Source organism: Parasegetibacter sp. NRK P23 (assembly GCF_023721715.1).
In the GTDB taxonomy this organism is placed as follows: domain Bacteria; phylum Bacteroidota; class Bacteroidia; order Chitinophagales; family Chitinophagaceae; genus Parasegetibacter.
This window is the reverse complement of sequence record NZ_JAMDLG010000001.1, coordinates 57,672-245,000: the sequence shown is the minus strand read 5'-3', so window position 1 is coordinate 245,000 and position 187,329 is coordinate 57,672. Positions and strand designations below refer to the sequence as shown.

Below are 187,329 nucleotides of genomic sequence, written 5' to 3'. Positions count from 1 at the left end.
AACGCAATGGCTATTGAAGGCGCACCAAACCTGAACGCGACGGCGCCAGTTGTTACCGAAACAGTTACCACCAACACCGCATCGATCACCGCGTTGAATATTGCTCCGGAAGCCAACCATGATGCGCTTGTGCTCAGTAGTGTTTCAGGGTACCCCAACCCCTTCACGTCAGAGATCAATATCCGCTTCAGTTTGAACAAACCCGCACCGGCTATGGTGGTTACGGTTTGTGACCTGTTCGGAAGAATTATTGTGAAGCAGGACCTGAAACAACTTTCAACCGGCACACAACAGGTGAAACTGAATATTCCTTCCAATATCAAGTCGGGCCTGTACATCATCAGGATCAACGATGGAGATGGTAAAACGATGGAAACATTAAAAATGATCAAGCGTTAAACAACGCGTAATACTAAACAAAGAAGTCGGATCACAATGGTCCGACTTCTTTGTTTATCCCAGAAAGTAAAACTCAGGAAAGTGTTTTTCTGAACAGCTCCATTGCCCTGCCCCAGGCCAGTTTTGCGGCCTCTTCATTGTAGCGGGTAGGTGCGGTATCGTTGTGGAAGGCATGTTGCGCGCCTTTATAAATAAACAATTCGTATTTGATCCCGGCTGCCTTTAAAGCGGCTTCATAAGCGGGGATACCGGCATTCACTCTCTCATCCATTTCTCCGTAGTGCAGCTGCACGAAAGCTTTAATTTTCGGCACGTCCGCAGCGTCGGGTTGTCTGCCATAGAAAGGTACCGCGGCCTTCAGATCGGGTACATGAACAGCGAGCTGATTGGCCATGGCCCCACCCCAGCAAAACCCTATGCAACCTGCTTTCCCATTGGACTCGGGCCTTGATTTCAGGTAATCGAAAGCGAGGATGAAATTCTGAAGATTCTGCGCGTTGTCGATCTTTCCGAACAAACCACGGGCCTCCTCTTCGTTGGACGGTGTACCACCTTGCGGCGCAAGTGCATCGGGCGCCAGGGCCAGAAACCCTGCCAGGGCCGCACGGCGCGTTACATCTTCAATATGTGGATTCAGCCCCCGGTTCTCATGAATCACCACCACTGTTCCGAATTTCCCTTTTGAATTGGGGCGCGCGAGATAACCTTTCATGGTACAATCTTTCCCTGGGTAGGTAACCCGCTCAGTAATGATCTTATCCTGGTATTCCGAAGTAGTATCGGCATTGGAATAGTTCAGTTCCAGTTTGGGGAGCATAGACAAAGCCGTGGCCATACCTCCCGTGAGCACCGCCAGGCGACGCAGGAACTCATCGCGTTTGAGCGGCTTATGCGTATATTCGTCGAACAGATTGATGATACGTTGGTCCATGGTAATAGCATTTAGATGAAACAGTAATTTAATCATTTATACACACACTACATTTTTAAACCTTCGGCATGAGCAGCAACTCATTTAAAAGAATCATCCTTCCGGCAATAGCCCTTTTAATTATCCAGTCTTCTTCCTTCGCGGCTTCAGTGGATACCCTCCTTACCTACAGCCCTTCCATGAAAAAACACATCAAGGCGGCGGTGATCAAACCATCCGGTTACAAACCAGGCGCTAAAATCCCCGTAGTGTACCTCCTCCATGGTTACAGCGATAATTATTCCGGGTGGCTCTCCAAAGCCAAAGGCTTCGAGAAAGCAGCCGATCTGCACAATATGCTGATCGTTTGCCCGGACGGCGGTTTCAGCAGCTGGTACTGGGATAGTCCTATCGACCCATCCTACCAATACGAAACCTACATTACAAAAGAACTGATTCCTTTTATAGACTCCGCTTTCAGCACCATCAGCAATAGAAAAGGAAGGGCCATAACCGGGTTGAGCATGGGTGGCCATGGCGCACTGTACCTGGCTTTCCGGCACCAGGACCTGTTTGGCGCGGCAGGAAGTATGAGTGGCGGCGTAGACATCAGGCCCTTCCCCAACAATTGGGAAATGACAAAACGCATCGGGAAATATTCAGAACATCCCGAATACTGGGAGCAACATACCGTGATGAACCAATTGCACCTGCTCACGCCCAATGCACTGGACATCATGATCGATTGCGGCACCGGCGACTTTTTTTATGACGTGAATATGAAACTCCATGAAGCGCTCTTATACAGGAATATTCCCCACGATTTCCTGACGCGTCCCGGGGTACACAACTGGGCTTACTGGCTCAACGCCGTTCAATACCAGTTGCTCTTTATGCACAACTATTTTCAGAAAGCGGCGGCAACGCCCTGAGCATTATTTCCCCTGGCTTTTCTGCTGACGAAGCCTGCTCAGCGTTTCGATCCGGATGCCCAGGAAGGAAGCAATATATTTTAGAGGCGCACGCTGAAGAATGTTCCGGTAACTATCGGAAAGAAAAAGCGCATCGTACTTCTCCATGGCCGTGGGAAGACGGGCGATAAAGGCTCTTGCTTCCGCGTCCTGGTAATAATTTTCCAGTACCAGCCTTGTGATGATGTGTTGTTCCGGACATTGTTCATACAACAACATGAGGTCCTCTGCGTGAATACATTCAACGATACAGTTTTCGATGGCCTGGATGTTCTCTTTGGCGGGCTGGTTTTTAAAGAAGCCGGTAATGGAAGTAACGAGTTCATTTTCGCAACTGATCCAGGTGGTGATGTCGCCCTTGCTGTACTCAATGAATCCGCGGATCAGTCCGCTGCGGATAAAACAAATAAAAGAACACACTTCTCCTTTCTTCACCAGCATCTCTCCTTTCTTTAGTGAACGCAGGAAAATCTTGTCGCTCAGCAATTTTTTATATTGGTCCGAAACGGGGTAAAGGCTTGCAATGAAGTCTGCTACATGGCAACGGTTATCGCTATCCAACAAAGCAACCGGAGCATTCTTCATTTTTACAACTGCCATAAGCAAATGGTTAACGGGGGAAACTGGGGTAAATACCTACGAAGATATAAGGATTATCCGAATGCGTTTCAAATTAGGGATTGGTACTGGTGTGTAAAAGAATAATTCTTATTGAAAATTGCGCAAACGATACCATTCCCCGGCAACCTTTTTCACCAACCGAAACAACTTATTATTGCAATATGAATCAGGCGGGCACAACAATAACAATATCAAAATCTCACTACGAAATACTGGACGGCTTAAGGGGCGTGGCCGCCCTGGCGGTGGTGGTCTTTCATTTTATGGAATGGGTTCACCCTGATTTAAGTAAGAACTTTATCGCGCACGGGTTCCTGGCCGTAGACTTTTTCTTTTGCCTTTCAGGCTTCGTGATCGGATATGCTTATGACGACCGTATACAACGAATGGGCATCCTGGAGTTTTTTAAAGCACGCGCCATCCGGCTGCATCCATTGGTGGTGATCGGATCGGTGCTGGGCTTGCTGGCTTTTTTGTTTGACCCTTTCGGAGGAAGTCCTGAGTTGTACAATGCCGGAAACATCATCCTTCTGTTTGTATGTTCTGCGCTGCTGATCCCCTTTCCGGTAATGGCGGAGCGTGGGTTCAACCTTTTCGGGCTAAATGCTCCATCCTGGTCGTTGTTCTGGGAATATGCGGCCAATATAGCGTATGCTCTGGTGCTTTGTAAAATCAAACGAAATACGCTGATGGTACTGGTTATCCTTGCCGGTATCGGGTTATCTTTTGTTAGCTACCGCGCCGGTAATTTGCTGGGTGGATGGAGTGGACCGACTTTTTTGGATGGCTTTGCAAGGATTGCCTACTCTTTTCTTGCGGGTCTTCTTATCCATCGTTCCAACTGGATCATCCGCAACAAATTGGGTTTCGCAGGCCTGGCCGTATTGCTCGCCCTGGCTTTTCTGATACCCTTCACATCATGGAGCTGGCTAACGGAACTGTTGGTGGTATTGTGTTATTTTCCACTGCTGATCACATTGGGCGCGGGAGCCGTTTTAAACAAGTCATTCAGAAAACTGTGTTTGTTTTCAGGAAAAATATCCTACCCTTTGTATATGACACACTATGCCGTATTATGGCTATTCGGCAACTACTATACCAATAATCAGCCGGATGGCATAACCCTTATTTTCATCATTGTTGGAGGAACAATATTCGTGCTGGTATTGGCTTACCTGGTGATGGTGCTGGCCGATATGCCGATACGGGAATACCTGGATAAAAAAAGAAAAGCGAAACTGATGGAAAAGAACCAGGAGAGATAACTCAATTCATGAACAAAGGAACTTTGAGGATGGATTAAATTTATTGGGAAGACCGCACTTTGCGTTACTGCCTTCAATGAAATACTTGCGCCTTTTGAAGGCCTTCAGGGTAAGATTCGCAGAGCAGGAACATCTGTAAAAAAGAATAGGAACAGTTTTAAGCTGTTCCTATTGTCTCCTTTCAGGAGATGAATGTACCCGGGACGGGAGTCGAACCCGTACGGGCCTTGCAGCCCACAGGATTTTAAGTCCGGCGTGTCTACCAATTCCACCACCCGGGTGTAACCGGTCTTGCGACCTGAAACTTCGTTTAAGCGATGCAGTTATGAAATACTTCAAAAACTTTGTCGCAAAAAAAATTCCATCCGTTTTGCGGATGGAATCCTGGAGCGGAAGACCGGGCTCGAACCGGCCACCCCGACCTTGGCAAGGTCGTGCTCTACCAAATGAGCTACTTCCGCATACTGATAAAGAACTGTGTTTGAATGATTTGGGAGTGCAAAGATAAGGTTTGTTTCAATAATTCAAAATTTTTCCTGCACTTTTTTTTCAAACCTATTTATACTTTGGTGTATACAGCGTGTTATCTGGCACTGCCACATCAGGTGTTCCCTTGTAACGGTGCTGGTACAATGAGTAGCAACCACCTAGCACGAATGCCAGAATGCAAAAAACCTTCAGGTAAAATAAAAATACGGAAGAGTTCACCCAGTTGCTGGCAATATCCTGGCTCTGTTGTTCTTGTATTTCCTGTGCCATTGTGCTTGTTTGATTACGGTGCAAAAATAAAGGTTCCGTTCAAAATATGAACACCCTTTACGAGAAAAATATTTCGCTGAACTTTTTCTTTCCTTTTACGAAGTGTTGATATACAATGCTTCCCTTGTACCAACCTGCTGTAAGGTTGCCGCGTTTCACGGGAAAAAGGTTCCCTTTCTTGCTGCCCAGCATCCAGCGCACCACATACCAGTGGGCCTGTACGATGGCGATGAAATAGGCCCGCTGCCCGGCGAACAAAGATTTCCAGGCGGAAATGCCATCCAGTACGAAGCGCAAGGGCAATTTGTACACCAGCGTATGGTAAGGCAGGTTTTTGCAGAGCATGATGAGGTTGTTCCTGAAATTCAGGTACACCTTGCGTTCATTTCCTTTGGGAAGCGTGCCTCCGCCCAAATGGTACACGACCGAAGCGGTGCAAACATAGATCCGGTAACCCATCAGCTGGATGCGCCAGCAAAGGTCTATCTCCTCCTGGTGGGCGAAGAAAATGGGGTCCAGTCCTCCAGACTCGCGGTAAACAGTTGAACGGATGAACAACGCGGCACCGCCCGCCCAGCCAATGGGTGCGGAATCGGGGTATTGTCCGGTGTCAATTTCACAGTAATCAAAAACACGTCCACGTGCGAAAGGATAACCCAGTCCATCGATCCAACCGCCAGCGGCACCGGCGTATTCGAACCGGTTTTTGTCGGCGAACATCTTGATTACCGGCTGACAGGCGGCAATGGTCGCATCCTGTTCCAGCAATTCGACCATTGGCGCCAGCCAGTTGGGTGTTACCTCCACATCGGAATTCAGCAATACATAATAATCGGCTTCCACCTGTTTCAGTGCTTCATTGTACCCTTTCGCGAAACCATAGTTTTCGGGAAGACGGATCAGCCTGATCTGCGGATAATTGGCTTGAAGGAAATCTATTGACGCATCGGAAGAAGCATTGTCAGCCACGATCAGCTCCATACTGGGATAACCTGTCGCTTCCAGGAAGGGCAGGAACTTTTCGAGATGGTGTTTTCCGTTCCAGTTCAATATTACGACTGCTACTGATGGTTGCCTCGTCAAAATGCGCAGGTTATGTTTTTTAAATGATGTGCAAAGCTATTATTTTTACGGATGCTATCCACTCTTCAGAATTGGCGCACCTGGCTCGCCATCATCGCCATTGCCATTGTTTCGGGCACCATCCTGTATTCCCAGTACCTGGCCAGGAAAATAGCGGGTGGGGAAAGAACAAAAGTGCTGCAATGGGTGGAAGCGGGCAAACTCCTTATTAACGACTCCACCGGCATCAGCAACCAACTGGTAGGGCTGGTGATCGCAGACAATACAGATATTCCCATCATTGAAACAAATGAACGCGACAGCATCATCAGCTTCGTGAACATTGATACCTTCAAAGTAAGGACCCGCCCCGATTACCTTCCATCCTTACTCAATAAGTACCGGAGCAACAATGACCCCATCACCTGGATCAACCCCTCTGATTCCACGCAGATGAACCGGTATTATTATGGTTCTTCCTTCCTGCTCGCCGAAGTGGAATATTACCCGATTGTGCAACTTTTCATCGTTGCGCTCTTTATTCTCATTACCGTTCTTTCCCTTCAAACCAGGAACCGCTCGGTGCAGAACCAGTTATGGGCAGGCATGGCGAAAGAAACGGCACACCAGTTGGGCACGCCGGTATCTTCCCTGGAAGGTTGGGTGGAAGTACTGAAGGATGCCCCGGCAGATACCAATATGATCCGGGAAATGGCCAAAGATGTGGAACGGCTGAAACTGGTGAGCGACCGGTTCGGGAAGATCGGCAGCACCCCACAGTTGGAACAAACGGATTTGTTGGCACAGGTCAACAACATGGTAGACTATATCCGGAAACGCGCCACGGGAAAGGTGCAGTTCGAGGTGAGCGCACCGGAGCATACCCTGCTGAACGCCGAAGTATCCCCTCCCCTTTTTGATTGGGTGATGGAGAATTTGTTGAAGAACGCGCTTGACGCCATGGATGGAAAAGGAAATATTACGGTAACCTTACTGCCTGAGGGGAGAAATATTATTATAGAGGTGAGAGACAGCGGCAAAGGCATTCCGCGCCAGCACTGGCAAAAAGTATTTGCCCCGGGGTTCACCACAAAAAAAAGAGGCTGGGGACTGGGCTTGAGTTTAACCAAACGCATTGTAGAACAGTTCCACAACGGGCGCATCTTCGTGAAACAAAGCGATGCTTCCACGGGCACCACCTTCCGGATTGAAATGCCCATTCAGGCTTCCCAGGAAAAAAAATCCGGAAAAGCACGCTGAATTATAAAATTTTATACATTTGCACTCCCATCAAAAAAGCGGCGGTGGCGAAATTGGTAGACGCACTACTTTGAGGTGGTAGCGCCTTTTACCGGGCGTGGCAGTTCGAATCTGCTCCGCCGCACTTGATTAAAAATGCAAGGAAATTCCTTGCATTTTTGTTTCCATTCTTTTTCGCGTGTATCTCCCACCACAGGCGCGGATAAAGCAATTTATTTACTGAATCACCATTCAGGTCCATCACCACTGGCCCTGCCGGCAGTGTATTGTATTATTCATCAATAAAAAACAATCGTATGGAAATGAATCCAACTTTAGTAACCGCCATCAGATCACTTATCCTTGAAAGCAGGGAGCAGGCCGTTCGTACAGTAGACCATATCCGGGTAAGCATGTACTGGAACATCGGGAAACGGATTTTTGAAGAAGAACAGGAAGGAAAAGACCGTGCGGATTATGGCGCATTCCTCATCAGAACACTTGCAAAAGAATTGGAACCAGAATTTGGCACAGGCTTCACTGTTCGTCAACTGGAACGTTACAGGCAATTTTACAGGACTTTCCCAATTGCGTCCGCACTGCGGACGCAATTCAGCTGGACACATTACAAGTTGCTGTTACCTATTGACAATCAAGAGAAAAGAGCGTTTTACATACTCGAAGCTTCAAAGAACAACTGGACATCCAGGCAACTCGAAAGACAGATTAACAGCCAGCTTTATGAACGGCTGCTTTTGAGTACCGATAAGGAAAGTGTAATGGCCGCGGCAAAGGGGGAAAAACAGCCTGCCAACCCGCTTGATGTGATCAAAGATCCAATGGTACTTGAGTTCCTGGGATTAGAAAAGTCTCCTTCTTATTATGAAAAAGACCTTGAAGGCGCATTGATCGCACACTTACAGGAATTCCTTCTTGAACTGGGGAATGGTTTCTCCTTTGTAGCAAGACAAAAACGTATTCACATCGGCGGAGATGATTTTTTTATGGACCTTGTATTTTATAACCGTTTGCTGCAATGCTTCGTGGTCTTCGAAATAAAGACGCATAAAATCACACACCAGGATATCGGCCAGTTACAGATGTATGTAAATTATCTTGACAGGTTTGAAAAGCAACCTTTCGAGCAGGCGACTATCGGCATCCTTTTGTGTGCGGATAAAAACGATGCAATGGTGAAGATCACGCTTCCTGAAACGAATGCATCCATCGTTGCCAGTAAATACCAGCTTTATTTACCCACAGAACAGCAACTGCTTGCGGAAGTTAAAAATAAGGTCAGCGCGATGGAGCATCATTCATAACCACCGGAGCAACTCTCCGCTCCCCCATAAACAAACTCAACATCCAGGCCAGCGCCACCACCGCTACGGCCCCTACCAGGTTCAGCCACAGGAAACCCAACTTCGTAAAAAAGAACATCCAGATGATACCCGCTTCCACCACAAGCGCGGCGGTAAATACCGCGTTGCCACCTACTTTTTTCACATAGAAAGCCACCAGGAAAATACCGAGTATCACCCCGTAAAACAACGACCCCAACACGTTCACGGCTTCGATTAAACTGCCCATTCTGTTGGAGAACTGCGCCACGATAATGCAGAAGATGCCCCAGAAAAGCGTATACCTTCTGGACCATTTGTATTCTTTCTCATCCAGCGCAGCCCCTTCCAGCCGTTCTTTCTTCGCGGAAAACCTTTTGTGGAAGTCCACCATTGTGGAGGACGACAACGAATTCAAAGCGGCCGCGATGGAGCCCCAGGCGGCCATAAATATAACGGCGATGAGCAGGCCAATCAGGCCTTGCGGTAAATAGTCGATCACAAAGCGGAGGAAGATGTAGTTGGTATCATTCGCATCAGCACCGGGCGTTTTTTTGAGTATCGAAGTAAATTGCTGTCGCACGGTATCCGATTGTGCGTTCAGCACCCGGAGCTGGCCCGCGGTCTGGTTCATCAGAACGGAATCTTCACGGTGAAGCGCATCCGTAAATAAACGGACCGCAGACTGTTTTTCTTCCGCGATCGCGATGTGTTTTTGCTCCAGCAAGTTGAAACTATCTTTGTAAGCCGGGGCTGCGGCTACCTTATCCGTCTGCACTTTATTGAAAAAGATCGGCGGCGTATAGAACTGGTAAAAAGTAAATACCAGCGCGCCTACCAATAAGATCAGGAACTGCATTGGTACTTTTACCAGGCCATTCATCAGCAAACCGGTCCTGCTTTCCGCAAGTGATTTCGCGGTCAGGTACCTGCCCACCTGACTTTGATCGGTCCCAAAATAAGACAGCGCCAGGAAGAAACCGCCGATGATGCCGCTCCAAATATTGTAACGGTCGCTCCAGTCGAATCCGCCACCGGTTTTTGTTCCGGAGGTGATCACATTCAGTTTACCCAGTTTCCCGCTCACGTGCAGCGCATCGGCAAACCCCACGCCTTCGGGCAGCATTTTCACCACCATATACCCCGCGAAAAACATACCCGCGAAAATAATCAGGAACTGTAATTGCTGCGTGTAGGCTACGGCCCTTGCCCCACCAGTCATCGTGTACACGATCAGTACGCCGCCCATAACGATATTGGTCCAGTAAATGTTCCACCCCAATAAAGAGGAAAGGATAATTGCCGGTGCATAGATGCTGATGCCGGTGGAAAGTCCGCGCTGCAACAAAAACAGGAATGATGTGAATGCCCTTGTTTTCAGGTCGAAGCGCTGTTCAAGGTACTCGTACGCGGTAAACACCTTTAGTTTATGGAATACGGGCACAAAAGACGCTGCGATAAGCACCATCGCCAGCGGCAGGCCGAAATAATATTGGACGAAGCGCATACCATCGGTATAAGCCTGTCCGGGCGCGGATAAAAAAGTTATGGCGCTGGCCTGTGTGCCCATGATGCTGAGCATCACAAGGTACCAGGGCATACTCCGGTTGCTCAGGAAATAGCCGTCGAGGTTGCGTGTGGTCTTGCTTTTGTACAAACCGTACAGAATGATGGCGGCAAGGGTGGCTACCAGTACGAACCAATCGATACTGCTCATGAGAAATATTTGGTGAAAAGAGAGAAGAAGATGATTTCCAGGACAAGCGCAGCAATCACTATCACGCTGATGCGGGTCATATTAAATTTCCTGTCGGGGCTTTCCGCCCCGCCGGTCGCTTTTTTCATACGAGCATTTTTTAGTGACCTGTTAACGCTTTCTCAGGCCGCTGGCCAGCAGTCCCAGAAAGAGTCCTATCAGCAATCCTACGTGTACTTTCTTAATAAAAAATCCAATGGCCAGGCCAATAATAATAGCCAATGCAAACCCTACATTCCTTCTCTGCGGCGCTTTCTGCATTTAAAACGGTTTCTTCTGGTTCAACGCAATGATGTTCGCCAGCAGCCTGTAAGCGCCGGGAACACCTGCCGGTAACTGGCGGAAAAACACCAGTCCGGTGTACACAAATGTACCTTTTCCATGGCGGGCAATGATCAGACTTCCCTTTTGTTCATTCTCCCCCGGATCTTTCATGGAAAGAACAGTTTCATATTCTGGCGCAAGCTGGTCGGCGAAATAGATGCCGCGCTCCTGCACCCATCCTTCAAAATCCGCACTGGTAATGGCATTCGGGTAGTTCAGCACTGGATGTTCCTTTTTAAGAAAATTTACGGTGGCTGTTTCATCCGTAACGCGATTCCTTGTTATGGCGAATGGGTAAGGCCCGATTTTCGCGCGTACCGGTCCGATCTGGTTGTTGGTATTGTATTGTACAATCAGGTTGCCCCCTTCTTTCACATAATCCATCAGCGCCTCGTAGCGGTTGCTTAGAAACGCATGTACATTGTGCGCGCGAACTCCCGTAATAACGGCATCAAATGAACGCAATAAAGCAGGCTGAAGGTCCTCTTCTTTCAATAGCACCACTTCATATCCCATCTGGCGCAGCGCAGGCACCACTTTATCTCCCGCTCCGGGAATGTACCCGATCTTCTTCCCGGCCGTTTTCAAATCGATGTTCAGTACTTTAACAGAATCCGTGTAGAAGTAATGCTGCACCGGGATATGATCGTATTGAATCTGCACTTCGTCCTGATCCATCCGCTCTCCTTTCGCGTTTGATGCGAACACTTTAAGAGAACTCACGTCACCATTTTTTAAGGAGGTATTGCTGAAGTTAAAGGGAAACGAAGCGCTCATACCTTTAGATAGCGGCTTTTCCAGCGCGGCGAATTGCTGTGTGATGCCATTGATGGTATGGTTCATTTTCAGTGCGCCTGCGGCGATATCCGCATCAGCGGTGAGTTCTACTTCCACCATAGCGGAGGAGGCAACGCCTTTCCGGAACAACAATACGTCGGGATTGGTTTTCACCAATGCCGGCGGCACTACCTGCAAGGGCTGGTAGATTTCTCCTTTCACCGGGTCGGTATATTTGTACATCACCGGAAGTTGGTAAGTAAGCGGGAGTCCGGCAATTTCCAGTTCCACAGTTGCTTTAAAAGCCGTACCGTTTTGCGGCAGGCCGATCAGTTGCTGTTCGCGTACGTCAAAATACCCTGCGCCCATCGGTCTTTTTAACCAGTAAGGTTGGGTGGTTTCACGGTCGGCGGGAACAGTAATGTTGAAAGGAAGATTTACATTTACGTTGTGCTCCAGCGTTTTGTTCAGCAGGGTATCTCTTCCTCCAACGCTTATCTTTCCGGCTTTCACTGCCGTGGATAATCTTTTATTGAGCGCCAGATTGATGGTGAGTGGCGCACCGGGTACCACCGATGGCTGGCTGGTGGTGGCATCCAGCCAAAGTGCGGCGGAAGCGGCGATAAGCTGGCGCAGTTCGGCGAGTTTTACTTCCTTCCAGAAAGGGTCCTGTAAAGCCTGCACCATTTTGTACAGCTCAACCAGGTCGGGAACCGAGGCGGAGGGCTTACCCGGATTAAAATTACGGATGACCGTCTCCGTTTGAAGCACCACCTGGTTGCTACCAGGCACGCGGCTCCAATCGGTGGCTACGCCATCAGTTAGTGAAGTGGCGGGCGCGGTTCCTTTGATGAGCCGGAAATATTCGAAAGCCTCTCCTCTGGAGCGGGGTACACCAAAACCCTGGCTTTTGTGCTGGCTCCGGCTTTCCGCGGCAATTTCGCCGTAACTCTTTCCCAGCAAAGGATTGAATTGTCCCACTTCTATCTTGAACTGGTCCTCACTGATGGTATTCGCGGAACCAAAGTTGAAGGTGTTCCACAACAATCTTTTGGGTTTCCAGGGTTGAACATATTTGAGTTGTTCAGGGTATTTGGTTGGATCACCCGCCAGTTCAAAAGCCTCTCCCGCGAGAATGGCTGAAGCGGTATGGTGTCCATGCCCTCCTTCTCCTGTAGTGGGAAAACGGGTAATGATCACATCCGGACGGAATTTCCGGATCACATATACCACATCTGCGAGCACTTTGTCTTTGTCCCAGAAACGGAATGTTTCCTCGGGATTCTTGGAGAACCCGAAATCATAGGCTCTTGTGAAGAATTGTTCGGCACCATCCACGCGGCGGGCGGCGAGCAGTTCCTGGGTTCTGATCAATCCCAGCTCAATGCCCTGTTCATCTCCGATCAGGTTTTGTCCGCCATCACCCCTGGTGAGAGAAAGATACCCGGTGCGGTAATTCATTTCCCTGGAGAGATACGTGAGCAAACGCGTGTTTTCATCATCCGGGTGCGCCGCGATGTACAATACTGAACCCAGCACTTTAAATTTATTCAGTTGCTGGAGTATTTCGGCGGAGGACCAGGACGCCGGTGCCTGGCCGTAACTTAAAGCCGTGCACAAAAGCTGTAAGGCGACAAACGAGGTCAACAGGATTTTCTTCATCCTAACAGGTTATATTTTTTACAGGTGAAAGCAATGTATTTCACGGATAAGAAGCCCGAACAATACATTGCGCTCCCCCCATTCTATGGATTGAAATGGTGTTTGAACAGCGAAGATAAGGCTTCGGGGCAAGCATTTATTGCCCCACCAGGAACACCGCGTTGCACAACATCAGTTTTCCGTTTTCCCAGAAACTGCGGAAAAGTGGATTCTCGGTCAGGTAAACGACCTGGCCCAGCCCCATGGGCTGAACGCCCAACACCATACCATCGCTGAGGAAAGGTTTCAGTTTATTGCCCGCGAACCCGGTTACGTAGTTGTCTTTCTTGAGCACGCCCACGTTCCAGCCGTTATCGGAGAAGTATTCGTATACCTGGGCATTCATTTTCAGGGCGTAGTAATAATTGGGATAACCGAAAGCAAGGGGATGCGTGTTGTCAAGGTCTATTTTGTAGATGGCTCCTGGGATGTTGGTCTGTACATCGTCGCGTTCCCGGTTCGCGTAAGTGCGCAGTGACTCGTAGGGGTTTTTCTTGTCGTCTTCCTTGTCTTTTTCCTCTTCCTTTTTGGGTTTTAATCCCCATTCGGCGCGGGCGATCTGGGCCACACTGTTTTCGATGGCGATGAGCCTGCCACCGTTGCTCACCCATTCCCTTATTTTTTCAGCGGAATTCTTTTCAGAAAAAATGCCGGAATAATTTGCTGGCACGATCAATACATCGGTTTCGTTCCAATTCAATTGCCCCAGGTCATCGTAGTTCACCATATTTACGGGATAGCCCAGTTCTTGTTCAAAGAAATGCCATACTTCACCTGCTCCAAGAGATGATACCCGGTCTCCGGTAACAACGGCCACATTGGTGCGACCAATTAACCTGACTTTATCGCTGCCAAAATCGAAACCTTTTTCGGCAAAGCCGGTATTCAGTCTTTCAATATGGACCTCATTCTCTTTCTTCAGCTTATTCATAAGGGCTTCCATTTTCCCCGAAAACTGCCTGTTCGCAGCCCTGGTAACAATCAGCGTTCCCCGTTCAAAATCTTCTCCATCTACCCGGAACGGCTCCTGCGCATACCGCACTTTTATGCCCTGTTGCAATAAACTACCAAGCGCTTTTGCGGAATTTGTGCCCGTCCAGGGAATGGCATAAGCGTAAGCATCTTCAGCAGATATTTCCTCTTTAACAACAACTGGCGGCGTGAACATATTATACTGTACAGGAACTTCTTCTTTGGTAGCGAATGATTCCAACCCATAAGCATAGGGCAATGCCCAGGCTGTAATATCGTAAGTAACGGAATCGCTGAGGAACGCGCGCGGTTCAAACAATACGCGCACCATGGCCGACCTGGGCTGTTTGGAAGGAATCACGATATCGCCTTCAGCAATAGCAACTTTTTCATCTTTGCCTCCAAAAAAACTGTACCCGGAATAGTTGCCTGACTTTGCCGTTCCGAACCTGATATCATTTTTGTTCAACAACGCTTTCAACGCATCTATACGCGCTTTATCGGCCGGCCTGTTCTTGACCACATAAGATTTATAGTTACCGTAACCCGCACTGGTGGCCTGCTGAAAATATTTTTTAAACTCCGCTGTTACTTTCTCTGCATTGCGCGCGGTTACTTCAATCGTACTCATGCCGGTGGTAAAATGGTGCAGCGCCCTGTCGGCAAGGGTAAGCGTATCACCATCTTTTGTAACCACGGCCAGTCCGCCTCTGCTGTGCCCGCCCTGTTCGTAAGTCATGCCAATAGCCCCGTTGTAAGTGGGATAAGTATCGCCATAACTGGGATAGAACAGGTCGAATTGCTCGCGGGTGAAATACAGCCAGCCGTTTTTATCGAAGTAAGCGGCGTTGTTTTTCCCGATCTCGGTTTGGAAGGCGCGTTGCCAGGGGGTAATCACTTCGTGGAAAGGTTCGGCCGCGGGCGCGAAATAATACGGTGCGTTAAAGCCCTGTTCGTGGAAGTCCACATGTACGTGCGGCATCCACTTATTGTACATTTTCAGCCGCTGTTGCGATTCCACCTGTGTTTGCCAGGCCCAGTCGCGGTTGAGGTCAAAATTATAATGGTTGCTCCGTCCACCGGGCCAGGGTTCGCTGTGTTCCCTGGAAGTCGGATCAGGATTGGGTTTTGCACCTGCAACGGAATTATACCAGTTCACGTAGCGGTCGCGACCATCGGGATTCACACAGGGATCGATCACTACAACAGTATTGGAAAGCCAGTTTGCCGTTTGGGTATTTGTTTTGTCCGCCAGCGCATCCAGTGTAAGCATGGCGGCTTCAGAAGAAGATGGTTCGTTGCCGTGCACATTATAACTGAGCCATACAATGGCGGGCGCTTTTTCGGAAGGAGCGGCTTTGTCATCGGAAAGCTGCGCCAGCCGAAGGTTGTTCAACCTGATCTGTTCCAGTTTGGCCATATTTTCCGGGGAAGAAATGAAAGCCAGCATCAAAGGCCTTCCCTCATAGGTTACGCCGTATTGTTCCAACTTTATCCTGTCTGGATGAGTAGCGGCCATCTGGCGGAAATAATCCAGTATCCTGTAGTGTGGCGTGAATTTTTCGCCGATCTTATACCCCAGGAACTTTTCACTTGCCCCAATGGTTTGCGCCTGGCTGGAAACGTTCAGCAGCAGGCTGGCGACGATCAGTAATTTCCTCATATCTTTCAGCATAAATAAATTGGTTGTAAACGGAAAAGCACCGCGGCCATAGCCGGATCTTTACAGGCATGAAAATAAGCAAACCCATTTGAAGCGCAACACAACGATGAGGATGAACAACAGAATAATTATTTTACTGGCAACACTGGTGATGGCGGGCAATGCCTGTAAAACCAGCAGGATCATCAATCCATTTGACTATTCCATACTTAAAACCTCCGTTTACACACGGGGCGCGGTTTCTTCCGCCCATCCCCTGGCCAGCGAGGCGGGCATGAACATCCTGAAGCAGGGCGGCAACGCCGTAGATGCCGCGATTGCCGTACAATTGGCACTCGCCGTAGTTTATCCTGAAGCCGGTAATATTGGTGGTGGCGGTTTTATGGTGGCACAACTTTCCAACGGGCAATCACTCGCAATCGATTTCCGTGAAACCGCTCCGGCAGCCGCAGGAAAAGATATGTACCTTGACAAGGATGGACAGGCGCAAACGAATTTAAGTCAGCAGGGACACCTTGCCGCTGGCATCCCTGGCACCATAGCCGGACTGTTCACCGCACACGCACATGCGAAGCTTCCCTTCAAAAAGCTCATCGCGCCCGCCATATTACTCGCAGAAAAAGGATTCGCCATCACCGAGGCAGCCGCCCGCGGTTTGAACAACCACAAGGAACGTTTTTCCAGGAACAACAGCGTGCTGCCTGTTTTCGTAAAAGAAACACCCTGGAAAAAAGGCGATACACTTATCCAAAAGGACCTGGCGGAAACCTTAAAACGCATCCGAGACAATGGCATGGCCGGTTTTTATGAAGGCAAAACCGCCGCGCTGATCGCAGCAGAAATGCAAAGAGGGAAAGGCATCATTACGGAAAAGGACCTCCGCGATTACCGCGCGGTAAAAAGAACGCCCGCCCGTTTTGACTATAAAGGAAATACCATACTCACCATGCCGCTCCCTTCTTCCGGAGGCGTGTTGTTGCCGCAAATGATGAAGATGGCGGAACTTTTTCCCCTGAAACAATACGGGTTTCATTCCGTACGCGCCATCCATACGATGACTGAAATCGAAAGGCTCGCTTATGCAGACCGGGCGCAATTCCTCGGCGATGCTGATTTTTATCCCGTTCCCGTAGCAGCACTTACCGCCGATAGCTATATCCGCAAAAGAGTAGCCCTCTTCTCCGAAGATAAAGCAGGGAACAGCACGGCTACCGGGCACGGCATTCCCGTTGAAAAAGAAGAAACCACCCACCTTAGTGTGCTCGACAACGAAGGAAACGCCGTTGCCGTGACCACCACCCTGAACGGCAGTTACGGCTCCGGAACAATGGTGGCCGGAGCAGGCTTCTTGCTCAACAACGAAATGGACGACTTCAGCATCAAACCCGGCGTTCCCAATATGTATGGCGCCGTAGGCGCTGAAGCCAACGCTATCGCCCCGGGCAAACGTATGCTGAGCAGTATGACGCCCACCATCGTACTCAAAAATAACCGCCCATTTATTGTAACAGGTACCCCCGGCGGAACCACCATCACCACTTCCGTATTCCAGACATTACTTAACCTCCTCGAATTTGAACTTTCACCCGAAGATGCGGTGAACGCCCCTAAGTTCCACCACCAGTGGCTGCCCGATGAAATACAAATTGAACCAGGTTTCCCGGACACTGTACTGAATAAATTAAAAATGATGGGACACCGTTTCCAGCCGAAAAAAGCCATCGGCAGAACCGAGCTCATCGTATGGAAAGACGGAAAAATCACCGCGGTAGCCGATAAACGCGGGGATGACGCCGTGGCTGGATGGTAATCATCCTTCAGTAAGGAATGCGATCACGGCCTTTTTCACTTTGTTCTCCCGGTAAATCTGCCGGTGCCCCCATCCTTTCGTGACCATAAAACGGATGTTGGATTGCTCCGTTTCCATTACGGGTATTACATCTGCAAAAGGCGTAACGGTATCGTCTTCATCGTGAATCCATAAAATAGGAGCTGAAATATTTTTCACGGCACGCGACACCGAGTACCAGGCTATTTCTTTTCCGCCCGCGCGTTCAATTTCAGCATAAAAATATTTCGTAATAGCAGGAGACAGCTGGAGAAAATCAACAAAACTTTTCACGGCAGCGGTAACTTCCGTTGCCGGTGCGATCCATACGATTCTTTCCACGGACGATGTTCCTTTTTCCAGCCATAAAGCGGTCGCCTGACCCGCAAAAGAATGCGCAAGGATGCCGTGTATAGATCCGTACCGTTGAGCTGCTTCTTCTAAAAAAGCCGCATACTGCAATACGTTCACCCTTTTTCCGGAGGATGTACCATGGGCCGGCGCATCGAAAGCCACCACACCATATCCCGCTTTCACGAGCGGCATCACATAGCGGTCGAAATTGTAACTGGTGGATTCAAATCCATGCGCGATCAGCACCTTCTTTTCCGCGGCACCATTCCAGACAAAACCTTTCACCACATAGTTTTGAAAATGAAAACCCACCTGTTCCGCCTTCCCGAATACGTCGGGACGTTTCTTTTTTGCTTTCCGGAACGGCGTACAAAAAAGCCGGAATGCCATTTTACCTGCATAGGCGGGACGTACAACACCCACCAGGTGGAGCCTTGCACGTATCAGGCCTATTGCCAGTTTTTGTCCTAATTTCATGGCCGTAAATATACACTATGAAGGTTGTTATTATTGGCACGGGGAACGTAGGCACGGTGTTGGGCAGGAAGATCAGCGCAGCGGGTCACGACATTATTGCAGTAGCGGGCAGAAACAGGGAAGCCACGGATGCGCTGGCCACTGAATTACAGGCAAAGCCAGTGTATACGTTTGATAACCTGGCCACAGAAGCGGAACTTTACCTGATCGCGGTATCCGACACGGCTTTGTACGAACTGCCTAAACAACTCCCCGCGCTCGGGGGCATTATCGCGCATACCGCCGGTTCCGTTCCCATGCAGGTACTCTCCACATTGAACAGACCGCATGGCATTGTTTATCCGTTGCAAAGTCTGCGGAAGGAAATGGTTGTGCTGCCCGATATCCCTTTATTGATCGACGCTTCAGATGAAACCACGGCAGGAATACTGGTTGATTTCGCGCAAACACTTTCTCCCCAGGTGGAACGCGCCAACGATACCCAACGCACGCAACTTCACCTCGGAGCGGTATTGGTGAGCAATTTCACCAATCACCTGTATGCGCTGGCTAAAAAGTATTGCACCAGAAATGGTATTGAGTTCTCACTGCTTCAACCCCTGATTGAAGAAACCGCTACGAGACTAAGACAATATGCGCCTGAAGCTGTACAAACCGGGCCCGCAGCAAGAAAGGACCTTATCACCATACAAAAACACCGGCAACTGATTGAACAGGAGCCGGCGCTTTTGAAAGTCTATGACACGCTGAATGAAAGTATTTTGAATTTTAAATGATGAATGTTAGATACCCCTTCAATTCATCATTCAAAATTTACAACACCCCTTTCGTACTGGGCAGGAAATTACTCATCGGGTCTCTTCTTACCGCCATGCGGATCGCTTTCGCGAAGGCTTTGAAGATGGCTTCTATTTTGTGGTGTTCATTTTCACCTCGGCAATAAATATTCAAATTGCATTTGGCCGCGTCGCTGAAGGATTTAAAGAAATGGAAGAACATTTCGGTGGGCATCTCTCCTATCTTTTCCCGTTTGAATTCGGCATCCCACACGATCCAGTTCCTTCCGCCGAAATCGATGAGCACCTTTGCTTCGACTTCATCCATGGGCAGGGCGAATCCGTAGCGTTCCATGCCGCGTTTATCGGATAATCCTTTCGCGAAGGCTTCCCCCAGGGCGATACCGGTATCTTCTATGGTATGGTGTTCATCGATATGAAGATCGCCTTTGGTTTCGATCACCAGGTCCATCTTTCCATGACGGGCGATCTGGTCGAGCATATGGTCGAAGAAGCCGAGTCCGGTTGCTATTTTCGCTTTCCCGGTGCCATCCAGGTTCAGCTCTACATGAATCTGCGTTTCACTCGTATTGCGGTCGTGTGTTACCACGCGGTTGCCTAGTTTCAGAAAGCGGTATATTTCACTCCAATCGAGCGTGGAAAGCGCGATAGTTCCTTCCAGCGCCTGCACGGTATCGCTGATTTCCGCGCCACCCAATGCGGGATCGGCATTGAGCCAGATGGCTTTGCAGCCCATATTTTTTGCCAGCTGAACATCGGTGATGCGGTCGCCGATCACGAAGGAATTCTCGATATCATACGCCGGGTTGTTGAGGTACTTCGTCACCATTCCTGTTCCTGGTTTGCGGGTAGGGGCGTTTTCATGGGGGAATGTTTTATCGATCAGCACTTCAGCGAAGTGAACGCCTTCGTTTTCGAAGCTTTTCATCACGAAATTGTGGAGCGGCCAGAAAGTATCTTCCGGAAAGGTTTCCGTTCCCAGACCATCCTGGTTGGTGATCATGACCAGTTCGTAGTCGAGTTCCTGCGCGATTTTGGTCATGAATTCAAAAACATGCGGGTAGAAAGTGAGTTTATCGAAGGAGTCGAGCTGGTAGGTGGGCGGGGCTTCGTTGATGAGGGTGCCGTCTCTGTCGATGAGGAGAAGTTTTTTCATTGTTGTTGTTTTTTGCTCGCGGCGGCGCGGCACTTATGAGTATTATCTGCTTCCAACGTTGCGTCGTAGCGCCGTTGCGTGCAATAATTTTCTCGCAACGGCGCTACGACGCAACGGGAGGATTATGGCGTGAAATCTTTCAATGCCGAAATGAGTTTGTTGTTTTCAACTTCCGTTCCTACGGTGATGCGGAGGCAACCTTCGCAGAGGGTTACTTTACTGCGGTCGCGGACCACGATGCCTTTTTCGAGGAGGAAGTTATATACTTTGTTGGCGTCGGGCATTTGCACGAGGAGGAAGTTGGCATCGGAAGGATGGATTTTTTGTACCAGTTCCACCTCGGAAAGGGCTTTGGCGAGTTGGTTCCGCTGATCTACTAAAATGCGGATCATATCGTTCACCATGCCTACTTCTTCCAGCGCTTTCAATACCAGTTCCTGGGTGGCTTCGCTGATGTTGTAGGGCGGTTTTACTTTATTGTAGATGTTGATGATGCTTTCTCCGGCGAAGGCCATACCGAGACGCAAGCCAGCTAACCCCCAGGCTTTGGAGAGGGTTTGGAGTACAACAAGATTAGGGTATTCTTCAAGTTCCTGCACGAAAGAACGGTGACGGGAGAAATTGATATAGGCTTCGTCCACCACTACCAGCCCGGCAAAGTTGTTGAGTACCAGTTCAACATCTTCGCGGTTCAAAGAATTGCCCGTAGGATTGTTGGGAGAACAGAGCCAGATGATTTTCGTGTGTTCATCAACGGCATCTTCGATGCCTTCCAGGTTCAGTTGATAGGCCGGGGTGAGCGGCACTTTCCTAATTGCTACGTCGTTAATGTTGGCGCTTACTTCATACATGCCGTAAGTAGGCGGGCAGATGATAATATTGTCTTTGCCGGGATCACAGAAAGCGCGGTAGAGGATATCGATGCATTCATCGCTACCATTGCCGAGAAAGATATTCTCCGGACGTACGCCTTTGATGGCGCTGAGTTTTTCTTTCACTTTCCATTGCAGCGGGTCGGGGTAACGGTTGTACCATTTGGTAAGCGGGGAACCCAGGCTGTTTTCGTTGGCATCAAGATAAACGGACGCCTCTCCTTTGAATTCATCTCTTGCAGAGGAATATGGCGTGAGCTTTTTTATATTGTCCCGTAGCAGGTTATTCAGATCGAACATGGGAGAAATTTCAAAATTTATAATTAATTATTGATTCTCACTTTAACGGCGTTCGCGTGCGCATCAAGTCCTTCGGCTTCGGCCATGGTGGTCACGGTACCGGCTATGCGGTGAAGTCCTTCCCTGGAGAGTTGCTGAAAAGTGATTTTCTTTACAAAACTATCGAGGCTCACGCCGCTGTAAGCGGTGGCGTATCCGTTTGTTGGAAGGGTATGGTTGGTGCCTGAAGCATAATCGCCGGCACTTTCAGGAGAATAATGCCCCACGAATACCGATCCCGCGTTCACGACCATACTGGAAAGTTCGGCCGCCTGATCGGTAGCGAGTATGAGGTGTTCGGGCGCATATTCATTCAACAGTTCCATGGCTTCGGTGGCTGAACCCAATACAACGGCCCTGCTGTTTTCCAACGCTTTTGTAGCGATGGAGCCGCGGGAAAGCGCTGCCAGCTGCTCTTTCAACGCTTTGTTCACGGATTCTACTGTATTGATGTCTGTGGTAACGAGCAATACCTGGCTATCGGGACCATGTTCCGCCTGGGAAAGCAGATCGGCGGCCACGAAAGCCGGATTGGCCGAGGCATCTGCGAAAACGGCCACTTCGCTCGGGCCAGCGGGCATATCGATCGCGATATCGGATTGCTGTACCAGTTGCTTGGCGCAGGTTACGAACTGGTTGCCCGGACCGAATATCTTATACACTTTAGGCACGCTGGCCGTTCCATAGGCCATGGCGCCGATGGCCTGTACACCACCCGCTTTGAATATTTTAGTGATGCCCGCGGTTTTGGCCGCATAAAGAATGGCGGGGTGCACCAACCCATCTTTGCCCGGAGGCGTACAAAGGACGATCTCCCTGCAACCCGCCATGGAAGCGGGAATGCCTAACATCAGGACCGTCGAGAATAGTGGCGCTGAGCCACCTGGAATATATAGTCCAACCTTTTCAATGCCTACAGCTTTTCGCCAGCATACCACGCCGGGCATGGTCTCCACTTTTTCAGGCGCCTGTATTTGTTGCGCATGGAACAATTTAATATTGGCCGCAGCCTGGCTGATGGCAGCTTTCAAAGGTTCGGGAATCGTGTCCGCGGCGGCCCATTCTTCATCGGACAGGGCTGGTTGCGACAATGTAACCCCATCAAATGAAGCGGTGTACTTCAGCAAAGCAGCATCTCCGTTCTGACGGATATCATTCAGGATGGCCGACACTTTTTCTTCCAATGCCACGGCATTCATAGCTGGTCGGCTGATGATTCCGGGCCAGGATTCACGGGTGGGTTGAATATAAACCTGCATAACTTGGGTTTAAACGATCATTTTTTCGATGGGTACCACGAGGATGCCCTGTGCTCCGGCATCTTTCAGTTTTTCGATGATGTCCCAGAATTCATTTTCACTGAGCACACTATGCACGGAACTCCAGCCGGATTCAGCAAGCGGTAACACGGTCGGGCTCTTCATGCCGGGCAACAGCCCGATGATTTCCTGCAAACGGTCGTTGGGCGCGTTCAACAGTACATATTTGTTGTTCTTGGCTTTTTTTACGGAACGGATGCGGAAAAGCAGCTTTTCAAGAATGGCCAGTTTTTCCGGGGCCAGTTCATTGTTGCGGATCAGTACCGCCTGTGATTTCAATACAGTGTCTACTTCTTTTAATCCGTTCATGAACAAGGTGGAGCCGCTGCTTACCAGGTCAACGATGGCGTCTGCCAGGCCAATACCCGGCGCAATTTCCACGGAACCGCTGATCTCGTGTATTTCCGCGGTCACACCTCTTGCTTTCAGGAAATCCTCCAGGATCACCGGGTAAGAAGTGGCGATTCTTTTACCCTGAAGGTATTCCACCCCTGTATACTGTTCGTTCCTGCTAACGGCAACAGACAACCTACATTTTCCGAAGCCCAGTTGTTCTACTTCGGTTACTTTTTTCTGCTTCTCAAAAACCACGTTCTCTCCCACGATCCCGATATCGGCAACGGCATCTTCCACATACTGCGGGATATCATCATCGCGGAGGAAATAAATTTCCAGCGGGAAATTATCTGATTCCGTTTTCAACTTGTTCATCCCGTTCTTAACGTCTATGCCACAGTCTTTAAGCAGTTTTACCGAATCATCGTGCAGCCTGCCGGATTTCTGGATCGCGATCTTGAGTTTCATGTTTAATGTTGTTGTGAACGCCTGTAAAACAAAATGGGCCTACCTTCCGGTAAGCCCATTGCAGTATGTTTGTACACATAGCACCACCGGCCTACCCCTGGGGCAAGTTATGATGATGATGTTTATGTGTAAAGGTATTCATGTGTTAAATCGCGGCAAAAATAAAGCAGTCCTTCTTTCCTGCCAAAAAATATTCTGCCCGGTTGTTGTTAATTTTAGGAGATCAAACGAATAACACCTGAAACATGCTGAAAACTTTTCAACTGAGCTTGCTGCTGCTGGCATTCAACTTCACCTTTGCCCAAGATAAGGATACTTACCAGGAACCCCCGCAGGCCATCAAAGAGATCGTGCTGGCGCGTCCCGCCCCACAGGCGAATATTACACAAAAAGCAGACTGGGTGCTGCTGATGGAAAGGAACGAGTTCCTTACCGTAGAAGAACTGGCCCAGCCGGAACTGCGTATTGCAGGCATGCGTTGGAACCCGAAAAATGCCGGTCCCAGCCGGAGTTCCGGTTTAGGCGCTATTTATTTGCAGGAAGTAGCAAGTGGAAAGAAATATGAAATAGCCGGTCTGCCTGAAAACCTCCGTGCGTATGATGTTTCCTGGAATCAGGATGAATCCGCTTTTGCATTCCTGAACAGCACAACGAACGGACAGGATCTTTATAAAGTAGCACTGACCGATAAAAAAGCAGTTAAAATAAACAGCCGTCCCGTCAATGCTGTAATGGGAAATGCTTATTCCTGGGCGGGAAAAGATGCGCTGGTGTACAAAACAATACCTGCCGGGGCCGGCGAAATGCCTTCCGCTCCCAATGCGCCCGCCGGTCCGGTGATTCAGGAAAGCGCCGGTAAAACAGGGGCTTCCCGCACCTACCAGGACCTGATCAAAAACCCCTACGATGAAGCCCTTTTCAGCTATTTCGGTACCGTTCAACTGGTTCACCACGATGGCAGTGCTGAAAAGAATATTGGCAATCCGTTATTGCTGAGGAGCTTCTCCCTTTCTCCCGATAAAAAATTCCTGCTGATCACTACGATCCGGCAACCTTTCTCCTACCTCGTTCCTGCTTCCGGGTTCCCACACACCGTGAGCATCTGGAACATGGAGGGAAAAGAAATCAGCACCATCGCGCAGAACCCCTCTTCCGAAGGGGCACCCATTGGCTTCGACGATGTAGCCGATTTTCCCCGGAACTTTTCCTGGAGAAGCGATAAGCCAGCTGAACTGGTATATGTGAAGGCACTCGATAAAGGGCTGGGCAAATCCCCCGCTGCTTACCGGGATGCCGTTTATACAATAGACGTGGCCAATAACGGGCAGCCCAAAGAACTGGTTCGTACCAAACTGAGGTTTGCTGGCATCACCTGGGGCAACGACCAACTCGCGTTGCTCAACGAAAGGTATTCCACTACCCGAACCATAAGGATGAACAAACTCAACCCTTCCTCCGGAAAACTGGACTCGGTTTACCAACGCAGAATGGATGATTCCTACGCCGATATCGGTTCTCCCCTCACCGTTCCCAATGCTTATGGGCGCGACGTGCTGCTTGTTTTAAAGAACGGAAACCTCATCCTCCGCTCCCAGGGTGCGTCTCCGGATGGTGATCTCCCATTCATCAGCGCATTCAATGTAAACACTGGTAAAAGCAAGCAGCTCTGGCGCTGCCAGGCTCCTTTCTATGAAAATGTGGTTGCCGCGGTAGATGCAGAAAAAGGCTTGTACCTCACTGTGCGGGAAAGCCAGCAGGATGTGCCGAATTATTATATTCGCGACCTCCGGAAGAAGTCTCTGATGGGAAAGCCGATCACTTTTTTCACCAATCCCTACCCGATGCTGGAAGGCATCAGCAAAGAAAAGATCAGTTACAAACGGAAAGATGGCATCGACCTTACCGGGGACCTGTACCTGCCGAAAGGCTACCGCCCGGGCATTGACGCACCACTGCCCACCATCATCTGGGCCTATCCCCGGGAATACAAATCGGCCAGCGATGCGGCCCAGGTTCGTGGCTCCCGGTATACTTTCACCCGCATCGGCTATGGTTCCCCGGTATACTGGGCCACCCAGGGATTCGCGGTACTCGACAATGCCGAAATGCCCATCGTAGGCGAAAAAGGGAAAGAACCCAACGATAATTTCGTGGAGCAGTTGCAACTGAACGCGGAAGCAGCCATTGGTAAACTGGCTGAAATGAAAGTAGGCGACCCGCAGCGTATGGCAGTGGGTGGACATTCCTACGGCGCCTTTATGACGGCAAATCTGCTTGCGCATACGAACCTGTTTAAAGCAGGCATCGCCCGCAGCGGCGCTTACAACAGAACCCTTACGCCATTTGGGTTTCAGAACGAAGAACGTACTTACTGGGAAAATCCCGAAGTGTATTTCAGGATGTCGCCCTTCAGCTACGCCAACAAAATCAAGACCCCGATACTGATGATTCATGGAGAAGCCGACAACAATCCCGGAACTTTCCCCATCCAGAGTGAACGGCTTTTCAACGCCATTAAGGGCCATGGCGGAACGGCACGTCTCGTGTTCCTGCCGTATGAAAGTCATGGCTACTCGGCCAGGGAAAACATTCTCCACATGCTCTGGGAGCAGGACCAATGGCTGAAAAAACATTTATTGCAAAACAAGCAACCATTTTAAAAAACCGTTCATCTTGCTAACATTGCGTACCTTCCGTACATATCACCCTGTTTTTCCCAGCCTCACCGTAACGTTGGTCTTTACCCTATGTTCTCTTTTTACCTCGGCCCAACAGGTGGACAGTATTTATTTCCACCCGTATACCGACAGCCTCAAAAAAGGCACGTACAACTACATTAATGTGGATGGACTGCTGAAGAATGGCCGTTATATCCCCCTCGATTCCACACATGTAGAATTTACCGCCACCCTCGGATTTTTCCGCGGCAACAGCCTGTGGGTACCACTGAACACCAGGGAAGAAAAGGTAACCATCACCGCCACGCTCAGGAAAGACAAACACCTGACCAAAAGTTTCACGATTTACGTGAAGCAATTGCCAGACAATGAGGTGCTGGAAACCAAGGAAGAGATACTGGAAAGGATGAAAAACGAAGGAAGAGATTCCAGGAAAAAGAAGAAAGGTTGAGAGAAAAAAACAACGGGCGCACCCTAAACGATGCGCCCGTTGTTTTTTATATAGTGTCTGAAAGCCAGTCTTGCAGGAGCAACATGCCATTTAATACAAAGGCTGAAGCTACTTCCGCTTGCTGCTTTCACTATGTTTTATGCGAACTTCTTAGCGTCCTCCAGGAACTGTGCCAGCCCGATATCTGTAAGTGGGTGTTTCAGCAAACCGAGGATGGAAGAGAGCGGGCAGGTACATACGTCTGCACCGGCTTCTGCGGCCTTCACAATATGGAGGGCGTTGCGGATGGAGGCGGCGAGGATTTCTGTTTTGAAGCCCTGCACCTGGTAGATATGAGAGATCTGTGCGATCAGTTCCATGCCATCCCAACTGCTGTCATCGATTCTTCCGATAAAGGGAGAAACATAGGTAGCTCCTGCTTTTGCGGCGAGGATGGCCTGTCCGGCAGAGAAGATCAGCGTACAGTTAGTACGGATCCCGTTATCGGTGAACCATTTGATGGCTTTGATGCCTTCCTGGATCATGGGCACTTTCACCACGATATTGGGGTGGATGGAAGCGAGTTTTTTTCCTTCGGCGATGATGCCTTCGAAATCGGTGGAAACCACTTCGGCGCTGATGTCGCCATCCACGATATCACAAATAGTTTTGTAGTGTTGCATAACAGCCTCTTCGCCGCTGATGCCCACTTTGGCCATCAGGGAAGGGTTGGTGGTCACACCGTCGAGGATACCGAGATCATTTGCTTCTTTGATCTGTTTCAGATCGGCGGTGTCAATGAAAAATTTCATGATTATAGATGTTTTGTTTTGACGAAAATACTGGATTGGGGAGGAACATCAAAATTGAAAACAGCGGAGGGAAGAGATAAAATAAAAAACGGCAAGTTACTTACATCGCACCGCTACAACCGCCTACCCTTGCTGCCTTCCGGCCCTGGGGGATTTAGCAGGAGCTGGTCGTATAAGACTTGCCGACTGCAAATATAGGCGTTTTATCCTGATCCCGAACAGGTTGGAAAAATTTTTGTTTACTGAACGCCAGTGCGTCCCTGCAAACTGTTTACCTTTTCGATGCCCACCAGTTCATCCACTCTTCCGCCGAAAGCACGGAAATACACCAGGATCGTATACACATTTTCAGTTTCCCAATTGTCACCTTCAGTGAGGGAAACATCGGGCGGAACATTTGGCTTTGATGGATCTTTCAGCACATATTCGTAATCGTAATAACCTTGTTTGAGGAACAGACTGGTTTCAAAGAAGCCGCTTTCTTCATTAAAAGTCATGCGGGCTCCCGGCGCTTTTCCATAATTGGTCAGTTCTCCGAACAGCAGCAATTCCTTCCCTCGGTACGCCTGAATGTTTTTGGGCACGTATTTAAAATGCACCGTGGCGTAATCGCCCTGCCAGAAAGGGTTCACCGACTCCATGGGTTCTATATAGTACATGCCGTTGTTGTCGCGGTAAAAAGCGCTGCGCAATTCTTTCCGTTCCGGATCGGGACGAAGGAAAAGCTCCGTTCCTCCGGGTTTATAACTGGCGTTGCTTACGCGGTCGCTCTGCAGGCGGAAACTTCTGAGGTCGAGCCAGCGCCATTCCCTTCCAGCGGGGAAAACCGCCTGTTGTTCCGTATTGTATTCCAGCACGTTCTGCCGAACGAAAGTGGGTACGAGATTGGTGACCGCATTGTCCCAGCGGTTGTTTTGCAAAATAAACACCTTCACCTGCTGGTTGGGCACGGAAGCCTGGAGGGAACCGATGTTTACAGAGAACTGAATCTTCTGGTGCGTTCTGAAAATACTCCCATTGAATGGTTGCTGAACCTGGGCGGCAATTTTCGCCAACGGCTGCACCACTAGAAACCGTTTGGTGAAAGCCAGTTTTGAAGTATCCCCATTCAGGTAAACTTTCAATATATAATTACCGGAGCGGGAAGGGATCATATTGCGGTCGGGCAATTCGGCCTGGTAATGCGTATACCTGGTGAGCGCAATGGAAGCATTCCTGTAGGTGCTGATCCTGGTTTGCGAGAAGCCTTTGATAAAATCCAGGCTGTTGAGCATGGCCGGTGTCCAGTCTGCATTACACAGTTGAAACGTATAATAATAATTTTTCACATCGGCATCGAGGTCATCGAAGTGCAGTTCCAACCTTTCGGAGCTGCCCAGGGTGAGGATGGGATAGCCTGTCTGGTTGCCGTAAGGATACAATTTAACTGAAGCGATATTGGGGAGAAAGGTGTTTTCTTCTATCGGTTGCGCGCGCAGCGTTCCTGCAAGGCAGATCAGCAATAAAACGGGTATAACTCTCATGAATCGGGATAAAGGAGATAAATATAGTTTGTTTGTATGAATTGCACTAAGTTTGAGCGGTACTAAAATCATGCCGTTTGCGGGTTGCAGGTTTTATAGCGCAGCGCATTGCGTTCAACAAACAGAAATCGTTTTCCAGGTTCATCATCCGGCTGGCCGTAGCCGCCACCACGGTGAGCGTGGCCGTTATGATCGTTACGTTAGCGATGGTGAACGGCTTCCAGGAAGTGGTGAGCCAGAAGGTATTCAGTTTCTGGGGTCATGTGCGCGTGCAGCATTTTGAACCCAGCAAGGTCACCATTGCAGAAGAATTACCCATCCAGCGCAACGATACCGTGTTGCGGACCCTTCAAAACAATCCCGCCATTGCCACCATTCAAACCTTCGGTACCCGCTACGCGATGCTGAAGAAGAAGAACAGTGAAAACATGGAAGGCGCATTGTTGAAAGGGGTGGAAAAAGAATACAACTTCAATACGCTGAACGGTTTCCTGAAAGAAGGACGCTGGATCCAATTCCAGGATTCCAGTTTCAGCAACGAAATCAATATTTCGGCTTACACAGCGAAACAACTGGATGTAAAGGTGGGCGACACGCTGATCCTTTTCTTCATCCAGGCCAACAGCACTACACCCCGTGCGCGTCCGCTGAAAATAGCGGGTATCTTTAAAACGGGCATCGAAGAATACGATAAATCCTACGCCATCGGCGACCTGAAGCTTATCCAGAAACTCAATGACTGGCAACCCGATGAAATCGGCGGCTACGAACTATTCCTCAAAGATTACGAGCAGATGGACTCCGTAAGCTATCAGATTTACGAAGAACTGCCCGCCGCCTGGAACAGCCGTACCATCCGGGAAATATACCCCAACATCTTCGACTGGCTAAACATCCAGAACATGAACAAAGGCGTGGTGATCACCATCATGATCGTGGTGGCCATCATCAACCTCATCACCTGCCTCATCATACTTGTGCTGGAACGTACACGTATGATCGGTATCCTGAAAGCGGTCGGGATGCCCGACTGGTCGATCCGTACCATATTCCTTTACCATGCTTCAATGATCACCGGACTGGGCATTGTGCTGGGACTGGCCGTAGGGCTGGGCGTGTGTTTCCTGCAACAAAGCACGGGGATAATTTCATTGAATGAAGAAGCCTATTATATGGCCGTGGCCCCCATTAAGATTGTTTGGTGGCAGGTATTGGCGGTAGCGGCAGGTACGCTGGTGGTGTGTTTCGCCACGCTGGTGGTGCCTACGGTGGTGATCAGGATGATTAAGCCGGTGAAGGCGATACAATTCAGGTGAGTGGTACGCTATCTTTCATAATTTTACAGCAAAGGCTGAAAAATGATACCAGAATCCAACTTAAAAATATCATTGAAGAAGTTGTCATTGAGAGGGCAACGAATCATTGCACAGCAATCAGAAATTTCCTATGCACAGGCTTTAGCACAAGTACAACGGTTAAAAGAGATTTCGAAAGTAAATCAATTATCAAAAAAGAGCAGGCCGAATCCCTGAAACTAAATCCTCAGCCACCCCAGCAGTACCCCGGTTGCCATGGCAGCATTCAGCGATTCCGCCTTTCCGAAACGGGGTATCATGATCTCCTGGTCCACTTCTGTCCGAAGAGCATCGCTGATCCCCCGCGATTCGTTTCCGATCACGATCACCGCTTCATCAGGCACCTCCAGTTCGCGGATGTCTTTCCCTTCGAGTGTGGCAGCCCAAACGGGCACCATTCCCGCCTGATGGAGTAGTCCGGTCGTTTCCATTTCAAAACATTTGACCCTTAATATGCTGCCCATGGTAGACTGCACGACTTTGGGGTGAAAGAAATCGACAGAATCGGGCGTGGCTGCCACCTGCGTGATGCCGAACCAGTCGGCAAGCCGGATGATGGTGCCCATATTGCCCGGGTCCTGGATGGTTTCGAGGAAAAGGCTGATCTTGTTGCGGGGATCAAACGCCACAGCCGGCTGGGGTTTTCTCACCAGGGCCAGCACCTGGTTGGGTGTGGTGAGCTGCGAAATTTTTGCTAATTCTTCCGGCGTGATTTCCTCCAAGGAAGGCACAGCGGGATGCACTTCGCACCATTCCTTCAGGGCGTACACCGCTTCAATCGCCTGCGGCGCTTCTGCCATCATTTCTTCCACACACTTCGGACCTTCCACCAGGAACACTTCCGCACTGCGGCGAAATTTTTTCTGGCTTAAACTTTGGATATATTTGACCCTGGATTTAGATAACATGAACGTTCAGTGATTTTGCGACAATTTTTTCTTCAATATATATGACCCATCCCTGCAGTGGCCCAAATATCCGCTTTTTTACAGTTACGATTTGCGCACTGCTGCTGCTTCACGCATGTACGGTCCCGAAAAGGTTCCAGCGGGGGACGCCTTTCGTTTTCAAAAATACGATAACCGTTGAGGGCGATATGCCCGCCACAGAAAAAAAAGCACTGGAAATAAGGTTACAAGGGCAACTGGACGACAGTTTGCGGCTCCGGACCAAGTCTTACGCCGGCCTTTACAGGGAACTGGTGGCACCCCCGGCTTACGATTCCGCCAATGCCGCCCGCAGCAAGGTTTTCATGAATGCCCTGTTGGAGACGGAAGGATTTTTCCGTTCATCCGTGAGCGATAGCGTTTTTATGGATGAATACCCGAGCAACTTCTCCGAAAGGCTGAGTTATACTTTCTCTTATTTCTTCTCCGGGAAAAAATACCGCGGCCCTCAAACCCGCGCACACCTCTTTTTTACGGCGAAAGTGGGTCCCCCACTGCTGATTGATACCCTCCGGTACGCACTTTCCGATAGCATGTTACAGGCATTGGCACTCAATCCCCGCGCGCTCAGGAATTCCACCATCACCGCTACCACTCCCCTGCTTAAAAAAGGAGATCGCTTCCGGCAGGCGGATGTGGCCCGTGAACTGGAAAGGCTGGGCGATGTTTTCAAAAATAACGGGTACTTCAAATTCATCGCGGACGATCTTTATGCTGAAGCGGATACGGTTGATTTGTCGCTGATCACCATAGATAACGATCCTTTCGACCAGCTGTCTCTGCTGGAGGAAGCACAGAAAAGAAAGGAGAAACCCACGGTGAAAGTGACCATCAAAAAACGGCCCGTCACAGATTCCACGAAACTCCTGCAACATTATATCGGCAACGTGCGCATTTTCCCTGAACTGGAACTGGCCGACACCTCCGGCGCTTCGCGCTTTAAACGGATGGAACACCGGGGATTTGAAATTTATTACGATAAGAACAAATACAAACCGGGGTTTCTTACCCGGCAGTCAAGACTGGAAAAAGACAGCCTTTTCCGACAGATCGATTATGTGCGTACCGTAAACGCCTACAACCAGCTTGGGGTATGGCAACAGGTTACGGTGGAAGCCACGGGCATCAGGAACGACACGGTTCCGAAAGTGGATTTCGATATCCGCCTATCCCCTTCTATGAAACAAAGTCTGATTTTCGAACTGGAAGGAAGCCGCAACACCGGCAGCGACGCCTTTGCCACCGGTAACCTGCTCGGGCTGGGCGCGAACATTGGTATCCGGAATAAAAATGTGGCACGGGAAGCCATTCAATCGAGTACGCAACTCCGGGGCGGAATTGAACTGAACCCATCGCGTGGAACGGCTTTTATCCTCACCAGGCAACTTTCACTGAGCCATAGTTATTCCATTCCAAAACTGCTGATCAAACTGCGTCCGCAAAATACCAGGCTCCGTTCCGAACGTACGATCATCAACGCTACCGCAGGTTACACAGAAAGGAAAGATTATTTCAACCTGGGAACCATCAACACTTCCATCGGTTTCGAATCGGCCCGCCGGAACAACGTGTTTTTCTTCAGCCCCTTTAATATTGAGTTGAATAGTCTGACAAGGAAACCCGGCCTCGACTCACTGATCAGGGCCAACCCCTTGCTGGCGTATAATTTCTCCGATGGGCTGATTATCGGAACCAAGTTCAGTTTCGTGAACTCTAAAACCAGGTCCAATAAGTTCAGGTACATAAAACTGGCAGTGGAGGAATCCGGTGGATTAACCGGTTTCCTCTTCAAAGGATTGTACAACGACCTGTTCCGTTTCGTGAAGCTGGATGCGGAATATGTGTATAAGATAGAACAACCAAAATCGCTCTGGGCTTTTCGTTTGATGGGAGGCTATGGTTACTCCTATGGCGAAAACAATGATAAGAATTTCACGTTGCCCTTCTTCCGTCAATTCTTCGCCGGAGGTCCCAACAGCATGAGGGCATGGACAGTACGTTCACTGGGTCCCGGTTCCGTGAATGATTCCGCTTTCAACGCGCAGCTTCCCGCAGGGCTTCGCCTGGGCGATATTCAACTGGAAGGCAATATCGAATACCGCTTCAACCTGGGCACATTAGGCGGCATTAAACTGAAAAGCGCCCTGTTCACCGATATCGGAAATGTGTGGTACCGTCCCGAAGTGTTAAAAGGTTCTGGCCTGAATGAACAGCTTCCGATAGAATTCAACCTGAGCAGACTGTACAAAGACCTCGCGGTGGCCGGTGGAACAAGTTTACGCCTTGATTTCGATTATTTCCTGATCCGGCTCGATTACGCGTTCAAACTGAAAAATCCGTTCTATTCCGACATCAACGACGGATGGTTCCATAAACTCAGTCTGAATTCCGGGCAATTACAACTGGGGATCAACTACCCGTTCTGATGTAAGGCCAGCAGGGCACGGGCATTTTTATCGAACTCCTCCATCGTTACCGATTCATGTAGTGTGAAGGCTCCAATCCTGGTTCTGCACAAACTGCTCATGTATCCACCGCAACCAAGTTGCTGGCCAAAATCATGTGCCAAACTGCGGATATAGGTTCCCGTTGAGCATACCACCCTGAAATGCACCACGGGCATTTCGATGGCCGTGAGTTCAAATTCGCGGATGGTAACGGGCCGCGGCTCCACGATCACCTCCTCGCCTTTCCGTGCCAGTTCATACAACCGTTTCCCGTCTTTTTTGATGGCGGAATGCGCAGGTGGCACCTGCATGATATCGCCTATAAAAGGAAGAGTGGCTTCGCGAAGCTGTGTTTCAGTTATATGATCGAAGGGTTTAAAATCGACGGGTTCACTTTCCAGGTCATAGGTAGGGGTCACAGCGCCCAATGTAATGGTGCCGGTATATTCCTTTTCCTGCGCCATGAATTCGTTGATGCGTTTGGTAAATTTCCCGGTGCATACGATGAGTAATCCTGTGGCCAGCGGATCCAGTGTGCCGGCGTGTCCCACTTTTTTGATCCGGATGGTATTCCTGATCTTCCTTACCACATCGAATGAGGTCCACTCCAGTGGCTTGTTCACTAAAATCACCTGTCCGGCCTCAAAAGGATTCTGCGCTGCTTCCAATGCTTTTTTTGCGAAGGTAAAGGATAAATGATTTCCTCAGATGAGCATACGGCCTTTCAGTTCGAGGTATTTGTTCACGGTTTGAATGGTTACGGCTTCCGGTGCGCACAGCACGGATAGAATTCCTTTGCGCTGGAGCTCCCGTACCATCCATCTTTTTTCCTGGATGAACTGTCTGGCGATGGTTTGTTTGTATAAGGTTTCCACGGAACCATCTTCCAACGAAGCCATGCCTTCCAACTCAGGGTTTTCGAAGAACACGACCAGCAAAAGATGCCGGGATGCCATACTTTGAAGATAAGGAAGCTGCCTTTCCAGCGAAGCACGGGATTCGAAATTCGTGAACAGCACCAGCAGACTTCTCTGCGGAATATTCCGTTTAACGGTAGCGTATAAACGCTCGTAATCCGCTTCGCGGAAGCCGGTCTTTTCTTTATAGAGCGTTTCCAGCACCAGCCCCATTTGTCCGCCTCTTCGTTCAGCAGGTAAAAGCGTGTCTATCTTATCCGAAAAACTCAGTAGTCCTGCTTTGTCCTGTTTCAGCAGGGCCACACGCAACAACATGAGTGAAGCGTTGATGGCATAATCCAGCAGCGTGAGTCCGGCGAAGCTCATCTTCATCACCCGGCTCTTGTCGATCACGCAATACACCTGTTGGGCACGTTCATCGGTATAATGGTTCACCATCAGTTGCCCGCGGCGCGCGGTGGCTTTCCAGTTCACGGCCCGCACATCGTCGCCCAGTACATATTCTTTGATCTGTTCAAACTCCATACTGTGGCCGATCCTTCGAATGGCACGGTTGCCCGTTTCGGAGCGTGCGTCCGAAAATGCCAGCAGACTGTACTTCCTGATCTCCAGGTAGGAAGGGTACACTTTCACTTCTTCGGGCGCACCCGCTTCCACCCTTCTCACCACCAATCCCAGTGGTGATTTCAGCAAAAGAATAATGCGATCGAAAACATATATTCCTCTTTCCACGGGCCGCACTTCTTCTTCCACCAATACTTCTTTTCCGGGCTGCAATACTTTAGTGGTCCATTTACGGAGCTGTGCCAGTTGAACAGGCATTTCATCCAGCAGCCGGGTATGTATCGGAAATGTGGTATGGTTGAAGAGTGCCCAGCTCACAGGATTTGGATCGCCATTACTGAAACGTTCCGGCAGCACCCGTTTTACCGAAACGGGGGTGGATTTAACGAACAACAAGAGGTAATCGAGCAGCGTGAGGATACCCAGGAAACCAACACACAACTGCGCCGGGACCAACAAAAAGGGCATCCCAAAGGCCGCCACCATGATCAGCGCAAGGAATCCCAGCACAAAATAGGTGCGCCGGGAAAGGTAAAGCGGGCGGATGAACTTTTTATAGAACCGCATCGGTTAGCGTGGAATTTCTATGGATGAAAGAATCGTGGTGATCATATCATCCGGGGTTACGCCTTCCATCTCTTTTTCGGGCGTAAGCGCAATGCGGTGACGAAGCACCGGCGCGGCCACGCGGAGGATATCATCGGGCGTAACGAAATCACGGCCATTCAACGCGGCGATCGCCTTCGATGCATTCATAATTCCAATGGAAGCACGGGGCGAAGCGCCGAGATATATACCGTTGTGGTTACGCGTTGCGGTAACCAGCGCCGTGATAAAATCGAACAGTTTTTCTTCCATGTACAGTTGCTTCACCTGTTCCCGCAGTTGTTGCAACAACGCGCCATTCAGTTGGGTCACCAGTTCGGGTTCCAGTTTTCCCAGCATGCGGTGGTGCCGCATGAGAATTTCTTTCTCTTCGTCGGGTGAGGGAAGCGGTACCAGTATTTTAAAGAGAAAGCGGTCGAGTTGCGCTTCGGGCAACCGGTAGGTTCCTTCCTGCTCGATGGGGTTCTGGGTGGCCACCACCATGAAAGGCTCGTCCAGGCGGTAGGTTTGTCCATCGGCGGTCACCTGCCTTTCTTCCATCACTTCAAACAGCGCCGACTGTGTTTTGGCCGGGGCGCGGTTGATCTCATCGATCAGCAGGATGCTGGTAAAAATGGGACCTTTCCGGAACTGGAAAATGGCTTGTCCCGGGTGGAACACAGAGGTACCGATCACGTCGCTCGGCATCAGGTCAGGCGTGAATTGTATCCTGCTGAAAGGCGCCTGTATGGCCCTGCTCAGCATTTTCGCGGTCAGCGTTTTCGCCACACCGGGTACTCCTTCCAGCAATACATGACCTCCTGAGAGCATCGCGGCCAGCAGCAACTCCATCATATCTTCCTGCCCCACGATCACCTTACTCATTTCCAGGCGCAGTTGTTCTGCCGAACGGCTCAGTTCTTCCAGACTGCTCCGTTGTTCAAATACATCTTCCTGCATTCCGTTATCCATGTTGTTCTTTTTTATAAAAATTATTTAAGTCCGCGGCTACTTCCAGGAGCAGTTCATCACTTACTTCCGGGTAATCTTTCAACATCTGCATTTTGTAGCACATCCCCTCCAGGTAAGTTTGTCCCATGCCGGTTTTCCCCGCAAGGGCAATCAGAAAATTTTTATCACCCGGGGCGAAGCGGAGAAAATATTTCCGTTGCAGGTGCTCCGCGAACTGGTGAATCATTTTTTCTCCCAGGTTCTTATTGTCCCGCCGTTGGTAATACAAGGCTGAAACGGTTTCCACAAAGTCGCGGGCACTGTTTTTTATTTTTGGGACAGCAGGTAATGCCGACTGTTTTCTTTTCGTTTCAAAAAGATAGATCAACCCGAAAATGAGCAATACCACCCAAAATGCGGAGCGCAAAGCAGGTTCCTTCAATATCACCTGCAAACGGGAGAACTGGTTACCATCTTCTTTCCTGTTCCTGAAATAATCGTCCCACTCCACCACCGTTTTACTTTTCCCGATCCAGGAAAATGTTTTTTCGAAGTATTCATGGTTGTTTTTGTGGAGCAGGAAGAAGTTGGAGAAAGCCAGCGGAGCGGTATGCAGGTAAAGACTCCCGCCACCTTTGTAATCAAACCGTACAAAATTCGGTTGTCCGAAGGCGTTGGTACCCAGAATGGTCGTGTAGAGGGAGTCATAAGAAGAAATATACATACTTCTGTCGAAGCCCGGGTACGCGTAGGTATGCTCTTCCCATGTTACGGGATCGTATACGGAGGCAACGAGTGAGTCTTCGGTTTCTTCAAAGTTAATGGTAGAATAACGCAGTTCTATCGCCATGGAATCAGCCATTTCACGGGTGATTCTTGTGGTTGAGATAAAAATTTCCGCGCCTTCTCCCAGTTGTGCGAGCATCCGGTTCCATTCCCTGGAATCGGGTAATACCTTGGGACTGATGATGACCCGGAGTTTTTTAAAAGGGTCCGCGCCCATATTCGTCCAGGACTCCGGTTCTTCGGTAAAATCAGCATAAACGCCGGGGGCCTTTGTTACATTGCTGACCTGCGCGTCGGGGAACAACTGTTTCATCCATTCATGCGCCACATAGGTACCGTAACGGATGCGGTCGTTCCGCCAGAGGGTGATTCTTTTGTTCATGGACTGGTTTTTCCCGCAGGAATGCAGGAAGGCCGCGACCATCAACAGCAATATGATTGAGAAGAAATGTTTCAGTTTCACAGCGCACCGTTTTTAGAAAATGATCTGATTTGCTCTACGGAGCGCTGGTACCTGCGCTCTTCGAGCGGCAGATTGCCATACCAGGAATATTCATATACTTTCACCAGTTGCCTGAACAACCGCACGGGTTCTTCCCCTTTTTCAGCAGGTATATTTCCGGCCAGCTGGCGGGTGTATAAACTGTTGGGGGCATCCGGGGAAAAACGGATCAATTCCTTCTGGTCAAGATCAAGGAGCAATTGCAGGAACCTGTACCGCAGCGCCATGCGCCAATCACGGTTTGCCTCGGCTTCTTTCCAGAGCAGGGCATAATCGGGTGCCGATCCGGGTGAAAACACTTGTTCTCCTTCGACCTTTTTCCTGCGGGAACCGGGGCTGAAAAAGCTCAGTTTTTGTTTGACGATAAAGAAATACAGCAAGGTCAGGAATATGATTCCCATCAGGCCATAAATGATCCACATGAATTCTTTTGTGTCGAGAAAATCCCAGAAGCTTTTCTGTTCTTTTCTTTTTGGTTTTTTCTTTTCCCAGTAAGTGGAATCGTTCGCATATATGAAGGTGGGATCCTTTTTTTTCGCATTCAGTTCCGCTTCAGCAATGGTTCTTAACGATGGCGGGTCTTTCGGCGGGATTACAATACTATCGGTTTGTTCTATACTATCGGTTTCTTCTTCCCAATCTTCAACGGATAACACCTCTACGGAATCCGTCTCTCCCGATTCATCGAGATAGGTTTTGAGGGATTTTTCCTGCGCCCGTACCAGACCTCCCATCAACAAAAGTCCCAGCAACACTATTTTACGCATGGGCCGGGTTTGAAGATTCAACATTACGCGCCAATCGGACGGGATACCAAACAAAGTACCATACCATGAACCAGAGCGACCCCGCCAGGATGGCGATGCTCAACCAAACGGGCATGCTGGTGTGGCGGGTGATAAATCCTTCGAGGAATGCGGCGCAGATAAAAACGGGCACTAACCCGATCATCAGTTTTACACCGTCTTTCGCACCGGCTTTCAGTGATTGTCCCCTTGTTTTCGTGCCGGGAAAAAGGATGCTGTTGCCCAAAACAAGTCCCGCGCCACCTGAAAGTATGATGGATAAAATTTCCAGTGTGCCATGTATCCAGATGACCAGCACGGAATCCCAGCCGAGCCCTTTGGAGAAAAAATAATACTGGAACGCCCCGAGCATGACCCCATTGATAAACAATATCCAGATGGTACCGATGGAAAAAAAGAAGCCCATTACAAAAGCCAGGAAAGACACCTGGATATTGTTGAGCGCGATGCGGATGAACATGGTGAGCTGGTCCTGGCTTTTATAGACGCCGAAGGGATCGCCGCGCGAGATATTGTCTTCCGTCATTTCAACATACTCGTTGCCCAGCACTCCTCTTACGAAACTATCGTCCTGCGCGGCGGAGAAAGCGGCGAGAATAGCGCATGACACAAATACAAGGAACGCGTACAACAGTTGCCGGTGGTGTTTCCTTACCACGAGGGGCAGTTCCTTGCGCCAGAAATCCAGGAGCCGTGATTTTTTTTCTTTTTTGTTGCTGAAGATGGAGAGATAAGTTTGCGAGGCGAGTCCGTTGAGGTAACGGGTAACATTACTCGCAGGATAAAAAGTGCGCGCATAACCAAGATCGTTGACGAGATCGGTGAACCGGTGTGCCGTTTCATCGGGGTCATCGGAAGGTTCATGCTGGTATTTTTTCCACTTGTCGATATTTTTCCTGACGAAAAATCCTTCTCTCACAGGTAAATGTTTACATTCACGAAGAAATAACCTGGTTTAACGGGAATAAATATAACAGATAAATTTCCAATCTTCACGCCAACTTTGAAAATATGTCGGTGGTTCTCCTGGATACTGGTTTTAATATTGAAGTGGCCTTCAGGCTGGCGCCTTTCCACAAGCGATTGCTGGCATGGATCGTGGACTTCGTGATCCTGCTCTCTTATTTTTATATCGTGAACCTGATCTTTGGGGAAGCCTTCAGTTTGTACCGTTTCCGTTTATGGGGATGGATGGAGGCGCTTTTAACACTCCCCTACCTGTTGTACCACCTGCTTTGTGAGGCATTGCTGAACGGGCAATCGGTAGGAAAAAAATTACTGAAGATCAGAGTGATTACGGCCGAAGGTGGCGCCCCGACCATGAGCCAGTATATGCTGCGCTGGATGTTCCGCCTGATCGACATGATGCCCTGGGGTATCCCGGCGCTGCTTTCCATTGTACTTACCCCCTCTTCCCAACGACTGGGCGACCTGGTAGCCGGTACGCTGGTGATTGATACCCGCAATGATCTATCCTGGCAGGACACTTTATTTGAAACAGTGGAAGAACATTATGTGCCGAAATACCCCGCTGTGATGCAGTTGTCGGATAAGGACATCAATACGTTGAAGAATATCGTTCAGGCGGGTAAGAAGAAACCTGATTTTACCCTTAATGCCTCGGTAGCTGAGCGGGTTTGCCAGAAACTGGGTATAAAAACAGAAGAAGCGCCCGAAGATTTCCTCCGGACGCTGCTGAAAGATTATAATTTCTACACCAACAATTAAGACAGGGCTGAAAAAGCCGCGACCTGGATGATGAACATCAACGCGTAAAGCGAAATGAAGATGATGGTCAGTATCCCGAGGAACTTGAACCACGACTTCAGGTTAGCAAAGGCCGCCACCAACTGCTGCTGGTCGTTGGTACGGATAGCGGTCTGCATTTTAGAAGCGAAACGGAAAAGATACAAACACGGAAAGAAGTACAGCAATACAATTACCAGCATGGTAATAGTAAAACCTATTCCCGCCACACCAGCCGCCGCGCCTGCACCCGGCATATCCATTCCGGTGGATGAGAACATCGCGGCCATAATTGACCCTGCGAAAAGGGCCACCAGCACCATGATGCCGCAAACGATAAAGCCGATCACAGCCAGGAACTTGGCCCATTTGGCCGATTCAGACAAATAATTGGTGGTAAATGCATCGATCTGGAGATCGAAAAGATTTTGTTGTTGCTCCATAAATAGGGTTATTTATGGACAAGATAATATTTGATTTTGAATTTTGGATGATGGATTTTCAACATCCAAAATTCAGAATTCTCTTAGTATGCTCTTGCGAACAACACCCTTTCTTTCGCGGGATTTCCACTGAAAACGCAAACACCATCCTGCTGCGTATTGTTCAGCGGGATACAGCGTATCGTGGCTTTGGTGGCCTCTTTTATCTTCTCCTCTGTTTCGGACGTGCCGTCCCAGAAAGCGGAAACGAACCCGCCTTTGCCATCGAGCGTGGCCACGAATTCATCCCAGGAATTCACCTCCGTAATGTGTTCATCGCGGAATTGGAGCGCCTTTTGAAACATATTGGCCTGGATTTCATCGAGCAGTGCGGTAAGCACGCCCGCGAGTCCTTCGATGGGATAGGTTCTCTTTTCTTTCGTATCCCTGCGGGCTACTTCAACTGTATTGTTTTCAATATCGCGGGCACCGAGGGCGAGACGGATGGGCACGCCTTTCATTTCGTATTCGGCAAACTTCCAGCCTGGACGTGCATTGTCGTTGTCATCGTATTTCACACGAACGCCCGCGGCCTTCAGTTGTTGCACCAGTTCGCCTACTTTTTCATCGATCACCAGTTTCTGATCGGCGCCTTTGTAGATGGGTACGATCACCACCTGAACGGGTGCTATGCGGGGAGGAAGTACCAGCCCTTCGTCATCGCTGTGTGCCATTACCAAGGCCCCGATCAAACGGGTGGATACACCCCAGGAGGTGGCCCATACATAATCGAGTTTATTCTCTTTATCCGAGAACTTCACATCAAAAGCCTTGGCGAAATTCTGTCCCAGGAAATGAGAGGTTCCCGCCTGGAGCGCCTTTCCATCCTGCATCAGCGCTTCGATGCAATACGTATCTTCCGCACCGGCGAACCGTTCATTCGCGGTTTTCACCCCTTTGATCACGGGCAACGCCATCCAGTTCTCCACAAAATCGGCATACACCTCCAGCATCTGCACGGTTTCGGCAACGGCTTCCGCTTTGGTGGCGTGGGCCGTATGCCCTTCCTGCCAGAGGAATTCCGCCGTTCTCAGGAAAAGACGGGTACGCATTTCCCAGCGCACCACGTTGGCCCACTGGTTTACAAGGATAGGAAGGTCACGGTAGGATTGTATCCATCCCTTATAAGTGTTCCAGATGATGGCCTCACTTGTGGGGCGCACCACCAGTTCTTCTTCCAGTTTCGCTTCGGGATCCACCATCAGGGCGCCTTTCTTATCAGGATTCGCCTTCAGGCGGTAATGGGTCACCACGGCGCATTCCTTCGCGAAGCCTTCGGCATTCGCTTCTTCCGCTTCAAACAAGCTCTTCGGCACAAACAGAGGGAAATAGGCATTCTGGTGTCCGGTATCCTTGAACATTTTATCGAGCACATCGCGCATGTTCTCCCACAGGGCAAAGCCATACGGTTTGATCACCATACATCCCCTTACGGCTGAATAATCAGCCAGGCTTCCTTTGATGATAAGGTCGTTGTACCATTGGGAATAATCCTGCGCGCGCGAAGTGATCTCTTTGCTCATAATATTGTTGTTTAGGCAACTTTAACAGCGGTTTCACAGGCACATTTGGCCGTTTCACCGATAAAAAAACTTAATTTTATACGTGTCTGAAAAACCGGAGTATCCAAAATTTCAGCACGCAAAAGTAGGAACTTCAATTTTAAAACATTAAACCCTGCTATATGATTTCAAAATATTTCCTTCTCGGCGCAATTACGGCGATCAGTTTATCGGCCTGTTCCACTGCGTACAAGGCCGGTCAAACGCCCGACGATGTGTATTATTCTCCCGGCAGGGAGGGCGATGCCTATGTGGTGATGGAAAACCGCCAGAATAACCAATACAATAATTACGAAGACCCGGATGACCGTTACCTGCGCATGATGGTGCGGAACAGGAACAGGTGGTCGGCATTGGATCCTTACTACTACAACAGCATTTACGGCATCAACAATCCCTATTTTTATGGAAATAATTTCGGGATAGGCTACAATACCGGTTGGAACAATTACTGGTACTGGAATAATTTCTATAATCCTTATATGCCGCCGGTGCTGGTGATGCCCTATTATCCAATCTATCCGGGCAAACCGGGATCGGGTGGAACCGTAACACTGCCGAAGAACAATGTAAGGCCGCAGCCGTTTAACCCTTACAGCTATAAAAATGGCTATACTAATAGCAATACCAGTCCTACCTCACCGTCAAACAACAACAAATACAAGGTAAACGACGGGTTTAGGAATGGCAATACCAACGCTAACAGGGGTTACAACAACTCGAACAACACACAATACAGGCAGAATAATAACAATACGTACACCCCTCCGGCCAATAACAACAGTTATACACCCACAAGAACTTATAACCCGACCAATACCGGGTCATCGTCTTCCGGATCCAGCCGCAGCAGTGGCGGATCTACAGGTGGCGGTGGTGGCGTAGCCCGTCCGGGAAGAGGTGGAAACTAACAAGGGAATGATTTTTTAGACCATACAAGGAGCCGGCATACCACCGGCTCTCTTTGAAAGCACTATTTTCAGCAACAGACATCCCATTGAAATGAAATATACACTCCTCTTATCAGCAGCAGGATTGCTGACGTTGAATGGTTTTGCCCAAACACCGGAAGATGTACTCAGGTATTCCGGCACCAACCCCAAAGCCAGTGCACGTATTATGGCCATCGGCGGCGCCATGGGTTCCCTCGGGGGCGATATCCATGCTACTTTCGTGAACCCGGCAGGACTTGGTCAGTATAAAACCAGTGAACTCGTATTGAGCCCCGGCTTCCAGTTTCTCAGCAACAAGGGAAATTTCAGGGGCACCGACCAATCGGCCAATAAAAACAATTTCAGTTTCGGTACCTCGGGATTCGTTTTCGGATATGGAGACCGTTACAGCAAATGGACCAGCAAAGCCTTTTCCATAGCCGTGAACAGGACCGCTGACTTCAACAATAAATTCAGCTACCGGGGGCAGAACGATTTCAGTTCTTTCTCCGAACAATACGCCGAAGAATTCGCGAATTCAGGCCTCCCGATCGACGAGACAAACGACCGGCTCTCTCTGGGGACCAATCTCGCGCTCTACAACTACCTTATAGACACCGCCACCATCAATGGTAACCTCCAGGTGGTGGGACTACCCTGGCGCGACGCACTCATCAACAATACCGGCGTACTTTTGAGCCAGCAAAAAGACGTCACCACCAAAGGTGGCGTTACGGAAATAGCCATCGGCTTCGCAGGGAACCGCAACGATAAGTTCATGATCGGGGGAAGCGTAGGGATTCCCATCATGAATTACAGCAGGACCACCTATTTCAGAGAAGCCGATGAAACCGGTAATACCAATAACAATTTTAATTACGCCAGCTATTATGAAGAATATTCTTCCAAGGGCGTTGGACTGAATGCCAAACTGGGTGTGATGTTCAAACCCGAAGAATACCTCCGCCTGGGCGCGGCCATACACACCCCCACCATTTACGGCATGGATGAAACTTTCTATGGAAAAATGGTACGGGATATCGAAAATTACCCCACCCAGATGAACATCAATGTCCCCAGCCTCGATAGCGCCGACAGCAGAACGATCTATGGCAATAGTTCCCCGGAAATACAATATGATGTCACCACTCCCTGGAAATTCATCGCCAGCGCCTCTTATGTGATCAGGGAAACGGAAGATACCCGCAGGCAGAAAGGATTCATTACGGCAGACGTGGAATATGTTACGTATAACGGTTCGCGTTTCAGGGACGGGTCTTCCATCAATACCGGGAACGATCAATTCTATACAGACCTGAACAATGTTATAAAGGACTACTATAAGGGCGTTTTCAACTTCCGTATGGGCGGAGAACTGAAGTTCCACACCATTATGGCACGCGCCGGATTTGCCTACTATGGTAACCCTTATGAAGATGAAGCGTTGAAAAGCAACCGCATGCTGCTGAGCGGAGGACTGGGCTATCGAGACAACGGTATTTTTATAGACCTGACTTACGTCCACAATGTTTCTAAAGATGTGAATTTCCCTTATCGCCTCGGTGATAAACAAAATACATTCGCCGACATCAAAGGGAACTACGGCAATGTGGCCCTGACCTTTGGGGTGAAACTCTAAACAACAAATTACCATAAAGAAAAAGCAACCGTTTGGGCGGTTGCTTTTTTTATGCTTTCAAAAAATATCCCCGCTTACGAAAAACGGGGACAAACCCTTTAGATGCTTAGATGCTCAGAGTACGGGTAATGATCTCTTCAACGGAATTGGATTTAAAAAAGTTTTTTACAGAAAATCAGACCTTTTGGCTTTTCTAAAGATGCTTGGATTTCTTATAGGGTAAATTTCGCCACAATGAGTTGAATACAAAAGCTTTTGGCTTGTTTTTTCCATATAATAACTGTAATCATTACACCAGTTTAAGAGGTTCCACTTATCCGGAATGGCCACCGAGAAAGCTTCTGAACCAATACCCCGAATTTTTGATGGTTCTGAGTTGTGTTTTAAAATCCACATGCACCAATCCAAAGCGTGCCTGATAGCCTTCCGCCCATTCAAAATTGTCCATTAAACTCCACGCGAGGTATCCCTTCACATTAACGCCTTCTTTCTTTGCACGCATCATCGCCTGAATGTATTGCTGGAAGTAACTGATGCGCTCCACATCATTCACCACGCCATCTTTTAGTTGATCGTGGTACGCCGCACCGTTTTCGGTAACAATGATTTCTTTTACCGCGCCGTATTTCCAGAACTTTTTCAGGATATGGTAAAACGCGTTAGGGTTCACTTCCCATTTCATCGCGGTATGTGGCACTTTCCTCGTAACCGGTTTTACCTCCGATGCCTGAATGATGGGTATAAATGAATTGTGGCGGATCACCACCGGGAAATAATGTTGCAGGCCAATGAAGTCGAAATCGAAGGCATAACGGTTGGTATATTTCCAGGTGGTATTGTGCAGACGGAGTTTTTCGAGCAACTGCATGCCTTCATCCGGGAAACCTTTACCTAAAGCAGGCTCAATGAATAACCGGTTGAGGAGGATATCCATCCGGTTGGCGGCCTGGATATCCAAAGTTGAATCCGTGTAAGGCAGCACTTCGGAGCAGGAAAAACTCGTACCTATATGCGCTTTTTTAACGGAGTCACGCAGTATCCTTCCCCCATCGGCCTGGGCGAGTGCGGCGTGGTGCACGGCGGGCAGGAAATTGGAGAGTCCCGTTCTGCCCGGTGCGTGTTTCCCGAGCATATAACCAAGCGAGGTAAAGCCCATGGGTTCGTTGAGCACGATCCAGTGTTTCACCCTGTCGCCAAATTCTTCCGCGCAGAGTGTGGCGAAACGGTTGAACCAGCGGTTGATGAGGTGGCTCGTCCAGCCCCCTTGTTTTTCCAAAGCCTGGGGCAGGTCCCAATGGTACAAGGTGATCCAGGGTTCAATACCGAGCGCCAGACACTCATCGATCAGGTTATGGTAGAATTGCAGTCCTTCTTTGTTGACCTTCCCGGTCCCTTCGGGCAGCACCCGTGACCAGGATATGGAGAAACGGAACACCTTAAATCCCAGTGCTTTCACCAGCATCAGATCGTCTTTGTAACGGTGGTAAAAATCGCAGGCGATGGTGGGTCTGTGCCCGTTTTTTACCTTACCCTGCCTCCGTGAAAAAACATCCCAGATGGAGGGTCCTCTGCCATCCTGGTTCCAGGCGCCTTCGTTTTGAGCGGCGGCCACAGCTACGCCCCATTTGAAATCAGGGCCGAAGTCGCGGGCTTTCAGTGTAAATGGTGGTGTATCCAACAATAAAATTTTCAGCAAGTTGCGAAGCCCTGCGTTAAGGGAATATTATCCTTTTATTAATTCGGGCAACGCCGCGAAATTGGCGGGGGTGAGCCATTGTATGGATGCGTCGCGCCGGAACCAGGTCAGTTGCCGTTTCGCGTAGTGGCGGGTGTTCTGTTTGATCATTTCCACAGCCTTTGCAAGCGTGTACTCACCTTCGAAATACGCGAACAACTCGCGGTAGCCTACCGTTTGCAATGCGTTCAGGTGTTTGAAAGGAAACAGTTGTCTGACTTCTTCTTCCAACCCTGCTTGCATCATAGCATCTACGCGTTGGTTGATGCGGTCGTACAGTATTTCCCTCGGAAGATCAATGGCGAATTTACGGATCGAAAAGTGCCGTTCTCGCGGTTGGGAACGCTGAAAAGAACGGATGGACCTGCCCGTGGCACGCACTACTTCCAGGGCACGCATTACACGGTGCGGGTTCTGAATTTCCCCAGAAGAAAAATAGTCGGGATCTTCTTCGCGCAGCTTTTCAATTAAAACGGGTAGTCCTTCTTCTACAAAAAGACTGCGTACTTCGTGCTGAACCTGTTCTGGGATGGGTGGAATATCATCCAGCCCGTCCGTAAACGCTTTGAGGTACAGGCCGGTTCCTCCGGTTACCACAAGATGATCGGCCTTTGAAAAAACTTTTTCAGCAGTATCAAGGGCTATGCGTTCATAAGCGGCGGCATTCAGTTCATCCGTTATACTATGGGATGCGATGAAATGATGGGGTACGGCAGCCAGTTCATCCGCTGAAGGCCGCGCCACGCCGATGTTCATTTCTTTGTAACACTGTCTTGAATCCGCGGAGAGGATTTCCGTTCCCAGCGCTTTGGCAACGGAAATTGCCAGCGCCGTTTTGCCCGATGCGGTGGGGCCGGCAATTATGATGGCGGTTTTGGACAATTTTGAATGATGGATTTGAATGATGGATTAGTATTGAGGGATCGTTAGCAACCAAAGCCACAAATACAACAACAGAATTTGAACAACAATCCAAAATTCATCATTCAAAATTAAAACTCTTGTTCTTCTCCTTCCTCGTGACCGCCGTCTTCCTCGTTATCAGTATCACCATTGTCTTCACCTTCTTCTCCAAACCCGTCTCTTTCTTTCCCGAGGTCATATTTTTCTTCCACGTCCACGAATTTATCGCCAAGCAGGCTCTTCGTACCGTACTGGCTGGGGGGAATCCCTTCTGTACGGGTGATGGAGGGGTATTCAAGCCTGGGATTTTCTTCCTTCGACACATTGATCAGTTCAACGAGAAAGGTCCAGTTTTTCGCGAAATCGTATACATAGATGAATTTCTGGTTCGGGTCACGGATCTCGGAGCCAATGGTGGTATCATCCATGAGGAGCGGATCGGCCTTGTATTCCTTATCATATTTTTCCAGCGATATTTCGCGGCCGCGTTGCCAGTTGTCGTTGCTCCTGTAAAATGTAGCGGCATGTTTTGAGTCAAACTCGTATGATTTGAGGATCATCTGGTGCAGTTCCCGGAACGACTGTGTATGTTTAATCACGATGTCCCGGTAAATACTATCATCTTCTTCGAAATATGCCCTGAATTTAAGTACAGCCATGAGTGTTATTATGGGTCAAATATAGAAAAAACGTGCCAGTTGAAAAGGTCACGGGTTATTGACAGGATGAAGGCCCATTTCCGCTGCTTTTTCAAACATAAAGCGTTGCGCGGCGGCCAGGTTGTTCTCGATTTCTCCATCCAGGATGGCTTCCCGGATCAGGTTTTTCAGATCGCCCACCTGCCTGCATGGCGACAATCCGAAGGTTTCCATAATGATCTCCCCCGTAATGGGTGGTTGCCAGTTCCTGATTTTATCGCTTTCCTCCACTTCTTTAAGGCGGGCGCGCACCATTTCAAAATTGTCCAGGTAACGGCGCACTTTCTGCCTGTTTTTGGAAGTGATGTCCGCTTCACAAAGCATCATCAGCGCCTCAAGATCGTCGCCGGCATCAAACAGCAGTCTGCGTATAGCCGAATCAGTGATGTTCTCTTTGGTAAGACTGATGGGCCGGAGGTGCAGTTCCACCAACTTACGGACGAAACGCATGGCTTCGTGCTGCGGCAGCTTCAGTTTCGCGAAAATGCGCGGCACCATTTTGCCCCCAACTACTTCGTGCCCGTGAAAAGTCCAGCCATGGCCCTCTTCAAACCTTTTGGTGGCGGGTTTCCCGATATCGTGCAACAAAGCGGCCCAGCGCAGCCATAGATTTTTGGTGTGGTGGGAAATATTATCGATCACCTGGAGGGTATGGTAAAAGTTGTCCTTATGTCCTTTGCCATCGATGAACTCCGCGCCGGCGAGGTCCACCATCTGAGGAAAAATCAGCTTCAGCAATCCGCTCCTGTAAAGCAGATCGAAGCCGATGGATGGTTTCGTGCTCAGTAATATCTTATTCAGTTCATCGGTTATGCGTTCCTGGGAGATGATGGCGATTCTTTCCGCGTTGAGGCGGATGGCCTCAAAAGTACCCGGATCAATCTCGAACTGTAGTTGGGACGCGAAACGGATGGCCCGCATCATGCGCAGCGGATCGTCGCTAAAGGTGCGGGAAGGCTCCAATGGCGTTTGGATCAGCTTTTTCCCGAGATCGGCCATGCCATTGAAAGGATCAATCAGTTTACCGTAATCAGTTGCGTTCAGGCTGATCGCCAACGCGTTGATGGTGAAATCCCGGCGCAACTGGTCGTCTTCCAGTGAACCTGGTTCCACTTCGGGATTGCGGGAATCGGCGCTGTAACTTTCCCTTCTGGCGCCCACGAATTCTACTTCAAAATCATCCAGTTTGATTTGCGCGGTACCGAAAGTTTTAAAGAAGGCCACCTGCGGCGAGGGGCTGAAACGTGCGGCCACATTGTGGGCCAGGGCGATACCGTCCCCCACGCAAACGATATCCGCGTCTTTCGTGGGGCGGCCCAATAGCTTATCGCGGACGAAGCCCCCGATCAGGTAGCAGGGCATGCCCATTTCCGCAGCGGCGTGGGCAATCTTTTTAAACACGAACAACTCCTTATCTGAACAACGGATATCCATAGCCCCGCAAAAGTAAGGATGTTTCAGGAACGGATCACTTCGTGGTTCCCGTTGGCGAACCAGCGCACGATGGCGGAGGGCGCTTTCGGATTATGGTCGGCCTGTCTGTATTGCACCACATAATCCGCACCAGTGATAATACGGGGGTCAATTTCAGTGAAAAAACGGGGTGTTGGTGCCCCTGAAATATTCGCTGAAGTAGATACTATGGGCTTTCTGAACCGCTTGATCAGGTGCCTGCAAAAGTCTTCCTTTACCACCCGGATGGCCGCGGAACCATCTTCAGCCATGGCGTTGGGGGCAATTCCCACCACATTATCATACACCACGGTAGTAGGTTTCTGCACCTGGTCGAGGAAGTTGAACACTTCCAGGTCGAGGGCCGTAACATATTGTAAAAGATCACGTTCATCGGCCAGCAGCAGGATACAACTCTTTTCGGCCGGACGCTGCTTCAGTTTGAAGATCGCATCCACGGCGGCTTCATTGGTGGCATCACAGCCCAATCCCCAGACTGTATCGGTCGGGTACAGGATCACCCCTCCTTTCCGGAGGGTTTCCAGCGCCAAATCTATATCTTCTGAAAAATCGTTTGTCATATTACTGATTCATATACGTTCATCACCGCCTTTGCACATGCTTCCTGGCTGAAAGTAGCGGCATGACGGTACCCTTTTTCAATCATTCGCGCACGAAGGGCAGCGTCACCCGCAATACGCTCGAAAGCCATCGCCATCTCCCCTGCGCTGCCCGGATCCACATAATAAGCCGCATCACCGCCGGTTTCAGGCATACAGGAAACATTGGAGGTGATGGTGGGAAGTCCGGACCACAAAGCTTCCAGCACGGGAATACCGAATCCTTCGAAATAAGAAGGATAAATCATACAAACCGCAGACTGGTAGATGGCCGGGAAATCCGCTGCTGAACGGAAACCCGGAGCGCTTCGCGCGGCTTCCTGCTCCGAAAGCAATATTACTTTTCCCTCCAAACCATGTTCCCGGATGAATGCTTTCACCTTCTCCTTATAAGCCCTTCCTTCTCCAATCGCAACCAGGGGAATATCGAGCTTATCGTCCAGCAGTTTTATCGCTTCGCAAATCGTGAGCAGGTTCTTTCTTTCAATAATGGAACCCACATACAGGAAGTATTTTTCCGGTAAACCATATTGTTTTTTCACCCGTTCTTTCTCTGCTTCCGGCACTTTTACGGCGAAAGAAGGATTGCAGCTCTGGTAGCAGATGTCAATCTTATTTTCAGGGATCTTATAGATTTCAACCAGGTCATCGCGGGTTTGTTTGCTGATAGCGATCACGCGATTAGCGTGTTTTGCGGCGTATTTGATTTTGTTCCTGTGGATAAGGCGGTCGGCCAGTTTGTATTGCGCCGGATACCTTTCAAAAATAAGATCGTGCATAGTGACCACAGAAGGAATACCGGAAGACTGAATACCAACCGGGATTTCGTGGCTCAACCCATGGTACAGGTTCACCCCCATTGGCTTCAGTTCTTTCACCACGCCCCTGCTGCGCCAGGCGGCTTTGAACAACGTTCCGGGGAAATGCTGTGGCACTACCGTTGAAATATTCTCATACACAGTGTCATCGAACCTGTTGGTCAATTTCGGCGCCAGCAAAGTGTATTGGTGCTGCGGGAAATAACGGGCGAGCGAAGACACGAGCGTACGGCTGTAGTGGCCGAGACCGGTCCCGTTCTGGTAAACCCTTTTGGCGTCGAAAGCGATGTGCATGGTAAAAATTTCAGGTGCAAATTAGGCGCATGCAGTATTTTCGCCAAAATTTGAACCATGGAATTAAAAGAACTGATACTGGAAGCCTGGAACAACCGGGAATTATTGCAGGAAGATAAGTACTCCAGCGCGGTGCGTGCGGTGATTGAAGATGTGGACAAAGGCAGACTGCGCACAGCGGCCCCTTCAGAGAACGGATGGGTGGTGAACGAATGGGTGAAACAAGCCATCCTCATGTATTTCGGCATCCAGCCCATGCAAACCTGGAATTTAGAGCCGTTTGAATTTTACGATAAAATGCTGCTGAAACGCGATTACAAGGAACTGGGCGTTCGTGCCGTTCCCCATGCTGTGGCCCGTTATGGCGCCTACATCGCAAAGAATGTGGTATTGATGCCTTCTTATGTAAACATCGGCGCTTACGTGGACGAAGGCACGATGGTAGATACCTGGGCAACCGTGGGAAGTTGCGCGCAGATTGGTAAAGGCGTGCACCTGAGCGGTGGCGTGGGCATCGGCGGTGTGCTGGAACCCCTTCAGGCCAGCCCGGTGATCATTGAAGATGGCGTATTTGTTGGCAGCCGTTGTATTGTAGTAGAAGGCGTGATCGTAGAGAAAGAAGCGGTACTCGGCGCGAACGTAGTACTCACCAAAAGCACGAAGATCATTGATGTGAGCGGCGCTGAACCTGTTGAATACAAAGGACGCGTACCGGCCCGCAGTGTGGTGATCCCGGGAACCTATACCAAGAAGTTCCCTGCCGGAGAATACCAGGTAGGATGCGCGCTGATTATTGGACAACGCAAGCCCAGTACAGACCTGAAAACATCTTTGAACGACGCGTTGCGCGATTTCAACGTGGCCGTTTAAAAATATACGCGGAAAAATTTTGCAGAAATAAAAATCCGCTTACCTTTGCACTCCCCAACTGAAAACGCGGGGTGCTAAGGAGCCCAGGTGGCGAAATTGGTAGACGCACCGTCTTCAGGTGGCGGCGCCGCGAGGTGTGCTGGTTCGAATCCAGTCCTGGGCACTCAAAAAGGATAAATTAAAGTTCTACTTTGGTTTATCCTTTTTTGATTTTAGAGATTTTCTAAGTTAACTAAAGTTACCACGCTATCCTACCACAAAGCTGGCTCCATTTATGGTGAAATTAAATTATGTTTACAAGGGATTTGAGCGTTGGTAACCAATGATACATACAACGAAGTAGCACTGATCCGGCAATTCCAGGCCGGCGAAGAAAAGGCTTTCGCAGAAATATACCACCTCTGCCATAAACGTGTGCTTTTTTTTGCCCATCGCTACGTTTCAGAAACCGATGCGCAAGACATCACTTCAGATAGTTTTGTGCAGCTTTGGAAAAAACGCGAAGACTTCTCCTCCATCAAAAGTATTTCCACCTTTCTTTTTATTACGGCACGCAACCGTTGCTTCAACCTGCTGGAACATGAACAGGTGAAAAGCAGGCGGCAAACTGAAATCCGCCAACTCCAGGAAACCGCATCCATCCCGAATATTGAACTGGAAGATACCCGGCTGGAACTGGTAGCGCTGATTCACAAAGAGCTGCATAAACTGCCGGAGAAAATGCGCGAGATTTTCATCCTCTCCTTTCAGGAAGGGCGAAAGCCGGCGGAAATAGCGGCACAACTTCAGATTAAAGTGAAAACTGTAAGCAATCAGAAACTCACGGCCATCAAACTGCTCAAGAAAGCGCTGGCAGACAATCCCGCGGCCCTGGCATTCCTGATGCTGATCCAGTCAAAAGCCATCCCCCTGAACTGATTTCTAAAATTTCTTACAAAATTCATGGGAAGTTTTGGATGCTCACCTGTTCATTTAACAGATACAACAATATGCCCCAATCCTCTTCCCATATCGCACGGTTAATTTACAGCTACCTGAACGGCACCATCTCTGCTCTGGAGACCGCTGAACTGGAACGCTGGACCAAAGCCTCGCCCGAAAACCAACAATTGCTGACCGAACTCGCCAACGAAACAGATTTGCTGGACGCGGTGCTGTTTCAGGAAAAATATGAGCAGCATGAAATGCGTTCCGGTCTTTATGAAAATATCCGTGCGCAACTGGCTTTCCCTTATCCTGACGCAGAACAACCTGTTGTAAAAACGCCGGTTCGGAAAATTTTACAGCGCCAATGGTGGATAGCGGCATCTGTTATCCTCGTTGTTTGCGCCGGCATGTATTTCTGGCTCGGCGATAATCAACCGGCAGATACTGCACCGGTTGCTGTACATAATAAAGACATAGCTCCCGGCAAAGAAGGAGCCATACTCACGCTGGCAGACGGTTCGCAAATTGTACTGGACAGCTTAGGGAACGGCGTAATTGCAGCGCAGAACGGTACGCAGGTAGTTTTAAAGAATGGCGCGTTGGTGTATGAAACGAAGGGTGCTGGAAGCCAGGAAGGAAGCCAGGTCGCTTATAACACGATGAACACACCGAAGGGCAGGCAATTCAGCTTATTGCTGCCCGATGGCACGCGGGTTTGGCTAAACGCAGCCAGTTCTATCCGTTTCCCCACGGTATTCACGGGAAACACGAGGCAGGTGGAAGTAAATGGTGAGGCTTATTTCGAAGTGGCGAAGAATCCCGCTATGCCATTTATGGTGAACGTAAACAACAGGGCCACGATAGAAGTCCTGGGTACACATTTCAACGTGAACGCCTACGAAAATGAAGCCACTATAAACACCACACTTCTGGAAGGAAAGGTGAAGATCAACAATGCGCTTTTAAAGCCTGGCCAGCAGGCGCAGCTTGCTAATAAAACAATTGCGGCAGGCAGTACAACGCCTGTAAAGATTGTTGGTGAAGTGGACGTGGAAAAAGTAGTGGCGTGGAAAAACGGACTGTTCAACTTTGAAGGCGCCACACTTCAAGAAGTAATGCGTCAACTCACACGCTGGTATGATATAGAAGTGGTGTTTGAAGGTGAGGTCCCGGACATCCGTTTTGTTGGTGAAATGGAGAAGAACATGCCACTGAAAGATTTACTGGAAACACTTGAAAAAACAGGGGTACACTTTAGAATTGAGGCGGGAAGAAAACTGGTGGTATTGCCCTGAAAACTGAAGGAACCTTAAGAATACATGCGACTGCGTCAGCATTAAGAAAACTGAAATACTTGATATAAACCAAAATTAAACCGTATCCGCTAAAAACAAACCGGAAGTGCAGCGAACACTTCCGGCATAAAGTTAAGGCGGATCAAAACGGAGCTTCATCCATTTTTTAACAACCAAAACTGTTCACAAGTTATGAAAAAACCTGCTTATGGTAACTTGTACTTCCCGGTCGTGCCTGTAACCTGGCCATCCTCCTGTAGTACAACCGGAGGCCAGTTAATGGCTCAAAGTAAGATTACAACGCAACCGTTTAAAGGAAAGTTATCAGGCTACTTCATCCAAAAACTACTGCTTACGATGAAATTGCTTACAGTACTCCTTTTCGCTGCTTCCTTCGCCGTTACCACCAAACCGGCGGCGCAAACCGTTACACTCTCAGGCAAAGACCTGACGATGAAACAGGTGTTTGCGGAAATTAAAAAACAGACAGGGTATGTCGTTTTCGCGAATGAAAGTGATTTTCTGCGGTCGGGTAAACTTTCCATTTCGGTCAGCAATATGCCCTTAAAGCAATTGCTGGAACTGGTGAGTGAAGAAGAGGCCCTCGACTTTTCCATCAAAGGAAAAACCATCGTTGTTTCCAGAAAAACGAACAATGGCGCTGAAACAAAGCCCGGCATTACTGACCAGAAGGCGGCAACGCCCCTTACCGGGCGCGTACTGGATTCCACAGGAGCCACCCTGGCGAACGCCACCATCTTGAACCTGACCACGAAAGTGAGCGTTACGTCCGCGTCAAACGGCACCTTTGCCATTGATGCAAAAGAAGGCGACAGGTTGCGTATTTCTTACGTGGGCTATGAAACCAGTACCGTTGTGGTATCCCGCTCCATGCTTTCCGTTCCCAACGGCCTTATCATTACGCTCACGCCCGCTTACTCCAAACTGGAAGACGTGAACATCGTGGTGAACACCGGCTATCAGAAAATCGACAGGCGCAGCCTCACGAGTGCCGCCACCACCCTTAAAATGGAAGACATCATTACCCCCGGCATCAACACCATCGACAAACTGCTGGAAGGCCGGGTACCCGGAATGATTTTCATGCAGAACTCCGGACAAGTGGGCGCCGCGCCTAAACTCAGGATACGCGGCACCTCCACGATCCTCGGCAACAGAGAGCCCCTCTGGGTATTGGACGGTATCGTACTTACCGACCCGGTAAACGTTGACCCCCAGCAAATGAACGATCTGGATTTTGTGAACCTGCTGGGCAACGCGATCGCGGGCCTTAACCCTGAAGATATTGATCAGATCGACGTGCTGAAAGATGCCGCGGCTACCGCTTTATATGGCGCCCGGGCCGGCAATGGCGTAATCGTGATCACCACTAAGAAAGGTAAACCAGGCAAGCCCACCATCGGCTACACCAATAACACCACCTATACCCGCAGACCAAGGTATTCAGACCGTACCATGTACATGATGAACTCCGCCGAACGTATGGATGTTTCCAAAGAAATGGTGGAGCGGAAAATGCAATACCCAAATATTACCCAATGGTCGGGCTACGAAAGCGCTTTACAGGATTATTATTCCGGCGCCATAGACTACAATGAATTCAAAAGGCTGAGCGATTACTACGCCAGCGTGAATACCGACTGGCTCGGTTTGCTGACCCAGGATGTTATTTCGCATAACCATACCCTTAACCTTTCAGGCGGTTCAAGCGATGTGAAGTATTACGCTTCATTAGGCTATAAAGACGAGAAAGGCGTGATTATAGGAGAAAGCGAAAAACGCTATTCCTCTATGCTGAACATCACGGCGGATTACAAGAAGTTCACCGCGCAACTCGCTTTCACCGGCAACTATACGATCAGGGATTATACGCCACAGGATATGGGTATCATGAACTACGCCTACAATACCAGTCGTACCATTCCGGCCCACAATCCGGACGGCAGCCTGTTCTACTATCCCCAATACAATGGATCGCAGTATTATAATTACAACATCCTTAATGAACGCGACAATGCGGGTGATCTCACCAGGAACAATGCCGCTAATGTTCGCGCATTGTTGAAATGGAGAATAAGAAGAGGGTTGGATGTGGAAGGCACTTTCGCTTATGGTTTGAGCAACAACAACAGGGAAGTACATTACACGAAGAATTCCTACTATGTCTTCAAACTCAGGGCCGACCAAACAACAAGATGGGACCTTAACCCCATAGGCGGCGAGCTTCAAAGACAGGAAACCAGCAACAACACCTACACCGCGAGGATTCAAACCAATTACTTCACGGCATTTGGCCCCTCCAGGAAACACATGGTGAACTTTACTGGTGGCATGGAAGTACGTTCCTCCGAATACAACGGGTTCAACATTACCAGGCGCGGGTACTTCCCGGAAATGGGCGGCTATTTTGAAGCGGTGCCCACCACCTATACCGCTTACTACCAGCAATGGATGAGCACCAGGGCGGCACTGGGTTATTTCGACCGTGAACTGTCCAACAACCTCGCGTGGCTCGGCACCGCGGGTTATTCCTGGAGCGACCGTTACATCCTGAACGTGCACATCCGCGGAGAGCAATCGAACCTTTTTGGCGCGAACTCCAATAATAAATTTCTCCCCATCTGGGCCGTATCGGGCCGCTGGAACATCAAGAACGATGTCCTGAAAGAAACGAAATGGGTGAACGACCTCGCGATGAAAGCCTCATGGGGATGGCAGGGCAATATGTTGCCCGGACAATCACCTTACATGATCATCCGTGAAAACCTCGGCAACAACGTATTCTATGGCGCTCCTTCAGCAATAATAAGCAACTTCCCTAACCCGGACCTGAAATGGGAGCGCACGTCCTCTTCCAACGTAGGACTTGATTTCTCCCTGTTCGGCAATAAGGTGAACGGTTCCGTGGCCTATTTCTACAAACGCACCAACGACGCGTTCCTGAATAAAACCGTATCAGAAATCAACGGCACGAACAGCTACGTGATCAATAGTGGCGTGCTCGAAAACAAAGGCGTGGAACTGTCCTTAAGTTTCACCCCGATCAATAACCTGGGACTCAACAAATCGCGCAGGGGCTTCGTATGGCGCTTCGACCCGCAACTGGGCCAGGTGCTGAACAAAGTATTGAACAGCGCGATCAACAACCGCAACAATGTACTGGTTGACCAGGTTACCTACAATAACTTCCTCGCGGGAACGGTGCAACTGGGCGGAAAACCCATCAACACTTTCTATTCCTACAGGTTCAAAGGACTTAGTCCGGTAGACGGCTCGCCTATTTTCTACGGTTCAGAAGCTGAACTGGCCGACAAATACCGCGATACCTATTCCCAGATGAAAAGAGAAGACGTGTACCTGGAGGTAATGAGCGAATCAGGCAGAAGAGAACCGTACGTACAGGGTGGCATTTCCAACTACTTTGGCTGGAGAAACTTTGGCCTGTCCTTCAACGTGACGTATTCCATGGGCAATAAAATCCGTTTGATGAAGATCGCTTCCGGTTATGGCACCATCGCCGCGTACCCCCAACAGAACCTTCGGAAAGAATTCGTAGACAGGTGGAGACGTCCGGGTGATGAACTATATACCGACATCCCCGGTTTGCAAACCAGCACCGCGCTCAACACGCCCTGGTGGAACCTCTACCCTGCCAGCAACTACTCTTTTGGCGGCAGCGTTTACGAGATGTACGACAATTCTGATATCCGGGTCGTAAGTGGCGATTTCCTCAAACTCCAATCGGCATCTTTCAAATACAATTTTGCCGAAACCCTGATCAAAAAACTGGGCCTCAGTTCAGCTTACGCGAGTTTAACCGGCACCAACCTCTTCATCCTGAGTAACAAGTTGCTGAGGGGACAGGATCCCACACAATCGGGTTCCACACCGAACATCAACCTCTCACTGCGACCAACTTACACGGCCAGCTTTAATATTTCATTCTAAAAATCAGGACAAATGAAACATATAGGTATCCTTTTACTGCTCGCTTTTTCTCTGGGCTCCTGCAGTAAGTTCCTGGAAGAATATTCACGTGACCAGAAATACGTTCAAACACCCGAGGACCTCAACAAACTGATGGTTGGAGAGGCGTTCATCATTAATATCGGGCTTTCTATCTATAGCCAGGCTACCATGGGCACGCTAACTTCAGAGGCTGGCATCGTGGCCCCCTGGCTCCATGTAATGGATGACGACAATGAGGTTTTTGTGTCGGATTTTGTTGCAACCGACCAACTCACCCCGCTTTACATGCTCTCGGGGTTCCACTACTGGAAACAAAACCCTACGATGGACATCCGTGAACTGACATGGGAAGATATCCTCTGGAGAAAGTTGTATAAGCACATCGGCGCACTGAACGCGATCATTTTCCAGGCTGATGAAATGGCTTTGAATAATCCGGGGAACATTGAAAACCTGAATCGGATCAGGGGAGAAGCGCTTTTCATGAGAGCCTACTATTATTTTTACCTGCAGAACATTTATGGAAGTCCATACCGCAAAAGTACTGCGGCCAACGATGAAGGTATTCCACTTAAAGTTTCAGAAAAAGTAGAGGACATCTACTTCAAGAGAGACAACAACGAAGCCGTTTACCAACAGATCACCAGCGACCTGGAAAAAGCGGCGCAATACCTCGAAAACTACAACCCCACTACCAAACTACGCATAGGCATCGCCGCGGTACGGTTATTCCAGACAAGAGTATACCTCTACACCGAGCAATACGATAAAGTACTGGAAGTATCCCAACCGCTTCAGACGATGGGGTACGAACTGGTGGACCTGAACCAATACACTACCGGCACCAGCTTCACTTACCGCGGATCGCCGGAAACCATTTTCACCATGGGTACCAACGTGATTCCCACCGTATTCATGAACGATTCTTTGTCGGCGTGGAGCGGTAACGACAACAGGGTATCCGCCTTCAAAGCTTCAGACAACTTAATGAACACCTTCGACGAGGACGATCTGCGCAGGAAAGCGTTTTTTGAACGGGCCGCCAAAAGCAAGGCATGGATTCCCGCCAAATACCGCACCTGGAGAACCTTCAACGATGTAAACCAGCAATCTTGTATTTTCTCCCTGCGCTACACGGAAGCCATCCTGAACCGCGCGGAAGCCATGGCCATGATGGGCGCCGACAATGAAGCCAGAACAGAACTGCAAAAACTGCGGGCCAAAAGGTTCCAGAACGCCACCATCGATCAGATACCGCAGTCCAACACGGAACTCGTCAATTTCATACGGGAAGAACGCCGCAGGGAACTTTGTTTTGAAGGACACAGGTGGTTCGACCTGAGGCGCTATTCGACTAATACGAAGTACCCTTTACCGGCCGACTTCACCATTACGCACCCGGTATATACCTACGACGCGCCTTCGAATACACATACCCGCACGGGAAATTATGTGCTCAGGTCGCTTTCGCAGGATGCCGCCGGATGGCAGGTGCCCATTCCCAACTATGCCATTGAATTCAACCGGGGCGCGTTAACCAACCCTATCCGTCCCGTTCGTTCCATTCAACCATAACCTAACAGGATTAACATGAAACTGAAATTATATATAGGCGCCATCGCACTGCTCACCATTGGTGGCTCATGCTCAAAAGAAAAAGTTGCCACGTTTACCGATTACGACAAAAACTGGCTGGTGGTGAATGACAACCCCAGTGATGCCGCCACGCACGCGACCTTTCTTTTCTATCAGGAAACCGGTATTCCCGTTTATTTTAACGACACTATCGGTTCCCAGCAACGCGTTGACCGGTTCGGGAAAGAATATACCTACTATGAAGTATTGTCGCTTGTTTATGCGCTTGGAGGGCTCCCATCGGGAGCGCCTCCCCAGGTGCAGGCCTTCAGCTATTGCAACAAAAATGATGTTGCCCCGGCGCTGGAGTTCCTGAAAACGGATATCCTTTCCGTATTGCCCAATACTATTCATGTACCGAGTATCCTGCTGCTGGAAACCCTGAACAGCAACGCCTTCGGCACGTATGCTTTCAAAGGATTCAACACCATCGCCATCGGACAGGTTTCCAAAATTCCCACCATGGACGAGGCTACCAGAGCGAAATACAAAGGCGCGATTTTAAGGGCGATGCTGACCAATGCCGTACTCAACGACAAGTATAAACTGATCCTGGAAAAATTCTATGCCGCATCCAGGAAATTCGTTCCATCGCGCGACGCGTATAACCTGTACATCTACCAACTTGCAACTTCTGTAACGGGGCTGCCACCCGGCACAACCGCCACGCTACAGGCCATTGGATTCTTAGGCACTGACCCCAGGAACCCATACTATTCACCGATTTCCACCTGGATGGACGTGTGCATGTACCTGGAAGCGGCGCTGGGCAGTACGGAGCAACAGTTTACACAGCAGTATGGCACCTATCCCAACATCATGATCAAATACGGTCTGATCAAACAGATCGTGGAAGACATCGGCATTCCTATTAAATAACGATCAAATAAAAAAACATTAGTCATCCGGGCAGCGGTCCGGTAACATTTAAAATTCCATGATGAAAAAAACGTTTCTATTTATCCTGGCGCTGGCCATTACAGCGCCGGTTTGGGCGCAGCATGCGGTAGTGAAAGGAACATTCAAAAAAGTCATCTCCAATGGCGTGAACATGCCTGTGATTTACTTTTTTAAAGGAGGGGCGGGACAGTCTGTAGTGCTTTCGGAAATTCCCCTCACAAAAAATGAGTATGGTTTTAAAATAGAACTGTCGGGTAATGACCTGAACACCATGCGCTACATCGGGTTCGACGACGAACTGTATCCGCTGTACATGCATGCCGGAGAGGAATTGGAAATTGATGCAGCCAACGGACAGGCTGTTTACTCCGGAAAACTGAGCCCGGAAAACAATGTGTTTGCGCAATGGTATAGCATGCTGGCCCCACTCCGTTATTTTGGGTATTCCAGGGAAGGCGCCATGCAGGCTGATGGCCGTTACCAGGTAACCCTTGATTCGCTCTTGAAACCTTCGGCAGATTTTATTCAGAAAATAAAAACAGGGAACAAGGATTTCGATGTTTTTACAAAGAACCTGCTTTCGTATGGCTTCAAATACGATGCGATGGCGCCGTTCCTGATGGCTTATGAACCATCCAAACGCAGCGATTACCCTACCTATGTAACCAACCTGTTCAATACTGAAAAGTTCACCGACGCTAATTTGTGGACGCTTCCCGGCGGGTTCAATTACATCCAGGCGCTCGCTTTCGCGAAGTATATCATTTACCAGTCTAAGATGGGCCTTGCCAACGAAATGATCATCCCCGAGATCGGGAACGAGAACATAAGGGCGGAGTTCATCATCAAAGTGGCCGAGCGTGGCGGATTCACCGACATCAACAAGTTTAACGAAAAAAACGCGCAGTACATGGTGACCGCCGACCAAAAGAAGAGAATGGCGGAAATCGTAAAACGTCAACGACTTAAAGTACCTGGTTCAGACTGGAGCGATTTCGCTTATCCGGACATGAAAGGGAAGTCGCACCACCTCTCCGATTACCTGGGAAAAGTGGTACTGGTTGATGTATGGGCCACCTGGTGCAAGCCCTGTATCGCCGAGCAACCCGCACTCAAAAAACTGGTGGAGGATTTCAAAGGGAAAGACGTGGTGGTCATGAGTGTGTCGATTGATACCGAAAAAGACAAGTGGGAAAAAATGGTGGAAGAAAACCAGCTTTCAGGCCTGCAACTCTATTCCAACAATGCAGGTCCGCTGCTGAAAGATTACGAAATCATTGCGGTACCCAGGTTCATCCTGTTCGATAAAAAAGGAAAAGTGGTTCAGTTTGACGCGATGCGTCCTTCTGATCCCAAACTGAAAGCACTGATCGAAGCCCAATTGGAGAAGAAAGAAAATATTTAACCATGAAAAGATTTTTTGTTTGCGCGCTCCTATTCATTGGCGCTTTTTTAAGCACCGGTAACGCACAGGGCGTCAACTTTGAAAAGCTCAGTTTAAAAGAGGCCATTTCAAAAGCCAAGGACCCAACGAATCCCAGGTTGGTATTTGTGGATTGTTATACCAGTTGGTGCGTGCCCTGCCTGGAGATGGCAAAAAACGAGTTCCCGAAGAAGATAGCCGGAGACTTCTTCAACCCGAAATTCGTATCCGTAAAATATGATATGGAAAAAGGGGAAGGCATTGACATTAAAAAGAAGTACAATGTTGACGTATACCCCACCTTCCTCATCCTGAACGAAAAAGGAGAAGAAGTGAACAGACTTGTGGGCAAGTCGGGAGCCGAAGAGTTCATTGAGAAAGTAACCAAAGCGCTTGATCCCAAGAACTCGCTGGCGGGCCTGAAAGCTACTTATGAAGAGAAAAGAGACATGCTTAGTGGCCTGCCATACGCCAAAGCACTTCTGGAAAACAACCAGGACCCGACTCCATTGCTGGAAGAACTGTACGACAACGGCCAGGATTTCGAACGCTTCAGCAGGGATTTCACCAGTTTCGCGATGAGCACGGTTAAATTCGGAAGTCCGTTCTTCAGAAAAATGATGCTGGAGAAATACCGAATGGACGAGGAATTAGGTACCCAGGTGGTGAACCAGATGATATTCGACAAAATCCGTAAGGATATGTACATCGTGGCGAATGAAAGAACAGCCCGATACAAGATATCTTACACACCCCAGGAAGTGGAAGACATTGCCTACACTATCGGGTTGCTCAAACTGGATCCATCAGACCCCGAGAGCCACATGTGCCGCGTGGCGCTGTACGTGGCCAAAAACGACCTGGATGGAATGATCAGCTACTACAGAAGGTATATCTGGAATCTCCCCAACAATACTGTTTATAAGCCCATCCTTGAAGGTATACTGATGAGCAATGTCGCGAAGGCAACGGCAGAACAGAAAGCTGGTATCAAAGACTATTTTGAATACGCCGCGAAAACCTTTGAAAAACAAGCGAACTATTATAAAAAACAGGCCGAAACAATAAAGTAAAGTGTGGCCGGTTCCACGCCATATATTTCAATATGATGATGTTTAGCAATAAGAAACCCTTTGTCCTGCTCTTTTTACAATTACTGCTGGTCACGGGATATGCCCAGGAATTTACGGACGACGCGAAAATTAACGCCGGGTTCCTGAAGTCGGTTGATTCGCTGCTTTCCCGCGTGAAGACCGTCACAATGGAGGATGCAAAAAAAGCGTTGGGCGCTCCTTCCCTTTCTGTGGCCGCTGGACTGGTGAAACCCTCCACAAAGCCAGTTCCGGCGAACATGTTGTACGAGAAGGCTAAAAAAGCGACCGTAATGGTGGGATGCATTTACCTGTGTCCGCGGTGTTCCAATACGCATATCAGTGAGTCTTCCGGATATGTTATTGACCCGAAAGGTATCGTGGTCACCAATTACCATGTGGCGGCCACTTACGCGAATATGTCAGGCGGCAACAAACCATTGGGTTTTACGGTACGGATGGAAGATGGAGCAACCTATGCGGTTCAATCGGTCCTCACCGCTTCCAAAAAAGATGACCTGGCCCTGCTGCAATTGGAAACGGGCGGAGCCGTATTGCCTGCGCTTGCCTTAGGGAAACCCGCGAAAACAGGAGATGAAATTTTCGTGTTGGGGCATCCGAAAGGCATGCACTACTTCTTTTCCAGGGGGCATGTGGTCAATAAGTATATGGAAGAAGTGAATGGAGATACCGGCAGTTTTTTCAGGGAAATGATGGCCATTTCGGCAGACTATGCCACAGGGTCAAGTGGCGGTCCCGTTATGGACGTGTACGGCAACATCGTGGGTACCGTTTCCAACACCCGCATGCTGTTGCACAGTGAAACAAACCAAAGTGTTCAGATGGTGGTTAAAAATACCGTACCGGTAGAATCTTTGCTGAAACTTGTACATAAGGAGTAGGCATTGTCAACTCTATCAGAACCTGAATGAAATGAGGGTGTATCTTTTTTGATACGCCCTCATTTTCGCTTTCAAAAGTGCTCTAATATTCTTTTCCGCAGCGCTTACTCAGCAGCCATCTTTGAGGGGCTCGCGTTTATAAATTATTTTATTGTTCTGCTCTATATAATCGCCCGAGATGATTGGAAAGGAATACTTGGGGGCGTAGGATACGTTATGACTTCTTATAATTATCTTGTCGTCAACTTTGAGGTTACGCAATGGCTGAAATTCAGCAAAATTTTCCGGCCGAAAATTGAGAATGTACTCCTCACCATCAATCCTGACCATCAATCCGAAACCCAATCGTGCGCCTGGCGGAAGCGCAAGAGAAGTTACGACAGCTTCCATACTGGTACCACTGTTGATATATTTCTTTATTTTAGCGGCGCAGGCAAGCACTTTCTCTCCCTGGGGAGACGCTTCCCATTCTTTGAACTTGATTCCCGCCGGAGTAGCCAGCCATTCTTTCATCGCTGCATTCTTTTCAGCAGCAGTGAGTGGCTTCGGCGTTAATTGTTCAGAAGATTCATTTTTGATCTGGCGATTGCCGAATACGATCCCGCTTACCACAACCAGTGGTAAGATCAGCGCATAAATAGCTTTTTTCATTTTTTTGAAGGTTTGATGAACATAAAATCTATCTTTCGATAAACCGGATTCTTTTCAGAGATTTGTTTAATTGTCGAATCCCTTTATCGTTGGTGTTATAAAAATAGGCAGATATGTTCCGGCCATTATTAGCCGTTTTGTAAATAATAGTGTAAACTTTGTAAATAACGCATTGACATCATGCATGTTACAAGAAATCGCCTACCCATCAGGCAAAAGCTACGGGGCGGATGGTTACTGCTCTTGTTTATCGCCGGCATCTGCGTGGCTTTCAGCATGACCAGCAAAAATGAATTTGATTTCGCCAGAAGAGAGGTCCTGCTTCGCAGGATCGGACACGAAATACTCCTTCAGTCCGGCGACAGTACTTCAAGGCTGCTGCCCGTTAACAAGATCGCCGAAAATGAATACCAGATCAGTTTTGAGCAGGCATTTACCTTTAAGCCGGAATCCCTCGTGCAAATTACCAGGCAATGGCTCGCGAAAGCGCCCTACGCAGGTGACTATATTGTAAACGTGCTGACATGCGACAACGCCACTGTAACCTATGGCTACGCAATATCCAATGATAAAAAAGATGATATTATAGCCTGTACTGGCAGAGTACAGCCAAAAGCCTGCTACAAAATCAATATCCAATTCAGGCCAACGGGCATCAATACAACCAGGAACAGGTATATCCTGGGCGGACTGTCACTTTTGGCGTTTGCCGGTTTTATTTTCCTGAGAATCGGTAAATCCCAAAAAGTGCCCCCTGAAGTTCAGCCTTCCGGCACATTCAAACTAGGTGCAGTGTTGTTCGATCCGGCGCACCGGAAGCTGGTCATGGATGGAAAAACAATTGACCTGACCGTCACGGAAACCCGTGTTCTGCTCATTTTCGCATCTGCCCCCAACGAAATAATTGAGCGGAGCCGGCTTCAGAAAGAGATATGGGAAGACGCGGGTGTTATTGTGGGCCGCAGTCTTGATATGTTCATATCAAAACTGAGAAAAAAGCTGGAGTCAGATCCGGACATTAAAATAGTGGTTGTACGGGGTAAGGGCTATAAACTTGAGCTCAACGGGTAAGCGGTTATTGTCTTAATATTTTCTCCATTTTCTTACCTTTTGCCAATTCGTCCACTAATTTGTCCAGGTATCTAACATTTCTGGTGAGGGTGTTTTCAATTTCTTCGATTCTGTACCCACAGATTACACCCTTTATCAGTTGTGCGTTGGGATTTAGTTTTGCCCTGTCGAAAAAAACTTCAAAAGTCACTTTTTCATCAATCAGTTCCTGCAACTTTATTTTGTCGAATCCGGTTAACCAGGCGATGACCTGGTGCAGTTCTTCTATGGTTCTTCCTTTTGATTCCACTTTGGTAATGTAGTGCGGATAAACGGAAGCAAAAGTTATTTTAGCGATGCGCTCGTTGTGTTTTTCGTTTTCTTTCATTTTATGGCTGAATGAATTAGCGTTTTAAGGTAAGACAATCGTATAAAAGTATTTATCCATTACACCAGATTTTTCCCGCAGGTAGGGCAAAACCTGTAAAACGCCTTGATCTCCGTGCCGCATTGGGTACAAACGGGCACTGGCTCAATTATATTTTTAAACTCGGTTTTGTTGATGGCGTAAAACTCTTTGGGTATGTCATCAATGAATCGGGACTCGCTTCCTAATTCAGTAATCAGGTATAATTCGTCTTTCGCACTGGTGAGCGCCACATAAAATAATCTTCGTTCTTCCTCCATCATCATATCAATCTTCACATCTTTAATCACCCGGAAAACAGCATCGTCGAGCCATATATCCGGAAATCCGCCTGAACCATCTGTCAAGCCCACAATGAACACGGCTTTCGCTTCCAATCCTTTTGAAGCATGGATGGTTTTTGCCGTTACTTTTAAGCCGGAGGCTCTAAGGGCGCCCTTATAAGGTTGAAACATTTTACTGCGCCGGTAAAGTACCAGGATATCTTCAGCGCCAAAGCCCTCCTTGTACAATGCTCTTACCTTCTCCAGCATATACCCTACTCCATCCTGCTGTATTTCTTTGGCTCTGTAAATTTGAATTTTACTGGGCGTTTGTTTGTGCGCGATGATGTTCTTATCCACCTGGAACCTGTTCTTTCTGATCACTTCCGTGCTGGCGCCAACAATGGTTTGCGTACTTCTGTAATTCACATCCAGCTTGATCACTCTAGATGGTTCAAAATGTTTCTCAAAGTTTACAATGTAATCCACTTCCGATCCCCGGAAACCATATATGCTTTGCCAGTCGTCTCCTACGCAGAAGAGTTGCGTATCCGGCGTCAACAGTAGTTCCAATAAACGGACTTGTAAATTATTTACGTCCTGAAACTCATCTACCAGAATGAATTTAAACTGATCATGATACTTTTTCCGGATTTCTTCATTTGATTTCAACAGGTGAATCGCCTGAATAATCAGGTCATCAAAATCGAGGTAAGACTTATTAACGCAGTAAGTGTTATACGCCTTGATTACCGGAACGGCCAGTTCGTAAAATACCCGAACCCGTTCGTGCTGGTGCGATAAAGCTTTATCCAGCAGGTCATCGGGAGCAATATCATTCCCTTTCACCATTGACTGAACCCGGCTGATCATGGTAAGAAACTCCCTGATCTTATCGCCATAACACCTGAATTCCTCCTCATAATTCAAAGATGCCGTCAAAGCTATTTTTTCAGAAACCCTACCCATGATAATCCTTTCCAGTGCAAGGTTAAAAAGCGTGGAGTCCTGCGCCATTGATTCAAAGGTCTTTGCGCAATACCTTCCGGCACGTTGAAATTGTTCCTCTTTGTCTTTTGTACTGTAACTTTTATCACTCACATGTTCTATATACAGATCGGCTTGCGGAACGTAGAAGTCTGGCCTGAAATCGAAATCTTTAAAGTTCACAACCGGTTCATATTCGTATTTCAGGTTATGCCGGAACAGCCAGTCTGCAATATCCCTTTCTGATTTGGACCGTACCTTTTCTCCTTTCAGCGTGGTATAAGTAACCTGATGGTTGTAGGAACGGGCCGTGATCTGCTTATCGATATAGGACTTATCCACGTAAAAATCAAGGATATATCTTTTTAACCGAAGGAGGTAGGCGGGATCATGACAAAGTTCGAGGAGCATCTTGTGCATGATATCTCCTGATTTTTCCGGCGCGATCGTTTTATGGTCATCTTCTTTCAATTCTTCCGCCTGCTCATCTATCAATAACCTGAAGCGGTTATCGAACGCTACGCCGCCACTGCTTTTCAGCAACTGGTAACATAAAGAGTGAAAGGTTTTTACGGTAAGTTGCCCTAACCATGCCTTAGCTTTAATACGGCTGCGCCTTTCCTGTTCTTTCTCCTCCTTTGTTATGGATTTATTATTGATAAAATCCTCATAGCCTCCCTCTTTATCCCCGGCGATAATCAGCCGGTCCACCATTTCATTGGTCGCGTTCTTGGTGAAAGTAATCGCCAGAATATTAGAAGGCTTAGCGCTTTTCTCACTCAGGAGATAGAGTATCTTTTGCGTTAAGGTTTTTGTTTTACCGGAACCGGCGCCGGCCAGTACGAGTAACCTTTTGTCATCAGCCAGCACCGCTTCGCGCTGCTTTTCATTTAAATTTTTTAACAACATCAGACAACTTCATTTGGATGAGGTGTATACTCTAATTTAATGAGTATTTACGTCATTCATGAAATTGTTTGTTATCAATTATTACAATTACCCTGCCATATGCGGTTATTCTATCACCTGAGCAAAGCAACCGTGCCTTTAATGACTTCCCCTGTCTTATTATTTTTCAACAGATATACATATATCCCTGCATCCAGGCCTTTACCATTAAAGGTGTTATTATATTGCCTGTTACGATATACCTCGCCGCCCCATCTGTTAAAGACTGAAAGACTCCAGGATTGACCATCCGCAATACCTTTCACCACAAAAAAGTCATTTATCCCATCTCCATTGGGAGAAAACGCATTCGGCACTTTCAACTGAACAACAGGCAGCACCCTTAAGCTATTAGTTGTTGTGCCGCAATCATTCGTGCGTGTTACCGTAAACAACCCAGTATCCCGAATAATATAGGAAGGAATTGTGGCACCATCCTGCCAACGCACTAATGAGCCATCACCCGGGAGGTCTATCATTATATCACTTCCCTGGTGTAGGTAAAGCGTATCCTTATCAAAGGCAGGAGCTGGCTTATACCTGTATTGTACGACAATGGTATCCAATTTTACGCAGGTCTCCTTTTCATGTTTAACTGTGTACGTTCCAGCGGCTCCGATTGTAAAAGCGGGGCCCGCAACATTTTCATTCCATACAAAGTTTCCTCCAAAACCATCAAGGTTGTAAGTTAGTGTAGCGCCTTCACACAAGGTGGTGTCTGCGCCCAAATCTATCTTATAGTTGCAGGGAAGAAGAAAACTTTGCACAAAATTGGGCAATGCGTCCAGTACCATTCTCCCTTTTGTATTCCCTCCCAAATATTCAAAATCGCACAAGTCACCCGGCTGATCCGGCGCTTTTATTACGCTCAGAAAATCACCTGGATCTGTATTAAAGACGTGCTTACGGCCGGCAATATAGATCATACCATCTGGTGCCAGCTGCATTTTAGACATGGCAATATTTCTGTGAATGATCTTTTTAGAGGCATTCACCTCCGCATCAGTAAACGACGAAAGATCGAATTGGTAGAGATAGCTTTCTTTTAATGGGTCACCAGCAGTATTGCAACACATGTACATCCCGGTACCATCCGTCACATACAGAAATTTTCCTGAAGGAGAAAACTCAAGTCCGCCAGGACCAAAAGTCGCCGATAAGAATCCATTGATGGTCACTACCCTTGAAAACCCGGGCCTTCCTCCATTTGATGTCACTTCTTGAAAATCAAAAACTTCCACCCTACGCCCGGACACATCAGCGAAAGCGAGCCTTGAGCCATCAGGAGAAAATTTCATTTGCCCGGCCATAAAAAGTGTTCCTCCTGTAAATCCCGTGACATTGGCGGTACCTTCTCCATTTTCGGTTACAGAAAAGATCAAATAGTTGTGGCTATCTGAGGCGTGCAATACGAGCCAGTAATCTTTTTGATTAGACGCGAGACGGGCGGTCAGGCTCTTCACGTAATTGTGAAAATACCGTACCCTGTTCTTTACAATTACCGCTCCGTTCCCATTGTTTGCCGACATATCAATTTCAGCGCAGAAAAGTCCATCAGTAGCTCCGCTGGTGCCGCTTTCACTGGTCGTAACCTCATCAATGGTGAAAAGAAAATAATTGTTTTCGGAACCTGGTTTGGGGATAATGATAGCCGACTGAGCGCCATTGGATGTATAACAACGGATATCCGTTCCATTTTCCATTACTTCATTGTTGGCTCCCCATATATTACTTCCATCTGTATAAAACAACAATTTCCCGTTTTTGTCGGAAATACAGGCGCTGACGTTCGAGTTATTGGTTTTACCGTAAGTTACGGACTGAACAGGTGTATAATTGAAATCCAAACCTGCACCCCCGCCAAATAACCAGTTGTTGGCTTCCTTTTGCGCGAGAAGCGGTGATGTTACGATACAAAGCAAGAGAAAGATAAGGCTGCGCTTAAAAAACATGAACCCAAGATATATAAATTTTGCAAAGCAAATAAACTAAACAAATTATTATAATCTCCTTACTATGTGCAGATACATTCATGCCGGCTGATTCTTTGTTATTAAGTAATCTTAGATAAATAAATATGAATCAGTCATGCTCCTACTTCCGCAGGATCAATCGCGAACACTACCATTGAAATTTTCGAAGTGCTCTACAAAAGGAACCTTAATCTTTTTTGTACTTCCTGTATTTAGCAACCGTTGAAGACTAAAAATATCTTCTTTCAACCACTTCCTCATCCCCTCACTTGTATATACCGCACAAAAAGTCTGGAAAAAATTTCCATCATAAAAAGCATAAAACTCACCTGAGGCTTTTTCATATTCTTTTATAAGTAACCGCAATGTACTTTCCTTCACCTCCGGCATATCGCAAGCCAGCAACAAAATATCCTTATCAGGAAATGCATCATGCACACTTGCCAGGCCTTGCAAGGGGCCTTCATACTTCGTATGATCCAGGATTATTTTTGAAGGAGAAATATATTTTGAATACGCTTCTTCCTGCTCCTTTCTCATTGCATATACCGTTTCCAACCCCAGCGCTTCCGAAAGCCCTCCAACAACTTTAGCCTGAATGGTGCTCCTGACGGGTATCAGTCCCTTATCACGTCCCATACGCGTACTGAAACCACCACATAATACAGCCGCTAGTAATTCGGGTTTCATATCAGTTTTTTTTATCGCTATGCCCCAGGTCTTTTCCCGGTGCCACTACATCGCGCACCAGTTGTTTCAGTTCCTTGATCTCCAGGAATCCGCCCTGTTCTTTCCGGTCGAAAACTACCGAGTCGTTCACGAATATAGTATACCGCCCGTTGGTAGCCGAGGGACGTAACGTTACTTCACTTATCGCTCCATCGAATGTAGTCAGGAACTCCTGTGACATATACGCAGCGCGCAGCAACCAATGGCACTTCGGACAATATTCAATGGTAATCTTAGGCAACATGCGTAACGTTTTTAAGATGGTTCAAACTCATAAATATGTTTCCCGGGATCACCGGTCTCCGTAAAACAATTACAGTTTCCTCCCCATAACCCGGTACCATCGGAAAAATGCTCGTATTTCCAGATGGGCACTTCGTGCTTGATCCTGTCAATGATGTACCTGTTCGCCTCATAAGCCTCCCTTCGATGCGGACACGAAGTTACCACCACCACAGCGCACTCCATTACGCCTACCTTACCTGTACGGTGCTGGGCCAATGCCATGGTGAGTTTCCATTTCAACGTGGCTTTATCCAGTATTTCCGCGATCATTTTTTCCGCAAGCGCCGCATGCGCTTCAAACGCTAATGCCACCACTTCTTTTCCATGCGCCGAATTTCTCGTTTCACCGCTGAACAACACTACCGCACCGGCATGGGGGTGATGCGCCGCGTTAAAGAACGCGGTTACATCTATCGGTTCAGGTGAAATATGCTGGTACTGCATAACATTCATTTTTTATCCGCCACTGCTTGGAGGCAATACCGCCACAATATCATTTTTATCGAACACATACTCCTGCCCCACCAAATTTGCTCCTACCGCAAACCGGCAACTTTCCAGAATACCTGCTGAAGCAGGATTCATCGCGGCCAGGTGTTTTTTCAGTGCGGCAACACCAGGAATATCCGTCTCCACCCTGAACGTGGCGGGAAAATATTCCTTCAGTACCGCAAACACTTCAATTTCCATTGTCCTGTTTTATCCGCCAATAGACAGCATACTCAACGCGCTTCCCGTAAACCGAAGCGCTTGTTTCTGCCCCAGCGCTTTGATCAATTCTGTTTCCAGTTCGTTTTCATTCAACCCCACAATAGAAAACCCTTCATTGCTGCTCAGACAACCAAATATCTTTCCATCACTGCTTAGCCGGAGCCGGTTGCAATCTGAACAAAAAGGCGCAGACTCATTGGCGATGATGCCGAATTCCTGCCCCTCAGCCGTTTTCCAATAAGTTGCCGTGGCACTTTCTTTCCTGGGAAGCGCCATCAGAGGTCCGGTGGTGGAAATCCGTTCCAGTATTTCATAGGAACTGAAGAAGCGGTCGGCACCTTCCCTGAAAAGGTGTCCCATTTTCATCAATTCCAGGAACCTGAGCACGATTCCTGTCTCACGTGCATATTCCATTAAAGGAAGTATTTCGCTGTCGTTGATGCCTTTCATAATCACCGCGTTCAGCTTCAAAGGAATTCCGGCATCAAGCGCCGCATCAATACCTTCCAGCACACGACTGCACTGATCGCGGCCACTCATTTTCCGGAACACTTCCTCATCCAGCGCATCCAGCGATACGTTCAACTCATCCAAACCCGCCACGGCCAGTCTCCCAGCAAGTTGAGGTAAAAGAAATCCGTTCGTGGTCATCTTCACAGCGGGTACTCCCGCGCATTTCAATTCATAGACCAACTGTTCAATGCCTTCAAACAACAAAGGTTCACCGCCCGTCAACCTTACCGTACCAAAGTTGAGCTTTTTATGCAAGGCTAAAATCAGTTCTTTCACCGGAGCGGCACCGTTTTTACCCTGACTGCAACTTCGTTTATTCACGGGCTGCCCGTCTTCTTCCACACAATACACACAGGCAAAGTTGCACCGGTCGAGCAAACTTACCCGAAGTGTGGAAAAACTTCTGCCATATTGGTCCGTTATCTTCATCAGGCGAGGAATATTAATTTATAACACGCAAGCGCCAACACGAACGCAAGCAACCTTCTCACGAATTTCGTGGAAAATTTCCGGCTGCCCAACCAGCCTCCGATTAGTCCACCAGTTACGGCACCCAACATCCACCACCAGCCATGCACGGGCATTTCGTATTCGCTCCATTGTACAGCGCCCAGCCCCGCAACTGAATTACATACGATAAATGCCGCCGATACCGCAGCCGCCTCCTTCATTCCCGCCCATCCCAACAACAACAATACCGGCGTAAGAAATATTCCTCCGCCAATATTCAAAAATCCAGCGGCAAACCCGATGACTGCGCCTACCAGCAATGCGAGCGGAAAACTGAATGGCCGTTCCCGCTCCTGTTTCACCCGCACAATTTCCGCCAGCCGCAACACCGGATAGATCAACGCTATCCCCAGCGTCATCTTGTACAAGCGCGGCGGCACATTCACCATAGATCCCAGGAACGCGAATGGCACCGATGTGATGAGAAACGGCCAAAGCATTTTCCAGGAAAAATAACCGTTCGAGCGGTATTGCAGAAACGAAGACCCCGCAACCATGATGTTCATCAGCAAAACCAAAGGCTTGTACACCGGCATCGCAATACCACACAACGCGAACACCGCAATATAACCACTTGCACCCCCATGCCCAACGGCAGCGTATAAAAACGCTACGGTTCCCAGGAAAAAAACAATCAGCAACTCCGTGTTCATACGGTAAGTTCGCGCTCAAAATCCATTTCCACAAATTCGGTTTTCGATGTATCACAGGTTGGACAGCAATAATCTTCAGGAAGCGACGCGAACAACACACCCGGTGCTATACCCTGTTGTTCATCCCCATACACCTGATCGTATATGGTTTTGCAGTAAGGGCATTGGTGTACCATCTTAGATGACAATTCCGGGGTCTGCTCATTGGAAGCACCTTCGCGGTAAACATTGTGGTTGATCACATCTTCCCCATGCTGTAATTCATAATAATATTTACACAACGCTGAAAGATAGGTTCCCATCTCCTCCTTCCCCACCCTACTCCTGAACAACACCAGTTCACGGGTGTTGGGATTAAAATCTTTCGTGTAAAGAATATCAAATTTATCTGTTGCGCTCTTTGCCTTACCGGTCATTTCCTGTCGACGGATCACCACGGAACCCGTAAGTCCCGATTTAGGCTTGGTTTTAATGGCGAAGCACAATCCATAGGTCCGGAGATCTTCCTTATCAAAATGGTGCACCATCATTCTTTTGAGGATCAAACCTTCTTCGCTCCCATCTTCCACCATCCAGTTCAATTCGTTCGAGGCATGGCGCACGTTGATGCGGTGTTTTCCCAATACATAATCCCAACGGCGCCGGTCGGCAGGATTAATATTTTTAATGATGAGTGATTTCCAGGGTGTGATGCAGCACTGGGCCGAAAGCCCGGCCAGATCTTCCAGGAACCCAAGTGGAAACGTTTCGTTCCTTCTGTAAATACCCAGCCAGGTTTGCTGCCCGTACATATTAAACCCCTCATAATAAGGCAACCTGAAATCGGGCAACTGCAGCTCTTCACTGGCGAGTTGCGTAATAAATCTTTTGTGCTCCGACAACAAAGCCATAAGCATTTCCCCCTTCTGCTGCGCATCTTCCAGGAATGCGACTTCCGCTGTGGCGATCAGTTTTTCCAGAGCCTCACAAAGCAAAGGGATATCATAAGAATAGATCAGCACCGGCCACTGGTACAGCTGATTCGATTTGGGGAACCGCACCCGCAGGTACCAGTAATTGGGCAACGCCGACGTGATAAAATTGAGATGCCCCGTGAAAAAAGGAACAAAGCACTGATCCTTGTCCACCAGGTTTATTTTTAATTTCGGCCGGAAAGAGAATGCGTCCATAATATCTCGGTAGTCTCCTTCCCGCAGCCAGGCCGACTGATGGAACACATTTTCAGCAGCAAAGGAACTCACGATATTGGGATAGATTTCTTCATTTACTTCCGTGAACAGTTCTTGGCTTTGCAGTTGTTCGCAACATGCTTCCGTTTTGCCCACCGGCACTTTAAAAAATATTTGCTGGCGGGTACCGAAACGAAGCGCATCAGCACCCGCTTTGCGGGCAATGCGTATGATGTTCAGCAGGTCGCCAGCCGGTACCAGGCCACCGCGTTTATTAATTTTGATGGTATTGAACTTACGGGCCATTACACAAGTTTTAAGGTTTCCGGCAACGCCGTATTTTCCAGCATCTTGTCCAGTATCCGTTGTACCTGCGGCCTGCACGATCCGCAACCTGTGGCGGCCCCCGTGGTTTTACAGAGCGCAGGCATATCGGTACAGCCTTCGTTTATTTTCTGCTGAAGGTTGCCTTCTCCCACCTGGTGGCAACTACACACCAGTTTCCCCAGTACCGGCTCCGCCTTTTTACCACTACGCAACAACTGCATCCTCTTTTCACTCAGTTCTATCTTTCCGGCGATGAGTTCCTTGAATTCGAGCAGCTCCGTTTTATCCCCGATCAATATCGCGCCTACCAGTTTATCCTGGTGCACGATACATTTTTTGTAGTAGCGCCTGGTTCTGTCTATGAAAACGATCTCTTCATAAGCGGGATCATCCGGCGTTTCCGTGATGCCCATACTACACAGGTCGAAGCCTTGTATTTTGATGATGTTCATCGGTAAACTCCCTTCATACCTTGCCGAAACATCTCCATACAACCAGTTGGCGACAATGGCGGCCTGCTCTTCAGCGGCGGCGGTGATGCCATACATATTGCCTTTGAATTCAGCCACCTCGCCAATGGCGAAGATGTCCGGATCGCTGGTCTGTAACCTTTCGTTCACCACTACGCCTCTTCTGCAGTCCAGTCCGGCTTCACGGGCCAATTCGATATTGGGGGTGGTGCCGATAGCAAAAACCAAAGCATCGCAATCAAGTTGTTTTCCGCTCTTCAATCTTATGCCCGTGAGTTGTTCCTGTCCGAAGCAGGACTGCAACTCATCATTGAAATATACTTCACACCCATGCTCCACGATCACTTCTCCCAACAACGCGCTTCCCAACTCATCGAGTTGACGGTTCAGGAAACGGGATATCCGTTGTATCACCGAAACACGCAGGTTTATTTCACGGAGTGAGATCGCGAGTTCCAACCCAAGCAACCCGCCGCCGGCGATCACGACATGCGCGTTGGGAGGAAGGTGTTTTTTGAAATTATCGGCGTCGGCCCTGCTACGCATGGTGAAAATTCCGGGCAGCCTGGGAATCCTTGGCGGAATGGTGGCCCTGCTTCCGGTCGCGAAAATCAGTTGGTCCCAATGCGTTTTTTCACCCCTGCTGTCCAGTACATATTTTTCAGTTCTGTTGATTTCGGTTACCGTAACACCCTTTAACAAACGAATATCGGCCGCGGCTTCTTCGGCATCATTCATTTTAATCAGTTCCTCCCACTGTTGTGCGCCACTGATGTAATCGGGTAACATTACACGGTTATAAAAGGGGAAATCTTCTTTACTGAATACGATGATCTCATCTTCTTTATTTAATTCGCGGTATGCGCGTACAAACCCACAGGCTCCGGCGCCGGCACCCACCACCACGATCGTTTGCCGCGGCTTCCTGTATGGGGTCACTTCCACCGCGCAGAACTTGAAATCGGGTTCCTTTGAAATGGGATCTAGTTTCGGGCTGGTGATGTTGTTCGTCCGATGCAGGTCGCTGCCCAGTATTTTCCCCCAGTGCATGGGCAGAAAAACAACACCGGGTTTGATGGTATCGCTGAGTTGCAATTTTACGCGCACTTCTCCTCTTGCGGAGCGTACGGTCACCAGTTCGTTGTCGGAAAGCTTCAGTTTACGGGCATCAATGGGGTGCATCTCCAGGAACGCATGCCGGATATGCTGCTTCAATTTGTTCACCTTTCCCGTTTTAGACATCGTATGCCAATGGTCGCGCACGCGCCCCGTAGTCAGGATCAAAGGGAAATCCGGTGATATATTTTCGCTGGTGAAATCATCTGAAACGGGATGTAACACTGCTTTGCCGGTAGGCGTGTAAAACTTATGATCGGTGAAAAGACGGTTTCCTTCCTTGGGTTTTTCTCCCGCTTTCAATGGCCATGTTACGGAGCGGTGTTCCTGTAATAAACGGTAATCGATCCCCGTCATATTCACATTCGTGCCTTCGGTAAGCTGTGTATGTTCTTTAAATATGGCGCCATTGTCTTCGAAATCGAATCCCGGGTAGCCCATTTTTTGCGCGAACCGGCAAATGATCTCCGTATCCGGCATGGCTTCGCCGGGGGCGTCCACAATTTTTGGAAGATAAGTGATCCTTCTTTCGCTGTTGGTCATGGTACCTTCTTTTTCGGCCCACCCTGCCGCAGGCAGGATCACATCTGCAAAGGCGAGCGTTTCGGGTTTATTGCTGATCTCCTGCACCACCACGAACCTCGCTTTCTTCAATGCCGCTTCCGCTTTCCTGACATCGGGCAGACTCACCAACGGATTGGTGCAGATGATCCAGATCGCTTTCAACTTACCTGATTCCAATGCGTCGAACATTTCAGTGGCTGTTAAACCAGGTTTGGCTTGAATTTCCTTTCCGCCCCAAAACGCCTGTACTTGGGCGCGGTGCTTCGGGTCGGCGAGGTTACGGTGGGCAGGTAACATATTGGCCAGTCCGCCCACTTCGCGGCCGCCCATGGCGTTGGGTTGACCTGTAAGCGAAAAGGGGCCCGCACCGGGTTTACCGATCTGCCCCGTGACCAAATGAAGGTTGATCAGACTAAGGTTCTTGTTCACGCCTACGGAACTCTGGTTCAACCCCATCGTCCACATGGAGATGAAAGCTTTCGATCTGCCGATGTATTCGGCCGCGAGCCGGAGTTCATCCACTTCCAATCCGCATATTGCCGCGGACTCTTCCGTTGTTTTCTCAAAAACTTTTGCGCGGTAAGCGTCAAATCCTTCCGCATGAAGCGCCAGGAAAGCGGGGTCAATATCTCCGTTTTCGATCAGCAATCTTCCGATCGCGTGGTTCAGCACAATATCTGTTCCAGGATTGAGCTGAAGGTGCAGGTCCGCCAATGCCGCGGTATCTGTTTTGCGTGGATCGGCCACAATCATTTTTACGTGTGGATGAGCCATTTTATGCGCCTCCACTCTTCTCCACAAGATCGGGTGGCACCAGGCCGGGTTCGCGCCCGTAACATAAAAGCAATCGGCCAGTTCAATATCGTCGTAACAAACGGGAACGGCATCTTCTCCCAATGATAATTTATAAGCCGCCACCGCGGAACTCATGCATAAACGGGAGTTCGTATCAATATTATTCGTACCGATAAATCCCTTCACCAGTTTGTTGACCACATAATATTCCTCTGTAAGGCACTGACCTGAAACATAGAACCCAACAGAATCAGGACCATATTTCTCAACAAAAGTGCGGAATACAGCGGCCGTTCTTTCCAAAGCCGCGTCCCAGCTTACCTTTTGCAAGGGCATACTTTTATTATAGCGCATCTGCGGGAACAGCAACCTGTCGCTCCGGTCGTTCACCGTGTAATGCAGGTTCATTCCCTTGCTGCACAATTTACCCCTGTTCACGGGATGGGCCTCATCGCCTTCCAACAACAGTTGGCCATGATTGTCCAGCCGGAGTTTGACGCCGCAGCCCACCCCGCAGTAACAGCAGGTTGACTTAAACACGTTATGTGGTTGTTGCTTCATTAATTAAATACAGGTTCCAGTTCCTTTTTGGGTTCAACGGCCTTTTCAGATGTTTTCGTAAACCGGGTAAACAATACCACCACCGCCACGGCAATCACGATCAATCCAATGTATCCGAATGCTTCCACGTAAGTAATGCTTTCACTTTTGAAGAGAAAACCGAACAGCATACCGCCCACATTTCCGCCTGCGCCTACCACACCCGCCACCATACCGGCATTTTTCTCATTGATGAACGGCGTGATCGCATAAGTGGCACCGTTGGCCATTTTGAGGAAGAGCGCGAAGAAGATCATGGAGAAGATTGCCATGCCGAAGGAACCGGATTGCGCGAACAATACCAGTCCCAGTCCTTCCAGCAGCAATACGCCGGCGAGCAGCAATCCCTTTCCCTTCATACCATAATTCCTGCCGACCCTGTCGGCGAAAACACCACCCAACGCGCGGGCAAAAAGATTCATGAAGCCGAACACTCCGGCCCAGAATCCTGCGGAAGATTGCTCCAGTTTAAATTCCTGCACAAAATGCAAAGCGGCCACATTATCGAACGTGATCTCCATACCGAAGCATACGGCATAGGCCAGCGCCAGGCTCCAGATGCGCCAGTCTTTGAGGATGGAATAATCTGTTTTCTTCTTTTCAGCCTTTACCCTTTCAATGTCCTCATAGTTGCCAGCAGGTGTATCTTTTGTGAAACGGTAATAGAGAAAGGCCATCACCAGCATCAGCGATCCAGGGAGGATCATCGCGTAGCGCCATGCTTCTTTGTTGGTATACCCAAAGCCCACGATCAGCGCGAACACCAGTGGCATCACCATATTCGTTATGCCTCCGCCCAGGTTTCCCCATCCGCCGGCAACGGCATTCGCGGTACCTTTGATCTGCGGCGCGAACATCATGGAAGTATGGAATTGCGTGATCACGAATGAGGCGCCAATCACACCGATAGCGAGCCTGAAAAGCAGAAAAGAAGTATAATCCTGTGCCAGCCCCACACAAAAAACGGGGATGGAACCGATCAGCAGCAACGCGGTATATGTTTTCCTCGGCCCCCAGGTATCGCACAACCTGCCAATGAGTAAACGCGCGATGATGGTGGCTGAAACCGAAGCGATCACCACGTTTCCGATCTGGGATTTCGTAAGTTGAAGGTCCTCTTTAATAGTGGGCATCAAAGGGGCGAGTCCGAACCAGCCGAAGAAGCAAACGAAGAAGGTCATCCACGTAATGTGGAACGTGCGCATCTGCACGCCCTTGAAGGAGAATACATTGAGGGAAGAAAGTGGTTGTTGGTTGTTGGTCATGTCTGAATGATTTGGAGATGGTTGGAAGATGAATTATTTGCGGAGGAAATCGGGACGGATGTTTACCATGAGCCAGGCCCAGGAACCCGCAAGGCGTGCTGTTCCGGGACTGATATTTTTCGCGTAATCCATACTTCGGGTGGCGCCCATGAAAGAAACGCCGCCTTCCAGTGTTACGAGGTTATTGAGCTGATAAGAGGAAGAAAGATCGACTTCGCTTCCCAGGTACCGCTCCACTTTGGAAGCATTCTTATCCTTTTGGTCGTTGGCCAGGAAAAAAGCATGGTAGTCGGCGGAAGCGGAAAATCTTTTACCGCGCGCAGCGTAACGAATGCTGGCTTGTGGATTGGCAAGTCCTCCGGTGGGTGAACCGGTTCCTACATAAAAGTAATCCATGTACCCCCAGAATTTATGCGGTGTTCCATACAGCGGATCGAAGCGATGGCTCTTTCCGTCGGAAGAAAAAGCATCGTTACCGGAGAGGATATCATATCCGATAGCATACGTGAATGGTGCGCGTTGCAAAGTAAGCGAGGCATAAGCCATATAAGTGGAGAGCGCGGTTCCTTCGAGGTCCTTCCCGGTTTGAAAGTATGCGCCCGCTTTGTATTGAAAGGTATTTTTCTGGTCGAAGGCTCCTGAAAGTTGCGCGCCGAAGGTGAGCCTGGAGTGAACACCTTTTGAACGGAATTTCCGACCGTAGATATAACCGGTATCGGCACCCGAAATATTTTGTACGGAATCCAGTTGGTGTACGCCAAAATGATCTGCCAGCAACAACCCTGAGATCGTGGTCGTCGACTTCTTCCACGAAGTATACAGGAACTGCATAGCTTTATATTGTTGTGTTTGCCCGTTTGTACCCGGCGGGTTGGAGAAGGCAGGTGTTCCTGATCTGGAACTGATGCCTGCCGCATTTACAAGCGGAATAAACCCTGCCGGTGTTGCCGCCAGTTGGCCCTTGCTGTCACGAACGGTGGGCAGCACATTAGCAGGCGTGTAATAAGTACCGTTGTAACCGAATGCATCTGTTTGTTGTGAGAAGGCGAACCCCGCATCGGCGCTGAATTTCTTTTCCCTCATCTTAAACACCAGGGCATCATGCCTTCTTCCCTGCTGTAACCAATCGAGGTTACCGAGCAGCCGCGCATCATCGTACATCAGTTCCTGTCTGCCGATTCTCAAGCCGAGGTAATCCACAAAAGAACTTTTAAAACCAGTATCAGCGCGGTTTTGCAGTGCAACCTCCGCCCAGGCTTCGTGCACACCGAGTTTAGCGCCATCGGCGTTTGAAATGGATGAAGCGTCCTGTCCCCATACCCTTACATCCTGCACCGTTGTTTTAAATTGAACCCGCGGCATATTGTACCCGAAGCTGAGGCGGGTACGTTGTGAAGTAAAAAATGAAGGATCGGCATTGTAGGCGCGCAGGGTTCCCACGCCGTTCCGCCACTCGGTGCGGGTACGGAGCTGCCCGGTAAACTGGAACTGCGCTTTTACGGAGAGAACACCTGAACAGAATGCCATGATGAGAAAAATTTTAGTTGGTTTGGTGCGCATAAGCTGAAGTTTTGGGTGTGATTTTCTCTTGATGGGGCAATCGTGGGGGTGTTTTCGGGGAAGGGAAGTTTTTTTCACGCAACTGCTTCGTTTCTCGCAACTGCTTTGTGCTGTGCACTTCGCAGCGCAAAGGAACAAGGACGCAAGGAGCGGTTGGTGGGCTAGCGGGGAATTTCTCGCAACGGCGCTACGACGCTACGGGCTGTTTAATTGGGAGTGGCTATTTTTTTGCCAGAACTTATGCGCTGTTTACTCATTTCTGGTTTATTTCTAAATCTTCTCAAGTTTTGTTCAAAGAAATGAATCAGCCTTGCTGGTAAATCCACAGAAATGAAAGAAACCTCTAACGTTGCGCCGCCGCGTCGTTGCGAGAAATAAAAATAATCGCGCGAAACCTCAACTCCCCTCTCCGGGCACTCCTATAAAAACCTTCCCATCCTCCACTTTCACCGGAAACACTTTAATGTGTTCGCAATCACCCTCAAAGCATTCCCCCGTTTTCAGCGAGAAAGTTCTTTTGTGAAAAGGACACGCCACTTTAGGCTCACCGCCCGAAGAACCGATCATACCGCGGCTCAGCGCCATTTCCTGGCGATGCGGACAAAGGTTTTGTGTGGCGAACCATTCTCCCCTACGGGTGAAATTGAACAGCGCCACCTGCTGGCCGTGTAACTTCACACATACCCCGCCGTTATCGGGAACATCGTGTGTGGAACAGGCGTACAACCAAGTGATAATTTCTTCCTGGATCATAATAAAGCGTTTGAGTTGAAAGAAAAATGGGTGGTGGTTCCGGAGCGGAGCAAGCCCCGGCCGCCCGTATGCGAAAGCTTCAATCGTAGTTTTTTGTTTCCCGCATTTTTTGTTTCACGGCTGCTTCGTGCCTCGCAGGCGCTACGACGCAACGTTGCGATGAAGGTTGGTAGAGCGGTTGAGCTATTAGCACTAATTCAATGTGAATACGAACATCTGCTTATAAACAAATCCGGTGTGAATTAATCGCCCTCACGTTGCGCCGTTGCGCCGTTGCGAGAAATCTAATTCCCCACGCGCCCCCACTCTCTTCATTTCCCGCATCGGCTCAAACTGCACCGTGGGATCTTTCTCTTCCGGTGCGTTCACGAAATGCACGAACCGCTTTCTGATCTCCGGATTTTCAACCGCTTCTTTCCATTCACATTTGTAGTTGTTTACCAACTGTTGCATCTCCGCTTCCAGTTGGTCGTTAATACCCAGACTATCGTTCAGCACCACGTTCTTCAGGTAATCAATTCCGCCCTCCATTTTGTTGAGCCAGGTGGCGGTTCTTGTAAGCGGATCAGCGGTTTTGATGTAGAACATGAGAAACCGGTCGATGTAACGGATACAGGTATCCGAATCAATATCAGAAGCGAGTAAGAGGGCGTGCTGTGGCTTTGAGCCACCATTTCCGCAAACGTAGAGGTTCCAGCCTTTTTCGGTGGCGATGATGCCGAAGTCCTTACTCTGTGCTTCCGCGCATTCGCGGATACAGCCTGAAACAGCGGATTTTATTTTATGCGGCGCGCGCAAACCGCGGTACCGCTCTTCCACACGGATGGCGAAGCTCACACTGTCGTGCAGCCCGAAGCGGCACCAGGTGGAGCCCACGCAGCTTTTTACGGTACGCAATGCTTTTCCGTAGGCGTGTCCGCTTTCGAAGCCCGCAGCGATCAAGGCTTCCCAGATATAGGGTAGATCAACGAGGTGCGCCCCGAACAGGTCGATGCGCTGACCGCCGGTGATTTTGGTATAGAGGTTGTATTTTTTCGCGACCTCACCGATCACAATAAGTTTATCCGGTGTGATCTCGCCTCCGGGAATACGTGGTACCACGGAATAGGTGCCACCTTTCTGAATGTTGGCCAGGAACCGGTCGTTGCTGTCCTGGGCGGTATCGTTTCCTTTCGCAAGGATCATTTCGTTCCACAAGCTGGCCAGGATACTTGAGACTAGCGGCTTACAGGTTTCACAACCATCGCCCTGGCCAATTCCGGAAAGCACCTCATCGTAAGAAGTATATTTCCTGATCTTCACCAGGTCGTAGAGTTCCTGCCTGCTGTGGGGAAAATGCTCACAGATGACCGTGCGCACATATTTGCCCTGCGCTTTCAGCGTTGCGTTGATGATATCCTTCACCATGGGCACACAACCGCCGCAACCTGTTCCTGCCTTACAGCATTTTTTAATGGCATCAAGTGTTTCATTGCCGTTTTCCACAGCGGAAACCAAATTGGCTTTAGTGATCCCTTCACAACTACAGATCAACGCATCATCGGGGAGCGCCATTACGCCGGCCCCCGCATCTGTTTTTCCGCCACGGGCACCCAACAGCAGGTCTTCCGGATTTTCCGGCAGCGGCATTTTATTTTTACAGGTCTGAAGCAGTTGGTTGTACGCCTCCGCGTCTCCAACCAATACACCACCCAAAAGTAATTTGCCGTCCGAAGATATATTGATGCGTTTGTAAACGCCTTTGGCGGAATCTTCATATACGATGGAGCGGGCCGATTCGCCTGCGGCGAAAGGATCGCCGAAACTGGCCACATCCACACCGATAAGTTTGAGTTTTGTACTCATATCAAAACCCGTGAAATACTTCTCTCCACCCGTAAGCTTTGTAGCGACAACATCGGCCATTTCATACCCAGGGGCCACTAATCCATAGATCATTCCCTGGTAGAGGGCGCATTCGCCAATGGCGAACACGTTGGGATCGCTGGTTTCCATGCTTTCATTTACCACGATGCCGCCACGCTGCCCGACTTCAATACCCGATAACCTGGCGAGTTCATCACGTGGACGGATACCTGCTGATATCACCAGCATATCCGCTTCCAGAATGGTGTCGTCTGAAAACTGAAGTCCGGAAACTGTTTCCTCCCCGATAATGGATGAAGTGGCCGTACTGGTGTGGATGGTAAGACCTAGCGATTCCAGTTTCGACTGCAACAGGCGGGAGCCGGCATCGTCGATCTGGCGGGGCATGAGGCGGGGCGCAAACTCAATCACATGTGTATCGGTGATACCCAGGTCAAGCATGGCCTTCGCGGCTTCAAGCCCGAGGAGTCCGCCCCCCATCACTACACCCTTGCGTGCATGTTTCGCGTGAGCCTGCATGAGCTCAAGGTCTTCTATAGTGCGGTAAATAAATACGCCTTGCTTTTCCACCCCGGGGATGGGCGGAACGAAGGCAGCTGAACCGGTTGCGAGAATGAGGTAATCATAAGGAATTTCCACTCCATGATAGGAATGAACCGTTTTCGCCGTGCGGTCGATCCTTTGAACAGGATCGCCCAGGTAAAGCCTGATGCCATGCTCCTCGTACCAACTCAAAGGAGCCATGGTTAATTCTTCCGCCGATGTTCCGGAGAACCAGGCGCTGAGATGGACCCTGTCGTATGCAGGACGGGCTTCTTCCCCGAAAACTACCAGCTCTATGGAAGCACCGCCTTTTTTGGCCAGCAGCTTCTCACAAAACTTGTAACCCACCATCCCGTTTCCAATAACTACTACTCTCATAACCGCGTTTTTTATTTGTTAGAGAATAATAGCAAGCAATCGTATAGAGAAAATTTTCATATCATCAGAATCAGTAAATGAAGTGCTAGTTCATTTGTATTTTTCTGATTTATATCATAAATTTAAAAAAGTTAATTCGATATTTGAATGAATTTTTATGATTTTTAATATATATTTATAAATATAATATGAAGAAAAATGAATAAACCATTTTTAAGCCTGGTAGGTGCAGGGCCTGGTGATCCGGAGTTAATCACCTTAAAAGCAATGCGTTGCATAGCAACCGCAGATGTTATTTTGTACGATGCACTCGCGAGTATTCAATTGCTCAATTATGCGAAGCCTGAAGCCAGGATAACATATGTAGGAAAACGTTATGGGTGCCATGCGCTCTCCCAACAAGAGATCAATCAACTGATGATTGAAGAAGCGAAAGGCTATGGTCATGTGGTAAGGTTAAAAGGTGGGGATCCCTTTGTGTTTGGACGGGCACAGGAGGAAATAGAAGCAGCGATGGAGGCCGGAATTCCTACTGAAGTGATTCCCGGCATTACCAGCGCTATCGCTGTACCTGCCGCACAAATGATCCCCCTCACCTGCCGGGGCATCAGTGAAAGTTTTTGGGTAACCACGGGCACTACGCGTTCAGGTGATGTTTCAAGCGATATCAGGCTCGCCGCGCAATCCACCGCCACTGTGGTGATCCTGATGGCCATGAGCAAACTCGAAGCCATCATGGATATTTTTACTACAGCCGGAAAAGCGGAAACACCGGTAGCCATTATTCAGGACGGCACTACCGAAAGAGAAAGAATGGTGATCGGCAAAGTAAAAGACATCAGTTTCAGGGCGCAACACGCCGGGCTTGGCAATCCTGCCATTATCGTGGTGGGAGAAGTGGTGAACCTCCATAAGCAGCAACTTCAGGTTTCACTCGCTGCATCCGGACTTTTTTATGAAAGCAAGTAAGGTTAATATTGTGGAAACTTCCCCCAGGAATGAAGGAACTCAAGAAGAAATGTGACCACAATACTTGTCTGCTTTGCCGCTCCGTCCAACCCGAATGGCTGCCCGCCATAGATGCGCACCGGAAAGTCTTCCAGCTGAAAAAAGGTGAAACCCTGTTCCACGAAGGAGAAGAAATGAAGGGCATGTATTTCATTCACCACGGACTCGTGAAAGTCCACAAACACTGGGACGAGGATAAAGAACTCATCCTCCGTATCGCGCACGATGGCGACATTGTGGGTCACCGCGGATTAGGCATGGACACGATCTATCCCGTTACAGGTACAGCACTAGAGACCACGGAAGTATGTTATGTTGACAATAATTTCTTCAACGCCACGCTAAAAATGAACCCGGATTTCCTGTATAAACTGATGCTGTTTTTCGCCGCGGAACTCAAAGAATCTGAAAAAAGAATGCGCAACCTTGCGCACATGCCGGTAAAAGGCAGGATCGGACAGGCGCTGGTACGGATGGAAGAAAAATTCGGTAAGGATGAAGATGGTTTTATTGCCGTAACACTCAGTCGGCAGGATTTCGCATCTTATATCGGCGCCACTTACGAAACCACTTTCCGTTTGATGAATGAAATGGAAGGTGAAGGATTGATAAAGATAGATGGCAAGAAACTGGGGATACTTCAACCTTCCAATCTAGCGTAAAGGCAATACTTTGATCCGCTCCTGCACTATCGTATTCCGGGATGCGGGTTGCCAGGCCAGCACATCAGCATCCTTAGCAGCCAACACATCTCCCGAGCCACGGTAAGGCAAGGGCTCCACATCAAAGCCCCCATCCATAAAACGGGCCGGGAAAAATTCATCCAGCGCCGAACGTTTGTGCCGTGTTCCGTTAAACATCGTTTCACGAAAAGCCTTCAATCCCATTCCATGGCACAGGTCTATATAGGTTTCCACGAACAACTTATAAGTTACAAGGCAGGAAAACGGATTTCCGGGCAGTGAAAAAACCATCGTTCCTTCAGCAGTTCTTCCGCACCATATCGGCTTTCCGGGCTTTATGGCCACCTTATGAAAAAGTTCGCGTACGCCAAGCTTCTTCCATAATCCGGGAACAAAATCCGCGTCTCCGGCGGATACCCCACCGCAGGTAATCACGATATCGGCTGAAAGACTTTCCCGCAGCACAGGCTCCATCACCACCGGAGCATCGGGCAGGTGAAACACCATTTCCGGTATCCATCCTTTTTCCTTCAACAACCCCTTCAACAGAGCGGCATTACTGTTCCTGATCTGGACTGGGGAAGGAGCCTGTTCAGGCGAAACCACCTCATCGCCGGTAGTGATCAATACTATGGAAGGAAGCGCATATACTTCAACGGTACTCTTTCCAACTGTCGCCAGTACGCTCGCTACCGAAGCGGAACACATCAACGGACACCTCAATACCGGTTCACCAAGCTTAACATCTTCGCCCCGCAGGGCTATATTCAGAAAAGGTTTGAACGAATTAATTGCAGTGGTCATAACAGCTTCATTCTCCACTGTATCTTCCACTCTTATCACCACATCAAATCCTTCCGGAACGGCTGCTCCGGTCATGATCCTGTAACAAGTACCCGGGCCGGCCGGTTCTTTTGGTACCGTTCCCGCATAAATTGTATCAACAATGGTGAATGTACGAATACCATCAGCCAGCTCTCCGGAACGCAGCGCGAACCCATCCATGGCCGCCCGGTTGAATGGCGGGTAGTCGCGATCAGCATAAACATCCGACGCAAGCATACGGCCAACTGCCTTGTCAAGCGGAATATGCTCAGTGCGCAAAAGCGCCGCCTCGGACGAGATTATGTTTTGTGCTTCTTGAAATGAAAGCATGGGATTATTTTCGCTTGATTGATTAATGACCGCCGCCCTTCATCATTTTCCTGGCATGGAAAACCGCGGGCAATATAGCCTCCAGGCTTTCCCGGGCGCCATCGGAACTACCAGGGAGCGTTACGATCAGGGTTTCCGCGATGGAACCGGCCACCCCCCTGCTCATCATGGCAAGTGGCGTGCGCTGCTGACCAAAAGCACGCATGGCTTCCGTAATACCATCCGCATCGCGCTCCAGGATTTCCTTTACGGCGGAAACAGTATTGTCTCGCGGCCCCAACCCTGTTCCACCTGTCGTAAAAACAAAATGAACATCTTCGTTTACCCATTCCCGTATTTTATCCTGGATGGTTTGCTTATCGTCAGCGACAATACTGTAGTGTTTTACATTCGCATTCACTGCGGAAAGCATTTCCATAATCAGTTTACCGCTTTTGTCTTCCCGCTTTCCTTCCGCCGTGGAATCGGAGCAAACCAACACGGCGCATGTGGGCGGGGTGTTGAAATATTTCTTCCTGTCCGATTTGCCGCCTTTTTTATCCAACAGTTTGATGCCGCCTATCTCCAATGCGGTATCAACCGGCTTCAGCATATCATATATTTCCAAAGCGGCCACGGAAACGCCCGTAAGCATTTCCATTTCAATACCTGTTCTGCCGATGGAACGCGCTTCTCCCATGATCACAATGCCCGTTCTTCCATTGATAGCTGCTCCAAAAAAAGCTTCATGCTTCTCTTTTTCCAGGAACTCGAACCAGATGTCCATGCCATCAATTGCTACGGGATGGCAATGCGGAAGCAGCATCGGCGTGCTTTTTGCGCCAACGAAGCCGGCGGCGCGCGCCACGTCGAAAAGATTTCCTTTGGGAAGATGCCCGGCCTTAATGGTTTCCAGTGTATTTTCGGAGCAAAAGACGATACCGGTGGCCAGAGCGGTACGTAACGTAGTTGTTTTATGGGTGATATCGCGCATGATAGCGCTAATTTAAGGCAAATCAGCTTGCACCTTGCGGATGCCGCCCGTTAAACTATACACTGAAGGATAGTTTTTTTCGCTGAACGCTTTTGCCGCCTGGGCGCTTCTTACGCCGGAGACACAGTAAAAAACGATTACCTGTTCCGGAACCAGGTTGTGGTTACCAGCCAGGCAAGCTTCCAACGGAATGTGTTCGCCTCCGATAGCGGAAACCTCCCGCTCGGCTGCCGTGCGCACATCAATCAAACGAACTTCTTTTGATGCTATCATGGGTTGCAGATCCGCCCAAGTGATCTCCTGTACCAACGATTGTGAACTAAATCTTCGCGACGCCAGCATCCTGTTCTGCGGATCGGCTGTAAAAGCTATTGTTCTAAACTTTAATCCAAGCGCATCCAGCAACAAGAGTTGATTCACCAGTATACCGTCCAGTTCCAGCAAGACTTTCAGCACTTCATTCGCCATCAGTCCACCAACCAGGGCTGTGGTAATATTATACGCGCCAATCACCGCGCAGGAAGGAATCGCATCAGAAGATGGTTCCGGGAAAAGATCGCGCAAAGTAGCGCTTCCATTCAGGTTAAATACGGCACACTGACCTTCTTCCCGGTGAATGGCGCCATATACCCAGGGTTTGTTCAGCGCAACGCAGGCATCATTCAACAGGTAGCGGACAAGGAAATTATCGGTGGCGTCCACAACAATATCATATCCTGACAACAGTTGCTGCACATTTTGCTTTTCCACAAAAACATCATGAACATTTATTTGGACAGCAGCATTTCTTTGTAAAAGATATTCCTTCGCTACCCATGCTTTTTTTCTTCCCAGGTCTTTTTCTGAATAAAGCAATTGCCTTTGCAGATTGGACAATTCCACCACATCAAAATCAGCTATCCCTATCGTACCAATGCCAGCACCCGCAAGGAGTTGAAGGCAGGGACACCCCAAACCACCCGCGCCTACCACCAGCACACGGCCCGCTGCAAGCTTGCGCTGTCCCGCATCTCCGATAAAAGGCAGTCTTGTATGCGCGGAATAATAATTCAAGGAAGTTATTTGCGCTAAAGTTAAGTGATTATTCCACCACAATATTTATCGCCTTTGGTCTGCCTGGTAATGAAGCCATTGAATGCAGGAGAATTCTTAGCGTGAAAACACCGAAATGTCGCAGGTAAAAAGACGGAAAATTACAAGAGAAAAAAACGCGACTGTTTTTGGCGTATAAAGTCCTTGTAAATTTGATTGAATCAGCTATAAAATTAAAAATGAAGTAAGCTGACCAGACTAAAATATTTTTTAAATAAAAGGAGGTAAGTATGATAAAAAATTAAAACACGCTATTGTTTAGAAAAGAAAGGAGAAAACTGAGCAGGAATCCGGTTTGAGAAAAATTACAATGCGTCGGATTGAAGTTAATATTAAAGAGGAGCATGAGCAGATGACTGAATTGAATAACCCATACGCGACTGAACCCTTCTCCGGCATTTGAAGCTAAATTTTAACTTCAACTACCTTTTCAGGATATAACGCGGCATGGCGGTTCACCAATCCGCGTAGGTAATCGTTGTCGGGGTAAGGAACCAGGTATTGTTTGAGTGTTTCAGGCTGCACCGTTATGGAGGAAGGCACATAGCCCATTCCATAAAACGCGCCATCTTCGATCAGGATACAACTGCTCACCATCACCTGTTCGGGTATTTTCCGGGCGGGCTTCAGGGAGAACCAGGCAGGCGCCTCTTCATCAAAAAGTCCTTCGCTTTTACGCCGCACAATTGGCGGACTCCACTTTTTCACGAAGGGGTAACCACCGGGAACAGGCTCCAGCAGCGCATAACTGGGCAAAGCTTTTCTGAGTGCCGCAATTGCATCGAGTACCCGTGCATTGTAGGTATCAGTGCTGAGCCTGCACGCACAATCAGCGTTCCCGGAACAAATTGTTGCCGAAGATGCGATATGCGTAAGTCTGGGGCACAACAAATGCGTCCGTACCAACTGGTGAAGCAGGTTTCTGCCTTCGGTGATCAGTCCGAAGCTGTAAAGCGGTTTGCTGCCCCGGCTCATTTTCTCTACCGCAAGACGTAGATAACCGCGCCCGTCTTCGTAGGAGAAAAGTCCGTATTTCTGTGCGGGACGCTTCTGGCTACGGTTATAGCGGGGCCAAAGCCTTTTGATCTCAGCTTCCTCCAGCAGGAAAGCCATTAATTCATTGGGAACAGGTACATATTTCACCTTGTGCACATTGCGGAGGAACTCCTGTTTCTGCCGACCGGACTTGTTATTTGAAAAATGACTGAGCACCCGTTGCCGCAAATCAAGGGCTTTACCTACGTACACTACATCACCTTTATTGTCGAGGAAATAGTAAACACCTGGTATTCGGGGCAGGGAATACACCTCATTCGTATCGAGATAGAGCGGAACAGATTGCTCGCCCGAACCTCTCTTCAGGAACTCCCTGATTACCGGTTCTCCACCTTCAACAAGTAACTTTTCCCACAATTTTGTGGTGGCGAGCGCATCTCCCATGGCCCTGTGCCTGTTGTCCACGGAAATATCAAGCGTCCTGCAAATTTTACCCAGGCTATAAGAAGGGTGTCCGGGAAAAACTTTACGGCTCAGGCGAACCGTGCACAACTTAGGCGCCTGCCATACAATGCCATGCCGGTCAAGGTGATATTTAATAAAAGAGTAATCAAAATTTACATTATGCGCAACAAAAACCTTGTTATTCAACAAGTTGTAAACCTTGTCAGCAATTTCACTGAAGGAAGGAGCCATCGCCACCATGGCATTGGTGATGCCGGTGAGGGATTCTACATAACGGGGAATCAGTTGATGCGGGTTCACCAAAGTTTCAAACTTTCCCGTAACCTGAACCCCATCGTGCAGGATGATCGCGATCTCGGTAATGCCATTCGCTGAAGCATGCCCGCCGGTAGTTTCAATATCCACAATAGCGTATTCCAAGACCCGATTTGTTTACCGGCAAATTACATTTTTAACGCCAGTTTTCAGGGTCAAAAACTTGGTATTTCCGGGAAAAGCTATTACTTTCGTAATTATACAAGCACAGGATCACAACGATTGCCAGATAAACTTCTTCACGAGCCCGGGACCTATTTTATCCACTACCCCCGAAAAGCCTAATCGCTCAACCCTTTTTAAAGTAGCTTTTGTTCATCTTTAAAATGTTTGGACCATGAAAAAGTCTGATTCAATCAGCCATTCCAATGAGGCTGGGAAAGCTGTTCTTTTTGCAGTTGTTTTTTTCGCGATCATCGCGATCGTTACTTATTTCGCCTGGAACGCTTAGTTTTTAAGCCTTCCTCGTAATACATATTTACGGACGGTTCTTAGTATGTCCGGGGCAATGGTTTGCGCCGGACATTTTTTTTATCCATAGGTGAAAATACCGTCGTGAACACCGTCTTTTTCCGTTGCGGAGCCTTCCGCTTATTTTGTACCTTTGCTGCCCTGATACAATAAACTGAACAGCAGCATTTATGGCAACGGAACTGACCAAAAATTTTACGCCTTCCGATGTGGAAGCCAGGTGGTACCAACATTGGATGGATCAGCAATATTTTAACAGCACCCCTGATGAAAGGGAGCCTTACACGATTGTGATCCCCCCACCCAATGTGACCGGGGTACTGCACATGGGGCACCTCCTGAACAACTCCATCCAGGACATCCTCGCCAGAAGAGCAAGGATGATGGGAAAAAATGTGTGCTGGGTTCCCGGTACCGACCATGCCTCCATTGCCACCGAAGCCAAGGTAGTAGGTATGCTGCGCGAAAAAGGCATCGCGAAAAGCAGCATGAGCAGGGCGCAGTTCCTGGAACATGCCTGGGCATGGAAAGAAGAATACGGCGGCATCATCCTTCAGCAACTCCGGAAAATGGGCTGCAGTCTGGATTGGAACCGCGTGAACTTTACCATGGATGAAGACTATTACAAAAGTGTGATCAATGTTTTCGTGGACCTCTATGAAAAAGGATTGATCTACCGCGGCAAAAGGATGATCAACTGGGACCCGAAAGCAAAAACGGCGCTCAGTGATGAAGAAGTGATCTTTAAAGAAACACAGAGCAAATTTTACCACCTGCGGTATGCCATTGAGGGAACAGATGATGCGGTAGTGATCGCTACAGTTCGTCCCGAAACCATCCTCGGCGATACCGCCATTTGTGTTCACCCTGAAGATGAGCGTTACGCACATTTGAAAGGAAAATTTGCCATAGTGCCGCTGATCGGAAGGAAAATACCCATCATTTTCGATGAATATGTAGATAAGGAGTTCGGAACCGGCGCGTTGAAAGTTACTCCTGCACACGACATGAACGATTACCAACTGGGACAAAAGCACAACCTGGAAGTGATCGACATCATGAACGACGACGGCACCTTCAGCGAGGCCGCGCAATTGTACATTGGCATGGACCGCTTCGATGTACGCAAACAAATTGTGAAGGACCTTCAGGAAAAAGGTTTCCTCCTCGAAATAAAAGACTACACCAACCAGGTGGGCTACAGCGAAAGAAGTGACGCCGTGGTTGAACCGAGACTCAGTTTACAATGGTGGGTAAAGATGGCGCCGCTGGCTGAAAAAGCCCTGCAGGTGGTGATGAACGACCAGATAGCCTTCATCCCGGCCAAGTTCAAAAACCTGTACAGGCATTGGATGGAGAACATCAAGGACTGGTGCATCAGCCGGCAGTTATGGTGGGGACACCGCATCCCCGCCTGGTACGATGAAAACGGCAACTACGTGGTGGCCGCAACCGAGCAGGAGGCCCGCGATAAATTCAGCATCAAATTCCCCGAATCCGCCTCATCTCCTATTTTACAGGATGAAGATTGTCTGGACACCTGGTTCTCTTCCTGGCTCTGGCCGTTTGAAGTATTTGATGGACTGAGTAATCCCGGCAATCCTGAAGTAAAATATTACTACCCAACCAATACATTGGTGACCGCTCCCGAGATCATTTTCTTTTGGGTGGCCAGGATGATCATGGCCGGACTCGAATACCAAAAAGAGATTCCTTTCAGGCAGGTGTACTTTACCGGTATTGTTCGCGACAAGCAGGGTCGTAAAATGAGTAAGAGTCTCGGCAACAGCCCCGATCTTCTTAAAATGATCGATGATTTCGGAGCCGATGCGGTGCGGTTTGGTATCCTCATTTCCTCTCCCGCCGGGAACGATCTCCTGTTCGATGAAAGCACTGTAGAGCAGGGACGTAATTTCAACAATAAAGTATGGAACGCCCTGAAACTGGTGAAGATGTGGGAAGGACGCCAGGAGGACGCGCCCAATGCAGACAATACCTTCGCGATTGAGTGGTTCGGAAACAGACTACGTGAGGTAAGAACCGAATTGGAACAACTATTTGAACAGTTCCGCCTCAGCGAAGCGCTTAAAACAGTTTATTCGCTGATATGGGATGATTTCTGCAGCTGGTACCTGGAATGGATTAAACCCGGTTTCGAACAACCGATAGATAAAGGGGCTTATGAGGCTACCTTGCGCTATTTCGAAGAACTCATGCAGTTGCTGCATCCTTTTATGCCCTTCGTTACAGAAGAAATTTTCCACCAGTTAAAGGAAAGAACCGCAGGCGAAGACCTTACTGTTAAACAACTGAAGTCGCCGGAAAATGCGGATCAGGCTGTGCTTCAAAGCGGCGCATTGCTGAAAGAAGTGATCACCACCATCAGGGATGCACGCAATAAGCAACAACTGAAACCCAAAGAAACCATCCGCATCACGATAGAATCTGCCACTCCTGTTCAGTATGAATCCGTTCAATCCATTCTCGCCAGGCAGGTGAATGCGGAAGCCATCTCTTTTGCCGACGCGGCCATCGCGGGAGCAGTCACCATTGTTTGCGGCAAGGATAAATTCTACATGGAGTCGAATAAGGAAGTGGATAAAGTTGCGCAGAAAGCACAACTGGAAAAGGACCTCGCTTATTATAAAGGTTTCCTGGATACCGTGGAGAAAAAACTCTCCAACGAACGGTTCGTTCAAAACGCAAAACCAGAAGTGGTGGAAGTGGAGCGAAAGAAAAAAAGAGACGCGGAAGAGAAGATCAAAGCAATAGTAGAAGGACTCAACGTGCTTTAAAAACCAATCACATTATATATATCCGGGCATATTCACTGTCCGGATATATTTTTAAAAATAAGTCTATAATTTTTGTAGACTAAATAAAGTCTACTATATTTGTAGGGAAATAAAACAAATGCTATCTCACCTTCTGACCATATTATTTACCATCAGCCAGCTTTATACGGCGCAGCCTCCCATCGTACTTCAGGGCAAGGTATATGAGGCCGACACCAAAAAGCCGCTTCCTTATATCCACTCCTATCTGAAGGAAGGTGAAGAGGAGGACCTGACAGGTAGAAATGGAACATTCTCAATCAGGACTTATTCCGGTGGACCATATACGATCACTTTTGCGCACCCGGAATATGAAACATTGGTTGTAAACCGGAAGAAAGCGGGAACAGAGATCGAGGTTTTTCTCCGCAGGAAAAAATAGCACCTGAGTTACGTGGCCGAGCGGCAAGGCAGAGGCCTGCAAATCCTCATACGGTGGTTCGAATCCACCCGTAACTGCCATTTATTTTGGCAAACAAACGTAGAGTCGGGCGGTGTGTCTACACTGCCCTCTTTTTATTCCCTCCGGGCAATATGCCAAGATGGGTATGCTTGAACCCTTCGTTCATTTTCAGGCCATACCCCATCATTCTGTCGAAAGCGCTGTGTGCGATCAGTAAAAGTCCGGTTATAACGACAATATCTTTCTCCAGTCCTATTCCTGCGCCAATCAAAACACAGGCCACGCCCTTGTGGTGAAACAGGTTATACATAAACGCTCCGATTTTATTTCCTCCCAGGTACCCCAGCATACTGATGTCGGGGGAGAAGAAAAGTAATAGCCACCAATACCAGGCTATGCCTGTATTCATGTACCAGATTCCAGCAAGGCATAGCAACATTGTACCTAATTCTTCTGTATTGAGCCAGGTCTTCATAACACATATTCATTTAATAAAACATATGCGCAAGTTAGGAGTATTCCCTTTGTTGCACCGGCTTTTCAGGTATTTTTTGTAGCTTGTAGCTGGAAATGAAGCTAGTTACCATGGATGATTTGGCGAATGCAGAAAAACAACGACTAAAGGAACATTACTCCAATGCGCGCAACTGGCTCCAATGGGGGCCCTACCTTTCTGAAAGGCAATGGAGTACCGTGCGGGAAGATTACAGTACCACGGGTGACGCGTGGGGGTTCTGTCACCACAGTATCGCCCACAAATACACCTACCGATGGGGAGAAGACGGATTGGGTGGTTTTAGTGATGACCAGCAACTGTTGTGCTTTGCACCCGCCATCTGGAACGGCAAAGATGCTGTTCTGAAAGAAAGGCTTTTTGGCCTTACCGGACCGGAGGGCAATCACGGGGAAGATGTAAAAGAATTGTATTATTACCTCGATAATACGCCTTCCCACTCCTACATGCGCTTCCTCTACAAATATCCACTGAAGCCATTCCCTTACGACCAGCTTTACCGGGAAAACAGCCACCGCGGTCGTCGCGATCCCGAAATAGAATTGCATGAACTGGGTGTATTTGATAAAGACGAATACATTGACATGGAGGTGGAATACGCCAAGTTCAACCCCGACAACATAGCCATCCGCATCAGGCTCACCAACCGCCACAACAGGAAAGCGAATGTTCACCTTATCCCCCAGGTTTGGTTCAGGAACACCTGGCAGGCAGATGCTTCCGCTGAAAAGCCTACCATCAAAGCCGTCTCAGACCAGATCGCCCAGTTGTACCATCCCGATTTGGGGCATTGGCGCTTCTACTCCCCTGTTGCCGGCAACCAGCTTTTTTGTGAGAACGAAACCGATCCCGCCACGCTGAATAAAGAACCAAGTCCAGGCTGCTGCTATAAAGACGGCATTCAGCGGTTCCTCATACAACAGGATACTACCGCCGTGAATGATGAGAAGAAGGGGACGAAAATGGGAATATGGTATCCCGTTACCATTCCCGGAAGAAGTTATAAGGAGTTTTACTTTCAACTTACGAAAGGAGAAATTTGCCGCACCCAGGACCAGTTCATCGCGCTTTTCAACCAACGGAAAAATGAAGCGGATGTTTTTTATGAAGGGCTTCAGCAATCCCTGAAATCCATCGACGATAAACGCATCCATCGCCAGGCACTGGCTGGCCTCCTCTGGAGCAAACAGTTCTACCATTACGATATCGCGCAATGGATGAACGGCCCCAAACCCGGTTCCGGAGAAATGTACCACCGGCACCCGAAAAGCAGGAACCACGACTGGCCGCATCTGTACAACGGCCATATTATTTCGATGCCCGACAAATGGGAATATCCCTGGTACGCGGCATGGGACCTCGCGTTTCACTGTATCCCGCTTGCAATGGTGGACGCGGCTTTCGCGAAAGAACAACTGCTGCTGCTTACCCGAGAATCGTACATGCACCCCAATGGACAGTTGCCCGCATACGAATGGAATTTCAGCGATGTAAATCCGCCGGTCCATGCCTGGGCGGCCATGCGCGTGTTTAAGTTGGAGTATGTATACAATGGTTCGCAGGACTATGTGTTCCTCGAAAAGATTTTCCATAAACTCTGCATGAATTTCAACTGGTGGGTGAACCGTAAAGACTCGCAGAATAAAAACATCTTTCAGGGCGGATTCCTTGGCCTTGATAATATCGGTTTATTCGACCGCAGCGCGGTGCTTTCCAGTGGCGGACAACTCCAACAAAGTGATGCCACCGGATGGATGGCCATGTACTGCCTGAACATGCTGCAGATATCGCTGGAACTGGGCAACCATAACCCGGTGTACTTCGATATGTCCATTAAATTCTTTGAACATTTCCTTTATATTGCCGATGCCATGGCGCATATCGGTGACCGGCAGAACCTCTGGGACCCGGAAGACAAATTCTATTACGACGCGCTCTTAATGCCCGATGGCAACCAGATCAAACTAAAGGTTCGATCTATGGTAGGCTTGATTCCACTTTTTGCGGTTGAAGTTTTTGAAGATAAATATTTTGAAAGATTCCCGGCCTTTGAGGAACGGGTGGAATGGCTGGTAAAACACAGGCCTGAACTCGGCAGACTGATCAGCGAGTGGAGAAAACAAGGTCGTGGCGGTAAACACCTCGTTTCCCTGGTGTGGGGCGACCAACTGAAGAGCATCCTCAAACGAATGCTGGATGAAAATGAATTCCTCTCTGAATTTGGGATTCGTGCCTTGTCCAGGATTTACGAAAAAGATCCCTATCGCTTGCAAGTGAATGGCGTTGATTACAGCGTACAATACACCCCTGCCGAAAGTGATTCCGACATGTTCGGGGGTAACAGCAACTGGCGCGGCCCGATCTGGTTCCCGGTGAATTTCCTGCTGATTGAAAGCCTGCAACGCTTTCACCTTTATTACGGAGATGACTTTACCGTAGAGTTCCCAACCGGTTCGGGTGAATACATGCACCTTGGGAAAGTGGCCGAACGTATCGCCAACCGCCTCATCAATATCTTCCGGAAAGACGATAAGGGGAAAAGACCGGTTTTCGGCGATGCGCAAAAATTCCAGCAGGACCCGCATTTCCGGGATTACATTCTTTTTTACGAATATTTCCACGGTGATAATGGCCGCGGTGCAGGAGCCAGTCACCAAACAGGATGGACAGCACTGGTGGCGCGGTTGCTGGAGCGGTTTTCGTGATGAATTAAAACATCTGACTTTCTTCAGTTGGCATTAAAGTACATGCTAGTGAAGTATTACATATTGTATCATCCGAACTCAAGAGGTATTCATTAACAGAAGAATACGCCCAATCTTCCATTGTATCAACCAATCCCGCCTCAACAGGATTGTTATGAATGTATTGAAACACATTCCATAAATATGTAGGATCATCAGCAAAGGCATCATTGTTATTCTCTTTTTCTAAAACACACTTCCTTCTTGTTCCCTGCTGGAAAAGATTACCTACAAATCCCTCCTTCCGATTGATTGCCTGGGCGTAAGCACTAAGAAGCTTCCCCAACATCCAGGATAATTTTTGAATCTCCATTGGATGCTTTATCATTTTTACAGATTCAGGAGATACATATATCAGGATATGAAAGTGATTGGGCATAAGACACCATGCAAGTATATCGCAAACAGGCGTTAACATCACTTTCATTTTCTGCATGAAAAACAAATAATTACTATGCGAATAAAATATCCGCCGTTTGTTATTTCCACGGTTGTATACGTGGTATATGTTGTTTACTTCAAATTTCATGTCACAAAGTTCCAGAGGAATTACTGCAAAGAAAACCGTGTTTTCCTCCTAACTGCACGTGTAAACAACGGTATTCCTCCCCAGAAAACAACGTCGGTGGCACCGGGTATCCATCCCCTAACCACCCTCTCCTCCCAACAAACTTCATCAACCCCTCACCAATCCTGACTTTCATAGAAAAGCAATACGAAAACAGTGTTTTAACTCACACATCTCGAAGAAAAACACTTCACCAGCGGAACCCAGCATACAGCAGACTACGTTTTAGCGCAAAAAAAGGTAGTCTTTCGACTACCCTTATTATTGATATCAGCCTTGCATACCTACTCATTCCGGAACACTACCACGTTATCAAACACATCTACCAATACCGGTTTCGTTTTATCCACTTCGCCTGCCAGGATCTTCTTGCTCAGCGTGTTCACGATTTCCTTCTGGATCAGTCGCTTCAAAGGACGCGCGCCGTATTGCGGATCGAATCCGTTTTCGGAAAGAAAATCCACCAGGTAATCGCTGAATGAAAGCTGGATACCACTTTGCGCCACGAGGTCCTGCAACTGGTTGAGCTGGATGCGTATCACGCCGCGGATCTGTTTCTTCAGTAACGGCTGGAACATAATGATCTCGTCCACACGGTTGAGGAACTCCGGACGGACAGTTTGCTTCAGCAGGCCCATCACGTCGTTCTTCGTTTTATCCACCACCTCTTCATGGTTCTCTTCCGTAATGTGTTCAAACGCTTCCTGGATGAGGTGACTACCCATGTTGGTGGTCATGATGATGATCGTGTTCCTGAAATTCACCACACGTCCTTTGTTGTCTGTTAAGCGACCATCATCCAGCACCTGTAGCAATACGTTCCATACATCGGGGTGCGCTTTTTCAATTTCGTCCAGCAATACCACACTGTAGGGTTTCCTGCGCACGGCTTCTGTGAGTTGCCCACCTTCATCGTAACCCACGTATCCCGGAGGTGCGCCCACGAGGCGGCTCACGGTATGTTTTTCCTGGTATTCACTCATGTCGATACGGGTCATCATCTGCTCATCGTCGAAGAGGTATTCCGCCAGGGCTTTGGCCAGTTCGGTTTTACCTACACCGGTTGTGCCGAGGAAGATGAATGAACCGATCGGTTTGCGCGGGTCCTGCAATCCGGCACGACTTCTCCTGATGGCATCCGCAACGGCGGTGATCGCTTCTTCCTGCCCAACCACTCTTTTATGCAGTTCTTCTTCCAGGTGAAGCAATTTCTCGCGCTCGCTCTGCATCATTTTGGAAACAGGAATTCCGGTTGCCTTGGCCACATTCTCCGCGATATCTTCCGCATCCACTTCTTCTTTCATCAGACGGGAATTTTCGCTGATCGCGGAAAGTTCTTTCGAGGTTTCTTCAATATCCTTTTCTTTCTCTTTTATCTTTCCGTATCGGATCTCGGCCACTTTTCCATAATCGCCTTCCCGTTCGGCTTTCTCCGCGGCAAGTTTCAGTTGCTCAATCTCCGCTTTTCCGTTCTGCACTTTCTCCACCAGTTCTTTTTCCTGTTGCCATTTGGCTTTCAGCGTATCCCGTTCAACGGAAAGGTTACCGATCTCTACGGCGAGTTCTTTCAGTTTATCTTCATCATTTTCCCGCTTGATGGCTTCTCTTTCAATCTCCAGTTGACGAATCTGCCTTTCCAGCTTATCCAATTCTTCTGGCATCGAATTCATTTCCAGGCGAAGTTTCGCGGCGCTTTCATCGATCAGGTCAATCGCCTTGTCGGGAAGAAAACGATCGGTAATGTACCGGTGTGAAAGTTCCACCGCGGCGATGATAGCTTCGTCTTTGATGCGCACATGGTGGTGCGTTTCATATTTGTCCTTGATGCCGCGCAGAATAGAGATGGCGTCTTCCACCCCGGGCTCTTCAATCATCACTTTCTGGAAACGGCGTTCCAGGGCTTTATCTTTCTCAAAATATTTCTGGTATTCGTTCAGGGTGGTGGCACCTATCGCCCTCAATTCACCCCGGGCAAGCGCAGGTTTCAGGATATTGGCAGCGTCCATAGCGCCATCTCCCCCACCTGCACCTACCAGGGTATGAATTTCATCAATGAAAAGAATGATCTCACCCTCACTGGTACTCACTTCCTTCACCACTCCTTTCAACCGCTCTTCAAACTCACCTTTATATTTAGCGCCCGCAATGAGTTGCCCCATATCCAGCGCGAAGATTATTTTCGATTTCAGGTTCTCCGGCACATCGCCATTCATGATACGCATGGCAAGTCCTTCCGCGATGGCAGTCTTACCCACACCGGGCTCACCTACCAGTATTGGATTATTCTTAGACCTGCGGGAAAGAATATGCAGTGTTCTGCGAATCTCTTCATCCCTGCCGATCACCGGGTCCAGCTTGCCCTGGCGCGCCATCTCGTTGAGGTTGCGCGCGTATTTGTTCAGGGCGTTGAATTGTGTGGTTTGGGTAGCGGACTGTACCGTATCTCCTTTTTTGAGGTCCTTGATGGCGGCAATAAGTCCTTTTTCCGTCAGGCCCGCATCTTTCAGCAATTTGGAGGTATTGTCGTTGCCTTGCACCAACGCGAGCAGGATGTGCTCCGGGCTCACGAATTCATCACCAAATGTTTTCAGCACGGTACCGGCACGTAATAACACATTGTTCGCGTCACGACTAATACTTTGTGCAGGATCAGTGCCGGAGGCCTTCGGTAATTTGTTGACGGCTTCTTCCAGTTTAGTGGCAACAAACGTGGTGTTCACGTTGTTCTTTTTCAATAAGTATTCTACAGGCGAATCCTCCTCTTTCAACAAAGCCAGCAACAAGTGGTCGGTTTCAATGTTCACATTGCCGTACCCGAATGCGAGTTGCTGCGCTTTCTGGAGTATTTCCTGTGCCTTGATGGTAAAATTGTTGAGGTTCATATTTTTTTGTTAAGTTGTTTTTCCAATGGCTCAAACCATTTTATAACTTTAACTTCATTTGCAATTTCCAATCCAAAGCAAAACAGGCGAATTTATGTCAGCAATCTTTCGTTCCATCTGCCGTTTATTCAGTACCACAGCGGTTTTCATGCTATTATTTCAGTTTGCGGAAGCGCAATCCGGTTTCGATGAAGCAGATGCCTTGCTGGAGAAGAATAAGAAAGCGTTGGGCAACAATGCCGTGCTGATGGTATGGAAAGAAGGAAAGGTGGTGCACCAGAAAGCGATCGGCGAATACACGGCTAAAACGCAGGTTCCTGTTGATGGTGCGGGAAGATGGATCAGCGCCACCGTTATTATGAAACTGGTAGAAGAAGGTAAGATTGAACTCGACGCACCCATTGTGCAGTATCTTCCCATATTCAGCAAATACCTTAAGAATTATATCACGGTGCGCCATTGTCTGAGCAACACAACCGGCACAGAAGGATCTTCAGGACTTGGATTGCTGAAAAAGAAAAAGTATGAAAACCTGGAAGCCGCCGTAAATGCTTTCGCGGCACGGGAAATTTTACAGAAACCCGGTGAAGCCTTCCATTACGGTGATATCGGGATAAGCATCGCTGCAAGGATAGCCGAAGTGGTCACCAAAAAAGGTTTCGACCGGCTGGTACAGGAAAAGATCACGCGGCCACTCAAAATGCGCGGCACCAACTTCAACAATGATACAGGTGGCGCCATTGATCCGGCGGAAGGGGCAAAGTCTTCACCTCAGGATTACATCAACTTCCTGTCGATGCTGATGAACGAAGGAAAGTTTGAAGACAAACAAATCCTCAGCAAGGAATCTGTTGATGAACTGCTGAAGTCACAACTCGGAGATGCGAAGATCGTGTATATTCCCGCGGCCATGCGCGATTTTGCTTATGGATTCGGCTGTTTCGTGCATGAACGCGACAACGCGGGCAATGGCACCATTGTAAGTTGCCCTTCCTTTACCGGCACCTGGCCCTGGATAAACCGTGAAAAAAAATATGCGTGCATACTCATCGCAAAGGGCGGTGGATTGATGGAGCAGAAACGTGACTTCTTCGAACAACTGCGGGCCGCGGTGGAAAGTAGTCTTTAGCAATATGCCGCTTGATTCAAATACCAGCCAGAACACCAAACTGGTAAAACAATACGCCAGGGAACAGGGTTTCAGCTATTGTGGGATCGCACGTGCCACCATGCTGGATGAAGATGCCCGCAGGCTGGAACAGTGGCTCCACAAAGGCTTCCATGGTACCATGCAGTACATGGAAAACCATTTCGATTTAAGGGTCGATCCAAGAAAACTTGTTCCGGGCGCAAAATCTGTGATCACCCTCTTAAAGAATTATTATCCTGAAAAGACGCAGGAGACCGATGGACCGAAAATTTCCCGCTACGCATATGGTACCGATTACCATGAAGTGATCAGGGCACAACTCAATCAATTACTGGATAGCATCCGTAAAAACATAGGTGAAGTACAGGGAAGAGGATTCGTGGATTCCGCGCCGGTGCTGGAAAGAAGCTGGGCGCTCCGCTCCGGGCTCGGTTGGATCGGAAAGAACGGCAACATCATCAGCAAACAAAGCGGGTCCTACTTTTTTATCGCCACGCTTATTACCGACCTTGAACTGGATTACGATGATCCTTATGCGAAGGACTATTGCGGCACCTGCACCAGGTGCATTGATGAATGTCCTACCGAAGCCATTCTCCCCGACAAAACGGTGGATGGCAGCAAATGTATTTCCTATTACACGATAGAATTGAAGGACCAGCTTATCCCGGGCAACGCGGGCAATTTCGACAACTGGATGTTCGGGTGCGATACCTGCCAGGAAGTATGTCCATGGAATAGATTTTCTACCCCACACCACGAACCGGCATTTGCACCCATACCGGAGATCGCAAAGTTCTCTACGGAAGCTTGGTTGGACCTTACTGAAGACGCTTTCAAAAAGATATTCAGGCACTCCCCTTTAAAAAGAAGTAAGCACGCGGGGATACAACGGAACCTCCAGTTCATCACCGCTTCCTCAACGCAAACCTAAGGCAACACGCAAACCGAGGTAGGTTAAATGCTCCCGCTGGAACATTTCTTTGTCACGATTCGGAGTAAGACTATACCTGAATACCGGTCCGGCGCTGAGGCTCTGCTTACCGCGTTCCAATAGTTTAACGGAAACCCCTGTTTGCAAGGCAACCTGTGTGCGGTTATAAAGACTGATGTCTTCGTAATAAATACCGTTTAATTTATCATAGTGGAGTCCGTCCGTTTTCATTAAGTATCCCACCGTTCCCCCGGCTGTAACGGACACGGGCATACGAGACCTGGAATTGAGGATGTAAGAACCTTCTACCGGGAACTCCAGGAAATGGTAATTGCTGGTATAGTTATATGCGGTACCGTTCTGGTAGTAGCTTCTGAGGGGAGCGTTCACGCCTGCCAGGTTTACCTGTCCGGCATAACTTACATAGTCGCCCACTTTGTATTCGGTATTTAGTTGTGTGTATTGCGCACCTGCTTTTACACCGAATTTGCCTTTCCATTCCCTTCCTCCGTATATGCCCGCGGTAAAGCTGAACGCGGCACCAGGTTCTGCGGCGGGACGTACGCCAACTGGCGCCATGGGGGCAACCAGCGTGGGCCGCATAATGGGCGCCAGTCCTACGCTTCCGGCGAATGTGTTGTCAGCAACTAAGTTCTTTTCAGCGGCTGCACCATTGTACACTGGCCAGGAAGCTCCGCCGGAGGCGGTAATGCCATAGGTCCACTTTGTTTGTTTTGAATAAGGAGTAGAAAAACAAACCAATTTCCCCTGAAGCATAGTTGTTAAGCCAGGCGGTGACGTAACTTCTTTGTCTAAAATCAATGGCGCTGAAACATTTCTTCGTGTAACAATCAACTCATCGGCATTAATTTTTGAGTGTTGCAATGAAGTTATTTCGGTTCCACTTTCTTCTGATATGCGCTGAACCTTGTTACCTGCATTTTCATCCACAGACTTATTGTAAACTATCGCACCATTGGGCAATTTGTTTTCGAGCAATTGTTGAAGGGAAGACGAGGTTTTCTCCCCATCTTTTTTCGTGGCAGCAAGCGCGTTACCGGTCAATTTTTCAGCATGAAGATGTTGCTTCTTTTTTCCGGCTGAAGCAATATCCTTTCTCGCTGAAATATGCTTATCCTCAGCACTAACGCCTGCTGCTGTGGTAGCATTGTTCTCCTCCGGAAGAACGGCCATATCATTTGTTGCAGCGGAAGCTTCATCCGTCACCTTCACTGCATTGCCTTTCTCCGTGCCAGTTTTTGGTTGAGTATGTTGCTCTCCGTGGGTTTCAGCGATACCGGCTTGCTGTCCGGCGCCATCTTCTTTCCCAATGAACCACCAGGCACCGAAACTCAGCGCCAGCATGGCTGCGGCGGCGGGTATCCAGAACATGATCCTTCTTCTCTTCCGGGAACGGATTTCCTGTTCTACTTTCAGCCAAACTTCATCGGAAGGTTTGAACTGAAGTTGCTCCAGCTGATGCCGCACCTGTTGCTCAAATTCATTTTCCTGCATACGAGCGGGGTTTAGATTCCATTGAATATTTTTCCAGCCATGTAATGAGCAACGCGCGTGCCCGGGAATATTGTGAACGTGAAGTTGTTTCACTGATGCCCAGCATCGCGCCGATCTCTACATGCGTAAATCCTTCCACGGCGTGGAGGTTGAACACTGTTTGATACCCCGTGGGCAGTTGCCGTACCAGTTCCGCCAGTTCCTTCGCGTGCAGTTTAACGGTGGGATGGTCGTACGAAACGGGGTGGAGGTTCAATTCCTCGTAGGAAAGATCGTATTGGTATTTCTTGCTTTTTTTCAGGTAATTGAGGGCGGTATTCACCATAATGCGGCGGATCCAGGCGCCGAGTTCGCCTTCCGATTTGTATTGCTCCAGGTGGCGGTACACTTTCACAAATCCTTCCTGCAATATGTCTTCCGCGTCGGTCATTGACTTGGTATAACGGTAACACACGCCCAGCATGGGTCCGGCAAAAGTTTCATACAACTGCCGCTGCGCCGCCGGGTTTCCCTGCAGGCATTCTTTAACCATTTTGGCGTGCTCGTTCATTATTTCTGCCGGTATTGACCGCAAAGGTATCCAAACCGTTGCAGCGGCAGTCCGTTTTTGTTGCATTCCCCTATTTTTGCCGGATGGAACACCTCCTGGAAGCCGATGCCCGGTTTGTATGGCACCCCTTTTCAAGGCAAAAGAGCAAAGCGCCCATTGTGCCCGTTGCCCGCGGAAAAGGCAGTCTGCTGTTCGATGAACAGGGTAACCCGTTCGTGGATGCCATCAGCAGTTGGTGGGTTACCATACACGGACACGCACACCCATATATTGCCGAAAGAATTTATAACCAGGCACTTACGTTGGAACAGGTGATTTTCGCCGGGTTCACGCACCGTCCTGCCGTTGAACTGGCCGCCCGACTCATTCCCCTTCTTCCAGGCAACTTCAGCAAGGTGTTCTATTCCGATAACGGCTCCACCGCTACGGAAGTGGCGCTGAAAATGGCCGTTCAGTATTGGTGGAATAAGTCAAGGGAACATGGCGTACCACCCCGTACCAGGATTCTCGCCTTCCGGAACAGCTATCATGGTGATACTTTCGGCGCCATGAGCGTGAGCGAAAGAAGTGTGTTTACGATGGCTTTCCACCCCCTGCTGCTGGAAGTGGATTTTATAGATACGCCCACGCCGGAAAATATCGGCGAATTACGCGCGTTCCTGGAAAAAGAAGGAGATGCAATAGCCGCTTTTATTTACGAACCGCTGGTACAGGGCGCAGGCGGCATCATGATGTATGAAGCAGGCCTGCTGAACCAATTACTCTCTCTCGCACACGAAAAGGAGATCATTTGTATCGCCGATGAAGTAATGACGGGGTTTGGCAGAACAGGCACTTTATTCGCCAGTGAACAGGTCGCTGAAAAACCCGATATCATCTGTCTTTCAAAAGGACTTACCGGCGGAACCATGGCCCTGGGCGCCACTGTTTGCTCGGAAAAGGTGTACAGTGCTTTTGTACACGACGATGCTTTGCGCACTTTCTTCCACGGGCATTCGTTTACTGCCAACCCGCTTGCCTGCACCGCGGCATTGGCGAGCCTGGAATTGTTTGAAAAAGAAAATACATTAAAGGCGGTAGAAAATATCGTTTTCGCTAACCGGAACTTCCTCCCTGAACTGGAATTGTTTGTGAAGAAAGGGCTGATCCGTTCTCCCAGGATCTGTGGAACGATTCTCGCTTTTGAACTCACCTCTTCCGCACCCGATGGTTACCTGAACCCCATTGGCCAGTACATTACAGAAGAAGCGATGTTACTCGGCGTTTACCTGAGGCCGTTAGGCAATACGATGTATATTATGCCGCCGTATTGTATCACGAAGGAAGAACTGCGGAAGGTTTACGACACCATGCTTTCACTGCTTAAAAAACTGGATGGATCACAACACGGTTAAACCCAGGTTGCGGTAAGGTTCCAGCAAAGCATCTTCGGGCGTGAGCTCCGTTACGAGCACATCTATCTGGTCGATGTCGGTTACTTTCAGCCGCTGGTAAGTATTTAGTTTTTCGGAGATGGAAAGGGAGATCACTTTTTCAGAAGAGCCGATCATGGCTTTCTTCACCTGCACCACTTCCCAGTCGTTATCCGTAAGACCATGCTGTATATCGAGGGCATTCGTTCCCAGGAAACACAGGTCAGCCCTGATTTCTTTGATCCTGGAAATGGCTTCTCCCCCAACGGTGATCTGTGAACTTTTGGAAATCTTATCACCGATCAGGATCACATCTATTGAAGGGTGTTGCATGTATTCCACGGCTGCCGGAATACTGCCTGTGATGAAAGTGGCCTGAAGACCCGGAGGCAGGCTCCTCGCCAGTTCTATAATGGTGGTGCCACCTGAGGTAAGCACGAACATGCCGTCCTGTATAAGTGATGCGGCCTTTCGGGCGATGGTGCGTTTATTGTCGAGCGAATACACCATGGTGGGCTGGAAAGAAATATGGAACGACTTGGAGAGGGCGCCGCCGTGCACTTTAATGATCCGGCCCTCTTCCGCCAGTTCATTCAGGTCGCGGCGGATGGTATCTTCTGAAACGTTCATTTCAACACTGAGGTCGGAAGAAAGCACTTTATTGTGCAGATCAACCTGGTGGAGGATATATGCCTGGCGTTCCTTTTTCAACATAACAATCGGCTTCTTAGGTAAATGATACAGTTAATTTCGGCAAATAAACGCATACTTCAGCCTATATTCCTTGCTTTTCGGCCTGTTTTTTCAGTTCCTGTAAAGATTCCTCCATTCCAGGCCCGAGTATTTTGTCGAAGAAAATACTCCCGAACTTTTCCCAGGGATACCATTTCACGGGCATATCGGCATACCATTGCACCGTACAATGCCCGTTGCTGCCATCTCCTATGATCTGCAGGTGGCTGTTGAAAACCTCGTCTTTGTTGCGTGCGGTTACAACTACACTGCTGTCGGAAGTGCTTTGAATGGAAAGGGAAGCTGCTTTGGATGCAAACCCGTCACCCGTTGTGGTCCACAGGGTATCTTCATTCGTTTTCAAGGGTAGGTACCAATGTTTCCAACCGGCAGGGTCCATCACCAGCCGACTAACTTCTTCCCTTGAAGTATAGATATCAATGGCCCGGGACACCCGCACATTGGACGGAAACAAAAGGGAGAGCAGGAACACCAGTAAACTGAGTACCACCAATCCGATCAGGCCTGCTTTTATCAAACGCATGTATACTTGTTTTGCGCGAAACTAATGAACATCTTTCAACCTTTTTCTATCCCCTACGATCCATACCACGTCTTCCCATTCAAAAACCATATCTGAAGGCGGGTTGAGGATGCGTTCCCCGTTTCTTTCTATTCCTACTACCAGTCCGCGTGTGATTTCCCGGATGCCGGAGCCGCGCACGGTTTTCCCTTTCAGATGGGTATGTTCGTCCACGATGATCTTAAAGAGTGTCATTTCTTCTTCGGGAACATTGTTTTCGCCCGGAACGGGCTCCACCACCAGCCGGAAATCCTTTAACTGCTGGTCGGTACCAATCACCGCAAGTTTATCGTAAGGATATACCTGTTCCGTACGTTGGGGTGTGGGAATCATACGCGCGCCTCTTTCAATGGACGCGATGTTCACGCCATATTTTTCGCGCCAGGCCAAGTTTTCCAGGGAGCCGCCCACCCATTGCGCATCCGGACTAACAGTGAAATAAGCAAGGTGCGCATCCCAGGGAGAAAGATCGCTGTTGGCTCCCGTATTGGCGGAAAGTTCCCGGTCGTGGAGGTTACGCATGAACCTCCTTTCAATCCGGGAATAGAATTTCTGCAATTTCTGCCTGAAAATAAAGATCACGAATGGAATCACCAGCAAACTACCCACCAGCGCCACCCATATATTAAAGAGCTGATTTAAAAGGAAACCGAGGAACAATACGGCAAGGAGGTTACGCAGCACTTCCAGCAATACAAGCGGGCCGTGGTTGTATTTACTGTCGAGCCATAAACTCGTATATGCGCCGCTGTTGATTTTTTTCGCGGTAAGCGCCCATACAAACGGCAGCATTAACCCGATGTTGATGATCACGGTAAGTACGGAAGCGAGCAATTTATTCTCCAGTTGATCCGCCATCCACGGTGCGAAGTACCTTCCGGAAAGCAAGATCATTGCCACGATTACCACTGAGTTCACCAGCATGACGGATAAATAGGAACGCACCACCGTTTTCCAGTCACTTTCCGCCTGGATGGTTTGCGCGCCGGCACTATACCGGTTCAGCGAGCTGCGCCATTTCTCGGGCAGGTTCTTTTCCAGGAAACGGTAGAAAGGCTCTGAAAGCCGCATCATATAAGGCGTGGTGAAAGTAGTAATTACGGAAACGCCTACGGCAATGGGGTAAAGGAACTGGCTCGTTACATTCAGGTTCAGGCCCAGTGTGGCGATGATGAAGGAAAATTCCCCGATCTGCGACAAACTCATCGATGACTGCACCGATTGCTTCAAAGGCTGTCCCGAAATCAGTGAACCTATGGTCACGTTCAATACTTTTCCTACAATCACTACAATAGTTACTATTACAACCGGAAATGCATATTCCAGCAATAATTTCGGATCAATCAGCATGCCCACCGAAACGAAGAATACCGCTCCGAACAGGTCCTTCACCGATTTGGTAAGGTGTTCTATCTCTTCCGCCAGGGTGGTTTCCGCAAGTATGGAACCCATAATGAACGCACCCAATGCCGCCGAGAAACCTACTTTGGTGGCCAGCACCACCATCAGGAAACAGAGTGCCAGCGATACCACCAGCAAGGTTTCATGGTTCATGAAACGCCGTGCTTTTTTGAGCAGGGTCGGCAAAAGATAAATACCGGCCAGGAACCATAAGCAGAGGAAGAAAACCAGTTTCACCACCGATCCCAACAGCTCACCGCCGGAGAACTGCTGACTCACGGCAAGTGTGGACAGCAATACCAGCAGCAATACGGCCACAAGGTCCTCGATAATAAGGATGCCCAATACCTGTCCCGCGAACTGCTGGTTCTTCAAATTAAGTTCTTCGAATGCGCGGATGATGATGGTGGTGGAGGAAATAGCGATAATGCCGCCCAGGAAAATACTGTCCATCATGCTCCAGCCCAGCATCTGACCGGTTACATACCCGATCACCATCATCATGGAGGTTTCGAAAATACCGGTTACGGAGGAGGTGCCACCAACGCGCATCAGTTTTTTAAAACTGAATTCCAGGCCCAGGGAGAACAACAGGAAGATCACGCCGATCTCGGCCCATACCTGGATGCTTTTCTGGTCGCCCACGGTGGGGAAGATATCCAGGTTTGGCCCCACCAGCAATCCGGCGAGGATATAACCCAGTACCAAAGGCTGCTTTAATTTCTTGAAGATCAGGGTAAAGATACCAGCGGCTCCAAGAATCAGTGCCAGGTCCTCAATCAGTTCAGGCAGATGCGTCATACGTTCAGGAAAAAGTGTTAATGCTGTGGATAATGAACAATTCCAGTCTGTTACAAAGGTCGTGATCCCAGGCGATTGCCGGGAATTTACTTATTTTTTGGCATTTAAAACGATTGCGAAAGGCGTACGTCCAGTATTATCCCCAGTTCATCCCCACCGTTGAACAAAAAGCGTGTTTTCTTCTGAAAGGATTTTACCTTTGCAGCCTGCTAACCAGAAAAGCACAAACTCGTATGAATATTTTTGAGCAACAAGCAACAGAATTCAGGAATCGTCATATTGGTCCCACCGGGAACGACACTGCGGCCATGCTGCAAACCATCGGCGCAGCCAGCCTCGATGCGCTCACGGGCAAGACCGTCCCTACGGGCATCCGAATGAGCAAGGCACTGCAACTTCCACCCGCCATGAGCGAGTCGGAATACCTGCAGCACGTGAAAGGAGTGAGCCTGAAAAACAAGGTTTTCAGAAATTATATCGGCCAGGGTTATTATGATACAATCGTTCCTTCGGTAATCCTGCGGAACGTTTTTGAAAACCCGGGATGGTACACGCAGTACACCCCGTACCAGGCGGAAATTTCCCAGGGACGCCTGGAGAGCCTGCTCAACTACCAGACGATGGTGAGCGACCTTACCGGTCTGCCCATTGCCAACGCGTCACTCCTTGATGAAGGCACCGCCGCCGCCGAGGCTATGGCGATGTTCTTTAACGGCCTCAACAAAACTGAAAATATTACCCGCCCTAAGTTTTTCGTGGATGCCGATGTGTTCCCGCAAACCCTGGACGTGATCCATACCCGCGCCGTACCCATCGGAATTGAAGTGGTGGTGGGCGATTACCGGAACGCAGCGCCCGACGAAAGCTGGTTCGGCGCGCTGGTGCAATACCCTAACGATAAAGGTTCGGTAGAAGATTACCGCTCTTTCATAGAAAAAGTACATGCCGCCGGCGCTTATGTGGCCATGACAACCGACCTGCTGGCCCTCACCCTCCTCACGCCTCCCGGTGAACTGGGAGCCGATGTGGCCTGTGGTTCCGCGCAACGCTTCGGCGTTCCCCTGGGCTATGGCGGTCCGCACGCGGCTTTCTTCGCTTCTAAAGACGAGTTCAAACGCAGCATCCCCGGCAGGATCATCGGGGTAAGTATAGACGCCCAGGGCAACCGCGCGTTGCGTATGGCCCTTCAAACCCGCGAGCAACACATCAAGAGAGAAAAAGCCACTTCCAACATCTGTACCGCACAGGCGCTGCTGGCCAATATGGCCGCCATGTACGCCGTGTTCCACGGGCCGGAAGGACTGAAAAATATCGCCAAAAGAGTGGCGCTGCTCACGCAGGCGCTGGGTGAGCAACTCACAGCGGGCGGCCTGGAACTCGCCAGCAACAGCTACTTCGATACCATCGTAGTCACCAATGCTGACGCCTCGGCCATTCGTCCAAAAGCAGAAAGCAACGGCATCAATTTCCGTTATTTCAGCAACGGCTCCATCGGAATTGCACTGGATGAAACCACCACGATCTCCGATGTACTGGATATTCTTGGCATCTTCGGCAAAGAAGAAGAAGCCGCTTCTTTCTCTATCAACCATGATACGGCACTTACACATATTCCGACGGCGCTGACCCGTACTTCAGAGTTCCTCACGCACCCCGTGTTCAACTCCCACAGGAGCGAGACACAAATGATGCGTTACCTGAAGCAACTGGAAAACAAAGACCTTTCGCTGAACACCAGCATGATTTCCCTGGGTTCCTGCACCATGAAGCTGAATGCCGCTACGGAAATGATCCCATTAAGCTGGAGCCATTTTTCTAAAATACATCCATTCGTTCCGAAGAACCAGGCAGAAGGCTACCAACAGATCGTGGATGAACTGAGCGCCTACCTCTGCGAGATCACCGCATTCGACGCGTGCAGCCTGCAACCCAACAGCGGCGCACAGGGAGAATACGCCGGACTGCTCACCATCCGTGATTTCCACGCGGCCAATGGTGAAGCGCACCGCAACGTAATGCTGATCCCCATTTCCGCACATGGTACCAACCCTGCATCCGCTGTAATGGCGGGCATGAAAGTGGTAGTGGTAAAAGCTTTGGAGAACGGGTACATTGATGTGGAAGACCTGAAAGCTAAAGCCGCGCAGTACGCTTCGCAACTCGCAGGAATCATGATCACCTACCCCAGCACTTACGGCGTATATGAAGAAACCGTAAAAGAAATTACCGATATCATCCACCAATATGGCGGACAGGTTTATATGGATGGCGCGAACATGAACGCTCAGGTAGGACTTACCGCTCCCGGTCTGATCGGCGCGGATGTTTGTCACCTGAACCTCCACAAAACATTCGCCATCCCGCATGGCGGTGGTGGTCCCGGCATGGGCCCCATCTGCGTGAAAGCGCACCTGGCGCCATTCCTGCCCGGTCACACTTTCCTGAACGGCAGCGATCAAACGAAGGCGGTATCGGCGGCGCCGTTCGGCAGCGCCAGCATCCTGCTTATCTCTTACGCGTACATTCGTTTGCTGGGCGCTGAAGGGGTGAAAGCTTCCACAGAAAACGCTATCCTGAACGCGAACTACATGCGTGCCCGTTTGCAAGGGGCTTACGATGTACTGTATTTGGGAACAAACGGTACCTGCGCCCACGAATTCATCGTGGACCTCCGTCCTTTCAAACGTTCCGCGGAAATTGAAGCGGAAGATGTGGCCAAGCGCCTCATGGATTATGGCTTCCACGCACCAACCATGAGCTTCCCGGTTCCAGGCACCATCATGATTGAGCCCACAGAAAGTGAAGACAAGGCCGAACTGGATCGTTTCTGCGATGCCATGCTCAGCATCCGCGCCGAAATAGCCGCCATTGAAGAAGGAAAATCAGATAAAAAAGATAACGTGTTGAAAAATGCGCCCCACACTCAAGCTGTAATTTGCGCCGATGAATGGAGCCATGCTTATGCCCGCTCTGAAGCAGCATTCCCCCTGGCTTATGTGAAGGAAAATAAGTTCTGGCCCTCTGTTTCAAGGGTGAACAATACCCATGGCGACAGGAACCTGATTTGCACCTGCGAACCGGTCAGCGCTTACGCGGAAGAATAATTTATCATCTCTTTCACGTTAAGGCACGTGCTTTTTAATAATTTTAGTGCCGCGGTTGAACACCACTGTTCTTTCCGCGGCACTCATATTTTAAAACCATTTTTTTGCCGGTAAAAGATTATTACAACACACTGGGGATTCCACCACAATCCGGCATTCAGGATATCAAACGCGCCTACAGGAAACTGGCGATGCGCTACCATCCCGATAAAAATCCAGATGACCCAAGGGCGGCTATCCTTTTCCGTGAGGTCCAGGAAGCCTACCGCATCCTCTCCGATCCATTGCTGCGGGAAAAGTACCACCATGATCGCTGGTTCAACAGGGCCGCTGGAAGAACCTATTCAGCTCCACCCGACACCACACCATACGGCATTCTGCTTAAAGTACTCGAACTTGAAAAGTACATGAACCGCGAGGACCCTTTCCGCACCGACAGAGAAGGACTTACCGCCTATATCCTTCAATTGCTGGACGAAGAACACCTTAAAATACTTCAATACAACAACGATGCACAACTGAATACGCGCATAGTCCTGCTGCTGAAACACGCTTCACGCATCTTACATTACAGGCAGGTGGTGAACATCACACCCCGCATGGGCCTGCTGGCACCTAATTTAACGGCCGACCTGAACAAATGGGAAAGACAAAGCAGGCTGGAAGCCTTCTGGAACAGGTACAAAGGCTTGATTGCCCTGCTCATTGCAGGTATATTATGTGTGTTGATCTACTTCATAGCGAAGTAACTAATTCAGCAATTTGTCTACGGGAGCGAGGTATTTTTTAAGCCTCCTTCCGGGTTTGAAACGGTAAGCCAGTGTGGCCCTGTAATTTCCTGTACTGAAGATATAATTGTAGGAGGATGAAGAACCCCGGGCCGAAACGCGGTTGCCCACCAGCGATAAACTGGCCATCCATCTTTCGGAATTGTAGCCACCGGTGGCTCGGTAAATAAAATTCGGGCTGAAACCTAACCTTTCCCTTGAGTCGGCAGGTGTGATCTCCCTTACAAAGCCGATATTCAGGTTGATGGTAGCGGCCATGCCCAGGAAAAAATCGTTGCGGATCACCCAGTTGTAGGCGTATCCCCCTCCTGGTCCGATATCCAGGAAACGAACACGTTCCACTTCGCGCTGGCTGAACCTGTCTTTCACCGCGCCGGGCACCAGTGCGCTATCTGCGGTGGCGCGTCCGTAATAAATTTCAGCGCCCAGCAACCAGCTTCCGGCCGATTTCAACTGCCGTTCATTCTGTACAAAAGCCGCCCGGTAGGAGAAACGTTCATGCCCAACGATGTTGTAAGCCGAAACACCCAGTAAGGTAACGCCCATATCCGGCCGGAGGTAATACCCCGATCCCCCATCAATGGCGCTTCTTTTCATGTAATACCCTTTGTAAAATTGTCCCCAGAAATCATAGGACCATTTCCGGGTATAAATATGGCTTTGAAGGTCAAGGTACCTTGTTTTTCCTTTTTCCTCGTTCCGGTTGAGGAACGGAAACCCGTAAGCGAGATTTAGCGTGAGTGATCTGTATGTGGCGCCCACGCCCATATTCAGCGTGGTGTTGGGCCGGTAAATCAGCCTGTCCTCCCCTTTTGGCGCACCGAGTTCCAGGTTGGTATATTTTCTTGAAAAGTAAAAGCGGGTAAGCATCTGATCCGCCAGGGAGATATAATACGTTGTATCATGGTCCGGCTTTTCCTCCTGCGCCAGGGTTTGCAGCGAACAGCATAATAAAAGAAGGAATGCGGGTAAAATCGGTTTCCGGCGCAATGGCTAAAATTTGAGGTGCTGCAATTGAATCAATTTCCTTTGAACACACAAAAAAATTATACCAGCCCGTTAAAGCAGTTTCAGCACCTCGTTGCGGTAAAGCCGGCCTATCGGGAGTTCATTGTTCCCCACTTCCATGGTTTCATGGGTATAAGCGCGGATATGCCTCCTGGCCACGATAAAGGACCGGTGTATTCTTACGAATTCCTGCTCCGGTAGCATTTCTTCCAGTGAGGAAAGCGATTGCCGCACCAGTAAGGGACCATTCACCGTGATGATACGGACATAATCCTTCAGGCTCTCGAGGAAAAAAACCTCGTTGAGCAGTATTTTCACCATTTTCCTGTCAATGCGCAGGTATAAAAAAGCCGGGGCCTCGGAAAGCACTGGTTCGGGGACCGTAAAATTAGAGACCGGCGGCGCCGGGTCCAGCGCATTTTTCTGAAGCACTTTGTTCACGGCTTTCAGGAAACGTTCAAAAGAGATGGGTTTCAGCAGGAAGTCCACCGCGTTAAGGTCGAAGCCCTCCACCGCGTAATCACGGTGGGCGGTGGTGAAGATGACCTGGGGAGGATGCGATAAAGTCTTGATAAAATCCGTTCCCATCAATACCGGCATCCTGATGTCCAGCAACAACAACTGCACTGGGTATTGCTGCAAAAAGGAAAGCGCCTGCATGGCGTTCTCACATTCTCCCACCAATACCAGGCTGGGAATGGCTTCCACATAACGTTTCAACACCTCCCTGGCCGGTGGCTCGTCGTCCACGATCAAACAATGCAATTGCTCAGGCATAATGAAGTTTTTTTGCCGCACCGGAATTGTCTACCGTGCCGCCTGTTGCGGGATGTAGCCGGAGTGAAAGTTTCACCACAAAACTATCTTCCTGATCCGATATGTTCAGCAGGTGCATCCCCGGATAAAGCAGTTCAAGCCGCTGGCGCACGTTCCGCAGGCCGATCCCCTGTTCGGAAGTTTCCGCAGAGGTGTTCGGTTTCCCGTTAATCACCTTCAGTTTTAATAAGCTGTTATCTTCCCTGATATCAATACTCATCCAAACATCCCCCATTGTACTGGAAGCACCATGTTTGAAGGCGTTTTCCACGAAAGGCAACAACAACAACGGCGCGATCTTTCTTTCCTGTAAATCTCCCTCCACATGTACATGCACCTCCAACCGGCTGCCGTAACGCATCTGCTCCAGTGCCACGTAATCTTTGAGCAACTGCACCTCTCTTGCCAGACAAACCTGCTGCTGCTCACATTCATATAACATGTACCGCAGCATATCCGACAACCGGAGGATCATGCCGGGAGCGGTTTGCGTGTCCTGCATCGCGTAAGAATAAATATTATTGAGGGTATTGAAGAGGAAATGCGGGTGCAGTTGTGCCTTCAGTACCTGCAGTTCCGAGGCCATGCGTGCCTTTTCCAGCATTTCATTTTCCTGTTGCTTCACGTACCACTGCTTCATCAGTTTGATGGCCGCGGCAAAACCACCAATGGTGAGTCCGCCACGTAAGCCGCCCATAAAACCCATCGCCAGACTGTTGGGGTACCTGGGCACGCCCAACAATATTCTTACCGGCCCCACGAGGTATTCGGATGAAAGATAGGAGATGATGCCTGCCGCCACTACAAGCACCAGCATCCACGCCATCAGCGGGCCATACCGTTGTGTGTACAGGAAACGCGGCATCAGGAAATAAATGATGCCGTAGCTGAAGAACAGATGGATCGGCATAAAACAGATCGCGTCCACGAAAGAGATCATGTAACTGTGGAAAAGCCCGTAATACACCACGCCTTTCTGCGCATAGATAAATGTAAAAAAGAGTATCCACGCCAGCCAGAATAAGAAGTGGCGCGTGAAACGATTACCGGGCGAATCGGAAAAAATGAATGCGGGTTTCATGAAATCTGTTCTTTAAAGCTATCAAGATTTGCGCTGAATGAATGCAATTATCGCCCAACAGCAGGAAAAGCACGATAGAAAGCAGCAAGGCATGACGAACGGCTTTGAACACGCGTGATTCATCGTATGCCGCAGTACGTTGTCCGCACGGCGCAAATCATTTTTCCGGGTTTATCCTGGGTTTAATTTTAAAGAAAAAAGCCATGAATACCTTTAAACCATTTCTTTTACTGTGTATTGCCGCCCTTCCTTTCGGCGGAAAAACACAGACGCCGCCGGTGAAAATACCTGACCTCGACAAACCCAGTTACTGGGTGGTGGAAACAGGACCGGCCGCAACGCCCTATACCGTGATCCGTTTTTACAACGAAGCGCACGGTAAAGTGTACGAGCACCGTACAGAAGGGAAGTCCATCAACGCGTCCAGGCCGGTTGTACAACGAAGGTTAAAGAAAGCGATGAAACGTTATTCCTGGAACAAATCACCCGAAGCCTACGTGCTTCGGACCCGCTAAGGCTAGTATTAATAAGTATAATGTGTGGGCCGGCTTCCCTTTCCAGGGATGGCCGGCCATTTTTTTACCTACCTTTGCCCCTTTAAGGCTCATTTCCGCACTACTGAGACGTAACTTCAAAAGGAATTATTTGAAACAGCTCAGATACTACTATCACAGGATCAGCAGGCAGGTAAAAACCAGGATCAGCCGCGTTCAGTTTATGATATTACTGGCCATTATGACGGGTCTCATCGCCGGTCTGGCCGCCGTATTGCTCAAACTGATGGTGCACGAATTGCAGACTTTTCTGGCCGACAGGTACAGGTTCCATGCGTTTTTTCTGCTGTTCCCCATGCTGGGACTGGTACTTACCGCGCTGGTGGTACACCGGTTCTACAAAGATAGTTTTGAAAAAGGGGTAGGTATGGTGCTGAAAAGCATCGCCAAAAGATCTTCCTATATTGGTTTCCGGCATAACTATATGCACATCATCGCCAGTTCACTTACCGTTGGGATGGGCGGTTCCGCCGGTCTGGAAGCACCGATCGTGGCAACGGGTTCTTCCATCGGCTCAACGGTGGGCAGGTTTCATTTCATGCTTTACCAGGAACGCACATTACTGATCGCTTGTGGCGCAGCAGCAGGAATCGCGTCTGTATTTAACGCGCCCATAGCCGGGGTGATTTTCGCCATTGAAATACTGCTTACGGAGACGGTGGTCAGTTATTTTATTCCGCTGATCATCGCTTCGGTTACCGGCGTCCTTTGCTCCAAGATTATACTGAATGAATCGGTGTTGTTCAATTTCGCGTTGAAGGAAACCTTCGACTACCATAATGTTCCCTTTTACATGCTGATGGGGATCGGGGGCGGCTTCCTGTCGCTCTATTATGCTTATGCGTTCCGGGGAACGGAACACCGTTTGCATGGTATGCGCGCCAATTACATCTGGCGGGCCGTGATTGCGGGCGCATTACTGATCGGGCTGTATTTCCTATTTCCCCCACTCTTCGGTGAAGGATACAACAGCATTAAAAGTCTTGCGTACGGACAAACGGATACGCTCACACGCAACTCATTTTTGTTCGGCCGTTTACCCGACAACTGGGAAATACTGGTGTTCACCGGACTGGTAATGTTGATGAAGCCCGTTGCCGCAGGCGTTACGCTGGGCGGCGGCGGCTATGGAGGTAATTTCGCGCCTTCCCTGTTCACAGGCGCTTTCTGGGGGTACTTCTTTTCAAAAACCATCAACAACATGGGGCTGGTAAGATTGCCCGAAAGTAATTTCACCCTTACGGGCATGGCCGCTATCCTGAGTGGCGTCATGTATTGCCCGTTAACGGCTATCTTCCTGATCGCTGAAATCACCAATGGCTATGAACTCATCATTCCGTTAATGCTGGTTTCCTCCCTGTCTTTCTTCATTGTAAAACATTACCGTCCTTATTCCATGGATACCATCGATCTGGCGCTGAGCGGGAAAATGCTTACGCACGAGAAAGAGAAAAATATCCAGAACGCCTTACAAACGGAAGATATCCTGGAAAGAGGTTTTCCGGTTGTATCCATGCATTGCAGCACACAAGAGGTAAAGGAAATTTTGAGAAACTCAGGAAAAGATAAAGCGATGGTGACAGGAGATGACCAACATTACCTGGGATGGATCAGTTGGAAAGAGTTGATCGCGGAAGGAAGTATAGCTGAAAAAATGGCCGTCTCTTCAACTGTTGTTGTACTTGGCGCATCCGTAACGGAAATCATGGAGCAATTCGATGCACAACAACCGTTACCATTACCGGTCGTGAATAAAAAATATGAACCCATGGGTTTTATTTCACCCACCCTGCTGCTCGAAAAGTACCGGGAGGCGATCCGGGAAAAGAAGGACCTGTACGAATAAGCGATCAGGATCTTTCCATCCGGCTGAAGGGGTGAATACGAAACTCCGTTACTTCCTCCTCTTTTACCGCGGTCTTTTTAGGAAGAATAGCCTCTTTGCCGGTTTTCTTCTTCACCTCTTTTTTATCGGGGCAGGAATCTGTTTTCGCCTGTTCAGTTGCAGGTGGAACCGCAGTGGTCTTATGTTGTTCATCCAATGGAGGAACAACAGGTTTTGCTTCGCAGGCTGCGGCTTTCTGAGCATAAAGCCCGGCGGCCAGGCAGGTGATAAGGAATATCCGTTTCATTTGGCGCAGGTTTGGTATTTCTATTAAAATTACACAAATAGCTGTAAGATGGTAACCGCCTGTCCTTTTTTTATGCGGAATCTTATCATGAAAATGGTCAGATGTGCAGGCAAACACGTAAAGTACAGCCCTTTCCCGGGGCGGTGGAGAGTTCCATACTGCCGCCATAAAGTTCGGCGCGGTTCCGGATATTGTGTAAACCCAGTCCATATCGTGCAGTTTTGGGATCAAACCCGTTGCCGTTGTCTTTTATGACAAGCACGATTTCCTCATCTTGTTTTTCCAGGATAATTTTCACGAGACTGGCATTGGCATGTTTGAGGATATTGTTGAGTTGCTCCTGTACGATCCTGTAAAGGCTGATCTTTTTTTCATTTGAAATTTCTGAATCGGAAATACCTTTGAGCTGGAGATCGAATTCGATGGTACCCGCCACTTCAATATTGGTACAGAGGTCCTGCAACGCGTCTTTCAGCCCCAGGTCTCCCAGGCTCGGCGGTGTGAGTGACCTCGACAACGCCCGGATTTCTTCAATGATCATGACGATGTTGCCGATACTTTTCCGGGTGAATTCCTCCGCGAACTGGGGGTTATTGAGCGAATGATCGAGGTAAAGTTTTGTGGTGGCCAGTAATTGGTTGATGTTGTCGTGCAATTCCTCCCCCAACTGTTTCCGTTCCGCTTCCTGCGCCTGGATGGTGGCTTGGGCGATCTCTTTCTGACGGGCCACTTTTTCGTTGATCAGTTCCTGCTGTAACCTGCGCTGGAGTGTTACGTCCTGCATGGCGCCGATCAGTTTACGTGGCTTTCCCTGTTCATCGCGCAGGATAAAGCCGCGGTCGAAAACCACTTTGTAGGAGCCGTCTTTAGCACGGAAACGGTATTCATCGTGCCACACGATTTCTTTACCATTCAATGCTGTTTCCGTCCTGGCGATCACCCTCAACTTATCATCTGGATGAAGATTGCTCGTCCACCAGTTGAAATTGTCACGCAACTCCGTTGATTCGTATCCGAACAGGTCTTTCAGGGCCTCATTCGCATAGGAACTGCCATCAGCGAAATTGTATTCCCATATTGCATCGCCTGTAGCTTTGCTTAACAGCGCGAACCTTTCATAAGATAATTTAAGTGCTTTTTCCTGCTCCAGCGTTTGGGTATAAAGCCTTTGCAATTCGGCATTATTGGCGCTCACCTCCTTGTTCACCTTATGCAGGCTCTTACTGAGGCCGAAGCTTACCCAGAATACCAGGATGGATGCCAATACTACAAAGAGCGTTCCCTTGTAATGCTGAAAGGTATGGTATCGCTCCATATCGGAACCCGCCAATCCCAGGAAGAGGTCATCTGTAAAATAAATCCAGATCAGCCCGAAGGCCGTGAAAGTGAGTGCAGTGATGAGTGAGTTTGCAAAGCGGGGCTTCATATCACTTTAATTTAATGATATTTACGAAAACCCCTAAAAAAAATGTTAAACTATTCGAAAACTTTTTTCAGTACGTCGTTTACCCGAGCAGCAGGGTCTTTCCTGATCTTTTGTTCTTCGAGGCCCACGTAATAGAAGATGCCATCCAGCGATTTACCGGTGACATATGCTGTGAGGTCAGTGTTTACAGGTTTAGAAGAGAATTTATTGTAAGCGGTGAACACGTCTTTCCAGTATTTGGTAGCTTCCACTTTTTCAAGAGAAGCGGCAATCACTGGTTTAAATGCTTCCGTTAACTGATTGGTAGTTGATTTTTTCAGGTATTCAGTAGCGGCGAGGTCACTTCCTTTCAGGATGCCCAGGGCATCGGTGATGCTCATGGATTTGATGGCGTTCAGGAAGATAGGCGCGGCTTGTTTGGATGCGTCTTCCGCCGCGCGGTTCATACTGGTGATGGCATTATCGATGAGTTTACCCATTCCCAACGCACGCATCTTTTTTTCCACGGCCACCACTTCTTCCGGCATCAGAATCTTTACCGCGGCATCTTTCAGGAAACCATCCACCGAAGACAACTTTCCGGTACTGTTCTCCGCCCCCACTTTCAAAGCTTCTTTCAATCCATTCGCGATTTCCTCCGTGCTCAATCCCGCGCCCTTATTACTTTTCACAGAGTTGGCGATATCACCCAGTTTTTTAAGCGGATTCTGCGCGACAGCGCCCAGGGTTACCGTACATACAGCGAGGGTAAAGATTACTTTTTTCATATCCGGATATTTAATTTTTAACGGTCAGGAATTCATTTCACTCAGCTCCAGCCAGCGCATCTCTTTGATTTCTATCAGTTCAGAGATCGTGCCGATCCTTTCAGACAACGCCTGAAGTTCCTCATATTGCATGGAACCGGCGGCCAATTTTTCGTTAATTTCCGCTTTTTCCTTTTCGAGGGTGGCAATCTCCGCTTCCAGCATTTCAAATTCCCGTTTCTCCTTAAAACTCAGCTTTCTTTTCGATGTGGCATCTGCCGGCTTTTCAGCAGTTGATGCTTTCACGGCCACCTCTTCAATGGAACCTCCTTTTCTTTTGTGCGCTTCCAGGTCGCTCCATTTGTTGTCTTTCTTCTCATTTTCTTTCAGCCAGATCCTGTAATTGCTGTAGTTCCCGGGAAAATCGCGCACCACGCCATCGCCTTCAAAAACAAAAAGATGGTCCACCAACCGGTCCATGAAATAACGGTCGTGGCTAACAATCAATACGCATCCACGGTATTCGCTCAGGAAGTTTTCGAGTACGCTGAGCGTGGGAAGATCAAGGTCGTTGGTCGGCTCATCCAGGATCAGGAAGTTGGGGTTCCTGAACAGCACCGTCAGCAGTTGCAGTCTTTTCTTTTCGCCACCGCTCAGTGAGTTGAGGTAGGTATATTGCTTATCGGGAGAGAAAAGGAACAATTCGAGGAACTGCGCCGCGCTCAGACTACCGCCATTAGCGAGCGGGAAACTTTCCGCGAATGTTTTCACGTACTCGATCACCCGAAGATTCTCTTTGATTACCAACCCCTGCTGGGAGAAGTTCCCGAACACCACCGTATCCCCCACATTGATTTTTCCGCTATCCGCAGGCTCCAGTTGCTGTAATATATTGAGGAATGTACTCTTCCCTACGCCATTCTTCCCGATCACGCCAACGCGTTCACCTTTCGCGAATGTATGGTCGAATCCTTTCAGGATCGTAAGATCGCCATAACTTTTATATACTTTTTTCGCTTCAATGATTTTTCCGCCCAGGCGACTCATTTTCACTTCCAGCTGTACCTGTGCATCCGTAATCTTTTGTTTGGCGCGGGATTCCACTTCATAGAAATTGTCCTGCCTGCTCTTGCTTTTGGTGGTACGCGCCTTGGGCTGTTTGCGCATCCACTCCAGTTCCTTTCTGTATTCGTTTTTGGCTTTATCGATGCTGGCGAGTTCACTGTCGATACGCGCGGCTTTCCGCTCCATGTAATTCTCGTAATCGCCGCGGTACACATACATGTTCTCGCGTTCCAGCTCCCATATCTCTTCGCATACAGCGTCCAGGAAATAGCGGTCGTGGGTCACCAGCAACAGGGTTACATTCTCCTGGTTGAGGTAATTCTCTAGCCATTCGATCATTTCCACATCCAGGTGGTTGGTGGGTTCATCCATCATCAGGAGCGTGTGCTTATGGTCGAAGCCGATATCGATCAGGGTTTTCGCGAGCGCCACGCGCTTGCGCTGACCACCGCTCAATGCGCTCACCTTTTGTTGCAGGTGGTGCACATTCAGTTTGGTGAGGATTTGTTTCACTTTCACCTCAAATTCCCAGGCGTTGAGGTCATCCATTTTCCCGAACAATTCAGCCAGGGCTTCCCCGTCTTCACTTTCGGCGGCGGCTTCATATTCCCGGATTACATTTAATACAGGGTGATTGGTATGGAAGATATTTTCCAGTACCGTTTTTTCCTCATCGAATTTTGGATCCTGCTCAAAAAGCGCCACGGTAACATCTTTGTGGATGAAGAGTTTTCCTTCATCGGGTGTTTCCGTACCGCTTAAAATGCGCAACAGGGTGGATTTTCCCACCCCGTTGCGTGCGATCAAAGCTATTTTGTCTCCTTCGTTAATGTGGAACGAAATGTTCCTGAACAGTGGATTGATACCGTAACTCTTCGTTAATCCTTCAGCTGAAACGTAATGCATGGCGCAAAGGTACGTTACTTATACAACTGCTCGTAATACTCGTGTGCCATCCGGTTGGAATCGAACTGGAAACGCACGTCGCGCATACCGTTTTTGGAAATCTGGCGCCAGGTATCTTTGTTTTCGTAATAAAGGGGAAGTATTTGTTTTTCGAGTATTTCGTACAGTTTATCCAGGTCGTACTGGTCCTGTTCCTGCACGTGCATATTGGCGTAATCGGCCTTGGGCACCACGAAACCATTGTTACCGTGGTTAATGAATTCCGGAATCCATCCATCATCCGTAGAGAAGTTCACGGCTCCGTTCATGGCGGCGGTCATACCACTTGTGCCCGAAGCTTCGCGGGGCACACGGGGATTGTTCAGCCAGCAGTCTGCGGCCTGTTTCAGGCGTTTCGACAAACTCAGTTCATACCCGATCACTACGGCCATATTGCGGTATTGCTTGCTGATGTGCACGAGGTTGTTGAACTCACCGATCGCGGGATAGTCCAGCGGGTAAGGCTTTCCGGCCCAGATGAATTGCACGGGGTATTTCGTATTGTTCATCAACGCGCGGAAACGTTCTTCGTTTCTTGTAAAGAAATCGGCGCGTTTATAACCCGCGAAACGGCGTGCCCATACAATCGTGAATACATCGGGGTTAAACAGTTTTCCGGTTTGATCGGCCACGATATCGAACGCGCGTTTTTTGAGGTAACGCTTCCGGTCGTCGAAAATGAAATCGTTGCTTTCATCCACCGCGCGGTACAATTGCTTATCGGCCCAGTATTTCCAGTTCTGCGCGTTGGTAATGGAGATGATGTTACAGATGCCGGGATATTTGCTCCACATTTCGCGGGAAACCCTGCCATGCAGTTGTGATACGCCGTTGGCCAGCTTCGCGAAGCGCAGCGCCACGAGCGAATGGTTGAACTGGTCGTCGTTGATACCGGTGAGCGCGCGCACTTCTTCGATGTTCAGTCCACAGAAATAACTCATCTTGTGGCAGAGGTAAATGTCGTGCCGCTCATTGCCCGCTTCTTCTGGTGTGTGTGTGGTGAACACCAGGCGCTTCCGCACTTCTTCGATATTGTTGTAGTACTTGCGGTACAGGTAGAAAGCCGCCGGCAGGCCATGTGCTTCATTGAGGTGGTGCAGGTCGGGGTTGAAGCCGATCTCATCCAGCAATTTGGCGCCACCCACTCCCAAAAGAATGTACTGCGCCACTTTCGTGGCGGTGTTGGCATCGTACAAACGGTGCGTGATGGTCTGCGAAACATAATCGTTCTCCGGCAAATCCGTGGAGAGCAGGAACAGCGGCGCGGTATTAAAAGTATCCGGGTGCAGGTAATACGCCTTTACCCAAACCGGGTGGTCGTGGATGTTGATCTGGAAACGGATGCCCGTGTCTTCCAGGAAACTGTATTGCTTTTCCATGAAGGTAACCTGCAGGGTCTGGTCCTGGTTCCTCGACTGGTCATAATACCCGTATTTCCAGAGGATGCCAATGCCGATCATGTTCTGCTTCAGTTCATAAGCGCTGCGGAGATGCGATCCGGCGAGGAACCCCAGGCCACCACTGTATATCTTCAGGGGCTGGTGTACCGCGAACTCACTGGAAAAGTAGGCTATCTTTTTAGAATATCTTTCATCTGTTGTGTAGGGAACGCGGTAATTTCTGAAACTCATTATCTTAAAAATTTAATGTGTATTTAGTACGCAAACATAATTCAATCCCGTCATCCGGCATCACTTCTTTTTCTTCTTCCGGGTGTAGCTTCCTTCGAAGAAACATTTGATGCCGCGGTAAGCGCCGCAGCCTTTTTCTTCTTTTAACGTAACGGAAGAACCGGAGAATTTAAGTTGAAGTACGCAGGGATCTCCGGGCTCGGAGAACTGGGCAATGTTGGGGGCGATGAACTTCGCGGTACCTTTCAGTTCACCATTACAATCGCCTGATTTTTCGAAATGAATGAAGAAATCGACTTCCTTATCGTTCCTGCCATCACGGACGGAAACAAAGTTTTTCTTATTCTGTATGTAATCGCCTGCCCATTTGTGTTTGGCTGGAAAGGTATCGATGGGATTGATCACCATTTCCTGGACTTTGGAAACATCGTTAGATTCCGTAAGTATCAGGGTAAAAACGCCGGCACTGTTGAAAACGTAGGCATCCTTCGTGTAAAGCATCTCTCCGGAAGATTGACGGCGCAGCTTTGTTTTCGTGATGGTGTAGCGTTTATCGATAGCGGCGCTGAAGCCTGTATTGGCAACACGTTCTCCAGTAAGCAGGGGCATGGCGGTAACAAAACTGTCGAGTTCATTGAAGGCAAGAATGTAGGCTGCCCTTCTTTTAGCGGTTACCGCTTTAATCATCACATAAGTTTCTTTATCCTTCACGCTGATTCGCCCCAATGGAAACAACGTGGGTTTCACACCTTTGCCGAATTCTTTTCTGAAAATAGTATCTGGAACGAACCCTGTGAAAAGCGAATAGCCGATTTTGAGGGAATCCGGCTCCTTTTTATTGAGTGAGGTATCTTCCAGGTTAAAGGGGAGCGCTCTTTCATCGAAAGAAGTGATGAAGTCGGAGATGGTCATTTCTTCCTCTCCCGACAGGCTTTTCTTTTTATCCTTACATCCAATGGCCATCCACGCAACGAACACTAATAACCAGGCACAGTTTTTCATCCGATTTTTTTTAGGTGGTCAGCCGGAACGAACCATTGCACTTCGTTCCTGAACCTGTAAACAGGGGCTAAAAATATAATTTTCCCGCAAAGCCCCATCTTTTAGCGGCGCATATAACAGAAATATTTTTTAGATTTGTCTAAAACCTTTTTTAAAGCACGTGAATTATTCAGTAAGCGAGGAGAATTACATTAAAGCGATCTACCACCTGCAGCAGGAAGCAGGGAATGTTACCACGAATGAACTGGCACAGGAACTGGCCACCAAACCGGCGAGCGTAACGGATATGATGAAGAAGCTGAAGGCGAAGAAACTGGTACATTATGAACGTTACCAGGGCTTCCGCCTCACCGGCGAAGGGAGTAAGCTTGCTTTGCTCGTGATCAGGCGGCACCGGTTGTGGGAGTATTTCCTGGTAGAGAAACTACAATTTACCTGGGATGAGGTACACGAAATCGCGGAAGAACTGGAACATGTGACCAGCCGTAAACTGGTGGACCGGCTTGATGAGTACCTCGGTTTTCCAAAAGTGGATCCACACGGAGACCCTATCCCCGACAAAGAAGGCAACGTGGAAACCACCTGCCAACTTAGTTTGCTGGACCTCCCCCTCAACGTTTCCGCCGAAATCTGTAATGTGGGCGACCAATCCAGCGATATGCTGGAACTCCTCACCCACAAAAGCATTCAACTCGGTACAAAGCTGGAAGTGAAAAAAAGATTCGGATTCGACAATTCGCTGGAAGTGAAAATACGCAACCTCCCCTCTTTTACCGTGAGTGAGCAGGTGGCGAGAAACTTATTCGTAAGAACATGATGCAGAGAACCAAAGACGATGTATCGCTGAGCGAAGTACATGCCAGTGTTGACCCCTCCCAACGCAAAACCCGCTGGAGAAAGATATTCGCCTTCTTCGGCCCCGCCTATCTTGTAAGCGTGGGCTACATGGACCCCGGCAACTGGGCCACCGATATCGCCGGAGGCAGCCAATATGGCTATTCCCTGGTATGGGTACTGCTGATGAGTAATATCATGGCGCTGGTGCTGCAAAGTCTTTCCGCAAGGCTGGGCATCGTACGCGGCCGCGACCTGGCGCAGGCCAACAGGGAGATGTACCCGAAAGGACTGAACTTTATCTTCTATATCCTGGCGGAACTCGCCATCGCCGCAACCGATCTGGCCGAAGTGCTGGGGATGGCCATCGGTATCCAGTTACTTACCGGTCTCCCTTTGATCTGGGGCGTAAGCATCACTGTGCTCGACACTTTTCTGCTGCTCTTCCTGCAGAAAGCGGGCATCCGGAAAATGGAGGCTTTCATCATCGGACTCGTGGCCGTAATCGGGCTCTCCTTTCTTGGCGAGATCATACTCGCAAAGCCGGACCTGGGCGAAGTGGCCGGCGGACTTATCCCAACTATTCCGGATACGAAAGCCCTGTACATCGCCATCGGCATCATTGGTGCCACGGTAATGCCCCATAACCTCTACCTCCATTCGGCGCTGGTGCAAACCCGTAAGATCGGGAAAGATCCTGCCGGTATTAAAAAGGCCCTCAAACTGAATTTTATCGACAGCGCTATTGCGCTTAACCTGGCCTTCCTGGTGAACGCGGCGATACTGGTACTGGCCGCCACCGTGTTTTTTAAAACCGGGCGCACCGATGTGGCCGAGATTCGCGATGCCCACCAATTGCTGGCGCCTTTACTGGGCTCAGGCGTAGCGCCGGTATTGTTCGCCGTGGCGTTGATCGCCGCAGGACAAAGCTCCACCATCACCGGCACACTGGCGGGCCAGATCGTGATGGAAGGCTACCTGAGGTTGCGCATCAACCCGGTGGCGCGGCGGTTACTCACGCGCTTACTGGCAATTGGTCCCGCAGTAGCCGTGATCCTTATCTCAGGAGAAAATGAAGTGGACAACCTGCTCGTGTTCAGCCAGGTGCTGCTGAGTCTGCAACTGGGCTTCGCCATCATTCCACTCATCCATTTCGTGAGCGATAAAAAAAAGATGGGCAGTTTCGCCATTAAACCATTCACACAGTTTTTCTCCTGGCTCATTACGGCGGTACTCGTATACCTGAACCTGCGGATGGTGATCGAAATGGTGTGGGATTATGTTCAGAGCAATGCGAGTTTACCCATGCAGGCGCTTGCCATTACGGGCACCATTCTTTTCGCCGTACTGCTGGTGATCGCCGTGGTGTACCCGTTAATGTATTCCAGGAAGAAAAAAGAAAACAGCATCCAGATACATGATGCCACCCATGGAGCGCCGCTACTGGCACCGGTATATGACCGTATTGCCATCGCACTGGATTTCAGTTCGAACGATGAAAAATTATTATCCCATGCTATTGGGTTAGGCAGCGGAAAAAACGCGTCTTACATTCTGATTCACGTGGTGGAAAGCGTTTCTGCGCGTATACACGGCGCCGTTACGGATGATTATGAAACGAGGGAAGATGAACTGAGGCTGCAACAATACACTGAACGCTTTACGAATATGGGACTGGAAGCGAAACACGAACTCGGTTTCAACATGCGGGCCGGGGAAATCGTAAGGCTGGTGCACTTGCACCATGCGAGCGCTTTGGTGATTGGGGCGCACGGGCATTCCGGTATTAAAGACATTCTCTACGGGGAAACCGTGAACGCCGTGCGGCATGAGTTGAAGGTGCCGGTATTGGTGGTGAACCTGCCTTAAAAGCTTTACTCCGTTGCCGGGGGCTTCATCAGCAGGTGTTTCAGTCTGCTGAACGTTTCCGGTTCAATGTTCAGGAAGGAGGCAAGCATTTTCTGTGGCACACGCTGCAACAGATCGGGATGGTGCTTTACAAAGTTCACAAACCTTTCCCGCACGGTTTCTTTCAGCAAACTCATCTCCCAGTCATCTTTCATGATGAGCTGGTCGGCAAGTACCAGTCGCCCGATTCTTTCAAAAAAAGGATGACGCGCATAGATCGTTTCCAGGTCCTCAAAACGGATGGAGATCAGCGAAGTGGCCTCCAGGGTTTCCAGGATCACATCGGAAGGCTGTTGCTGAATAAAAGAACGGGTACTGCTGATGATTTCTCCTTCCCGCGCGAAGTACAGGTTGATTTCTTTGTTGTTGTGGACGAAGTACTTCCTCACCAGGCCTTCCATCACAAAATTGAAATAACGGTCTATCTCGCCTTTATTCACCACAATAGACCGTTTGTTGAAATAGCGCACCTGAAGATAGGGTGTTATCTCGTGCATTTCTTCTTCGGAGATCTTTATGAACCTCCTGATGAACTGGAATATCGCTTCAGTAGGGTTCAATAGTTTTGGCTTTAGGTAAAACAAAAATAGACTATTGGCCCCATGAATGTGTATTTTTTACAAAGTTTTACCCGGTTTGTGCCATAAGCTTCGGGGTTGTTCGTGTTAGATTATCCATTAGATTTGCAGACTTTTGTTTGAACAACATTAAAAAAACCACTGCTATGGCACAAAAAATCAAAGTAGCAAATCCCGTTGTAGAACTGGATGGAGATGAAATGACGAGGATCATCTGGTCCTTTATCAAGAATAAGCTGATCCTTCCTTACCTGGAACTGGACATCAAATATTATGATCTTGGCATGGAATACCGCGATCAGACCAACGACCAGGTTACGATTGACGCGGCCAACGCCATCAAGCAATACGGTGTGGGCATCAAATGCGCCACCATTACGCCGGATGAAGAACGCGTAAAGGAGTTCGGATTGAAACAAATGTGGAAATCCCCCAACGGTACGATCCGTAATATCCTTGATGGAACGGTGTTCCGTGAGCCCATCGTTACTTCCAATGTTCCCCGCCTTGTTCCTAACTGGACCGCGCCCATCTGCATTGGCCGCCACGCATTCGGCGACCAGTACCGCGCCACCGATTTCGTGGTGAAGGGAAAAGGCAAACTCACCATCAAATTTGAAGGCGAGAATGGAGAAGTGATCGAGCACGAAGTATATCAGTTCAAAGGTGACGGTGTGGCCCTGGCCATGTACAATACCGACGAATCCATCCGTGGCTTCGCCCGCGCCTGCTTCAACCAGGCCCTCATCAAAAAATGGCCCCTCTACCTCAGCACCAAGAACACCATCCTGAAAAAATACGATGGCCGTTTCAAAGATATCTTCCAGGAAGTATATGAGAACGAGTTCAAAGCGCAGTTCGACGCGGAAAAACTCACTTACGAACACCGCCTGATCGACGACATGGTAGCCTCCGCCCTGAAATGGAACGGCAACTTCGTATGGGCCTGTAAGAACTACGATGGCGATGTACAAAGTGATACCGTGGCACAAGGCTTCGGCTCTCTGGGCCTCATGACCTCCACGCTGGTTACGCCCGACGGTAAAACCATGGAAGCAGAAGCCGCACACGGCACTGTTACCCGCCACTACCGCGAACACCAGAAAGGAAAACCCACTTCCACCAACCCCATCGCGTCTATTTTCGCATGGACCCGTGGACTGGAATTCCGTGGCCGCCTGGACAACAACCAGGAACTGATCGATTTCTGCCAGGCCCTGGAACAAGTGTGCATTGAAACCGTGGAAAGCGGTAAAATGACCAAGGACCTCGCCGTTTGTATCCATGGCAACAAGGTGAACCACGGTGAGCATTACCTGTACACCGAAGAGTTCCTCGATGCACTGGACCAGAACCTGAAAGCGAAACTGGCAAAATAAGGCCGGTTTACTTCCAATATTCCAACAGGCAACAGATATGGGTATTTTCCATAGCCGTTGCCTGTTTTTTATTCAAATTGATTATTTTGCCCTCATTCAAACCTTATAAACAATGCGTTCCATTCTTGCAGCCCTGTTTTTTGTTAGCCTTATCGCCGCTTCCTGTGGAAAAGAAGAGAGTTTCGAAGTTGGTGATCCCGTGGATAATAGTGGAGGAGGTGGAACCAATACAGGTGGCGGAGGTAGTAACACGGGCGGTGGCTCAACCAGTATTCCGGCAGGGTTTCACATGATTTTTAAGGAAGATGGCCAAACCAGGGAGATCAAATACTCCGTAACGGCAAATAAAGTATCTGCGGCAGGTTTGACCAGTTACTTTCTAGTTGGATTAGAAGATGTAAATGCTGATAACTCATTAACATTGACTTTCGTTAACCTGACAAATAGTAATGCGCTCACCACGGGTACATACAAAACAAAAGCAACCGTCAACAGTTACATTATGGCGGCCAATTATTTGAAAGGTGATGAAGACTGGAGTGCAGAAGACCTTCCACCCAATTCATTTCAGGCAACCATTTCTTCTGTGACAGCCACCGAAATAACCGGAACCTTCAGCGGGAAACTCAGTGATGAAAACGGTACAAGTAAAAACATTACTGAAGGTGCTTTCAGGTGTGAAGTAAAATAATTGACCAACTACCTAAAGACTTTCTAAATTCCTCTCAAAGAACAGAAACGTAAAGGGTGAGAGGATCAAACAAGGTATTCTGTTATATCAAAGCGGGTTTTAACTACATTTGGCCCATATTCAGCCAAAGATGATCCAACGGGAAGTAACCATATACGATATTGCCAGGGAGTTAAAACTTTCTTCCGCCACGGTGAGCCGCGCCCTCAGCGATCATCCGGCGGTGAAGCAGGCCACCAAGAAAAAAATTGTAACCAAGGCCCGGGAAATGGGCTACCGTACCAATGCCTTCGCCAGTAACTTACGCAAGCAAAAGACCCATACCATCGGCGTATTGATGCACGAATTGCACAGCTACTTTATGGTTTCCGTACTGGCCGGCATCGAAAAGATCGCTGCAGCGGAAAACTATGATATCCTGATCGGCCACTCCGCGGAAAGCGGGGCCAAAGAAGTGGCGAACGTGGAAAACCTTTTCCATAAAAGAGTGGATGGCCTGATCGCTTCACTCGCCTTCGATACCCCTGATCTTTCTCATTTCGATTGTTTCCTTCAGAAAAATATCCCCGTCGTATTCTTCGACCGCGTGGAAGAAAGCAGCGCGGGCACCAAGATCATCATCGACAACTTTAAAGCAGGATATACCGCCACCCGCCACCTTATTGAACAGGGCTGTAAACGAATTGTGCACATTACCGGAAGTAATACCCGGAACGTATACGCGCTGCGTTATGAAGGCTACCGGAAAGCATTGGAGGACCATGGTATCCCGTTCAACGATGAATTCGTTTTTACAACAGATATGGACCGGGATGATGCCGTAAATGTAAGCAAGCGCATCGCGGAAATGAATCCCCGCCCCGACGGGCTGTTCGCCGCAGGCGATTTCACTGCTGCCGTTTGTATGCAAACCCTGAAACAACTCGGCTTCCGTATTCCTGAAGATATTGCGGTGATCGGCTTCAACAACGACGAGATCAGCACCCTCATGGAGCCACGTCTCAGTACGATCAACTATCCGGGTGTGGAAGTGGGCGAAGTGGCCGCCCGGAACCTCATCAACCACCTCAAAGGAGTGAGCTCACTTTCAGCCACTTCTTCCATCATTCTGAAATCGGACCTGCTGATCAGGGAATCCTCCCTGCGCAACAGGCCCTGATTGTCTTATTTTTTCTCCGGCATCAGCACAGCTTTGATCAGTTGCTGCTCATTCAGTAACTGTGCCGTTTGCTTCAACACCGCAGGTGTGAGTTGTTCCAGTTCCGTGAGGTAATTGTTCATCTCCTCCACCGGTTCACCATTCCTCGACTGCTGGAGGAGGTAATTCAACCAATAACCATTCTCTTTTACCCGCACTTCATGTGCCCTTCTTTCTTCCGCCTTGAACTTCTGCAAATCGGTAGCGGAAGGACCATCCTTTTTGATTTTCCGTATCTCATCCAATGCGGCTTCAATCAGCCTGTCCACATTCTTAGGATCACAGGTGAAGGAGATGGAAAGTGTAAAACGTTGCTCGGGTAACTTGGAGTAGCTTTCGGAAACGGAGGGCGAATACACGCCTTCTTCTTTTTCCCGCAGGCGCTCCACCATCTTGATGTTGATGATTTCGGTAAGCGCGCTGAGGCGCAGGTTATTGGCCGGGGACCATTTCCACGGACCATTGAAAATAAGTTCCACGGCACTTTTATCGTCCTGTCCTTTGTACACGGTCTTTTTCACAGCCCCCGGCAATGGGCGGATGCCCAGGTTGCTGAAGCTTTCTTTCCTGTTGGTGGCAGGTAATCCGCCAATGTATTTTTCAAGCAACGGCAGCAGTTTCGCTTTATCAAAGTTGCCCACAAATACAAATACTGCATCTGAGGCGTCGGCAAAACGATCTTTGTACATATCCACAACTTCATCCAGGGAAACTTTATCCAGCATCTGCATGGTAGGATTGGTTCTGCGGGGATGATACCCACTCATAATGGCTTCCAGCGTGTCTGAAAAAACAGCGGTAGGATCAAGCGCCCTGTTCTGCAGCATGTACTTCGTTTCAGCAATGGCTGTTCTGAAAGCAGTGGTATCTTTCCTCGGAGCGGTATAATAGAGGTAAACAAGTTGAAGGGCAGTTTCAATATCGGCAGGTGTGGCTATACCTGAAACGCCTTCACTTATTTCGGAAACGTAAGCGGATACTGACACGTTTTTCCCGGTCAGCATCTTACCCAAAACGGTAGGATCAAATTTACCCACACCGCTTTGTCCCATAATATTTGCCGCCATCAGAATTGAAGGCAATTTCTTTTCATCCACAACCGAGGTCCCCCCAAAACTGTAGGAACTGAACCTGACCTCATCGTTCTTGAAATCAGTGGGCTTCAGCCATACGCGCACGCCGTTACCCAATGTGATCAACTCCGCGCCAATTGCGCTGAAAGCTTTGGTGCCAGTAACTTTAGTGCCTGTGGGTATTGTGGCGAGCAAAGGCTCATTAGTGCTTTGATCCTCGTAGGCTTTTACATAACTGAGGTCTGTATTTACCCAATCCAGTAGTTGCTGTTGCGAAGGAAGGCCGGCGCTGTCTTTAGAAGGGGCCTGCACCAATACCACCCTGTTCTTCTTTTGGTCGAATGTATTGATCAGTTCGTTCACCTCTTTCAGTTGGATTTCGGGCACTGTTTTTTTGTAGAAATTGTAGACATATTCCGAACCCGGCACCGCAGTTCCCGTCAGGAAATTGCCCTGGTAGGCTGCCACATAAGCGGCTGATTTCGTTTTGTCCCTCTCTTTAAAAGCGCTTTCCCTTTGGGTGAGCAGGTCCTTTTTTGCGCGATCCAGCTCCGTTTGGGTAAACCCGAAACGGCGGATCCTTTCATTTTCTTCCAGTACGGCGGTCACGGCTTTATCAAGCTGGCCATTCTTCGCAACGGTGATAGAAAGATAAGCCTGTAGTCCCGCAAGGAATGGTGATATGGCGTTCTGGGCGAAGAAATACGGTGTTTCCGGTTTGCGGGTAGCTTCCTGGATCCTTGCGGCCATCATGGTGTTGAACAACTCGGTCCGAATTTGCTCGCGGAAACCCGCTGCGGTGGTGATGGGTGTGGTTTTGGATTTGTACACTACCTGCGCCACGGTGTAAGGAAACTCTTTGTCGGTGATCACTTTCGCGAAGGTTTCCGCATGATCGCCCACTTCGTATTTTACCCGTGGACGTGGTTGGGCGGGATTTTTCAGCACCGTGAATTTCTCTTTGATCCAGCGTTCCACCTGGTCGGCATCAAAATCACCAACGGCGATGATGGCCTGGAGGTCGGGACGGTACCAGTCTTTGTAAAACTTCTTAATCGTTTCCACCGTAAAGGATTTCAGGATATCTTCCTTCCCGATGGGAATCCGTTCCGCATAGCGGGAATTGTTGAAAAGAATAGGCAACGCCTGTTGTTGGATTCTTTCCTGGGCGTTCTTTCCACGCTGCCTCGATTCTTCCAGGATCACGCCTCTTTCCGCGTTTACTTCTTCCGGATCGAAAGAAATGAAACCAGCCCAGTTCAGGAGCATATCAAACCCTCTTTCGAAAACCGCAAGCGTATCGGTGGGGATGGGCAACTGGTACACCGTTTCATCGAAGCTGGTGTACGCGTTGATATCGGCGCCGAATTTCACCCCCGCTTTCTGAAGGTAATCTATCAAGGTGTTTTTAGGGAAATCACGGGTACCGTTAAAGGCCATGTGTTCCACGAAATGCGCCAGCCCACGCTGGTTCTCGTCTTCAAGAATGGACCCCACCTTATTCACCAGGTAGAGTTCAGCGCGCTTTTCAGGAATTTTGTTGGCGCGGATGTAATAAGTAAGTCCGTTGGGCAAGGTGCCTTTCCGCACTGAGGGATCTAAGGGCAAAGGTTCTCCGTTTTGTGCGAAGGAGGCAAAGGTGCTGGTGAATACCAGGATAAGTGTACTCAGTGTTTTGCGCATAATGTGTCAGGTTTTTTCCCGGTAACCGGGCTGGTGCTTTAGCTGCTGCAAGGATAGCCCAATTTCAGCAACAAGCTGTGTTTTGTAGAGCAGATTTCAGCGGCATATTTACGAACGGCAATAGGAATTGATGAATTTGGGCATAGTATAGAAAAGAGCGAGGGCACACCAATATTTGATGTACCCCCGCTTTATGGAATGTTTTGTTTTAGAAACCGATTTCAGTGATCACTTTCCCGACGGAGCCGCTTGGCATCTGAATGCGCAGCATAGCGGCGATGGTGGGCGCGATATCATTCATGTAGGTTTCGCGGTTGGTTTTCCCGGGCTTCACGTTCCAGCCATAGAACACCAGGGGAATATGGGCATCGTAAGGATTCCATAAACCGTGTGTGGTACCGGTTTTTCCGCCATCGATGTACCCTGGTTTCAATACGAATTGTATGTCGCCGCTGCGGGGGTAAAATATCCCGTTGGTGATGCGTTCTTTCACGGTGGCGTTGAGTGTTGTTTCACTGATGTCCGCCGTTTCAAACACGTTAGCGACAGCGTCTTCTTTCCTCAGCGCCAGGGTAATCATTTCCACTACATCCTCTTCATCGATGTCAGCGGAATCCATTAACGAATAATTGAGGTGTACCTGGTAGTTGTAGGTACTGAGGATCAGCTTATCCTGCCCGAACTTTTCTTTGAGGTCCGCGTTCATTTTTTTCATCCAGGCCCCGTCGTCGAAAGTACCGCCTGGCAATTTGTTTTCGTTCATGAAACCAGGCACATGCGCCACACCATGATCGGCGGTAAGAAAAACGAGGTACTGCCCCTTCCCTACCTGCTGGTCGAGGTGGTTCAGGAAAGCGCCCAGGTCTTTATCCAGCCTGAGGTAGCCGTCTTCAGTTTCAATGGAATTCGGTCCGAAAGCATGTCCGATATAGTCCGGGGAAGAAAGACTTACGGCCAGGAAATCCGTAAAGTTTCCTTTACCCAGTTGTTCGCCCTGCAAGGCGGCTTTGGCCATTTCAAGGGTGAACGTATTGCCATAAGGAGTAGAAGATATCGCGCCGTAATTGTTGCCAATAAAGCGTTTCAACTCGTAAGGAAATCCTGCGGCCGAGGAACCCAGGGGCCTGGATTCATATGCTTTCTGATCGGCTGTGCTCTGCACATAAGTATTGATAGGGTACAACGTATTCCATCCCTTTTCGAAATACTGATCGGGCAGTTTTTTATCGTTGAAAGCATTCACCCAGGAAGGCAGTTCTTTCCCATAATAGGTGGAGCTGATCCATTTGCCTGATTTACCATCGTACCAGAAAGCGCCGTTGGCGGCATGTCCGGCAGGAAGAATGGCGCCACGGTCCTTAATGGCCACGCCAATCGTTTTGCTCCTGAAGTTGGTGGCCAGCCGGAGTTCGTCGGTGATGGTGGTGGCAAGCAGGTTCCTGGGGCTCATTTCTCCTGCGGAGCCGGTTGCGCCAACGGTTTGCACGGATTTATCTTCCACGCAATAAATCGAGCGGCCCTCGGCCCTGTCCCACCAGCCGTTCCCTGTGATTCCGTTGATGGCGGGCACGGAACCCGTATACACGCAGGCGTGTCCGCAGGCTGTAATGGTGGGCGCATAAGGGATAAAAGTATTTTCACAGGTAAATCCCTGGTTAACCAGTCTTTTAAAGCCGCCGTTCGCTTCATAACGGTCGTAATAACGGTAGAGAAAATCCCAACGCATCTGGTCCACCACGATACCCACCACCAGTTTAGGACGGGCAATACCTGCCGGAGCGGGCTTCTGAGTGAAACCTAATACAGAGAGGGCCGCCAGGACCCCGGTAAAAACGGCTCTTTTCATGCTTTGCTGTATGTTTTTGGCATTCTTAAAAGGTCAACTTACTTAAAATGAAGGCGTAAAGCTACTACATCTCCCGAACTATGTGTTTTAACATAACGTGAATAATACCAGATTCCGATACAGTTTTCCCATGAACCGTTTCCACGAAAACCGCCCTTTACAACAGTTTTTTTTACCTTTGCACAAATTTTCAATTAATCAACAGGAGCATATGGCAGATATTTTTGAGCGCTTACTGAGTAACCAGGGCCCTATTGGCCAGCACCGAGAGAGAGCACATGGTTATTTCGCCTTCCCGAAACTGGAAGGGGAAATCGGCACCCGGATGTTTTTCCGCGGCAAAGAAAAGATCGTTTGGAGCCTGAACAACTACCTCGGTCTCGCTAACCATCCCGAAGTGCGCGCAGCCGACGCGAAGGCCGCCGCTGATTATGGACTGGCCTCCCCCATGGGCGCCCGCATGATGAGCGGTAATACCAATTACCACGAGCAACTCGAAAAAGAACTTTCCGACTACATGGGCAAGGAAGATACCTGCCTCCTGAACTATGGCTACCAGGGCGTCATGAGTACCATCGACGCCATCTGTACCCGCCGCGACGTGATCGTATACGACGCGGAATGCCACGCCAGCATCATCGACGGACTCCGGCTACACCAGGGACACCGTTATGTATTCAAACACAATGATATCGAGGATTGCGAAAAGCAACTGAAACGCGCCACCGAAATGATCAAAACCTCAGGTGGTGGTATCCTCGTGGTAACCGAAGGTGTTTTCGGTATGGCGGGCGACCAGGGCAAACTGAAAGAGATCGCCGCCCTGAAAGAAAAGTTTGATTTCCGCCTGCTGGTGGACGACGCGCACGGCTTCGGTACCCTCGGTAAAACAGGTGCGGGAACCGGTGAAGAACAAGGTATCCAGGATAAAATAGATTTGCTGTTCAATACTTTCGCGAAGTCTGGTGCTTCTATCGGCGCATTCATCAGCGGCGATAAAGCCATCATCGATTACCTCCGCTATAACCTTCGCTCACAAATCTTTGCGAAGTCCGTTCCCCTGCCACTGGTGATCGGTCACCTGAAAAGGGTGGAATTGATGCGCAAACATCCGGAAATGAAAGCGAAGTTGTGGGAGAACGCTTTAAAACTGCAGAACGGCCTGAAAGAAAAAGGGTTCGATATCGGAAAAACCGACTCCGTAGTTACCCCCGTGTACATGAAAGGTGGTGTGGAAGAAGCAACGGCGATGGTGATGGACCTGCGCGAGAACTACAATATTTTCTGCTCTATCGTGGTATATCCCGTTATTCCTAAAGGACATATTATTTACCGGCTGATTCCTACCGCGGTGCATACGGATGAAGATATCGAGCTTACGCTGAAAGCTTTTGAAGAAACAAAAGAGAAGCTGGATGCGGGAAGCTATAAGGCGGAGGCTATTCCGGATATGGCGGAGGCTTAGGTTTCATGCGGCTGGTTTGTGCTTCGCAGGAGCCTGCTTCACTGCACGTTCCTTGCAGTTCGCAGGAGCCTGCTTCACTGCACGTTCCTTGCAGTTCGCAGGGAGCAAGGACGCAAGGAGTGGTTGAAACTGCTGCGTGCTTGTTCCTTTTTTGTTGGGGTTATTTTCACTAGAAGTTATTAGAAGAACGAAAGGGGGTGAGTAAGACTTTCTCAAGATTGCTTCGTTCCTCGCAGGAGCCTGCTTCACTGCTTCGTTCCTCGCAGTTCGCAGGACGCGGCGTTTGGAAGGCTGATTTTGTGAGGTGTTATTTTTGTGGTAAAAGCATTTTACAACCTTGTTACCATACATCAGAAAAAGTACTGATGCTACCAGTAAAAACGAATGCACGGAGTAATTACAACCTCGTGCATTCGTCTTTTTATGCGCGTTAAATAATTCGAATACCACGAACAATGCCCCTCTCCCCGGGGAGAGGGGGCGGGATGAGGCTACAACTTCACCCGCATCCCCACAAACCATCTTCTCTCCTGCATTGGCGCATAATTGTAAGAAGGATCGAAACGGTAATCGTTCGGATTGTTTACATCCACATTTTTATCGAAGGGATCTTCGGGACGGAGGATGGGGTTTTCCGGTAAGAAATTGAGGAGGTTTTTCACACCGCCATATAGCTCCGTTTTTTCACCTATTTTTTTCGTGGTCTGGAAATTCAGGATGGTAAAAACAGGACTGTACGCTGGACGAAAATCATTGGGTACCACGGGTAGCCGCATGGGACCATATGTTTTCCCGGTGATATCGAAGGAGAGCCCCCCCCATCCCGGAATATAACTCCAGGCATAGTTGGCGGTCCATTCAGGGGCAAAAAGCACGGGTTGTGTGGTCTTTTTCCCTGAGGCATCGGTTTCTGTACTGCTCACTTCCATTACACTGAAACCCGTGATCAGTTTAAGTTTATTGCCGATGTTCATTTCCGAGTTCAGGCTGAAGCCTTTTGAAACCGCAGAACCATCGAGATTGGCGTAAATGATTTTATCGGGGTCCGTATCGTAATCGGCGATGATCTTGTTGGTGAAATAGGTGTAGAAAACAGAAGCATCTATTCCGAAAAATCCTTTTTTCATGGCCCATTGCCCGGCGTAGTTGAGGTTGAAGTTCCAGCTTTTTTCAGGCTTCAGATTTCCTAGTATCTCCAGTTCGCGCGCGCCGCTCAAAGCCTGGTGCTCTTCCGTAAAAAGATTCACCACGCGGAAACCATTGCCGGCACTTAACCTGATGGTTTGCCTGCCATCGGGCCTGAACCGGAGGGCCGCACGGGGAGATGGTATCCAACCATGACGGTTGTTCCATTCTGACCGCACACCGGAGAGCAGGGTCCAGGCACGGTTCAGCTCCCATTCATCCTGGAAGAATACCCCGGTAGTAATGGCATGGTCGGGTCTGGAACTACCATCCGCATGTTGTGTAGCAGGTGTATTGTCATCATAACGGATATAACGGAAAGGAATACCTGCTACAAGATGGTGTTTCCCCAACGAAGCGTTCCACCTGAACTGGGAGAAAGCCGTGTGCTGGGAAGCGTTGTAAAATGTGTTGCCGTAAGCCGCATTCTGATCGTGGATATTGTAAGAATATTCCAACAGCAAAGGAAGTTGTTTTACCCGGAAACCATATTGCCCGAAGAGTTCGGCCCTTTTGGTACGGATGCTTTCGCCATAAATACTATCGGTGCCGCGCCACCTCTTGCTCCATTGCATCTCCCCGCCCCACCGGTCTTCCGTGAAAAGTCGCATGGCAATGGAAAAAGGCAGGACGTTCGCCCTTTGCAATTGCCATTTCTGAAAGAAGGAAATCCTTTCCTGTAAAGCGATATCGGTGAAGTTATCCTTATTGATGTCCTTTCTTTGTTGAAAAGTGAAGGCGTTCAGTCCTAACAAACCGCTCCATTTCCCCGCTCTTATCGTTCCGGCTACATCGGCATTTAACTCTCTATATCCGGTGACATTTATATCTGTAAAGAATTTACCGGCGGAACCAGGTTCCTGCGTAATCACATTGATCAATCCCGCCACTGCTTCAGAACCATACAAAGTGCTGGATGGCCCTTTGATGACCTCTATCCTCTTTATTAACCCGGAAGGAATACCCATTAAACCATATACGGTGGAAAGACTACTTACAATCGGCATTCCATCGATCAATACCATGGTATAAGGTCCTTCCATTCCATTGATATGGATATCCCCGGTATTACAAACATTACAATTGATTTGTGGCTGAACGCCGTTGAGCAGGCTGAGCGATTCGAATAGATTGGGTACGGGGTTCTTCCTGAAGAACTGCGCGGAATAACGCTCTACCGGAATCGGACTCATCATCCGGGTTACTTCCCGCATTCCACCGCTCACCACCACTTCTTCCAGCGAATCAGTTTTAGCCTGGCTTTCCTCCTGCGCAGAAACGGATACTGTTGAAACGAGTAATATATTTAGCGTTGCTGAAAGATATTTTACCCATCCTATCAACTTATTTTTAGACATGTCTAAATTTATATTTAGACAAAAGTAGCATCTCTTCCGGATTTTGCAAATTCTTTTACAACTGGTCGATGGATTTCCGGTTGGGATGGCGCATACTACGGAAAGCGCCCGGTGTGATGCCCGTTATTTTTTTGAATTGCCGGCTCAGGTGCGCTACGCTGCTGTACCCCAATTCCCAGGCTATTTCGGAGGTGGTCTTTTCGCCATACACCAGCAGTTCCTTCACCTTCTCCACTTTTTGGAGAATGAAATATTGTTCGATGCTGATGCCTTCCACGGAAGAAAAGAATTTACTGAGGCCGGAGTAGTCTTTGTGAAAATGCCGGGCGAGTATGGAAGAGAGATTTTCTTTTTCCAATTGTTCGGGCGTATTCACCAACTGGATCAGTAATGCTTTGATCTGCTCAATCAGCAGGGCGTTCTTATCGCCGATCAGTTCAAAGCCAAGAGATTCAAGCATATCTTTTATGTTGCTCATCTCAGCCGGACCGGGGGCGCGGTCAAATTCCACTACCCCCAGTTCTACTGAAACGGGCCGCAGCCCTAGCTTTTCAAGCTCCTGCTTCACCACCATTTTACAGCGGTTACATACCATATTTTTGATGTGCAAGATCATAAAGCGGTGTTTTTCTTTTTCTTTAAAGCATTCAGGAAAGTATGCTCCATACTTAACATCCAGCTCTGGTTGGCCATCCTGTTCATGTTACCATTCAGTTGAAAGCGGTGCCCGGCATTCAATTTCGTGGTAGAATTAAAAATGAATTGTATGGCCGGGGCGAAATCCACGAAGAACCTGCGCTTATCCAGGGTTTGCTGCCCGAGCAGTTCCGCGTAGAGGTTAAAGTTAGTCTGCTTGTAACTTTTGTAGGTCCGGGGAAACAAGAGGTATCCGGCCGACAAACTATAATTCGCTGCCTGCAAAGGATATTGCTGCGGATAGATTTTGTTGCTTTCCTGCAACACCTGCAGGTAACCGATGGTGGAAGACACCGCCAGCTTGTGCCAGAGTTGCGTGAAGATCACACCGGTTTGTACACCGCTCTGATCCCCTTCCAGACTCAGCTCATCGTAATGCAGTTCGTTCCTGCTTTTGCTTCCTTCAACAAATGCAGCCATCCGGAAATGTTTATGGACCGCATCGGAAGAAAAGAACCTGTACTTGGCGTAAAGCCTGGCCGACTCCCAACGCATATTGGTGGAATACATATCGGAGAAACCCGTGCTGGCGTGCACCATCAGGTTTTTATTGAACCCCAGTTGCAGTTCCGCATTGTGCCTTGTTTCTTTCCTGTTGGTGTGCTTCGATTCCACGAGTTTTCCGCCATACTTAACGGCAAGGGAGCGGGCCGGCATGTTGGAAGCCGGTTCTGAAAAAACATATAATTCCTGAGCCTTCCCCTGCATGGTCGCCAGCAGGCAGAAAGCGATGAGTATTCGTTTCATAGTAAGTTTCGGGAACCGGTGGCGCCGACCGCTACAGCGGCACCACCGGGTGCATTAAAGTGTTACGTGATAAATCCGTTGTTTCGCTTCGCCGTTCTTGCAGCAGCTTTCCATGACACCTGTTTCGTAACAGGCCATGGCAGTGCTTTTGCTGAACTTCTTGTATTCTTTTGCGGTCACAAAATTCTTGTCTACCACGTTCACCCATTGTGCGCCTTTCAGTTCCTGTTTGGGTACATCAAGGAAATGAAGGTTAAGCTTACCCAATTGGATATGCGCGTCTTTTTCTATCTGAACGGGTTGAAAACTGGCTTTAATTTTCAGACCGGCAACGGAGAATCCCGCATCTTCAACGGCGTTCTTAATGGCATCGAAACTCACCTCCGCATCTTTTTTAAACTTCATGGCGAAGGCGGAAGCGTTCAGGTCGGTTTCAACGGATTCAACAAATGGCAATGCTTCCAACGCCTTGTTAACCGCGTTGGAGCACATGGCGCAGGTGAGTCCGCTCGCCTGCACGGAGCCTTCCTGTACCTGGGCCTTTACGGCCATACATACTATGGAAAGCATAAATATGGAAAGTAGTTTTTTCATATATTATATTTTAACCCCGATGGGGCTGTTATTGTAATAAATACCGGGATTGAACTAGTTGGCGGAAGTACCTTTTTTGCAGCATGATCCGGCTGTTGCGCAGCATGCCTCAGCGCCTTTCTCCCCTTTGTCGCATTTGCCGGAACATTTTCCTTCTTTGCAGCAGGTAGCATCTTTGCAACATTCATTTGTTTCGCAGCATTTTTCCTTACTTACTTCGCCGGCTTTTCTTTCATACTTGCAGCAGCCGTGCAGTTTATCGTAAGCTTTGTTGTCGCCGGTTACTTTTTCAGTATCGTAACCTGTGGCAGCGATTTTCTGCTGTACCTTTTCCGGTGTTGTTTTCCCGGGCTGGTAAGTGAGTTCCAGCATTTTTGTTTCCACGTTCCAGGTGGCCGCGGAAACGCCTTCAGTTTTGGCTGCTTTTTCAATGGTTTGTTTGCACATGCCGCAGTTTCCCCATACTTTAAAAGTTGTGGTGGCTGATTCCTGGGCGAAAGAAGAGAAGGAAATGGCGATAACTGCCAATGTTATAAATAAACGTTTCATGATTGTTCGTTGATGACGTGTGGAATAATTGATAATGATCACCCATGTACAAATGGGTATAACCGGTTTCAGCGATGCTGCCGGGGAACGAAACAATCCTGTCTATAGCCTGAAAACGTTATTGCGGAGGTAGATGGGTTTATCCTGTTGCTGTTCAGGTGGACCGTTGCAAAACAATGTATTGCCTTGCGGTTCCGTGAATGGTCTTTCGGAAGAGAGGTGGAAAAAGAAGGAGATTTCTGCTTCAAGGGGAGAGAAATCAAAAGTCTGGAAAGGAGTATTTTTCTGGTCCTGTTCCAGCTTCACCACTTTCAGTTCGGTTTTGCAGCAATCGCTTTCTTCTTCTCCTGAACCACATACGCAGGTCTTGGAAGCATAAGCCATGGGTTTGAACTCAACGCCGGCCAGTTTGCCCATGCAGTAATGCAGACTGAACACCAGTCCGCTGCTGATGGCGAGGTAGAAAATGGCTGATATGGCTACAATGAGTTTTTTCACCGGTACAAAGGTATCAATCTTTCTGAAAGCCCCTGTTTTTTTTTGTTAAACCCCTTTTAATTTACGAATCCCCAGAATATGCCCACGCGGATGAGTAATCCTGGTGCAACATAAGTAGGCACGGGCGTATTGTTATTGGTGAACCCAAACGTGGGGTTTAAGGTGGCTGCGTTCAGGTTTTCCATTCTTACAAATGCGTTGAAGGTCCTGATTCTGAAATGGAAGAATGCCGCGATATCGGGAAGATTGTTCACCGTGGTGGTGTCCTGGTAATAAAACTGGCCCAGCATGGGTGAATAGCCATCGGTTTTGAAAGGCGTATGGTACCTGAGTTCGAGTCCGGTACTGAGGTTCATGAATTTAAAGAACAGTCCTTCGAAAGCGAAGCGCTGTCTTGTGAATACCAATGGCATATTGAGGGGTGCATCTCCGGCCTTTTGCTGAACGGTAATATGGTTGTACCAGTTCCAATGTTTGCCTACTTTAAACTTTTTATCCGCGGTGATCTTCAGCACATTGAATACCTGCGAATGCTGGGCTGGCGTATAGGGGTTAGAAAAGTACATATAGTTGCCAACCAGGTACAGGTTACCCCCAAGTTCCAATTGCAAGGCGGGCACTTCTATTTTACCGTAGGCATGGGAGATGTTTTCTTTGTTGAATCCACCTGATCCTGTAAAGTTGAAACTGCTTCTGGGATCAAAAATGAAAGAGGGCGAGCGATTCACGTTCTGGAAACCGAGTTCCAGGTTACCGATTTTCTTACCAAGGAATCTTTTCAACCTGGCATGGGCCTGGTAATCGCCCGCGTTGAAGCCTGTTGCATAGAGTTGCCCATTGGCTTCCAGGTCCCATTTCTGGTTCTTTGTTTTGTTCCGGTATTCTCCGAGGAGAATTATGTTATAGAAACCAAGTTTTACGGAGCGGAGCTGCGCGTTCACGTTCTGCAACATGGCCCCCACTCGTAAAAACTGCTGCTGGTTTTTGGAGTCCGGGAACTGGATCAGTGAGATTTCGTTCCGGATATCCCTGAACTGATCGCCGATGCTGATGGTATCGGGAACGGAGGCCAGTTGGTACATATCCTGGTAGAAGAGGCGGGCGGAATCGAAACTGGCTTCAAAGTCGCGGTACTGGTATTTGGACGTATTCAGGTGAAAAGTATGCTGCACCCTGAATTTGGGATAATACAATTTGATGGTGGTGGAATCGTTGATCTGTAAGGAATCTTTCTTCCCCCAATCGTACATCTGGCGCAAATACACACCGGTGTTGTTGTAGATATTACCGGTATTTACGGTACTGCTGAACAAACTTGCGGTACCCACCTCTTCCCCACCGAGCCGCACCGGAACAGTAAACCTGTTGGAGTAAAGCGGGTTATTGAGGTAATCAATCGTTTTGCTGACGCCACCGTTTTCCCCGGCCTTCAACTGGTTGCTCAGGATGACGAAATAATTGGAGTAACGTTTGTCTTTCGACTGATACAAGCTGTTGAACCGGTAGTTGTTGTGACTGGTATTCTGGTACTGGAAGAAGCCTGGTGCGCTGAACATCCGGTATTGCAACGCGAAGTTCCAGTTGGGCATGATGTTCTGCGTGTGAAGAATAGAAATGGACTGCTCCGTTTTGCTGCCGATCACATAGCCCAGTTCCGTGAAGGGGCGCGTGGTATTGTAGAACTTCGTTTCTTCCACGGTGAATTTGTATACATCGAAGGCGTGCATACCCGCATCGAACCCTGGTTTCAGGAAAGGGTTAAAGGTGAGGGAACGGGTAGCGCTGCCCAGGTTTCCGAGGAAAAGATGGTTGGCGGGAATGGGGTATCTTTTGGTGAAATCGTTCACCGAAGTATCCATGAAATACAACCTGGTGGAATCGAGGTACCTGAAGGTAATGGTGATGGAGTCTTCCCTGTAGGTTCTTTTCAGCAGGGAATCCCCTCCTCCTCCGGCGCTCATGTTGCCCAGTCCCCCGAGCCGGCTGCTCACGCCACTAAGCGGGTTTCTTTGCCCGAATCCGTCGGAGCAGATCAGTAAGAAGAGTAAGATCAGGAAACCGGCTATTTTCTGTACCATGCGCTATGAAAGAAAGCAAATGTAATAACTAGATTGGGATGCGGCGTTAGCGTTGCGTTAAACCGGTCATCCCCGGGCAATCAGTCCGCGGAACAGCGCGGTGAGTTTGGGTTCGGCTGCTTTGGCCGCTGCCAGCACTTCCTCATGGGTGATCACATTGTCTTCCTCCCGGATACCAAGGTCGGTGATCACGCTGATCGCGAACACCTTCAGTCCCATGTGCACTGCTGTAATCACTTCCTGCACGGTACTCATGCCTACGGCATGGCCACCTACCAGTTGAATCAGCCTGTATTCGGCCCTGGTCTCGAAAGTTGGGCCGGTAACCCCGGTGTACACGCCTTCGTGCAGGCGGATGTTCAGTTCCGCCCCGATTGCTTTCGCTTTCGCGATCAGTTCCTTGTTGTAAGGTTCGCTCATATCCGGGAAACGGGGGCCCATTTCAGGATCATTGGGTCCCACGAGCGGATTCGGGGTAAAGAAACTGATATGGTCGTTGATGATCATGAGGTCACCCACTTCAAAATCGGGATGAACGCCACCTGCTGCATTGGAAATAAAAAGTGTTTGAATGCCCATCATTTTTAATACACGGATGGGGAACACCACTTCTTCCACACTGTACCCTTCATAAAAATGAAACCTTCCGGCCATTACCACAATGGGTTTACCGTCCAGTTTACCGAGGATCATTCTTCCTTTGTGCCCTTCCACGGTGGATACCGGAAAGTTGGGAATATCGCCATAAGGGATTTCCACTTCGATCTCCATATTCGCGGTAAAATTGCCCAATCCGCTTCCGAGCACGATGCCGGCAACGGGTGTAACTGAAGATTGGGTCCTGATGTATGCTATTGCGTCCTGTAACCTGGCTTTCATTCCGGTATTTTCCATGATTGCTGTAAATGGGGGCAAAGATACGTTTTCAGGATTATCAGGAAGATATTAAGGAAAGGCGTATTTTCAATGCCGCCATGTTATGCTCATGAGAAGATATTTTTGCTTTGCCCTGCTGTGCCTGCTCCTGTTGATTTCCGCCCATACACGGGCACAACTTTGCAACGGGAGCCTGGGCGATCCCGTGGTATTCATTGATTTTGGAAAAGGAACACCCGCGCCGCTTGCGGCAGGCGTAACCACGTATACTTATCAGTCATACCAACAGGCTTCCTGTCCGAACGATGGACTTTACACCATTACTTCAACGTTATTCAACTGTTTTGGCAACTCCTGGCACAACCTGAACGAAGACCACACGCCCGGTGATGTGAATGGCAACATGATGGTGGTGAACGCTTCGGTAACCCCCGATGATTTTTTCGTGTATCCCGTTTCAGGTTTATGTGGCGGCACCACGTATGAATTCTCGGCCTGGGTAGCCACGCTTCTGCTTGCTTCCAGTTGTGGCGGGAACGGCACCGACCCCAATATCACGTTCAGGATCGAAACCAATACCGGCCAGGTACTGGGCAACTACAGTACCGGTTCCATTCCCGAAACACCAGTGGTGCAATGGAAACAATATGGCTTCTACTTCACCACCCCGGCAGGCGTTACCGACCTCGTGGTTAGAATGACCAATAACGCGCCCGGCGGCTGCGGAAACGATGTTGCCCTCGACGATATCAGCTTCCGCCCCTGCGGACCGCAGATCAGTACTTCCGTAACGGGAGCGGCTTCGGCTGTCATTGATCTTTGTGCTGAAGCGCCACGCCCGCTGGAACTCAATGGGAACTCCGGCGGTTTCACTGACCCCGTATGGCAATGGCAGGAAAGTACCGATTCCGGGAAAACATGGACCGACATAGCAGGTCAGGAAAATGTAACCACTACAGTGCAGCCTACTTTACCCGGATTGTACCTGTACCGGATAAGCGCAGCCGAAAGGCCGAATGCGGGATTAAGTAAATGCAGGGTAGCTTCAGCCCCCATCACCATAAATATTCATCCCACCCCTGTTCCATCCATCCAGGTAAGCACGCCATTGTGCAACGGAAAACCATGGCAACTGCAGGCATCAGGAGGAAGCACATGGGCCTGGACCGGCCCGGGCGGCTTCAGTTCATCGGAACAAAACCCATTGTTTACCGGCGCATTCAGTCAATCCGGTACTTATACTTTAAAAGCAATATCAGATAAAGGTTGTGAAGCCACCACCTCCACCACCGTGCAGATAAGGCCGGGCCCAGCGCCTTTCGCCGGGAACGACCAAACCATTTGCGCGGGAAGTTCCGCCACACTCACGGGAACGGGCAACGGCACCTTTGTATGGGCCAGTTCCGCAGGCGATCAGCTTCCTGCATCTCCGGTTTTTTCTGTTTCCCCGCGCGACTCCACCCAATATTATCTTACCGTTACCAATTCATTCGGATGCGTGGATTCGGATACCGTGGCCATACACGTGAACCAATCTCCTACCGCCGATGCTGGTCCCGACCTCACCATACTGGAAGGGGATACAGCGCGAATCCGCGCCAAAGTTTCAGGAGCAGGCATCATCGTACGGTGGGTGCCCGCAACATTTATTGTAGATGATGCACAGGTGGAAGCAGCTGTATTCCCGCCACGGAACCTGACTTACAAACTGGACGTAAATTCTGTTTCCGGGTGTGGCGCAGCTTCCGATGAAGTATTCATCCGTGTGTTGAATAAACCCATTGTACCCAATAGTTTTTCACCGAATGGTGACGGGGTAAATGACCGTTGGGTGATTGAACAACTGCAAAATTATACGGGTGCAAACATTGAAGTATTCAACCGTTACGGGCAAAAGGTATTCTCCTCCCGGCAATACAGTACACCCTGGGATGGCCGGATGAATGGCAATCCTTTGCCTGCGGGTACTTATTATTACGTCATCACCCTGCGTCCGGGAATGCCTGTGCTGAGTGGCTGGCTGCTGCTGGTGAGATAAAAGCAACCGCTTTACATTTTTCCCTATTTTCGCATAAATTTTTTGGAAATGAACCTACACGAATATCAAGCCAAGGAGCTCCTGAAGAAGTACAATGTTCCTGTTCAGGAAGGAATACCGGTGGATACACCCGAAAAAGCAGAAGAAGCCTACAAACAATTGAAAGTTCAGTTTGGAAACAACTTTGCCGTGGTAAAAGCACAGATCCATGCGGGTGGTCGTGGTAAGGGAAAAATCCGTGGTACGGAACAACGTGGCGTGGCAGTTGCCAAAAGCGCGCAGGATGTGAAAGACATTGCCGGTAACCTGCTTGGTGGCACGCTGGTGACCATCCAAACCGGAGAAGCCGGTAAAGTGGTGAACAAAATACTGGTTGCGCAGGATGTTTATTATCCCGGTGCAAACCCTGTTAAAGAATTCTACCTCTCTATTCTCATGGACCGCGGCAACGGGCAGAACGTGATCATGTACAGCACCGAAGGCGGTATGGACATTGAAGAAGTGGCCCACAATACGCCCGATAAAATATTCAAGGAATGGGTACACCCCGGTGGTGGACTCCTGCCCTTCCAGGCAAGAAAGATCGCCTTCAACCTCGGTCTTTCGGGTGAGGCCTTCAAAAACTGTGTAAAATTCGTGACCAACCTATACAACGCTTATGTTGGACTGGATTGCGCCATGCTCGAAATCAACCCGCTCTTCAAAACATCCGATGAAAAAATCATCGCGGTGGATTGTAAGATGGGACTGGACGATAACGCGCTGATGCGCCATTCCGACCTGGAAGCGCTCCGTGATATTTCCGAAGAAGATCCTACGGAAGTGGAAGCAGGTAAATTTAACCTGAACTTCGTTAAACTGGATGGTAACGTAGGCTGTATGGTGAACGGCGCCGGACTGGCCATGGCCACCATGGATATGATCAAACTGAGCGGCGGTGAACCCGCGAACTTCCTCGACGTAGGCGGTACCGCAAACGCCACCACCGTTGAGGCCGGTTTCCGCATCATCCTGAAAGATCCTAAAGTAAAAGCTATCCTCATCAACATATTCGGTGGTATCGTTCGTTGCGACCGTGTTGCACAAGGTGTGATCGACGCGTACAAATCCATCGGGAACATTGAAGTGCCCATCATCGTTCGTTTACAGGGCACGAACGCCGAGGAAGCAAAGAAACTGATTGAAGAAAGCGGACTGAAAGTACAGAGCGCCATTTTGCTGAGCGAAGCGGCCGCACTGGTGAACAAGGCAGTAGCTTAGAAAGCATATTTTTGAACGTTTAATTTTGGATTTTGGATTGTAGTTGCTGCAATTCAAAATCCAAAGTTGTTTATAAGGGTGGTAGCTTCTTGAAAACTGTTCCGCCATTGATACTATTTTTTTAGGGTGGTTTAAAGCATGGGCCGGTCATTCGCCTGAATAATCAACCGCGTCTTTGTTTTGCAAACCATAAACGCTTTCCGCATCATTCAAAATTCATCATTCAACATTCAACATCAGATGTATGAAAGTTCTACTGGTAGAAGATGAACCAAACGTAGCCAGCCTGATCAACCGCGGACTTACCGAAGCAGGATACGGCATCACCGTGGCGCCCGACGGCAAAATGGGGCTGACACTCGCTTCCCAGTACGAATTTGATGTGATTATCCTGGACATTATGCTGCCCGGCATCAGTGGCATGGAAGTATGCAAAAGACTGCGCGAAGACCAGGTGCATACACCCATCCTGTTCCTCACCGCGTTGGGTACCACCGAAAATATCGTGGCCGGCCTGGATGCCGGTGGCGACGACTATCTCGTAAAACCCTTCAAATTCGCCGAACTGGAGGCCAGGATCAAATCCCTTACAAGACGCAAACACCTTGCGGTGCAGGAATCCAATGTATTGCAGGTAGCCGACCTTACACTGGATATGGGCGCTAAATCCGTTACCCGGAACGGCAATTTCATCGCCCTCACCTCAACGGAGTTCAGACTACTCGAATACTTTATGCGCAACAGGAACCGCGTACTATCCCGCATCGAAATACTCGAACACGTCTGGAGCATTGATTTTAATATGGGTACCAATGTTGTGGATGTTTATGTAAATTACCTCCGTAAAAAGATAGACAAGGAAAGCGATCATAAACTCATTCATACCGTCATCGGAATGGGTTATATGATGAAAGCATGATATCATGCAGATACAAACGAAAACTGCCATACTGTTCACCCTGCTTACCGCCACTGTTGTATTCATACTCAGCATGGCCATTTATTATTTCTCCAACAAATACGCTTACAACGATTTTTATAAAAGACTGGAATTGCGCGCCCGTATTTCCGCCAAATTCCGTTTTGAACAGGACCAGGTATCCACGGAAGCGTTCCGTACCATTCAAAAGCAATACCTGGAAACACTGCCCGAAGAAAAAGCCTTTATCGTAAAAGTTAACAGGGAAACGGGCCAGCCGCAACCGGCTAAAGACAACCCGCTTCCCATGTCGTACATGCGGAACATCATCAAAGCAAAGGGGGGAACGGTTTACCACCAGTTGAAACTCCGCCATTTCGCCGGGATATTCTACCGGGATGAAACGGGCGACTACCTGGTGATCAAATCCGCGACCAACAACTACGTGAACGAGAGCCTGGAGCACCTGCGCGATATCCTGATCGTAACTTTCATTTCTTCCGTCATCTTTATTTTCACCGTAGGTCTCTTCTTTTCAAGACGCACGTTTCAACCTGTCCGCGACATTACGGCGCGCTTCAAAGAAATCAGCGTGGGCAACCTTCACCTTCGTTTACCCGAGACCGGTAATACCGACGAAATCGCGGAACTCACCCAAACCTTCAACCAAATGCTGGACCGGTTGCAAACGGCCTTCGAAACACAAAATAATTTCATCAGCAACGCGTCCCACGAATTCCGTACACCCCTTACCACCATTATCGGAGAAGCTGATTACGCCCTTTCAAAAGACCGGAACGCGGAAGCCTACCGACAGAGCCTTACCACCATCGTTTCCGAAGCGGAGAAACTGCAACAACTGACCCGCGGCCTGCTCGCGCTCGCACAATCCGGGTTCGACGGGAAAAAACAACATTGGGAAACCATCCGTGTGGACCAATTGCTGTTCGATGTGAAAGAACATGTGGACGCGATAGATCCGGCCAATAAGGTACACATCTACATGGGTCAACTCCCCACGGATGAAAACGAAATCACCACGCAGGGCAGTTACAGTCTACTCAGGATCGCCATTGGCAATATCGTCATGAACGCCTGTAAATATTCCGGCAACCGCAAGGTGTCCGTTAAAATGGAAGTGGAAGACGGCTTCATCCATGTGACCGTGGCCGATAGCGGCATCGGCATCCCTTCCGCGGAACTCAAGCATATTTACGACCCTTTCTTCCGCGCCTCTAATACCGGCAACTACGAAGGCTATGGCATCGGACTGCCCCTCGCCAACAACATCATCCGCATCCACAAAGGGAAACTTCATGTGCAGTCGCAGGAAAAAATAGGCACCACCGTCCGTATTTCCCTCCCCTGTATTTAAACATTTCTAATCTCATTCTAATCTCATTATAATCCATCTCTAACCATTCATTTAAGCCATTCTAATGTTGCAACATCAGATTTGTGGTAATAAAAAAATGGCAAATGAGACATATTTTAGTACCTACCGACTTCACGACCGCTTCCCTCAAAATGGTGGAACAAGCCATTAAAACGCTGGATGGGCAGAAGTTAGACATTATACTTTTCCATGCCTTCGAACTGCCTTTTTTCGTTTCCGACCTGGTTGGATCCGCGAAAAGACAGCCCTATCACGACCTGGTAACGGATGAGTTCAGGAACGCCTGCAAACAATTGAAGGACCAATATCCCCGCAGCATCCACCGCATTCAGTTCCGTTTTATGCAGGGCGATACCGTATCCCTTTTCCGCAATTTCCTGGATGCCAACGAGATCGATATGATCGTTTGTCCGGACTATTACCAATACCGGAAAGTGCACGAACGCAGCATCAATCCAACCACATTCTTCAAAAAAGCCGGTATCCCTGTACTTACAGCGCTGGAACCGAGGAAAAAAGAAGTGACCTATACCATTCAGAAAGCCATTGAGCCGGCGCTGTCGTTTGTAAAGAACTGAGCCATGCCGGGGCAAAGAAGTAAAACCGAGGAAATATGCTATTGAAGAAAAACATACCGTTCAGATACACTTTCGGAAAAATAAGGTACGAACTGCTGGTGATACTCCTGTATGCCTCGCTGATCGCGATCGTATATGATACTTACCATTTCACAAGAATCTCCATTCCCATCGCCGTACCCACCATCCTGGGCACGGTGATCTCCCTCCTGCTGGGTTTCCGGAGCAACCAGGCCTACGACAGGTGGTGGGAGGCCCGGCACATCTGGGGCGCCATCGTGAACGATTCCAGGACCCTGGCCCGTCAGATTATGAATTATACACGCGCCCAATATGAGGCCGATGAAGTGGCGCGATTCCGTGAGCGCGTGGTGCGCAGGCAGATTGCCTGGAACTACAGTCTGGGTCAACACCTGCGCGACCAGCCTTCGGCCAGGGGATTGGAAAAGCACCTCACCAAAAGAGACATCGAATTCATCCGGGAAGTTGACAATGTGCCCACCGCCCTCCTGGAACTTCAGGGGCGCGACCTCGCCCTCGCCCTGGAAGAAGGCTGGATCAACCGTTACCAGCAGGTGGAAATAGACCAGACGCTTTCACGGCTCTGCGATGCCATGGGCAAATGCGAACGCATCAAGAATACCGTGTTCCCCAGTACTTACAGCCTGTACATTCATCTCGCGCTGATGCTGTTCATCTGCCTGCTGCCTTTCGGGGTGATCGAATATTTCGGCTTGTTTGAAGTGCCGCTGGTAGTAGCCATATCCGCCTGCTTTCTGCTCATAGAGAAAATGGCCATCCACCTCCAGGATCCATTTGAAAACAAACCCACGGACACCCCGGTTACCACCATCGCAAGGAGTATTGAAAAGAACCTGCTGCAACTCTGTCAATTTGAAAAAGCAGAAGATCCGCATGAGCCTGAAATGCCTGTTGTTGAAGAGAAAGAGCACTATTTTGTAATGTGATTATACAAAAAGGAAGGATGCTTTATTAAATGCTGTTTTCCATGAAATAAGCAGCGGCCAATCCCGAATCCTTCCTAGTTTTGCGCCATGATCCAGGCATATAACTTCCTCGCAAGCTGGCAATTGTTCCCCGAAAAAGGTGTTTATGAAAAAGGCGAACGCCCGAAATCAGGGACCTACCGCATCAGCAATGGACAAGAAACGGACACCCCTAGCATCGTGGTGAACATGAGCTGGGTAACATTGGAAAACCAATCGTTCGCTTCAACCTATACTGTTCCCGCGGATGGAACACGTTATCCCACGGCAGACAATGCCATGGCGGATGAAATTTCAGCGCGCTTCCCTGATGGTATTACCTTCGAAACGATCTTTTATAAAAACGAAAATCCCGTTGTTGAAATACGGCACGAAATTATGCCGAACGGTTACCTGCGCGTCACCCGCAAACACCTGGGAGTGGAAGTCTTCACCAATGTGGAGTATTACCATAAACAAATGAATGTACTGCCTTATTCAGCATCCGTTTCCGGAGCGGTGATCAGGCCCACGGAAGAAGGGATGATCCGCCACAAGGCGTTAACCGCCATGGAGGAACAGACCAATATGCAGCTGGAACAAATCAGGAAGCAGATCGAATTGCTGGCCTTGCAGGCACAGGAAATACAGAAAAGAAAGGAATTGTCGATGATGATTTACGGGGCGAAACTGAGTTTTCAACCCGTTATCGGGCAGGTGTATTACCTGTATGAAAAGAAGGACGGGAGTTACACCATTTCCATGATCAGTCCTAAGGAATGGGGCGGTGGAGCCGGCCCATTCCTTAGGCCAATAGCTCCTGTGAAGCTATTGGCCGATCATACATGGATGGAAGTTTCTTAAGGTTTAATTGGCGGTTTCGGTAAAATAAAAGCCTTCTTCGCTTAATACGAAGCCGGGAGGAACAAATGAAAAGAACGCTTCATTGATCAGCTCCCTGATCTCTTTTTGGTGGTGCGCTTGCTGCGGTGGTAATGCACAGGCCCTTTGCCAGGAATGCACTTTATACAGTGCGATTTTACTGGTTTCCTGTACCCAGGATTCCGCGATCATAAAACGATCGGCGATGTAATCCTGCTGGTTGAGTAGCAGTTGGTTCATAGTTAACCGGATTTTAGTTTTCAAAAGGTATGTAGGATACAAAAAAATAAAACGCAAGGCGCTTTTCAAAATTGTGTCCTGCCCAATATAATCCTCAAAACACCGTTATTTTCAGGCATTTCGTTAATGGCTGGTTATCATGCAAGCCTTTGCGTAAAAGGCACATGTTAATGGCAGGTTAAGGCCACCAATTCAGGCGCCTCACCTTACGATTTTCCCTAATTTTTGTATTGTAAAACAAAGCCGGGTTCGTTACTATGTTGACACTTGTTACCACTGTTGATGGCTTTTCGAGGGATTTGCTGGACCAGGTAAACGATGCGGTAATAGCATTGGACAACGACTTCCGCATCGTTTACAGCAATGCCGCGGCCGCGAAATTGTATGAGCTTATTTCAAAAAACGGACTTGGAAAAAGACTTTCCGAGCTCCATGTTTTCGAGTACCCTGAAGGATCCAGAGATACAGTGATGCAGTCCCTTTTGGAACAAAAGTCATGGAAAGGTGAGATGAGCTTCATCAATAGCGCCGGAGAACAGATTCACCTGCTGAGTAGTGTGAACGAATATTACAAGGATGGAAAAAAGATTGGTTATATAGGCATCAGCAAAGACATTACCGCGCTGAAGATTTCCTCGCACCAACTTGAGCAGACTTTGGCGCACAATCAGCAGATGCTGGACGGCATCAGTGAAGGCATCGTTTTGTACAACAGGGATGGTGCCGTGGTAAGCTGTAACCGGAATGCGGAATACATCCTGGAGATGGACCAGTCCACACTGGGGCAATGGTTCCTTCCCCCTATAGAATGGCATGTGCACAGGAAAGACATGAGTATGGTGCTGTTAACGGAACACCCCATTTACAAAGCTTTTCTGGCAGGCACCGCTCTCCGCAACCAGGTGATCGGTATTGAAATAAACGAGCGCATCAAATGGCTTTCGCTCAACATTAGTCCCGTACTGGATCCGGGCAACAGCAACCCAGTTGCCGCGGCCATCAGCTTCCGTGATATATCCCGCCAGGTGGAACTGGAAAACAAATTCAACCAGGGAGAAACCATGTTCAAATCGTTCATGAACAATACTCCTTCCCTTAACTGGATCACCTCAGCAGAGGGTAATATGATCTTCTTCAACAGGAAAAGTCTGCGGGAATTCAGGTTTGATACGAATGTGATCGGGAAGAACATTTATGAGCTTTTCCCCAAAGAAGCCGCGGAAGATTTCCAACGCAACAACAAAGAAGTACTCAAACAAAACCGGACCATTATAGCCGTTGAAAAAGTCCCCACCCCGCAGGGTAAAACACGGAGCTTCCTTGTAATGAAATTCCCCCTGCGCATGAACGACAATACCATTGCCATTGGTGGTACGGGTATGGACATCACGGAACAACTTGAGATGGAAGAGGCGCTGCGCAACCAACAGCTTTCCTTCCAGAAAGATATTGTACGCGCCACCATAGAAGGCCAGGAAAAAGAAAGGGCTGAAATTGGCCGTCAGTTGCATGAAAGTGTGGGCCAGGTGCTTTCCACCACCAAACTTTATATTGATCTGCAGTTGCAGGAAGGTAAAATAAACGAAGCCCTGCTGGTGAAAAGCACCAAATACCTCAGCGACGCCATCGAGGAAATCAGGTTCCTTTCCGGAGCGCTGACCCCACAGGTATTGCGCGACATCGGCCTTACCGCTTCCATCCGTGAACTCACCGATCCATTGATCAATACAGGGAAACTAATGGTAGAACTTGATATTGATGAAGAAGCCGATTCAGCTATCGATATCGATTCAAAACTCACCGTCCTCCGCATCATCCAGGAGCAATTGAACAACATCGCCAGGCACTCCCAGGCCGCCTCCTGCCGTATTTCATTGCGACAAAAAGGTAGCCGGTTAACGCTTTCCATTGCCGACGATGGTATTGGTTTTATACCCGAACTGGAAATGAGCAGCGGGCTCACCAATATCAAATACAGGGTAGACTCCTATCACGGCGATTTCAACCTGGACGCGGCCCCGGGAAAAGGATGCACGCTCAGGGTTAGTCTGCCCATTTCCTGAAAATGCTCTACCTTTCAGGAAACCTTTTTATATGAACAAGTTCCTTATAATGGTATGCTTCGCAGGCATCCTTTCGTCCTGTAGCGAAAGCCAGCAGCAAGCCGCCAAACGTGCCGCGGAAGAAACCAAAGAAACAGCCAGCACACTCGTGAACACCGTAGCGAGCGGCGGCGTAACAGGGATATATGAAGGACTCCTCCCCTGCGCCGATTGCGCCGGAATTGAAACACGCATTTACCTTTTTGCCGACAGTAGTTTCGTGGAGAACAGCCTCTACCTCGGAAAACCCAATGCCACCACTTTTACCGCCAGCGGAAAATGGCGCCAGGAAAGCGGCACCATCACCCTTTCCCAAACAGGTTCCGCCCAAAAATACAAACTCGGTATCAGCAAACTCACCATGCTCGATACGGAAGGAAAGGAAATCCAAAGCAGTCTGAAAGACCGCTATATTCTGGCCAAAACCGGCGACTTTTAGCCTATATTTGCCGGCTCACCATGATTACCCAGGAAACCATACAGCAGATCATTTCCCGCATCGATGTGATAGATGTTGTAGGAAGTTTCGTGAAGTTGAAGAAACGCGGCACCAACTATATGGGGCTGTGCCCGTTCCACAACGAAAAATCGCCCTCTTTCACGGTATCTCCCGTAAAGGAGATTTACAAATGTTTTGGTTGCGGGAAAAGCGGCAACGCCATCGGCTTCCTGATGGAACACGAGAAATACTCGTATGTGGAAGCGCTGCGCTGGCTCGCCAACCGCTACAACATTGAGGTGGAAGAAACAGCGGTGAGCCCGGAAAGATTGCTGCAGCAACAAGCCGCGGAAAGTCTTTACATCCTGAACACCTTCGCCCAGAAATTTTTCTCCGATTTTTTATGGAACGAAGAAGAAGGCCAGGATATAGGATTGAGCTACCTCAAAGAACGGGGCTTCAATGAAGAGATCATCCGGAAATTCCAACTGGGCTATTCCCCGGAATCCAGGACGCATTTCTCGCAACACGCCCTTAAAAACCAATACAACCCCGAACTTTTACAGAAGTCGGGACTGGTGGTATTCCGCAACGATGAAGCCATCGACAACTACCGGGGCAGGATCATCTTCCCCATCCACAACCAGACCGGGAAAGTAATCGGCTTCGGTGCCCGTATCATCAAAAAGAACGACAAAGCGCCGAAGTACATCAACACACCAGAGAACGATATCTACGTAAAAAGCAGGATACTCTACGGTTCTTACTTCGCACGACAGGCAATTGATAAAGCCAACGAATGCCTGCTCGTGGAAGGTTATACCGATGTGATCTCCCTGCACCAGGCCGGCATCGAGAACGTGGTGGCCAGTGGAGGTACTTCTCTTACCGTGGACCAACTCCGGCTCATCAGGAAATACACCCCAAACCTTACCATTGTATACGATGGCGACGGGGCCGGGGTAAAAGCAGCGTTGCGCGGACTGGACCTCGCCCTGGAAGAAGGATTGAACGTAAAACTGGTACTCATTCCTGACAAAGAGGACCCGGATAGTTACGTCAATAAGGTAGGCGCCACCGCTTTCCGCGAATTCGTGGCCACCAACAAAAAGGATTTTATTCTTTTCCAGCTCGAAGTGGCCCTGAAAGACGCGGGTGCCGACGCGGCAAAGAAATCGCAGGTGGTGAGCCAGATCGCGGAAACCATTTCCAGGATCAACAAAACAGAAGATTTTACCAAACAGCAGGATTATATCCGGCAGTCTTCGGAAATCCTGAAGATCGATGAATCAGGGCTGCACAACCTGGTGAATAAATTCATCCGGGAACGCATCGGCAAAGAAGAAAAAGCACAGTTCCAGCAGGATCAGGGCCCCGCTTACACGGAAATGCCGCCTGATGAAGTATTCGCGGATGAACAAACCGACAGCTTCCAGCTCCTCTACAAAGATGAACAGCAGGAAAGAGCCGTGGTGCGTGCCCTGCTGGAATTCGGATTAAAAGAATGGGACGAGACATTAAAAGTGGCCGATTATTTCTTCTCCGAAAACGTGGAAGATGATTTGTTCGACAACAAACAACTGCTGAATGTTCTCCACCTTTATAAACAATGGTACGATGCGGGGAAGGAACCGGTTCCGAAAGACTTTATCTACGCCGAGGACCGCGACATCAGTACGCTGGTGGTGGGTTTGATGGACTTCCCTTATGAACTCAGCGATAAGTGGAAAGAACAATTCGATATGCCCGTGCAGGAACGCGAGGCGCGTTACCGGGAAGAAGTGGAAGGCACACTCAACTACCTCAAACTAAGGAAGATCAAGCGCCTGATAGATATGAACCAACAGGATATGGCCCGCCCGCATTCACTGGAAGAGCAGCTTACGCTCATGCAAACGCACCAGCACCTCAAACAACTGGAGATCGAACTCACCCGCCGTTCAGGCACCGTCATCGTTAAATAGGGCCGCCACTTTATTCGCCTGCAAAAGATGCCTTTCATGGTGGGCCACCATCATCCGCAGGTTATCTCCTAAACGGAGTTGCAACATGCCCGTCATGGCGAACGGCACTTTCAACTGCTGGATGTTCACTCTTCTGGCGCGCTCCACCACGTCTTCCAGTTCATCCAACTGGTTGTAATAGGTATTGAAGATTTCTTCCATTTCCCAATCTGATGGTTGGGGTTGCAGAAAACCGGGTGTTCTCATCCGGCTGATCTGCCCGTTTTCACCGGGCAGCGTTTTTTGGTATAGCCAGTTGCCCAGCCAGCCCGGTTTGAAAAGATCGGATTGGTCCAATGGCGCGTTTTCCATCTTTTTGGCGATGGTGCGCAGGTAAATGCCGTGGCTGATGTTGAGGTGGTCGAATATCTCAATGATGCTCCATTGCTGGTCGCCAGGCTTTTTTTTCAACAGCGTGGGATGCATGGAGGAAAAAGCGGATGCTGATTTACGGATAAGGTCGATCCTGTCGGAAAGTTCATTCAACAGCGCGTTTTTGCTGAAAACCATAAGCACTGTGGTTTGGGGTTCCCTGCAATATCCGTAATTACCGCCAACGTAAATGGGTATTTTAGCCGATCACTTTTCGGAAGGATTCTTCTTACCTTCCACCAGCATTTCGAGTGTGGCCGATACGCGCCGAAGGCGTGTTTCGGGCCTTTTTGCCGTATTAATCCAGGTAACGAATTCCTTTTTATTGGTGAAGGAAAGCGTTTCAAAGAACCGCTCCGCTTTGGCATTCTTTTTCATTTCCTCCAGCAGATCCTCGGGAATGGAAACGGCGCGTTTTTTTACGTCTACACCTTCGGCGGCAACCGCCACGCCATTGTTGGCGGAAGCGCGTGTCATTACCGGAATCATTTCTTCCTTTTTGAAACGGATAGCACTCCATACATTGTCGATGGCCACCTGCCGTACGGCTTCGTACCCGTTTTCTTTCAGGGTATCCCAGCTGCAATCCCGGTTAAGATCGCACACGATTTTGGAAGAAGACTTCGGGTAGCTGATCCACAGTTTGGATTCGCTGTGCAAAGCGGGAAGCACTTCCTTCAGAATGGTGTTCAACTGGTTACCGTTCAATGCGAAAACAAGCGCGAAATCAATCTTCTTGTTTTTCAGCAATGGGGTAACGTTTTTCGAGAAAGTCATCTTTACGAATAACTTCTCGATGGCGGAAGGAAGCCCCTGAATCAGTACGTTCTTTTCTTCCTTGTATTGTAGCTTTTCGAAAAGGGTCTGCGACATGCCAGACAAGATTTGAGTGATAAGATGCTGCAAATTTAAGAAAAAAAGAGGGCCTGCCGTAGTATTGGCAGGCCCTTCAGGAGAAATATCGTTTTTATTTTACGGGTTTGTAGAACTTCAGCGCTTCATCCATTTGCTTCTCCAGCTCCTGGATCCGGCGTTCAGGATCAGGGTGGGTGCTCAGGAATTCGGGCTGACCACCACTTCCACCCGCGGCCATTCTTTGCCATAAACCTATGGCTTCCCGTGGATTATAACCAGCCATGGCTGCGAACCGAAGTCCCAGTTTGTCGGCTTCCAACTCCTGTTTCCTGCTATGCGGAAGGGTGCCGAAAACGTTGCTACCTACCCCATATGCCGTCATAAAAAGATTTTGCGTAACAGCAGGTTTGCTGGCCATGGCCACTGAAAGCGCGGCGCCCCCCACCTGCTGCAAGAGTCCCTGGCTCATGCGTTCGGAACCGTGTTTGGCTAGTGCGTGCGCCACTTCGTGCCCCACTACCACAGCCAATGCGGCTTCGTTTTGTGTGATGGGCAGCAACCCGGTGTACACTACTATTTTTCCACCAGGCATACACCAGGCATTCGCTTCATTAGAATTTACGAGATTGTATTCCCATTTATACCCGCTCAATTCTTCGCCTAAACCCTGCTGCGTATAGTAAGAAGTAACGGCGTTGGCTATACGCTGCCCCACACGACGCACCATTTCAGCGTCTTTGCTGGCTGAGGGCGCTACAACTTTGTTCTGGGAAAGAAATGTGGTGTATTCCTGTTGCGCCATGGTCTGCAATTCGGCTTCCGGTACCAGTGAAAGCTGGTTGCGGCCGGTAATTGGGTTTTTGGCGCAGGATGCCAGGAAAGAAATGGCTACCAGGGGAAGTATAATACGTTTCATACTTTTTGTTTCTTCGTTAATAATGCTGATCGTTCCAATAATATCCTACCAGATTCAATTTTCGTACCAAGCCCCTGAACTGCCGTATTAAAGTTCGCCCCGTCTTCTGTCCCTGCGTTTGTCCCTGTATTTCAGAATGGGCACTTTGCTTTCATTTCCACGTAAAATGCGTCCGATGTTCTTCTGGTGCGTAAGTATCACGAGTAATGCCACTACTACGGCGAAGATTCGGTAAGCGTGGTTGTCTACATTAAAAATGATCAGGATAAATACGGGAAACGCCAGACTGGCGAGAATAGAGCTGAGGGAAACAAAGCGGGTGAGGTAAAGCACGAAGAGGAATACGCCCACACAACCGAGTGCCGTCCAGGGCGAAACGCCCAATACCAGTCCAAAGAGCGTCGCCACCCCCTTTCCCCCTCTGAACTGCGCCCAGATCGGGAAGATATGACCCAATACGGCGCACATTCCCAAAGCGATCTGGAAGTTCGTGCGTGCAAATTCATCAATGGCGTAATCAGGTAACAGGAAGGCCAGTTTCACGGCCAGGAATCCCTTGAGCATATCTATAACCATGACGAGGGTGCCCCATTTTGATCCAAGTACACGGTAGGTGTTGGTGGCGCCTGCGTTGCCGCTGCCATAATCGCGGATATCGATACCGAAAAATGACCGGCTCACCCATACCGAGGTGGGAACAGAGCCTATCAGATAAGCTGCGATGACGAGTAAAATTTGATACATGCCTGCTACTACTAATTTAAAGGAACTCTAAGTTAAGAAATTCCGGCTCAATTCTTTACAGAAAAGAGCAAAGAAATCCACTTATCCTTACTTTTTTCCGCTTGTAAGTTGAACCGGGTTTCGGGGAACACAGCGAGCATATCCGTCCTGTCTTCCTGCAACAAACCGCTCAACAACACATAATCATTGGCTGCGGCCTGAATAGCGGCCAGGTTTCCGAGGATGATGTGCTTGTTGATATTGGCCAGTACAATGGAGAACGTTTCGCTGGCCGGAATATTATCCGACTGGATAAGTTCGGTGCGGGAGCAGGCGTTCCGTTCAAGGTTTTCGGCGGCGTTCTCAATGCTCCACGAATCATTGTCGATCGCCAGGATTCGTGCGGCCCCCTCTTTTTCGGCGAGAATGGCGAGAATACCGGTGCCGGTGCCGTAATCCACTACGGAAGCGCCATTCAGCGGAAGGTTTTCCATATGGGCGATCATCATGGACGTAGTGGCGTGGTGCCCGGTTCCGAAACTCATCTTCGGGGTAATCAGCAGTTCGTGTTTCACATGTTGCAACGGCGCGTGAAAATGGGCGCGGATGCCACAGTAGTCGCCTACCACCACAGGATCGAAATTGGATTCCCATACCGCATTCCAGTTGGTAGGTTCAATGGTTTCCGTGGTAAAGGGCGTGTTCTTCTCTTCCAGCAGGCTTTTTACCGCTTCCGCCGCCAGGTCGGCTTCGGGGATGAAGGCGATCAGTTCCGAAGGATGTTCTTCAAATCCTTCAAATTTCAATTCCGAAAGCTCCGCGATAAGGATTTGCTGTAGTGTTTCTTCAGCAGTCCTTATGGTGTATTTGATATAGTTCATTTCTATTTATTAAAACTTGTTTGGCGCCGGCATCCGTTATTTTCTGTTCAATTGCTGGTGAAAAAACATTTTCAGTATTTTTTAATGAAAACCTACTGCAACTCAAACAGGGCAAGGGTTTCAGGGGAAACCGGGGTTGAAGTACCGGTGCCACCGACGTTGTTTTCCCTGGGGTGCTACCGTGTTTTGCGCTGGAAAATACCGTTTTAAAACATGAATAGTTGCTCCCAAATAAGATCAAAAAAAGAGGCCGCATCGTTACGGATGCAGCCTCTTGTATTTTCAGCGAAGCGATCTGCTTATTCGGCAGGCTGCCTGTCGCCTCTTTGTTCTCTTGGTTCGCGCTGCGCCTGCTCCGGTTTCGGCATCAGCACTTTGCGGGAGAGTTTAAACTTACCGGTCTTCTGGTCGAGACCGATCAGTTTTACTTTAATGGATTCACCTTCTTTCAATACACCTTCCAGTGTTTCAAGGCGTTTCCAGGATACTTCACTGATGTGGAGCAATCCTTGTTTGCCCGGCATGAATTCAACGAAGGCGCCGTAAGGCATAATAGACTTCACCGTAGCTTCATACTCCTCTCCCACTTCTGGAACAGCGACGATGCCTTTCAGCCATCTAACCGCCTTATCCAGTCCTTCTTTAGCGGGGCTGAACACACTAACTTCACCCTGGTTGCCTACTTCTTCAATATTGATCGTAGTACCTGTTTCACGTTGGATTTCCTGGATCACTTTACCACCTGGCCCGATTACCGCACCGATGTATTCTTTATCGATGAACATTTTGATCATGCGTGGCGCATGTGGTTTCACCTCTTCGCGGTGTGCAGGCGTGCAGGCGTACATCTGCTCCAGGATGTGCATCCGGGCTTCTTTGGCCTGGTTCAACGCTTCCATCATAGTCTGCATGCTGAGGCCATCAATTTTGATGTCCATCTGAACACCACAGATGCCATCGCGGGTACCGGTTACTTTAAAGTCCATATCACCGAGGTGATCTTCGTCACCGAGGATATCGGTCAGGATGGCGTATTTGCCATCGGAAGGACGGGTGATCAATCCCATGGCGATACCGCCCACGTGCTTGGGGAAAGGAACACCGGCGTCCATCAAGGCGAGGGAACCCGCACAAACAGTGGCCATGGAAGATGAACCGTTGGATTCGAGGATATCACTCACCACACGAACGGTGTAAGGATATTCGTTGCCCGGCATCATTTGCTTCAGCGAGCGCATGGCGAGGTTACCGTGTCCTACTTCACGACGGCCGGGGCCGCGCATCATTTTCGCTTCTCCGGTGGAGAACGGCGGGAAATTATAGTGCAGGATGAATTTGGTATAGTTACTTACCGCGGCGCTTTCCACCAGCAGCTCATCGAGAGGCGTACCGAGTGTAACGGTAGTGAGCGACTGCGTTTCACCACGGGTGAACAGTGCGGAACCGTGCGGCGTGGGCAATACATCGATTTCCATATCAAGGGGACGCACCTGGTTGAGCTGACGTCCGTCCAAACGGGTACGGTCGTCGAGGATCATATTACGTACCACTTCCCACTGGAGGTCTTCGAAATATTTCTTCGCGAGTTTTTTATCGACATCGGTAATTTCTTCACCGAAGCTGGCGATGGTTTCTTCTTTCAGCAATGCATAAGCGTCGGAACGGTCATGCTTCGCGGAAGCGCTTTTGGATATCTGGTACATCCTGTCTTTCGCGAAGGCTTCCACTTTTGCTTTCACTTCTTCGTTCTGAACAGGCTTGGGGTAATCGCGTTTGGTGGTAACGCCCACTGCGTCGCGGAGTTCCTGTTGCGCTTTGATCTGGATCTTGATGGCTTCGTGGGCGATCTCGAGTGCTTTCACGAGGTCGGCTTCGGAGCATTCTTTGGATTCGCCTTCCACCATCATCAGGTTCTTTTCAGTGGCGGCGATGATGAAATCCATATCGGCGGTGGCGAGTTCGGTACGGGTGGGATTCACTTTGAATTCACCTGCAATACGGGCCACGCGCACTTCTGAAATAATTTCTTTAATGGGCACGTCAGACACGGCGAGTGCGGCGGAAGCGGCGAGACAGGCCATAGCGTCGGGCAATACCTCGGGGTCAGAAGACACGAGTGTTACCAGCACCTGTACATCGCAAAAATAATCTTCCGGGAACAGGGGGCGCAATGCGCGGTCGATAAGGCGGCTCACCAGCACTTCGTAATCGCTGAGGCGGCCTTCTCTTTTAAAGAAAGAGCCGGGGATACGTCCTGCGGAAGCGAACTTCTCGGTATAATCCACGGTAAGGGGGAAGAATTCCTGCCCTTCGCGTGGTTCTTTATTGGCCACCACGGTGGCGAGAATAATACAGTTGCCCTCGCGAACGGTAACGGAACCGTGCGCCTGGCGGGCGAGGCGACCTGTTTCGATGGTAACGGTACGTCCGCCACCCAGGTCGAAGGATTTGCTGATAGGCTGAGAAAGCATAACTTTTTTCAGTTTACTGGAGTGGTCAGTATTTTCCGGCAAGCGGGAACAATACTGGCTCCGGATGAAGGATCTGATTCAACGGATCGGTCAGAAAATTGTGCATATACAAAAAAACGATTCCCAACCGGACATAGCGCAGTTGGGAATTGTTAGTATCATGTATGGGAATTATTTTCTGAGACCCAGCTTTTCAATCAATGCACGGTACCCCTGGAGGTTGTGCTTGCTGAGGTAGGTAAGCAACCTTTTACGTTGACCAACCATTTTCATCAGACCACGGTGGGTTGAAAAATCTTTTTTGTTGGCCTGCAGGTGCTTTGAAATGTGCGAAATACGCTCAGTGAGCAAAGCAATCTGCCCTTCAATTGAACCGGTATTGGTAGCTTTCCCGCCAAACTCTGCGAAAATATTCGCTCTTTTTTCAGTTGTTAAGTAAGACATTTTGTCAAAAATAATTTAATCTCTCTATTTTAATCGTCTGCAAAGGTAAGCCCTGATTTCGGTTTGGCAAAATTATTTAAAACCAACATCGGCACAAATTTTACCAGGTGCCGTAAACTGCCTCAATACCCTTAATTTTGAGCGCATTACAAATATGAGTAACACCTTTTTTTTCGCCATCATAGGATGCGGGCGCATCAGCCGCAGGCACACCGCCGCCATGCAACTGACCGGCACCGTTTCGGCAGTTTGCGATAATGATTTTGCCGCCGCTGAAAAACTGGCGGAAGAAACGGGTGCGAAAGCCTATACTGCTGTAGACGAAATGCTGGCGGCCCACCCTGAGGTTCAGTTGGTGGCTATCTGTTCCCCGAACGGCTATCATGCGGAACATACGATCAAAAGCTTACAGGCCGGTAAGCATGTGCTGTGTGAAAAGCCCCTTTGTATTGATTCCAGGGCCGGATGGCAGATGCTGGAAACCGCCCGGTTGTGTAACCGGCATTTATGGGTGGTGAAAGCGGCCCGGTATTTCCCGGCGGTGATTGCGCTGAAGCAAGCCATCTCCGAAGGAAAAATGGGAAAACTCCTGAGCTTCCAACTCAACTGCACCTGGAACAGGCCCGTTTCCTATTTTGAAAACACCTGGCGCGGCAAGCTATTCCCCGATGGCGGCATTCTTTATACCCAGTTCAGTCATTATATTGACGCGCTGTATTGGCTGGCTGGAAAACCTGTTCTGGCGAGCGGCTTCCGTACCAATACCCTGCATAAAGGCGTTATAGAAACCGAAGACACCGGGGTAGCCGTGCTGCAAATGGAAAATGGCGCTATAGGCAATATCCACTGGACGGTAAACGGCACTAATAAGAACATGGAAATTTCGATGCTGCTGGTGGGTGAAGAAGCAACAGTGAAACTAGGTGGAAACAACATGCAGGAACTGGTGTTTCAACAATGGAATGATCCGTCATGCCAAATTTCTCCCTCAGACATGCCCGCTTCGGTGCATACAAAAATGTATGAAGAGATTGGTGATATACTACGGGGAGCAACCGCCAGGTCAATTACAAATGGTATGGAGGCGTTGGCATGCGTTGAAATAATATCACTCATCTACGAGCATTGCACCTTAAAAAACTGAAGCGCCGCACTTGAGTACACCTGCAACAATATTGGTATATGCTGAAACGGAGCCACTCAGGCTTTCGTACATTCTCCGCACGCTCTTTGGTGAATGGTATACATACTCCTATGTCATTACTACCGACAAAACACATTTTGAAAACTGGGAGGGACCTGGCATCAATTACAGTCCGGCAAAAGTCAGGAAAAACGAACTACATATCATTCCCGAGGGGCTGCTCAGCGAATCATCCATCCGGGAAAGAAAACCGGTCACGGCTGGCAGCCACACCTCGGCAATACTCTTTCCTTCGACGCGGCAGGACGATATGGGCTTCGATATTTTTTCCGCGGCATTCTGGCTGCTTTCGCGCATGGAAGAATACCTGCCTTTTCAATCCGATGCACATGGAAGATTTGAAGCACGGGAAAGCATTGCACATGCCTGCAACTTTCTTTCCGTGCCTATTATACAGTACTGGATGCAGGAGCTGCTTTCTAAAATCAAACAAAGGAACAGCGCATTCCCACTCCATAAACCGGCCTGCCACGCACTTACCACCATTGATGTTGACCAGGCTTACGCGTTTCTTAACCGTGGATGTTTTCAACAATTCAAAACAGTCTTCAATTCCCTGATGCTGCGTAAATCACACCTATTAAGAAGCCAGTTAAAAACGGTTTTTCTTAAAAGGAATGATCCATACGATACCTATAATTACCTGTTCCACATGGCAGAGGAAACCAAAGAGAAAATACTCTTTTTCTTTCTGCTTGGCGGAGACTCCATCTACGATAAAGGTGTTCCTGCGCCGGAAGCGCTGCGCGCTTTAATAAGAAGAATATCCTCAAAGCATGAAACCGGTATTCACCCATCGTACAATACGATGCAAAACGAAGCGTTGCTACAGGAAGAGATCAGCCGTTTCAAAACGTTTTCAGGCTTCGCTGCCGAAAATGCGCGGCAACACTACATCCGGTTGTCTATCCCAGAAACCTACCGCCATTACGCTAACAATAACATCGCGCACGATTACTCTATGGGCTACAGCACACAACCGGGTTTCAGGGCCGGAACGGCGCTCCCATTCAATTGGTTCGATCTGAAACGCAATACCGTTACCCCCCTGCAGGTACACCCCTTCTGTTATATGGACGTAACACTTTTCGAGGCGCTGAAATTAACCGCCGACGAGGCCCGCAAGATGATCCGCAACCTTTTTATGGAAGTAAAAAACTGCGGTGGAACATTCATTTCCATCTGGCACAACAATACAGTTTCAGGTTTCGGAGAATGGGCCTCCTGGAAAGAAGTATTTGAGTTCAGTCTTCAACTCAGTCATTCCATCGATATTGAAAAATAGAAAAAAAATAATCGTCTCTGTATTGTCGGACCTCGTTTCCGACCAACGCATCCACCGGGTAGCGCTTTACCTGCAGGAGCGGAACATGGAAGTTCTTGTGCTGGGCAGATCCGTCGCCGGGTCGCCTGCAATGCTACCGCGCCCCTACGCTTTTAAACGCATTCACTGCTTTTTTACCCGTGGCGTGTTGCAATATGCCGAATTCAACCTGAAACTGTTCTTCCGGCTGCTTTTCACAAGGTATGACCTGCTGCTTTCCAACGACCTCGACACGCTGTTGCCTAATAGAATAGCCGCAACTTTAAAAGGGAAACCACTGGTGTATGACAGTCACGAATACTTCACGGGTATGCCAACGCTGGACCATAAACCTTTCACGAAAAAAGTATGGCGGGCCCTGGAAAAACTGCTGCTCCCCGGCATAAAACACGCCTACACGGTGAATGATTCCATTGCAGCGCTTTACGCAAAAGAAACAGGTATAAGCATGAAGGCCGTACGCAATTTACCCTCACTACTCCCATATTCAACGCCATCCGCGATTTCTATCCCGATTCCGCAGCACAAAACGGTACTGATCATGCAAGGCGGGGGCATCAATCCGGAGCAGGGGTATGAAGAAGCGGTGCTGGCCATGCAATATCTTCCCGATCATTACCTGCTCCTGATTGTAGGTGGCGGACTGTTATGGGATAAATTGCAAAACATGGTGCATGAACTGGGGCTCCGGGAGAAAGTACTGATGATACCACGCGTCCCATTCGAACAACTCAGCGCCATTACAAGGCGTGCCCAACTTGGGTTATGTCTTACGTTACCCGTATGCCTCAACCATATACTGAGTTTGCCGAATAAACTTTTTGACTACATTCATGCGGAAATCCCGGTATTGGCTACCGATGTTCCGGAAGTAAAGCAGATTATAGAAAATTACGGGGTGGGCAAATGTATTGGCGTACTTACCCCACAAACCCTGGCCACCAGCATTGAACAGATTTTTGCCGATAAAGAAATGTATAGCAAAATGAAAGAGCAGGCGCAGAAAGCAAAAACGGAACTGAACTGGGACCAGGAAAAAACGAAGCTGGATGAGGTGTATGGCCCCTTGCTGGGCTAATATCCCCGCCATAGTTTTTTAAAATGAACGAAAAGTGTAGCATTGCTGTTATAGAAATTGTGAAAAAGGAAATACATATTGTTTGTCCGGACTCCGTTGAACACAGTTTTTACGGTCTTGGAAGTTTTTTGCGCTTCGAACTCGAAGCGCTTGGAGGAAAAGACATTTCGATTGTGCTGCATCTTTTTGGAGAAAATCCTGTAAGTGAAAGTATACATACCCTATGTGCCGCAATTTATCATTATCCAATCTGTTCGGGCCATAAGGCGGTAGCATTCGGAGTACCCTATGAAGTTGCGGCGAGAACACATCCTTTGCTCGAAGAACGCCTGCGCATACACGATGGCCCTGTGGTATTTTACAACTGGGAAAGCACAGGCGTGTTGCTGCAACCGGGATGGCGTACCAGACCGCATACCTATGTGCGACTGCTGGGCATACCCAATGTTCAGGCAAAAGAAACAGGGTCATTCAGCAACGGCCTTGGAAAAAAACTTTTTCACTTTAACGAATCACGCAGGATTACCCAATACGAAAAACATTTAGCATCCAATTGCTCTTTCCTGGCACTCCACCAGAAAGACCATGACTATCTCGTTAATGAATTGAACGCTGTATCTGTTTTGTTTCCGATGTTGCTTCAGCCTAAAGTATGCGAAAGCAATCCCGGAACAGGAAATTATTGCTTTTACTTCGGCGATTTTTCACTCCCCGAACATGAACGTTCCGCTATTTGGCTGTTGCAGGAAGTATTTGAACACAGTTCTCTCCCTTTTGTGCTGGCCGGGAAGGCACCCTCCTCTTCGCTCAAAAAACTGGTGGAACGCAATGAACTGGCTTGTCTGGTGGAATCCCCTTCTGAAGAAGAAGTGATTGACCTGATCCGTAAATCACACATTCAGCTCCTGCCCTTTCTTTCTGAAACGGGCCTGAAATCGGAAATTTACAACGCCTTATTATATGGCCGGCATTGCCTGTATTATGGAGATGGTTATGCCTGCCCGCTGGTTAAGGAAAGTTGTCACCACATTGAAAATGCGGCTGACGCAAGAACACTGATGAAAAGTCTTTTTGAGGTCCCGTTTCACGAGGAGGCCATAGCGCTTCGGAACAAGTATTTCGTTACACTCAATGATTCCGATCAGAGAGCGAAGCAGTTTGTAGCACAACTTTCTACCGCCGCGACTGCTTAAGGAGCCAGGCGGCATAACCAAGTTTATAAAGGTCCAGCCAATACAATGAAAGGTTTTCCCTCGTAAGTTTTTCGCGTAAGGCTTTACCCCTTCTTTGGTATAAAAACGAGAAGGCGCCGGTAAGTCGAAGCCGTTCAAACTTTTTTAGCAGTTGCAACAGGGAAGAGTTTTTGAAAAGAAACGCAGCGGCCTCATTCTTCTGCCCACACAGGAAGAGCAGGTTCTCCACCGCATCTTCCTGGTGCCGTAAAAAGGTGTCGGCTTTTTTAAGCCCAAGATGGTACACGGGATTGTTTATAAAATGAAATGTAGCGCCTTGCGAACGAAGCCAGGCCTCCATCCAGCTGTCTTCATGCCCGTATCCCTTAGGAAGTTGCAGGTCGGGCACCTGAATCATCAGTTCTTTCCGGACACAAAAATTGGAAGTAAGTAACCCATGTTTTGCTGCGGGCACCTCTCTTTGCGTACCATACCTCCAATGCAGTTGCAGCGCCGGTGCTTCGGGCATCGTATGGTACAACAACCCACCGCAAACTACATCAGCGGGAAGAGACTTTACGTACATCGCAATAAAGCCTTCATTTTCAGGAACGCAGTCCGCATCAATAAAGAGAAGAAAAGGGAAGGATGCTTTTTGGGCAATTTCTTTCCGGATCTGGCTTCTGCCCAGGTTTTCAGCATACACTATGAATATGCCATCCACGTTCTGCACCGCCGCCTTATTTTTCGCTACCAGCTCTTTATCGCAACTTCCATCTTCAGCGACGATCAACTCAACCGGCACACCAGCGGTTTGCAGACCTGGCCGGAGTTGTTCAACCAGCCCGGCAATATCCCTGTTGAAAACCGGGATGCAAACGGAGATCATAACATGGTTATAGATGCATTGTCGATCACCTTGCCGCGTTCGGTACGCAACGTTCTCGCCGGATACTTATTGATCACCATATAATCGTGTGTGGCCATGATGATGGCGGTTCCATAATCTTTCGCGATATGGAAAAGCAGCTGCATGATCTCGTCGGAAGTTTCCGGATCGAGGTTACCCGTAGGCTCATCGGCCAGGATAAGTTTAGGGGAATTGAGGAGCGCGCGGGCGATGTCCACCCTTTGTTGTTCGCCGCCACTCATTTCGAAGGGCATTTTAAAGCCTTTCGATTTGAGGCCCACTTTATCCAGCACGTCGGCGATCTTTTCGTTCATCAGTTTATCATCGGTCCACCCGGTAGCGCGCAGCACGAACTTCAGGTTATCGTTCACGTTTCGATCGGTGAGCAACTGGAAATCCTGGAATACCACGCCCAGGTTCCTGCGGAGGAAGGGCACTTTTTTCCAGTCCATTTTCCGGAGATCGAAACCCACTACCTGGCCTTCTCCTTCCTTAAGGGTGAGATCGCCATACAGTGTTTTCAACAAGGAAGATTTACCGGATCCGGTTTTTCCCACGAGGTACACGAATTCTCCACGACCGATCGAAATATTCACATCTTCCAGGATCAGTGATTTCCCCTGGTATATATTGGCCTTTTTCAGGTATAAGATTGCTTCAGACATATTGCGAATGTAAGAAAATTACACTTATACCATCCCGCTGAACAGTAAATTACTAGCTTTGAAAAATATACAACACCCATGGCCGGAACGATATTACTGGTGGATGATGAAGCCAAACTACGCGGTTTGCTGAAGCGCATTATCACGCTGGAAGGATTTGAAGTACTGGAAGCCGACACGTTGAAACAGGCAGGAAAAATACTGGAGCGGACGGCTGCGGACATCATTCTCTGTGATGTGAAATTACCCGATGGAAGCGGTGTGGATTTCACAGTGGAACTGAAAGAAAAACACCCTTCAGCTGAAGTGATCCTCCTAACAGCCTACGGGAATATTCCCGATGGTGTGCAGGCCATAAAGAACGGGGCCTTCGACTACCTGGTAAAAGGTGACGACAACAACCGCATCATTCCACTCCTCAACCGGGCCATGGAGAAGGTGCAGTTGCAAAAGCGCATTGAAAAACTGGAAAAGCAGGTGGGTAAAAAATACAGCTTCGACAGCATTCTGGGCCAATCCACCGCCATTCAATCGGCCATCGACCAGGCCAAACGTGTGGCCGCTTCAGATGCCACCGTGCTGCTGCTCGGAGAAACCGGCACCGGAAAGGAAGTATTCGCCCAGGCCATCCACCACCACAGCAAGCGAAACGCCAAACCCTTTGTGGCACTCAACTGCAGCGCCTTCAGTAAGGAACTGCTGGAAAGCGAACTCTTCGGCTACCGCGCAGGCGCCTTCACCAATGCGGTCCGGGATAAAAAAGGACTTTTTGAGGAAGCCGATACCGGAACCCTTTTCCTCGACGAGATCGGAGAAATGCCCACCGACCTGCAAAGCAAGCTTCTCCGCGTACTGGAAACCGGTGAATTCCTGAAAATCGGCGATACCAAACCTTCCAAAGTAAACGTGCGCATCATCGCGGCCACCAACCGCGACCTGAAAGAAGAAGTAAGCAAAGGGCAATTCCGCGAAGACCTGTTCTACCGCCTGAATGTTTTTTCCATACACCTCCCACCCCTCCGGGAACGGAAAAAAGATATTCCCGCACTCACCAAACATTTTGTCGCCCTCTTCTCCGCAAAACTCAACCGCAAGTCAGTTTCCATCAGCGATGCATTCCTGGAGAAAATGCAGCAGCATACCTGGAAAGGAAACATCAGGGAACTCAGGAACGTATTGGAAAGAGCGGTGATCATGGCTGGAACAGACACCCTTACCGAAGCCGAATTACCGGAAGACATCCGGTTCAGTACTCCTGCGGGAGGAACGGTTTCCGCTTTCGACCTGGCCAGCGTCGAAAAACTGCATATCCTGCGCGTATTACAATATACGGGCAACAACAAAGCCGAAGCCGCCAGGCTGCTGAACATCGGCACCGCCACCCTATACCGGAAAATAGAAGAGTACAAAATATAAACCGACCGCATCATTTTGATAAAACCCTCTCATTTTGAGAGGGTTTTTATTTTCCGGCGCATGGATACCTGAGCAGGAATAAGTCCTCAAGTCCTTATCTGTATTGGATTACATGAAAATCTCATTTTGGATACGCCAAACAGGTATGCCATTTGGCTGATACGCTGCGTAAATCAAAATAAACATTATGCTCACCATCACACTATTGCTCACCTGCCTTTTGGGCTTCTGGCTCCTCTTCAAATGCATCAGCTTTTTCGAAAACATCTAACCTTCAATTTTAACACCATGATGACGGTATTACTGATCGTATCGATCCTTGTTTTTATCTACCTGGTTTACGTGTTGCTGAAACCAGAAAAATTCTAACCTTAAAACACCGAACATGCGAACCGAATTATACGGCGTACTGCTCTGTTTTTTCCTGAGTGTACTCTTGGCTTTTCCACTGGGTAAATACATTTCGAAAGTTTTCCACGGGGAAAGGACCATCTCTGATTTCATGCTGCCCTTAGAAAAGTTCATCTACCGTGTCTCAGGCATTGATCCGAACCGGGAAATGAACTGGAAGCAACACCTCGCGGCCCTGCTCTCCATCAACCTGGTATGGCTGGTGTATGCCTTCTTCCTGTTGTTGTTCCAGGGGCAACTTCCTTTAAACCCCGACAGAAATCCTGGTATGTCCCCTGATCTTTCCTTCAACACAGCCATCAGTTTCCTGGTGAATTGTAACCTCCAACACTACTCGGGTGAATCGGGCCTTACCTATTTTACACAGCTGATGGTGATCACTTTTCTACAGTTTGTTTCCGCCGCCACAGGCGTAGCCGCAGTAGCTGTGTTGTTCCGTGCATTCGCGGGAAGAACGACGGAAAAACTGGGTAATTTCTATTTCTTTTTCACGCGCACCATCACCCGTATACTGCTGCCGCTTTCCATCGTACTGGCCACATTGCTGGTATTCAACGGCACACCGGCCAGCTTCGCCGGCAAAGACAGCATCACCACATTGGAAGGAGACAAGGTACAGGTTTCCCGAGGCCCGGCAGCCGGTATGATCGCGATCAAACACCTCGGCACCAATGGGGGCGGCTGGTTCGGCGTAAACTCGGCGCACCCGTTGGAGAACCCCAACTATCTTACGAATATGGCGGAAGTGATCGCCCAGGTGGTCCTTCCCATGGCGCTTATTTTCGCCTTCGGCTTCTACATACGCCGGAAGAAACTTGGCTATGTGATATTCGGTGTAATGACGCTGGGCATGCTCACCTTCATGGTTCCGAACATGTTGAGTGAACTGAACGGCAACCCGGCTTTCCACCAGCTCGGACTTTCTGATTCCACCGCGATGGAAGGCAAAGAGGTGCGCTTCGGCGTTGCCGCCTCCGCTTACTGGCAGGTCATGACCACCATCATATCAACAGGTTCCGTCAATTCAATGCATGACAGCTCCATGCCCCTTTCCGCCGCCATGCAAATGCTCGGCATGATGACGAACTGCTTTTACGGCGGTAAAGGTGTTGGATTGCTGAACTACTTTATCTTCCTCATCATCGCGGTGTTTATTTCCGGATTGATGGTGGGGAGAACACCGGAATTTCTTGGTAGAAAAGTAGAAGCACGGGAGGTGAAAATAGCGGCGCTCATCGCGTTATTACACCCGTTCCTGGTACTGATTGGAACCGCGCTGTCCGCTTATTTCGCCGTGCATCACCCGCAAATCAATTGGTCCGTACAACCGGCCAACTGGTTGAATAACCCGGGCAGTCATGGATTCTCAGAAATGCTGTATGAATACACTTCGGCTTCGGCCAACAATGGTTCCGGGTTCGAGGGGCTTGGCGACAACAATATCTTCTGGAACATAAGCACGGGGCTGGTGATGCTTTTCGGAAGGTTCATCCCCATTATCGGACCGGTGGCCATCGCCGGACTGCTGGCAAAGAAAAAATACATTCCTGAATCAGCCGGGACGCTGAAAGCGGACACGGCCACCTTCGGAATCATGACCTATGCCGTGATCATGGTCCTCGCGGCACTGGCGTTTTTCCCCGCGCTCACGCTAGGTCCGATAGCTGAATTTTTCCAACTGAATTAACCACTTTTTCTCAATAATAACACCATGCAAAAGCAACATAAACTGTTGGAGTCTTCGCTGGTAAGTACCGCGCTCAAACAGGCCTTCATTAAATTATCCCCCGCGCTGATGTTCCGGAATCCGGTGATGTTCACCGTAGAAATAGGTACCGCCATTATGCTGTTTGTGACCTGCTACAGTGGCTTTACAGGCGATACCACACAAGGTTCCTTCGGCTACAACCTGGCCGTATTCATTGTGCTCTTCCTCACCCTTCTGTTCGCCAATTTCGCGGAGGCCATCGCTGAAGCGAGAGGAAAGGCCCAGGCCGAAAGCCTGCGGAAAACACGGGAGGAAACACCGGCCAAAAAAGTGTTCCCCGTCGGTGAAATGTACACCGATGAAGTGAAGACGGTTCCCTCCTCTTCACTTCGGAAAGGAGACGTATTCATCTGTGAAGCGGGAGACATCATCCCGATGGATGGAGAAATCATCGAAGGACTGGCCACCATTGATGAATCGGCCATTACGGGAGAATCCGCTCCCGTGATCCGCGAAGCGGGCGGCGACAAGTCCTCAGTAACTGGCGGCACCAAGGTATTGAGCGACCATATCAAAGTGCGTGTAACCACCGATCCCGGCGAAAGTTTTCTCGATAAAATGATCGCCCTGGTGGAAGGTGCCAGCAGGCAGAAAACACCCAATGAGATCGCGCTTACCATCCTGCTCGCCAGCTTCACCCTCGTATTTATCATCGTTTGCGTGACGCTGAAACCTTTCGGCGACTATGCGCAAACGCCCATCACCATAGCAGCCTTTGTATCGTTGTTTGTATGCCTGATCCCCACCACCATCGGTGGATTACTGAGCGCCATCGGCATCGCCGGTATGGACAGGGCGCTTCGTGCCAACGTGATCACCAAAAGTGGTAAGGCCGTGGAAACCGCCGGGGATATCGATACCTTGCTGCTCGACAAAACCGGCACCATCACCATCGGGAACAGAAAGGCCACTCACTTCTGGCCCGTAAACGGCATTACCGAAACTGATTTCATGGAGGCCTGCGCGCTTTCTTCACTCGCCGATGAAACCCCCGAAGGCAAATCAATCGTGGAACTCGCACAATCTGCGGGTGTAAAAACCAGCACGCTGCGCAAAGAGGATGCGCGCTTTATTCCCTTCACGGCAGAAACCAGGAGCAGCGGTATCGACTTCGCGGGCACCCAAATCAGGAAAGGCGCTTTCGATGCCATCAGGAAGCAGGCCATACAATCAGGAAACGGATTCCCGGTTGAAACCGAAGAAAAAGTAAAAGCAATATCATCGAATGGTGGAACACCACTTGTGGTGAGCCGGAACAACGAGGTGATCGGTGTCATAGAATTACAGGACATCATAAAACCTGGTATCACAGAACGGTTTGAAAGGCTGCGCAGAATGGGTGTAAAAACGGTGATGGTTACCGGTGATAATCCCCTCACCGCAAAATACATCGCAGAAAAAGCGGGTGTGGATGATTTTATCGCGGAAGCCAGACCGGAAGATAAAATGATCTATATCCGGAAAGAACAGGAAGCCGGAAAACTGGTCGCGATGATGGGCGACGGTACCAACGATGCGCCGGCACTCGCGCAGGCCGATGTGGGCGTTGCCATGAACAGCGGAACCCAGGCCGCCAAAGAAGCGGGCAACATGGTGGACCTCGATAATGACCCCACCAAACTCATTGAGATCGTGGAAATCGGGAAACAACTCCTGATGACCCGCGGTACCCTCACCACTTTTTCCATCGCCAACGACGTGGCCAAATACTTCGCCATCGTTCCGGCCCTGTTCATCGCTTCCATACCCGCTTTACAGGGACTCAACATCATGCGGCTCAACAGCCCGGAAAGCGCCATCCTCTCCGCGGTCATATTTAATGCGCTCATCATTCCGGCGCTGATCCCGCTGGCCTTAAAAGGTGTGGCCTATAAACCGATCGGCGCAAGCGCCCTGCTGAGACGGAACCTGCTGGTGTACGGACTTGGCGGTATGGTGATCCCCTTCATCGGCATCAAACTCATCGACCTGTTCCTTTCCTTATTTATCTAACAATTAAAACATCAGCAAGTGAAAAAGTATTTGCTTCCCTCCATAAAATTAACCATTGTGCTTATATTGATCTGTTCCGTACTTTATCCGCTGTTGATCTCCGGCATCGCCCTGCTGGCACCGGGAAAAGGTAATGGCGCAACCATCCAAAACAATGGCCTAACCGTCGGCTACGCGAATATCGGTCAGCAATTCCGGCAGGACCGGTATTTCCACGGAAGGCCTTCAGCCGTAAATTACAATGCAGCCGGTTCCGGTGGTTCCAACAAAGGCCCATCGAACCCCGACTACCTGAAAACAGTGCAGGAAAGAATCGACACTTTCCTGGCCCATAATCCCGGTATCCGTGTGAACGAAATTCCTTCGGAACTGGTTACCGCTTCGGGAAGCGGACTGGATCCTCACATCTCCCCCGCTTCGGCCCTGGTACAGGTGAAAAGAGTAGCCACGGCAAGAGATATCCCGGAAAAAACGATCACGGAACTGGTGAAAAAACATACCCAAGCTCCGTTGTTCAACCTGTTTGGAACCCCCACCATCAATGTATTGCAACTCAACATCGCACTGGATCAAATTCAATAAATCAATTCCCCAATGAGACCATTTCTTTTCTTTGCCTGCCTGTTTGCCGGCAGCGCCCTTTACGCACAGGATTCCACGAACCGGTTTTCAGTAAGCGGTTATGTAGAGGCCTATTATAGTTACGATCTGAACAAACCCGCTTCCAACACAAAGCCTTCCTTCCTGTACAGCCACAACAGGCACAACGAATTCAACATCAACCTCGCTTTCCTGAAAGCCAATTATCAGACCAATAAAGTGCGGGCCAACCTGGCCATTGCGGCAGGCACTTACATGAACGCTAATTACGCGGCGGAACCGGGCGTACTGAAAAATGTTTTCGAAGCCAATGCGGGCATGAAATTGTCTAAACAATATGAGCTCTGGCTGGACGTGGGGATATTTCCCTCCCATATCGGGTTTGAAAGCGCGATCTCCAAAGATTGTCCAACCCTTACCCGGAGCATCCTCGCTGAAAATTCGCCCTATTATCAAAGCGGCGCTAAACTCAGTTACAATACCCCGAATGGAAAATGGCTGCTGAGCGTACTGGCATTAAATGGGTGGCAACGCATCCAAAGAGTAGAAAGCAATTCGTTGATGAGCTTCGGCACCCAGGTGCAGTTCAAACCCAATACCAATACCTTACTCAATTCCAGTACATTTATCGGTACCGACCAACCCGACACTACCCGACTGATGCGCTATTTTCACAACCTTTATGCCGTTGTAACATCAGGAAAAACAAGTATTACCACCGGTTTCGATATTGGCGCGCAGCAACGTACCAAAGGCAGCAACGACTTCCAAATATGGTATGCCCCGGTTATCATTGCGCGGTATACCCTGAATGAACAATGGAGCCTGAATGCGCGTGGAGAATATTATTCGGACCAAAAAGGGGTGATCGTTGCCGCCAACACGCCAGGCGGTTTTAAAACCTTCGGTTATTCTGTTGGAATGGATTTTTCACCGGTTCCCAATGCCATTGTGCGCCTGGAAGGAAGAGGATTCACTTCGAAGGATAAGCTTTTTGAGCGGAACGGAGAACCGGTTTCAGGGAACGGCATGCTCAACTTCAGTATAGCCGTTGCATTCTGACAGTACACAACTTATGCTCCGGGAACAACCATTTATACCTCATTATTCACCCTACTATTATGCCATCAAAAGAAACCTCCGCACAGCATTTTTTGGAACTGATCCGCCAATCACGGCGTGGCAAATTCAAAGTATACATCGGCATGAGCGCCGGCGTAGGGAAAACCTACCGCATGTTGCAGGAGGCACGAACGCTTTTGCGGAATGGCGTGGATGTGAAGATCGGATACATTGAAACGCATCAGCGTGCCGAAACCCATGCGCTGCTGGAAGGGCTGCCGGAGATTCCCAGAAGACACCTCTTCTACAAAGGAAAGCACCTGGAGGAGATGGACCTCCAGGCCATCCTGAACCTTCATCCGGAAGTAGTGATCGTGGATGAACTTGCCCATACCAATATCGAAGGCAGCAAGCATGAAAAAAGATGGCAGGACGTAGTGGATATCCTGGATGCGGGCATCAACGTGATCAGCGCCGTAAACATCCAGCATATTGATGGTTTACAGGAAGAAATAAAAAACATCACTGGCGTGCAGGTTTCGGAACGGATTCCTGATACCGTATTACAGCAGGCCGATGAAGTAGTGAACATCGACCTTACCGCGGATGAACTGATTACAAGGCTGAAAGAAGGAAAGATTTACGCACCCGAAAAGATCGCGATCGCGCTGAACAATTTTTTCCAGCCTGAAAAGATTCTCCAGTTAAGAGAACTCGCCCTGAAAGAAGTTGCGACACAGGTAGAACGGAAGATAGAAACCGAGCTGCCACGTACCGCGCAATTGCGCAGCGAACGTTTTCTCGCCTGCATCAGCACCAACCATGATACCGCCAAAAAGGTGATCCGGAAAACAGCCAGGCTTGCGGCCTATTACCATTCCAGGTGGTACCTCCTGTATGTGCAGACGCCAAAGGAAAACAGTGACCGGATCGGACTCGCCGCGCAGCGCCACCTCATCAACAACTTCAAATTGGCCACCGAACTGGGCGGAGAAGTGGTGAAGGTAAAAGGCGATAATATCGCCAGGGCCATCATCGCCGTCGCGGAAGAAAAGAACATCACCACAATCTGCATTGGAAAACCCCATTTCAACCTGCTGGGTATTATCCTCAGTACCGCGGTATTCAACCAGTTGCTGAATAAATTATCCCAATCAGATACCGACATCGTAATTTTATCCTGATATGCGCCTCAAAACAAAACTCAGCCTGGGAACCGGTTTCCTCTTCATCGCGATCCTTATATCGGGTATTCTTGGCATTCTTTCCATCCAACAGCTCAAAAAAGACGCGGAACTGGTTCTGGACAATAACTACGAAACGCTGGTGTACAGCACCAACATGCTGCAGTCGCTGGAAACATTACCGCAAGACAGTATGGCGCGAATAAACTTTGAAACACAGCTTTCCAGACAACGCGCCAACATTACTGAACCCGGGGAAGCCAGGTTCACCGAGGAACTCAGGATCGCTTACGAAGGGCTGTTTGTGGACGGTCAATCCGCGGATTCGCTCAAAGCGATTATCCGGAACGCGCTCGTAAACATCAATAAAGTGAACCAGGATGCTATTTTCCGGAAGAACCTGGCTACGGAGCACAATGCCGAAAAGTTCAGTACCTGGCTGATGATAATTTTCGCAGTGCTGGTACTCCTGGCTTTCACGCTGGCGGTCAATTTCCCCAACGTGATCAGCGCACCGGTAAAAGCACTTTCAGAAGGCATCAGCGCCATCGTGAACAAGGACTATTCAAAGCGCATCCATCTCCAGCAAAAAGACGAGTTCGGCGACCTGGCCAACGCCTTCAATACCATGGCCGAAAAACTGGACGAATATGAACACAGCAACCTCGCCAGGATCAAATTCGAGAAGAGCAGAATTGAAACCATCATCAACCAGCTCAACGATGGCATCATCGGACTGGATGAAAATATGCGCGTACTCTTTCTCAACAAAGTATCGGAAGGACTACTCGGTTTGAAAGAAGCCGACATCACCGGAAAGTACGCCCCGGATATCGCGGTGAAAAATGACCTGATGCGCACATTACTCCAGGACCATGCCGGTGGAAAGGAACTGAAGATATTCGCCAACAACAAAGAAAGTTATTTCCAACCCGATACTTTCAGCGTCACCAACAATGAAAAGACCATCGGCCAGGTAATCGTTCTAAGAAACATCACGCCGTTCCACGAACTGAACGAGGCCAAAACCAATTTTATCGCCACCATATCCCATGAGCTGAAAACACCGATCGCCTCCATCAAAATGAGTGCTCAGTTGCTTACCGATGAACGCATCGGCGCGGTCAACAAAGAACAGGAGGACCTGGTGAAAAGCATCCATGATGACGCCAACCGCTTACTGCGGATCACAGGTGAATTGCTGAACATGAGCCAGGTGGAAACCGGCCATATTCAATTGAAATTACAGCCGGTTGCGCCAGAGCTTATCCTGGATGAAGCCATTTCAGCTGTTCAGTTTCTGGCACAGCAGAAAGGCATCACTTTTCACCGGCATTGCTTGCACCATGACCGGCGCATCTTCGCTGATCCGGAGAAAACAGCCTGGGTACTTACTAATTTCTTATCGAATGCCGTCAAATACGCACCGGAGCACAGTATTGTAGACATCACCACATCGCTGCACGACAACCACATCCTCTTTACCGTTAAAGACCATGGAAAGGGCATCGATCCGCAATACCTTCCGCGTTTATTCGACCGGTATTTCAAGGTACCCGGTTCACAGGAAAAAACGGGTACAGGCTTGGGATTATCCATTTCAAAAGAGTTCATGGAAGCGCAGGGCGGCAATGTATGGGCGGAAAGCAGACCCGGGGAAGGCAGCATCTTCGGCTTCTCCATACCGCTTTCCTGAAGTTGCTTAACACGTTGATACTACCAATTCGTCAATGCTTTGATCACTTTGTTTTTCGGATCAATCCAACCCGGAAATTCCTTTGCGATCTCATCGGCATTCACTCTGTGCGTTACCCATTTCAGCGGCTGTATTTTTTGTTGCTTCATTGCGTCGATCACCTCTTCAAAATCTTCCCGGGTCGCGTTCCTGCTACTCATTAAGGTACTCTCCCGCTTATGGAACTCCGGATGGCTGAAGCTGATGGCTTCTTTCTGCAACCCCACCAGCACGTATCTTGCCCCATGCGCCATACAGGGAAATCCATTGTGGATGGCGCGGTTGCTTCCGGTAGCGTCAATCACAACTGTGGCCATTTCTCCATTGGTTAACTGCTCCAGCTTAACCGTCAGCTCTTCTGAAGCCGGATTAATCGTGTGTTGAACGCCAAGGTTCTTCCTGCACCATTCCAGGCGGTCTTCATTCACGTCTGCCACCACTACATTTCCACCGTACATCCGGGCAAATTCAATAATTCCAATTCCAATAGGCCCCGCTCCCATTATCAGCACCCATTCTCCTTCCTCCACTGCCGCGCGTTTTACACCGTGCAAGGCAATGGCCAACGGCTCCACAAGCGCCAGTTCATCCAGCGACAACCCATTTCCATGCACCAGCTTATCGTCTGGCACAAGCAGGTATTCCGCCATTCCGCCATCCAGGTGCACGCCGCAAACCTGCATCTTCGTACAGCAGTTTCCCTTTCCGCGCCTGCAGGCCACACAGGTACCGCAATTGAAATAGGGAATTATCGTAACTGCTTCTCCGGGTTCAAAGCCAGCTGCACCTTCTACGAATGTACAGGCCAACTCATGTCCAAGAATCCGCGGGTAACTGAAGAAAGGCTGGGTTCCTTCAAAAGCATGAAGATCTGTGCCACAAATGCCCACACGCTTCACATTTAACAATGAATAACCCGGCGCAGCCTTAGGTTGTTCCTTTTCATCATAATCAAACTTTCCTGGCGTAGTACAATATAAAACTTTCATGATTACTGGTTTTTAACCGGTACCGTCCATCGTCAGGCAAATACAACGATAAAACTATCCCGGTCATGGTTGATGCCATTCTGCACCAACATATCCACAAATGTAGCAGCCTCGTGCACACAAAAACGATTCATGTTAAAATACCGGGAATAAATAGCCAAAAAACGACAGCTCCATCGGTTAAAATACGGATCGCTGAAAAGACACCACCAGCATTATTTTAACCTGTTTTTATCCAATTTTCACATCCAAAAGCTAATATTGTATAAATAAGTTACTTTAGACATGTCATCACTCAGTTTCACCAGCCAAAATAAACTGTCATGAAAGTCCTGCAATTCACCCTTCCCGTTCCGGGAGAAAAGAACATCATCGTTCAAAAAGATGTGCTTCCTTTTTTCTACCAGCACCTCCACCGCCACGATGAAATGCAACTGACCTGGATACAGAAGGGAGAAGGGACGCTGGTGGTGGACAATAACATGTATCCTTTCCGGTCAAATGAAATTTATTGCATCGGTGCAAACCAGCCGCACGTGTTCAAAAGCGACCCTGATTATTTTCATGAGAA

General features: G+C 49.0%; 155 protein-coding genes, 5 tRNA genes and 1 other RNA gene (2 of these 161 running past the window's edge). 68 read left to right on the top strand and 93 right to left on the bottom strand.

Going from position 1 to position 187,329, the window contains the following annotated elements:
* Positions 1-399, top strand: the 3' end of a protein-coding gene (locus M4J38_RS19770; RefSeq protein WP_251757654.1) for a T9SS type A sorting domain-containing protein. The gene continues 630 nt to the left of window position 1, outside the view; the window shows 399 of its 1,029 coding nt (coding positions 631-1,029); its start codon lies off the left edge, out of view; its stop codon occupies positions 397-399.
* 73 nt (positions 400-472) lie between these two features.
* On the opposite strand, the gene M4J38_RS00960 is transcribed toward M4J38_RS19770, so the two are convergent.
* The gene (locus tag M4J38_RS00960) at positions 473-1,330 is read right to left on the bottom strand and encodes a dienelactone hydrolase family protein (protein ID WP_251757653.1); all 858 of its coding nucleotides are present in this window, start codon (positions 1,328-1,330) and stop codon (positions 473-475) included.
* 68 nt (positions 1,331-1,398) lie between these two features.
* Here M4J38_RS00960 and M4J38_RS00955 point away from each other — a divergent pair, with 68 nt between their 5' ends.
* Positions 1,399-2,241 carry an alpha/beta hydrolase family protein gene (locus M4J38_RS00955; protein WP_251757652.1) on the top strand — a complete coding sequence of 281 codons (843 nt, stop codon included), beginning with the start codon at positions 1,399-1,401 and terminating at the stop codon, positions 2,239-2,241.
* A 3-nt stretch (positions 2,242-2,244) separates the two neighbouring features.
* Here M4J38_RS00955 and M4J38_RS00950 read toward each other — a convergent pair whose 3' ends face one another.
* Positions 2,245-2,880: a Crp/Fnr family transcriptional regulator gene (locus M4J38_RS00950; protein ID WP_251757651.1), complete on the bottom strand. Its 636-nt coding sequence runs from the start codon at positions 2,878-2,880 to the stop codon at positions 2,245-2,247.
* A 182-nt stretch (positions 2,881-3,062) separates the two neighbouring features.
* Between M4J38_RS00950 and M4J38_RS00945 the strand changes: the two genes are divergently transcribed.
* Positions 3,063-4,166, top strand: coding sequence for an acyltransferase (locus M4J38_RS00945; protein ID WP_251757650.1), 1,104 nt, complete (start codon positions 3,063-3,065; stop codon positions 4,164-4,166).
* Between the two features lie 195 nt (positions 4,167-4,361).
* Here the strand turns inward: M4J38_RS00945 and M4J38_RS00940 are convergent.
* The 4 genes from M4J38_RS00940 to M4J38_RS00925 all read right to left on the bottom strand — a co-directional run bounded on the left by M4J38_RS00940 (position 4,362) and on the right by M4J38_RS00925 (position 6,008).
* Positions 4,362-4,447 (bottom strand) — tRNA-Leu (locus M4J38_RS00940).
* 104 nt (positions 4,448-4,551) lie between these two features.
* Positions 4,552-4,627 (bottom strand) — tRNA-Gly (locus M4J38_RS00935).
* Between the two features lie 94 nt (positions 4,628-4,721).
* On the bottom strand, positions 4,722-4,925 hold the full coding sequence (locus M4J38_RS00930; protein WP_251757649.1) for a hypothetical protein: 204 nt from the start codon (positions 4,923-4,925) through the stop codon (positions 4,722-4,724).
* 57 nt (positions 4,926-4,982) lie between these two features.
* Positions 4,983-6,008: a glycosyltransferase family 2 protein gene (locus M4J38_RS00925; protein ID WP_251757648.1), complete on the bottom strand. Its 1,026-nt coding sequence runs from the start codon at positions 6,006-6,008 to the stop codon at positions 4,983-4,985.
* Positions 6,009-6,059: 51 nt separating this feature from the next.
* Here M4J38_RS00925 and M4J38_RS00920 point away from each other — a divergent pair, with 51 nt between their 5' ends.
* From M4J38_RS00920 to M4J38_RS00910, 3 genes are all read left to right on the top strand, one after another.
* Positions 6,060-7,247, top strand: coding sequence for a HAMP domain-containing sensor histidine kinase (locus M4J38_RS00920; RefSeq protein ID WP_251757647.1), 1,188 nt, complete (start codon positions 6,060-6,062; stop codon positions 7,245-7,247).
* A gap of 38 nt (positions 7,248-7,285) precedes the next feature.
* A tRNA-Leu gene (locus M4J38_RS00915) sits at positions 7,286-7,371 on the top strand.
* 178 nt (positions 7,372-7,549) lie between these two features.
* Positions 7,550-8,548 carry a YhcG family protein gene (locus M4J38_RS00910; RefSeq protein WP_251757646.1) on the top strand — a complete coding sequence of 333 codons (999 nt, stop codon included), beginning with the start codon at positions 7,550-7,552 and terminating at the stop codon, positions 8,546-8,548.
* On the opposite strand, the gene M4J38_RS00905 is transcribed toward M4J38_RS00910, so the two are convergent.
* From M4J38_RS00905 to M4J38_RS00890, 5 genes are all read right to left on the bottom strand, one after another.
* Positions 8,523-10,283 (bottom strand): sodium:solute symporter, encoded by a 1,761-nt coding sequence (locus M4J38_RS00905; protein ID WP_251757645.1) that lies wholly within the window; start codon positions 10,281-10,283, stop codon positions 8,523-8,525. The two genes, M4J38_RS00910 and M4J38_RS00905, sit on opposite strands and share 26 nt — an antisense overlap.
* Entirely contained in the window at positions 10,280-10,411 is a 132-nt protein-coding gene (locus M4J38_RS19735; RefSeq protein WP_256469186.1) for a hypothetical protein, read from the bottom strand. The genes M4J38_RS00905 and M4J38_RS19735 overlap by 4 nt, the downstream gene beginning before the upstream one ends.
* Before the next feature lie 22 nt (positions 10,412-10,433).
* Positions 10,434-10,583 carry a hypothetical protein gene (locus M4J38_RS00900; RefSeq protein WP_251757644.1) on the bottom strand — a complete coding sequence of 50 codons (150 nt, stop codon included), beginning with the start codon at positions 10,581-10,583 and terminating at the stop codon, positions 10,434-10,436.
* Positions 10,584-13,085, bottom strand: a complete 2,502-nt coding sequence (locus M4J38_RS00895; protein ID WP_251757643.1) for a PIG-L family deacetylase — start codon at positions 13,083-13,085, stop codon at positions 10,584-10,586. It lies immediately after the preceding gene.
* A 136-nt stretch (positions 13,086-13,221) separates the two neighbouring features.
* A complete protein-coding gene (locus tag M4J38_RS00890; RefSeq protein ID WP_251757642.1) occupies positions 13,222-15,771 on the bottom strand; it encodes a M14 family metallopeptidase in 2,550 nt (849 codons plus the stop codon).
* Positions 15,772-15,871: 100 nt separating this feature from the next.
* Here M4J38_RS00890 and ggt point away from each other — a divergent pair, with 100 nt between their 5' ends.
* A complete protein-coding gene (gene ggt / locus M4J38_RS00885) occupies positions 15,872-17,569 on the top strand; it encodes a gamma-glutamyltransferase (protein WP_251757641.1) in 1,698 nt (565 codons plus the stop codon).
* Here the strand turns inward: ggt and M4J38_RS00880 are convergent, their stop codons facing one another.
* Positions 17,570-18,418 carry an alpha/beta hydrolase gene (locus M4J38_RS00880; RefSeq protein WP_251757640.1) on the bottom strand — a complete coding sequence of 283 codons (849 nt, stop codon included), beginning with the start codon at positions 18,416-18,418 and terminating at the stop codon, positions 17,570-17,572.
* 17 nt (positions 18,419-18,435) lie between these two features.
* Between M4J38_RS00880 and M4J38_RS00875 the strand changes: the two genes are divergently transcribed.
* The gene (locus M4J38_RS00875; RefSeq protein ID WP_251757639.1) at positions 18,436-19,194 is read left to right on the top strand and encodes a Rossmann-like and DUF2520 domain-containing protein; all 759 of its coding nucleotides are present in this window, start codon (positions 18,436-18,438) and stop codon (positions 19,192-19,194) included.
* Between the two features lie 37 nt (positions 19,195-19,231).
* On the opposite strand, the gene hisB is transcribed toward M4J38_RS00875, so the two are convergent.
* The 4 genes from hisB to hisG form a co-directional block, all read right to left on the bottom strand.
* Positions 19,232-20,371 carry a bifunctional histidinol-phosphatase/imidazoleglycerol-phosphate dehydratase HisB gene (gene hisB, locus M4J38_RS00870; RefSeq protein ID WP_251757638.1) on the bottom strand — a complete coding sequence of 380 codons (1,140 nt, stop codon included), beginning with the start codon at positions 20,369-20,371 and terminating at the stop codon, positions 19,232-19,234.
* Positions 20,372-20,493: 122 nt separating this feature from the next.
* Positions 20,494-21,543 (bottom strand): histidinol-phosphate transaminase, encoded by a 1,050-nt coding sequence (gene hisC / locus M4J38_RS00865; RefSeq protein ID WP_251757637.1) that lies wholly within the window; start codon positions 21,541-21,543, stop codon positions 20,494-20,496.
* A gap of 23 nt (positions 21,544-21,566) precedes the next feature.
* The gene (hisD, locus tag M4J38_RS00860) at positions 21,567-22,841 is read right to left on the bottom strand and encodes a histidinol dehydrogenase (RefSeq protein WP_251757636.1); all 1,275 of its coding nucleotides are present in this window, start codon (positions 22,839-22,841) and stop codon (positions 21,567-21,569) included.
* Between the two features lie 9 nt (positions 22,842-22,850).
* Positions 22,851-23,705: an ATP phosphoribosyltransferase gene (hisG, locus tag M4J38_RS00855; RefSeq protein WP_251757635.1), complete on the bottom strand. Its 855-nt coding sequence runs from the start codon at positions 23,703-23,705 to the stop codon at positions 22,851-22,853.
* A gap of 245 nt (positions 23,706-23,950) precedes the next feature.
* Here hisG and M4J38_RS00850 point away from each other — a divergent pair, with 245 nt between their 5' ends.
* Together M4J38_RS00850 and M4J38_RS00845 are read left to right on the top strand one after the other, a co-directional pair.
* On the top strand, positions 23,951-26,365 hold the full coding sequence (locus tag M4J38_RS00850; RefSeq protein WP_251757634.1) for a S9 family peptidase: 2,415 nt from the start codon (positions 23,951-23,953) through the stop codon (positions 26,363-26,365).
* A gap of 13 nt (positions 26,366-26,378) precedes the next feature.
* Entirely contained in the window at positions 26,379-26,834 is a 456-nt protein-coding gene (locus M4J38_RS00845; RefSeq protein ID WP_251757633.1) for a hypothetical protein, read from the top strand.
* A 137-nt stretch (positions 26,835-26,971) separates the two neighbouring features.
* On the opposite strand, the gene fsa is transcribed toward M4J38_RS00845, so the two are convergent.
* From fsa to M4J38_RS00830, 3 genes are all read right to left on the bottom strand, one after another.
* Positions 26,972-27,625, bottom strand: a complete 654-nt coding sequence (gene fsa, locus M4J38_RS00840) for a fructose-6-phosphate aldolase (RefSeq protein WP_251757632.1) — start codon at positions 27,623-27,625, stop codon at positions 26,972-26,974.
* An 86-nt stretch (positions 27,626-27,711) separates the two neighbouring features.
* An RNA gene (gene ffs / locus M4J38_RS00835) (signal recognition particle sRNA small type) lies at positions 27,712-27,810 on the bottom strand.
* A 54-nt stretch (positions 27,811-27,864) separates the two neighbouring features.
* Positions 27,865-29,148 (bottom strand): DUF5103 domain-containing protein, encoded by a 1,284-nt coding sequence (locus M4J38_RS00830; RefSeq protein ID WP_251757631.1) that lies wholly within the window; start codon positions 29,146-29,148, stop codon positions 27,865-27,867.
* Positions 29,149-29,225: 77 nt separating this feature from the next.
* Between M4J38_RS00830 and M4J38_RS00825 the strand changes: the two genes are divergently transcribed.
* Complete coding sequence (locus tag M4J38_RS00825) at positions 29,226-30,464, top strand: ABC transporter permease (RefSeq protein ID WP_251757630.1); 1,239 nt, start codon at positions 29,226-29,228, stop codon at positions 30,462-30,464.
* A gap of 218 nt (positions 30,465-30,682) precedes the next feature.
* Here the strand turns inward: M4J38_RS00825 and M4J38_RS00820 are convergent, their stop codons facing one another.
* A complete protein-coding gene (locus M4J38_RS00820; protein WP_251757629.1) occupies positions 30,683-31,411 on the bottom strand; it encodes an RNA methyltransferase in 729 nt (242 codons plus the stop codon).
* A 188-nt stretch (positions 31,412-31,599) separates the two neighbouring features.
* On the opposite strand from M4J38_RS00820, the gene M4J38_RS00815 reads away from it, so the two are divergent.
* Positions 31,600-33,876 carry a BamA/TamA family outer membrane protein gene (locus M4J38_RS00815; protein ID WP_251757628.1) on the top strand — a complete coding sequence of 759 codons (2,277 nt, stop codon included), beginning with the start codon at positions 31,600-31,602 and terminating at the stop codon, positions 33,874-33,876.
* Here M4J38_RS00815 and truB read toward each other — a convergent pair.
* From truB to M4J38_RS00785, 6 genes are read right to left on the bottom strand one after another with little or no spacing between them, the layout of a single operon-like run.
* Entirely contained in the window at positions 33,864-34,565 is a 702-nt protein-coding gene (gene truB, locus M4J38_RS00810; RefSeq protein ID WP_251757627.1) for a tRNA pseudouridine(55) synthase TruB, read from the bottom strand. The two genes, M4J38_RS00815 and truB, sit on opposite strands and share 13 nt — an antisense overlap.
* A 36-nt stretch (positions 34,566-34,601) precedes the next feature.
* Positions 34,602-35,945 carry a DUF58 domain-containing protein gene (locus tag M4J38_RS00805; RefSeq protein WP_251757626.1) on the bottom strand — a complete coding sequence of 448 codons (1,344 nt, stop codon included), beginning with the start codon at positions 35,943-35,945 and terminating at the stop codon, positions 34,602-34,604.
* Positions 35,946-35,948: 3 nt separating this feature from the next.
* On the bottom strand, positions 35,949-36,935 hold the full coding sequence (locus M4J38_RS00800) for a MoxR family ATPase (RefSeq protein WP_251757625.1): 987 nt from the start codon (positions 36,933-36,935) through the stop codon (positions 35,949-35,951).
* The gene (locus tag M4J38_RS00795; RefSeq protein ID WP_251757624.1) at positions 36,928-38,163 is read right to left on the bottom strand and encodes a hypothetical protein; all 1,236 of its coding nucleotides are present in this window, start codon (positions 38,161-38,163) and stop codon (positions 36,928-36,930) included. The genes M4J38_RS00800 and M4J38_RS00795 overlap by 8 nt, the downstream gene beginning before the upstream one ends.
* The gene (locus M4J38_RS00790; RefSeq protein WP_251757623.1) at positions 38,160-38,969 is read right to left on the bottom strand and encodes a DUF4129 domain-containing protein; all 810 of its coding nucleotides are present in this window, start codon (positions 38,967-38,969) and stop codon (positions 38,160-38,162) included. The genes M4J38_RS00795 and M4J38_RS00790 overlap by 4 nt, the downstream gene beginning before the upstream one ends.
* Complete coding sequence (locus M4J38_RS00785; RefSeq protein WP_251757622.1) at positions 38,962-39,927, bottom strand: stage II sporulation protein M; 966 nt, start codon at positions 39,925-39,927, stop codon at positions 38,962-38,964. Before M4J38_RS00785 ends, M4J38_RS00790 begins: the two co-directional genes overlap by 8 nt.
* Before the next feature lie 92 nt (positions 39,928-40,019).
* Between M4J38_RS00785 and M4J38_RS00780 the strand changes: the two genes are divergently transcribed.
* The gene (locus M4J38_RS00780) at positions 40,020-40,736 is read left to right on the top strand and encodes an RDD family protein (RefSeq protein ID WP_251757621.1); all 717 of its coding nucleotides are present in this window, start codon (positions 40,020-40,022) and stop codon (positions 40,734-40,736) included.
* On the opposite strand, the gene M4J38_RS00775 is transcribed toward M4J38_RS00780, so the two are convergent.
* The gene (locus M4J38_RS00775; RefSeq protein WP_251757620.1) at positions 40,733-41,197 is read right to left on the bottom strand and encodes a DUF5362 family protein; all 465 of its coding nucleotides are present in this window, start codon (positions 41,195-41,197) and stop codon (positions 40,733-40,735) included. The two genes, M4J38_RS00780 and M4J38_RS00775, sit on opposite strands and share 4 nt — an antisense overlap.
* Before the next feature lie 83 nt (positions 41,198-41,280).
* Entirely contained in the window at positions 41,281-42,759 is a 1,479-nt protein-coding gene (proS, locus tag M4J38_RS00770) for a proline--tRNA ligase (RefSeq protein WP_251757619.1), read from the bottom strand.
* Between the two features lie 161 nt (positions 42,760-42,920).
* On the opposite strand from proS, the gene M4J38_RS00765 reads away from it, so the two are divergent.
* Complete coding sequence (locus tag M4J38_RS00765) at positions 42,921-43,709, top strand: hypothetical protein (RefSeq protein ID WP_251757618.1); 789 nt, start codon at positions 42,921-42,923, stop codon at positions 43,707-43,709.
* 91 nt (positions 43,710-43,800) lie between these two features.
* Positions 43,801-45,369: an OmpP1/FadL family transporter gene (locus M4J38_RS00760; protein WP_251757617.1), complete on the top strand. Its 1,569-nt coding sequence runs from the start codon at positions 43,801-43,803 to the stop codon at positions 45,367-45,369.
* 313 nt (positions 45,370-45,682) lie between these two features.
* Here the strand turns inward: M4J38_RS00760 and M4J38_RS00755 are convergent, their stop codons facing one another.
* From M4J38_RS00755 to M4J38_RS00730, 6 genes are all read right to left on the bottom strand, one after another.
* Positions 45,683-47,047, bottom strand: a complete 1,365-nt coding sequence (locus M4J38_RS00755) for a GH1 family beta-glucosidase (RefSeq protein ID WP_251757616.1) — start codon at positions 47,045-47,047, stop codon at positions 45,683-45,685.
* A 45-nt stretch (positions 47,048-47,092) separates the two neighbouring features.
* A complete protein-coding gene (gene miaA / locus M4J38_RS00750; protein WP_308217822.1) occupies positions 47,093-48,001 on the bottom strand; it encodes a tRNA (adenosine(37)-N6)-dimethylallyltransferase MiaA in 909 nt (302 codons plus the stop codon).
* A 95-nt stretch (positions 48,002-48,096) separates the two neighbouring features.
* Positions 48,097-48,666 carry a plasmid pRiA4b ORF-3 family protein gene (locus M4J38_RS00745; protein ID WP_251757614.1) on the bottom strand — a complete coding sequence of 190 codons (570 nt, stop codon included), beginning with the start codon at positions 48,664-48,666 and terminating at the stop codon, positions 48,097-48,099.
* 48 nt (positions 48,667-48,714) lie between these two features.
* On the bottom strand, positions 48,715-50,139 hold the full coding sequence (locus M4J38_RS00740; protein ID WP_251757613.1) for a CCA tRNA nucleotidyltransferase: 1,425 nt from the start codon (positions 50,137-50,139) through the stop codon (positions 48,715-48,717).
* A 23-nt stretch (positions 50,140-50,162) separates the two neighbouring features.
* On the bottom strand, positions 50,163-50,738 hold the full coding sequence (locus M4J38_RS00735; protein ID WP_251757612.1) for an L-threonylcarbamoyladenylate synthase: 576 nt from the start codon (positions 50,736-50,738) through the stop codon (positions 50,163-50,165).
* Positions 50,735-51,889 (bottom strand): glycosyltransferase family 1 protein, encoded by a 1,155-nt coding sequence (locus M4J38_RS00730; protein ID WP_251757611.1) that lies wholly within the window; start codon positions 51,887-51,889, stop codon positions 50,735-50,737. Before M4J38_RS00730 ends, M4J38_RS00735 begins: the two co-directional genes overlap by 4 nt.
* Before the next feature lie 57 nt (positions 51,890-51,946).
* On the opposite strand from M4J38_RS00730, the gene M4J38_RS00725 reads away from it, so the two are divergent.
* The 10 genes from M4J38_RS00725 (at position 51,947) to M4J38_RS00680 (ending at position 64,922) form a co-directional block, all read left to right on the top strand.
* Positions 51,947-52,759, top strand: coding sequence for a 2,3,4,5-tetrahydropyridine-2,6-dicarboxylate N-succinyltransferase (locus M4J38_RS00725; RefSeq protein ID WP_251757610.1), 813 nt, complete (start codon positions 51,947-51,949; stop codon positions 52,757-52,759).
* Positions 52,760-52,840: 81 nt separating this feature from the next.
* Positions 52,841-52,922: transfer RNA gene (locus M4J38_RS00720), tRNA-Leu, on the top strand.
* Positions 52,923-53,071: 149 nt separating this feature from the next.
* Entirely contained in the window at positions 53,072-53,677 is a 606-nt protein-coding gene (locus M4J38_RS00715) for an RNA polymerase sigma-70 factor (protein ID WP_251757609.1), read from the top strand.
* Positions 53,678-53,748: 71 nt separating this feature from the next.
* Positions 53,749-54,981: a FecR domain-containing protein gene (locus tag M4J38_RS00710; RefSeq protein ID WP_251757608.1), complete on the top strand. Its 1,233-nt coding sequence runs from the start codon at positions 53,749-53,751 to the stop codon at positions 54,979-54,981.
* A 192-nt stretch (positions 54,982-55,173) separates the two neighbouring features.
* Positions 55,174-58,950 carry a SusC/RagA family TonB-linked outer membrane protein gene (locus M4J38_RS00705; protein WP_251757607.1) on the top strand — a complete coding sequence of 1,259 codons (3,777 nt, stop codon included), beginning with the start codon at positions 55,174-55,176 and terminating at the stop codon, positions 58,948-58,950.
* Between the two features lie 12 nt (positions 58,951-58,962).
* Positions 58,963-60,546, top strand: coding sequence for a RagB/SusD family nutrient uptake outer membrane protein (locus M4J38_RS00700; RefSeq protein WP_251757606.1), 1,584 nt, complete (start codon positions 58,963-58,965; stop codon positions 60,544-60,546).
* Positions 60,547-60,561: 15 nt separating this feature from the next.
* Positions 60,562-61,485, top strand: coding sequence for a hypothetical protein (locus tag M4J38_RS00695; protein WP_251757605.1), 924 nt, complete (start codon positions 60,562-60,564; stop codon positions 61,483-61,485).
* 58 nt (positions 61,486-61,543) lie between these two features.
* Positions 61,544-62,911: a TlpA disulfide reductase family protein gene (locus tag M4J38_RS00690; protein ID WP_251757604.1), complete on the top strand. Its 1,368-nt coding sequence runs from the start codon at positions 61,544-61,546 to the stop codon at positions 62,909-62,911.
* A gap of 2 nt (positions 62,912-62,913) precedes the next feature.
* Positions 62,914-64,002: a thioredoxin family protein gene (locus tag M4J38_RS00685; protein WP_251757603.1), complete on the top strand. Its 1,089-nt coding sequence runs from the start codon at positions 62,914-62,916 to the stop codon at positions 64,000-64,002.
* A 32-nt stretch (positions 64,003-64,034) separates the two neighbouring features.
* Positions 64,035-64,922 carry a serine protease gene (locus M4J38_RS00680; RefSeq protein WP_251757602.1) on the top strand — a complete coding sequence of 296 codons (888 nt, stop codon included), beginning with the start codon at positions 64,035-64,037 and terminating at the stop codon, positions 64,920-64,922.
* 108 nt (positions 64,923-65,030) lie between these two features.
* Here the strand turns inward: M4J38_RS00680 and M4J38_RS00675 are convergent, their stop codons facing one another.
* On the bottom strand, positions 65,031-65,573 hold the full coding sequence (locus M4J38_RS00675; protein WP_251757601.1) for a hypothetical protein: 543 nt from the start codon (positions 65,571-65,573) through the stop codon (positions 65,031-65,033).
* Between the two features lie 180 nt (positions 65,574-65,753).
* Here M4J38_RS00675 and M4J38_RS00670 point away from each other — a divergent pair, with 180 nt between their 5' ends.
* Positions 65,754-66,644 carry a winged helix-turn-helix domain-containing protein gene (locus M4J38_RS00670; protein ID WP_251757600.1) on the top strand — a complete coding sequence of 297 codons (891 nt, stop codon included), beginning with the start codon at positions 65,754-65,756 and terminating at the stop codon, positions 66,642-66,644.
* A gap of 4 nt (positions 66,645-66,648) precedes the next feature.
* Here the strand turns inward: M4J38_RS00670 and M4J38_RS00665 are convergent, their stop codons facing one another.
* The 15 genes from M4J38_RS00665 to nirB form a co-directional block, all read right to left on the bottom strand.
* Entirely contained in the window at positions 66,649-67,011 is a 363-nt protein-coding gene (locus M4J38_RS00665; protein WP_251757599.1) for a DUF2200 domain-containing protein, read from the bottom strand.
* Positions 67,012-67,070: 59 nt separating this feature from the next.
* Entirely contained in the window at positions 67,071-69,209 is a 2,139-nt protein-coding gene (locus M4J38_RS00660; RefSeq protein WP_251757598.1) for a UvrD-helicase domain-containing protein, read from the bottom strand.
* Between the two features lie 113 nt (positions 69,210-69,322).
* On the bottom strand, positions 69,323-71,200 hold the full coding sequence (locus tag M4J38_RS00655; RefSeq protein WP_251757597.1) for a gliding motility-associated C-terminal domain-containing protein: 1,878 nt from the start codon (positions 71,198-71,200) through the stop codon (positions 69,323-69,325).
* A gap of 156 nt (positions 71,201-71,356) precedes the next feature.
* On the bottom strand, positions 71,357-71,911 hold the full coding sequence (locus M4J38_RS00650) for a molybdenum cofactor guanylyltransferase (RefSeq protein ID WP_251757596.1): 555 nt from the start codon (positions 71,909-71,911) through the stop codon (positions 71,357-71,359).
* A gap of 1 nt (position 71,912) precedes the next feature.
* On the bottom strand, positions 71,913-72,194 hold the full coding sequence (locus tag M4J38_RS00645; RefSeq protein WP_251757595.1) for a SelT/SelW/SelH family protein: 282 nt from the start codon (positions 72,192-72,194) through the stop codon (positions 71,913-71,915).
* Between the two features lie 11 nt (positions 72,195-72,205).
* On the bottom strand, positions 72,206-72,679 hold the full coding sequence (locus M4J38_RS00640) for a molybdenum cofactor biosynthesis protein MoaE (protein WP_251757594.1): 474 nt from the start codon (positions 72,677-72,679) through the stop codon (positions 72,206-72,208).
* Positions 72,680-72,691: 12 nt separating this feature from the next.
* Positions 72,692-72,925, bottom strand: a complete 234-nt coding sequence (locus M4J38_RS00635; protein ID WP_251757593.1) for a MoaD/ThiS family protein — start codon at positions 72,923-72,925, stop codon at positions 72,692-72,694.
* A gap of 9 nt (positions 72,926-72,934) precedes the next feature.
* Positions 72,935-73,888 carry a GTP 3',8-cyclase MoaA gene (locus tag M4J38_RS00630; protein ID WP_251757592.1) on the bottom strand — a complete coding sequence of 318 codons (954 nt, stop codon included), beginning with the start codon at positions 73,886-73,888 and terminating at the stop codon, positions 72,935-72,937.
* The gene (locus M4J38_RS00625) at positions 73,888-74,622 is read right to left on the bottom strand and encodes a sulfite exporter TauE/SafE family protein (RefSeq protein WP_251757591.1); all 735 of its coding nucleotides are present in this window, start codon (positions 74,620-74,622) and stop codon (positions 73,888-73,890) included. The genes M4J38_RS00630 and M4J38_RS00625 overlap by 1 nt, the downstream gene beginning before the upstream one ends.
* Positions 74,619-76,097 carry a rubredoxin gene (locus M4J38_RS00620; RefSeq protein WP_251757590.1) on the bottom strand — a complete coding sequence of 493 codons (1,479 nt, stop codon included), beginning with the start codon at positions 76,095-76,097 and terminating at the stop codon, positions 74,619-74,621. Before M4J38_RS00620 ends, M4J38_RS00625 begins: the two co-directional genes overlap by 4 nt.
* Positions 76,097-79,603, bottom strand: a complete 3,507-nt coding sequence (locus tag M4J38_RS00615) for a nitrate reductase (protein WP_251757589.1) — start codon at positions 79,601-79,603, stop codon at positions 76,097-76,099. The genes M4J38_RS00620 and M4J38_RS00615 overlap by 1 nt, the downstream gene beginning before the upstream one ends.
* 20 nt (positions 79,604-79,623) lie before the next feature.
* On the bottom strand, positions 79,624-80,928 hold the full coding sequence (locus tag M4J38_RS00610) for a NarK family nitrate/nitrite MFS transporter (RefSeq protein WP_251757588.1): 1,305 nt from the start codon (positions 80,926-80,928) through the stop codon (positions 79,624-79,626).
* Between the two features lie 33 nt (positions 80,929-80,961).
* Complete coding sequence (locus M4J38_RS00605) at positions 80,962-82,455, bottom strand: alginate export family protein (protein WP_251757587.1); 1,494 nt, start codon at positions 82,453-82,455, stop codon at positions 80,962-80,964.
* 429 nt (positions 82,456-82,884) lie between these two features.
* Positions 82,885-83,241 (bottom strand): nitrite reductase small subunit NirD, encoded by a 357-nt coding sequence (nirD, locus tag M4J38_RS00600; protein ID WP_251757586.1) that lies wholly within the window; start codon positions 83,239-83,241, stop codon positions 82,885-82,887.
* Between the two features lie 252 nt (positions 83,242-83,493).
* Positions 83,494-86,028 carry a nitrite reductase large subunit NirB gene (gene nirB / locus M4J38_RS00595; protein WP_251757585.1) on the bottom strand — a complete coding sequence of 845 codons (2,535 nt, stop codon included), beginning with the start codon at positions 86,026-86,028 and terminating at the stop codon, positions 83,494-83,496.
* Positions 86,029-86,226: 198 nt separating this feature from the next.
* On the opposite strand from nirB, the gene cobA reads away from it, so the two are divergent.
* Together cobA and M4J38_RS00585 are read left to right on the top strand one after the other, a co-directional pair.
* A complete protein-coding gene (gene cobA, locus M4J38_RS00590; protein WP_251757584.1) occupies positions 86,227-86,997 on the top strand; it encodes a uroporphyrinogen-III C-methyltransferase in 771 nt (256 codons plus the stop codon).
* Between the two features lie 29 nt (positions 86,998-87,026).
* Entirely contained in the window at positions 87,027-87,698 is a 672-nt protein-coding gene (locus M4J38_RS00585) for a Crp/Fnr family transcriptional regulator (RefSeq protein ID WP_251757583.1), read from the top strand.
* Here the strand turns inward: M4J38_RS00585 and M4J38_RS00580 are convergent.
* The 4 genes from M4J38_RS00580 to M4J38_RS00565 all read right to left on the bottom strand — a co-directional run bounded on the left by M4J38_RS00580 (position 87,690) and on the right by M4J38_RS00565 (position 92,820).
* Entirely contained in the window at positions 87,690-88,874 is a 1,185-nt protein-coding gene (locus M4J38_RS00580; RefSeq protein WP_251757582.1) for a molybdopterin molybdotransferase MoeA, read from the bottom strand. The genes M4J38_RS00585 and M4J38_RS00580 overlap by 9 nt on opposite strands.
* Positions 88,875-88,896: 22 nt before the next feature.
* Positions 88,897-89,847, bottom strand: coding sequence for a bifunctional molybdenum cofactor biosynthesis protein MoaC/MoaB (moaCB, locus tag M4J38_RS00575; protein WP_251757581.1), 951 nt, complete (start codon positions 89,845-89,847; stop codon positions 88,897-88,899).
* Between the two features lie 12 nt (positions 89,848-89,859).
* The gene (locus M4J38_RS00570) at positions 89,860-90,900 is read right to left on the bottom strand and encodes a HesA/MoeB/ThiF family protein (protein ID WP_251757580.1); all 1,041 of its coding nucleotides are present in this window, start codon (positions 90,898-90,900) and stop codon (positions 89,860-89,862) included.
* Between the two features lie 444 nt (positions 90,901-91,344).
* Positions 91,345-92,820, bottom strand: coding sequence for an exonuclease domain-containing protein (locus tag M4J38_RS00565; RefSeq protein ID WP_251757579.1), 1,476 nt, complete (start codon positions 92,818-92,820; stop codon positions 91,345-91,347).
* A 536-nt stretch (positions 92,821-93,356) separates the two neighbouring features.
* On the opposite strand from M4J38_RS00565, the gene M4J38_RS00560 reads away from it, so the two are divergent.
* The 3 genes from M4J38_RS00560 to M4J38_RS00550 all read left to right on the top strand — a co-directional run bounded on the left by M4J38_RS00560 (position 93,357) and on the right by M4J38_RS00550 (position 96,482).
* Entirely contained in the window at positions 93,357-95,981 is a 2,625-nt protein-coding gene (locus tag M4J38_RS00560) for a valine--tRNA ligase (RefSeq protein WP_251757578.1), read from the top strand.
* Positions 95,982-96,099: 118 nt separating this feature from the next.
* Positions 96,100-96,402, top strand: coding sequence for a carboxypeptidase-like regulatory domain-containing protein (locus tag M4J38_RS00555; protein WP_251757577.1), 303 nt, complete (start codon positions 96,100-96,102; stop codon positions 96,400-96,402).
* A gap of 6 nt (positions 96,403-96,408) precedes the next feature.
* Positions 96,409-96,482 (top strand) — tRNA-Cys (locus M4J38_RS00550).
* A gap of 38 nt (positions 96,483-96,520) precedes the next feature.
* Here M4J38_RS00550 and M4J38_RS00545 read toward each other — a convergent pair.
* On the bottom strand, positions 96,521-96,898 hold the full coding sequence (locus M4J38_RS00545) for a DUF4260 domain-containing protein (protein WP_256469184.1): 378 nt from the start codon (positions 96,896-96,898) through the stop codon (positions 96,521-96,523).
* 110 nt (positions 96,899-97,008) lie between these two features.
* Here M4J38_RS00545 and M4J38_RS00540 point away from each other — a divergent pair, with 110 nt between their 5' ends.
* Positions 97,009-99,642 carry a glucosidase gene (locus tag M4J38_RS00540; protein ID WP_251757576.1) on the top strand — a complete coding sequence of 878 codons (2,634 nt, stop codon included), beginning with the start codon at positions 97,009-97,011 and terminating at the stop codon, positions 99,640-99,642.
* A gap of 4 nt (positions 99,643-99,646) precedes the next feature.
* Here M4J38_RS00540 and M4J38_RS00535 read toward each other — a convergent pair whose 3' ends face one another.
* Positions 99,647-100,117: a hypothetical protein gene (locus tag M4J38_RS00535; protein WP_251757575.1), complete on the bottom strand. Its 471-nt coding sequence runs from the start codon at positions 100,115-100,117 to the stop codon at positions 99,647-99,649.
* A 416-nt stretch (positions 100,118-100,533) separates the two neighbouring features.
* Positions 100,534-103,131, bottom strand: coding sequence for an ATP-dependent chaperone ClpB (clpB, locus tag M4J38_RS00530; protein ID WP_251757574.1), 2,598 nt, complete (start codon positions 103,129-103,131; stop codon positions 100,534-100,536).
* A 94-nt stretch (positions 103,132-103,225) separates the two neighbouring features.
* Between clpB and M4J38_RS00525 the strand changes: the two genes are divergently transcribed.
* Together M4J38_RS00525 and queG are read left to right on the top strand one after the other, a co-directional pair.
* Complete coding sequence (locus M4J38_RS00525) at positions 103,226-104,260, top strand: serine hydrolase (protein ID WP_251757573.1); 1,035 nt, start codon at positions 103,226-103,228, stop codon at positions 104,258-104,260.
* Between the two features lie 4 nt (positions 104,261-104,264).
* Positions 104,265-105,215, top strand: coding sequence for a tRNA epoxyqueuosine(34) reductase QueG (gene queG, locus M4J38_RS00520; RefSeq protein ID WP_251757572.1), 951 nt, complete (start codon positions 104,265-104,267; stop codon positions 105,213-105,215).
* Here queG and M4J38_RS00515 read toward each other — a convergent pair.
* Positions 105,201-106,730 carry a PorT family protein gene (locus M4J38_RS00515; RefSeq protein WP_251757571.1) on the bottom strand — a complete coding sequence of 510 codons (1,530 nt, stop codon included), beginning with the start codon at positions 106,728-106,730 and terminating at the stop codon, positions 105,201-105,203. The two genes, queG and M4J38_RS00515, sit on opposite strands and share 15 nt — an antisense overlap.
* Positions 106,717-107,280 carry an RNA polymerase sigma factor gene (locus M4J38_RS00510; protein WP_251757570.1) on the bottom strand — a complete coding sequence of 188 codons (564 nt, stop codon included), beginning with the start codon at positions 107,278-107,280 and terminating at the stop codon, positions 106,717-106,719. Before M4J38_RS00510 ends, M4J38_RS00515 begins: the two co-directional genes overlap by 14 nt.
* A gap of 83 nt (positions 107,281-107,363) precedes the next feature.
* On the opposite strand from M4J38_RS00510, the gene M4J38_RS00505 reads away from it, so the two are divergent.
* Positions 107,364-108,674, top strand: a complete 1,311-nt coding sequence (locus M4J38_RS00505) for an adenosylmethionine--8-amino-7-oxononanoate transaminase (protein ID WP_251757569.1) — start codon at positions 107,364-107,366, stop codon at positions 108,672-108,674.
* On the opposite strand, the gene M4J38_RS00500 is transcribed toward M4J38_RS00505, so the two are convergent.
* The 3 genes from M4J38_RS00500 to M4J38_RS00490 form a co-directional block, all read right to left on the bottom strand.
* Entirely contained in the window at positions 108,660-109,406 is a 747-nt protein-coding gene (locus tag M4J38_RS00500; protein ID WP_251757568.1) for a DeoR/GlpR family DNA-binding transcription regulator, read from the bottom strand. The two genes, M4J38_RS00505 and M4J38_RS00500, sit on opposite strands and share 15 nt — an antisense overlap.
* A gap of 61 nt (positions 109,407-109,467) precedes the next feature.
* A complete protein-coding gene (locus tag M4J38_RS00495) occupies positions 109,468-109,968 on the bottom strand; it encodes a hypothetical protein (RefSeq protein WP_251757567.1) in 501 nt (166 codons plus the stop codon).
* Between the two features lie 21 nt (positions 109,969-109,989).
* A complete protein-coding gene (locus M4J38_RS00490) occupies positions 109,990-112,209 on the bottom strand; it encodes a cation:proton antiporter (RefSeq protein WP_251757566.1) in 2,220 nt (739 codons plus the stop codon).
* 233 nt (positions 112,210-112,442) lie between these two features.
* On the opposite strand from M4J38_RS00490, the gene gcvP reads away from it, so the two are divergent.
* The gene (gene gcvP, locus M4J38_RS00485) at positions 112,443-115,313 is read left to right on the top strand and encodes an aminomethyl-transferring glycine dehydrogenase (protein ID WP_251757565.1); all 2,871 of its coding nucleotides are present in this window, start codon (positions 112,443-112,445) and stop codon (positions 115,311-115,313) included.
* 104 nt (positions 115,314-115,417) lie between these two features.
* Complete coding sequence (locus M4J38_RS00480; RefSeq protein WP_251757564.1) at positions 115,418-116,062, top strand: J domain-containing protein; 645 nt, start codon at positions 115,418-115,420, stop codon at positions 116,060-116,062.
* Here the strand turns inward: M4J38_RS00480 and M4J38_RS00475 are convergent, their stop codons facing one another.
* From M4J38_RS00475 to M4J38_RS00465, 3 genes are all read right to left on the bottom strand, one after another.
* Positions 116,063-117,091, bottom strand: coding sequence for a DUF4421 domain-containing protein (locus tag M4J38_RS00475; protein ID WP_251757563.1), 1,029 nt, complete (start codon positions 117,089-117,091; stop codon positions 116,063-116,065). It lies immediately after the preceding gene.
* Positions 117,092-117,160: 69 nt separating this feature from the next.
* Positions 117,161-117,886 carry a LytTR family DNA-binding domain-containing protein gene (locus tag M4J38_RS00470; protein ID WP_251757562.1) on the bottom strand — a complete coding sequence of 242 codons (726 nt, stop codon included), beginning with the start codon at positions 117,884-117,886 and terminating at the stop codon, positions 117,161-117,163.
* Positions 117,879-119,006, bottom strand: coding sequence for a sensor histidine kinase (locus M4J38_RS00465; protein WP_251757561.1), 1,128 nt, complete (start codon positions 119,004-119,006; stop codon positions 117,879-117,881). Before M4J38_RS00465 ends, M4J38_RS00470 begins: the two co-directional genes overlap by 8 nt.
* A gap of 203 nt (positions 119,007-119,209) precedes the next feature.
* On the opposite strand from M4J38_RS00465, the gene M4J38_RS00460 reads away from it, so the two are divergent.
* Complete coding sequence (locus tag M4J38_RS00460) at positions 119,210-119,521, top strand: hypothetical protein (protein ID WP_251757560.1); 312 nt, start codon at positions 119,210-119,212, stop codon at positions 119,519-119,521.
* A 130-nt stretch (positions 119,522-119,651) separates the two neighbouring features.
* Positions 119,652-121,406: a chloride channel protein gene (locus tag M4J38_RS00455; protein ID WP_251757559.1), complete on the top strand. Its 1,755-nt coding sequence runs from the start codon at positions 119,652-119,654 to the stop codon at positions 121,404-121,406.
* A 4-nt stretch (positions 121,407-121,410) separates the two neighbouring features.
* Here the strand turns inward: M4J38_RS00455 and M4J38_RS00450 are convergent, their stop codons facing one another.
* The 6 genes from M4J38_RS00450 to M4J38_RS00425 all read right to left on the bottom strand — a co-directional run bounded on the left by M4J38_RS00450 (position 121,411) and on the right by M4J38_RS00425 (position 128,507).
* Complete coding sequence (locus tag M4J38_RS00450) at positions 121,411-121,692, bottom strand: hypothetical protein (protein WP_251757558.1); 282 nt, start codon at positions 121,690-121,692, stop codon at positions 121,411-121,413.
* Between the two features lie 97 nt (positions 121,693-121,789).
* Entirely contained in the window at positions 121,790-123,118 is a 1,329-nt protein-coding gene (locus M4J38_RS00445) for a PAS domain-containing protein (RefSeq protein ID WP_251757557.1), read from the bottom strand.
* A 50-nt stretch (positions 123,119-123,168) separates the two neighbouring features.
* Positions 123,169-123,885, bottom strand: a complete 717-nt coding sequence (locus tag M4J38_RS00440) for a DUF4197 domain-containing protein (protein WP_251757556.1) — start codon at positions 123,883-123,885, stop codon at positions 123,169-123,171.
* A 24-nt stretch (positions 123,886-123,909) separates the two neighbouring features.
* A complete protein-coding gene (locus M4J38_RS00435) occupies positions 123,910-125,835 on the bottom strand; it encodes an ABC-F family ATP-binding cassette domain-containing protein (RefSeq protein ID WP_251757555.1) in 1,926 nt (641 codons plus the stop codon).
* Positions 125,836-125,849: 14 nt separating this feature from the next.
* Positions 125,850-127,505, bottom strand: coding sequence for an alpha-glucan family phosphorylase (gene glgP, locus M4J38_RS00430; RefSeq protein WP_251757554.1), 1,656 nt, complete (start codon positions 127,503-127,505; stop codon positions 125,850-125,852).
* 60 nt (positions 127,506-127,565) lie between these two features.
* The gene (locus M4J38_RS00425) at positions 127,566-128,507 is read right to left on the bottom strand and encodes a hypothetical protein (protein ID WP_251757553.1); all 942 of its coding nucleotides are present in this window, start codon (positions 128,505-128,507) and stop codon (positions 127,566-127,568) included.
* Between the two features lie 160 nt (positions 128,508-128,667).
* Here M4J38_RS00425 and M4J38_RS00420 point away from each other — a divergent pair, with 160 nt between their 5' ends.
* Together M4J38_RS00420 and M4J38_RS00415 are read left to right on the top strand one after the other, a co-directional pair.
* Positions 128,668-129,324, top strand: coding sequence for a metal-dependent transcriptional regulator (locus M4J38_RS00420; protein ID WP_251757552.1), 657 nt, complete (start codon positions 128,668-128,670; stop codon positions 129,322-129,324).
* Complete coding sequence (locus M4J38_RS00415; protein ID WP_251757551.1) at positions 129,321-131,210, top strand: Nramp family divalent metal transporter; 1,890 nt, start codon at positions 129,321-129,323, stop codon at positions 131,208-131,210. The genes M4J38_RS00420 and M4J38_RS00415 overlap by 4 nt, the downstream gene beginning before the upstream one ends.
* A gap of 5 nt (positions 131,211-131,215) precedes the next feature.
* Here M4J38_RS00415 and M4J38_RS00410 read toward each other — a convergent pair whose 3' ends face one another.
* Positions 131,216-131,809 carry a Crp/Fnr family transcriptional regulator gene (locus tag M4J38_RS00410; RefSeq protein WP_251757550.1) on the bottom strand — a complete coding sequence of 198 codons (594 nt, stop codon included), beginning with the start codon at positions 131,807-131,809 and terminating at the stop codon, positions 131,216-131,218.
* A gap of 164 nt (positions 131,810-131,973) precedes the next feature.
* Between M4J38_RS00410 and M4J38_RS00405 the strand changes: the two genes are divergently transcribed.
* From M4J38_RS00405 to M4J38_RS00395, 3 genes are all read left to right on the top strand, one after another.
* Positions 131,974-133,206, top strand: coding sequence for an NADP-dependent isocitrate dehydrogenase (locus M4J38_RS00405; protein WP_251757549.1), 1,233 nt, complete (start codon positions 131,974-131,976; stop codon positions 133,204-133,206).
* 112 nt (positions 133,207-133,318) lie between these two features.
* Positions 133,319-133,897: a hypothetical protein gene (locus tag M4J38_RS00400; RefSeq protein WP_251757548.1), complete on the top strand. Its 579-nt coding sequence runs from the start codon at positions 133,319-133,321 to the stop codon at positions 133,895-133,897.
* Between the two features lie 130 nt (positions 133,898-134,027).
* A complete protein-coding gene (locus M4J38_RS00395; protein WP_251757547.1) occupies positions 134,028-135,056 on the top strand; it encodes a LacI family DNA-binding transcriptional regulator in 1,029 nt (342 codons plus the stop codon).
* A 5-nt stretch (positions 135,057-135,061) separates the two neighbouring features.
* Here M4J38_RS00395 and M4J38_RS00390 read toward each other — a convergent pair whose 3' ends face one another.
* Entirely contained in the window at positions 135,062-137,851 is a 2,790-nt protein-coding gene (locus M4J38_RS00390; protein WP_251757546.1) for a pitrilysin family protein, read from the bottom strand.
* Between the two features lie 208 nt (positions 137,852-138,059).
* The gene (gene pafA / locus M4J38_RS00385) at positions 138,060-139,697 is read right to left on the bottom strand and encodes an alkaline phosphatase PafA (protein ID WP_251757545.1); all 1,638 of its coding nucleotides are present in this window, start codon (positions 139,695-139,697) and stop codon (positions 138,060-138,062) included.
* Between the two features lie 211 nt (positions 139,698-139,908).
* Between pafA and M4J38_RS00380 the strand changes: the two genes are divergently transcribed.
* On the top strand, positions 139,909-141,162 hold the full coding sequence (locus M4J38_RS00380) for a pyridoxal phosphate-dependent aminotransferase family protein (RefSeq protein ID WP_251757544.1): 1,254 nt from the start codon (positions 139,909-139,911) through the stop codon (positions 141,160-141,162).
* A gap of 491 nt (positions 141,163-141,653) precedes the next feature.
* Here M4J38_RS00380 and M4J38_RS00375 read toward each other — a convergent pair whose 3' ends face one another.
* The 8 genes from M4J38_RS00375 to M4J38_RS00340 all read right to left on the bottom strand — a co-directional run bounded on the left by M4J38_RS00375 (position 141,654) and on the right by M4J38_RS00340 (position 149,746).
* Entirely contained in the window at positions 141,654-143,705 is a 2,052-nt protein-coding gene (locus M4J38_RS00375) for a TonB-dependent siderophore receptor (RefSeq protein ID WP_251757543.1), read from the bottom strand.
* A gap of 55 nt (positions 143,706-143,760) precedes the next feature.
* Positions 143,761-144,321, bottom strand: coding sequence for an AraC family transcriptional regulator (locus M4J38_RS00370; protein ID WP_251757542.1), 561 nt, complete (start codon positions 144,319-144,321; stop codon positions 143,761-143,763).
* The gene (locus M4J38_RS00365) at positions 144,318-145,148 is read right to left on the bottom strand and encodes a hypothetical protein (RefSeq protein WP_251757541.1); all 831 of its coding nucleotides are present in this window, start codon (positions 145,146-145,148) and stop codon (positions 144,318-144,320) included. The genes M4J38_RS00370 and M4J38_RS00365 overlap by 4 nt, the downstream gene beginning before the upstream one ends.
* Positions 145,149-145,202: 54 nt before the next feature.
* Positions 145,203-145,742 (bottom strand): heavy-metal-associated domain-containing protein, encoded by a 540-nt coding sequence (locus M4J38_RS00360; RefSeq protein ID WP_251757540.1) that lies wholly within the window; start codon positions 145,740-145,742, stop codon positions 145,203-145,205.
* A 54-nt stretch (positions 145,743-145,796) separates the two neighbouring features.
* Positions 145,797-146,291: a heavy-metal-associated domain-containing protein gene (locus M4J38_RS00355; RefSeq protein ID WP_251757539.1), complete on the bottom strand. Its 495-nt coding sequence runs from the start codon at positions 146,289-146,291 to the stop codon at positions 145,797-145,799.
* Positions 146,292-146,393: 102 nt separating this feature from the next.
* A complete protein-coding gene (locus M4J38_RS00350) occupies positions 146,394-146,789 on the bottom strand; it encodes a hypothetical protein (RefSeq protein ID WP_251757538.1) in 396 nt (131 codons plus the stop codon).
* A 56-nt stretch (positions 146,790-146,845) separates the two neighbouring features.
* Complete coding sequence (locus M4J38_RS00345) at positions 146,846-148,867, bottom strand: putative porin (RefSeq protein ID WP_251757537.1); 2,022 nt, start codon at positions 148,865-148,867, stop codon at positions 146,846-146,848.
* 66 nt (positions 148,868-148,933) lie between these two features.
* Entirely contained in the window at positions 148,934-149,746 is an 813-nt protein-coding gene (locus tag M4J38_RS00340) for a purine-nucleoside phosphorylase (RefSeq protein WP_251757536.1), read from the bottom strand.
* A gap of 106 nt (positions 149,747-149,852) precedes the next feature.
* Between M4J38_RS00340 and M4J38_RS00335 the strand changes: the two genes are divergently transcribed.
* From M4J38_RS00335 to M4J38_RS00305, 7 genes are all read left to right on the top strand, one after another.
* Entirely contained in the window at positions 149,853-151,781 is a 1,929-nt protein-coding gene (locus M4J38_RS00335; RefSeq protein WP_251757535.1) for a gliding motility-associated C-terminal domain-containing protein, read from the top strand.
* Positions 151,782-151,829: 48 nt separating this feature from the next.
* A complete protein-coding gene (gene sucC, locus M4J38_RS00330) occupies positions 151,830-153,041 on the top strand; it encodes an ADP-forming succinate--CoA ligase subunit beta (RefSeq protein WP_251757534.1) in 1,212 nt (403 codons plus the stop codon).
* A 244-nt stretch (positions 153,042-153,285) separates the two neighbouring features.
* A complete protein-coding gene (locus M4J38_RS00325) occupies positions 153,286-153,960 on the top strand; it encodes a response regulator transcription factor (RefSeq protein WP_251757533.1) in 675 nt (224 codons plus the stop codon).
* Positions 153,961-153,964: 4 nt separating this feature from the next.
* A complete protein-coding gene (locus M4J38_RS00320) occupies positions 153,965-155,335 on the top strand; it encodes a HAMP domain-containing sensor histidine kinase (protein WP_251757532.1) in 1,371 nt (456 codons plus the stop codon).
* Positions 155,336-155,439: 104 nt separating this feature from the next.
* Positions 155,440-155,934: a universal stress protein gene (locus M4J38_RS00315; protein WP_251757531.1), complete on the top strand. Its 495-nt coding sequence runs from the start codon at positions 155,440-155,442 to the stop codon at positions 155,932-155,934.
* A 35-nt stretch (positions 155,935-155,969) separates the two neighbouring features.
* A complete protein-coding gene (locus tag M4J38_RS00310) occupies positions 155,970-156,902 on the top strand; it encodes a bestrophin family protein (RefSeq protein WP_251757530.1) in 933 nt (310 codons plus the stop codon).
* 87 nt (positions 156,903-156,989) lie between these two features.
* The gene (locus M4J38_RS00305) at positions 156,990-157,784 is read left to right on the top strand and encodes a DUF2452 domain-containing protein (protein WP_251757529.1); all 795 of its coding nucleotides are present in this window, start codon (positions 156,990-156,992) and stop codon (positions 157,782-157,784) included.
* A gap of 3 nt (positions 157,785-157,787) precedes the next feature.
* Here the strand turns inward: M4J38_RS00305 and M4J38_RS00300 are convergent, their stop codons facing one another.
* On the bottom strand, positions 157,788-158,042 hold the full coding sequence (locus M4J38_RS00300) for a hypothetical protein (RefSeq protein WP_251757528.1): 255 nt from the start codon (positions 158,040-158,042) through the stop codon (positions 157,788-157,790).
* A gap of 257 nt (positions 158,043-158,299) precedes the next feature.
* On the opposite strand from M4J38_RS00300, the gene M4J38_RS00295 reads away from it, so the two are divergent.
* From M4J38_RS00295 to dnaG, 3 genes are read left to right on the top strand one after another with little or no spacing between them, the layout of a single operon-like run.
* Positions 158,300-160,105, top strand: a complete 1,806-nt coding sequence (locus M4J38_RS00295) for a PAS domain S-box protein (protein WP_251757527.1) — start codon at positions 158,300-158,302, stop codon at positions 160,103-160,105.
* A 31-nt stretch (positions 160,106-160,136) separates the two neighbouring features.
* Complete coding sequence (locus tag M4J38_RS00290) at positions 160,137-160,583, top strand: copper resistance protein NlpE (RefSeq protein ID WP_251757526.1); 447 nt, start codon at positions 160,137-160,139, stop codon at positions 160,581-160,583.
* A 20-nt stretch (positions 160,584-160,603) separates the two neighbouring features.
* A complete protein-coding gene (gene dnaG / locus M4J38_RS00285) occupies positions 160,604-162,547 on the top strand; it encodes a DNA primase (RefSeq protein ID WP_251757525.1) in 1,944 nt (647 codons plus the stop codon).
* Here dnaG and M4J38_RS00280 read toward each other — a convergent pair.
* The 7 genes from M4J38_RS00280 to rpsO form a co-directional block, all read right to left on the bottom strand.
* The gene (locus tag M4J38_RS00280; protein WP_251757524.1) at positions 162,524-163,096 is read right to left on the bottom strand and encodes a DinB family protein; all 573 of its coding nucleotides are present in this window, start codon (positions 163,094-163,096) and stop codon (positions 162,524-162,526) included. The genes dnaG and M4J38_RS00280 overlap by 24 nt on opposite strands.
* A 69-nt stretch (positions 163,097-163,165) precedes the next feature.
* The gene (locus M4J38_RS00275; protein ID WP_251757523.1) at positions 163,166-163,831 is read right to left on the bottom strand and encodes a YdeI/OmpD-associated family protein; all 666 of its coding nucleotides are present in this window, start codon (positions 163,829-163,831) and stop codon (positions 163,166-163,168) included.
* A 94-nt stretch (positions 163,832-163,925) separates the two neighbouring features.
* Positions 163,926-164,729, bottom strand: a complete 804-nt coding sequence (locus M4J38_RS00270; protein WP_251757522.1) for a M48 family metallopeptidase — start codon at positions 164,727-164,729, stop codon at positions 163,926-163,928.
* A gap of 87 nt (positions 164,730-164,816) precedes the next feature.
* Positions 164,817-165,473, bottom strand: coding sequence for a glycerol-3-phosphate 1-O-acyltransferase PlsY (gene plsY / locus M4J38_RS00265; protein ID WP_251757521.1), 657 nt, complete (start codon positions 165,471-165,473; stop codon positions 164,817-164,819).
* Between the two features lie 47 nt (positions 165,474-165,520).
* Positions 165,521-166,333, bottom strand: coding sequence for a 50S ribosomal protein L11 methyltransferase (gene prmA, locus M4J38_RS00260; protein ID WP_251757520.1), 813 nt, complete (start codon positions 166,331-166,333; stop codon positions 165,521-165,523).
* 299 nt (positions 166,334-166,632) lie between these two features.
* Positions 166,633-168,804: a polyribonucleotide nucleotidyltransferase gene (gene pnp / locus M4J38_RS00255; protein WP_251757519.1), complete on the bottom strand. Its 2,172-nt coding sequence runs from the start codon at positions 168,802-168,804 to the stop codon at positions 166,633-166,635.
* Positions 168,805-168,975: 171 nt separating this feature from the next.
* Positions 168,976-169,248, bottom strand: a complete 273-nt coding sequence (gene rpsO / locus M4J38_RS00250) for a 30S ribosomal protein S15 (RefSeq protein ID WP_251757518.1) — start codon at positions 169,246-169,248, stop codon at positions 168,976-168,978.
* A 154-nt stretch (positions 169,249-169,402) separates the two neighbouring features.
* Between rpsO and M4J38_RS00245 the strand changes: the two genes are divergently transcribed.
* Genes M4J38_RS00245 through M4J38_RS00230 form a run of 4 tightly spaced genes read left to right on the top strand, consistent with a single transcriptional unit; the run spans position 169,403 to position 174,047 of the window.
* Entirely contained in the window at positions 169,403-170,392 is a 990-nt protein-coding gene (locus M4J38_RS00245) for a Gfo/Idh/MocA family protein (protein ID WP_251757517.1), read from the top strand.
* 10 nt (positions 170,393-170,402) lie between these two features.
* Positions 170,403-171,737, top strand: coding sequence for a polysaccharide deacetylase family protein (locus M4J38_RS00240; RefSeq protein WP_251757516.1), 1,335 nt, complete (start codon positions 170,403-170,405; stop codon positions 171,735-171,737).
* Positions 171,727-172,854, top strand: coding sequence for a glycosyltransferase (locus M4J38_RS00235; protein WP_251757515.1), 1,128 nt, complete (start codon positions 171,727-171,729; stop codon positions 172,852-172,854). Before M4J38_RS00240 ends, M4J38_RS00235 begins: the two co-directional genes overlap by 11 nt.
* Before the next feature lie 23 nt (positions 172,855-172,877).
* Positions 172,878-174,047 (top strand): hypothetical protein, encoded by a 1,170-nt coding sequence (locus M4J38_RS00230; RefSeq protein WP_251757514.1) that lies wholly within the window; start codon positions 172,878-172,880, stop codon positions 174,045-174,047.
* Here M4J38_RS00230 and M4J38_RS00225 read toward each other — a convergent pair.
* Both M4J38_RS00225 and M4J38_RS00220 read right to left on the bottom strand, forming a co-directional pair.
* Positions 174,028-174,915 (bottom strand): glycosyltransferase, encoded by an 888-nt coding sequence (locus M4J38_RS00225; protein ID WP_251757513.1) that lies wholly within the window; start codon positions 174,913-174,915, stop codon positions 174,028-174,030. The genes M4J38_RS00230 and M4J38_RS00225 overlap by 20 nt on opposite strands.
* Positions 174,912-175,601: a cell division ATP-binding protein FtsE gene (locus M4J38_RS00220; protein ID WP_251757512.1), complete on the bottom strand. Its 690-nt coding sequence runs from the start codon at positions 175,599-175,601 to the stop codon at positions 174,912-174,914. The genes M4J38_RS00225 and M4J38_RS00220 overlap by 4 nt, the downstream gene beginning before the upstream one ends.
* A 78-nt stretch (positions 175,602-175,679) precedes the next feature.
* Here M4J38_RS00220 and M4J38_RS00215 point away from each other — a divergent pair, with 78 nt between their 5' ends.
* The 8 genes from M4J38_RS00215 (at position 175,680) to M4J38_RS00185 (ending at position 185,730) form a co-directional block, all read left to right on the top strand.
* Positions 175,680-177,017 carry a sigma-54 dependent transcriptional regulator gene (locus M4J38_RS00215; RefSeq protein WP_251757511.1) on the top strand — a complete coding sequence of 446 codons (1,338 nt, stop codon included), beginning with the start codon at positions 175,680-175,682 and terminating at the stop codon, positions 177,015-177,017.
* A 243-nt stretch (positions 177,018-177,260) separates the two neighbouring features.
* Positions 177,261-177,386: a K(+)-transporting ATPase subunit F gene (gene kdpF / locus M4J38_RS19830; RefSeq protein WP_374662823.1), complete on the top strand. Its 126-nt coding sequence runs from the start codon at positions 177,261-177,263 to the stop codon at positions 177,384-177,386.
* Positions 177,387-177,402: 16 nt separating this feature from the next.
* Positions 177,403-179,115 carry a potassium-transporting ATPase subunit KdpA gene (gene kdpA, locus M4J38_RS00210; protein ID WP_251757510.1) on the top strand — a complete coding sequence of 571 codons (1,713 nt, stop codon included), beginning with the start codon at positions 177,403-177,405 and terminating at the stop codon, positions 179,113-179,115.
* A gap of 24 nt (positions 179,116-179,139) precedes the next feature.
* On the top strand, positions 179,140-181,188 hold the full coding sequence (gene kdpB, locus M4J38_RS00205) for a potassium-transporting ATPase subunit KdpB (RefSeq protein ID WP_251757509.1): 2,049 nt from the start codon (positions 179,140-179,142) through the stop codon (positions 181,186-181,188).
* A gap of 18 nt (positions 181,189-181,206) precedes the next feature.
* Positions 181,207-181,770 (top strand): K(+)-transporting ATPase subunit C, encoded by a 564-nt coding sequence (locus M4J38_RS00200; protein ID WP_251757508.1) that lies wholly within the window; start codon positions 181,207-181,209, stop codon positions 181,768-181,770.
* Positions 181,771-181,782: 12 nt separating this feature from the next.
* Positions 181,783-182,850: a porin gene (locus tag M4J38_RS00195; RefSeq protein WP_251757507.1), complete on the top strand. Its 1,068-nt coding sequence runs from the start codon at positions 181,783-181,785 to the stop codon at positions 182,848-182,850.
* 59 nt (positions 182,851-182,909) lie between these two features.
* A complete protein-coding gene (locus M4J38_RS00190) occupies positions 182,910-184,034 on the top strand; it encodes a universal stress protein (protein ID WP_251757506.1) in 1,125 nt (374 codons plus the stop codon).
* Position 184,035: 1 nt separating this feature from the next.
* Complete coding sequence (locus M4J38_RS00185; RefSeq protein WP_251757505.1) at positions 184,036-185,730, top strand: ATP-binding protein; 1,695 nt, start codon at positions 184,036-184,038, stop codon at positions 185,728-185,730.
* 20 nt (positions 185,731-185,750) lie between these two features.
* On the opposite strand, the gene M4J38_RS00180 is transcribed toward M4J38_RS00185, so the two are convergent.
* The gene (locus M4J38_RS00180) at positions 185,751-186,758 is read right to left on the bottom strand and encodes a zinc-binding alcohol dehydrogenase family protein (protein WP_251757504.1); all 1,008 of its coding nucleotides are present in this window, start codon (positions 186,756-186,758) and stop codon (positions 185,751-185,753) included.
* 323 nt (positions 186,759-187,081) lie between these two features.
* Here M4J38_RS00180 and M4J38_RS00175 point away from each other — a divergent pair, with 323 nt between their 5' ends.
* Positions 187,082-187,329 carry the start of an AraC family transcriptional regulator gene (locus tag M4J38_RS00175; RefSeq protein WP_251757503.1) on the top strand. Its footprint extends 631 nt past the window's final position, so the window shows 248 of its 879 coding nt (coding positions 1-248); its start codon is at positions 187,082-187,084; the stop codon falls past the right edge of the window.

Excerpts from the sequence above, each read along its gene's own strand:
- M4J38_RS00190 (WP_251757506.1), top strand. The coding sequence starts at position 182,910 with ATGCCATCAAAAGAAACCTCCGCACAGCATTTTTTGGAACTGATCCGC.
- M4J38_RS00655 (WP_251757597.1), bottom strand. The coding sequence starts at position 71,200 with ATGTTTTTTAAGCGCAGCCTTATCTTTCTCTTGCTTTGTATCGTAACA.
- clpB (WP_251757574.1), bottom strand. The coding sequence starts at position 103,131 with ATGAACCTCAACAATTTTACCATCAAGGCACAGGAAATACTCCAGAAA.
- M4J38_RS00445 (WP_251757557.1), bottom strand. The coding sequence starts at position 123,118 with ATGAAGCCCCGCTTTGCAAACTCACTCATCACTGCACTCACTTTCACG.
- M4J38_RS00215 (WP_251757511.1), top strand. The coding sequence starts at position 175,680 with ATGGCCGGAACGATATTACTGGTGGATGATGAAGCCAAACTACGCGGT.
- M4J38_RS00225 (WP_251757513.1), bottom strand. The coding sequence starts at position 174,915 with ATGATCTCCGTTTGCATCCCGGTTTTCAACAGGGATATTGCCGGGCTG.
- M4J38_RS00625 (WP_251757591.1), bottom strand. The coding sequence starts at position 74,622 with ATGAACACGGAGTTGCTGATTGTTTTTTTCCTGGGAACCGTAGCGTTT.
- hisG (WP_251757635.1), bottom strand. The coding sequence starts at position 23,705 with ATGAAACTCAAGATCGCGATCCAGAAATCCGGCAGGCTGCACGATGAT.
- M4J38_RS00495 (WP_251757567.1), bottom strand. The coding sequence starts at position 109,968 with ATGCGTTTGATAAAAGCAGGCCTGATCGGATTGGTGGTACTCAGTTTA.
- M4J38_RS00195 (WP_251757507.1), top strand. The coding sequence starts at position 181,783 with ATGAGACCATTTCTTTTCTTTGCCTGCCTGTTTGCCGGCAGCGCCCTT.
- M4J38_RS00780 (WP_251757621.1), top strand. The coding sequence starts at position 40,020 with ATGTCGGTGGTTCTCCTGGATACTGGTTTTAATATTGAAGTGGCCTTC.
- M4J38_RS00695 (WP_251757605.1), top strand. The coding sequence starts at position 60,562 with ATGAAACTGAAATTATATATAGGCGCCATCGCACTGCTCACCATTGGT.
- M4J38_RS00450 (WP_251757558.1), bottom strand. The coding sequence starts at position 121,692 with ATGAAACGGATATTCCTTATCACCTGCCTGGCCGCCGGGCTTTATGCT.
- M4J38_RS00635 (WP_251757593.1), bottom strand. The coding sequence starts at position 72,925 with ATGGAAATTGAAGTGTTTGCGGTACTGAAGGAATATTTTCCCGCCACG.
- M4J38_RS00365 (WP_251757541.1), bottom strand. The coding sequence starts at position 145,148 with ATGAAACGAATACTCATCGCTTTCTGCCTGCTGGCGACCATGCAGGGG.
- M4J38_RS00310 (WP_251757530.1), top strand. The coding sequence starts at position 155,970 with ATGCTATTGAAGAAAAACATACCGTTCAGATACACTTTCGGAAAAATA.
- M4J38_RS00230 (WP_251757514.1), top strand. The coding sequence starts at position 172,878 with ATGAACGAAAAGTGTAGCATTGCTGTTATAGAAATTGTGAAAAAGGAA.
- M4J38_RS00805 (WP_251757626.1), bottom strand. The coding sequence starts at position 35,945 with ATGCGGTTCTATAAAAAGTTCATCCGCCCGCTTTACCTTTCCCGGCGC.
- M4J38_RS00270 (WP_251757522.1), bottom strand. The coding sequence starts at position 164,729 with ATGAAACGTATTATACTTCCCCTGGTAGCCATTTCTTTCCTGGCATCC.
- M4J38_RS00400 (WP_251757548.1), top strand. The coding sequence starts at position 133,319 with ATGCGTTCCATTCTTGCAGCCCTGTTTTTTGTTAGCCTTATCGCCGCT.
- M4J38_RS00730 (WP_251757611.1), bottom strand. The coding sequence starts at position 51,889 with ATGCACATCGCTTTCGACGCCAAAAGGGTTTACCAGAACGGGACCGGT.
- M4J38_RS00765 (WP_251757618.1), top strand. The coding sequence starts at position 42,921 with ATGATTTCAAAATATTTCCTTCTCGGCGCAATTACGGCGATCAGTTTA.
- M4J38_RS00900 (WP_251757644.1), bottom strand. The coding sequence starts at position 10,583 with ATGCAGAAAGCGCCGCAGAGAAGGAATGTAGGGTTTGCATTGGCTATT.
- M4J38_RS00690 (WP_251757604.1), top strand. The coding sequence starts at position 61,544 with ATGATGAAAAAAACGTTTCTATTTATCCTGGCGCTGGCCATTACAGCG.
- M4J38_RS00220 (WP_251757512.1), bottom strand. The coding sequence starts at position 175,601 with ATGTCTGAAGCAATCTTATACCTGAAAAAGGCCAATATATACCAGGGG.
- M4J38_RS00325 (WP_251757533.1), top strand. The coding sequence starts at position 153,286 with ATGAAAGTTCTACTGGTAGAAGATGAACCAAACGTAGCCAGCCTGATC.
- M4J38_RS00830 (WP_251757631.1), bottom strand. The coding sequence starts at position 29,148 with ATGAGAGTTATACCCGTTTTATTGCTGATCTGCCTTGCAGGAACGCTG.
- M4J38_RS00300 (WP_251757528.1), bottom strand. The coding sequence starts at position 158,042 with ATGAACCAACTGCTACTCAACCAGCAGGATTACATCGCCGATCGTTTT.
- M4J38_RS00775 (WP_251757620.1), bottom strand. The coding sequence starts at position 41,197 with ATGGAGCAACAACAAAATCTTTTCGATCTCCAGATCGATGCATTTACC.
- hisD (WP_251757636.1), bottom strand. The coding sequence starts at position 22,841 with ATGCAGGTTTATATTCAACCCACCCGTGAATCCTGGCCCGGAATCATC.
- M4J38_RS00640 (WP_251757594.1), bottom strand. The coding sequence starts at position 72,679 with ATGCAGTACCAGCATATTTCACCTGAACCGATAGATGTAACCGCGTTC.
- M4J38_RS00820 (WP_251757629.1), bottom strand. The coding sequence starts at position 31,411 with ATGTTATCTAAATCCAGGGTCAAATATATCCAAAGTTTAAGCCAGAAA.
- proS (WP_251757619.1), bottom strand. The coding sequence starts at position 42,759 with ATGAGCAAAGAGATCACTTCGCGCGCGCAGGATTATTCCCAATGGTAC.
- M4J38_RS00335 (WP_251757535.1), top strand. The coding sequence starts at position 149,853 with ATGAGAAGATATTTTTGCTTTGCCCTGCTGTGCCTGCTCCTGTTGATT.
- M4J38_RS00725 (WP_251757610.1), top strand. The coding sequence starts at position 51,947 with ATGGAATTAAAAGAACTGATACTGGAAGCCTGGAACAACCGGGAATTA.
- M4J38_RS00645 (WP_251757595.1), bottom strand. The coding sequence starts at position 72,194 with ATGTTGCCTAAGATTACCATTGAATATTGTCCGAAGTGCCATTGGTTG.
- gcvP (WP_251757565.1), top strand. The coding sequence starts at position 112,443 with ATGAATATTTTTGAGCAACAAGCAACAGAATTCAGGAATCGTCATATT.
- M4J38_RS00745 (WP_251757614.1), bottom strand. The coding sequence starts at position 48,666 with ATGGCTGTACTTAAATTCAGGGCATATTTCGAAGAAGATGATAGTATT.
- fsa (WP_251757632.1), bottom strand. The coding sequence starts at position 27,625 with ATGAAATTTTTCATTGACACCGCCGATCTGAAACAGATCAAAGAAGCA.
- M4J38_RS00660 (WP_251757598.1), bottom strand. The coding sequence starts at position 69,209 with ATGTTGTTAAAAAATTTAAATGAAAAGCAGCGCGAAGCGGTGCTGGCT.
- nirD (WP_251757586.1), bottom strand. The coding sequence starts at position 83,241 with ATGATCCAGGAAGAAATTATCACTTGGTTGTACGCCTGTTCCACACAC.
- sucC (WP_251757534.1), top strand. The coding sequence starts at position 151,830 with ATGAACCTACACGAATATCAAGCCAAGGAGCTCCTGAAGAAGTACAAT.
- M4J38_RS00610 (WP_251757588.1), bottom strand. The coding sequence starts at position 80,928 with ATGACCAACAACCAACAACCACTTTCTTCCCTCAATGTATTCTCCTTC.
- M4J38_RS00395 (WP_251757547.1), top strand. The coding sequence starts at position 134,028 with ATGATCCAACGGGAAGTAACCATATACGATATTGCCAGGGAGTTAAAA.
- M4J38_RS00405 (WP_251757549.1), top strand. The coding sequence starts at position 131,974 with ATGGCACAAAAAATCAAAGTAGCAAATCCCGTTGTAGAACTGGATGGA.
- pafA (WP_251757545.1), bottom strand. The coding sequence starts at position 139,697 with ATGAAAAGAGCCGTTTTTACCGGGGTCCTGGCGGCCCTCTCTGTATTA.
- M4J38_RS00440 (WP_251757556.1), bottom strand. The coding sequence starts at position 123,885 with ATGAAAAAAGTAATCTTTACCCTCGCTGTATGTACGGTAACCCTGGGC.
- M4J38_RS00470 (WP_251757562.1), bottom strand. The coding sequence starts at position 117,886 with ATGCCTGAGCAATTGCATTGTTTGATCGTGGACGACGAGCCACCGGCC.
- M4J38_RS00665 (WP_251757599.1), bottom strand. The coding sequence starts at position 67,011 with ATGAAAGAAAACGAAAAACACAACGAGCGCATCGCTAAAATAACTTTT.
- M4J38_RS00360 (WP_251757540.1), bottom strand. The coding sequence starts at position 145,742 with ATGAAAAAACTACTTTCCATATTTATGCTTTCCATAGTATGTATGGCC.
- kdpA (WP_251757510.1), top strand. The coding sequence starts at position 177,403 with ATGCGAACCGAATTATACGGCGTACTGCTCTGTTTTTTCCTGAGTGTA.
- M4J38_RS00735 (WP_251757612.1), bottom strand. The coding sequence starts at position 50,738 with ATGACAAACGATTTTTCAGAAGATATAGATTTGGCGCTGGAAACCCTC.
- rpsO (WP_251757518.1), bottom strand. The coding sequence starts at position 169,248 with ATGTCTTACTTAACAACTGAAAAAAGAGCGAATATTTTCGCAGAGTTT.
- pnp (WP_251757519.1), bottom strand. The coding sequence starts at position 168,804 with ATGCTTTCTCAGCCTATCAGCAAATCCTTCGACCTGGGTGGCGGACGT.
- M4J38_RS00245 (WP_251757517.1), top strand. The coding sequence starts at position 169,403 with ATGAGTAACACCTTTTTTTTCGCCATCATAGGATGCGGGCGCATCAGC.
- M4J38_RS00415 (WP_251757551.1), top strand. The coding sequence starts at position 129,321 with ATGATGCAGAGAACCAAAGACGATGTATCGCTGAGCGAAGTACATGCC.
- kdpB (WP_251757509.1), top strand. The coding sequence starts at position 179,140 with ATGCAAAAGCAACATAAACTGTTGGAGTCTTCGCTGGTAAGTACCGCG.
- moaCB (WP_251757581.1), bottom strand. The coding sequence starts at position 89,847 with ATGCGCGATATCACCCATAAAACAACTACGTTACGTACCGCTCTGGCC.
- M4J38_RS00345 (WP_251757537.1), bottom strand. The coding sequence starts at position 148,867 with ATGGTACAGAAAATAGCCGGTTTCCTGATCTTACTCTTCTTACTGATC.
- M4J38_RS00790 (WP_251757623.1), bottom strand. The coding sequence starts at position 38,969 with ATGCGTAAAATAGTGTTGCTGGGACTTTTGTTGATGGGAGGTCTGGTA.
- M4J38_RS00685 (WP_251757603.1), top strand. The coding sequence starts at position 62,914 with ATGAAAAGATTTTTTGTTTGCGCGCTCCTATTCATTGGCGCTTTTTTA.
- M4J38_RS00890 (WP_251757642.1), bottom strand. The coding sequence starts at position 15,771 with ATGCTGAAAGATATGAGGAAATTACTGATCGTCGCCAGCCTGCTGCTG.
- M4J38_RS00580 (WP_251757582.1), bottom strand. The coding sequence starts at position 88,874 with ATGCTTTCATTTCAAGAAGCACAAAACATAATCTCGTCCGAGGCGGCG.
- M4J38_RS00295 (WP_251757527.1), top strand. The coding sequence starts at position 158,300 with ATGTTGACACTTGTTACCACTGTTGATGGCTTTTCGAGGGATTTGCTG.
- M4J38_RS00740 (WP_251757613.1), bottom strand. The coding sequence starts at position 50,139 with ATGGATATCCGTTGTTCAGATAAGGAGTTGTTCGTGTTTAAAAAGATT.
- M4J38_RS00910 (WP_251757646.1), top strand. The coding sequence starts at position 7,550 with ATGAATCCAACTTTAGTAACCGCCATCAGATCACTTATCCTTGAAAGC.
- M4J38_RS00185 (WP_251757505.1), top strand. The coding sequence starts at position 184,036 with ATGCGCCTCAAAACAAAACTCAGCCTGGGAACCGGTTTCCTCTTCATC.
- M4J38_RS00180 (WP_251757504.1), bottom strand. The coding sequence starts at position 186,758 with ATGAAAGTTTTATATTGTACTACGCCAGGAAAGTTTGATTATGATGAA.
- M4J38_RS00560 (WP_251757578.1), top strand. The coding sequence starts at position 93,357 with ATGGCAACGGAACTGACCAAAAATTTTACGCCTTCCGATGTGGAAGCC.
- M4J38_RS00710 (WP_251757608.1), top strand. The coding sequence starts at position 53,749 with ATGCCCCAATCCTCTTCCCATATCGCACGGTTAATTTACAGCTACCTG.
- M4J38_RS00800 (WP_251757625.1), bottom strand. The coding sequence starts at position 36,935 with ATGGATAACGGAATGCAGGAAGATGTATTTGAACAACGGAGCAGTCTG.
- M4J38_RS00630 (WP_251757592.1), bottom strand. The coding sequence starts at position 73,888 with ATGAAGATAACGGACCAATATGGCAGAAGTTTTTCCACACTTCGGGTA.
- M4J38_RS00540 (WP_251757576.1), top strand. The coding sequence starts at position 97,009 with ATGGATGATTTGGCGAATGCAGAAAAACAACGACTAAAGGAACATTAC.
- kdpF (WP_374662823.1), top strand. The coding sequence starts at position 177,261 with ATGCATCAGCTTTTTCGAAAACATCTAACCTTCAATTTTAACACCATG.
- M4J38_RS00305 (WP_251757529.1), top strand. The coding sequence starts at position 156,990 with ATGATCCAGGCATATAACTTCCTCGCAAGCTGGCAATTGTTCCCCGAA.
- M4J38_RS00535 (WP_251757575.1), bottom strand. The coding sequence starts at position 100,117 with ATGCAGAAAATGAAAGTGATGTTAACGCCTGTTTGCGATATACTTGCA.
- M4J38_RS00425 (WP_251757553.1), bottom strand. The coding sequence starts at position 128,507 with ATGAAAAACTGTGCCTGGTTATTAGTGTTCGTTGCGTGGATGGCCATT.
- M4J38_RS00930 (WP_251757649.1), bottom strand. The coding sequence starts at position 4,925 with ATGGCACAGGAAATACAAGAACAACAGAGCCAGGATATTGCCAGCAAC.
- plsY (WP_251757521.1), bottom strand. The coding sequence starts at position 165,473 with ATGTATCAAATTTTACTCGTCATCGCAGCTTATCTGATAGGCTCTGTT.
- M4J38_RS00490 (WP_251757566.1), bottom strand. The coding sequence starts at position 112,209 with ATGACGCATCTGCCTGAACTGATTGAGGACCTGGCACTGATTCTTGGA.
- M4J38_RS00390 (WP_251757546.1), bottom strand. The coding sequence starts at position 137,851 with ATGCGCAAAACACTGAGTACACTTATCCTGGTATTCACCAGCACCTTT.
- M4J38_RS00515 (WP_251757571.1), bottom strand. The coding sequence starts at position 106,730 with ATGCAGGAAAATGAATTTGAGCAACAGGTGCGGCATCAGCTGGAGCAA.
- prmA (WP_251757520.1), bottom strand. The coding sequence starts at position 166,333 with ATGAACTATATCAAATACACCATAAGGACTGCTGAAGAAACACTACAG.
- M4J38_RS19735 (WP_256469186.1), bottom strand. The coding sequence starts at position 10,411 with ATGAAAAAAGCGACCGGCGGGGCGGAAAGCCCCGACAGGAAATTTAAT.
- M4J38_RS00895 (WP_251757643.1), bottom strand. The coding sequence starts at position 13,085 with ATGAAGAAAATCCTGTTGACCTCGTTTGTCGCCTTACAGCTTTTGTGC.
- M4J38_RS00370 (WP_251757542.1), bottom strand. The coding sequence starts at position 144,321 with ATGATCTTGCACATCAAAAATATGGTATGTAACCGCTGTAAAATGGTG.
- M4J38_RS00605 (WP_251757587.1), bottom strand. The coding sequence starts at position 82,455 with ATGGCATTCTGTTCAGGTGTTCTCTCCGTAAAAGCGCAGTTCCAGTTT.
- M4J38_RS00585 (WP_251757583.1), top strand. The coding sequence starts at position 87,027 with ATGAAGGAACTCAAGAAGAAATGTGACCACAATACTTGTCTGCTTTGC.
- M4J38_RS00670 (WP_251757600.1), top strand. The coding sequence starts at position 65,754 with ATGCATGTTACAAGAAATCGCCTACCCATCAGGCAAAAGCTACGGGGC.
- hisC (WP_251757637.1), bottom strand. The coding sequence starts at position 21,543 with ATGTTCGATCTGAATAACCTGCTACGGGACAATATAAAAAAGCTCACG.
- M4J38_RS00850 (WP_251757634.1), top strand. The coding sequence starts at position 23,951 with ATGCTGAAAACTTTTCAACTGAGCTTGCTGCTGCTGGCATTCAACTTC.
- M4J38_RS00555 (WP_251757577.1), top strand. The coding sequence starts at position 96,100 with ATGCTATCTCACCTTCTGACCATATTATTTACCATCAGCCAGCTTTAT.
- M4J38_RS00705 (WP_251757607.1), top strand. The coding sequence starts at position 55,174 with ATGAAAAAACCTGCTTATGGTAACTTGTACTTCCCGGTCGTGCCTGTA.
- M4J38_RS00460 (WP_251757560.1), top strand. The coding sequence starts at position 119,210 with ATGAATACCTTTAAACCATTTCTTTTACTGTGTATTGCCGCCCTTCCT.
- M4J38_RS00815 (WP_251757628.1), top strand. The coding sequence starts at position 31,600 with ATGCCCGCCACAGAAAAAAAAGCACTGGAAATAAGGTTACAAGGGCAA.
- nirB (WP_251757585.1), bottom strand. The coding sequence starts at position 86,028 with ATGAGAGTAGTAGTTATTGGAAACGGGATGGTGGGTTACAAGTTTTGT.
- M4J38_RS00290 (WP_251757526.1), top strand. The coding sequence starts at position 160,137 with ATGAACAAGTTCCTTATAATGGTATGCTTCGCAGGCATCCTTTCGTCC.
- M4J38_RS00380 (WP_251757544.1), top strand. The coding sequence starts at position 139,909 with ATGGCAGATATTTTTGAGCGCTTACTGAGTAACCAGGGCCCTATTGGC.
- M4J38_RS00545 (WP_256469184.1), bottom strand. The coding sequence starts at position 96,898 with ATGAAGACCTGGCTCAATACAGAAGAATTAGGTACAATGTTGCTATGC.
- M4J38_RS00760 (WP_251757617.1), top strand. The coding sequence starts at position 43,801 with ATGAAATATACACTCCTCTTATCAGCAGCAGGATTGCTGACGTTGAAT.
- glgP (WP_251757554.1), bottom strand. The coding sequence starts at position 127,505 with ATGAGTTTCAGAAATTACCGCGTTCCCTACACAACAGATGAAAGATAT.
- M4J38_RS00620 (WP_251757590.1), bottom strand. The coding sequence starts at position 76,097 with ATGGCCCGTAAGTTCAATACCATCAAAATTAATAAACGCGGTGGCCTG.
- M4J38_RS00280 (WP_251757524.1), bottom strand. The coding sequence starts at position 163,096 with ATGGTTTTCAGCAAAAACGCGCTGTTGAATGAACTTTCCGACAGGATC.
- M4J38_RS00675 (WP_251757601.1), bottom strand. The coding sequence starts at position 65,573 with ATGAAAAAAGCTATTTATGCGCTGATCTTACCACTGGTTGTGGTAAGC.
- cobA (WP_251757584.1), top strand. The coding sequence starts at position 86,227 with ATGAATAAACCATTTTTAAGCCTGGTAGGTGCAGGGCCTGGTGATCCG.
- M4J38_RS00525 (WP_251757573.1), top strand. The coding sequence starts at position 103,226 with ATGTCAGCAATCTTTCGTTCCATCTGCCGTTTATTCAGTACCACAGCG.
- M4J38_RS00950 (WP_251757651.1), bottom strand. The coding sequence starts at position 2,880 with ATGGCAGTTGTAAAAATGAAGAATGCTCCGGTTGCTTTGTTGGATAGC.
- dnaG (WP_251757525.1), top strand. The coding sequence starts at position 160,604 with ATGATTACCCAGGAAACCATACAGCAGATCATTTCCCGCATCGATGTG.
- M4J38_RS00680 (WP_251757602.1), top strand. The coding sequence starts at position 64,035 with ATGATGATGTTTAGCAATAAGAAACCCTTTGTCCTGCTCTTTTTACAA.
- M4J38_RS00275 (WP_251757523.1), bottom strand. The coding sequence starts at position 163,831 with ATGTCGCAGACCCTTTTCGAAAAGCTACAATACAAGGAAGAAAAGAAC.
- M4J38_RS00340 (WP_251757536.1), bottom strand. The coding sequence starts at position 149,746 with ATGAAAGCCAGGTTACAGGACGCAATAGCATACATCAGGACCCAATCT.
- M4J38_RS00510 (WP_251757570.1), bottom strand. The coding sequence starts at position 107,280 with ATGAACGAGCACGCCAAAATGGTTAAAGAATGCCTGCAGGGAAACCCG.
- M4J38_RS00500 (WP_251757568.1), bottom strand. The coding sequence starts at position 109,406 with ATGTTGAAAAAGGAACGCCAGGCATATATCCTCCACCAGGTTGATCTG.
- M4J38_RS00355 (WP_251757539.1), bottom strand. The coding sequence starts at position 146,291 with ATGAAACGTTTATTTATAACATTGGCAGTTATCGCCATTTCCTTCTCT.
- M4J38_RS00505 (WP_251757569.1), top strand. The coding sequence starts at position 107,364 with ATGGAACACCTCCTGGAAGCCGATGCCCGGTTTGTATGGCACCCCTTT.
- queG (WP_251757572.1), top strand. The coding sequence starts at position 104,265 with ATGCCGCTTGATTCAAATACCAGCCAGAACACCAAACTGGTAAAACAA.
- M4J38_RS00700 (WP_251757606.1), top strand. The coding sequence starts at position 58,963 with ATGAAACATATAGGTATCCTTTTACTGCTCGCTTTTTCTCTGGGCTCC.
- M4J38_RS00315 (WP_251757531.1), top strand. The coding sequence starts at position 155,440 with ATGAGACATATTTTAGTACCTACCGACTTCACGACCGCTTCCCTCAAA.
- M4J38_RS00435 (WP_251757555.1), bottom strand. The coding sequence starts at position 125,835 with ATGCATTACGTTTCAGCTGAAGGATTAACGAAGAGTTACGGTATCAAT.
- M4J38_RS00375 (WP_251757543.1), bottom strand. The coding sequence starts at position 143,705 with ATGTCTAAAAATAAGTTGATAGGATGGGTAAAATATCTTTCAGCAACG.
- M4J38_RS00955 (WP_251757652.1), top strand. The coding sequence starts at position 1,399 with ATGAGCAGCAACTCATTTAAAAGAATCATCCTTCCGGCAATAGCCCTT.
- M4J38_RS00960 (WP_251757653.1), bottom strand. The coding sequence starts at position 1,330 with ATGGACCAACGTATCATCAATCTGTTCGACGAATATACGCATAAGCCG.
- M4J38_RS00320 (WP_251757532.1), top strand. The coding sequence starts at position 153,965 with ATGCAGATACAAACGAAAACTGCCATACTGTTCACCCTGCTTACCGCC.
- ggt (WP_251757641.1), top strand. The coding sequence starts at position 15,872 with ATGAACAACAGAATAATTATTTTACTGGCAACACTGGTGATGGCGGGC.
- M4J38_RS00875 (WP_251757639.1), top strand. The coding sequence starts at position 18,436 with ATGAAGGTTGTTATTATTGGCACGGGGAACGTAGGCACGGTGTTGGGC.
- M4J38_RS00880 (WP_251757640.1), bottom strand. The coding sequence starts at position 18,418 with ATGAAATTAGGACAAAAACTGGCAATAGGCCTGATACGTGCAAGGCTC.
- hisB (WP_251757638.1), bottom strand. The coding sequence starts at position 20,371 with ATGAAAAAACTTCTCCTCATCGACAGAGACGGCACCCTCATCAACGAA.
- M4J38_RS00945 (WP_251757650.1), top strand. The coding sequence starts at position 3,063 with ATGAATCAGGCGGGCACAACAATAACAATATCAAAATCTCACTACGAA.
- M4J38_RS00650 (WP_251757596.1), bottom strand. The coding sequence starts at position 71,911 with ATGAAACCCGAATTACTAGCGGCTGTATTATGTGGTGGTTTCAGTACG.
- M4J38_RS00905 (WP_251757645.1), bottom strand. The coding sequence starts at position 10,283 with ATGAGCAGTATCGATTGGTTCGTACTGGTAGCCACCCTTGCCGCCATC.
- M4J38_RS00920 (WP_251757647.1), top strand. The coding sequence starts at position 6,060 with ATGCTATCCACTCTTCAGAATTGGCGCACCTGGCTCGCCATCATCGCC.
- M4J38_RS00465 (WP_251757561.1), bottom strand. The coding sequence starts at position 119,006 with ATGAAACCCGCATTCATTTTTTCCGATTCGCCCGGTAATCGTTTCACG.